The sequence below is a fragment of the Aurantiacibacter suaedae genome (assembly GCF_005434915.1).
GTDB classification, from domain to species: Bacteria; Pseudomonadota; Alphaproteobacteria; order Sphingomonadales; family Sphingomonadaceae; genus Alteraurantiacibacter; species Alteraurantiacibacter suaedae.
In genome coordinates this window covers 124948-355633 of sequence record NZ_SKCG01000002.1, presented here as the reverse complement: position 1 = coordinate 355633, position 230686 = coordinate 124948, and the positions used below count along the sequence as shown (strand labels likewise).

The 230686-nt window shown below is 64.4% G+C and carries 202 protein-coding genes, 3 tRNA genes and 1 pseudogene (1 of these 206 cut by a window edge); 99 read left to right on the top strand and 107 right to left on the bottom strand.

Going from position 1 to position 230686, the window contains the following annotated elements; translation table 11 throughout:
* From E0473_RS08010 to E0473_RS07960, 12 genes are all read right to left on the bottom strand, one after another.
* Positions 1-551, bottom strand: the beginning of a protein-coding gene (locus tag E0473_RS08010; RefSeq protein ID WP_137680352.1) for a DUF2460 domain-containing protein. It extends 1771 nt beyond the left edge of the window; only the first 551 of its 2322 coding nucleotides appear in the window; the start codon lies at positions 549-551; its stop codon lies off the left edge, out of view.
* A 13-nt stretch (positions 552-564) separates the two neighbouring features.
* Entirely contained in the window at positions 565-1149 is a 585-nt protein-coding gene (locus E0473_RS08005) for a tail tape measure protein (protein ID WP_137680351.1), read from the bottom strand.
* Complete coding sequence (locus tag E0473_RS08000; RefSeq protein WP_137680350.1) at positions 1142-1339, bottom strand: phage tail assembly chaperone; 198 nt, start codon at positions 1337-1339, stop codon at positions 1142-1144. Before E0473_RS08000 ends, E0473_RS08005 begins: the two co-directional genes overlap by 8 nt.
* On the bottom strand, positions 1336-1653 hold the full coding sequence (locus tag E0473_RS07995) for a gene transfer agent family protein (RefSeq protein ID WP_137680349.1): 318 nt from the start codon (positions 1651-1653) through the stop codon (positions 1336-1338). The genes E0473_RS08000 and E0473_RS07995 overlap by 4 nt, the downstream gene beginning before the upstream one ends.
* Positions 1650-2057, bottom strand: coding sequence for a phage major tail protein, TP901-1 family (locus E0473_RS07990; protein WP_137680348.1), 408 nt, complete (start codon positions 2055-2057; stop codon positions 1650-1652). Before E0473_RS07990 ends, E0473_RS07995 begins: the two co-directional genes overlap by 4 nt.
* A gap of 23 nt (positions 2058-2080) precedes the next feature.
* Positions 2081-2470, bottom strand: coding sequence for a DUF3168 domain-containing protein (locus E0473_RS07985; protein ID WP_137680347.1), 390 nt, complete (start codon positions 2468-2470; stop codon positions 2081-2083).
* 4 nt (positions 2471-2474) lie between these two features.
* Entirely contained in the window at positions 2475-2645 is a 171-nt protein-coding gene (locus E0473_RS15385; protein ID WP_161981547.1) for a hypothetical protein, read from the bottom strand.
* Positions 2642-3190 carry a head-tail connector protein gene (locus tag E0473_RS07980; RefSeq protein WP_137680346.1) on the bottom strand — a complete coding sequence of 183 codons (549 nt, stop codon included), beginning with the start codon at positions 3188-3190 and terminating at the stop codon, positions 2642-2644. The genes E0473_RS15385 and E0473_RS07980 overlap by 4 nt, the downstream gene beginning before the upstream one ends.
* 134 nt (positions 3191-3324) lie before the next feature.
* Complete coding sequence (locus tag E0473_RS07975; RefSeq protein ID WP_137680345.1) at positions 3325-4464, bottom strand: phage major capsid protein; 1140 nt, start codon at positions 4462-4464, stop codon at positions 3325-3327.
* Positions 4465-4701: 237 nt separating this feature from the next.
* Positions 4702-5094, bottom strand: coding sequence for an HK97 family phage prohead protease (locus E0473_RS07970; protein WP_137680886.1), 393 nt, complete (start codon positions 5092-5094; stop codon positions 4702-4704).
* Complete coding sequence (locus tag E0473_RS07965; protein ID WP_137680344.1) at positions 5094-5402, bottom strand: DUF6127 family protein; 309 nt, start codon at positions 5400-5402, stop codon at positions 5094-5096. The genes E0473_RS07970 and E0473_RS07965 overlap by 1 nt, the downstream gene beginning before the upstream one ends.
* Positions 5399-6574: a phage portal protein gene (locus E0473_RS07960; RefSeq protein ID WP_137680343.1), complete on the bottom strand. Its 1176-nt coding sequence runs from the start codon at positions 6572-6574 to the stop codon at positions 5399-5401. Before E0473_RS07960 ends, E0473_RS07965 begins: the two co-directional genes overlap by 4 nt.
* A gap of 51 nt (positions 6575-6625) precedes the next feature.
* On the opposite strand from E0473_RS07960, the gene E0473_RS07955 reads away from it, so the two are divergent.
* On the top strand, positions 6626-7183 hold the full coding sequence (locus tag E0473_RS07955) for a hypothetical protein (protein WP_137680342.1): 558 nt from the start codon (positions 6626-6628) through the stop codon (positions 7181-7183).
* Here E0473_RS07955 and E0473_RS07950 read toward each other — a convergent pair.
* Both E0473_RS07950 and E0473_RS07945 read right to left on the bottom strand, forming a co-directional pair.
* Positions 7131-8591 (bottom strand): DNA-packaging protein, encoded by a 1461-nt coding sequence (locus E0473_RS07950; protein ID WP_137680341.1) that lies wholly within the window; start codon positions 8589-8591, stop codon positions 7131-7133. The two genes, E0473_RS07955 and E0473_RS07950, sit on opposite strands and share 53 nt — an antisense overlap.
* Complete coding sequence (locus E0473_RS07945) at positions 8581-9027, bottom strand: hypothetical protein (RefSeq protein ID WP_137680340.1); 447 nt, start codon at positions 9025-9027, stop codon at positions 8581-8583. Before E0473_RS07945 ends, E0473_RS07950 begins: the two co-directional genes overlap by 11 nt.
* Positions 9028-9257: 230 nt before the next feature.
* Between E0473_RS07945 and E0473_RS07940 the strand changes: the two genes are divergently transcribed.
* Positions 9258-9914, top strand: coding sequence for a YqaA family protein (locus E0473_RS07940; RefSeq protein WP_137680339.1), 657 nt, complete (start codon positions 9258-9260; stop codon positions 9912-9914).
* Positions 9915-9920: 6 nt separating this feature from the next.
* Here E0473_RS07940 and E0473_RS07935 read toward each other — a convergent pair whose 3' ends face one another.
* From E0473_RS07935 to E0473_RS07915, 5 genes are all read right to left on the bottom strand, one after another.
* The gene (locus E0473_RS07935) at positions 9921-10349 is read right to left on the bottom strand and encodes an OsmC family protein (protein ID WP_137680338.1); all 429 of its coding nucleotides are present in this window, start codon (positions 10347-10349) and stop codon (positions 9921-9923) included.
* Positions 10350-10399: 50 nt separating this feature from the next.
* Positions 10400-11665, bottom strand: a complete 1266-nt coding sequence (locus tag E0473_RS07930) for a metallophosphoesterase (protein WP_137680337.1) — start codon at positions 11663-11665, stop codon at positions 10400-10402.
* A gap of 80 nt (positions 11666-11745) precedes the next feature.
* Positions 11746-12969, bottom strand: a complete 1224-nt coding sequence (gene spt / locus E0473_RS07925; protein WP_137680336.1) for a serine palmitoyltransferase — start codon at positions 12967-12969, stop codon at positions 11746-11748.
* 8 nt (positions 12970-12977) lie between these two features.
* Entirely contained in the window at positions 12978-13220 is a 243-nt protein-coding gene (locus E0473_RS07920) for an acyl carrier protein (RefSeq protein WP_137680335.1), read from the bottom strand.
* 105 nt (positions 13221-13325) lie between these two features.
* Positions 13326-13697, bottom strand: a complete 372-nt coding sequence (locus tag E0473_RS07915) for a response regulator (protein WP_137680334.1) — start codon at positions 13695-13697, stop codon at positions 13326-13328.
* 95 nt (positions 13698-13792) lie between these two features.
* Between E0473_RS07915 and E0473_RS07910 the strand changes: the two genes are divergently transcribed.
* From E0473_RS07910 to E0473_RS07890, 5 genes are read left to right on the top strand one after another with little or no spacing between them, the layout of a single operon-like run.
* A complete protein-coding gene (locus E0473_RS07910) occupies positions 13793-14044 on the top strand; it encodes a DUF3572 family protein (RefSeq protein WP_137680333.1) in 252 nt (83 codons plus the stop codon).
* The gene (locus E0473_RS07905) at positions 14041-14670 is read left to right on the top strand and encodes an HAD family hydrolase (RefSeq protein WP_137680332.1); all 630 of its coding nucleotides are present in this window, start codon (positions 14041-14043) and stop codon (positions 14668-14670) included. Before E0473_RS07910 ends, E0473_RS07905 begins: the two co-directional genes overlap by 4 nt.
* Positions 14667-15128, top strand: a complete 462-nt coding sequence (locus E0473_RS07900; protein WP_170308132.1) for a RidA family protein — start codon at positions 14667-14669, stop codon at positions 15126-15128. The genes E0473_RS07905 and E0473_RS07900 overlap by 4 nt, the downstream gene beginning before the upstream one ends.
* An 11-nt stretch (positions 15129-15139) precedes the next feature.
* Complete coding sequence (locus E0473_RS07895; RefSeq protein WP_137680331.1) at positions 15140-15889, top strand: glycerophosphodiester phosphodiesterase family protein; 750 nt, start codon at positions 15140-15142, stop codon at positions 15887-15889.
* Positions 15890-15898: 9 nt separating this feature from the next.
* Complete coding sequence (locus tag E0473_RS07890; RefSeq protein WP_137680330.1) at positions 15899-17038, top strand: GNAT family N-acetyltransferase; 1140 nt, start codon at positions 15899-15901, stop codon at positions 17036-17038.
* Here E0473_RS07890 and E0473_RS07885 read toward each other — a convergent pair whose 3' ends face one another.
* Positions 17039-17371 carry an SEL1-like repeat protein gene (locus E0473_RS07885; RefSeq protein WP_137680329.1) on the bottom strand — a complete coding sequence of 111 codons (333 nt, stop codon included), beginning with the start codon at positions 17369-17371 and terminating at the stop codon, positions 17039-17041.
* A gap of 288 nt (positions 17372-17659) precedes the next feature.
* Here E0473_RS07885 and dksA point away from each other — a divergent pair, with 288 nt between their 5' ends.
* The 4 genes from dksA (at position 17660) to E0473_RS07865 (ending at position 20666) form a co-directional block, all read left to right on the top strand.
* Positions 17660-18118, top strand: coding sequence for an RNA polymerase-binding protein DksA (gene dksA, locus E0473_RS07880; protein ID WP_137680328.1), 459 nt, complete (start codon positions 17660-17662; stop codon positions 18116-18118).
* 149 nt (positions 18119-18267) lie between these two features.
* On the top strand, positions 18268-18612 hold the full coding sequence (locus E0473_RS07875; RefSeq protein WP_137680327.1) for a PilZ domain-containing protein: 345 nt from the start codon (positions 18268-18270) through the stop codon (positions 18610-18612).
* Positions 18613-18682: 70 nt separating this feature from the next.
* On the top strand, positions 18683-20224 hold the full coding sequence (locus tag E0473_RS07870; RefSeq protein WP_241657398.1) for an ABC transporter substrate-binding protein: 1542 nt from the start codon (positions 18683-18685) through the stop codon (positions 20222-20224).
* Between the two features lie 19 nt (positions 20225-20243).
* A complete protein-coding gene (locus E0473_RS07865) occupies positions 20244-20666 on the top strand; it encodes a DUF4112 domain-containing protein (protein ID WP_137680326.1) in 423 nt (140 codons plus the stop codon).
* Positions 20667-20679: 13 nt separating this feature from the next.
* Here the strand turns inward: E0473_RS07865 and E0473_RS07860 are convergent, their stop codons facing one another.
* Positions 20680-21288 carry an HNH endonuclease gene (locus E0473_RS07860; RefSeq protein WP_137680325.1) on the bottom strand — a complete coding sequence of 203 codons (609 nt, stop codon included), beginning with the start codon at positions 21286-21288 and terminating at the stop codon, positions 20680-20682.
* Between the two features lie 145 nt (positions 21289-21433).
* Here E0473_RS07860 and gluQRS point away from each other — a divergent pair, with 145 nt between their 5' ends.
* From gluQRS to E0473_RS07845, 3 genes are read left to right on the top strand one after another with little or no spacing between them, the layout of a single operon-like run.
* The gene (gene gluQRS / locus E0473_RS07855; protein WP_137680883.1) at positions 21434-22291 is read left to right on the top strand and encodes a tRNA glutamyl-Q(34) synthetase GluQRS; all 858 of its coding nucleotides are present in this window, start codon (positions 21434-21436) and stop codon (positions 22289-22291) included.
* Entirely contained in the window at positions 22288-22515 is a 228-nt protein-coding gene (locus E0473_RS07850; protein WP_137680324.1) for an HIG1 domain-containing protein, read from the top strand. The genes gluQRS and E0473_RS07850 overlap by 4 nt, the downstream gene beginning before the upstream one ends.
* A gap of 19 nt (positions 22516-22534) precedes the next feature.
* Entirely contained in the window at positions 22535-23101 is a 567-nt protein-coding gene (locus tag E0473_RS07845; protein WP_137680323.1) for a cob(I)yrinic acid a,c-diamide adenosyltransferase, read from the top strand.
* Position 23102: 1 nt separating this feature from the next.
* Here the strand turns inward: E0473_RS07845 and E0473_RS07840 are convergent, their stop codons facing one another.
* Positions 23103-23516, bottom strand: a complete 414-nt coding sequence (locus E0473_RS07840) for a hypothetical protein (protein WP_137680322.1) — start codon at positions 23514-23516, stop codon at positions 23103-23105.
* A gap of 105 nt (positions 23517-23621) precedes the next feature.
* Between E0473_RS07840 and E0473_RS07835 the strand changes: the two genes are divergently transcribed.
* Positions 23622-23927 (top strand): hypothetical protein, encoded by a 306-nt coding sequence (locus E0473_RS07835; RefSeq protein ID WP_137680321.1) that lies wholly within the window; start codon positions 23622-23624, stop codon positions 23925-23927.
* A 6-nt stretch (positions 23928-23933) separates the two neighbouring features.
* On the opposite strand, the gene E0473_RS07830 is transcribed toward E0473_RS07835, so the two are convergent.
* Both E0473_RS07830 and mutS read right to left on the bottom strand, forming a co-directional pair.
* Positions 23934-24350 (bottom strand): YidH family protein, encoded by a 417-nt coding sequence (locus E0473_RS07830; protein ID WP_137680320.1) that lies wholly within the window; start codon positions 24348-24350, stop codon positions 23934-23936.
* A 23-nt stretch (positions 24351-24373) separates the two neighbouring features.
* Positions 24374-26992 (bottom strand): DNA mismatch repair protein MutS, encoded by a 2619-nt coding sequence (mutS, locus tag E0473_RS07825; protein ID WP_137680319.1) that lies wholly within the window; start codon positions 26990-26992, stop codon positions 24374-24376.
* A gap of 116 nt (positions 26993-27108) precedes the next feature.
* On the opposite strand from mutS, the gene E0473_RS07820 reads away from it, so the two are divergent.
* Positions 27109-29373, top strand: coding sequence for an NADP-dependent malic enzyme (locus E0473_RS07820; protein ID WP_241657397.1), 2265 nt, complete (start codon positions 27109-27111; stop codon positions 29371-29373).
* Between the two features lie 72 nt (positions 29374-29445).
* On the opposite strand, the gene E0473_RS15530 is transcribed toward E0473_RS07820, so the two are convergent.
* Positions 29446-29583 carry a hypothetical protein gene (locus tag E0473_RS15530; protein ID WP_206663431.1) on the bottom strand — a complete coding sequence of 46 codons (138 nt, stop codon included), beginning with the start codon at positions 29581-29583 and terminating at the stop codon, positions 29446-29448.
* Here E0473_RS15530 and E0473_RS07815 point away from each other — a divergent pair.
* Positions 29582-30040 (top strand): NUDIX hydrolase, encoded by a 459-nt coding sequence (locus E0473_RS07815; RefSeq protein ID WP_137680317.1) that lies wholly within the window; start codon positions 29582-29584, stop codon positions 30038-30040. The two genes, E0473_RS15530 and E0473_RS07815, sit on opposite strands and share 2 nt — an antisense overlap.
* Here the strand turns inward: E0473_RS07815 and trmB are convergent.
* Entirely contained in the window at positions 30037-30744 is a 708-nt protein-coding gene (gene trmB / locus E0473_RS07810; RefSeq protein ID WP_137680316.1) for a tRNA (guanine(46)-N(7))-methyltransferase TrmB, read from the bottom strand. The two genes, E0473_RS07815 and trmB, sit on opposite strands and share 4 nt — an antisense overlap.
* 97 nt (positions 30745-30841) lie before the next feature.
* Between trmB and E0473_RS07805 the strand changes: the two genes are divergently transcribed.
* A complete protein-coding gene (locus tag E0473_RS07805) occupies positions 30842-32080 on the top strand; it encodes a mechanosensitive ion channel family protein (RefSeq protein ID WP_137680315.1) in 1239 nt (412 codons plus the stop codon).
* Between the two features lie 45 nt (positions 32081-32125).
* On the opposite strand, the gene ctrA is transcribed toward E0473_RS07805, so the two are convergent.
* Positions 32126-32833, bottom strand: a complete 708-nt coding sequence (gene ctrA / locus E0473_RS07800) for a response regulator transcription factor CtrA (RefSeq protein WP_137680314.1) — start codon at positions 32831-32833, stop codon at positions 32126-32128.
* A 636-nt stretch (positions 32834-33469) separates the two neighbouring features.
* Here ctrA and E0473_RS07795 point away from each other — a divergent pair.
* Positions 33470-33727, top strand: a complete 258-nt coding sequence (locus E0473_RS07795; RefSeq protein ID WP_137680313.1) for a hypothetical protein — start codon at positions 33470-33472, stop codon at positions 33725-33727.
* 104 nt (positions 33728-33831) lie between these two features.
* Here the strand turns inward: E0473_RS07795 and rpoN are convergent, their stop codons facing one another.
* A complete protein-coding gene (rpoN, locus tag E0473_RS07790; protein WP_137680312.1) occupies positions 33832-35316 on the bottom strand; it encodes an RNA polymerase factor sigma-54 in 1485 nt (494 codons plus the stop codon).
* Positions 35317-35387: 71 nt separating this feature from the next.
* Positions 35388-36152 (bottom strand): LPS export ABC transporter ATP-binding protein, encoded by a 765-nt coding sequence (gene lptB / locus E0473_RS07785; protein WP_241657457.1) that lies wholly within the window; start codon positions 36150-36152, stop codon positions 35388-35390.
* Positions 36153-36369: 217 nt separating this feature from the next.
* Here lptB and E0473_RS07780 point away from each other — a divergent pair, with 217 nt between their 5' ends.
* Both E0473_RS07780 and E0473_RS07775 read left to right on the top strand, forming a co-directional pair.
* Complete coding sequence (locus tag E0473_RS07780) at positions 36370-36762, top strand: hypothetical protein (protein ID WP_241657396.1); 393 nt, start codon at positions 36370-36372, stop codon at positions 36760-36762.
* Positions 36763-36886: 124 nt separating this feature from the next.
* Complete coding sequence (locus E0473_RS07775) at positions 36887-38242, top strand: mechanosensitive ion channel family protein (protein ID WP_137680310.1); 1356 nt, start codon at positions 36887-36889, stop codon at positions 38240-38242.
* Between the two features lie 57 nt (positions 38243-38299).
* Here E0473_RS07775 and ppa read toward each other — a convergent pair whose 3' ends face one another.
* On the bottom strand, positions 38300-38833 hold the full coding sequence (gene ppa, locus E0473_RS07770) for an inorganic diphosphatase (protein WP_137680309.1): 534 nt from the start codon (positions 38831-38833) through the stop codon (positions 38300-38302).
* Between the two features lie 222 nt (positions 38834-39055).
* Between ppa and hisS the strand changes: the two genes are divergently transcribed.
* From hisS to E0473_RS07735, 7 genes are all read left to right on the top strand, one after another.
* Positions 39056-40315 carry a histidine--tRNA ligase gene (gene hisS / locus E0473_RS07765; RefSeq protein WP_137680308.1) on the top strand — a complete coding sequence of 420 codons (1260 nt, stop codon included), beginning with the start codon at positions 39056-39058 and terminating at the stop codon, positions 40313-40315.
* Between the two features lie 111 nt (positions 40316-40426).
* Positions 40427-41494, top strand: a complete 1068-nt coding sequence (gene prfA, locus E0473_RS07760; protein WP_137680307.1) for a peptide chain release factor 1 — start codon at positions 40427-40429, stop codon at positions 41492-41494.
* Entirely contained in the window at positions 41491-42318 is an 828-nt protein-coding gene (gene prmC / locus E0473_RS07755) for a peptide chain release factor N(5)-glutamine methyltransferase (protein ID WP_137680306.1), read from the top strand. The genes prfA and prmC overlap by 4 nt, the downstream gene beginning before the upstream one ends.
* 266 nt (positions 42319-42584) lie before the next feature.
* Positions 42585-43385, top strand: coding sequence for a DUF4167 domain-containing protein (locus tag E0473_RS07750; RefSeq protein ID WP_137680305.1), 801 nt, complete (start codon positions 42585-42587; stop codon positions 43383-43385).
* A gap of 8 nt (positions 43386-43393) precedes the next feature.
* Complete coding sequence (gene lnt, locus E0473_RS07745; protein WP_137680304.1) at positions 43394-44998, top strand: apolipoprotein N-acyltransferase; 1605 nt, start codon at positions 43394-43396, stop codon at positions 44996-44998.
* 50 nt (positions 44999-45048) lie between these two features.
* On the top strand, positions 45049-46299 hold the full coding sequence (gene metK / locus E0473_RS07740; RefSeq protein ID WP_137680303.1) for a methionine adenosyltransferase: 1251 nt from the start codon (positions 45049-45051) through the stop codon (positions 46297-46299).
* Positions 46300-46320: 21 nt separating this feature from the next.
* Complete coding sequence (locus E0473_RS07735) at positions 46321-47541, top strand: DUF418 domain-containing protein (RefSeq protein WP_137680302.1); 1221 nt, start codon at positions 46321-46323, stop codon at positions 47539-47541.
* Here the strand turns inward: E0473_RS07735 and E0473_RS07730 are convergent.
* The 4 genes from E0473_RS07730 to E0473_RS07715 all read right to left on the bottom strand — a co-directional run bounded on the left by E0473_RS07730 (position 47525) and on the right by E0473_RS07715 (position 50967).
* Positions 47525-48799, bottom strand: a complete 1275-nt coding sequence (locus E0473_RS07730; RefSeq protein ID WP_137680301.1) for a spinster family MFS transporter — start codon at positions 48797-48799, stop codon at positions 47525-47527. The genes E0473_RS07735 and E0473_RS07730 overlap by 17 nt on opposite strands.
* 91 nt (positions 48800-48890) lie before the next feature.
* On the bottom strand, positions 48891-49577 hold the full coding sequence (locus E0473_RS07725; protein WP_137680300.1) for a glutathione S-transferase family protein: 687 nt from the start codon (positions 49575-49577) through the stop codon (positions 48891-48893).
* A 7-nt stretch (positions 49578-49584) separates the two neighbouring features.
* The gene (locus tag E0473_RS07720; protein ID WP_137680881.1) at positions 49585-50238 is read right to left on the bottom strand and encodes a CoA transferase subunit B; all 654 of its coding nucleotides are present in this window, start codon (positions 50236-50238) and stop codon (positions 49585-49587) included.
* Between the two features lie 6 nt (positions 50239-50244).
* On the bottom strand, positions 50245-50967 hold the full coding sequence (locus E0473_RS07715) for a CoA transferase subunit A (protein WP_137680299.1): 723 nt from the start codon (positions 50965-50967) through the stop codon (positions 50245-50247).
* 409 nt (positions 50968-51376) lie between these two features.
* On the opposite strand from E0473_RS07715, the gene E0473_RS07710 reads away from it, so the two are divergent.
* On the top strand, positions 51377-53683 hold the full coding sequence (locus E0473_RS07710; RefSeq protein WP_137680298.1) for a CDC48 family AAA ATPase: 2307 nt from the start codon (positions 51377-51379) through the stop codon (positions 53681-53683).
* Between the two features lie 23 nt (positions 53684-53706).
* Here E0473_RS07710 and E0473_RS07705 read toward each other — a convergent pair whose 3' ends face one another.
* Positions 53707-54828, bottom strand: coding sequence for a mechanosensitive ion channel family protein (locus E0473_RS07705; RefSeq protein ID WP_137680297.1), 1122 nt, complete (start codon positions 54826-54828; stop codon positions 53707-53709).
* 43 nt (positions 54829-54871) lie between these two features.
* Complete coding sequence (gene polA / locus E0473_RS07700) at positions 54872-57706, bottom strand: DNA polymerase I (protein WP_137680296.1); 2835 nt, start codon at positions 57704-57706, stop codon at positions 54872-54874.
* A gap of 246 nt (positions 57707-57952) precedes the next feature.
* Here polA and E0473_RS07695 point away from each other — a divergent pair, with 246 nt between their 5' ends.
* Positions 57953-58195, top strand: coding sequence for a hypothetical protein (locus tag E0473_RS07695; protein ID WP_137680295.1), 243 nt, complete (start codon positions 57953-57955; stop codon positions 58193-58195).
* Positions 58196-58296: 101 nt separating this feature from the next.
* On the opposite strand, the gene bla is transcribed toward E0473_RS07695, so the two are convergent.
* The 7 genes from bla to E0473_RS07660 form a co-directional block, all read right to left on the bottom strand.
* Positions 58297-59316 carry a class A beta-lactamase gene (bla, locus tag E0473_RS07690; protein ID WP_137680294.1) on the bottom strand — a complete coding sequence of 340 codons (1020 nt, stop codon included), beginning with the start codon at positions 59314-59316 and terminating at the stop codon, positions 58297-58299.
* A gap of 159 nt (positions 59317-59475) precedes the next feature.
* Positions 59476-59883 (bottom strand): baeRF12 domain-containing protein, encoded by a 408-nt coding sequence (locus E0473_RS07685; protein WP_137680293.1) that lies wholly within the window; start codon positions 59881-59883, stop codon positions 59476-59478.
* A gap of 95 nt (positions 59884-59978) precedes the next feature.
* Complete coding sequence (locus E0473_RS07680) at positions 59979-60764, bottom strand: class I SAM-dependent methyltransferase (RefSeq protein WP_137680292.1); 786 nt, start codon at positions 60762-60764, stop codon at positions 59979-59981.
* 61 nt (positions 60765-60825) lie between these two features.
* Complete coding sequence (locus E0473_RS07675; protein WP_137680291.1) at positions 60826-62106, bottom strand: APC family permease; 1281 nt, start codon at positions 62104-62106, stop codon at positions 60826-60828.
* A gap of 99 nt (positions 62107-62205) precedes the next feature.
* Positions 62206-63864, bottom strand: a complete 1659-nt coding sequence (gene groL, locus E0473_RS07670) for a chaperonin GroEL (RefSeq protein WP_137680290.1) — start codon at positions 63862-63864, stop codon at positions 62206-62208.
* A 52-nt stretch (positions 63865-63916) separates the two neighbouring features.
* Positions 63917-64204 carry a co-chaperone GroES gene (gene groES / locus E0473_RS07665; protein WP_137680289.1) on the bottom strand — a complete coding sequence of 96 codons (288 nt, stop codon included), beginning with the start codon at positions 64202-64204 and terminating at the stop codon, positions 63917-63919.
* Between the two features lie 140 nt (positions 64205-64344).
* Entirely contained in the window at positions 64345-65745 is a 1401-nt protein-coding gene (locus E0473_RS07660) for an MATE family efflux transporter (RefSeq protein ID WP_137680288.1), read from the bottom strand.
* A 175-nt stretch (positions 65746-65920) separates the two neighbouring features.
* On the opposite strand from E0473_RS07660, the gene E0473_RS07655 reads away from it, so the two are divergent.
* Positions 65921-66517 carry a c-type cytochrome gene (locus tag E0473_RS07655; protein ID WP_137680287.1) on the top strand — a complete coding sequence of 199 codons (597 nt, stop codon included), beginning with the start codon at positions 65921-65923 and terminating at the stop codon, positions 66515-66517.
* 145 nt (positions 66518-66662) lie between these two features.
* On the opposite strand, the gene rplL is transcribed toward E0473_RS07655, so the two are convergent.
* Both rplL and rplJ read right to left on the bottom strand, forming a co-directional pair.
* Entirely contained in the window at positions 66663-67040 is a 378-nt protein-coding gene (gene rplL / locus E0473_RS07650; RefSeq protein WP_137680286.1) for a 50S ribosomal protein L7/L12, read from the bottom strand.
* Between the two features lie 75 nt (positions 67041-67115).
* Complete coding sequence (rplJ, locus tag E0473_RS07645) at positions 67116-67631, bottom strand: 50S ribosomal protein L10 (RefSeq protein ID WP_137680285.1); 516 nt, start codon at positions 67629-67631, stop codon at positions 67116-67118.
* A gap of 460 nt (positions 67632-68091) precedes the next feature.
* On the opposite strand from rplJ, the gene E0473_RS07640 reads away from it, so the two are divergent.
* Positions 68092-69582 carry a hypothetical protein gene (locus tag E0473_RS07640; RefSeq protein WP_137680284.1) on the top strand — a complete coding sequence of 497 codons (1491 nt, stop codon included), beginning with the start codon at positions 68092-68094 and terminating at the stop codon, positions 69580-69582.
* A 207-nt stretch (positions 69583-69789) separates the two neighbouring features.
* On the opposite strand, the gene E0473_RS07635 is transcribed toward E0473_RS07640, so the two are convergent.
* Positions 69790-70032: a hypothetical protein gene (locus E0473_RS07635; RefSeq protein ID WP_137680283.1), complete on the bottom strand. Its 243-nt coding sequence runs from the start codon at positions 70030-70032 to the stop codon at positions 69790-69792.
* A gap of 104 nt (positions 70033-70136) precedes the next feature.
* Entirely contained in the window at positions 70137-71375 is a 1239-nt protein-coding gene (locus E0473_RS07630; RefSeq protein WP_137680880.1) for a NupC/NupG family nucleoside CNT transporter, read from the bottom strand.
* Between the two features lie 328 nt (positions 71376-71703).
* On the opposite strand from E0473_RS07630, the gene rpoB reads away from it, so the two are divergent.
* The 5 genes from rpoB (at position 71704) to E0473_RS07605 (ending at position 84487) form a co-directional block, all read left to right on the top strand.
* A complete protein-coding gene (rpoB, locus tag E0473_RS07625; RefSeq protein ID WP_137680282.1) occupies positions 71704-75873 on the top strand; it encodes a DNA-directed RNA polymerase subunit beta in 4170 nt (1389 codons plus the stop codon).
* Positions 75874-75946: 73 nt separating this feature from the next.
* Entirely contained in the window at positions 75947-80239 is a 4293-nt protein-coding gene (gene rpoC, locus E0473_RS07620; RefSeq protein WP_137680281.1) for a DNA-directed RNA polymerase subunit beta', read from the top strand.
* 172 nt (positions 80240-80411) lie between these two features.
* Entirely contained in the window at positions 80412-80846 is a 435-nt protein-coding gene (locus E0473_RS07615; protein ID WP_137680280.1) for a DNA-directed RNA polymerase subunit beta', read from the top strand.
* Between the two features lie 41 nt (positions 80847-80887).
* Positions 80888-82222 (top strand): glutamate--tRNA ligase, encoded by a 1335-nt coding sequence (gltX, locus tag E0473_RS07610; protein ID WP_137680279.1) that lies wholly within the window; start codon positions 80888-80890, stop codon positions 82220-82222.
* Between the two features lie 90 nt (positions 82223-82312).
* Complete coding sequence (locus tag E0473_RS07605) at positions 82313-84487, top strand: TonB-dependent receptor (protein ID WP_137680278.1); 2175 nt, start codon at positions 82313-82315, stop codon at positions 84485-84487.
* A gap of 4 nt (positions 84488-84491) precedes the next feature.
* On the opposite strand, the gene E0473_RS07600 is transcribed toward E0473_RS07605, so the two are convergent.
* From E0473_RS07600 to E0473_RS07585, 4 genes are all read right to left on the bottom strand, one after another.
* Positions 84492-84782, bottom strand: a complete 291-nt coding sequence (locus E0473_RS07600; RefSeq protein WP_137680277.1) for a hypothetical protein — start codon at positions 84780-84782, stop codon at positions 84492-84494.
* Between the two features lie 65 nt (positions 84783-84847).
* On the bottom strand, positions 84848-85453 hold the full coding sequence (locus tag E0473_RS07595; RefSeq protein WP_137680276.1) for a nuclear transport factor 2 family protein: 606 nt from the start codon (positions 85451-85453) through the stop codon (positions 84848-84850).
* Positions 85454-85484: 31 nt separating this feature from the next.
* The gene (dcd, locus tag E0473_RS07590) at positions 85485-86039 is read right to left on the bottom strand and encodes a dCTP deaminase (RefSeq protein WP_119593432.1); all 555 of its coding nucleotides are present in this window, start codon (positions 86037-86039) and stop codon (positions 85485-85487) included.
* A 56-nt stretch (positions 86040-86095) separates the two neighbouring features.
* A complete protein-coding gene (locus E0473_RS07585; RefSeq protein ID WP_137680275.1) occupies positions 86096-86986 on the bottom strand; it encodes an MBL fold metallo-hydrolase in 891 nt (296 codons plus the stop codon).
* Positions 86987-87051: 65 nt separating this feature from the next.
* Between E0473_RS07585 and E0473_RS07580 the strand changes: the two genes are divergently transcribed.
* Positions 87052-87789 (top strand): Nmad3 family putative nucleotide modification protein, encoded by a 738-nt coding sequence (locus E0473_RS07580; protein ID WP_137680274.1) that lies wholly within the window; start codon positions 87052-87054, stop codon positions 87787-87789.
* On the opposite strand, the gene E0473_RS07575 is transcribed toward E0473_RS07580, so the two are convergent.
* Genes E0473_RS07575 through ftsE form a run of 4 tightly spaced genes read right to left on the bottom strand, consistent with a single transcriptional unit; the run spans position 87786 to position 90646 of the window.
* A complete protein-coding gene (locus E0473_RS07575; protein ID WP_137680273.1) occupies positions 87786-88469 on the bottom strand; it encodes a lysophospholipid acyltransferase family protein in 684 nt (227 codons plus the stop codon). The two genes, E0473_RS07580 and E0473_RS07575, sit on opposite strands and share 4 nt — an antisense overlap.
* Positions 88466-88993: a YdcF family protein gene (locus tag E0473_RS07570; RefSeq protein WP_137680272.1), complete on the bottom strand. Its 528-nt coding sequence runs from the start codon at positions 88991-88993 to the stop codon at positions 88466-88468. The genes E0473_RS07575 and E0473_RS07570 overlap by 4 nt, the downstream gene beginning before the upstream one ends.
* Positions 88994-89003: 10 nt before the next feature.
* Positions 89004-89921 carry a cell division protein FtsX gene (locus E0473_RS07565; protein ID WP_137680271.1) on the bottom strand — a complete coding sequence of 306 codons (918 nt, stop codon included), beginning with the start codon at positions 89919-89921 and terminating at the stop codon, positions 89004-89006.
* Positions 89921-90646, bottom strand: coding sequence for a cell division ATP-binding protein FtsE (gene ftsE / locus E0473_RS07560; RefSeq protein WP_137680270.1), 726 nt, complete (start codon positions 90644-90646; stop codon positions 89921-89923). Before ftsE ends, E0473_RS07565 begins: the two co-directional genes overlap by 1 nt.
* A gap of 177 nt (positions 90647-90823) precedes the next feature.
* Between ftsE and E0473_RS07555 the strand changes: the two genes are divergently transcribed.
* The 8 genes from E0473_RS07555 (at position 90824) to E0473_RS07520 (ending at position 98013) form a co-directional block, all read left to right on the top strand.
* A complete protein-coding gene (locus tag E0473_RS07555; RefSeq protein ID WP_137680269.1) occupies positions 90824-91672 on the top strand; it encodes an MJ0042-type zinc finger domain-containing protein in 849 nt (282 codons plus the stop codon).
* Positions 91673-91766: 94 nt separating this feature from the next.
* Positions 91767-91853 (top strand) — tRNA-Leu (locus E0473_RS07550).
* 355 nt (positions 91854-92208) lie between these two features.
* Positions 92209-94677 carry a TonB-dependent receptor gene (locus tag E0473_RS07545; RefSeq protein ID WP_137680268.1) on the top strand — a complete coding sequence of 823 codons (2469 nt, stop codon included), beginning with the start codon at positions 92209-92211 and terminating at the stop codon, positions 94675-94677.
* A gap of 123 nt (positions 94678-94800) precedes the next feature.
* Complete coding sequence (locus E0473_RS07540; protein WP_137680267.1) at positions 94801-95715, top strand: hypothetical protein; 915 nt, start codon at positions 94801-94803, stop codon at positions 95713-95715.
* Positions 95708-96142 (top strand): DUF6152 family protein, encoded by a 435-nt coding sequence (locus E0473_RS07535; protein ID WP_137680266.1) that lies wholly within the window; start codon positions 95708-95710, stop codon positions 96140-96142. Before E0473_RS07540 ends, E0473_RS07535 begins: the two co-directional genes overlap by 8 nt.
* Before the next feature lie 18 nt (positions 96143-96160).
* A complete protein-coding gene (locus tag E0473_RS07530; protein WP_137680265.1) occupies positions 96161-96553 on the top strand; it encodes a DUF6152 family protein in 393 nt (130 codons plus the stop codon).
* Between the two features lie 37 nt (positions 96554-96590).
* On the top strand, positions 96591-97379 hold the full coding sequence (locus E0473_RS07525) for a hypothetical protein (RefSeq protein ID WP_137680264.1): 789 nt from the start codon (positions 96591-96593) through the stop codon (positions 97377-97379).
* A gap of 67 nt (positions 97380-97446) precedes the next feature.
* Positions 97447-98013 (top strand): MarR family winged helix-turn-helix transcriptional regulator, encoded by a 567-nt coding sequence (locus tag E0473_RS07520; protein ID WP_137680263.1) that lies wholly within the window; start codon positions 97447-97449, stop codon positions 98011-98013.
* A gap of 9 nt (positions 98014-98022) precedes the next feature.
* Here the strand turns inward: E0473_RS07520 and pobA are convergent, their stop codons facing one another.
* Positions 98023-99210, bottom strand: coding sequence for a 4-hydroxybenzoate 3-monooxygenase (gene pobA, locus E0473_RS07515; RefSeq protein WP_137680262.1), 1188 nt, complete (start codon positions 99208-99210; stop codon positions 98023-98025).
* Positions 99211-99319: 109 nt separating this feature from the next.
* Between pobA and E0473_RS07510 the strand changes: the two genes are divergently transcribed.
* Together E0473_RS07510 and trxB are read left to right on the top strand one after the other, a co-directional pair.
* Complete coding sequence (locus E0473_RS07510) at positions 99320-100210, top strand: helix-turn-helix domain-containing protein (RefSeq protein ID WP_137680261.1); 891 nt, start codon at positions 99320-99322, stop codon at positions 100208-100210.
* Positions 100211-100310: 100 nt separating this feature from the next.
* Entirely contained in the window at positions 100311-101282 is a 972-nt protein-coding gene (trxB, locus tag E0473_RS07505; RefSeq protein ID WP_137680260.1) for a thioredoxin-disulfide reductase, read from the top strand.
* A 78-nt stretch (positions 101283-101360) separates the two neighbouring features.
* Here the strand turns inward: trxB and E0473_RS07500 are convergent, their stop codons facing one another.
* Together E0473_RS07500 and E0473_RS07495 are read right to left on the bottom strand one after the other, a co-directional pair.
* On the bottom strand, positions 101361-102269 hold the full coding sequence (locus E0473_RS07500) for a prephenate/arogenate dehydrogenase family protein (protein WP_137680259.1): 909 nt from the start codon (positions 102267-102269) through the stop codon (positions 101361-101363).
* The gene (locus E0473_RS07495) at positions 102266-103348 is read right to left on the bottom strand and encodes a pyridoxal phosphate-dependent aminotransferase (RefSeq protein WP_241657456.1); all 1083 of its coding nucleotides are present in this window, start codon (positions 103346-103348) and stop codon (positions 102266-102268) included. Before E0473_RS07495 ends, E0473_RS07500 begins: the two co-directional genes overlap by 4 nt.
* A 130-nt stretch (positions 103349-103478) precedes the next feature.
* On the opposite strand from E0473_RS07495, the gene metX reads away from it, so the two are divergent.
* From metX to E0473_RS07475, 4 genes are read left to right on the top strand one after another with little or no spacing between them, the layout of a single operon-like run.
* A complete protein-coding gene (gene metX, locus E0473_RS07490) occupies positions 103479-104582 on the top strand; it encodes a homoserine O-acetyltransferase MetX (protein ID WP_137680257.1) in 1104 nt (367 codons plus the stop codon).
* A complete protein-coding gene (locus tag E0473_RS07485; protein ID WP_137680256.1) occupies positions 104579-105028 on the top strand; it encodes a GNAT family N-acetyltransferase in 450 nt (149 codons plus the stop codon). Before metX ends, E0473_RS07485 begins: the two co-directional genes overlap by 4 nt.
* Positions 105025-105612, top strand: a complete 588-nt coding sequence (gene metW / locus E0473_RS07480; protein WP_137680255.1) for a methionine biosynthesis protein MetW — start codon at positions 105025-105027, stop codon at positions 105610-105612. The genes E0473_RS07485 and metW overlap by 4 nt, the downstream gene beginning before the upstream one ends.
* A 15-nt stretch (positions 105613-105627) precedes the next feature.
* Complete coding sequence (locus E0473_RS07475) at positions 105628-106050, top strand: GFA family protein (protein WP_137680254.1); 423 nt, start codon at positions 105628-105630, stop codon at positions 106048-106050.
* 3 nt (positions 106051-106053) lie between these two features.
* On the opposite strand, the gene fdhD is transcribed toward E0473_RS07475, so the two are convergent.
* The 13 genes from fdhD to E0473_RS07410 form a co-directional block, all read right to left on the bottom strand.
* Positions 106054-106821, bottom strand: a complete 768-nt coding sequence (gene fdhD, locus E0473_RS07470) for a formate dehydrogenase accessory sulfurtransferase FdhD (protein WP_137680253.1) — start codon at positions 106819-106821, stop codon at positions 106054-106056.
* Between the two features lie 119 nt (positions 106822-106940).
* Complete coding sequence (locus E0473_RS07465; protein WP_161981545.1) at positions 106941-107216, bottom strand: formate dehydrogenase subunit delta; 276 nt, start codon at positions 107214-107216, stop codon at positions 106941-106943.
* A complete protein-coding gene (gene fdhF, locus E0473_RS07460; protein ID WP_137680252.1) occupies positions 107216-110062 on the bottom strand; it encodes a formate dehydrogenase subunit alpha in 2847 nt (948 codons plus the stop codon). The genes E0473_RS07465 and fdhF overlap by 1 nt, the downstream gene beginning before the upstream one ends.
* Position 110063: 1 nt before the next feature.
* Entirely contained in the window at positions 110064-110594 is a 531-nt protein-coding gene (gene mobA / locus E0473_RS07455; RefSeq protein ID WP_137680251.1) for a molybdenum cofactor guanylyltransferase, read from the bottom strand.
* Positions 110594-112141, bottom strand: coding sequence for an NADH-ubiquinone oxidoreductase-F iron-sulfur binding region domain-containing protein (locus tag E0473_RS07450; RefSeq protein ID WP_137680250.1), 1548 nt, complete (start codon positions 112139-112141; stop codon positions 110594-110596). The genes mobA and E0473_RS07450 overlap by 1 nt, the downstream gene beginning before the upstream one ends.
* Positions 112138-112566: an NAD(P)H-dependent oxidoreductase subunit E gene (locus E0473_RS07445; RefSeq protein WP_137680249.1), complete on the bottom strand. Its 429-nt coding sequence runs from the start codon at positions 112564-112566 to the stop codon at positions 112138-112140. The genes E0473_RS07450 and E0473_RS07445 overlap by 4 nt, the downstream gene beginning before the upstream one ends.
* Positions 112563-113402, bottom strand: coding sequence for an S-formylglutathione hydrolase (fghA, locus tag E0473_RS07440; protein WP_137680248.1), 840 nt, complete (start codon positions 113400-113402; stop codon positions 112563-112565). Before fghA ends, E0473_RS07445 begins: the two co-directional genes overlap by 4 nt.
* A 10-nt stretch (positions 113403-113412) precedes the next feature.
* Positions 113413-113793, bottom strand: a complete 381-nt coding sequence (locus tag E0473_RS07435) for a VOC family protein (protein ID WP_137680247.1) — start codon at positions 113791-113793, stop codon at positions 113413-113415.
* Positions 113794-113812: 19 nt separating this feature from the next.
* On the bottom strand, positions 113813-114193 hold the full coding sequence (locus tag E0473_RS07430; RefSeq protein WP_137680246.1) for a VOC family protein: 381 nt from the start codon (positions 114191-114193) through the stop codon (positions 113813-113815).
* A gap of 143 nt (positions 114194-114336) precedes the next feature.
* Complete coding sequence (locus E0473_RS07425; RefSeq protein ID WP_137680245.1) at positions 114337-114738, bottom strand: VOC family protein; 402 nt, start codon at positions 114736-114738, stop codon at positions 114337-114339.
* A gap of 13 nt (positions 114739-114751) precedes the next feature.
* Positions 114752-115864 (bottom strand): S-(hydroxymethyl)glutathione dehydrogenase/class III alcohol dehydrogenase, encoded by a 1113-nt coding sequence (locus E0473_RS07420; protein WP_137680244.1) that lies wholly within the window; start codon positions 115862-115864, stop codon positions 114752-114754.
* A 20-nt stretch (positions 115865-115884) separates the two neighbouring features.
* Positions 115885-117255 (bottom strand): MFS transporter, encoded by a 1371-nt coding sequence (locus tag E0473_RS07415; RefSeq protein ID WP_137680243.1) that lies wholly within the window; start codon positions 117253-117255, stop codon positions 115885-115887.
* Between the two features lie 31 nt (positions 117256-117286).
* The gene (locus E0473_RS07410) at positions 117287-117748 is read right to left on the bottom strand and encodes a Saro_0803 family transcriptional regulator (RefSeq protein ID WP_241657394.1); all 462 of its coding nucleotides are present in this window, start codon (positions 117746-117748) and stop codon (positions 117287-117289) included.
* A 77-nt stretch (positions 117749-117825) separates the two neighbouring features.
* Here E0473_RS07410 and E0473_RS07405 point away from each other — a divergent pair, with 77 nt between their 5' ends.
* The 6 genes from E0473_RS07405 (at position 117826) to E0473_RS07380 (ending at position 122563) form a co-directional block, all read left to right on the top strand.
* Positions 117826-119313 (top strand): lignostilbene-alpha,beta-dioxygenase, encoded by a 1488-nt coding sequence (locus E0473_RS07405; protein WP_137680241.1) that lies wholly within the window; start codon positions 117826-117828, stop codon positions 119311-119313.
* Between the two features lie 96 nt (positions 119314-119409).
* The gene (locus E0473_RS07400) at positions 119410-119673 is read left to right on the top strand and encodes a hypothetical protein (RefSeq protein ID WP_137680240.1); all 264 of its coding nucleotides are present in this window, start codon (positions 119410-119412) and stop codon (positions 119671-119673) included.
* On the top strand, positions 119670-120131 hold the full coding sequence (locus tag E0473_RS07395; RefSeq protein ID WP_137680239.1) for a DUF3237 domain-containing protein: 462 nt from the start codon (positions 119670-119672) through the stop codon (positions 120129-120131). The genes E0473_RS07400 and E0473_RS07395 overlap by 4 nt, the downstream gene beginning before the upstream one ends.
* A 22-nt stretch (positions 120132-120153) precedes the next feature.
* Positions 120154-121401 (top strand): MFS transporter, encoded by a 1248-nt coding sequence (locus E0473_RS07390; protein ID WP_137680238.1) that lies wholly within the window; start codon positions 120154-120156, stop codon positions 121399-121401.
* Positions 121402-121413: 12 nt separating this feature from the next.
* Positions 121414-121872, top strand: a complete 459-nt coding sequence (locus tag E0473_RS07385) for a nuclear transport factor 2 family protein (RefSeq protein WP_137680237.1) — start codon at positions 121414-121416, stop codon at positions 121870-121872.
* Between the two features lie 121 nt (positions 121873-121993).
* Positions 121994-122563 carry a superoxide dismutase family protein gene (locus E0473_RS07380; RefSeq protein ID WP_137680236.1) on the top strand — a complete coding sequence of 190 codons (570 nt, stop codon included), beginning with the start codon at positions 121994-121996 and terminating at the stop codon, positions 122561-122563.
* Between the two features lie 15 nt (positions 122564-122578).
* Here the strand turns inward: E0473_RS07380 and E0473_RS07375 are convergent, their stop codons facing one another.
* From E0473_RS07375 to E0473_RS07350, 6 genes are all read right to left on the bottom strand, one after another.
* The gene (locus tag E0473_RS07375) at positions 122579-124405 is read right to left on the bottom strand and encodes a DEAD/DEAH box helicase (protein ID WP_137680235.1); all 1827 of its coding nucleotides are present in this window, start codon (positions 124403-124405) and stop codon (positions 122579-122581) included.
* Between the two features lie 147 nt (positions 124406-124552).
* Positions 124553-126091: a benzoylformate decarboxylase gene (gene mdlC, locus E0473_RS07370; RefSeq protein WP_137680234.1), complete on the bottom strand. Its 1539-nt coding sequence runs from the start codon at positions 126089-126091 to the stop codon at positions 124553-124555.
* 108 nt (positions 126092-126199) lie between these two features.
* A complete protein-coding gene (locus E0473_RS07365; RefSeq protein WP_137680233.1) occupies positions 126200-127255 on the bottom strand; it encodes an amidohydrolase family protein in 1056 nt (351 codons plus the stop codon).
* An 11-nt stretch (positions 127256-127266) separates the two neighbouring features.
* Entirely contained in the window at positions 127267-128697 is a 1431-nt protein-coding gene (locus tag E0473_RS07360; RefSeq protein ID WP_137680232.1) for an NAD-dependent succinate-semialdehyde dehydrogenase, read from the bottom strand.
* Between the two features lie 58 nt (positions 128698-128755).
* Positions 128756-129505, bottom strand: coding sequence for a nuclear transport factor 2 family protein (locus E0473_RS07355; RefSeq protein WP_137680231.1), 750 nt, complete (start codon positions 129503-129505; stop codon positions 128756-128758).
* Positions 129506-129628: 123 nt separating this feature from the next.
* Positions 129629-131044, bottom strand: a complete 1416-nt coding sequence (locus E0473_RS07350; RefSeq protein ID WP_137680230.1) for an MFS transporter — start codon at positions 131042-131044, stop codon at positions 129629-129631.
* Between the two features lie 125 nt (positions 131045-131169).
* Here E0473_RS07350 and E0473_RS07345 point away from each other — a divergent pair, with 125 nt between their 5' ends.
* The 5 genes from E0473_RS07345 (at position 131170) to E0473_RS07325 (ending at position 135571) form a co-directional block, all read left to right on the top strand.
* The gene (locus tag E0473_RS07345; protein ID WP_137680229.1) at positions 131170-131685 is read left to right on the top strand and encodes a nuclear transport factor 2 family protein; all 516 of its coding nucleotides are present in this window, start codon (positions 131170-131172) and stop codon (positions 131683-131685) included.
* 46 nt (positions 131686-131731) lie between these two features.
* Positions 131732-132100 carry a hypothetical protein gene (locus tag E0473_RS07340; protein ID WP_206663430.1) on the top strand — a complete coding sequence of 123 codons (369 nt, stop codon included), beginning with the start codon at positions 131732-131734 and terminating at the stop codon, positions 132098-132100.
* A gap of 68 nt (positions 132101-132168) precedes the next feature.
* Positions 132169-132840, top strand: coding sequence for a glutathione S-transferase family protein (locus E0473_RS07335; RefSeq protein WP_137680227.1), 672 nt, complete (start codon positions 132169-132171; stop codon positions 132838-132840).
* A gap of 90 nt (positions 132841-132930) precedes the next feature.
* Entirely contained in the window at positions 132931-133332 is a 402-nt protein-coding gene (gene msrB / locus E0473_RS07330) for a peptide-methionine (R)-S-oxide reductase MsrB (RefSeq protein WP_137680226.1), read from the top strand.
* 82 nt (positions 133333-133414) lie between these two features.
* Positions 133415-135571: a transglycosylase domain-containing protein gene (locus E0473_RS07325; protein ID WP_137680225.1), complete on the top strand. Its 2157-nt coding sequence runs from the start codon at positions 133415-133417 to the stop codon at positions 135569-135571.
* Between the two features lie 83 nt (positions 135572-135654).
* Here E0473_RS07325 and E0473_RS07320 read toward each other — a convergent pair whose 3' ends face one another.
* From E0473_RS07320 to hflK, 3 genes are all read right to left on the bottom strand, one after another.
* Positions 135655-137187 (bottom strand): Do family serine endopeptidase, encoded by a 1533-nt coding sequence (locus tag E0473_RS07320; RefSeq protein WP_137680878.1) that lies wholly within the window; start codon positions 137185-137187, stop codon positions 135655-135657.
* A 161-nt stretch (positions 137188-137348) separates the two neighbouring features.
* Entirely contained in the window at positions 137349-138191 is an 843-nt protein-coding gene (gene hflC, locus E0473_RS07315) for a protease modulator HflC (protein ID WP_137680224.1), read from the bottom strand.
* Position 138192: 1 nt separating this feature from the next.
* On the bottom strand, positions 138193-139377 hold the full coding sequence (gene hflK, locus E0473_RS07310; RefSeq protein WP_241657392.1) for a protease modulator HflK: 1185 nt from the start codon (positions 139375-139377) through the stop codon (positions 138193-138195).
* Positions 139378-139465: 88 nt separating this feature from the next.
* Here hflK and E0473_RS07305 point away from each other — a divergent pair, with 88 nt between their 5' ends.
* From E0473_RS07305 to hemH, 3 genes are read left to right on the top strand one after another with little or no spacing between them, the layout of a single operon-like run.
* On the top strand, positions 139466-140431 hold the full coding sequence (locus E0473_RS07305) for an Mrp/NBP35 family ATP-binding protein (RefSeq protein WP_137680223.1): 966 nt from the start codon (positions 139466-139468) through the stop codon (positions 140429-140431).
* A gap of 43 nt (positions 140432-140474) precedes the next feature.
* On the top strand, positions 140475-142769 hold the full coding sequence (locus E0473_RS07300) for a molybdopterin cofactor-binding domain-containing protein (RefSeq protein ID WP_137680222.1): 2295 nt from the start codon (positions 140475-140477) through the stop codon (positions 142767-142769).
* On the top strand, positions 142766-143788 hold the full coding sequence (hemH, locus tag E0473_RS07295; RefSeq protein WP_137680221.1) for a ferrochelatase: 1023 nt from the start codon (positions 142766-142768) through the stop codon (positions 143786-143788). The genes E0473_RS07300 and hemH overlap by 4 nt, the downstream gene beginning before the upstream one ends.
* A gap of 36 nt (positions 143789-143824) precedes the next feature.
* Here the strand turns inward: hemH and E0473_RS07290 are convergent, their stop codons facing one another.
* Complete coding sequence (locus tag E0473_RS07290; RefSeq protein ID WP_137680220.1) at positions 143825-143980, bottom strand: DUF1674 domain-containing protein; 156 nt, start codon at positions 143978-143980, stop codon at positions 143825-143827.
* Positions 143981-144038: 58 nt separating this feature from the next.
* Here E0473_RS07290 and E0473_RS07285 point away from each other — a divergent pair, with 58 nt between their 5' ends.
* Positions 144039-145256, top strand: a complete 1218-nt coding sequence (locus E0473_RS07285) for an RsmB/NOP family class I SAM-dependent RNA methyltransferase (protein WP_137680219.1) — start codon at positions 144039-144041, stop codon at positions 145254-145256.
* A gap of 47 nt (positions 145257-145303) precedes the next feature.
* On the opposite strand, the gene msrA is transcribed toward E0473_RS07285, so the two are convergent.
* Positions 145304-145834, bottom strand: a complete 531-nt coding sequence (gene msrA, locus E0473_RS07280) for a peptide-methionine (S)-S-oxide reductase MsrA (protein ID WP_137680218.1) — start codon at positions 145832-145834, stop codon at positions 145304-145306.
* 103 nt (positions 145835-145937) lie between these two features.
* Here msrA and E0473_RS07275 point away from each other — a divergent pair, with 103 nt between their 5' ends.
* From E0473_RS07275 to E0473_RS07240, 8 genes are all read left to right on the top strand, one after another.
* The gene (locus E0473_RS07275) at positions 145938-146774 is read left to right on the top strand and encodes a class I SAM-dependent methyltransferase (RefSeq protein WP_137680217.1); all 837 of its coding nucleotides are present in this window, start codon (positions 145938-145940) and stop codon (positions 146772-146774) included.
* A gap of 82 nt (positions 146775-146856) precedes the next feature.
* Complete coding sequence (locus E0473_RS07270) at positions 146857-147627, top strand: SIMPL domain-containing protein (RefSeq protein WP_137680216.1); 771 nt, start codon at positions 146857-146859, stop codon at positions 147625-147627.
* Positions 147628-147638: 11 nt separating this feature from the next.
* On the top strand, positions 147639-148514 hold the full coding sequence (gene aguB, locus E0473_RS07265) for an N-carbamoylputrescine amidase (protein ID WP_137680215.1): 876 nt from the start codon (positions 147639-147641) through the stop codon (positions 148512-148514).
* Positions 148511-149008 (top strand): 2-amino-4-hydroxy-6-hydroxymethyldihydropteridine diphosphokinase, encoded by a 498-nt coding sequence (folK, locus tag E0473_RS07260; RefSeq protein WP_137680214.1) that lies wholly within the window; start codon positions 148511-148513, stop codon positions 149006-149008. The genes aguB and folK overlap by 4 nt, the downstream gene beginning before the upstream one ends.
* A 34-nt stretch (positions 149009-149042) precedes the next feature.
* A tRNA-Lys gene (locus tag E0473_RS07255) sits at positions 149043-149118 on the top strand.
* Positions 149119-149318: 200 nt separating this feature from the next.
* Positions 149319-149720, top strand: a complete 402-nt coding sequence (locus E0473_RS07250) for a protocatechuate 4,5-dioxygenase subunit alpha (protein WP_137680213.1) — start codon at positions 149319-149321, stop codon at positions 149718-149720.
* On the top strand, positions 149717-150571 hold the full coding sequence (locus tag E0473_RS07245) for a class III extradiol dioxygenase family protein (protein WP_137680212.1): 855 nt from the start codon (positions 149717-149719) through the stop codon (positions 150569-150571). Before E0473_RS07250 ends, E0473_RS07245 begins: the two co-directional genes overlap by 4 nt.
* A gap of 178 nt (positions 150572-150749) precedes the next feature.
* Positions 150750-152210, top strand: a complete 1461-nt coding sequence (locus E0473_RS07240; protein WP_137680211.1) for a lignostilbene-alpha,beta-dioxygenase — start codon at positions 150750-150752, stop codon at positions 152208-152210.
* A 201-nt stretch (positions 152211-152411) separates the two neighbouring features.
* On the opposite strand, the gene hemN is transcribed toward E0473_RS07240, so the two are convergent.
* The 11 genes from hemN to E0473_RS15380 form a co-directional block, all read right to left on the bottom strand.
* Positions 152412-153725: an oxygen-independent coproporphyrinogen III oxidase gene (gene hemN / locus E0473_RS07235; RefSeq protein ID WP_137680876.1), complete on the bottom strand. Its 1314-nt coding sequence runs from the start codon at positions 153723-153725 to the stop codon at positions 152412-152414.
* 32 nt (positions 153726-153757) lie between these two features.
* Positions 153758-153988, bottom strand: a complete 231-nt coding sequence (locus E0473_RS07230; RefSeq protein ID WP_137680210.1) for a hypothetical protein — start codon at positions 153986-153988, stop codon at positions 153758-153760.
* A complete protein-coding gene (ccoS, locus tag E0473_RS07225) occupies positions 153985-154149 on the bottom strand; it encodes a cbb3-type cytochrome oxidase assembly protein CcoS (RefSeq protein WP_137680209.1) in 165 nt (54 codons plus the stop codon). The genes E0473_RS07230 and ccoS overlap by 4 nt, the downstream gene beginning before the upstream one ends.
* On the bottom strand, positions 154146-156284 hold the full coding sequence (locus E0473_RS07220; RefSeq protein WP_137680208.1) for a heavy metal translocating P-type ATPase: 2139 nt from the start codon (positions 156282-156284) through the stop codon (positions 154146-154148). Before E0473_RS07220 ends, ccoS begins: the two co-directional genes overlap by 4 nt.
* Entirely contained in the window at positions 156281-156751 is a 471-nt protein-coding gene (locus E0473_RS07215) for a FixH family protein (RefSeq protein WP_241657391.1), read from the bottom strand. Before E0473_RS07215 ends, E0473_RS07220 begins: the two co-directional genes overlap by 4 nt.
* Positions 156748-158211, bottom strand: coding sequence for a cytochrome c oxidase accessory protein CcoG (gene ccoG, locus E0473_RS07210; protein WP_137680207.1), 1464 nt, complete (start codon positions 158209-158211; stop codon positions 156748-156750). The genes E0473_RS07215 and ccoG overlap by 4 nt, the downstream gene beginning before the upstream one ends.
* Before the next feature lie 23 nt (positions 158212-158234).
* Entirely contained in the window at positions 158235-159170 is a 936-nt protein-coding gene (gene ccoP / locus E0473_RS07205; RefSeq protein WP_137680206.1) for a cytochrome-c oxidase, cbb3-type subunit III, read from the bottom strand.
* Positions 159163-159324 (bottom strand): cbb3-type cytochrome c oxidase subunit 3, encoded by a 162-nt coding sequence (locus E0473_RS07200; protein ID WP_137680205.1) that lies wholly within the window; start codon positions 159322-159324, stop codon positions 159163-159165. The genes ccoP and E0473_RS07200 overlap by 8 nt, the downstream gene beginning before the upstream one ends.
* Positions 159321-160067, bottom strand: a complete 747-nt coding sequence (gene ccoO, locus E0473_RS07195; protein WP_137680204.1) for a cytochrome-c oxidase, cbb3-type subunit II — start codon at positions 160065-160067, stop codon at positions 159321-159323. The genes E0473_RS07200 and ccoO overlap by 4 nt, the downstream gene beginning before the upstream one ends.
* A gap of 11 nt (positions 160068-160078) precedes the next feature.
* Complete coding sequence (gene ccoN / locus E0473_RS07190) at positions 160079-161752, bottom strand: cytochrome-c oxidase, cbb3-type subunit I (protein WP_137680203.1); 1674 nt, start codon at positions 161750-161752, stop codon at positions 160079-160081.
* 85 nt (positions 161753-161837) lie between these two features.
* Positions 161838-162416 (bottom strand): Crp/Fnr family transcriptional regulator, encoded by a 579-nt coding sequence (locus tag E0473_RS15380; RefSeq protein ID WP_161981544.1) that lies wholly within the window; start codon positions 162414-162416, stop codon positions 161838-161840.
* 323 nt (positions 162417-162739) lie between these two features.
* Here E0473_RS15380 and E0473_RS07180 point away from each other — a divergent pair, with 323 nt between their 5' ends.
* Positions 162740-163438: an OmpW/AlkL family protein gene (locus E0473_RS07180; protein WP_137680201.1), complete on the top strand. Its 699-nt coding sequence runs from the start codon at positions 162740-162742 to the stop codon at positions 163436-163438.
* Positions 163439-163478: 40 nt separating this feature from the next.
* Here E0473_RS07180 and E0473_RS07175 read toward each other — a convergent pair whose 3' ends face one another.
* Together E0473_RS07175 and E0473_RS07170 are read right to left on the bottom strand one after the other, a co-directional pair.
* The gene (locus tag E0473_RS07175; RefSeq protein ID WP_137680200.1) at positions 163479-164180 is read right to left on the bottom strand and encodes a Crp/Fnr family transcriptional regulator; all 702 of its coding nucleotides are present in this window, start codon (positions 164178-164180) and stop codon (positions 163479-163481) included.
* A 68-nt stretch (positions 164181-164248) separates the two neighbouring features.
* Positions 164249-165181 carry a LysR family transcriptional regulator gene (locus E0473_RS07170; RefSeq protein ID WP_137680199.1) on the bottom strand — a complete coding sequence of 311 codons (933 nt, stop codon included), beginning with the start codon at positions 165179-165181 and terminating at the stop codon, positions 164249-164251.
* A 119-nt stretch (positions 165182-165300) separates the two neighbouring features.
* On the opposite strand from E0473_RS07170, the gene E0473_RS07165 reads away from it, so the two are divergent.
* Complete coding sequence (locus E0473_RS07165; protein WP_161981543.1) at positions 165301-168381, top strand: TonB-dependent receptor domain-containing protein; 3081 nt, start codon at positions 165301-165303, stop codon at positions 168379-168381.
* A gap of 102 nt (positions 168382-168483) precedes the next feature.
* Positions 168484-169917 (top strand): sulfatase-like hydrolase/transferase, encoded by a 1434-nt coding sequence (locus E0473_RS07160; protein ID WP_170308131.1) that lies wholly within the window; start codon positions 168484-168486, stop codon positions 169915-169917.
* Positions 169918-170003: 86 nt separating this feature from the next.
* Here the strand turns inward: E0473_RS07160 and E0473_RS07155 are convergent, their stop codons facing one another.
* Positions 170004-170228, bottom strand: coding sequence for a DUF2171 domain-containing protein (locus E0473_RS07155; RefSeq protein ID WP_137680197.1), 225 nt, complete (start codon positions 170226-170228; stop codon positions 170004-170006).
* A gap of 126 nt (positions 170229-170354) precedes the next feature.
* Between E0473_RS07155 and E0473_RS07150 the strand changes: the two genes are divergently transcribed.
* The 3 genes from E0473_RS07150 to E0473_RS07140 are packed head-to-tail and all read left to right on the top strand — an operon-like array spanning position 170355 to position 172663.
* Complete coding sequence (locus tag E0473_RS07150) at positions 170355-171086, top strand: hypothetical protein (RefSeq protein WP_137680196.1); 732 nt, start codon at positions 170355-170357, stop codon at positions 171084-171086.
* A 48-nt stretch (positions 171087-171134) separates the two neighbouring features.
* Positions 171135-172172, top strand: coding sequence for a mannose-1-phosphate guanylyltransferase (locus tag E0473_RS07145; RefSeq protein ID WP_137680873.1), 1038 nt, complete (start codon positions 171135-171137; stop codon positions 172170-172172).
* Positions 172173-172198: 26 nt separating this feature from the next.
* Positions 172199-172663 (top strand): DUF2721 domain-containing protein, encoded by a 465-nt coding sequence (locus E0473_RS07140; RefSeq protein WP_241657390.1) that lies wholly within the window; start codon positions 172199-172201, stop codon positions 172661-172663.
* A 4-nt stretch (positions 172664-172667) separates the two neighbouring features.
* Here the strand turns inward: E0473_RS07140 and E0473_RS07135 are convergent, their stop codons facing one another.
* Genes E0473_RS07135 through E0473_RS07125 form a run of 3 tightly spaced genes read right to left on the bottom strand, consistent with a single transcriptional unit; the run spans position 172668 to position 174998 of the window.
* Positions 172668-172976, bottom strand: coding sequence for a polyhydroxyalkanoic acid system family protein (locus E0473_RS07135; RefSeq protein WP_137680195.1), 309 nt, complete (start codon positions 172974-172976; stop codon positions 172668-172670).
* Positions 172976-173782: a hypothetical protein gene (locus tag E0473_RS07130; protein WP_194146758.1), complete on the bottom strand. Its 807-nt coding sequence runs from the start codon at positions 173780-173782 to the stop codon at positions 172976-172978. The genes E0473_RS07135 and E0473_RS07130 overlap by 1 nt, the downstream gene beginning before the upstream one ends.
* 13 nt (positions 173783-173795) lie before the next feature.
* A complete protein-coding gene (locus E0473_RS07125) occupies positions 173796-174998 on the bottom strand; it encodes a toxic anion resistance protein (RefSeq protein ID WP_137680194.1) in 1203 nt (400 codons plus the stop codon).
* 212 nt (positions 174999-175210) lie between these two features.
* On the opposite strand from E0473_RS07125, the gene E0473_RS07120 reads away from it, so the two are divergent.
* Both E0473_RS07120 and E0473_RS07115 read left to right on the top strand, forming a co-directional pair.
* On the top strand, positions 175211-176698 hold the full coding sequence (locus E0473_RS07120) for a TIGR00341 family protein (RefSeq protein WP_241657389.1): 1488 nt from the start codon (positions 175211-175213) through the stop codon (positions 176696-176698).
* Entirely contained in the window at positions 176698-177099 is a 402-nt protein-coding gene (locus tag E0473_RS07115) for an MAPEG family protein (protein WP_338325092.1), read from the top strand. The genes E0473_RS07120 and E0473_RS07115 overlap by 1 nt, the downstream gene beginning before the upstream one ends.
* On the opposite strand, the gene E0473_RS07110 is transcribed toward E0473_RS07115, so the two are convergent.
* Together E0473_RS07110 and E0473_RS07105 are read right to left on the bottom strand one after the other, a co-directional pair.
* Positions 177096-178064, bottom strand: coding sequence for a hypothetical protein (locus E0473_RS07110; protein WP_137680192.1), 969 nt, complete (start codon positions 178062-178064; stop codon positions 177096-177098). The two genes, E0473_RS07115 and E0473_RS07110, sit on opposite strands and share 4 nt — an antisense overlap.
* Positions 178065-178133: 69 nt before the next feature.
* Positions 178134-179861 (bottom strand): fatty acyl-AMP ligase, encoded by a 1728-nt coding sequence (locus E0473_RS07105; protein WP_137680191.1) that lies wholly within the window; start codon positions 179859-179861, stop codon positions 178134-178136.
* Between the two features lie 220 nt (positions 179862-180081).
* Here E0473_RS07105 and E0473_RS07100 point away from each other — a divergent pair, with 220 nt between their 5' ends.
* From E0473_RS07100 to E0473_RS07085, 4 genes are all read left to right on the top strand, one after another.
* Positions 180082-180582, top strand: a complete 501-nt coding sequence (locus tag E0473_RS07100; protein ID WP_241657388.1) for a regulatory protein RecX — start codon at positions 180082-180084, stop codon at positions 180580-180582.
* Entirely contained in the window at positions 180569-181081 is a 513-nt protein-coding gene (locus E0473_RS07095) for a DUF192 domain-containing protein (protein ID WP_137680870.1), read from the top strand. Before E0473_RS07100 ends, E0473_RS07095 begins: the two co-directional genes overlap by 14 nt.
* Positions 181082-181232: 151 nt before the next feature.
* The gene (locus E0473_RS07090; protein ID WP_137680869.1) at positions 181233-181628 is read left to right on the top strand and encodes an NADH:ubiquinone oxidoreductase subunit NDUFA12; all 396 of its coding nucleotides are present in this window, start codon (positions 181233-181235) and stop codon (positions 181626-181628) included.
* Positions 181625-182158 carry a DUF2155 domain-containing protein gene (locus E0473_RS07085; RefSeq protein WP_170308130.1) on the top strand — a complete coding sequence of 178 codons (534 nt, stop codon included), beginning with the start codon at positions 181625-181627 and terminating at the stop codon, positions 182156-182158. Before E0473_RS07090 ends, E0473_RS07085 begins: the two co-directional genes overlap by 4 nt.
* Here the strand turns inward: E0473_RS07085 and aat are convergent.
* Complete coding sequence (aat, locus tag E0473_RS07080; RefSeq protein ID WP_161981542.1) at positions 182077-182775, bottom strand: leucyl/phenylalanyl-tRNA--protein transferase; 699 nt, start codon at positions 182773-182775, stop codon at positions 182077-182079. The genes E0473_RS07085 and aat overlap by 82 nt on opposite strands.
* Positions 182776-182856: 81 nt before the next feature.
* On the opposite strand from aat, the gene E0473_RS07075 reads away from it, so the two are divergent.
* The 3 genes from E0473_RS07075 (at position 182857) to E0473_RS07065 (ending at position 190018) form a co-directional block, all read left to right on the top strand.
* Positions 182857-182932, top strand: a tRNA-Trp gene (locus tag E0473_RS07075).
* Positions 182933-183418: 486 nt separating this feature from the next.
* Positions 183419-185104 (top strand): ShlB/FhaC/HecB family hemolysin secretion/activation protein, encoded by a 1686-nt coding sequence (locus tag E0473_RS07070; protein ID WP_161981541.1) that lies wholly within the window; start codon positions 183419-183421, stop codon positions 185102-185104.
* Positions 185105-185122: 18 nt separating this feature from the next.
* Positions 185123-190018 carry an MBG domain-containing protein gene (locus tag E0473_RS07065; protein ID WP_137680187.1) on the top strand — a complete coding sequence of 1632 codons (4896 nt, stop codon included), beginning with the start codon at positions 185123-185125 and terminating at the stop codon, positions 190016-190018.
* A gap of 140 nt (positions 190019-190158) precedes the next feature.
* Here E0473_RS07065 and rfbB read toward each other — a convergent pair whose 3' ends face one another.
* The 5 genes and pseudogenes from rfbB to E0473_RS07040 all read right to left on the bottom strand — a co-directional run.
* Positions 190159-191214 carry a dTDP-glucose 4,6-dehydratase gene (gene rfbB, locus E0473_RS07060; protein WP_137680186.1) on the bottom strand — a complete coding sequence of 352 codons (1056 nt, stop codon included), beginning with the start codon at positions 191212-191214 and terminating at the stop codon, positions 190159-190161.
* Entirely contained in the window at positions 191207-192055 is an 849-nt protein-coding gene (gene rfbD / locus E0473_RS07055; protein ID WP_137680185.1) for a dTDP-4-dehydrorhamnose reductase, read from the bottom strand. The genes rfbB and rfbD overlap by 8 nt, the downstream gene beginning before the upstream one ends.
* A complete protein-coding gene (gene rfbC / locus E0473_RS07050; protein ID WP_170308129.1) occupies positions 192052-192597 on the bottom strand; it encodes a dTDP-4-dehydrorhamnose 3,5-epimerase in 546 nt (181 codons plus the stop codon). The genes rfbD and rfbC overlap by 4 nt, the downstream gene beginning before the upstream one ends.
* Entirely contained in the window at positions 192597-193487 is an 891-nt protein-coding gene (gene rfbA / locus E0473_RS07045; RefSeq protein WP_137680183.1) for a glucose-1-phosphate thymidylyltransferase RfbA, read from the bottom strand. Before rfbA ends, rfbC begins: the two co-directional genes overlap by 1 nt.
* Before the next feature lie 571 nt (positions 193488-194058).
* Positions 194059-194663: pseudogene (locus E0473_RS07040) on the bottom strand (replication initiator protein A); the annotation flags it as partial.
* A gap of 493 nt (positions 194664-195156) precedes the next feature.
* Here E0473_RS07040 and E0473_RS07035 point away from each other — a divergent pair.
* The 9 genes from E0473_RS07035 to E0473_RS06995 form a co-directional block, all read left to right on the top strand.
* Complete coding sequence (locus E0473_RS07035; RefSeq protein ID WP_137680182.1) at positions 195157-196413, top strand: TolC family protein; 1257 nt, start codon at positions 195157-195159, stop codon at positions 196411-196413.
* A complete protein-coding gene (locus E0473_RS07030) occupies positions 196413-198620 on the top strand; it encodes an ATP-binding cassette domain-containing protein (RefSeq protein WP_137680181.1) in 2208 nt (735 codons plus the stop codon). Before E0473_RS07035 ends, E0473_RS07030 begins: the two co-directional genes overlap by 1 nt.
* Positions 198617-199828, top strand: a complete 1212-nt coding sequence (locus E0473_RS07025) for a beta-barrel domain-containing protein (protein WP_137680180.1) — start codon at positions 198617-198619, stop codon at positions 199826-199828. Before E0473_RS07030 ends, E0473_RS07025 begins: the two co-directional genes overlap by 4 nt.
* Positions 199829-199865: 37 nt before the next feature.
* Positions 199866-205061: a putative Ig domain-containing protein gene (locus tag E0473_RS07020; protein WP_137680179.1), complete on the top strand. Its 5196-nt coding sequence runs from the start codon at positions 199866-199868 to the stop codon at positions 205059-205061.
* A 135-nt stretch (positions 205062-205196) separates the two neighbouring features.
* Positions 205197-221894: a beta strand repeat-containing protein gene (locus tag E0473_RS07015; RefSeq protein ID WP_137680178.1), complete on the top strand. Its 16698-nt coding sequence runs from the start codon at positions 205197-205199 to the stop codon at positions 221892-221894.
* Positions 221891-224332 (top strand): tetratricopeptide repeat protein, encoded by a 2442-nt coding sequence (locus E0473_RS07010; RefSeq protein WP_137680177.1) that lies wholly within the window; start codon positions 221891-221893, stop codon positions 224330-224332. The genes E0473_RS07015 and E0473_RS07010 overlap by 4 nt, the downstream gene beginning before the upstream one ends.
* A gap of 27 nt (positions 224333-224359) precedes the next feature.
* Entirely contained in the window at positions 224360-226903 is a 2544-nt protein-coding gene (locus tag E0473_RS07005; RefSeq protein ID WP_137680176.1) for a M10 family metallopeptidase C-terminal domain-containing protein, read from the top strand.
* A 438-nt stretch (positions 226904-227341) separates the two neighbouring features.
* Entirely contained in the window at positions 227342-229027 is a 1686-nt protein-coding gene (locus tag E0473_RS07000; protein WP_161981539.1) for a ShlB/FhaC/HecB family hemolysin secretion/activation protein, read from the top strand.
* An 18-nt stretch (positions 229028-229045) separates the two neighbouring features.
* On the top strand, positions 229046-230686 hold a 1641-nt coding region (locus E0473_RS06995; protein ID WP_137680867.1), incomplete at its 3' end, for a two-partner secretion domain-containing protein.

The window sequence follows — 230686 nt, the reverse complement described above, 5'->3', positions numbered from 1 at the left end:
GCGCGCGCGGGCAGCAGCGTGTGATCCGCGGGATCGTGGCCCGGCGGGACCAGCGAGATGAACATTCGGTCGATATCGGAGGGATGGAGCGCGTCGCCATCGGCCAGCCAGCCTTCGCGCAGCTCGGAAAAGGGCAGCACAACGGCGGCATCGTCGGGCGCGCCCTCGGCGTAGTTCCACAGCCGCACATACCAGGTGCGCGCCGCGCCAGAGGCATCGCGCCCCTCGATGGTGAGCGTGGGCCCGTGCACCTGATCGAGCGCCACCACGCCTGCCGAGCGCCAGCGGAAGCGCAGGCTGGTGTGCGCATAGTCGCGGTCGGTGGCATAGGCGAGCAGGGGGTGGTCGTAGCGGTCCTCGCTTTCCCAGATCAGCCCGGCGAGCGCATCGCGGTGGTGGAACTCGCAGTCGATGCGCAGGCCGTCGTGCGCGATGGTGGTGAGGCTCGCCATTTCGGGGCGGGGGAAGTCGACGGTCCAGAAGCGCGGGTCGAACCGCTGGAGATAGTCGAAGTCCTGTCCGTTGCGCTTGCGCGCCAGCCAGTATGCCATGTGTTTTCCTCCCTCAGGCGCCGCGCAGCGCGCGGGCGACAGCGCTGGCGACCTGGCGCGACGAGCGGCGCAGCATCGCCGGGCTATCGGTGCCGCGCTCAGCGGCGAGGTTGATCGACACGCGCACGTCCTTGCCGCCGCCCTGCGGGGCGAGCGTTTCGACCCGGCCCGCCGAGGTCGGCACGAACAGCTCGGGGCCACGCTCGCCGACGAGGAACGGCATTCCGGGCGCGACCGGTCCGCCGGTGGCGCGCCCCGGAAGGCCCAGCAGTGCGCCGAGCGTATTGCCGAACAGGCCGCCCAGCCCACCGCTTGCGCCTTTTGCCGGGCCGCCGCCGAACAGCGCGCCGAGGCCGTTTTGCACGGCGCTGGCGGCGATCTCGCTCATCGCGCGCAGGGCAACCTGCTTGAGGTCGTCGAAGCCCAGACTGCCGCGCCGGATCGCGCCGAGCAGCCCGCGTTCGAGTACCGATCCGGCCTTTTCGAACCCGCCGATCAGCGAGCTGTCGACGCTCGCGCGCATGGTTTCGATGTCGGCGCGGAAATCGCTGGTGCTGGCGCGCACTTCCACCAGCAGCGGTTCGAGATCGTCAGTCATGCCTGTCTTGCTCCAGCAATGCGGCCAGCTCGCAGCGCGTTAGGCCCTCGGCCTGCTCGCCATTTTGGTTTGCGAAAATGCAGAAAAGTTCCGCTGGGGTTGCCCGCCAGAAATCCTGCGGGTTCCAGCCCAGCGAGCGGCACAGCTCCCCGCACAGCCGCAGGGCGCTGTCGGAGAGGTCCTCGCTCATGGGCGGCCTTGCAGGATCTGGCGCAGGATCGTGCGTAAAGGCGCAGCGGCGGCGGCAAGGCCCATGGCCATCACCGCTTCGCCCACCTGTTCGCGGGTGACATCGCCTTGCTCGGCAAGGCAGTGCCAGAACAGAGCGGCGATCTCGGACAGGCGCAGCTGGCCCTCGCCCGCCCGCTCGACCAGCGCGAACAGCGGGCCAAGCTCTTCCTCGGCCAGGACCAGCGCGTGAAAGCTGGGACGCAGCAGGCGGGGTTTGCCCGCCACCACCAGCATTGCCTCGCCGCGTGCGGGATTGTGGCGAGCCTGACTCATGCCGGAACGACCGGGCCGGAGCTTTCGAGCTGCAACGTGTAGTTGCGCTCGCCATTGAAATCGCCCGCATAGTCGAGCCGCTGGACGAGGAAGCGCCCGCGCAGCTTCTCGCCGTCCTCGAAGCTCAGTTCATAGTCTTCGATGGTGCCCGCCAGTGCGTGGGCGCGAACGGCTGCTTCGGCGCTTGAACCGAGAAAGATCCCCGCTGCGCTGACCGACACCGAGCGCGTCCCCGCCCCTGAGAGCAGATCGCGCCAGCCGCCCGATTCCTTGTGGGTGACGACCACCGCGTCGCCATTGATGGAGAGCTGCGTGGTGCGCAGCCCGGCGACGGTGGCATAGGCGGGCGAGGCGGTGCCGTCGCCGATCTTGAGCAGGAAGGCAGAGCCTTTTTGGGCAGTCATGGGCAGGTACTCCGTGTAGAAAATCAGGCTTCGAAAAGGCGGAAACGGTATTCGAGCAGCACCGCACGCCTGAGGTTCGCGCGCTGCTCGGCGCGCCCGCGCAGGAACTGGGCCGAGACGAGGCGGAAGCTGGGATGCGCGGCGGGCATGGTCTCGATCCGGTCGGCGACCAGCGCGGCGAGGTCGGCGCTTTCGCCCGCCTCCTCGCCGCGCAGGTGCAGTTCGAGCGCCACGCGCACCTCGCGCCCGCGCCGGTCCTTGGTGCTCCAGTCGATGCTGGCGCTGGTGGCCACGGCAAGCCAGGGCGCGCTGGTGCGGGTGGGCACCTCCTCGGTGATGGAATTGAGCAGCGGGGCCAGCAGCGGGTCGCTCGCCAGCCAGTCGATCAGCGCAATGCGCAGGGCACTTTCCATGGGATTACGGCTCCGATGTGAAGGCGGGCCACAGCCATTCGGCGCGGCGCCAGGACTGTTCGCCCGGCTCGGCAGCGAGGCGGCGCTCGGCCGCCCGTGCCAGCGCTCGCTTGCGCGCCTGCCGTTCGAGCGCCCGCGCAAGCCCGGCGAGCCCGGGGATCTGCGCGGTGATCATGCCAACCGCATCCGCCGCCAGGGCTGCCACAGCGCCGCGACGGCGGCGGGCGGGGCGCTCTTGGCGCTGTCGTCCTCGCGGGCGCGGAAGTGGTGCGCGGCAAGGCGCAGCACCCCGTGGCACAGGTCGGCGGGCAGCAGGTCCCAGTCGGCGGCAAGACCGGCTGTGTAGCGAACCACCAGCCGCTTCTCGCTGACCGGCACCACGAGGCGAAAACGGCCCTCCGCCCGCGCCGTGATGTCGACCAGATAGCTGGTCGGCGGCAGGGTGGTGCGCGAGGCGTCGCTTGCCAAAGCCTCCACCGCGAGGATCGCGCGCACGGGCGTGAGGTCGAGCGTCTGCCAGCCGGTGCTGGCCTCGCGCATTTCTTCGTAGGTCGCCTCCAGCGCGATTCTGCCGGTGAAGGCCTCGCAGGTGGCGAGGCTGGCGGCGAGCAGGCGGGTCAGCTCCGCGTCGTCGCGCGCGGTGGTGATGGCCAGCCAGGCCTTCAGCTCGGCGAGCGCGGCTCCGGCAAGGTCAGGTGGCGTGACGAGTTGCCGCTGCATGGCGGTCTCCTGTGTCTCGGCAAGAACAAAGGCGCGCCCGCTCCGGCGAGGAGGGGGGAGTGGCTCGCGGTTAGCGGGCGCGCACGGACGCCGGGCGTGCCTGAGGCTGGCACCGCCCGGCGGATTGAAGGCGCTTAGGCCTCGATCTTCAGCAGCTTGATCGCCGCGCTATCCAGCACCTGCCCGCCCACGCGCTTGGTGGCGTAGAAGTGGACGAACGGCTTGTTGGTGAACGGATCGCGCAGGATCGACGTCGCGGTGCGTTCGGCGATGAGGTAGCCGTTGCGGAAGTTGCCGAAGGCGATCGGGTACTGGTCCGCCGCGATATCGGGCATGTCCTCGGCCTCGACCACCGGATAGCCGAGCAGACGGTCGGGCTGGCCCTCGACCAGACCCGGCTGCCACAGGAAGGCCCCGTCGCTAGTCTTCATCTTGCGCACCTCGGCCAGCGTGGCCGAGTTCATCACCCAGCTCGCGCCCTGGCGGTGGCCGGCCTTGAGCGTGTGCACGAGGTCGATCAGGCGGCTTTCCGGGTTGGCATCGAAGCCCGCGGCATCGCCCGAGCCGATATATTGCAGGCTGCCGAAGGGTCGCACCGCGTCACCCGCCATCGACGTGGCCGAGGCAAGGAAGCCGAGCGGCTGGTTGACGCCGGTGCCGTTCACGAAGGCAGAGCCCTCGGCAGCGGCGAATTCGACTGCGATCTCGGCGGAGAGCCAGCCTTCGAGGTCGAACCCGGCATCGTCGAGCATGGCTTGGCTGGCCGCGGGGTTGGCGTAAAGGTCGCCCGACGGCGGGGCGACCTCGGCGAAGGTCGGGCTGGCGGTTTCGGGGCGAGCATCGCCCTCGCCGACCCAGCCCGAGGCGACCCCGCCGGTGGCGACCAGCTTGCGGTAGCCCGCGTTGCCCACCTGCACCACCTGCGCGATCTGGCGGATCGGCGAGATGGTCTTCAGCTCGCTGGCGATCATCGCGTCGATCTCGCGCGGCACGGCATAGCCGCCGTCACCCGGCGTGAGGCCCGAGAGCGACTTGAGCTCGGTCTCGCGGCCCTGCCGTAGGTAGCCGGTGACGAAGCTCTTCACTTCGGGGCTTTCGGTCTTCACCACGCCATCGAGCGCGGGGCGCGAAGCGGCGCGGCTGACACGGTCGAGCCGGGCCTTCACCTCGTCGACGTCCGAGCGCAGCACCTTGATCGCCTTCTCGGCTTGGTCCTGGCGCGAGACCAGATCGAAGCTCTGCGCGATCACTTCGGTTTCGATTTCCATATCCATATCAGCTAGTTACCTTTTCGGTTGGGGGCACGAGAAATGAGACCGCCCCCCGAGTGGGGCCGGTCAGGGGGATTTTTGTGGGGGTTGAGGGAAGCCGGAGCGGGATGGCACGGCATCGCATAAAGCCCTTCCCCTTGGGGAAGGGTTGGGATGGGGGGTCCGCGCCAGCCAGCCAGCGTCGAGCCCCCACCCCCGGGCCTCCCCAAGGGGAGGGGAGTAAGGAAGATCAGGCAGACCCTAGGCGACGAAATGCACTCTCGCTCCGGGCTGGAGCGGCTGGGTCACGAGGCTCACCTCGAACAGGTCGATATCTTCGAGCACACGGCCATCGAGCGTTTGGCGATAGCCACGCGCGCGGTAGCCGAAGCTGAGGCCGTTCACCCGTTTGCCGAGCAGGTCGCTCACCGCGCGGCTGCGGGGATTGTCGAGCCGGGCGATCACGCGCAGGCCTTTTTCGTCCTCCTGCGCCAGATCGACCGTGCCGATCTGCTGCTCCGGCCGGTGTTGCCAGAACAGCGGCAGCGGCTCGCGCCGGTCCGCCAGCGTGCGGGCGAAAGCGCCCTTGCGGATGGTGTCGCCCGCAGCGTCGGCCACGTCGAACAGGGCGGCATAGCCCGCCAGCCGCACCATCACCGCAGCAGCCCGAACACGCCGAGCCGCACGGCGATGCCGACCAGAAGCAGCGCCAGCACCCCGCGCACGACCCATTCGACGGTCGCCTTCCACGCGCTCGCCTTTGCGCTGCGCCAGGCTTCGAGCAGCTCGCGCAGTTCGTCGATATCGCTCTGCGCGTGGTCGTCCTCGAGCCCGATGCGGGTGAGCACGCGGTCCGCGCCCAATTCGCTCGCCTCCTCGACGATGGCGCGCAGGGTCACGAGGTCGGCACCGCCGGTCTGCGCCTGCGCGATGAGCGCGGCGAGCATGTCTTCGCGGGTCATTGGTTATCTCCGTTCGTGTTTTGTTCGGGTCCGGGAGGCAGGCTGAGCATGGCGCGCTTCTCGGCCTCGCTCAGGAAGTCGGCGCCGGTGACCTGCGCCCACAACTTCTCGCGATCCTCCGACAATGCAGGCACCCGGTCGAGATCGACCGCGAGGGCGACACCGGGGAACCACGGTTGCAGCCCCTCGGAAATCCCGCCGAGGATCTTCGCCGCCAGCGGCAGCAGCGTGAGCCGCCACAGCGCACGGTTGGCCTCCTTGTAGTTGGCATAGGTGTTGTCGCCCGGCAGCCCGAGCAGCATCGGCGGCACCCCGAAGGCGAGCGCAATGTCGCGCGCGGCGGCGGCTTTCAGTTCGGCAAAGTCCATGTCGGCGGGCGAGAGCGACAGGCTCTGCCACTTGAGCCCGCCCTCCAGCAGCATCGGACGGCCCGCATTGCCGCCGCCCTGATAGGCTGCGGCCAGTTCCTCCTTGAGCCGGTCGAACTGCTCGCCGGTGAGTGTGGAAGCCTCGCCGGTATCGTAAACCAACGCGCCCGAGGGCCGCGCGGCGTTTTCGAGCAAGGCGCGGTTCCAGCTGGCGGCGGCATTGTGGATCGCCACCGACTGTTCGGCGGCGATGAGGCAGCCTGCGCCGTAGTGGTCGTCGGTCGGGTGGAAGGTTTTGAGGTGGATCAGGCAGGGCCAGCCGTCCTCGTCCTCCAGCGGCAGGTCGACTTTGGTGTCGCCCACGGTGTAGCGATAGGCGGCGGGCCAGCCGTCGGCGCCGGGGACCACGCTGATGCGCTCGGGGCGCAGGGCGAACAGCTCTGCGGGCTTGCCCGAGGCATCGCGGGCGATCTGCACATAGCCGTTGCCGTTGAGCAGCAGGTGCGCGGCGAGCGTTTCGAGCAGCGACTGCCCCGCGCTGGTGGCCCGCACGAGGGCGAGCGCTTTGGGATCGGCCTCGGCAATCGGCGCGCTGCCGACGCCCTCGGCAACGATCCGCACCGCGCGCTGGGCGACGGGGTTTTCGATATAGCCGCGCCGGATTGAGGCGGTGTAGTCGAAGCCGGTCCGCCCCGCGTGGGCCTCGTAAGCGAGCGCCCAGGGCGAAGTGAAGCTGCGCGCCAAAGGCACGCGAGCCCCGTCTCCGCCCTTGAAGGCGGAGCGGAGCGTGTCGATGAAGGACATGCTATTTCCTTTTGCGTTGCTATCTTGCTCGCCCGAACCGATGATCCGGCGATGACTTTGAAAGACTACTTGCTTGGCCGGCGGTTTGAGTTGGTTTCAGCATTGCCGCGAGAAGAGATTGCGCGGCGGATTAGTACCGCCACGCCGTCGATGTTGAGTCCGTTGGCCAGGGGAGTCGCCGGCTCATGCCGGTTTGGCAGGCTCAGATTGTTTTGGCGGATCCCATTTTTTGACAACGGATTTGCGCCGGTTTTTGCGGGCCGGCTGACCAGTGACAGGCGCCAGACCCGAATTTCTGCTCGCTGGGGAGCCTCGTTATATGTGAGAGTGTTTTTTACGATTTGGTATGGGCTGGTGCTGGTAATAGCGATCAGCTTGGCAACAGCTTTATTTGGCGGAAGGCCTAGTGCGGGTAACGATCTGTTGATCGTTCCTTTCGTTGGCCTGTTTGCGCTGGTGCCACTACTCGTTCATCTTGTATTTAATCGCTCGGCAGACAAGCATCTCACGATTATCCTTGCTTTCTTAGTCGCTGAGATTGCGGCGACCGAAGCGCCTATATCTGGCGGACGTGCGGCACGCTCCTCCGCCCCAACATCAGCTCACTAAGCGCCCAAACCAGCGCATCGGCCCGATCCGGCGACCGCCCGGGCCCTTCATAAGTCCCGCCCGCCAGGAGCCCGCACAACTGGTCCTCCAGCGCCGCGAAATGGCCGACATGCTGCACCCGGTCCGCTTCATATAAAGCCGCAATCGGCTCGGCCCGCGCGGCCTTGCCTCGGCTGGCGTGGACGAGCTTTACCGGCATCGCGCAGTCCGCTGCGCGCAGAACGCTCTGCACCATGTCGCCGCCCTGATTGGCCTCGGCTATCACGCGGTCGGCGCGCCAGATGCGTACGGCCTCGGCCACCGCTGACGCCCAGCGCTCGGGCGTTGCGCCGCCGACAGAGTGGTCGGCCAGCACCTGGCCCAGGCCCTCAGCCGTCACGCCGCAGACGATAATCCCGCACTCGTCGCCGCGCGCCGAGGCGGGCGGGTCGACGCCGACCACGATCCGCACGCACTCGCCCTTTGGCCCATCCCACGCGGGGGAGAGGTTGGGGAGGGCGGCTCCTGTCCCGTCGCCCGCCAGCGTGGAGCCCCCACCCCCCGGCCCCCTCCCCTCGAGGGGAGGGGGGGGCTGGCGGCATTTCTCTAACAGGGCGCGGCTCCACAAAGCCCCCTCGACCTCGCGCAGCATTTCGCCGTCCAGCTCCTGCCGCCCCAGCGACGAGCCGCCGAACTGGCTCAGCATCGCCTCGTAGTAGGCGGTCGGCAGTACCCCGGCGTTGTCTGCCGTGCGGCCGCGCGCCAGCACCACACTGCCGTCGCCGCGCTCGGCCTCGGCCAGCAGGCGCTGCATCAGCGGCACCGCGCGCGGGGTGCTGGTGGCGAGAATGCGCGGGTGCTCGCCCAGCCGCATCCCCAGTTGCAGGTTGTCCCAGCAATCCATCGCCCGGCCGCCGGCATTGTCCCACTTGGCGATCTCGTCGCACCAGGCGTGGGTGTGCTGCGGGCCGCGCAGGCTTTCGGGCTCGCCTGCCGAATAGAGGAAGGCCTGCGCGCCGTTGGGCCAGGTCAGCCGCTTCAGCGACGGCTCGAAATCGGGCACCAGCGCGCGCGGCGAGGCCGCCAGAATGCCGCTTTCGCCCTCGACCATCACGCTGCGCACCTCCGAGAGGCTCGCGCCCACCAGCGCGATGCGCGCGGTGCCATCGTTGCGCGCGACATTGCGCACCCATTCCGCGCCCGCGCGGGTCTTGCCGAAGCCGCGCCCGGCACAGATCAGCCAGATCCGCCAGGCGCCCGGTGGCGGCAGTTGTTCGTCGCGCCCCCAGACCTCCCAGTGCCAGGAGCCCAATGCCTGCCGCTCGTGCGCGAGCAGCGTCTTGTCGAGCGCCAGACGGCGGTGTTTTCCGCCATCGCCGCCGGCGCGGAACCAGCGGCCCCGGCTGTCGCGCGGCTGCTTACTCGCCATCGTTCGGCCCGCTCTGGCGCTTGGCCTCCAGCTCGGCGGCGCGCTCTTCGCGGGCGCGCTGGGCGTCGATCTTGGCGTTGATCTCGCGCATCGTGATCACCTCGTCCTGCAATGTCTGGCGGCCTTTCTCACGCGCCACGCTCTCGCGGTGGGCGAGCAGGCAGCGAAAGGCGGTGCCGATGTCGTATTTGCGCTTGTTGCCGTCCTCGTCGACGTCCTCCAGCCGCCCTTCGCGCAGGCGGGCGAGCAGGTCCATTTCGAGGCTGTCGTATCCTTCCGCGAGCGCCGCATACCAGCGGGCGGCGAACTCGGCGCTTTCGCGGCGGCGCTTGTAAACCAATGACTGGCTCACCCCGGCTTCCTTGGTGGCAGCCTTCACATTGGAGGTCTCTGCCAGTTCGTTGATGAAAGTGGTCTCCCAGTTACGTTTGGCCATGAATGCAATGTCCCGTCGTTGGCGCTGGCGGCGAGCATCAAAAAAGGCGGCACCCCGTGGTGGGGACCGCCTCTTGCCGACTCGCTCTATCGCGATGTTGTCCTTTGCTAACCCAAGAGCGTTACGATGTCAATAGAAAAGTGCCATATAGGTTATTTAGTGCCGCTTGCTCTGGCTGCATCGCTCGCCTAATCGCGATAGCTGCAACGGGGCTCGGGACCGGAAACCGCATGATTACCAAGCTGCTGCAGTCGCTTTACGACTGGACCATGGACAAGGCCAAGCACCGCCACGCGCAAGGCTGGCTGGCGTTCTTCGCCTTCGTTGAATCGAGTTTCTTCCCGATCCCGCCGCATCCGTTGCTGGGCCTGATGTGTCTGGCCGAGCCGAAGAAGGCGATCCGCTTCGCCGCGATCTGCACGGCCTTTTCGGTGCTTGGCGGCATCGCGGGCTATGCCATCGGGCACTTCTTGTATGAGGCGGTGGGCGAGTGGCTGATCGGCGTGCTGGGTCTGTCAGAGGCCTTTCCCAAGGCCGCCTGCTACCTGCGTGAGAACGATTGGCAGGCGATCGTGATAGCGGGCACCACACCGGTGCCGTTCAAGCTGCTGACCATCACCGCCGGGTTCATTTCCATGAACTTCGGCACTTTCGTGCTCGCCTCGATTGCCGGGCGGGGCTTGGTGTTTATGGCGGTCGGCGTGCTGTTCCGGGTGTTCGGCGCGCCGATCAAGGCCTTTATCGACAAGTACCTTGCCTGGCTGACGGGCCTGTTCGTGGTACTGCTGATCGGCGGCTTCGTGCTGATCGCGCAGGTCGGCCATGATGACGGCGAGGCCGATCCGGCCGACGTCTGCGCGAATGTGACGAGCCTCGACCAGCTCTGAGCTAGGTCAGCTCGTCAGGGTGGCGTCGAGCGTGATTTCGGCGTTGAGCAGCTTGGAAATCGGGCAGCCGCTCTTGGCCTCGTTGGCGATGCGGTGAAACACGGCGTCGTCGATGCCGGGCACCTTTGCGTTGGTAACGAGGTCGGAGCGGGTGACCGCAAAGCCGTCGCCGTCTTTCTCCAGCTTCACCTTCGCCTGCGTTTCGACGGTGCCATCCTCGAAGCCTTCCTTGGCCAGAGCAAAGCTCAGCGCCATGGTGAAGCAGCTGGCATGGGCCGCCGCGATCAGCTCTTCCGGGTTGGTGCCGGGCTCATCCTCGAAGCGGGTGGAAAAGCCATAGGGCTGCTCGCTCAGCGCGCCCGAGCCGGTCGAAACGTGGCCCTTGCCGCTTTTGCCAAGGCCCTCGTAGCGCGCGCTGCCGGTATTGGTGGTCATGTCGTGTATCTCCTTTGCTCAGGAGACGCACGACATGGCCTTGATGTTCCTCAGCGGCTGCGATGGGGAAAGGTGAACCGCGCCTCTTCAACGGGACGGCCCGACTGATCGGCCGGGGTCGAATATAGCGTGCTGACCAGCTCATCGCCGGCAATGCCGACATGCAGGAAGCCCCAGGTCGATCCACGCGAGAACAGGTTGCGCATCTGCGGGTTGTTGGCGATCTGCTGCTCGGCAAAGGGCACATGCTGCTGGCGATATTTCGAACCCGCACCCGAAACGAACATCGGCACCGGCTCTGAAGGCGCGCCTGCCACGAGCGAGCAGTCGTCTGAGTAGGCTTCAATCAGGTGATCGTCGCCAGCGATATAGGCATCGGCATAGCGGCAGATCGGATCCAGCAGGAGGCGGCGCAGGCTGCGCGCCTTCTCGTACTTGCTGCCCCCGCTCGACCACAGCGCATGGTGGCCCATCACGATCTTCCACTTTGCCTGCGAAGCGGCCAGCGCCTCGGTCAGCCAGCCAACCATGTTCGCCTCCTCGGCATTGGATGCGCGTACGTAATCGGGCCATTCGTCCAAGCCGCCGTCCTGCAGTTCGTTGCCATCGGCATCGAGCGCATCCTTGCGCACCTCGGTCCCGGCAAGCAGCATCTCGGTGTCGATCACGAAGATCTCGAGCTCGCCTTCCATTCCGGCGGGCACCGCCGAATAGAACAGATCGGGCATGGTGAAGTTGGGGTGGGCCTGGAGATAGGCGAGCTGGGCATCTGTCGCTTCGCGGGAGATATGCCAGTCGTGGTTGCCCATCATCGCATAGAGCGTGAAGCCGGGCGTGCCCGCGCCGAACTTGCCATAAGGCTGGTCGAGCATCTCGCGGAAGCGGCGCTCGTCGGAAATGCCGTCGGCACCGAGGGTGGCACCATCGGGGTAGATGTTGTCGCCTAGGATCGCGCCGAAATCGCAGCCCTCGTGCGCGCAGACCTCGGCCGCGGCCATCGCCACCGGGTACATCCCGCTGGCGGGCACGAAGCCGCCGATCGCCGGTTCGAATTGCCATGGCGTGGGGCGGAACTGCGACAGGTCGCGGTTGTGCTCAAGCCAATCGGAGGCCTCGTTGCCGAGGTAGGCGCCAAGTGTGCGGAAGCGCTCGTCGTCCTCGTCGAGCTGATCGTAGGCTGGAATATAGCCGGTATCGCCAATGGCGACGAAGGCTACATCGTATTCGCGCTGTTCGCCGCTATCGCCCTGCGCGAGGGCCGGCGCTGCTGCGGAAAGACTGAGGGTGGCGGCAAGGGCCGCGAGGGGCGGGCGCATGAGGATACTCTCGTCATTAAGGGGGAGCGCCCTTCTGACGAGAGTATTTTACAAAATTAAGTCCTCGGCGTGACCGTGCCTCAGATAATCCCCACCGCCTTGCCGGCACGTTCGAACATGCCGAGGATCGTCTCGACCTCTTCGCTCGAATGCTCGGCGCACAGCGAGCAGCGCAGCAGCGTCATGTTCGCAGGCGTTGCCGGGGGGCGCGCGAGATTTACGTAAAGCCCCTCGTGCAGCAGCGCCTCCCACATCGACGCGCCCTTCTGCAGATCAGGCATGATCACCGCCACGATCGCGCTCTGCGGCTCGCTGGTGCCGAGGGTGAAGCCCATCTCGGTGAGGCCCGCGTGCAGCCGGCGGGAGTTCTCCCACAGATGCGCGCGCTTCTCGCCCGCCTGCATCAGCTTGCGGACCGAAGTCGCCGCTGTCGCCACCACCGAAGGCGGCAGGCTGGCGGTGAACACATAGGGGCGGCACACCAGCCGCATGATCTCGAACTTGGGGTGGTTGGAAACGCAGAAGCCGCCCACCGTGCCGACCGACTTCGAGAAGGTGCCGATCACGAAGTCGACCTGATCGAGCACACCCTGATCCTCGGCCACGCCGCGGCCATGCTCACCGATGAAGCCCATCGAGTGCGCCTCGTCGACCAGCACCATCGCGCCGTATTTCTTGGCCACCGCGACCATTTCCTTCAGCGGCGCCACGTCGCCCAGCATCGAATAGACGCCTTCGAGCACCACCAGGATACCCGCGCCCTCGGGGATGCGCCTGAGGCGCTTTTCCATCGCCTCGATATCGTTGTGCTTGAACGGAACCACTTCCGCCTTGCCCATCGCGCAGCCGTCCCAGATCGAGGCGTGGCTGTCGATGTCGAGCACGATGTAATCGCCCTTGCCGGCGATGGTGGAGATGATGCCGAGGTTGGCCTGATAGCCGGTCGAGAACACCATGGCGTGATCCATGGCGTAGAACTCGCGCAGCGCATCCTCGACCTCGCGGTGCCCCTGATAGGTGCCGTTGAGCACACGGCTGCCGGTGGTGCCCGAGCCGAACTGGTCAAGCGCTTCCTTGCCCGCCGCGATCACGTCGGGATCGAAGGTCATGCCCATGTAGTTGTAGGTGCCGAGCAGGATCGTGTCGCGTCCGTTGCAGATGGCACGCGTGGGCGAGAGCACCTTTTCCATCACCAGCGAGAACGGGTCTTCCACCCCGCTCGCCAGCAGGTTCTCGCGGATCTGGATGATTTCGTCGAACTTGGCGAACAGGTCCGGCGCGGTGGCGGTCATGGTTTCGCTCATCGGTTCGTTCACTTGCCCTGCATACCGGTGACCGCGTCGACCAGCTGGCCGTAGGTCTCGATCTCGGCCTGCTGGTTCATCGAGATGATGATGTCGAACTCGTCCTCGATCGCGGCGACGAAATCCATCACCGTAAGGCTGTCGAATTCCAGATCGCCGGCAAAGCTGGTGGCATCGGTGATCTTCATCGACTTCTTGTTGAACGGCTCGATGATGGTGCGAATCCGGCTGTCGACTTCGGCACGGTCCATGAGAAAGGTCCTATCTGCAAATTAGCGCGGGCGCACGGCCCGAATAATGGCGGGCAAAGCCCGAGCGCGGGTGCTTGTCAAGGCGGCGCGGCCTGCGGGCCCCGGCTAGTTCGTGCCTACCAGGTCCTTAACCGCGGCCATGAACGGCCCGATGCTGACCGGTTTGGACAGATATCCCTCCGCGCCGGAAAGCCGGATGCGTTCCTCGTCGCCCTTGCCGGCATAGGCGGTGACGGCCAGCACGGGAACATCGGAAAGCGCGCTGTCGCCCTTCAGATGCGCGATCAGATCGAGGCCCGAAACGTCCTGCAGCTGGATGTCCATAACCACCAGATTGGGCGCGAAAGCGCGCGCGCGGGCAATGGCCTCCTTGCCATCGGCAACCGGCTCCACCGAAAAGCCGCCTGCGCGCAAAACGTCGCAGAACAGCTTGCGGTTAAGGTCGTTATCCTCGACAACAAGGATCCGTTTTGACATTGCTGTCCCCATGGCGGCCTGTCGTTCGCCAGACCGATCTGCTCTCTCTCTACCGCGCTTGTGGAAAAGTGACAATTCCTAAGGACTCATCAACCATGGAAGCCGACCGGGCAACGCTCGCGCTGGCAGCGCTGGGCTGGATACTGGCCGATAGCGCGCGGGCCGACCGCTTCCTCGCGCTGACCGGGCTCACGCCCGACGGTTTGCGCGAGGCGATCGGCGAAAGCGCCACCCATCAGGCGGTGTTCGATTTTCTTGCCGCGCACGAACCCGATCTGGTTGCCGCAGCCGATGCGCTCGGCGTTGCTCCGCAGGCGCTGGTCGATCACAGGAGTGTTCCCGAATGACCCGCCCGCTTATCGTCACCGATTGCGACGAAGTGCTGCTGCACATGGTCCGCCATTTTCGCGAGTGGCTCGATGTCGAACACCAGGTTTCGCTGGAGCTTGAGAAGCACGCCTTTGCCGAGGCAATGCGCCGCCACGGCGAAACCGAACCGCTCGGCGAAAAGGAAATGTGGCGTCTGCTCGGCCTGTTCTTCGACACCCAGATGGATAGCCAGCAACCGATTGCCGGCGCGGTCGAGGCGATCAACACCTTGCAGGAGCACTCCGATGTGGTCGTGCTTACCAACCTGATCGATACGCGCAACGAGGCGCGTGTACGCCAGCTGCGGCGGCTGGGGATCGAGGCGCGCGTGTTCACGAACCAAGGGCCGAAAGGCGGCGCGCTGAGCGCGATTGTCGAGGAATACAGCCCAAGCGTGGCGGTCTTCATCGACGATATCGCCAGCCATCACCAGTCGGCGGCGGAACATGTGCCGCAGGTGCGCCGCTTGCACTTTTGCGGCGAACCGGCAATCGCGTCCCACGTGCCCTGCGCGCACCAGGCCGGGGCCGCCCACGCGCGCATAGATACCTGGGCCGAAGCCCTGCCGTGGATCAACGATCAACTGGAAAAAGCACCATCATGACCATCGCTGCCCGTCTTGCGGAACTGGGGATCACTCTGCCGGTCGCGGCTGCGCCCGTTGCCGCCTATGTGCCGGTGGTGGTGAGCGGCAATCTGGCCCATGTCTCGGGCCAGCTGCCCTTTATCGATGGCAAGCTGGTTACCGGGCGGTTGGGCGATGATGTCTCGCTGGAAGATGGCGCGGCGGCGGCGCGGGCCTGCGCGCTGATGATCCTCGCACAGCTGGAGAGCGCGGGCATTTCGCTCGACCGGGTCAGCCGCGTGGTCAAGCTGGGCGCCTTCATCAATTCGGCCGCCGATTTCACCGACCAGCCCAAGGTCGCCAACGGCGCCTCCGAACTGATGGCCGATGTGTTCGGCGAACTTGGCAAACATGCGCGCGCGGCCGTGGGCGTGCCGGCCCTGCCGCTCGGCGCGGCGGTCGAGGTCGATGCGGTGATCGAACTGGCGGCTGGCTGACCGGGGCGGCGATGGAGCAACAGGCGAAGGACTGCGGCTGGATCGGCCGACATGCCTATGCCCATCGCGGGCTTCACGGTGATGGCTGCCCGGAAAATTCGCTGGCGGCTTTCAGGGCCGCGATCGCGGCGGGGCTGGGAATCGAGTGCGATCTGCGCAAGGCCGCCGACGGGCGCGCCATGGTGTTCCACGATGCCGACCTTGCGCGCCTGACCGAGGAGAGCGGCCTCCTCGCCGACCGCAGCGTGGGCGAGCTGACTGCGATTCCCTTACGCGGCAGCCGCGAGACCATCCCCACGCTGCGCGACATTCTCGCGCTGGTCGGCGGAAAAGTGCCGCTGCTGCTCGAACTGAAGACCGAGCGGGAGCGCCCGGTTGGCCCGCTGTGCCGGGCGGTGCGGCGCGATTGCGAGGGGTATGGCGGCGCGGTCGCCGTGATGAGCTTCGACCCGCGCGTGGCGCGCTGGTTTGCCAGGCACGGCTCGTCGTTTCCGCTGGGGCTGGTGGTGAGCGAAGAAGGTCGCCCCACGCTGATGGCCCAGATCAAGCGGCGGCTGGCGGTAGAGCTGGCGAAACCCGATTTCCTCGCCCTCGACGTGCGCGACTTGCCGAGCGGCCTGTCGCGCCGCCAGATCGCGCGCAAGGCTCCGTTGGTCAGCTGGACCGTCGACAGCCCGGCCAAGCTCGATGCGGCGCTCGAAGCGGGGGCCATGCCCATCCTTGAAGGCGCGGGGGTGGTAGCCTTCCAGTCGCGTACCTAGATCGCGGGGATGACGAGCGGCAAGATCAGCGCAGCAATCCGGCCTTCGGTCGGTGCGATACCGGCAGCCGAATGGAACGCGCTGGCGGGCAGCGACAATCCCTTCGTCAGTCACGAGTTTCTCACCGCCCTGGAGGATTCGGGCAGCGTCGGCCCCGGCACCGGCTGGCAAAGCGCGCCAATCGTTCTGGAAGATGAGAGCGGAGCGCTGCTGGGCGCGATGCCGTCCTACCTCAAGGACCATAGCCAGGGCGAATATGTGTTCGACCATGGCTGGGCCGATGCCTGGATGCGGGCAGGCGGCAACTATTATCCCAAGCTCCAGATCAGCGTGCCGTTCACCCCCGCGACCGGCCCGCGCCTGCTGTTACGCGATCCGGCGCTGGCTGGCCCGCTGTTGCGCTCTGCGGCGCAGCTGGTCGATATCAACGGCTGGTCGTCGGCCCATGCCACCTTCGTGGAACCGGCGCAGGTGGCGCTGTTCGAAGATGCAGGCTGGCTGCGGCGCGAGGACATCCAGTTTCACTGGACCAACCGCGGCTATGCCAGCTTCGAGGATTTTCTGGCGGAACTGTCGTCTCGCAAGCGCAAGAATCTGCGCAAGGAGCGCGCCTCCGCCAACGAGGGGATCAGTGTCAGCGCGCTGCGCGGCGATGATATCAAGCCCGAGCATTGGGATCTGTTCTGGCTGTTCTATCAGGACACCGGCGCGCGCAAATGGGGCACGCCCTATCTCACCCGCGATGCCTTCGACCTGATGGGCGAGCGGATGGGGGAGAAAATTCTGCTGCTATTGGCACACGATGAGGCGGGCGATCCTGTGGCGGGGGCGCTCAATTTCATCGGAGAGCGGGCGCTGTACGGGCGCTATTGGGGCTGTCTGGTCGACAAGCCGTTCCTGCATTTCGAGCTGTGTTATTATCGCGCCATCGATTTGGCGATCGAGCTGGGGCTGGAGCGGGTCGAAGCCGGCGCCCAAGGCGGGCACAAGCTAGCGCGGGGCTATGAGCCGGTGGCGACAACCTCGTTTCACTATATCGCCCATCCGGACTTTCGCCGGGCCGTGGCCGAATTCGTCGAGGCCGAACGGCGCGGCATCGAATTCGATCAACTGAGGCTGGGGGAAATGACCCCGTTCAAAAAGGGCTGATCAGGCGACCTTGCGAAAATCGGCACGCAGCCATTCGCGCGCCCGGCGCTGCGCTTCGGCCACTTCACGCGCGGTCATTTCGTCGGCAACATCGGCGCGGCAGTGGCAGGCTTCCTCATGTCCGCCCGCTGCGGCGAGATTGAACCATTTGTGCGCCTCGATCAGGTCGCAATTCAGCCCATGGCTGCCGGTCGAGAAGGCTACGCCAAGGTTAAAATAGGCCTCGACATCGCCCTGCGCCGCTGCGGCCAGGCATTGCGCCACCATCATGTCGACGCCGCTTATGTCGGCGGGCGTGACCTTGGCAAATATCTGTCTTCTGGCAAGTTTCATTGTTTGTCCCCATGCAGCCGGAAATGAGAATCCCGGCACCCATGGCCCGATGGTCATACTCTCGTGCTCAATATTTGGTTAATTTCCAGAGATGTTTTTGCGTCCGGTCGCTGAACAGATCGGGACAGCATCAACTTGCCGCTTGTCTGCTTCGGGTGCGATCACTATAGGCGCGCCCCAGCGACAGCCCAAGGAGTTTGGCGTTACAGAGACCTGTACGAGCAGGTCCGGCCCGATTGATCCGCAGGATGGGCGGTCCTTAAATACTGGGTGCGGAGCAACGTAATCATGGCGTCTGTCACGGGCGACGACATCGATGTTCTCAACAAGGCCAAGCGGGCCTTGCCGCGCGACTATTCGCCGGACGAGAACGAAGAATACATGTCGGACAAGCAGCTGAATTATTTCCGGGTACTGTTGCTCGAATGGAAGCGTTCGATCCTCGAAGCTTCGGTGGGCACTTTGCAAAATCTGCAGGATGGCCCGATCCGCGAGCCCGATCTCAACGATCGCGCTTCCAGCGAAACCGACTGGGGAATCGAACTGCGCACGCGCGACCGGCAGCGCAAGCTCATCTCCAAGATCGATGCCGCCCTGCGCCGGATCGATGAGGGCGAATACGGCTATTGCGAGGTCACGGGCGACCCCATCGGGATCAATCGCCTGATCGCGCGGCCCATCGCCACCATGACGGTGGAAGCGCAGGAAGCACACGAACGGCGCGAAAAGATTTCCCGCGACGACTGACCCGTTTTGGCACAGGTTTTTAGCGCGTGGGGTGCGATTAACCTCTTGTTAGGGGTGGCAATCCAAGCTCGCAGGCGTTCGCAGCAAGGAGCTCCGTCGAGCGGCAATCACGCCCGGCGGCAAGAGAATAACAGGGACGTATCCGCCCGATGAGCAACGTCGAAACCCGCCAGGTCGATCGCGACAGCCTGTTCCTGCTTTCGCAGGTGCGGGTCAATGGCGCGGATCATCCCAACAAGGTCAAGGTCCGCAACCTTTCGACAGGTGGCATGATGGCCGAGGGTGAGGTCGAAGTCGGTCGCGGCGCTTTGATCGAGGTCGATCTGCGCAATATCGGCTGGGTAAAGGGCACCGTTGCCTGGCGCCAGGACAATCGCTTCGGCATCGCTTTTGTCGACGAGATCGACCCCAAGCAAGTGCGCGAACCGCTCGGCAGCACTGCTCCGGCCGAAACTGGGCGAGCCGCACGCGGGCAACAGTTCCGCAAGATCTGACCGGCTAACCGAGCGGCTTCATTTCACCTTACCATTGAAGCCTTCGCGCAGGCTGCGTAATCCAGCTGCCATGCTGGCCTCTCTCGCCCCGTTTCATCATCGCGCCGTCCGCCCGATGGTTCGTTCATTGGCCTGCGCCCTCGCCTTGTCGCTGGCTGGCTGCGGGCAGAGCTCCGATGGCGAGTTCACGGTGGCCTGGATCGGTGACGATGACGATCTGCTGGCCGAGGGGCTGCGCCTTTCGAGCGGCGCGCAGCTGGTGCGTGCGGCGACCGAATCGGGCCTTGTCACGCTCGATGCGCGCGGCGAAGTCGTCCCGGCGCTGGCCGAACGCTGGATCGTCACCGATGATGGCCTCAGCTTCATTTTCCGCCTGCGCGAGGACGAATGGGCCGACGGCAGCGAGATGAGCGCGGAATCGGTGCGCGACGCGCTGCGGCGCAATCTCAGGGCGCTGAGAGGCACCTCGCTGGGGCTCGACCTCTCGCCTATCGACGAGATTCGCGCGATGACCGGGCGGGTGGTCGAAATCCGCCTGACCACGCCGGTGCCTGAGCTGCTCACGCTGCTCGCGCAACCCGAACTCGCGCTGCGCGAAGAGGGCGCGGGGCCGATGACGATGGAGCGGGCAGAGACACGGCCCGGCGAGGGCGACGAAACGCCGGTCGCCGAAATGCTGTTCCGGTTCAAGCCACCGGCCGAGCGCGGCCTGCCCGATATGCCCGAGTGGCAGAAGGATGTGCGCGATCTGCTGGTCGTTCCCGCGTCCGCCTCGCGCGCGCTGACGATGTTCGACGACGGCGATGCCAGCATCGTGCTGGGCGGGCGGATCGATAATCTGCCGCTGGTCGACATCGGCCCGCTCTCGCGCGGGACCTTGCAGATCGATCCGGCAATCGGGCTGTTCGGCCTGCGCGTGCGAGAGGCCAACGGGCTGCTTGAGGAACCGGTGCTGCGTGAGGCCGTCGCCATGGCGATCGACCGGCCTGCGGTGATGGCGCCCTTCAGCGTTGGCGGCTGGGCGGCGAGCACGCGACTGGTCGCGCCCGGCTTGCCCGGCGATTCGGGGCTGGTGGGCGAGCGCTGGGCCGATCAGTCGCTCGAACAGCGCCGCGAAACAGCGCGCGCCCGCGTGCAACAGTACCTTGCCCGGCAGGCCAGCGAAACGCCCGCAGCTGCACGCCTGACCTTGGCGATAGACGAAGGCCCGGGACTCGATCTGCTGCTGCAAGGCCTCGCCGAGCAGCTCGCCACGATCAACATCCGGCTCGAACGGGCGGAAGATCCTGACAAGGCCGATCTGGTGCTGATGGACCGGGTAGCCCGCTTTTCCGATCCACGCTGGTTCCTCAACCAGTTCGCCTGTTCGCTGGGGCAGGGCCTGTGCAGCGAGCAGGCCGACAGCTTCGTTTCCCAATCGATGAACGCGCTCGATCCGATCGTGCGCGCCAGCCTGATCGCGCAAGCGGAACTGCAGTTCGCGCGCGACAACGTCTATATCCCCATCGGTGCGCCGATCCGCTGGTCGCTGGTGCGCAGCGGCATGCAGGGGTTCTCGCCCAACCGCTATGCCTTCCATCCCTTGCCGCCGATGGCCGAGGTCCCCAGATAACAGGGCGAGGAGCATATCCATGCCAACGCCGATGCAGACCAAACCCCGCCGCCTGACCGCCGACCTGCCGCTCGGCAACGATCCGCATTCGGTGCGCCGGCGGATCGAAGCGATGGAGATTCTGCTCGAACGCAGCTTCACTATCCCGGGCATCAATCGCCCGGTCGGGCTCGACGCCGTGGTCGGGCTCATTCCCGTCGCGGGCGATATTATCGGCATGGCGATGGGCGCCTATATCGTGTGGGAGGCGCGCAATCTGGGGATGCCGAAATGGAAGCTTGCGCGCATGGCGGGCAATGTCGCCTTCGATAGCGTGGTGGGCGCAGTGCCGGTGGCGGGCGACCTGTTCGATTTCATGTTCCGCTCGAACACGCGCAATCTCAGAATCGTGAAGAAGCACCTCGACAAGCACCATCCGCAGACGCAGGTGATCGAGCAGTAGGGCGCCGCGAGGCTCAGGCCTCCAGCTCGATGTCCCAATAAAGCCAGTCGCGCCAGGTTTCGTGCAGGTAGTTAGGCGGAAAGGCTTTGCCGTGCTGTTGCAGCTGCCAGCTGGTGGGCCGGATCGGTTCATATTGCAGCCGCATCCCGGCTTGCCGGGGTGTGCGCCCGCCCTTCTTCATGTTGCACGGCGCACAGGCGGTGGTGATGTTTTCCCAAGTCGTCTTCCCGCCGAGGCGGCGCGGCACGACATGATCGAAGGTCAGATGCTTTTCGCTGCCGCAATACTGGCAGGCGAAACGATCGCGCAGGAACAGGTTGAAGCGCGTGAAGGCGGGGAATTCGCTGGGCTTCACAAACTGCCTTAGCGCGATCACCGAGGGAATCTTCATGTCGAGCGAGGGCGAATGCACGGCGCGCTCGTAGCTCGCGACGATGTCCACCCGTTCGAGGAACACCGCCTTGATAGCGGTCTGCCACGGCCACAGGCTGAGCGGATAATAGGACAGCGGGGTGTAGTCCGCGTTGAGCACGAGGGCGGGGCAGGATTCTAACCTGCGCGTAGGGTCTTCATCGGCGCTGCGAAAGCGCGCGGCCCGTTCGATCAGTTCGGCATTGAACACGGCTTGTGTCCTCCCTGATGCGGTCGAGAGGAGCATTTGCGCAGGAAAGCGTCAAGCCTGTTACAAAAACCGAATCCACAGGAATTTTCGCGAGTCGCGTGGTAAGGAGGCGACAAGCGTGTCCAGACAGGGGCTGAATGATGCCATGATCGTGACGCGTTTCGCCCCCAGCCCGAACGGCCCCTTGCACCTTGGTCACGCCTTTTCCGCGCTGACCGCGCATGATCTGGCGATGCGGAGCGGCGGCCGGTTCCTGCTCAGGATCGAGGACATCGACGGCGCGCGTTCACGGCCGGAACTGGCCGACGAATTTCGCCGCGATCTGGCATGGCTCGGCCTCGAGTGGGATGAGGTGCCTGCGCAGTCGACCCGTGTGGCAAGCTACGACGCGGCGGCGCACATGCTGCTCTGCCGCGCGCTGGGTGTGCTTTATCCGTGCCGCTGCACACGGGCGCAGATCGCTGCGGCATCGCGCGAAACGGCGCCCGATGGCTCGCCGGTCTATCCCGGCACCTGCCGCGAGCAGCCCGTCACCGGCGACACCAGCCATTGTGCCTGGCGGCTCGACATGGCGAAGGCCTGCGAAATCGCCGGGCCGCTGGTCTGGACCGACGATCTGGCGGGCAAACAGCAGGCGCGGCCCGAACTGTTCGGCGACGTGGTTATCCTGCGCAAGGATGCGCCCGCCAGCTATCACCTCGCTGCCACGATGGACGACCACGCCGACGGGGTGACGCTGGTGACGCGCGGGATGGACCTGTTCGCCTCGACTCACGTGCATCGGTTGTTGCAGGCTCTGCTCGGCCTGCCGGTGCCGACCTGGCACCACCATCCGCTGTTGCTCGATGCAGACGGGCGCAAGCTGGCCAAGCGCCGCGGTTCGCCTGCCTTGGCTGACCTCAGGCAAGCGGGTGAAGACGGGCGCGCTCTGGCCGAGCATCTGCGCGCCGGAAAGCTGCCCGCTGGCATTTCGCTGTCAGAGAGCCTACATAGCGAGTCATGAATGTCCTTCTCGTTATCCTGATCGTCGGGCTGTCGCTCATGGTTGTGGTCAGTCTGGTGCGCGGCGTTGTCGCGTTCCTGCAGACGACCAAAGTGGACCTGGAAAACGGCGGCACCAATTCGGCCGAGCTGCAGATGCGGCAGAACAAGGCCATGATGTCGCGCATCAAGTATCAGGCGCTCGCCATCGTGGCGGTTCTGATCCTGCTCGCGATCAACGGCTGATCCGGTTGCACAGCGGCGCATGGTCCGCCTGAACCGTATTTACACCCGCACCGGCGATAATGGCACGACCGGGCTGGTCGATGGCTCGCGCCTGGCCAAGCATCACGCGCGGCTGGAAGCCGTGGGCGCGGTGGACGAGGCCAATTGCGCCATCGGCCTTGCGATCTGCGCGCTCGATGGCAGCCTGGCCGAGCACTTGCGGCACATTCAGAACGATCTGTTCGATCTCGGCGCGGACCTCGCTACGCCGGGCGAAGACTTTGCGCCCTCTGAAATGACCTTGCGCATAGTCGCCGCCCAGACCGAGTGGCTGGAGCAGCGCATCGACGCCGAAAATGCCGAGCTTGCGCCGCTCACCAGCTTCGTCCTGCCCGGCGGCAGCGAGGCTGCGGCGCGGCTTCACCTCGCCCGCACGGCGGCGCGCCGGGCGGAGCGTGCAGTGGCGGCGCTGGCGGCGGAGGCGCCCGTCAACCCGCAGGCGCTGGCCTATATCAACCGCTTGTCGGACTATCTGTTCGTGATGGCACGCCTCGCCAATCAGGGCGGTGCTGGCGATGTCTTGTGGGTGCCGGGCGCGAGCCGCTGAGTTATTGCTCCGGTGCCTGCACAGCCACGGCGCCGTCGGGCACCACTATCTGCGGCTGGCCGACGCCCGGCTCGGGTTGTGGATCGAACCGCAGGTCTTCCGGGGGAAGGTCGTCAAGCTTGGGGCTCGGGTCGAACGGTTCGGGCGTGAAGCCCTGGCCCACGCTGTCTTCGCCATACCATTCATCGTCTTCGTAAACCGTCTCCGGCATGGCTTGCGGGGCGGCTTGGGGTGTCGGCGGCGGATTGGGGGCGGAAGTGGGTGCGATCACGGGTTCGGGCGCAGCAGGCTGATCGGCCATTTGCGCGAGGCGGCCCTTGTTCGCTTCGGTGCCGATCAGTTGCAGCACCGCGAACATCATCAGCGCGCCGATTACCAGCGCCCCGGCTACAAGCTTGAGAAACCCGCCTTGCATAGCTGGGATGGCTTAGCAGCAGCGGGTTAACCTGTGGTTTTCGCGCAAGCCTTTTCGGGAACGGTGCGCGCCGTTCGTCCGTTTTGTCGGCAAAGGAGCAATTCTATGACCGACAAGAACGAACTCGCACCCGAAGTGCACAATTCCGAGCAGGACGATGCTCCGACACAGGCGCAAAGCGTGGCTGATCGTGCGGGCGAAATCCGTCAGCAGATGCGCAGCCCTACCGAAAGCACCAAGGGCCCGAACGAAACCAACGTGTTGGGCGGTTCCAAGCAGGATCTCGTCGATCACATGCGCGACATGGAAAGCTCGGGCAGAATCGACATGAACGCGTTTCGCGGCGAGCCCGCACATGACGATGACGAGAGCCTTTACAAGCCCTCCCGCCGCCCTGAAGACGACAGCTAAACCGCTCTAATCGCCGGGCCCCAGCGATCCGTCATTGAGGATCCAGAGCCCGGCGACGAGCAGACCCGCTCCCGCGGCCACGCACCAGGCAAGCCAGCGGAAGTTGGGCGGTGAGATGTGCTCGAGTTGATGCGGATCCAGCCGTTCCAGAGTTTTGCAGGCGCGGTGTTGCGCTATCAGCGCCAGCCATGCACCGGTGAGAATGAATGCCGTCGCAATCGCGCGCGCCAGCCATGGCGGATCGAACTCTCCGAACAGCGCCCGAAAGGCTATGCCGATCCCGATTGCGGCAAAAGCGGTGCGAATCCAACCTGCAAAGGTGCGCTCCATCGCCATGATACTGCGATCTTCGGCAAGATTGGTGCGGAATTCGGCAAGTTCGTTCTTGCCGTCCGATTGATCGCTTGAATCGCTTTCCGCCATAGTTTTTGCAACGCGCCAAATGGTTAGCTCGTTCCAGACTCCTGTTTCAGCCGATAGATCAGATCGAGCGCCTCGCGCGGCGAGAGCGCGTCGACATCAACCTCATCAAGCAGCGCACGCAGGGGATCGGGTGCTTGTTCTTCCTTAGCCATTGAGGCAGCAAAAAGCGGCAGTTCGCCGAGCCCTGCGGCAAGGCCGCCCGTCTCGTCGCGGCCTTTTTCAAGCCGCGCCAGCACGTCGCGCGCGCGCTTGACCACCGGCGCGGGGACACCTGCCAGCTTTGCCACGGCAAGGCCATAAGAGCGATCCGCCGCACCTTCGGACAGTTCGTGCAGCAGCACCAGATCGCCCTTCCACTCGCGCGCCCGCACATGGTGCAGCGAGAGCGCCGGGCAGCTTTCGGCCAGCCGTGCCATCTCGTGATAGTGCGTGGCGAACAGGCAGCGGCTGCGGTTGGTCTCGTGGATCGCTTCGGCCACGGCCCAGGCCAGTGCCAGTCCGTCGTAGGTTGAGGTGCCGCGCCCTACCTCGTCGAGAATGACGAAGCTCTTTTCGCCAGCCTGGCTGAGAATCGCGGCGGTTTCGACCATCTCCACCATGAAGGTGGAGCGCCCACGCGCAAGGTTGTCGGCAGCGCCCACCCGGCTGAACAGCCGATCGACCAGCCCGATCCGCGCGGCCTTGGCGGGCACGAAGCTGCCTGCCTGCGCCAGCAGCACGATCAGCGCGTTCTGCCGCAGGAAGGTCGACTTGCCGCCCATGTTTGGCCCGCCGACCAGCCACAGCCGGTCTGCCGCCGAGAGCGTGCAGTCGTTGGCGACGAACCGCTCGCCAGCGCGTTCAAGCGCCTGCTCCACCACCGGATGCCGCCCTGCTTCGATAGCGAGGTCTGTGCCCTCGGTGATCTGCGGCAGGCACCATTCGCCCTCCACCGCGCGGGTTGCGTGGCTGGCGGCGACATCGATCCGCGCCAGCGCGGCGGCGGTGGCGGCGATCGGCTCGGCGCTGTTTGCCACCGCTGCGATCAGTTCTTCGAAATGCGCTTCCTCGGCGGCGAGCGCGCGTCCGCCAGCCTCGGCGATGCGGGTGGCTTCCTCGTGCAGGCTCACCGAGTTGAACCGCACCGCGCCGGCCATGGTCTGGCGGTGGGTGAAGCCGCTGCCCTGCGCCATCAGCGCATCGCCGTGGCGCGTGGGCACTTCGATGAAGTAGCCGAGCACGCCGTTGTGCTTGATCTTGAGCGCCGAAATGCCTGTCTCTTCGCGATAGCGCGTTTCCAGCGCGGCAATGGCGCGGCGGGCATTGCCCGAGATGTCGCGCAATTCGTCAAGCGAGGTGTCGTAGCCCGATGCGATATAGCCGCCCGACTGCCGCTCGGTTGGCGGTGATGCGATCAGCGCGCGCGCCAGCAGGTCGACAAGCTCGGCATGGCCGCCAAGCGCAGGCAGCAACTGAGCGAGCAGCGGCGGGCTGTCGGGCGCCTCGGCGAGCAGCTCGCCGATCTGACGTGCCCGGTCGAGCCCGTCGCGAATTTGGCCAAGGTCGCGCGGCGAGCCTCGGCCTGCCACCACCCGGCCCAAGGCGCGGCCGATGTCTGGCAGGGCGCGCAGGGCCTCACGCAGGTCGCCGCGCAGCAGCGGGTCGCGGTGAAGCCAGGCCACCAGCGCCAGCCGTGCGTTGATCGCAGCCGCCTCGGCCAGCGGGGCGGCGAGGTCCTCGGCGAGCAACCGCGCGCCTGCGCCGGTCGAGCAGCGGTCTATCGCCGCGATCAGGCTGCCTTCGCGCCCGCCCGATTGGCTGGCGAGGATTTCGAGGCTGGTGCGGGTGGCCTCGTCCATCGCCATGTAGCCGCCGTGCGGGCGGGCGACGGGCGGCAGCAGCAGCGGCAGTTGCCCGCGTCCGGCATGGTCGAGGTAGGCCACCAGCCCGCCAGCAGCGGCCAGCATCGCGCGGCTGAACTGGCCGAAGCCATCGAGCGTCGCCACCTGATGCAGTGCCTTCAGCCGCGCCTCGCCCTTGTCGCTGGCAAAGTCGCTTGCGGGTCGCGCTACGTCCTCTGAGGGGCCGCTGTCCCAGTCCTCTGGCGCGACCACCTCGCTCGCCCCGATCCGTGCCAGCGCCGCGCCCAGCGCCAGCGCCTCGCATTCTTCCAGCTCCATGCGCCCGGTCGAGATGTCGCATGCGGCGATCCCGCACACCCCGCGCACTTCGCAGACGGCGGCCAGCATGTTGGCCCGGCGCGGTTCGAGCAGCGCCTCTTCGGTCAGTGTCCCGGCGGTGACGAAGCGGACGATGTCGCGCTTCACCAGCGCCTTGGAAACCGGCGATCCCTCGCGTTTCGCACGCGCCTTGGCTTCGTCAGGCGTCTCGACCTGTTCGGCAATCGCCACCCGGCATCCGGCGCGGATCAGCCGCGCGAGATAGCCTTCCGCCGAATGGACCGGCACCCCGCACATCGGCACCGGCTCGCCCCCATGCTCGCCGCGTGTGGTCAGCGCGATATCGAGTACGGCGGAAGCCTTGCGCGCGTCTTCGAAGAACAGTTCGAAGAAATCGCCCATGCGGTAGAACAGCAGGCATTCGCCCGCTTCTTTCTTGAGCGCGAGATATTGCGCCATCATCGGGGTAGGGGCGGAAGACATGATCGCGGTGAGGCCTAGCCTTGCCCGAGGCGATTCGGAAAGGCTCGCCGGGCGCCTTTCCCCTATCCCCGCGCGGCTCACCTCTTTATGGCGGTGGCCAGCACATGGAGATTGACGTGAAAGACGACGAGACCAACCAGGATTTCACCACCCGCGAAGCGCTGTTCTATCACGAGACGATCCGCCCCGGTAAGATTGAGATCGTGGCGTCGAAGCCGATGGCGACCCAGCGCGATCTGTCGCTGGCCTATTCGCCCGGTGTGGCCGCGCCGGTGAAGGCGATTGCCGAAGATCCTTCGCTGGCGGCGAAGTACACGGCGCGTTCAAACCTCGTCGCGGTCATCTCCAACGGCACCGCCATCCTTGGCCTCGGCAATCTGGGCGCGCTGGCTTCCAAGCCGGTGATGGAAGGCAAGGCCGTGCTGTTCAAGCGCTTTGCCGATGTCGATGCGATCGATCTCGAACTCGACACCGAGGATCCCGAAGCCTTCATCAATGCCGTCGCGTTGATGGGGCCTAGCTTCGGCGGGATCAACCTTGAGGACATCAAGGCCCCGGAATGCTTCATCATCGAGCAGGAACTGCGCGAGCGGATGAACGTGCCGATCATGCACGACGACCAGCACGGCACCGCGATCATCACGGCGGCGGGTCTCGTCAATGCCTGCCATCTCACCGGGCGCAAGCTTGAGGATGTGAAGGTGGTGGTCAACGGTGCAGGTGCGGCGGCGATTGCCTGCACCGCACTGATCAAGTCGATGGGCGTGCGCCACGAAAATGTGCTGATGTGCGACCGTTCGGGCGTGATCTTCCCGGGCCGCGACAATGTCGACCAGTGGAAAAGCGCGCACGCGGTCGAGACCGACCGCCGCACGCTGGAAGACGCGCTCCAAGGCGCGGATATCTTCCTCGGCCTCTCGGCGAAGGACGCGCTCAAGCCCGAATGGGTGAAGGGCATGGCCGACCAGCCGATCATCTTCGCCATGGCCAACCCCGACCCCGAGATCACCCCCGATGCGGCCAAGGCCGTGCGCCCCGATGCCATCGTGGCGACGGGCCGGTCGGACTATCCGAATCAGGTCAACAACGTGCTCGGCTTCCCGTTCATCTTCCGCGGCGCGCTTGACGTGCAGGCAACCACGATCAACGAGGAAATGAAGATCGCGGCGGCCCATGCGATTGCGGAACTCGCGCGTCGGCCGGTGCCGGAGGAAGTAGCGGCGGCCTATGGCATCAACCACCAGTTCGGCACCGACTACATCATCCCCGCGCCGTTCGACCCGCGCCTGATCGAGGTGGTGTCTTCGGCGGTGGCGAAGGCGGCGATGGATTCGGGCGTGGCGCTGGCCCCGATCGAGGACTTCGACATCTACGCCCACAGCCTCAAGGCGAGGCTTAACCCGACCACGGCGGCGCTCACCAACATCTACTCGCTGGCCAAGGCCAATCCGGGGCGGATGGTCTTCGCCGAGGCCGAGGAAGAGGTGGCCCTGCGCGCCGCGATCCAGTTCCGCGATTTCGGTTACGGCACGCCGATCCTGGTGGGACGCACCGAGAAGGTGCGCGAGAAGCTGGTCGAACTCGCGGTCGACGATCCTGACAGCTACATCATCGAGAACTCCTACACCTCCGAGCATATCGAGCCGATGGTGGAGTATCTCTACAAGCGGCTGCAACGCCGGGGCTACACCGAGCGCGACGTGCGCCGCATGGTCAATCAGGAGCGTAACGTATTCGCCGCGCTGCTGGTGGCGCTGGGCCATGGCGATGGGATGATTTCGGGCCTTACCCGCACTTTCAGCCAGACGGCGCGCGAAGTTGCCCGCGTGCTCGATCCGAAGCCGGGCGCGATCCCCTTCGGGGTCCACATGATGATTGGCAAGAACCACACCACGTTCCTTGCCGACACCACCATGAACGAACGTCCCACTGCCAAGGAACTCGCGCATATCGCGAAGGAAACCGCTGCCGTTGCGCGCCGCATGGGGCACGAACCGCGTGTGGCTTTCCTGTCGTACTCGACCTTCGGCAACCCCTCGGGCCAATGGCTGGAGAACATCCGCGAGGCCGTCGCCATCCTTGATGAGGAAGAGCCGGGCTTCGAATACGAGGGCGAAATGGCGCCCGATGCCGCGCTCAACCCGAAGGTGATGAAGCTCTATCCGTTCAGCCGCCTGTCGGGTCCGGCGAACGTGCTGATCATGCCGGGTCTGCAAAGCGCGAACCTATCTGCCAAGTTGCTGCGCGAACTGGGCGGCGATGCGACCATCGGGCCGATGCTGATCGGTTCGGAAAAACCGGTCCAGATCGCGCCGATGACCTCGATTGCGCCCGATATCCTCACGCTGGCCGTGCTGGCGAGCGCCGGGGTGCTGGGCTAAACCGCATTCGGGCAGGGAGCCGGTTATGGCTCCCTGCCCGTGTGAACGATTGGCGGAGCGGACCGCCTGCCGTTACTTGCGATAGTCGAGCGGCGGCTCGCGGTCGCCGAGCAGCGATTCGTACTCGTAATATCGCGCTATCTTCTGCACCGGACGGCTGCGAAACGCTGCGACGGCAGACAATCGATCTTCGGAAAGGGCTCGTCTCATGACGCAACGATCAGAACGGCCGGTTGCGGCGACTATCGCCGTCGTTGTTCGCGCAGGGCAGGTCCTGCTGGTTCGCCGCGCCAATCGGCCCGATGCCGGGCGGTGGGGCTTTCCTGGCGGGAAGATCGAAGCGGGCGAAACCATCGAGCAGGCCGCCATTCGCGAGCTTTACGAGGAAACCGCGATCCGAGGCGAAGCCTTGCAAACGTTCACGGCTGTGGACGTATTCGACCACGCCGAGGACGGAACCCTGCGCCGCCACTTCGTGTTGATCGCCGTGCTGTGCCGATGGCTCGCAGGCGAACCGCTCGCGGGCGACGACGCGCTCGAAGCGGAATGGTTCTGTGTTGATGGTCTTGCCGATGCCAATGTCGCGCTCAGCGTGAATGTCGCGGAAGTCGCGCGGCAGGCACAGGCTATCTGCGTGTCGGCTGATCCCAGGCCGCCAGCCGACTAGGCGTCGGTGCGCCTATAGCGAAAATACCAGACTTCGTGACCGTAGGTCGTGCGCGCCTTGTGTTCGTAGCGCGTTTCGGGCCAGCCCGAGGGGCGGTTCTGGAAGCTCTCCGGGCCTGTCACCTGCCACTCGAACTGGTCGGTGAAGCGCTGCATCACCATCAGCGCATGGCGAACATAGACAGGGTGATCGGTGCCGAAGCGGAACTCGCCGCCCGGCTTCAGCTTCCTGGCGATCATCTGCACGGGGCCGTCGTTCATCATCCGGCGCTTGGCGTGCTTGGCCTTGGGCCAGGGATCGGGGTGCAGCAGATAGAGCATGGTCAGCGAACCATCGGGAATACGCTCCAGCACTTGTAGCGCATCGCCGTTGTAGACACGGACATTGCCGAGGTTGCCTTCTTCAATGTGGGTGAGGGCCTGGGCTACCCCATTGATGAAGGGTTCGGCGCCGATAAAGCCATGGTCGGGCAGGAGGTCGGCGCGGTAAGCCATGTGTTCGCCGCCGCCAAAGCCGATCTCGAAATGCAGCGGGCAATCGTGCCCGAACAGGCGCTCGGCAGTGATCGGGCCGTCTTCGGGCACGGCAATGCGCGGCAGGAGCGTGTCGACCAGTTCCTGCTGCCCGGCGCGCAGCTTCTTGCCCTGGCTGCGACCATAAAGCCGCTTCAGCGTGGTGGGATCGCCTTCCTTGTGTGCACTCATGGCGCGCCCGCTAGGCCGGTTTGCGCGGTGTTGTCCAGTGCCGTGGCGAAGCGAGGGGTTGGTTTGCTGCGCGCCAGTCCCTAGCTCTCGTTGCGCCATGCAGACACTCCTCGCCCAGTTCGCCCAGCTTGCGCCCGTCCTGCAGACGGTGATCGGACTTGCCGTGCTCGCGCTTGTCGCCTTTGCGGTGGACTGGCTGATCAAACACGTGCTTCTCCGGCTGGCGGCGCCCTTCCTCGATGCCCGCAGCAAGACTGCCGACCGCGGGGTCGCTCGCCTTGCGAAGGTTATCCCGCTGTTGGTGGTGTCGCGCGGGATCGAGCTGGTGCCCTACGTGCCGGCGGATCTCGACTCGGTAATCATCGCCGTGGCGCGCTGTTGCATCGTGCTGGCCGTGGCGATGGCGATCAGTAAGTCGCTCGACTATCTCGAAGAGCTGTACCGCCGCCGTCCCGAAGCCAGAGCCCGCCCGATCAAGGGCTATCTCCAGGTGCTCAAGATCGTTGTTTACTGCGCGGCGGCAATCCTTGGCATTGCGGTGCTCATCGGCGAGTCGCCCCTGCTGCTCCTGTCCGGTCTCGGCGCGATGGCCGCGGTGCTGATGCTGGTGTTCAAGGATACGATCCTGTCACTGGTGGCCTCGGTCCAGCTTTCCAGCAACGACATGCTGCGCGTGGGCGACTGGATCGAGATGCCCGGCATGAACGCCGATGGCGACGTGATCGACATCGCGCTGCACACGGTGAAGGTGCAGAACTTCGACAAGACCATCACCACCATTCCCACGCACATGCTGATCTCCGACAGCTTCCGCAATTGGCGCGGGATGCAGGATGCGGGCGGACGGCGGATCAAGCGTTCACTTTCGCTCGATCAGAACTCCATCCGCTTCCTCACCGAGGAACAGGTGGCCGATCTGAACCGCTTCCGCGTGCTGCAACCCTATCTCTCGGCCAAGCGGTCCGAGATCGAGGAATGGAACACCCGTGAAGTCTCGGGCGACATCAACCCCGTCAACGCGCGGCGGCTTACCAACATCGGCACCTTCCGCGCCTATGTCATAGCCTGGCTGCGCGCCCATCCGCGGGTGGCGAGTAAGGGCTTCACGCTGATGGTGCGCCAACTGGAGCCGACCGCGCAGGGGCTGCCGCTCGAAATCTATTGTTTCACCGGCACCACCGACTGGGCCGAATACGAAGCGATCCAGTCAGACCTGTTCGACCACCTGATCGCGATCCTGCCCGAATTCGGCCTGCGCCTGTTCCAGCAACCCAGCGGCCTCGATCTTGGTGCGCTTGTTGCCCGACCGGACAAGGCAGACGCCCCGTCAGCCTGAACCGACGGGGCGCCTCTTGGGGGGTACCGGATACCCTTATTAAACTCAGGCCGCTTCGGATTCGTCCGAAGCCTCTTCATCGGGATCACGCAGCACATAGCCGCGGCCCCAGACGGTCTCGATATAGTTATCGCCGCCGCACGCGCTCGACAGCTTCTTGCGCAGCTTGCAGATGAACACGTCGATGATCTTCAGTTCCGGCTCGTCCATCCCGCCATAGAGGTGGTTGAGGAACATTTCCTTGGTCAGCGTGGTGCCCTTGCGCAAGCTGAGTAGCTCGAGCATCGCATATTCCTTGCCGGTGAGATGCACCCGCGCGCCATCGACTTCCACGGTCTTGGCATCGAGGTTCACCGCCAGCTTGCCGGTGCGGATGATCGACTGGCTGTGGCCCTTCGAACGGCGCACCACGGCATAGATGCGGGCGATCAGCTCGTCGCGGTGGAACGGCTTGGTGACATAATCATCTGCGCCAAACCCGAACGAGCGGATCTTCGAATCCATCTCCGAAATGCCGGAGAGAATGAGAACCGGGGTCTGCACCTTGGCCACGCGCAGCTTCTTGAGAACGTCGTAACCATGCATGTCAGGCAAGTTCAGATCGAGCAGGATGATATCGTAATCATACAGCTTGCCCAGATCGAGACCTTCTTCGCCCAGGTCGGTCGAATAGACATTGAAGCCTTCGGTCGTGAGCATCAGCTCGATGGCCTTGGCGGTCGTCGGCTCGTCTTCGATCAACAGAACGCGCATGTTCGTCACACCCCAATTGCTGCGGATTACCCCCCTTATAAAGGGTCTTTCCGTAAATTAACCACGCAACTTGTCACTAAAAAAGGTTAATAACGCGTTACCTTCGTTAAGACTTTTTTCTGAGTCTTTTGAGTGACACTGCTTGCTTCATGCCCGACCATCCGGGCCGGGCGTCCTCGCGGGTGTTCCTTTCGCCCTGCCGGCTGCGGAGCTGCTGCGGGTGGGCGGTCGTCCTTGCCGTCGCTTCGCTCGCGCTTTTGGCTAGCAGCCGAGGCTTGCCGGGATTGGCCTTAACCCATGTCGTCGCCGCCGGTCTTGATCAGGGGGCCCGCTTATGTCGCTCAAAGTGACAGTCTTGCGAACTGTGCTCAGGGCTCACTGGTGACATACAATTGAGGCGATCATGAGCGTGGCCAAGGCCTCGTCTGACCGAATTCGCCGCGTCGGCGCCCCCAAGCTGTCGCTCTCACCGCCCCATTTTTCGGTTCACCGCAATTCTGTGCTGAACCCTATATTAACGTAAACGGATGGTCGATTATTGCCATCATCTCGCCTCAATTGGGGGAGCCAAAAGTCCTGTCGTAAGTCAATCAGGTGTCAGGCCAGTCACTGGCTGCGAATACTAAGGAGAGACCAATGAAAAAGATGTCTGCAACTTTCGCCGGCGCTACGCTCGCCCTCGCACTTGCAATGGGTGGCACTGCCGTTAGCGCGCAAGACACCGATGGCCCGGATACCACGGTTCCCTCCGAACCGGCACCTGAGCCGATGCCGACCGAGGCAGCGCCGCCGCCTCCGCCCCCGGCCGATCCTGCTCCCGCCCCGGTCGATGAAGATGGCGATGGCGTGGATGATATCACCGGCGAGCCCATCTCGGATAGCGCGCCTTTGTAATGACAATGCTCTCCGGGCAATAGTTTAAACCCCGGTTTGAAATAGGGCGGTGGGTATTCCCGCCGCCCTATTGCTGTGCGGGCGCGGGCTTGCGCAACGCCTTTTCAGCCCATGGCCGCCAGCTTTTTCGCGCGCCGGCGCTGCACGCTCGATCCGATCCCGATAGCTTCGCGGTATTTCGCCACCGTGCGCCGCGCGAGGTCAAACCCTTCGGCCTTGAGCATGTCCACCAGCGTATCGTCGGACAGGATTTTGGCCGGATCTTCCGCGTCGGTCAGTGCCTTGATGCGGGCTTTCACCGCTTCCGCGCTCGCGCCTTCGCCGTCCGCGCCTCCGCCCACACCGCTGGTGAAGAAATACTTCAGCTCGAAGGTTCCGCGCTCGCAGTGGAGGTATTTGTTGCTCGTCACCCGGCTGACCGTGCTTTCGTGCATCTCGATCGCCTCGGCCACCTTGGCCAGCGTCAGCGGGCGCAGTTCGGAGACGCCCTTGCGGAAGAACCCGTCCTGCTGCTTCACGATTTCGGCGGCAACCTTGAGGATCGTTTTCTGGCGCTGGTCGAGCGCCTTGATCAGCCAGTTGGCGTCGGCCAGCTTTTCGGAAAGCCAGCCGCGCGCCTCCTTGCTCGTGCAGCCTCCGCGCACTTCTACATAGTAGCCACGGTTCACCACGAGGCGGGGCAGGGTGTCCTCGTTCAGCTGGATGTCCCAGCCGCCGCTGCGGCTCGGCGTCAGCAGGATATCGGGCACCACTGCGGCGCTTGTTGAGCCACCGAATTGCAGGCCGGGCCGCGGATCGTAGCTGCGCAGTTCGCCCAGCATGTCGACCAGATCTTCCTCGTCGACCCCGCAGATGCGTCTGAGGTGCGCGAAGGCTCCCTTGGCGACCAGCTCGAGGTTCTCGATCAGCACTTCCATGCATGGATCGTAGCGGTCGGCCTCCTTCGCCTGCAGAGCGAGGCATTCGGATAGGCTGCGCGCGCCCACGCCGGTCGGGTCGAGCATCTGCACGAGGGTGAGCGCCTGTTCGACTTCAGCGACCGGCAGGCCGAGATCGCTGGCGAGATCGCGCAGCGAGGCGGTGAGGTAGCCCGCCTCGTCTAGCATACCGATGATGTGGCGCATGACGAAGCCCGCCTGCGGGTCGCCGGTGACCGAGCCGACCTGCGCCTCCAGATGCATGGCGAGCGAGGTGGCATTGTCGCTGCGGTTTTCGAGGTCGGGCGCTTCGCCAGCACCTGCGGCGAAGTCGTTGGCGGACCAGTCGCCGCGATCTCCGTCGCCGGTGTCGCGGTCGCTGTCGAGCGCGGTGGGGTCGAGGTCGAGCGGGGCATCGGCCTCGCCCGCGCCTTCGCGGATGAGGTCGTCGGCAGTGGCGGGGTCGGGCGGAGTTTCGCTGGCGGGTGCGTCGCCGCCGTCCTCGCGGCTGACCTGCCCTGCTTCGAGCAGCGGGTTGGCCTCCAGCGCCTCGCCGATGAAGGTCTCGATTTCTAGGTTCGACAGCGCCAGCAGCTTGATCGCCTGCTGCAGCTGCGGCGTCATCACCAGCGATTGCGACTGCCGTAAGTCCAGGCGCGGCCCCAGCGCCATGATATCCTCCTAAGCCCGCTCGTCCTGAGCCTCGGACTCAGGACGAGCGGTGTTTGGGCGGGCATTCATCATCAAAGCGAGAAGTCCTCGCCGAGGTAGAGGCGGCGCACATTCTCGTCCGCGACCAACTCCTGCGGTGAGCCGGCGAACAACACCTGGCCACCGTAGATGATGCAGGCGCGATCGACGATGTCGAGCGTCTCGCGCACGTTATGGTCGGTGATCAGCACGCCGATCCCGCGACTCTTGAGATCCTTCACCAGCCCACGAATATCACTGATCGAAAGCGGGTCGATCCCCGCGAAGGGCTCGTCGAGCAGCATGATCGAGGGCTTGGCTGCCAGCGCGCGGGCGATTTCGCAGCGCCGCCGCTCGCCGCCCGAGAGTGCCATCGCCGGGCTGTCGCGCAGGCGGGTGATGTGGAACTCTTCGAGCAATCGCTCCAGCTCGGCCTTGCGGATTTCCTTGTCCGGCTCGACCATTTCGAGCACGCACAGGATGTTCTGTTCAACCGTCATCCCGCGAAAGATGCTGGTTTCCTGCGGCAGATAGCCGAGGCCAAGGATCGAGCGGCGGTACATCGGCAGCTTGGTGACATCGACCCCGTCCATCATGATGCGGCCCGAATCCGGCTTCACCAGCCCCATGATCGAATAGAAACAGGTCGTCTTGCCCGCGCCGTTGGGGCCGAGCAGGCCGAGCACCTCGCCCTTGGCCACGGTCAGCGAAATGTCCGACAGGACGCTGCGCTTGTCGTAGCTCTTGGCGATCGAGACCACTTCGAGACCGCCCTGCGGGGGCAGATCAGGGGCGGCGTTGGAGGGACCATCGGCCATGCTTTCGGCCAGATCCCGGGGGTCGATGGTGCTGTCGTCAATCGCGCTCATGTCTGCCCTCTAGCATGAATTGTGCGCCATTGAAGGGCAATTGGCAGGGTTCGTGCATGGCCATTGGGGCCAGCGATAGCGGCTTCGATTGAACATATAGTTGATAGACTTGCAAGAATGCCGCGAATCTGACAACTTGTTCATCTAACTGGGATAGGAGCCTGTCATGGTTGACGCTCTGGCAAAAAGCCTTGTTCGCAAACCGGTCGCATCAGATGGCCTTGCGCAAGGCGCAATCGATTATCGCAAGCGGATCAGCGACCACGTCGCTTTCGCACTGCTGGTTTACACCGGCCTGCATATCTTCGTGACCATGGGCGCGCTGAAAACGGGCAACGGCAATATCCTGCCCTATTTCGCGCTCATCGTGCTGGTCGCGGCGATCATTCCTGCCTGCCGCTGGTTCGAGAAACGCTGGGAAGGTCTGAGCGACGCTGAGGCGGGCGATCCGGCCTTGTCCGGTGTCTTTCGCCGCGACGTGGCGATGATATGGGCCGGGGCGTTATCCCTGCCGGTAATCCTCACCCTTTTCGCCAAGGCGATGCTGGCGCTGTTCTGACCACGCACCGCTGCTGCTGGGCATCGCGCGATTGTCTGCTAGACCCTTGGCGATGACTTCCGTTCAGACGCTCCTCGCCAGGCTTTTCGCCATTCTGGCTCTGTCCGCTCTGTCTGCACCGGGCATGGCTGCGCCCGTCAGCGGCGCGCAGGTCTTCACTGGCGAGGAAAGTGCCGCGCCCGAAGAGGCCGAACCCACGCCCCCCAGCGCCCCGATTGCACTGGAACGCGAGGACGATCAGGACGAGCGCATCGTGACCCGCCTGTCCGATATTTTCGCCAATGTCCCCAGCCTTGCCGATGTGACGGTCAGCGCCAGCGAGGGGGTGGTGACGCTCGGCGGCCTTGTGCCCGACACCGCCGCCAGTGCGCGGGCCGAGGCGATTGCCACGGGCGTCGATGGCGTGGTGACGGTCGAAAACCTTATCGAGCGCGATGTCTCGATTGATGTCGGCGCCGAGGCGCAGGGCTTGCAGGATCGCCTGACCGGCCTGCTGCGCAGCCTGCCGCTGGTGGGCATTGCCGTGCTCGCCGGACTGGCCATCGGAGCTTTCGGCTATATGCTCGCTTCGTTCGACAGCCTTTGGCGGCGCCTTACGCCCAACGCTTTCCTCGCTGAGCTGATCGCTAGTGCGCTGCGGTTCGTCTTCGTGCTCGGCGGCGTGGTCGTGGCGCTCGACATGATCGGGGCCGGCGCGCTGATGGGCGCGGTGCTCGGCGGTGCCGGCGTGATCGGCGTGGCGCTGGGCTTTGCCATGCGCGACACGGTGGAGAACTACGTCGCCTCGCTGATGCTGAGCCTGCGACAGCCATTCCGCCCCAATGACTGGGTGGTGATCGACGACCGCGAGGGTCGCGTGGTGCGCCTGACCAGCCGCGCCACGATCCTGATGACGCTTGACGGCAACCACCTGCGCATTCCCAATTCCACCGTCTTCAAGGCAGTGATCCTCAACTACACCACGAACCCGCAGCGGCGGTTCGATTTCGTGCTCGGGGTCGATGCGGACGACGATGTCGAAGCCGCGCGCGTGCTTGGGCGGCAGGTGCTGGCGGGTCTCGCTTTCGTGATCGACAAGCCCGCGCCGGAAGCGCGGCTGGTCGATGTGGGCGATTCCAACGTGCAGGTTCGCTTTCTCGGCTGGGTGGATCAGCGAGAGAGCGACTGGCACCGCGCCCGCAGCCGCGCGATCGTCGAGGTCAAGTCGGCTCTGGAAGGGGCGGGCTTCGGCTTGCCCGAGCCGATCTATCGCCTCCGTTTCGACCAGCGCACCGAGCCGCTGCCGTTGCAAAGCACCCGCCGCGCCGAGCCGGAGGGCCAAGCGCCCGCGCCGTCTGCCCCTGCGCCCGTCCCCGTGCCTGCGGCCAGTCATGCCGAAGACCTCGGCCCGCAGGACGAGATCGCGCGCATGGTGGAGGAAGAGCGCGCCACCACTCCGGCGGATAACGACCTGCTCGACACTTCACGTCCGGTGGAATGAAAAAGGGGCCGGAGTTTCCCGCTCCGGCCCCTTTTTCGTGATAGGTTGTTTTGGCGCTTACTTGGCGTCGTTGTAGCGTTCGATTGCTTCGAGGACCACCTGGCGGGCCTCATCGGCGCCGCCCCAAGTGCCCACGCGCACCCACTTTTCCTTCTCAAGGTCTTTGTAGTGGGTGAAGAAGTGTTCGATCTGCATCAGCACGATTTCGGGCAGGTCGCCCTTTTCGGTGACGTCGCGGTAATAGGGGAAGGTCGAATCGACCGGCACGCACAGCAGCTTCTCGTCGCCGCCATGCTCGTCTTCGAGGTTTAGCACCGCGATCGGGCGGGCGCGGACCACGCAGCCGGGAATGAACGGGCTGCGCGCCACGACCAGCGCATCGAGCGGATCGCCATCGGGCGATAGCGTGTGCGGCACGAAGCCATAGTTCGCCGGATAGCGCATCGGTGTGTGCAGAATGCGGTCGACGAACAGCGCGCCCGATTGCTTGTCGAATTCATACTTCACCGGTTCTCCGCCGACCGGCACCTCGATCAGAACATTCAGGCTTTCGGGCGGATTGTCGCCGGTGGGGATGTGTTCGATGCGCATGGAGTTGTGGTTCCTCTGGTGAAGAAAACAGGCAAGACTTTGTGTTCGTGGGCGAACTCGGAGTGCCGACTAGCCCAACGATTGTGCGATTGCGAGAGGCAATTGTGCAGTGTGCCACAATGCGTCTGGTCTGCGCGACGGGATGAAAATGGCGGGCAGTTCAGGCGCTCGGCGGAGGAGGAGATTGCGCAAATTTGCCCCACCTCCTAAACGCCCCACCCCATGAGCAAGATCAAAACGCCGCAGGCCATTCGCGGCACGCAGGACATTTTTGGCCCCGACGCCGAGGCCTTCGCCTTCGTGGTCGAAACGTTCGAGCGCGTGCGCAAACTGTATCGGTTTCGCCGGGTGGAGATGCCGGTTTTCGAGAAGACCGAGGTTTTCAGCCGCGCCATCGGCGAGACGACGGACGTGGTCTCCAAGGAAATGTATTCGTTCGAGGATCGGGGCGGGGAATCGCTCACCTTGCGGCCCGAGTTCACGGCGGGGATTGCGCGCGCGTTCCTCACCAACGGCTGGCAGCAGCACGCGCCGCTGAAGGTCGCGACGCACGGGCCTTTGTTCCGCTACGAGCGGCCGCAGAAGGGCCGCTATCGCCAGTTCCACCAGATCGACGCCGAAATCCTCGGCGCGGGCGAGCCGCAGGCCGATGTCGAATTGCTCGCCATGGCCGACCAGCTTTTGCGCGAGCTGGGGATCGAGGGCGTGACCTTGCACCTCAACACACTGGGCGATGCTCACAGCCGTGAAGTATGGCGCCGCGCATTGATCGAGTACTTTGCGGCGGTGCGTGGCGAACTGAGCGAGGATTCGCAGGAGCGGCTGGAGAAGAACCCGCTGCGAATCCTCGATTCGAAAGACCCGCGTGATCGTCAGTTCGTGGCCGATGCGCCGAAGATCGATGTCTTCCTCTCTGACGAGGCCCGCATGTTCTTCGATGCTGTCACCAGCGGCCTCGATGCGGCGGGGGTCAATTGGACGCGCGCGGAGGGGCTCGTGCGTGGACTGGATTACTATCGCCACACCGCCTTTGAGTTCATCCCAGACGAAGGTTCGGCGGCAGCGGCGGCGCTCGGCAGCCAGAGCACGATACTCGGTGGCGGGCGCTACGACGGCTTGCTGTACTCCCTTGGGGGACCTCATACCCCGGCGGTCGGCTGGGCAGCGGGGATCGAGCGGCTGGCGATGCTTGTGGGTGAGAAAGAGCCTACCGCTACGGACGTGATAGTCGTCGCTGAATCCGATGACATGATACCGAAAGCTATTGGCGCTTTGGCAAAATTCCGCGAGCTAGGTTTTTCGGCTGATCTCATCGCGAGTGGTTCACCGAGGAAGCGTTTCGACAAAGCGGTTAAGACCCCTGCGAGTGCAATCGTTTCGTTACGAACGTCTGTTGAAGGTGTGACCTCCAACTTTCGTGGTTCCAATCCGAAGGCGTCTGAGGTTGAGGCAGCGTGGAACGCTATGAGGCACAACATTTAACCCCCACCGTCGCCCCGGACTTGATCCGGGGCTGGGCTGTTCACATTGGCAAGGCCCGCCTAAACAAGCGCGGTCTCGGATCAAGTCCGGGACGACGAATTAGAGAACCCCGTGCAGATACCCGAAGAACGCCTCCGCCAGATCACCGAACGCTTTGCCGAGCTTGAGGCGCGCATGGCTTCGGGCCAGCTTGAGGGCGAGGCCTTCGTGCAGGCCAGCCGCGACTATGCCGAACTCGAACCTGTCGCCAAGGCCGCGAGCGAGGTGCAGGCCATGCGCGAGGAGATCGCCGGGCTCACCGAGATGCTCGCCGATCCCGAGATGAAGGCCATGGCCGAGGACGAACTCGCCGCGCTGAAAAAGGCCCTGCCCGAGGCCGAACATGCGCTCGCCATTGCCATGTTGCCGAAGGACGAGGCCGACCAGCGCCCCGCCATGCTCGAAATCCGCGCCGGCACCGGCGGCGACGAGGCCGCGCTGTTCGCTGGCGACCTGTTCCGCATGTACGAACGCTTCGCCAGCGAGAACGGGTGGAAGGTTGAGCCGGTCTCGATGAATGCGTCGGACGCGGGCGGCTTCAAGGAAATCGTTGCCAACGTCACCGGACAGGGCGTGTTCGCCAAGCTCAAGTGGGAAAGCGGCGTCCACCGGGTCCAGCGTGTGCCGGTCACCGAAAGCGGCGGGCGTATCCACACTTCGGCGGCGACCGTGGCCGTGCTGCCCGAGCCGACCGAAGTCGATGTTCAGATCAACGATGGCGACCTCAAAATCGACATCTATCGCGCCTCGGGTGCGGGGGGCCAGCACGTCAACACCACCGATTCGGCGGTGCGCATCACCCACCTGCCGAGCGGGCTCGTGGTGATCCAGCAGGACGAGCGCAGCCAGCACAAGAACCGGGCCAAGGCGATGCAGGTGCTGCGCGCGCGGCTCTACGAAAAGATGCGCGAGGAAGCGCAGGGTGAGGAAGCCGCCGCGCGCCGGGCGATGGTCGGCAGCGGTGACCGCTCGGAGCGCATCCGCACCTACAATTTCCCGCAAGGCCGCGTGACCGATCACCGCATCGGCCTCACGCTGCACAAGCTCGACGAGGTGCTGGCGGGCACCGCCTTGGGCGAAGTGGTCGATGCGCTGACGGCGGAAGACGAGGCCAAGCGGCTCGCCGCGATGGGGAAGTGAGCACCGTCGCCCAGGCATTGCGCGAGGCGGCCGACCGGCTGGCCGAGGTCACCGACACCGCCCGTCTCGATGCCGAATTGCTGATGGCGCATGTTCTGGGCGTCAACCGCTCGGACCTGTTCCTGCGCCATATGCAGGCGCGAGAACCAGGCGCGTTCGCGGCGCTGATCGAACGGCGCGCGGCGCACGAGCCCGTTGCTTACATCATTGGCGAACAGGAATTTTACGGCCGCCCCTTTGCGGTCACCCCCGGCGTGCTGATCCCCCGCGCCGACAGCGAGCCTACAGTTCAGGCCGCGCTCGACTATGCCCGCCCCGATGCACGTGTGCTCGATTGCGGCACAGGATCGGGCGCATTGCTGCTGACATTTCTGTCCGAGCGCCCGGCCGCGCAGGGTATTGGGATCGACGCTTCACAAGTCGCGCGTCATTGTGCTCAGGCGAATGCCGAGGCGCTTGGTCTGGCAGAGCGCGCAGAGATTATCGCGGCCGACTGGACCCGTCCCGGTTGGGCTGACGGCCTCGGCAAGTTCGATCTCGTCCTCGCCAACCCGCCCTATGTCGAAGCCGATGCTGCGCTTGACCCGCAGGTGCGAGACTGGGAACCTGCCGAAGCGCTGTTCGCCGGCGCCGATGGGCTTGACGATTATCGCGTGCTAATTCCGCAACTGCGCGGCCTGCTGGCTGAAAACGGTGTGGTCGTGGTCGAGATCGGATGGCAACAGGCCGAGGCTGTGAGTGCCTTGGCGAGAGCTGAAGGATTTGCCACCGAACTGCGGCGCGATCTGGCCGAAAGGCCCAGAGCGCTCGTTCTCAGGCGATGATCCTGCAATAGGGGCTTGGCAAAGTCTTCGCGAACCTCTAACCATTTCTTCAAGCCTTGGGTGCAGAGGATAATTCCTGCACCTGACAGGCCTACCCAGACATTCTTATGCAAATGCTGCCGGATTGCAGCACTGGCAGAAGAATAACAGCGGGAATGCGCACCACGGTTGGTGCCAGCACGAAGGGTCATGTGGCCGCAGGGCAGACTAGCTTTCAGCATGGAACAGCTTTTCAGACTTGGCCGAAATGAGGAAGCGGATTTCTCTTGAATCAAAATCGAAACAACAATCGTCGGCGCGGTCGCGGTAACAACAATCGTGGCGGCGGAAGCGGCGGAAACGCAAACAACCGGATCGATTCGCGGGCTCGCGGCAATGCGCCGCAGATGCTCGAGAAGTACAAGAAGCTGGCGCACGACGCCTCCTTGAACGACGACCGCGTGCAGACCGAATACTACCTTCAGTTCGCGGATCACTATTTCCGCGTCATCGCCGATACCAAGGCGCAGAAGGATGAACACCGCGCCCGCAACAGCAACGATCGCGACTCGGATGACGAGAACGAGGACGAACGCGGCGAAGAAGAGCAGAGCAAGCGCGATAGCGGCCGTGATAATGCTCGTGATGGGGGTCGCGATAACGCCCGTCGTCCGCGCCGTGAGCGGTCCGAGAACGGATCGGACAAGAGTTCCGAGGAAGGCAACGAGGGGCTTGAGGGCGAAGAGGACGACGGTGACAACCCGTTCACCCCCGCTCGCGCCGAACGCAAGCCGAAGAAGGCTGCCGCACCGCGCCGCCGCACCCGTGCCGCCGAGAGCGACGACAGCGACGACGGCAAGAGCGATGAGGACGAGGATAACGGCCTCGATCCCGGCATGTTGCCGCCCGCCATCGCCCGCAACTCCGACGATGACGACAGCGAGTCGGACGACGCCGAGGCAACCGACGATGCCAAGGCCAAAAAGCCCAAGGCCAAGCCGCGTGCCACCCGCACTCGCCGTCCGCGCACGCCGCGCGACGAAGGGCGCGATGAAGGCGGTGAAGAGGCGCTCGAAGCCGTCGGCTGATTTGGGCGATGGTCGCCTCCGCACAGACTGACCGCGGACTGTTCCTGCTCGCCAACCAGCCGCGCCGGGCCGGTTTGTGGTCGCTTGCTCTGGGCGTTCTTGCGGCGACCGGATTTCAGCCGCTCGGACTATGGCCGTTGGCGCTGTTGGCCACCGGGCTGTTCGCGCTGATCGTGGCCCGCAGCTCGGGCTGGCGCGAGGCGGCGCTGCTCGGCTGGCTGTTCGGCATGGGCCACTTTACGCTCGGCAACAGCTGGATCGCCACGGCCTTCACCTATCAGGCCGAAATGCCTGCGGTGCTCGGCTGGATCGCGGTGCCGCTGCTGTCGGTCTACCTCGCTGTCTATCCTGCCATTGCCGCAGCTGCCGGACGCGCGCTTGTCCGCATGGGGCCGGGCTGGGGCTTTGCGCTGATCTTCGCCGGGTGCTGGATCGTAGCCGAATGGCTGCGCAGCTGGGTTTTTACCGGCTATGCCTGGAACCCGTTTGCCATGGTGCTGCTCGGCCCGTTCGAGCGACCGGGGCTGGCGCTGCTCTCCCCATTCATGGGCACCTATGCGCTGTCGGGCCTTGCCATGCTGCTTGGCTGGGCGCTGGTCACGGCTGCGCGTTCGCGGCGTTGGGGTTTGCTTGCAGGCGGGGCGGCGGTACTCGCCGCGGGCATGTACCTGCCGCAACCGGCGCCGCATGATAGAGACCTTTCACTCACCATCGCTCAGCCTGATATCGCTCAGAGCGATGTTCACGAGCCCACGCTTTACGAGGATCATTTCTGGCGTCTCGCCACCAATTCGCTGCCGAAGACACCAGGCGAGCAGCGTATCGTGCTCTGGCCCGAAAGCGGCATGGTCGACTACCTGCGCGAAGGCTATCCGCAGCGCTACTATGACAGCACCACGGCCTTCGGCAGTCCGATGCTGGCGCGGCGGCGACTGGCCGGTGTGATAGGCGAGAACGCGCTGCTGATGACCGGCGCAGTCGATCTCGAGATCGGAGAAAAGGATGGCCTGATCCGTGCGCTTGGTGCGCGCAACGCGGTGACCGTGCTTGACGACGAGGGCGCAATCGTGGGCAGCTATTACAAGGCCCATCTGGTGCCTTATGGCGAGTATCTGCCGATGCGTTGGCTGCTTGAGCCGCTCGGTCTGTCGCGGCTGGTGCCCGGGGCGATCGATTTCTGGCCGGGGCCGGGGCCGCGCACGCTCGATCTTGGCACCTATGGCAAGGCGGCGATCCAGATTTGTTATGAGATCGTGTTCTCGGGAGAGGTGGTCGAGAAAGGCACCCGGCCCGACTATATCTTCAACGATTCGACCGACGGCTGGTTCGGCGCCTTCGGTCCGCCGCAGCACTTCGCCCAGGCGCGAATGCGGGCAATCGAGGAGGGGCTTCCGGTGCTGCGCTCCACCACCACCGGCATCAGCGGCGTGATCGACGCGCATGGCGTGGTGCGCCAGCATCTGGGGATGCGAATCGAAGGGCGGATCGACGGCAAAGTGCCCGCCGCTGCTGCGCCCACGCTGTTTTCCCGCTTTGGCAATGTCTTGGGGTTGGCATGGGCCGCAGTGGCCTTACTTGCAGGGCTGATTGCCATGCGGCGACAGGCCGGTTAGAGCCGCTCGCCGCCCAAGCGAAACACAGTCTTACGGGAGCTCTATCGACAATGCGTGACACATATCTCTTCACCTCCGAAAGCGTTTCCGAAGGCCATCCGGATAAAGTCTCCGACCAGATTTCCGATGCTATCGTCGATCTATTCCTGTCGAAAGACCCCGAGGCGCGCGTTGCCTGCGAGACGCTCACCACCACCCAGCTTGTGGTGCTGGCGGGCGAGGTGCGCGGCAAGGGCATGATCGACACCGACGGCAACTGGGAGCCGGGCGCGCAGGAGGAAATCCAGCGCGTGGTGCGAGATACGGTGAAGCAGATCGGCTACGCGCAGGACGGCTTCCACTGGCAGAACCTGACCTTCGAAAATCACCTCCACCCGCAGAGTGCCGACATTGCGCAGGGCGTCGATGCCGCTGGCAACAAGGACGAAGGCGCGGGCGATCAGGGCATCATGTTCGGCTACGCCAACGACGAGACCGACGATCTGATGCCGGCCACGCTCGATTACAGTCACAAGATCCTGCACAAGATGGCCGAAGACCGCCACTCGGGTGCGGCGCCTTTCCTTGAGCCCGATGCCAAGAGCCAGGTTACGCTGCGCTATGAAGCGGGCAAGCCCGTCTGCGCCACCGCGATCGTGGTCTCGACCCAGCACGCCAAGGACTATTGCGAGCCCTGGGAAAAGGACGGCAAGAGCGGCGGCGATGCAGCCAAATATGCCGAGCTGCGCGACTATGTGAAGGGCGCGATTGCCGCGGTGATTCCGGCTGAGCTGCTCACCGATGAAACCGTCTATCACATCAACCCGACCGGTAAGTTCGAGATCGGCGGCCCCGATGGCGACGCTGGCCTGACCGGGCGCAAGATCATCGTCGACACCTATGGTGGCGCTTCGCCGCACGGCGGCGGTGCTTTCTCGGGCAAGGACCCGACCAAGGTCGACCGCTCGGCCGCCTACGTGACGCGCTATCTCGCCAAGAATGTGGTTGCCGCTGGCCTTGCCAAGATGTGCACGATCCAGGTGTCCTACGCGATCGGCGTGAGCGAGCCACTCTCGCTTTACATCGACACCAGCGGCACCGGCACCGTGGCCGACGAGCAGATCGAAAAAGCCGTGTGGGAAGTCGCCAAGGCGCGGCTCGGTGGGCTGACCCCGCGCGGTATTCGCACCGGGCTCGGTCTCAACAAGCCGATCTATCGCCAGACCGCGGCCTATGGCCATTTCGGGCGTAAGGCCGAGGGCGACCTGTTCCCGTGGGAGCGGACCGACCTCGTCGATGATCTCAAGGCTGCAATCGCCTAACTACGCGCGGTGGCGGGCGCTATGATCCGCCACCGTATCGCGGCACTCGATGCCCTGCGCGGCGTGGCCGTGGCGGGCATCGTGCCGATGAACGTCATCGCCTATGCGATGCCCGCCGCCGCCTATATCAACCCGCGTGCTTATGGCGGCGACGGGCCATTTGCTACCGGACTATGGGCGCTCAGCTTCCTGCTGGTGGAGGACAAGTTTCGCACCCTGTTCGCGATGATGTTCGGCGTCGGGGTAACGATCCTGATCGAGCGGGGTGGGGCGCACCCGTGGCGCGCACACTATGCCCGGATGGCGGCTCTTTTCGTAATCGCGCTGGCCCATGCGGTGCTGCTCGCCAATAACGACGTGCTGCGTGCCTATGCTGTAATCGGCTGCCTGCTGCCGTTCCTGATCCGCCTGCCGCTACGCTGGTTGCTGATCGGGGCCGCGGCGCTGATGCTGGGGCAACTGGCCGTGTCGGGTTATGTCGCCTGGGCCTGGCTGCGATATTGGCACGCGCTGGCAAGCGGGCTTACCTCCGACATGTCGGGCATGGCCGAGGTCGAGCGGCGCTTCGGAGCCGATCCGCAAGTGATCGCCGCCAGCATCGCGCAGTGGCAGGAGAGCTTGCCCGAACGCATCGTGCGGCGGATGAACGACTGGCCGCTGCAATTCACCGCCATCGCCGCGCAGATTCCGTCCACGCTCGCGGCCATGCTGGTGGGCGTGACGGCCTGGCGCAGCGGACTGCTGGCAGGGCAGTGGCCGCAGCGGCGGCTGTTGCGGCTGGCCGCATGGCTGGGTTTGCCGAGCCTTGTCGCTTTGGCTGCCATGGCCGCATGGTCGATTTTTACCGGGTTCGACGCCATTGTCACCGCCTTTAACGCGTTGGTCCTCTCCGCCCCCTTCGACATGATGCTGGGCATCGCCTATGCCGCGCTGGCCATGGCGCTGTTCGGTGGGCCGCTGGCGGCGCGAGCCTCGACCCGGCGCTGGGCGGCGGTGGGCCGGATGGCGCTGACCAACTACCTCGGCACCAGCTTCGTCTTCGCCGGCCTGTTCGCGGCCTGGGGGCTGGGGCTGTTCGGCATGGTCACGCGCGCGCAGACGCTGGCGCTCGGGCTGATCCCGGTGGCGCTGATGCTGGTGGTCTCGCCGCTGTGGCTGAACCGCTTCCGGCAAGGCCCTGCAGAGTGGCTGTGGCGTTCGCTCGCAGCGCTAAAACCGCTGCCGATCAGGCTGCCGCGTTAACCCGCGCCAGATCGCGGGCAGAGGTGCGCGCGGCGAGGAAATAGAGCGCGGATGCGATCACATAGAACGCGCCGGTCAACGCCATGGCCATCGTTAGCCCTCTCTGCGGACCCAGCTCTGCGCTTAGCGTGTCGCTGAGCGTGCCGACGATGATCGGCCCGACCGCGCTTGCCACTCCATAAAACACCTGAAGCACGGCATAGCCCGTCACCCGCATCCGCGGATGCATCAGGTTTTGCAGCGCGGCATACGTGATGCCCAGATAGCCGAAGCCGAGGAAAGTCGCGACGCTGATCACCGCCAGCAACAGGCCAAGCTCCTCCAGCCTGAGCCCGAAATAGTAGGCGGGAGCCGCGAACAGCAGGCACACCGCTGGCACCAGCGCATAGGCCGCCGGTGTCTTCTCGCCGAACTTGTCGCCCAGCCAGCCCGATACCAGCACCGAAAGCATGGCGGGCGCGCTGGCGATCAGGCCCGAATACATCCCCGCCTCGGCCAGCCCCAGCCCGAAGCGCCGGATCATCAGGGAGGTGAAAAAGTAGTTCATCCCGAAGCCGAGCATCGCGGCAAAGGTCGATCCGAAGATCATGTTGCGCGCGCTGGGCAACGCCAGCAGCCGGGCGAGCACTTCGCGAAAGCTGGGTACGTCCTCTCCCAGAGCCTCGGCGCCGCCAGCATCGTGGACGCCGCGCCGTGGCTCGGAGACGAACAGCCATACGAGCAGCGCCAGCACGAAGCCGGGAATGGCGGCGATCAGGAAGGTGTAGCGCCAGCTGAAGTGGTGCGCGATTGCGCCGCCGCCGACATACCCGATCAGCGCGCCCAGTGGCGGCGCGATCATCAGCACCGACATCGCAAACCCGCGCCGACGCGGGGGGAAATAGTCGGCCACCACCGACTGCACCGAAGGCAGCCCGATCGCCTCTCCCAACCCCACACCCATGCGCGCGGCGAGCAGCTGGAACCAGCTGGACACGCCTGCGCACAGCGCCGTGGCGGCTGACCAGATCACTGTGCCAAGAGCAATCAGGTGAGTGCGCGTGGCGCTCTCGGCCTTGCGGGCGATCAGGATACCGGCGAAGATGTTGAGCGCGGTGAATGCGGCGGCCATCAACGATACCTGGCTGTCGCTCAGGCCGAACTCGGCCTTGACCGGCTCGACCAGCACGTTGACCACGATCCGGTCGATAAAGCCAATGGTGGTTATGCCGGCCATGACGACAAGCGCCAGCCACGGCGATTTGCTGCGCGTAAACATCCGGCGGCGGGTCCTCTCTCCCTTTTTCCGCCTTGTCGCATGGCTCTGCGCAAAAGTGCAATTCTTTATAACTATTATGAAGCGAAATGGATTATCCCGCTTGGCGATAGTCCGCCGTCAGCGTGCCGGAGGCGGCCAGCTCCTCCTCATGACTTGCCTCGCGCCAGCCTTCGGTGAGAGCGACCTGCTCCCACTCCAGCATCGCCGGATGGGCAAGCACGTGCTCGACCCATGCCGCGCCCTTGCCGACATCGAGGCCGTATGTGCGGATGCGATAGGCGACCGGCGCGAAGAATGCATCGAGCGCGCTGAACTCAGGCCCGGCCAGCCATGGCCCGCCGAAGCGATCGAGCCCCTTTTCGAAGAGCTCGCGCAGCCGTGCCAGGTCATTCGCCAGCGCGGGCGAGAGCGGACCTTTCTCGACCCGCACCCCGACATTCATCGTACACTCGTTACGCAAAGCAGAGAAGCCGCCGTGCATCTCGGCCACGCCGCACATAGCGAAGGCGCGCGCCTCCTCTTTTTGCGGCCAGATGCCGGGATGACGCTCGGCAAGATAGAGGACAATGCCGAGCGAATCCCAGACGGTCCGTTCGCCATCGAGCAGGACTGGCACCTGCCCGGTGGGCGAGAAGCCGCGGAAGGCCTCGTAGTTCACCGGCCGGGTGAACGGTTCGACCCGATCCGCGAAAGCAATGCCCAGCGCCTTCATCAATACCCACGGCCGCAGCGACCAGCTCGAATAGTTCCGGTTGGCCGTGATCAGCGTGTAGGCCATGCGCGGCTCAGACCACGTAATGCGCGGTCGTCTTCGCCGCCACCTCGTCAGCCGTCACACCCGGCGCCAGCTCGATCAGCTTGAACGGCGAGGAATGGTCGGGCCGCTGGAACACGGCGAGGTCGGTGATGATCATGTCGATCACGTTCTGGCCCGTCAGCGGCAGCGAGCATTCGGGGGTGAACTTGGGCTCTCCATGCTTGGAGACATGCTCCATCACGCAGATGATCTTCTTCACACCTGCCACCAGGTCCATCGCCCCGCCCATGCCTTTGATGAGCTTGCCGGGGATCATCCAATTGGCGATGTCTCCGCCTTCGGAGACTTCCATCGCGCCCAGCACGGTGAGATCGATATGGCCGCCCCGGATCATCGCGAAGCTCTGCGCCGAATCGAAATAGGCCGAGTGGGGCAATTGCGAGATCGTCTGCTTGCCTGCGTTGATCAGGTCGGCGTCGACCTTGTCAGGGGTGGGGAAGGGGCCGATGCCGAGCATCCCGTTCTCGCTTTGCAGCGTGACGTGGATGTCGTCGGGGATGTGGTTCGCCACGAGGGTGGGGATGCCGATGCCAAGATTGACGTAGAAGCCATCTTCCAACTCTTTAGCAGCGCGGGCGGCGATCTGGTCGCGGGTCCAGCCCTTGGTCAGTCCATCATTCATGGTCATTCATCCCATCTCCGTTTCGCGGGTGGTCACAAATTCGATCTTCTTGTCGTAGGGCGCGCCCACGATCATGCGCTGGACGTAGACGCCCGGCAGGTGAATCTGGTCGGGATCAAGCTCGCCTGCCGGCACCACTTCTTCCACCTCGACCACGCAGACCTTGCCGCAGGTGGCGGCGGGCACATTGAAGTTGCGCGCGGTCTTGCGGAACACCACGTTGCCCGTTTCGTCGGCCTTCCACGCCTTCACGATCGCAAGGTCGGCGAAGATGCCCAGTTCGAGGATATAGTCCTCCAACTCGCCCTCGCGATTGGCGAACTGCTTCACCTCCTTGCCCTCGGCCACCAGGGTCCCGACGCCGGTCTTGGTGTAGAAGCCGGGAATGCCCGCACCGGCGGCGCGCATCCGCTCTGCCAGTGTGCCTTGCGGGCAGAATTCTACCTCCAGCTCGCCCGAGAGGTACTGGCGCTCGAACTCCTTGTTCTCGCCCACATAGGACGAGATCATTTTCTTCACCTGCTGCGTGCGCAGCAACATGCCGATGCCCTCGTTGTCGATCCCGGCATTGTTCGAGGCGAAGGTGAGACCCTTCACGCCCGAGGCCTGGATCGCCTTGAGCAGACGCTCTGGAATGCCGCAGAGGCCGAACCCGCCCGAGGCGATCAGCATGTCGTCTTGCAGCAGGCCGGAAAGCGCGGCCTCGGCGGAGGGGTAGAGTTTGTTCACAGGTGGCTCCCGAAGGGTAGGTTTCCATCTTGGGCGATTGGGTATGCGTCATAGGCATTTCGATGCCGTGCTGCAGCATAAAATCGGTCCGCGACGCCCGATTGCCTCCAATCGGCCCGGCGCGCCTTGCCGAAGAGGCCAAATCTTGAGCCGAGAATTGCTTGTGTTGACCTATGTTGCGTGTCGCGCAACTATCCTTGCGCTTTTCGCACTTGCGAAATGGAGTGATCGGTTGCAAATACGAACTGCCTTTCAGGCATCCTCTCCCAAGACTTTCCAAGCCCGGCTGGCAACAGCCGGGCTTTTTTTCTGCCTGTCTCGCGGCAGACGCGTGCCCACGTGTTTGCAATGGGCCGCAGGGCTTCCTAGCTTTCTGACATCAGTAGCGAACGGGAAGGTTTTTCACAGCATGGCAGATGGTGACACGCTCGACACCGCAGCGGGGACGGCACGTTTGCAGGTCGCAGCTGCGCGGCAGGACGAGTCGGGCCGTGGGGTTGCGCGGATGCCGCGCGCGGCCTTCCAGGCGCTCGGCATAACCGAGGGCGATCCGGTCGAGATCGAAGGCAAACGCACCACCGCCGCCATCGCCATGGCCGCCTATCCCGAAGACGAAAGCCTGCAGGTGATCCGGCTCGATGGCCTCCAGCGCGGCAATGCCGAGACCGCCTCGGGCGAACATGTCGAGGTGCGCCGTGCGCAACCGCGCGCGGCCACCCGTGTAGTCTTCGCGCCTGCGCAGAAGCAGATGCGCCTGCAAGGACCGACCGAGGCATTGAAGCGCGTGTTTGCAGGCAAGCCGCTGACGGCGGGAGACCTTGTGGCGACCCATGGTCAGCAGCCGGTCGAGAACGTACCGCCCGAAGTGCGGCGCCTGTTCAACACGCCCGCCTATGCGCTGACGGAGATCCGCCTGCAGGTGGTCTCCACCAGCCCCAAGGGCATCGTCGCCATCGATGACCAGACCGAGATCGAGCTGCGCGCCGAGTTCGAGGAGCCCAAGCGCGGGCGTGGCACGGTCAACTATGACGACGTCGGCGGCATGGAAGATACCATCAAGCAGCTGCGCGAGATGGTCGAACTGCCGCTGCGCTATCCCGAGCTGTTCACCCGGCTGGGCGTCGATCCGCCGCGCGGCGTGCTGCTGCATGGCCCGCCCGGCACCGGCAAGACCCGGCTCGCGCAGGCTGTCGCGAACGAAAGCGATGCCGAGTTCTTCGCCATCAACGGCCCCGAAATCATGGGTTCGGCCTATGGCGAGAGCGAGGCGCGCCTGCGCGAAGTGTTCGAGGAGGCCGAGCGCAGCCAGCCCGCCATCGTCTTCATCGACGAGATCGATTCGATCGCGCCCAAGCGCCAGAACGTGCAGGGCGAGACCGAAAAGCGGCTCGTGGCCCAGTTGCTCACCTTGATGGATGGCTTGCAGAGCCGCACCAACCTGGTGGTGATCGCCGCCACCAACCGCCCCGATGCGGTGGACGAGGCGCTGCGCCGCCCCGGCCGGTTCGACCGCGAGATCGTGATCGGCGTGCCCGACGAGGGCGGTCGGCGCGAGATCCTCGGCATTCACACCCGCGGGATGCCGCTGGGTGAGGGCGTCGATCTCAAGGAATTGGCGCGTTCGACGCACGGTTTCGTGGGGGCCGATCTTGCCGCGCTCACCCGCGAGGCGGCAATCGAGGCGGTGCGGAGGCTGATGCCGAAGCTAGATCTCGACGCGCGCGAAATTCCGCCATCGGTGCTGGAGGAACTGTGCGTCGAAAAGGGCGACTTCCGCGAGGCTTTGAAGCGCGTCCAGCCTAGCGCCATGCGCGAGGTGATGGTGCAGGCGCCCAAGGTCGGCTGGTCCGATCTAGGCGGGCTTGATGAAGCCATCGAATCGCTCAAGGAAGGCGTCGAGCTGCCTTTGCGCAACCCGCAGGCGTTCGAGCGGCTGGGTATTCGCCCCGCCAAGGGCTTTCTGCTTTATGGCCCGCCCGGCACCGGCAAGACGCTGCTCGCCAAGGCCGTGGCCAAGGAGGCCGAGGCAAACTTCATCTCGATGAAGTCGAGCGACCTGCTCTCTAAGTGGTATGGCGAGAGCGAGCAGCAGATCGCCAAGATGTTCGCCCGCGCGCGGGCGGTGGCGCCGTGCGTCATCTTCATCGACGAGATCGATTCGCTGGTTCCGGCGCGCGGCTCAGGTGCGGGTGAGCCGCAGGTGACGGCGCGGGTGGTCAACACGATCCTCGCCGAGATGGACGGGATGGAGGAATTGTCGTCCATCGTGGTGATCGGTGCGACCAACCGGCCGACGCTGGTCGATCCGGCGCTGCTGCGTCCGGGCCGCTTCGACGAGCTGGTCTATGTCGGCGCGCCCGACGAGGCTGGCCGCGAGCATATCCTCAAGATCCACACCGCCAACATGCCGCTTGCGGATGATGTCGATCTCGCCGCGCTGGCGGGGGAGACGGAGCGCTACACCGGTGCCGATCTTGAGGACGTGGTGCGCCGCGCGGGCCTTGCCGCCATTCGCCGGTCGAGCCCCGCGCCCGACACGGTGAGCGCGGCGGACTTCGCCGAAGCCCTCAAGGCCTCGCGCCCCACGGTGACCCCGCAGATGGACGCCGAATATGCGAAGATGAAGGGCGAGCTGAAAAGAAAAGCGCTGGAAGTGCGTCCGATCGGCTTCATCACCGATGGCATGGTGGAAAGCACGCGCGATTCGAAGCACTAAACTCGGGATGTTCGGGCCGACTGCTAGGCGGTCGGTCCACCATCCATTTGCGCCAGCGCCTCAGCCGAAGGCGCGCCTAGCGGCTCGCCATCCGCGCCCACCGAAATAACCCGCGAGCGCACCAGCGCCTCGGGCATTTGCGCTGCGAGCCACTGGATCAGCGCCTCGCGAATGTCGCAGCGCAGATCATATAGTGTGGGCGAATCCTTAGCCGTCATCAGCAGGCGGACCTCGATGGCGTCGCGCGTCAGGTCGGTGATCTGCATATGCCTCACGCGCCCGTCCCAGCGTGTGTTGCTCTCCACCAGTTCGAGAAACTTGGTGCGGATTGGGTCGAGTTTGGTCGCCGGATCCACATAGAGATAGACCGTCCCCAGCAGCTGCGCGGTGGTCTTGGTCCAGTTCTGGAAAATCTCGTCGAGGAACTTGCTTGTGGGCACCACCAGCCGCCGCTCGTCCCACACTTTCACCACCACGTAGGTGGTGCGGATATCCTCGATCCAGCCCCATTCGTCGCCGACGATTACCGCATCGCCCAGCCGGATCGGCTCGGTCAGCGCCATCTGCACCCCCGCGATCAGCGACTTCAGCGCCGGTTGCGCCGCCGCGCCCACCGCCAGCGCGGCGAGGCCCGCCGAGGCCATCAGCGTCACCCCGATATCGCGCACGCCGGGTATCGAGAGCAGCATCAGGCCCACGGTGATGAAGATCACCACGAAGGTGCCAATGCGCGAAAGGATGCGCAGCCGCGTCTGCTTCTGGCGCGCGCGCAGATTGTCCTCGGCATCCAGATCGAGGTGCATCTCGGCCGACTTCACCAGTGCGCGCAAGATCGCCAGCGCCATCCAGCCGATCAGCGCGGGCATCACAAAGCCAGCGATTTTCTCCCACGCAGACTCCAGCAAAGGCGTCTCGCGCGCAGCCAGCACAAGGCCGAGCGCGGCCATCGACCAGCGCGACGGGCTGCGCAGCGAGCTTACGATTGCCCCGTCAGACAGGCTCTTGCTCGAACGCGTGATGCGGGTGAGCAGGCCGAAGATCAGCCAGTGTACGATCAGCGCGACGGCAATGCCGACGGCCCCGTAAATCAGGGCCTCGCCAATCTGTGGCCAGCTTGCGGAGAACCTGTCGGCTAGCGGTTGCATCACGCCAAGCTAAGCATGTTGCGCTGCAACATCAACCCGGTGGCTAGTGCGCCGCGTCCCAGCTTGCCCCGTGGCCGATCTCGACCCCTAGAGGCACACTGATGCTTACCGAAGGCGAAGCGGCGCCCTCCATCACTGCGCGGATGACCTTGCTTGCCGCTTCCACGTCGCCTTCGGGCAGTTCGAACACCAGTTCGTCATGCACCTGCAACAGCATTCGCACTTGCGGAAGGCCTGCATCGGCCAAAGCAGGCAGCATCCGCGCCATGGCGCGCTTGATGATATCGGCGCACGTGCCCTGAATCGGCGCGTTGATCGCGGCGCGTTCGGACCCTTGCCGTTCGGCCTGGTTCTTCGAATTGATGCGCGGGAACCACGTCTTGCGGCCGAACAGCGTTTCCGAATAACCCTTCTCGCGCACCCTTTCGAGCGTCTCGGCGATATAGCGCTGGATGCCGGGGAAGCGCTGGAAATAGCGGTCGATCATATCCTGCGCTTCGTCGGGCTCGACCTTGAGGCGGCCCGCCAGCCCCCAGCGCGAGATGCCGTAGAGGATCGCGAAGTTGATTGTCTTGGCGGCGGCGCGGGTATCGCGGGTTACCTCGCCGTACATCTCCTGCGCGGTGCGGGCGTGGATGTCCTCGCCCTCGGCGAAGGCCTCTTTCAACGCGGGCACGTCGGCCATGTGCGCGGCGAGGCGCAGCTCGATCTGCGAATAGTCCGCCGCCAGCAGAACGTTGCCTTCTTCGGGGACGAATGCCTTGCGGATCTCGCGCCCTATCTCCGTTCGGATCGGGATGTTTTGCAGGTTAGGATCGGTGCTGGAAAGCCGCCCGGTCTGCGCTCCGACAAGGCTGTAGCTGGTGTGGACGCGGCCGGTGTTCGGCTTGATCGCGGCCTGCAAGGCGTCGGTGTAAGTGGACTTGAGCTTCGAGAGCTGCCGCCACTCAAGCACCTTGTCAGCGATCTCCGCGCCTTCGCCCGAGAGCTTTTCGAGAATGGCCTGGTCGGTCGAATATTGCCCGCTCTTGCCCTTGCGCCCGCCCTTGTAGCCCAGCTTGTCGAACAGGATATCGCCCAGCTGCTTGGGGCTGCCGATGGTGAATTCCTGGCCTGCGAGTTCGTGAACCTCGCCCTCGATCCGCGCGATTTCGGTGGCAAAGCGTTCGGACAGCTTGGCCAGCGCCGCACGGTCGACCTTGATGCCTTCGCGCTCCATCCCGGCGATCACAGCGATCAGCGGACGGTCCACCCGCTGATAAATCCGGGTCGCGCCTTCGCCGGGCAGGCGGTGGCGCATGATCTGGTGGAGCCGCCAGGTTACATCGGCATCCTCGGCGGCATATTCGGTCGCCTTGTCGAGCGGCACCTCGCCGAAGGGGATTGCCTTCTTGCCCGTGCCGCAGACGTCCTTGAACTTCATCGTTGTGTGGCCGAGGTGGCGTTCGGCCAGCTCATCCATTCCGTGGCCGCCGCCGATCCCGTCTTCAGAGCGGCCTGCATCCATTGCGAAGCTCATCACCATGGTGTCGTCGATCGGGGCGACCGTGATGCCGTGGCGCGCGAGCACGGTGAGGTCGTACTTGATGTTCTGCCCGACCTTGAGGACGGCATCGCTTTCAAGCAGCGGTTTCAGCGCGGCCAGCGCCTCGTGAATCGCAACCTGCTCGGGCTTTTCATCGAACATGTCGCTGCCGCCATGGGTGAACGGGATATAGCACGCATCGTTCGCCCCGAGCGCGAGGCTGATGCCGACCAACTCGGCCTGCACCGAATCCAGCGCCGAGGTCTCAGTGTCCAAGGCCACTTCGCGCGCGGCGAAGGCGCGGGCGATCCAGTGTTCGAGCCGCTCCATCGTCTGCACGCATTCGTAGGCCGAGCGATCGACCGCGGGCCATTCGGGCAAGTCCTGCGCATCGCCACGGGTCGAAGCGGCCTCGCCGTTGTGATCGGCCTTGGCGGGGTTGAGGTTGGTGGGCCTGCCGGGGCTCCCCGTGCCCGCGCCGAGCCGCTTGAGCAGCGAGTTGAAGCCATGCAGCGAGAGGAATTCGGCCAGCGGATCGGCCGGAATGCCGCCCAGCTTCATATCCTCGAGCGGCACCGGCAGCGCGCAGTCGCTCTTCAGTTCCACCAGCTCGCGGCTGAGCATGGCCATCTCGCGCCCTTCGAGCAGCCGCTCCTTGAGCTTCGACTTCTTCATCTCGGGTGCCGCATCGAGCGCAGCGGCGAGCGAGCCGTTTTCGGCGATCAGCTTGCTCGCGGTCTTGGGGCCGATGCCGTAGATGCCGGGTACGTTATCCACGCTGTCGCCCATCAGCGCGAGCACATCGCCGACCAGCTGAGGCGCGACACCGAATTTTTCTTCCACCTCGGGAATATAGATCCGCGCGTCCTTCATGGTATCGAGCATGTCGATGCGCGCGCCGTTCTCCTCGCCCACCAGCTGCATCAGATCCTTGTCCGACGAAACAATGGTCACATCCCAGCCTTCGCGTTGCGCGGCGCGGGCATAAGAGGCGATGAGATCGTCGGCCTCATACCCTTCCTCCTCGATGCAGGGCAACGAGAAGGCGCGGGTGGCATCGCGGATCAGCGGGAACTGCGGCTTGAGATCTTCGGGCGGGGGCGGGCGGTTGGCCTTGTACTGGTCGTAAAGCTCGTTGCGGAACGAGTGGCTCGACTTGTCGAGGATCACCGCCATGTGCGTCGGACCCACTGCCTTGTCGAGATCGTCGGCCAGCTTCCACAGCATGGTGGTATAGCCATAGACCGCGCCCACTGGCGTTCCCTCGGGGTTGGTGAGCGGCGGCAACCGGTGATAGGCGCGGAAGATATAGGCCGAACCGTCGACCAGATAGAGATGTTGTTTGTCGGCCATGGCGCGGTAGCTAGCACGCGGTTTGTGGCCGGTCAGCCGCAAAGAATCGTCATCCGGCGATTGGCCGAAATCCGCCATTTTTGCCACATTCCGGCCATGATTGGGGCTCGGTTCGCCGCATTCTTGCCTTATTCTTCTTGCGTGGACCAGATTGTGGCCTTATTTGGGCAACCAGAGCGAGCGCTTTGCCGCTCTGGCCCGGCATCTGCCTGGCCATGATTTCTCTGTTTTTGGGGATTTATTATTATGCGCAAGATCATCCTCGCCGCCGCCGCTGCTGGCGCTGCCCTGACCCTTTCGGCTTGCTCGGAAGGCGCCGAAGAACCCGTCGACAGCTCGATGGCTGACGCCGAAGCCAATGCCGACGCCGGCATGGAAATGATCGATTCGGCTGCCGACTCGGGCATGGAAATGGTTGATTCGGCTGCTGATAGCGCCATGGAAATGGTCGATTCGACCGCTGAAACCGTGGACAGCGCTGCCGAGTAATTCCTTACTCAGCGTGTTACGCGAAGAGGCGCGACCTGCGGGTCGCGCCTCTTTTCGTTTGTGCGCTTTATATATGGCCGGGCAACCGCCCGGAATGCGGATCAGTTGGTGTTCGCGGCGCTGCCGTAGGTGGCGTTGGCGAAATGGCGACCGCCGGTGGCCGAATAGCCATCGTAGATCGCCCGCGCGATTGACGCGATGCGCTGTTCGCGGTTGCCGCGCGAGCCTTGCCCGGTGACATAGATCGCCACCACGTAGGAGCGGCCATCTGGCGCGGTGATGATGCCGATATCGCTTGAGGTGTTGTGAAGCGATCCGGTCTTGTGGGCCACGCTCACATCATTCGGCATCTGGCCGCGAATACGGCGCACGCCCGTGCGGCAGCGGGCCATGGCATCGAGGATTACTTCGCGGCTTTCCGCCGATAGCCACCGGCCCTGATAAAGCCCGGTGAGCAACTGCACCATGGTTTCAGGCGTGGCGCTGTCGCGTGTGTCGATATGCCGGGCCGGGTCGAACTCGCCATCGTCGCGCACTAGGGTGGCGATATCGCGGGTCAGCTCGAAATCTTGCAATCCGGCGCGGTGAACCCAGTCGTTCACCGCATCCGGCCCGCCGACAGCCGCAAGCAGCGCATCGGTTGCCGGGTTGGAGCTGCGCGTGAGCATCAGATCGATCAGTTGGTGGGCCGAAAGATATTCGCCTTTGCGCACCGGTGCGGCGGCGGTGGAGAACGGCGTCGAACGCACCGACCACAGCAGCGGAAACTCGCTGGTCAGGCTCCATTTGCCCTGCTCGACACCTTCCATATAGGCCGCGGCGATGGCGATCTTGCTGGTGCTGGCCATGGGAAAACGCTGGTCGCCAAGGATGGAAATCTCGCGCCCCGTCGAAAGGTCCAACGCGGCAACGCCGATCCGGCCCTGGCTGCCATCGGCAAGCTGGGCGATCTGGCGGGCGAGCGGATCGGAATAGTCGGGGTTGAACTCGCGCGGTTCGCGGATTTCGGTGCCAAAAGCACTATCGAACGCATTCTCGAAATCGTTGGCCTGCACCGCCGAAAGCGGCGCCACGGCAAGCGAGGCAATGGCTGCGAGGCGTGTAATCAGGTTTTTGGTCATATAAGCAGTTTCCACGGAACGCCTTGTTGTTACCTTAACAAGGTGGGCCGCAAATCCCACGGTACGACGAATCGAGCCTAAATTTCGTTGGAGTGACGGAACTGGCGCAACCGGAGCCGACAAACTGCTGTCTATCGGCCCCGTGCAAATCATTATGAATCAAGCACGGGCAATAGCCTGGCCCACGGCTTCAAGGTTTTCGTTCGCAATAGCCTTGTCGATCTCGCCGATGAGGCAGGCTTGCAGTTCCTTATGATAGTGCTTGCGCATTTCGCCGAGCGATTTGGGATCGGCAATTACGATTAGCTCGCCGAGTTTGCCGTCGATCGCTTGCCCATTAAGATATTCTGTCACTGCCGCAGCATGGGCTAGTTCCTCAAGATCGCTGCTGCCGCTGCGCCGACCGGCATCGTCCTGGTCGCGGACGCCGGCACTGTAGTTCGTGGTTTCGAGGCTCGGGGTAGCGACTACGCTCAGCTTCGGCTCGAACGGCTGTCCATCGTTGCGCGCGAGCACGAACCGCTCGCCATCGACGAGGGCGACATGGGCTTTGTGCGGACACTTCATAATCTCGGTCTCTCCTTCGGACTGCTTTGCCGTTATCAACGGTCGGCAGGCCGAAGGGGTCCGAGATTTTCCGCTTATTGGCTGCGGCCAGGGCTCTATTCGGGCTTGCGCATCCGCCAGGCAAACTGGTCGGTGTTGCCGCGGATCGCGTCGTCGAAGACGTTGGCCTCGTGCGGATCGCCGGGTTGGGCGTAGAGATCGCTTTCCTCTTCCAGCACGAAGCCAGCATCGGTCAGCGCCTTGAGCGCGAGTTCAGGGTCCATCCGGTGTAGATTTTCCGCCGCATCTGTGCCGCCACCATCTTTTGCCACATGATCGACCACTACCAGCGTGCCGCCGGGCTTGAGCGAATCGTAAAGGTTGGCAATCGCCTTTTGCGCCGTGCCGTCGGGCATTTCGGGAATGAACAGGTCATGCAGGTTCATCACCGTGATGATCGTGTCGAGCGGTTCGGGCCAGCCCGGCTCGGCAATGGGGCCGCGCAGGGGGAAGACACGCACCGGTTCGCCCTGATCGTTGGTATAGGGCGCAATCGCGGCGTCCTGTTCCTCGGCATATTCGGGACGGAATTCGATGAACTCGGCCGGCTGGAACGCATAGACCTTGCCGTCTGCGCCAACGGCGGTGGAAAGCAAGCGCGTCACATAGCCGCCGCCCATGATGTAATCGCCCACGACCTCGCCCTTGCCGATCTGCGCGAAGGCAAGCAGCTCGGCAGGTTTGCGCTTGGCGTCGTACTGCTGATCGTCGCTGCGCGAGATGTCGGTGACGGCCTGCATATACTGGCGCGCCGGGTCTTGCGTAGGCTCGGGTGTTGGCTCCTCGCTGCCGCAGGAGGCCAGAGCCGTGGCGGCAAGCGCCGCGAACATGAGTTTGCGCATTTCGTTTCCCCTCTCGTTGTCGTTGGCGCGAAGGCTAGTACGAAACAGACAAAGCGCAAGCTCAGCGGCGACGGCTGGCAAGGGCGTATAACGCGGTGCCGGCCGCCAGCACCCCGAGTGTGGGCAGAGCGGAGGACAGCGGCACCTGCGCGAGCAGCCACAGGTTGAACACCAGCGCAAACACCACCAGTGCGGCCCAAACGATAAGCATCGCACCTTGGGGCCGACCCTCGCCCATGTGCCACAGCATCGGCAGCGCCAGCACGGTGAGGAGGATCACCAGCGTTTCCAGCGCGACCATATAGGTGGCAAGCGTGGCAAAGGTTCCGCTCAGCGCCAGTGCGAGGACGATCACGCCATAGGCGATGATGGCTGGGGCCGGCGTGTCGAAGCGCGGCGAAATGCGCGCCAGCAGCGCTGGCAGCAGGCCGCGCGAGGCCATGCCGTAGATCAGGCGCGGCATCGAGACGAAGTAGCTAAGCTGGTTGGTGCCGGTGGAGAAGATCGCCGCCACGCTGATCAGCGCCACGCCGAGCGGGCCGAACACTGCCTCTCCCGCCGAGGCGAGCGGTCGGTCGGCATTCACCTGCTGTGGGTCTATGGCGATATAGGCCCACTGAACGAAGGCATAGAGCAGCGCGATCGCTGCCAGATTGACGAAGATCGAGCGATAGACGGTGCGCCGCGCATCGCGCACCTCGCCCGCCACCATGGCGGAAAGCGCGCCGCCGGAATAGGCATAGGCGAGCAGCAGCGCGATCGATTCAACTTCGCCGAATTCGGGCAGGGCGAAGGTGCTGGGCACGCCGTTGGTGAGCAGCCCGGCCCCACAGATAAGCACAATCGGCCCGAGCTTGAGCAGCGTGCCGAGCCCCAGCGCGCGGATCGAGCTGCGCGTGCCCACGGCGGCAAGGCCGGTAAACAGAGCGATCAGAGCCGCGATGGTGGCAAGCCGGATGGCGGGGTTGTCGAACAGCGGGAACAGCGCGGCGAGATAGCTTACCAGCACGTGAAAGTTGGCGGCACGGGCGGCCAGGTTCTGGCCAAGCAGGAACCAGCCCGCCTGAAACCCCGCGAATGGCCCGAAAGCGTGCTCGACATAAAGCTGGGGCCCGCCCGATTCCTCGTGCATCGTGCTTAGCCGGGCGTAGACCAGCGAGGGCCCGGCCACGAGCAGCGCATAGGCCAGCACCACCAACGGCGCATAGCCGCCCGCCCCGGCATAGAGCAGCGCGGGCAGGGCGAAGATGCCCGAGCCAACCACGCCGTTGAGGTTGATCAGCACCGCGCCCGAGAGGCCGATGGCGCGGTGCGGTTGGTTTAGCGTGGAGCCCCCTGTCATCGCGCGAAGCTATCGCAAGGCGGGCGGGGGGCCAAGCAAAAGGGCCCGGCGGATCGCTCCGCCGGGCCCCTTCGTGTGTGTTGGTCAGATGGGGGAGGCTTAGAAGCCCATGCCGCCCATGCCGCCCATTCCACCCATGCCGCCCATGTCGGGCATGCCGCCACCGGCGGGCTTTTCCTCGGGCACTTCCGAGATCGCCGCTTCGGTGGTGATCAGCAGGCCGGCAACCGAAGCTGCATCCTGCAGCGCGGTGCGCACGACCTTGGTCGGGTCGACCACACCGGCAGCCACGAGGTTCTCGTAGGTGTCGGTAGCAGCGTTGAAGCCCTGGCTCTCGTCGCCCTCGCGCAGGAGGTTGCCCGAAACCACGGCGCCGTCATGACCGGCGTTGGCAGCGATCTGACGCACCGGCGCGAGGATCGCCTGACGGACGATTTCCACACCGCGGGTCTGGTCGTTGTTGTCGCCCGTAAGGCCTTCGAGCGCCTTGGTGGCATAGAGCAGCGCGGTACCGCCGCCGGGCACGATGCCCTCTTCGACAGCAGCGCGGGTGGCGTGCAGCGCATCGTCCACACGGTCCTTGCGCTCCTTCACTTCGACTTCCGAAGCGCCGCCAACCTTGATCACGGCAACGCCGCCAGCCAGCTTTGCCAGGCGTTCCTGCAGCTTCTCGCGGTCGTAGTCCGAGGTCGTGGTCTCGATCTGGGCGCGGATCTGCTCGACGCGGGCCTTGATCGCATCGGCTTCACCGGCACCGTCGACGATGGTGGTGTTGTCCTTGTCGATGGTGACCGACTTGGCCTGACCGAGCATCGAGAGGCCGACGTTCTCGAGCTTGATGCCGAGATCTTCGGAGATCATCTCGCCCTGGGTGAGGATCGCGATGTCCTGCAGCATGGCCTTGCGGCGATCGCCGAAGCCCGGAGCCTTCACGGCAGCAACCTTGAGGCCGCCGCGCAGCTTGTTGACCACGAGGGTCGCCAGCGCTTCGCCTTCGATGTCCTCGGCGATGATCAGCAGCGGGCGGCTGGACTGAACGGTCGCTTCGAGCACCGGCAGCATCGCCTGCAGGTTCGAGAGCTTCTTCTCGTGGATGAGGATGTACGGGTTTTCGAGTTCGACCGTCATCTTCTCGGGGTTGGTGACGAAGTAGGGCGAGAGGTAGCCGCGGTCGAACTGCATGCCTTCGACGACATCGAGCTCGAATTCGAGGCCCTTGGCCTCTTCCACGGTGATCACGCCTTCCTTGCCGACCTTTTCCATGGCTTCGGCGATCTTCTCGCCGACTTCCTTGTCGCCATTGGCCGAGATGATGCCGACCTGCGAGATTTCCGAAGAGCCGGAAACGTCCTTCGAGCGGGCCTGGAGGTCAGCGACGACCTTCGAAACGGCCAGATCGATGCCGCGCTTCAGGTCCATCGGGTTCATGCCGGCGGCAACGGCAGTCATGCCTTCGCGCACGATAGCCTGGGCCAGAACGGTGGCGGTGGTGGTGCCGTCGCCGGCCTTGTCGTTCGCCTTCGAGGCCACTTCGCGCAGCATCTGCGCGCCCATGTTCTCGTACTTGTCCTTAAGCTCGATTTCCTTGGCGACGCTCACGCCGTCCTTGGTGATGCGCGGGGCACCGAAGCTCTTGTCGATCACGACGTTGCGGCCCTTGGGGCCGAGCGTGACCTTCACGGCATTGGCGAGCGTGTCCACGCCCTTGAGGATGCGTTCGCGCGCGTCGCGACCGAACTTGACGTCCTTGGCAGCCATTATCGTTTCTCCTGGAATATCTTTGTTAGGTGGAAAGCAATGACGGTTCGGCTCAGCCGATCACGCCCATGATGTCGCTTTCCTTCATGATCAGCAGGTCTTCACCGTCGACCTTGACCTCGGTGCCCGACCACTTGCCGAACAGAACGCGGTCGCCAGCTTTCACGTCGAGCGGGGTGACCTTGCCGTCTTCGGCCTTCGCGCCGTTGCCCACGGCGACGATCTCGCCTTCGCTCGGCTTTTCCTTGGCGCTGTCGGGGATGATGATGCCGCCGGCCGTCTTTTCCTCAGCTTCGAGGCGACGGACCAGAACGCGGTCGTGCAGGGGGCGAAATGCCATGTGTGTGACCTTTCCCAAAAAGGTTGGATGTGTCGATTGGCACTCTCCTCGCGAGAGTGCCAGCGGCGCGGATATGGTTGGCGGCTGGCGGGCCGTCAACACCTTGGGTCAGGAAAAATTTTGCTTGGGTACGCTGGCAGTCACACAGCGGGCGGCGCGTAGGTGACCAGCCCGAGCGCAGCGCGCCGATGCCAGCGCCACAAAAGCAGCACCGCAGCCACGCTCAGCCCGAGGGCGAGGCCGTACCACACGCCCTCGCCTTCCAGCCCGAGTGTGAAGGCCAGCACCATGGCCAGACCGAAGCCCGGCACCCAGTAGGAGAAGATCGCGATCCACATCGGCACGCGCGTATCCTTCAAGCCGCGCAGCGCTCCGGCGGCGACCGCCTGCAACCCATCGGACAGCTGGAACGCCGAGGCGACGACGAGGAAGATGCTCGCTTGTGTCACCAGCGCGGCATTTTCGGGCAGATCAGGGTCGATATAGATGCGCAGCAGCAGCTCGGGCGCGCCGATCAGCACCAGCGCCGAGGGCACCGCAAAGGCGAGGCACATGCCTATCGCGGTCCAGCCCGCACGGGTCACGCCCAGCGCATCGCGCGCGCCATGGAAATAGCCGACCCGGATGGTCGCCGCCTGCCCGATCCCGAACGGCACCTGGAAAGCGAGCGCGGCGATTTGCAACGCGAGAGCATGGGCTGCGAGCTGCGCTGCACCGAACAGGCCGACCAGAAATGCTGCTGCACCGAAGATGCCGCTCTCGGCCATGATGGTCAGCATGATCGGCGTGCCGATCCGCACCAGTTCGCCCAGCCGCTTCCAATCGGCCCGCCAGAAGAACCCGAACACATGATACCGCGCGAGGCGCGGATCGCGCGCGATGGCGATCACATAGACAAGGAAGGTGAGGCTGGTGGTAAGCAGCGTGGCAATGGCCGCGCCCTGAAGGCCCATCTCTGGCGCACCCCAGTTGCCGAAGATGAAGGCGTAGTTCGCGGCTGCATTGATGAAGATGCCGAGCCCGGTGATGGCGGTGGCAAAGAACGGGCGGCCGAGCGTCGACACGAAGCTGCGCAGTACGCTGCCCGCCACCGCCGGGATCAGCGAGAGCAACAGCAGGTTCATGTAGCTGCCCGCCAGCGCAGCGATCTGCGGCTCTTGCCCCGTCAGCAGCATGAACGGCTCGGCAAAGGCGCACAGCACGCTGGCCATCGCGCCCGAGGCGATGGCGAGCCACAGCGCCATGCGCACCGCCCGCCGAATCGGCCGCAGCGCCGGGCCGCGTGCGCCAAGCTCGGCCGCCGCCATCGGCGCCACGGCTCCGGTCAGGCCGGAAAGGCTCCACAGCAAGAAGCCGATGATCGCTACCGCCAGCGAGGACGCCGCCAGCTCCTCGGCCCCGAGGCGGGCGATGAAGATCACGTCGACCGCATAGGTCAGCATCTGCAGCAGGTTGGCCAGCACCAGCGGCACCGCGAGGCGGAAGGTTTCGACGCTTTCGGCTTTCCAGCCGGGCGTGGGAGGGAGCGCAGTGGGCTTCATGGCAAAACAGCCGGCCCGGGTAGGCGAAGATTGTTGCAAGCGAAATCGCAAAAGCGCGCCGCCAGGCGAAATTTGACCACAGGAGAGGCTTGTCGGACACAGTCAACGCAGCGCCTCTTGCCCAAGGCGCCCCTTGCCCTCTAAGTGCGAGAAAACAGTCGGAGGATTCCCGTAGATGCGTATTTCGATTTCGCTCGCCACCGTTTCGCTTGCGGCGCTTGCGCTTGCCGCATGTGGCGGTCCGCCCGAAAATGCGAACGAGGCGGAAGTTGAAGAAGTCGCCGCCGACAACGGCGCGGTCGACGAGGTCGAACTGGCGCAAGCCGCCGACGCAGCCGAAGCGGCGAGCGATGACGAGGTCACCGAGGTCGATGTCGAAGTCGAGGAGCCCGCCGCTACCGCGAGCGCGAGCCCTTCGCCCAAGCCGAGCGCTTCGGCCAGCGCCCGCCCGTCTGCCACGCCGACGCAGGCTGCTGCTGCATCGGCTGGCCCGCCCGATAGCTTCGCGATCTGCACCGTGTGTCACTCGGTTACGCCGGGCCAGAACATGGTTGGCCCTTCGCTTGCCGGTGTGGTCGGGCGCAAGGCGGGTGGCGTATCGGGCTTCGCCTATAGTGCGAGCATGAAGAGCAGCAACCTTACCTGGAACGAGGCGAACCTGCGCCGCTATCTGGTCGATCCGCATGCGGTCGTTCCCGGTGGCTCGATGCCGGCTCCGGGGGTGAATGCGCAGCAGGCCGGGGAAATCGTCACCTATCTGAAGACGCTCTAGATATGGGGGGTGCGGCGGCCTCGGGTCGCCGCATTTCCTTTGTTCTGGAGAGGCTGGATACAAAAAGGGCGGCACCATCGCGGTGCCGCCCTTTCTGTTTGATCCGCTTGGATCGAAGCGTAATCGCCCCAAGAGGGGCAGATGATTACTTGAGCTCGACGGTACCGCCGGCAGCTTCGATCTTGCTCTTGATCTCTTCGGCTTCCGCCTTGTTCACGCCTTCCTTGACGGCCTTCGGCGCGCCTTCGACGAGAGCCTTGGCTTCGGTCAGGCCGAGGCCCGTGATGCCGCGGACTTCCTTGATCACCTGGATCTTCTTGCCGCCGTCGCCGGTGAGGATGACGTCGAATTCGTCCTTCTCTTCAGCGGCGGGGGCATCGCCACCGGCACCGCCGGGGGCAGCCACGGCCACGGCAGCAGCGGCGCTGACGCCCCATGCTTCTTCCAGGGCAGTAGCAAGTTCAGCGGCTTCCATGACGGTCAGCGCGGACAGGTCTTCAACAAGCTTGGCAATATCGGCCATTGTGCTTCACTCCAAATTGGGCGGGGCGAAAAAGATGCGCCCCAAGATGTTTCGTTTCGAAATGCGAGAAACCGCTTACGCGGCGTCCTTGGCGGCATATGCACCGAAGACGCGGGCAAGCTTGGCCGCAGGCGCGTTGACGACCTGAGCAACCTTGGTTGCCGGTGCGTTGACGAGACCCACGATCTTGCCCCGCAGCTCGTCGAGGCTGGGCATCGCGGCGAGCGCCTTGACCCCTGCTTCATCGAGCTTCACTGCGCCCAGCGAACCGCCGACAATTTCAAGCTTGTCGTTGGTCTTGGCGAATTCCACCGCAGCCTTGGCAGCTGCAACCGGGTCGGTCGACCAGGCCAGACCCGTCGGGCCGGTGAGATACTCACCAATGCCTTCGTAGTCGGTGTCCTTCAGGGCGAGCTTGGCGAGGCGGTTCTTCGCAACCTTGTAGGACGCACCAGCATCACGCATCTTGTTGCGCAGGTCGGTGGTCTGTTCCACCGACAAGCCAAGGTTGCGGGTGACAACCACCACGCCGACCTCGTTGAAGACCGTGTTGAGCTGGGCGACCGCGTCGGCTTTCTGCGAACGATCCATGCCTTACTCCTTCACTATGGCCGCGATCCCGCCAAAGCGGAGCCGCGACCGGCTCACGTAACCACGATGCTGATGCACCGTGGGCATTGGTCCGTTTGACAAGGGAAGGAGGAGCGCGAATGGCGCGAACGGGAGCAGCCCTAGGGCTGGCCCGAAAATCTCTGTCCCCGTCTAGGCTGGGAATTAAGACCGGCAGATCCCGGTCACCAACTGTCTCGGACGGATGACCGCTGCAAAGAGCGGTCGGAGCGGGCTGATAGTCATCTGGCGCGAAAGGTCAAGCGATTCGCCAATGGTTGTGGCTGGGTCTGAGCGGCGACCGGCTCGGTTTGTCAGCGGGAGGTCTTTGTCCGGTCTCCAAATATATGCATAAGCTTGGCGCGAGAGCGCGTACGTCTCTCAGCCAGATGGAGTCCTGATCATCAAACCTAGCCTGTTACGCTGCGCGCTCACCGTGGGCATGTCGATGCTGGCGGCTCCCGTTATGGCCGAAGAGCCTATGCCTCCTCCGGCTGAGAATTACAAAGCGATGTCGGGCGAGAAATTGGGGGCACAGCTACGGTCGGCCGACACATGGGCCGAGCCTTGCGCACGGGCGGTCCCGATCCTGGCGGAGTTGCAGGCGCGCCAGCCTGAATTAATGCAGCTAAACGAGTCTCTGGCGCATGCCCGCATCAACTGCGCAGGGAAACGCAAAGCCTATGCGGAAGCATACGGTGAGTTGCAGCGCCTCGAAGCTGCAGGGGGAGAGGTTTTTCCGCCGCAAGCTCTCTATCTTGCAGTCGCGACCGATGACGGAGCAGAAACGAACGCTCGTTTCCGGGCCGTGTTGCAGTCTGGAGACCCCAAGGTCCGCGACGCGCTTGGTCCGGACCTTGTGGGCTTTGCGATTCGTGCTGCACGGCAGAACGGTAGCGGTCGCGAACTGGAAGAGATGCTCGCCTCCGAGATGCGCGCTGGGCTTCTGTACACTGTCGATCCCGACGTCAGGCCGATTTTCGCGATCAATGCTCTGGGCGCGGTGGCGCGGGACGGGGATATTGAGCTCGCTCGGCGATTGATCCACGAGATCCACCAACCGCCCACCTATGCCCGTCTTCTGGCCGATCGGCAATTCACGCAGCTTTGGCCATTGCTAGAGGAGCGCGTGGGGCCGGGCTTTCAGCGGATAACACGTCATTACAAGGAGCGCAGCCTTGGCGAATTGGAGGCGGAGTCAGACGATACCGAAGCGCTTTCCCAGGCGCTCCATGCGCTGTATTATGCTGGCGAATTTGCGCAAGTTATCGAAATGGCCGATGCCGCGACCGGGCGACCTGATCTTGCCGATACGCTGGACGAAGATGAAGGCTGGGCGCTCAATCTGAAGGCCTACGCCCTTGATGCGCTCGGGCGACAGACCCAAGCAGATGCGGTGTTTGACCTGATCGGGGACGCTGATGGTGAAGATGACTACTGGCGCGTGAACTTTGCCATCAATCGGGCATCGCGACTGGTGGGGCAGGGGCGGTGGGAGGAAGGTCTCGTTGCTGCTGAGCAGGCTGCCGAAGTAGCGAGAGAGCATGGGTCGCCCTATGCTCGCGCGCTCATCCTGCGGGACCGGATCTGTGCGCTCAACTCGCTCGACCGCACCGAAGAGGCGCTCTTGCTGGTCGACGATTTGCGCCTTGAGGCCGAACAGCATGCGGGGCTGCTCGCAGAGGGCTTGCTTTGTCTCGATCAAGAAAAAGAAGCGGTGGACGTGCTGCTAGCGGCGCTTGGCGATGAACAGCTCCGCCGAAGCCTGATCGATGAGCTTCAGGATGACGCATTCGACATGTTCTACACCCGCTCTATTCTGCCGAAGCCGCGCGACCTGCTGGAACGCGACAAGTCTTTGCGCCAAGCCTATTTGCAATATGCTCGGATGATTCCAACAGACTTTTATCCTGCCGCCTCACTGATGCGCTGACTTTCGCGGAACAATTGTAGCTACGGCATCAAGGTGCTGATGTGACCATTGCCCATACCGCGCGACGAGCGAGCTGCTGGAGACGTCGGAGTTGGCGGCAAAGCTGCTGTTGAAGTGAAGCAAAAGAAAAGGCCCGCCTTCGTGGGCGGGCCTTCCTCTCCTGAAACAAGCCAGCCGCAACCGATTGGCGCGGATGGCAAAGCCGGATTACATCTGGTCGGCAGTGTCTTCCAGCTCTTCGGCCTTGTTCTCGGTGGCCTCGGCTTCGGCTTCCATGCCTGCGTCTTCCAGTTCGTCGGCCTGGGCTTCGAGAGCCTCGGCCTGCTCGTCCATCACTTCGCCCTGAGCTTCGATCGCTTCTTCCTGCACATCTTCGGCTTCTTCAGCCGGCGAACCGCCACAGGCAGCGACGAGCAGAACGGCGGGTGCGGCAAGCAAGATCTTCTTCATTTTCAATTCCCCCTGGGGTGGTTGGATTGGGGTGTAACTGCCAGCAAGACCGATAGTTCCTGTCAGGATGCAACTTTTTTTTGGCCGGGCGTTTCCGTCTTCGATCAGGCGCCGGTCAGGAACAGCCCCGCCAACGCCGCGCTCATCAGGTTGGCAAGCGAAGCGGCGGCAAGCGAGCGCAGCCCCAGTGCTGCCACATTGGCTCGCTGCGAGGGCGCCAGCACGCCGAACGCCGCCATCTGGATCGCAATCGAGCTGATATTGGCAAAGCCGCACAGGGCAAAGGTCACGATAGCCGTGCTGCGCGGGCCAAGCGCTCCGTTCATCGCCTCAAGGCTGAGAAAGGCGACGAATTCGTTGAGGACAATCTTCTGCCCGAACAGACCGCCTGCCGCCTGCGCATCGCCCCAGGGTACGCCGACCAGGTACATTACGGGCGAGAAGGCGTAGCCAAGCAGACGCTCGAAGGTGAGGCCGTCGATCCCGGCCAATGCCCCCACCCAGCCGAGCAACCCATTGGCGAGCGCCACCAGCGAGACGAAAGCGAGCAGCATCGCGCCTACGCCCGCGGCCAGTTGCAGGCCGGTGATCGCCCCGTTGGCGGCGGCCATGATGACATTGGCCGGGGCGTCCTCGTCTTCGGAGCCCACAACCACGCGCTCGGGTTCGGTGGGTTCGTCTTCCTCGTCGGGCACTACCAGCTTGGCCATAAGGATGCCCGCGGGCGCGCTCATCAGCGCGGCGGCAAGCAGATAGGGAGCCAGCTGCGAGCCGAGCATTGCGATGTAGGCCGCCATCACCGATCCGGCGACGCTGGTCATGCCCACGGTCATCAGCACGAACAGCTGCGAGCGCGTCATGTTGGCGAGATAGGCCTTCACCGCCAGTGGGGCTTCGCCCTGGCCGATGAAGATGTTGGCGGCTGCCCCCAGCGATTCGACCCGGCTGACCCCGGTGATCAGGGCGATTGCGCCGCCCACCCAGCGAACGATGAGGCCGATAAGTCCGATATGGTCGAGCACCGCCACCAGCGAGGCGAAGAAGATGATCACGGTCAGCGCTTGCAACGCGAAGGACGCGCCGCCCAGTTCCGGGCTGGCGAGGTTGCCGAAGATAAATTCGGTCCCCACGCGCGAATAGGCGAGCAGGTTGGAGGCTCCGCGCGTGAGCGCCGCCATGAAGTCCGCGCCCCAGGGCGTGCGCAGAATCAGCAGCGACATGGCCGCCTGCATGGCGAAAGCTGCCAGCACGATGCGCGGGCGAATCTTGCGGCGGTTGGTGGAAATCAGCAGGGCAAGCGCGAAAAGGCTGACGATCCCGGCAATACTGATAGGCAAGCGCACACTCCGCGCGAGGGCAATAGGGATGCCCAGCATGGCCGCGCCCGGCGCAAGAGGCAACGGCCTTGGCTGTTGCAGTGCAATAAAGTGCGGTGATCGGCCTGGTTGACGGGGGCGGGCCTGCGCCTTATATCGCAGCCACACTAAAAGCTTCGAGCAAGGCGCGCCTAACGCGGGGGTGCGCATCGGAAGGAAGCTTTCGGCAATCCGTGAGACCTGAGGGAACGCTGCAATGCGGCCACCGCTATCGGTGGCTGGCCTTGTGGCATTTCGTCGTCTCATGGCCCTCCCGCCCGACTCGAAATTTCAAGGCAAGAGGCACAAGTCCCCTATGGCGACCAAGGCGAACGCACCGGCGAAGGCTGGCAGCAAGGCAAAGCGCATCCGCAAGATTTTCGGCGACATCCACGAAGTGGTGCAGATGCCGAACCTGATCGAGGTGCAGCGCGAGAGCTATGAGTTCTTCCTGCGGTCCGATCCCTCGATCGGCTATGTTTCCGGCCTTGAGAAGACGCTGCGTTCGGTGTTCCCGATTCGCGACTTTGCCGGCACCGCCGAGCTGGACTTCGTTCACTACGAACTGGAAGACCCGAAGTACGACATCGTCGAATGTCGTCAGCGCGGCATCACCTATGCTGCGCCGATGAAGGTCACGCTGCGCCTGATCGTGTTCGAGGTGGACCAGGAAACCGAGACCCGCTCGGTCCTCGATATCAAGGAGCAGGACGTCTACATGGGCGATATGCCCTTGATGACGGGCAACGGCACCTTCATCATCAACGGCACCGAGCGCGTGATCGTGTCGCAGATGCACCGTTCGCCGGGTGTCCTGTTCGACCATGACCGCGGCAAGACCCACTCCTCGGGCAAGTTCCTGTTCGCCGCTCGCGTCATTCCCTATCGCGGTTCGTGGCTCGATTTCGAGTTCGACGCCAAGGATATCGTGAACGTTCGCATCGACCGCAAGCGCAAGCTGCCGGTCACCGCGCTGCTCTATGCGCTGGGCCTCGACCACGAGGAAATCCTTGCGCATTTCTACAACACCGTGACCTGGAAGCGCGGCGAGGGCGGCTGGGAAATCCCGTTCGTGCCTGAGCAGTGGCGCGGCGCCAAGCCAGGCTTTGCCCTGGTTGACGCGAAGACCGGCGAGGAAGTGTTCCCGGCCGGCCAGAAGGTCAGCCCGCGCGCGGCCAACAAGGCCGCCAAGGATGGCCTCGAGACGCTGCTGATTCCGACCGAGGAAATCTTCGGCCGCTATGCCAGCCAGGACCTCGTCGAAGACAGCACCGGCCGCATCTACATCGAGGCGGGCGAGGAAGTGACGCCCGACAACCTCGAGAAGATCGACGCTGCCGGGATCGACCAGCTTGTCCTGCTCGACATCGACCACGTCACCACCGGCCCGTGGATCCGCAACACGCTTGACGCCGACAAGGCCGAGAACCGTGAAGAGGGTCTTGAGGCCATCTACAAGGTGATGCGCCCGGGCGAACCGCCGACCAAGGAAACCGCCGAGGCGCTGTTCGAAGGCCTGTTCTTCGACGGTGATCGCTATGACCTTTCGGCGGTGGGCCGCGTGAAGCTCAACATGCGCCTTGGCCTCGACGCCGAAGACACCGTGACCACTCTGCGTAAGGAAGACATCCTTGCCGTGGTGAAGGAGCTGGTCGACCTGAAGGACGGCAAGGGCGACGTCGACGACATCGACAACCTCGGCAACCGCCGTGTGCGTTCGGTGGGCGAGCTGCTGGAAAACCAGTACCGCGTCGGCCTGCTGCGCATGGAGCGCGCCGTCAAGGAGCGCATGAGCTCGGTCGACGTTTCGACCGTGATGCCGAACGACCTCATCAACGCCAAGCCCGCTGTGGCCGCAGTGCGTGAGTTCTTCGGTTCCTCGCAGCTGTCGCAGTTCATGGACCAGACAAACCCGCTGTCGGAAGTCACCCACAAGCGCCGCGTCTCGGCGCTTGGGCCGGGTGGCCTGACGCGTGAGCGCGCGGGCTTCGAAGTCCGCGACGTTCACCCGACGCACTATGGCCGCATCTGCCCGATTGAGACGCCGGAAGGCCCGAACATCGGTCTGATCAACTCGCTCTCGACCTTCGCCCGCGTCAACAAGTACGGCTTCATCGAGACGCCGTATCGCAAGGTGATCGAAGGCAAGGTGACCGGCGAGGTCCAGTACCTCTCGGCCATGGAAGAGCAGAAGAACACCGTCGCGCAGGCTTCGGCCGAGACCGATGGCGAAGGCAAGTTCGTCGAGGATCTGATCTCGGCCCGGCAGAACGGCGAGTTCGTGATGAGCCCGTCCGAGCAGGTCACGCTGATGGACGTTTCGCCCAAGCAGCTCGTTTCGGTCGCCGCCTCGCTCATTCCGTTCCTGGAAAACGATGACGCCAACCGCGCACTGATGGGCTCGAACATGCAGCGTCAGGCCGTGCCGCTCGTAAAGGCGGAAGCGCCTTGGGTCGGCACCGGCATGGAAGAGACCGTGGCGCGCGATTCGGGCGCTGCGATCGCTGCCGTGCGCGGCGGCGTGATCGACCAGGTTGACGCCACCCGTATCGTGATCCGCGCCTCGGGCGAAGTAGATGCCGGCAACCCCGGCGTGGACATCTATACGCTGCAGAAGTTCCAGCGTTCGAACCAGTCGACCTGCATCAACCAGCGTCCGCTGGTAAAGGTGGGCGAAGTTGTCGAAGCCGGCGACATCATTGCCGACGGCCCCTCGACCGATCTTGGCGAACTGGCGCTCGGCAAGAACAGCCTCGTCGCATTCATGCCGTGGAACGGCTACAACTATGAGGATAGTATCCTCATCTCCGAGCGTATCGTGAAGGACGACGTCTTCACCTCGATCCACATCGAGGAATTCGAAGTCATGGCGCGCGACACCAAGCTCGGGCCGGAAGACATCACCCGCGACATCCCGAACGTCGGCGAGGAAGCGCTGCGCAACCTCGACGAGGCGGGCATCGTCTATATCGGTGCCGAAGTGCACCCGGGCGATATCCTTGCAGGCAAGATCACGCCGAAGGGCGAAAGCCCGATGACGCCGGAAGAAAAGCTCCTGCGCGCCATCTTCGGCGAGAAGGCCTCCGACGTGCGTGATACCTCGCTGCGCCTGCCCCCGGGCACCAGCGGCACCGTGGTGGAAGTTCGCGTGTTCAACCGTCACGGCATCGAGATCGACGACCGTACCCGCGCGATCCAGCACGAGGAAATCGAACGCCTCAAGAAGGACAGCGAGGACGAGCGCAACATCCTCAACCGTGCGACCTACAACCGCCTCAAGGACATGCTGATCGGCCAGACGGCATCGGCTGCTCCGAAGGGTGCGAAGAAGGGCGCGGTGATCGACGAGGCCACGCTCGACGAACTGGACCGGATCGAATGGTTCAAGTTCGCCGTCGCCGACGACAACATGCAGGCTCAGCTCGAAGCGGTGAAGAGCCAGTATGACGAGGCGATCAAGGCCATCAAGGACAAGTTCGAGGACCGCAAGGAGAAGCTCGAACGCGGCGACGAACTGGCGCCGGGCGTGCTCAAGATGGTCAAGGTCTTCGTGGCGGTGAAGCGCAAGCTGCAACCGGGCGACAAGATGGCCGGCCGTCACGGTAACAAGGGTGTCATCTCGCGCATCCTGCCCGCCGAAGACATGCCCTTCCTTGAGGACGGCACTCCGGTCGATCTCGTGCTCAACCCGCTCGGTGTGCCGTCGCGCATGAACGTCGGGCAGATCTTCGAGACCCACCTCGGCTTTGCCGCACGTGGCCTCGGTATGCAGATCGGCGAGATGCTGGACGACTGGCGTCTCAACAATCCCGATCCGAAGGCTGGCCCGCCGCCTGCTGCCCTCGTCGACAAGCTTAAGGACGCTTACGGCGAGAACTACGTCGAGGATATCGAGAGCCGGACGTCGGACGAGATCTACGAACTCGCCGAGAACGTGCGTCGCGGTGTTCCGATGGGCACTCCGGTGTTCGACGGCGCGCGCGAGCAGGACGTGACCGACACGCTGCTGAAGGCAGGCTACGATTCGTCGGGCCAGTCGACGCTGTATGACGGCCGCACCGGCGAGGCGTTCGACCGCAAGGTGACCGTGGGCATCATCTACATGCTCAAGCTGCACCACCTCGTCGACGACAAGATCCACGCCCGTTCGATCGGCCCCTACTCGCTCGTCACCCAGCAGCCGCTGGGCGGCAAGGCGCAGTTCGGCGGTCAGCGCTTCGGCGAAATGGAGGTCTGGGCGCTTCAGGCTTATGGCGCTGCCTACACCTTGCAGGAAATGCTGACGGTGAAGTCCGACGACGTGGTCGGTCGCACCAAGGTCTACGAAGCGATCGTCAAGGGCGACGACACATTCGAGGCCGGCATTCCCGAGAGCTTCAACGTGCTCGTCAAGGAAATGCGCTCGCTGGGCCTGAACATCGAACTCTCCTCGCTGAACGATGGCGAGGAAGATGAAGACGGCACCACGGCGATCGCGGCTGAATAACAGGGAGCGGGCGGCACCGGTTGCCGCCCACCCCCATCGCCCCCTGTTTTTCCCCTCTCAAGGGAACTGAGAAATGAACGAACTGACCAAATTCACCAACCAGCTGGCCAAGCCTGAAACCTTCGACCAGATTCAGATCGGCATCGCGAGCCCCGAGCGCATTCGCTCGTGGTCGTTCGGCGAGATCAAGAAGCCCGAGACGATCAACTACCGCACGTTCAAGCCCGAGCGTGACGGCCTGTTCTGCGCCCGCATCTTCGGACCCGTAAAGGACTACGAGTGCCTGTGCGGCAAGTACAAGCGCATGAAGTACAAGGGCGTCGTCTGCGAGAAGTGCGGCGTCGAAGTCACCGTGACCAAGGTCCGCCGTGAGCGCATGGGACACATCGAACTGGCCGCGCCGGTTGCGCACATCTGGTTCCTCAAGTCGCTGCCTTCGCGCATCGGCCTGCTGCTCGACATGCAGCTCAAGCAGCTTGAGCGCGTGCTCTACTTCGAAAGCTACATCGTGATTGAGCCGGGCCTGACCCCGCTCGAGAAGTTCCAGCTCCTCACGGAAGACGAGCTGCTCGATGCGCAGGATGAGTATGGCGAAGACGCCTTCTCCGCCGGCATCGGCGCGGAAGCCGTGCGCACCATGCTGATGGACCTCGACCTCGAGGCCGAACGCGATGCGTTGATGGAAGAGCTGGAGACCACCAAGTCGACGCTCAAGCCCAAGAAGATCATCAAGCGCCTCAAGGTTGTCGAGAGCTTCATCGATTCGGGCAACCGCCCCGAGTGGATGATCCTCGAAGTCGTGCCGGTCATTCCGCCGGAACTGCGCCCGCTGGTGCCGCTCGACGGTGGCCGCTTCGCGACCTCGGATCTGAACGATCTTTATCGCCGTGTGATCAACCGTAACAACCGCCTGAAGCGCCTGATGGAGCTGCGCGCGCCCGACATCATCGTGCGCAACGAAAAGCGGATGCTGCAGGAATCGGTCGATGCGCTGTTCGACAACGGCCGCCGTGGCCGTGTGATCACCGGCGCCAACAAGCGTCCGCTCAAGTCGCTCAGCGACATGCTCAAGGGCAAGCAGGGCCGCTTCCGTCAGAACCTGCTCGGCAAGCGCGTCGACTATTCGGGCCGTTCGGTCATCGTGACCGGGCCGGAACTGAAGCTGCACCAGTGCGGCCTGCCCAAGAAGATGGCGCTCGAGCTGTTCAAGCCGTTCATCTACGCCCGCCTCGATGCCAAGGGTCTTTCGATGACCCTGAAGCAGGCCAAGAAGTGGGTCGAGAAGGAGCGCAAGGAAGTCTGGGACATCCTGGATGAAGTGATCCGCGAACATCCGGTGATGCTCAACCGCGCACCGACGCTTCACCGTCTTGGCATTCAGGCCTTCGAGCCTGTGCTGATCGAAGGCAAGGCGATCCAGCTGCACCCGCTCGTCTGCTCGGCCTTCAACGCCGACTTCGACGGTGACCAGATGGCCGTCCACGTGCCGCTTTCGCTGGAAGCCCAGCTCGAAGCGCGCGTGCTGATGATGTCGACCAACAACATCCTCTCGCCCGCCAACGGCAAGCCGATCATCGTGCCTTCGCAGGACATGGTGCTGGGCCTGTACTATCTCTCGATGGACCGCGAAGGCGAGCCGGGCGAGGGCAAGGTGCTGGCCGATATCGACGAGGTGCATCAGGCGCTGCACGTGGGTGCGGTGACCTATCACTCGAAGATCACCACCCGCGTTCCGCAGACCGACGAGAAGGGCAAGCAGTACATGGCGCGCGTGGAAACCACGCCGGGCCGTATGCTGATCGCCGAGTGCCTGCCCAAGAGCCACAAGGTGCCGTTCGACTTCGTCAACAAGCTGCTGACGAAGAAGGACATCGGCGAGGTGATCGACCAGGTCTATCGCCACACCGGGCAGAAGGACACGGTGCTGTTCGCCGACGCCATCATGACGCTGGGCTTCCGCCACGCGTTCAAGGCCGGCATCTCGTTCGGCAAGGATGACATGATCATTCCCGACAGCAAGGAAGGGATGATCGAGGAAACTAAGACGCTGGTGGCCGATTACGAGCAGCAGTATCAGGATGGCTTCATCACTCAGCAGGAAAAGTACAACAAGGTAATCGACGCCTGGAGCCGTTGCGGTGATCAGGTGGCGGCTGCCATGATGGACGAGATCCGGGCGACGCCGAAGGACGAGCACGGCCGCGAGGCGCAGATCAACTCGATCTACATGATGAGCCACTCCGGTGCGCGTGGTTCGCCCGCGCAGATGAAGCAGCTGGCCGGTATGCGCGGCCTGATGGCCAAGCCGTCGGGCGAGATCATCGAGACGCCGATCATCTCGAACTTCAAGGAAGGTCTGACCGTTCTTGAATACTTCAACTCGACCCACGGCGCCCGTAAGGGCCTGGCCGACACCGCACTGAAGACGGCGAACTCGGGTTATCTGACCCGCCGTCTGGTCGACGTGTCGCAGGACTGCACGATCGTCGTCGAGGACTGCAAGACCGATAACGCGCTCGACATGCGTGCCATCGTTCAGGGCGGCAGCGTAATTGCCTCGCTGGGCGAGCGTATCCTGGGCCGTACCCTGGCCGAGGATCTGGTGAACGCGGCGACCGGCGAAGTGATCGTCAAGGCCGGCACCCTGCTCGACGAGCCGATGGTGGCCGAGATTGAAGCAGCCGAAGTGCAGGTTGCGAAGATTCGCAGCCCGCTGATCTGCGAGGCCGAACAGGGCGTTTGCGCTACCTGCTACGGACGTGACCTTGCTCGCGGTACGCCGGTGAACATCGGCGAGGCTGTTGGCGTGATCGCTGCGCAGTCGATCGGTGAGCCGGGCACTCAGCTGACCATGCGTACGTTCCACATCGGCGGCGCGGCGCAGGTCAACGAGACCTCGCACCTCGAATCGATCTCGGACGGTAAGGTCGTCTATCGCGACATGCCGACCATCACCGACAAGCGCGGTCGTCGTCTGTCGCTGGCCCGCAACGGCGAGATGGTCGTGGTCGATCCGGAAGGTCGCGAGCGCGCCATCCACCGCGTGCCTTACGGTACCGAACTCAAGTTCGAGGATGGGGCCGAGGTCAAGGAAGGCGATCGTCTGGCTGAGTGGGATCCGTTCTCACTGCCGATCATCACCGAAACGGCGGGTGTGGTTCGCTATCAGGACCTGCTCGAAGGCAAGACGCTCGAAGAGCGCATGGATGACGCCACTGGCATCGCCCAGCGCGTGGTCATCGAGTATCGCGCCGCCGGTCGCTCCAAGAAGGAAGACCTGCGTCCGCGTCTGACCCTGTTCAACGAGGCGGGCGACGAGTCTGAGGCAGCACGGTACATGCTGGCTCCGGGCACGACGCTCTCGGTCGAAGATGGTCAGGAAGTGATCGCCGGTGACATTCTGGCGCGTGCCTCGCGCGAAGCTTCGAAGACGCGTGACATCACCGGCGGTCTGCCGCGTGTTGCCGAGCTGTTTGAAGCCCGCATCCCGAAGGACGCGGCGGTGATTGCCAAGATCTCGGGCCGGATGGAGTTCATCCGCGACTACAAGGCCAAGCGCAAGATCGCGATCGTTCCGGAAGAGGGCGATCCGGTCGAGTACCTGGTGCCGAAGACGAAGGTGATCGACGTTCAGGAAGGCGACTTCGTGAAGAAGGGCGACACCCTGATCTCGGGCTCGCCCAACCCGCACGACATTCTCGACGTAATGGGCGTGGAGGCACTGGCCGAGTATCTCGTGAACGAGATCCAGGAAGTGTATCGACTGCAGGGTGTGAAGATCAACGACAAGCACATCGAGGTGATCGTTCGCCAGATGCTGCAGAAGGTCGAGATCACCCACGGCGGCGACACCACGCTGCTGCCGGGCGAACAGGTCGACTACGAGGAAATGCTCGAGGTCAACTCCAAGCTCGGCAAGAGCAAGGATCCGGCGCAGGGTGTTCCGATCCTGCTCGGCATCACCAAGGCCTCGCTGCAGACCCGCTCGTTCATCTCGGCGGCTTCGTTCCAGGAGACGACGCGTGTGCTCACCCAGGCCTCGGTCGAGGGCAAGAAGGACTCGCTGATCGGCCTCAAGGAGAACGTGATCGTGGGCCGCCTGATCCCGGCGGGCACGGGTGCGGGCATGAACCGCGTCCGCGTGGCGGCCTCCAGCCGCGACGCTGCGATCCGTGCGCAGTACAAGAAGATGCAGGAAGCGCTGGTCGCCGCCGATACTGCAGCCGAAGAGCACGCGGCAGAACTCGCGCGCGATCCGGCTGACGATCTGGGTGACGACGTGCTGGCCTCGGTCGAGGGCGAGACCCACGGAACCGATGCCGACGCGGGCGAGTACCTGAACCCTGAAGCGGCTGACGACAAATAAGCCGCGGGCATCGCTGAACCATCGAAAAGCCCCGCCGGAGCGATCCGGCGGGGCTTTTTCTTTGCGCCAGGGCTAGAAAATATTCGGCCTTCAACAACTAATGCAAATCATTCGCATTGCATCGAAGGTGAGGTTCGATAGTATCGCTGCGAATCATTCGCAGGAGACCGCTATGCCGAACACCCCATCCTCCGCCAACGCCGCCACTGTCGAACGCGTCGCCCGCCTTGGCCAGCCGGTTCCGCTTGCGAGCCTGTCGTGGACGGCGTTGCGCACCATCTCCGCCACGCGCCTGATCGCGGTCTGCGCGCGGGCCGGACGCGATCCGCTGGTGGAATTGACCCGGCGGCTGGGCGATGTGACGACGGCCCGCGTTTTCGTTCACTTTGCAAATCTGGTCGGCGCTTATTGGCCGGAGGACGTCCAGGTGATGCGGCCTTGTTGCTGCGTGCTCAGCCCCGACGAGATGACGCTGGCGCTGATGGCCGACTGCGCCGCGACCGGTCGTAGAGAAGAGTTCAGCGCCGTGCTCGATGGGTTCGTCCGCACCGATCGCCACGAGGAACTGTACGATCGAACCACGGTGATGGTCGCACATTTGCAATGAGGCCGTGGCCTCGACCGCGCGAGGCGCTATAGCGCGGAGCGATGACCACTACCCGCTTTGCCCCTTCGCCCACTGGCCGCCTTCATGTCGGCAATATCCGCACTGCGCTCCACAACTGGATGCTCGCCAAACGTGACGGCGGCAAATTCCTGCTGCGGATCGACGACACGGATCAGGCCCGCTCGAAGGAGGGACATGTCGAGGCGATCCGGGCCGATCTCGCCTGGCTGGGGCTGGTGCCCGATGGTGAAGAGCGTCAGAGCGCGCGGCTGCCAATTTACGAGGAGGCCTTTGAGCGGCTGCGCGCGGCGGGCCGCGTCTATCCCTGTTACGAGACCGCGCAGGAGCTGGAAGTTCGCCGCAAAATCCAGCTCGGCCGCGGATTGCCCCCGATTTACGACCGCGCTGCGCTCGCGCTGAGCGAAGCCGGACGCGCCGCGAAGGAAGCTGAAGGGATCGCCCCGCACTGGCGCTTCAAGCTCGATCATGAAGAGCCGATTGCCTGGGATGACGGCGTGCGCGGAGCGCAGAAATTCGATGCAGCGCTGCTGTCCGACCCGGTTATCCGCCGCGCCGATGGCTCGTGGCTTTACATGCTGCCGAGCTGCATCGACGATATCGCCATGGGGGTGACGCAGGTGCTGCGCGGCGAGGACCATGTCTCGAACACCGCCACGCAAATCCAGATGTTCACCGCGCTCGGCGTCACGCCGCCTGCCTTCGCGCATGAGGCGCTGCTGGTGGGCAGCGAGGGAAAGCTGTCCAAGCGGCTCGGCTCTCTCGGCTGCGATGCGTTCCGCGAGCAGGGGATCGAACCCGCCGCACTGGTCGCCCTGCTGGCGCGGCTCGGCACCAGCCTGCCGGTCGAACCGCTGGCGGACCGGACGCAGCTGCTCGCCACTTTCGATCTTTCCACTTTCGGGCGCGCCCCGGCCCGGTTCGAAGAGGTGGAGCTGGCCCGGATCAACCACGGTATCGTCCACCAGCTGCCCTTTGCCGAGGTGCGCGAGCGACTGCCCGAGGGCATGGGTGAAGCGGGATGGCTGGCGATTCGCCCCAATATCGCCACCGTGGCCGAGGCGGCCGATTGGTGGAATGTGGTGACCGGCCCGGTCGAGCCCGGTCCTTTGAACGATGAGGACCGCGACTTTCTCGCCCGTGCTGCCGAGCTTCTGGTTTGGAGCGAAACGCCGTGGGCGGATCTCACCACAGCGCTCAAGGCCGAGACGGGGCGCAAGGGCAAGGCGCTGTTTCTTCCCCTGCGGCAAGCACTTACCGGCCTTGCGCAAGGGCCGGAGATGGCAGCGCTGTTGCCGCTGATCGGGGAAGAGGCCACCCGCGCTCGCCTCGCAAGTGCAGCAAAAGTGCAACGCTAGTTCGCAAACGCAAACCAAGGAGACTTGCAACAGCGTCTGTTTTGGGTATGTCGCGATGTTATAGCATCACATTAACCCAAGCGAGATCTCATGAAGTCCTTCCGGCTAGCCCTCTTTCTCACCGCCGCCAGCCTTGCCGCCCCCGTGCTGGCACAAAATACCGACACTGCTGACGAAACAGCACGCGACGACTTCCACAATCGCGATGTTGGCCGTGACACCATCGTGGTCAGCGCGGCGGGGCTTGAGCGGCTGGATGTGCTGGCGGGCACCTCGGTGCTGGAAGGCAATGCGCTGCAGCGCGATCTCGAAAGCCAGATCGGCGATACCATTGACAAGCTGCCCGGCGTTTCGACCTCGGGCTTTGCGCCAGGGGCCTCGCGCCCGATCCTGCGCGGCCTTTCGGGCGAGCGTATTCGCGTGTTGACCGATGGCGTCGGCTCGATCGACGCATCGGCAGTGTCCGACGATCACTCGGGAACGGTCGATCCGCTGATCGCCAGTTCGATCGAAGTGCTGCGCGGCCCTGCCGCGCTGCTGTATGGCAGCCAGGCGATCGGCGGCGCGGTTAACGTAATTACCAAGCGCATCCCGCCATCAATTCCCGATGAGCCGGTGCATTTCGATGGTCTTGTCGGCTTCGACAGCGCGAGCGACCGTGTGGAAGCAGGCGCTTCTATCGATTGGCGGCTGAGCAGCGAACTCGCCTTCCATATCGATGGCTCGCATCGCTACACCGACGATCTCGATATTCCCGGCTATGTCGCCACGCCCGCCTTGCGTGCCCAGTTGCTCGACGCTGCTGACGAAGAGGAAGAAGAGGGCCATCTCGACGAGGCGGAAGAGTTCCGCGAAGGGGCCAATGCTCAGGGCGTGTTGCCCAACAGCTTCACCAGAACCTCCACCGCGGGCGCTGGGCTTGCCTGGCACTCGGGCCAGAACATGTTCGGTGTCTCCGCCGACTATTACGACACGACCTATGGCATTCCCGGCTTGCCCGGTGTGGGCCACGTTCATGCTGAAGAGCATGAAGAGGGCGAGGAAGGCGAGGAAGAGGGCCACGAAGAGGAAGGCCCCGTTTCCATCGGCATGAAGCGGACCCGCGTCGATGCGCGCGGTGCCATCGACCTTGGCGAAGGCTTCTTCGATCTGGTCCAGGCCAAGTTCGGCTATTCCGACTATACCCACACCGAATTCGAAGGCACCGAGACGGGTACGAAGTTCGATGTCGAAGGCGTCGAAGGCCGGGTCGAGTTCGTCCAGTCCAACCGCAACGGCTGGGGTGGTTCGATCGGGATGCAATATTCAAACGTCGATTTCGCGGCCGATGGCGAGGAAGCCTTCGTTGCCCCCAACACCACCGAGAACTGGGCGCTGTTTGCGGTGCAGCAGTACGACATCGGCGCCTTGGGCCTGCAGGCCGGCGCTCGTTATGAACATTCGGGTGTCGACGTTGACTTTGCCGATGGCACCAACCTCACGCGCGATTTCGATGCGTTCTCTGCTTCGGCAGGTGTCTCCTATGCCCTGCTCGAAGGGCTTGAGGATGATCTGCGCATCGGTATCAACGGATCGCGTGCCGAACGCGCGCCGGTTGCGCAGGAACTGGTGGCCGATGGCCCGCATGTGGCAACGCAGGCCTACGAAATCGGCGATGCGTCGCTGACCACCGAAAGGGCCTGGGGGCTTGAAGGCTATATCCGCGGGTCAATCGGGCGCGCGTTGGTCAGCGCCTCGGTCTATCACACCTGGTTCGATGGCTTCATCTATCTGGACGAGGCCGACGTCGAGCCTATCGACGGGCTGGAAGTGTTCAATTTCTTGCAGCAGGATGCCAAGCAATTCGGTGTCGAGGGGCAGGTCAGGGTGCCGCTGATCGACAACGACGGCTTCCAGCTGCTCGCCGATCTACGCGGCGACTATGTCCGCGCGACGCTCGACGACGGCAGCCCCGTGCCGCGCATTCCGCCGCTTAGCGGTCTCGCCGCGCTCGAAGCTCAGGTTGGCCACTTCGACATCCGCGGCGAGGTTGAAGCCTATGCCAAGCAGGATCGCGTTTCCGAACACGAGCGCCCGACAGACGGCTTTACCTTCGTCAACGCCTCGGTCGCCTGGCATCCTTTCGAGGGCAACGAGAACCTCACCGTGCTGGCGCAGGTGGACAACATCTTTGATGTCGAAGGTCGCCGCCACACCAGCTTCACGAAGGAATATACTCCGCTCGCCGGGCGCAATGTCAAGCTTAGCGCCCGGGTGAGCTTCTAAACGCCTACTCGTTAGTGACCGAATCGCCCACCTGTTTGACGGTGTCGCCGACCTGATCGGCGGCACCGCTTACAGAGTTGGCGGCCTCGGCAACGGCATTGTCCTTGGCTACTTCGGCGTTGCTCATTTGCGTGAGAAACAAGCCGCCAATCAACAGGGCCGCCAAGACAAGCACCGCGATTACCCATACGCCACTGCTTGAGGAACGCGGCGCATCGTCGCGGACATAGGTGGTCGTATGGCTGTGCGTATTGCCAGCCTCGTCGGTGGTGATGGTGGTACGTTCTTCGCTCATCGGACAACTCCTTGATTGGAGGGATGAACGCCGAACGGCAGCTTCGGTTTCCGGGAAGCGGGCCGCTATACCTCGTCGTAATGGAAGGGCGCGATTACGGCCTTGGGATGGGCTTCGTATTCGAAGCTGGGCGGCAGGTCGGGCTGGAGGCCATCGGTCGAGCGGAGCAGCGCGACACCTCCGCGATGCCACCCCTCATCGTATTCGCAGTAGAAATTGATGATCCCGTGCAAGCTGGCAATGCGCCAGCGCCCATCCTCGCGGACATAGGCGTTCTCGTAAGTCGCTTCGCCCCAGCGCCCTTCACCGCCGCGAAAGCCGACCATCATCAGCGTACGCCAGCGGCCTTTGGCCGTGCCTGCTTCGCTGTCGATATGCAGCACCGGCTGCAATTGCATGTGGTTGTAGATCGTGCCGTCCTGATAGGGCGGCAGGTGGTGCAGATATTCGCGCACACGGTCCTGCCCCACATAGACGCCGCGCCCGGCAATCTCGAGCGTGCCGTCTTGCGCGAAAAGGTCTGCCGCCTTGTCCCACATCCCCTTGTCGACATAGTAGCCATAGGCGGCCTGCAGGTTCATGACCTCGCGGTAATCCTCGGCTGCGAGCGCGCGCGCTTCCAGTTTCTCGATCCGGTCGAGAAGCTCGCCCATCGTCGGTTGGCTGGCCATGTGCTTTTCTCCTCCCAGTTGTGTCTGCCGATCAGAGCCGCGGTAGCGTTACTCCGCGCTGGCCCATATATTTGCCCGCCCGGTCGGCATAGGTGACCTCGGGACGTTCGTTGCCCTGCAGGAACAGGAACTGACACGCGCCTTCGTTGGCATAGATCTTCGCCGGCAGCGGGGTGGTGTTCGAGAATTCAAGTGTGACGTGGCCCTCCCAACCCGGTTCGAGCGGGGTTACGTTCACGATGATCCCGCAGCGGGCATAGGTGCTCTTGCCGAGGCAGATCACCAGCACGTCTTCCGGGATGCGGAAATATTCTACCGTGCGCGCCAGCGCGAAGGAGTTGGGCGGGATGATGCAGACCTCGGTCTCGCGGTCGACGAGGCTGTCGCCGTCGAAGTCCTTGGGATCGACCACCGCCGAATTGACGTTGGTGAAAATCTTGAACTCGGGCGCGACGCGCGCGTCGTAACCGAACGAGCTAAGCCCGTAGGAGATGCAGCCATCGCGCCGCTGCGCTTCGACGAAGGGCTCGATCATGCCCTCGTTCAGCGCCTTGTCGCGAATCCATTTGTCCGAAAGAATTGCCATGCGTGAGGGATTCCCGTTTGCGCCCGGGCAGGCAAGGGCAGTGTGATTTTTACCCCCTATTCGCGCACCCACTCATACCGAAAATGCTCGCCATCGCGCTTCACACGCCCGGCGCTGGTGCCGCGAAAGTGAGCGGGAAAGCACATGATCTGTTCGTCGGCAGCGCGCGCCATCACCTCCTGCCGCACGCGGCTGGCAGTGACCGGGTCGGCGTCGAAGGCGAAGGGCAGGTCGAAGCGGATCATCTGGATCGGGTGGTGGATCACGTCGCCCCAGAATATCGCCGGAGCCCCGCCCGCCTGCGCGTTGACGATCACATTGCCCGGCGAATGGCCGAAGGCAGGTTCGAGCCAGACCCCGTTGCCGATCTCACGATGGGCGCAGAAGTCGGCCTCGACCAGCTCGCCTTGCCCGGCTTCCATCACCGGCAGGATCGAATCCTGAAACGCCTCGAAGTGTACCGCCTCGCCTTCGGGATTGGCCTTGAAATAGTCGTAGTCGCGCTGGCCGAAGACATAGCGCGCGTTGCGGAAAGTCGGCACCCAGCGCCCGTTTTCGAGCCGCGTGTTCCAGCCGATGTGATCGAAGTGCAGGTGCGTGCACATGACCATGTCGATGTCCTCCGGCTGGAACCCCGCCCGCGCGAGATTGCCGAGGTAATCGGTGTTGAGCTGGTGCACGGCTTCGATCGAGCGGTTCTTGTGGTTGCCGTCACAGGCGTCGACGAGGATGCGTTTGCCATCGAGCTCGATCATCCAGGAGTGAACGCCGAAGGTCATCAGGCACTGTTCGGGATCGGGATGGATTTCGCCTGGTGCATCGTACCAGCGGCGCATCCGGGCAATGTCCTCGGCAGTGACGCCGGGCAGGTTCATCAGCAGCGGCGTGGGGCTGTCCATCTCGTGGACCTTGTGCACGCGCATCCGGCCAAGCTCGATCGGCTTCATCGGTCTCTCTCCCGTTTTGCCCGCGATGCTATCGCGCGGGGGCAGGGCAGGCTAGGGGCATTGCCATGCGTATCGTGTTCAGCCGCAAGGGTTTTGACAGCGCCTCGGGCGGCGGGCCATCGCCGATTGTCGCGGGGAGGCCGGTAACCCTGCCGATCCCGGCGGGCGCGGGCCTTTCGCACACGACCTATGGCGCGCTGGGGCTGGGGGACCATGCGGCGAAGGCGAGCCGGGGCCGCCTCGGGGCCGAGAGCCTGTGCCATCACGATCCGATGTTTCGCGACGATGGTCAGGTGCTGCTGGGCCAGTGCGGCGCGGCGCAGACGCATCTTGCCAACCGTGGCGTGGGGGCAGGCGATGTGTTCCTGTTCTTCGGCTTGTTCCGCGAGGAGGCGGGCAAGCCGCATCACCGGCTGTTCGGCTTTCTGCGGGTGGAGGAGGTGCTGCCGCTCGCGACGATGGATTCCGCCCGGAAAGCCGAGCTTGCCGCACTGGGCTTCCCGCACGCGCTGGCTCTGCACGCCAGCAATGGCAACGACACGCTCTACCTTGGGCGCGGTGGGCAGGCGTCGCGCGCCAGCGATGCCCTGCGACTGACTGAGGAGGGTGCTTCGCCCACCAATTGGCGGGTGCCCGAATGGCTGGGCGAAGTGGGCCTGTCCTATCATCATAAGCCGGAGCGCTGGACCATGCCGGGACAGCTCAAAAGCGTCGCGCGCGGGCAGGAATTTGTCGCCGATGTGGGCGAGCGGGACGATGCCCGGCGCTGGGTGGAAACCCTTGTGGCCGAGATGGACGCCTAATCGCTGTTGAGGCAGTTTATTGCGTCGAGCACGCGCGCCTCGATCTCCTCGCGCGGCAGGCCCGGGGGAATCGGCTCGCCGAAGTGCAGCGTGATCGTGCCCGGCTGCTTCCACGTGCGCTGGTAGATCGGCCCGGAATCGACCGCCACCGGCACCACCGGCAGCTTCAGCATCTTGTAAAGCGCGGCAAAGCCCGATTGCAGCGGCCCGCGCACGCCGTGAGGAACGCGGGTGCCCTCGGGAAAGATGACGATTGGCCGGCCCTGTGCCAGCGCCGCCTTCGTTTCCTTCATCATGCTGCGCAAGGCGCTGGCCCCGGCATCGCGGCGCACCTCGATAATGCCATAAAGCCGCGCCGCCCGGCCCCAGCCGGGGATCGAATACAGCTCGGCCTTGGCGAGGCCTGCGGGATATTCGAAGATCACCGGCATTTCGATGGCTTCGGCAAAGGCCTCGTGCTTTACGGCGTAGAAGGCCAGCCCCTCGGGCCGCTGGCCGGTTTCCACCACACGGACGCCGATAAGGGGCAGACAGCGCCGGTGCCAGCGCCCCCAGCTATCGCAGATTACGCGCAAAGCCTTGGGCCGGTCGAGATAGCTCACCAGTACGGCCGCCATCACGAACAACACCGATCCCCCGTAAAAGGCGGCATAAAAGGCGATGTTGCGCAGATAGATCATCGGAACGGGGCCACTACGAAGGCAACCAGGAACTTGTTGTATTCGAGGAAGAAGGTCCACAGGCTCGCCTCGGAGCGGACCGCGTCGCGCGCGATCACGATGCCACTCGGCAGTTGCGCGGCCAGTTCCAGCGCCGCGCGCCGCATGTGCCAGTCGGCGGTCACCAGCACCAGCGAGTCCTGATCGTGCGCCGCCACCCAGTCCGCTGTTTCGAGCGCATTGCCGCGCGTGTCGACCGCGATATATCCCAGTGTAATGCAGCATTCCATCAAAGCGTGATCGACCCCGTACTCGGCCTCGAACTCTTTTTCCTTCACCGCCGCATCGACCCCGGTGACAAGCATCTGATCGACCGTCCCTGCCCGCAGCAGCTCAAGCCCGCGCGCAATACGTCCGCCGCTGCCGGTGGGCACCACCACCGCATCGCCGCGCGCGGCGCTGTCGGGCTGCGGCAACACGCCTGCAAACCATACGAAGCCGCCGAGCCAGGCAAGCAGCACAAAAGCGATCAACCGCCGGATCATCGGGCCTGCCTCATAGCTTGCGCCGCAAGGCCGCCAGCACCGTGGCGCGCGCGGTAATCATGGCCAGCACCAGCGCAATAAGCGGCACGGCCAGCAACAGCCCCCAGTCGCCGAGCGACAGCCCGCCGCCCGCCACCAGCCCGGAGCCGAGCGCGGCGAACTGCGCGCCGAGCAGCATCACCGCCGCCAGCCCAAGCAGCAACCCGGCGATCCCGCCGATGAACGCATCGATCCCGACCGAGCGCTGGAAGATGGCGGCGATCTGGCCATCGGTGCCGCCGAGATGGTGGATCACCTCAATGGTGTCGCCGTTGCTGCCCAGCGCCGTGCGCGCGGCCAGCCACACGGCCGCCGCCGCCGTCAGCGCGAGCAGCGCCACCAGCCCCAGTGCCAGCAGCTTGAGGCTGCGCATCGCATCGAACACCGGGCCCAGCCAGTTCGCCTGGGCATCGACCTGCGCCGCCGGGGCGATCGGTTCCAGCTTGGCCCGCAAGTCGCGCAGCACCGGCGCGGTGACCTCGTTATCGAGCTGGGCGTCGATCAGGCTCGGCGTGGCCAGCGCCTCGTCTTCAAGAGTGCCCGCGCCCAGCCACGGTTCGAGCAATTGCGACAGCTCCTCCTGCGGCACCTGGCGCACCTCGGTCACGCGCGGGTCGGCCTCGAGCACGGCGAGCGCGGCCTGCGTCTGGCGGGCGCGTTCGCCCGGCGCACCTTCCACCACTTGCACGGTGATCCCGCCCGCGATCTCGGCGCGCGCATTCTCGGCCACATTGTCGAGCGCCAGCGCGGCGGCGGCGGAGATCACGGTGAGCGCGACCATGATCGCGATTACCCATGGCATCGGCCCGCCGATCCGCGCCTGCGGCAACAGCCGCGCCGCCTCGCCGGGCACCAGCCGGGCCGCACCGTCGAACAGCCGCGCCAGCATCAGTTCGCCTCCCGTTCGCGGCGCGGCGGATAACGCAGCGCGCCGGTGGGATCGGACAGCCGCCCCTTGTCGAGCCGCATGATCAGCGAATCGGGCACCTTGCGCAGCAGGTGAACATCGTGGGTGGCCACCACCACCGTGGTGCCGAGCCGGTTCAGCGCCTCGAACAGCCGCAGCAGTTTCACGGCCATTTCCGGGTCGACGTTGCCGGTCGGCTCGTCGGCCACCAGAATTTCGGGCCGGGCGATCACCGCGCGGGCGATGGCAACGCGCTGTTGTTCTCCGCCCGAAAGCGTGGCGGGATGCGCATCGGCGCGGTGGTCGAGCCCGACCCATTCGAGCATGTCGGCCACGGGCTTGGTAATCTCGCGCTCGCTCATCCCGGCGATGCGAAGCGGCAGGGCGATATTGTCGAACGCGCTCAGATGGGGGACGAGGCGGAAGTCCTGAAACACCACGCCGATCCGGCGGCGCACATCGGGCAGGCGGTGGCGCGGCAGCGTGATCATGTCGTTGCCGAACATGCGCACAACCCCGCGCGAGGGGCGCTGGGCGCAATAGAGCAGCTTGAGCATCGAGGTCTTCCCCGCGCCGCTGGCGCCGGTGAGGAAATAGAAGCTGCCGGGATAGAGCGTGAACGAGACATCGGACAGCACTTCGCGGTCGGTGCCATAGCGTAGCCCGACATTGTCGAATTCGACGATCGATCCCGCGCCCGTGCCCATGCCCGCTAGCTAGGGGAAGGGCGCGTAAACGGGAAGGGTGATTGGCGCGCAGGGGAAGAGATTTTCGACCGGCGCTTGTGGAAAAACGCAGCCACGGGGCGGCCTGCCCTTGCACGCTGGCCACATCAAGCCAATGCGGTGTATGAGGACGAATTGGATGTGAGTTAAAACAGTTCGATGATTATCCAGTGCCCTGCCTGCTCCACGCGCTATGCGGTGCCGGACGATGCCATCGGCATCGACGGGCGAACCGTGCGCTGCGCGAAGTGCCGGCAGAGCTGGTTCCAGGACGGGCCGGAGCAGTTCGTGGACGATGCGCTGTCACCAGCATCGCCCGCCCCATCATCGCCCGCGCCGCTCGCTCCACAGGACGCGGAGCCTGCGAGCGAAGCAGCACCGCCAGCGGAAACGACCACCGAGCCCGAATCGCAGCCTGAACCTGCGCCCGCGCCAGCCCCCGCCGCCGCTGCTGTCTACGAGGATGAGCCGGGCTTTGCTGAAAAGCCCGCCGCGCGCGTTGCGGTGCCGCCGGTTGTTGCGGCTGCATACGGCGAGAGCGAGACCTCGCAATACGATCGCCAGCCACCCTTTCGCCGCCGCCGCAATCCCTTGCGGATGTGGAGCTGGGCCGCCGGCATCTTCGCGCTGGTGGCAGCCGGACTGATCGTGGCGGTGAGCTTCTATGGCTTGCCCGAATGGGTGCCGGTCAACCGACCGACATTCGCCATGTCGCCGCCGGACCTGCAGATCGACTTTCCGGCCGACCAGCAGGAACGGCGCGAATTGCCTAACGGCACCGAGTTCTTCGGCGCATCGGGCACGATTACCAATATCGGCACCGAGCAGCAGGCCGTGCCTACGCTATTGATCGTGCTGCGCGATGCGCGTGACCGGATCGTTTATTCGTGGGAAGTCCCCCCGCCCAAGCGCCAATTGGCCCCGGGCGAGAGCGTGACCGTGAACGAAGCGGTGACCGATGTGCCACGTTCGGCACGTGTCGCGGAAATCGGGTGGAAGCCGGAATAAACGGCACTTTGCGAATAGGTGCTTGCAGCGCATATCTGGCTTTGCTAGGGGCGCGCTCCTACCCGATGGGGCTGCGGCCCTTTCTTCCTGATGTGCGGTCGTGGCGGAACTGGTAGACGCGCAACGTTGAGGTCGTTGTGGCCGAAAGGCCGTGGAAGTTCGAGTCTTCTCGACCGCACCAATCAGTCAGCCAAACAATCAGAATCGCTTTGCCGGCAGGCGAAGCCGGGCCTTGTTCGCGTGCGCCAACGGGCTGCGCAGGCCGATAAGGTGCAGCGTGGACCTGGTGCCGTCCGCAGTGGACGCGTCTGTGTTGCGCTCGCGAGAAAATTGCGGGGCGTGCCGCAAGTGGGCGTCCATCCCCTCTCCAGATGCTATCGAAGCGGCAGAAATCCGCAGTTTTATTGATAGAGTCAAAAAGGCTTTATTTTGATTTTGTCAAATGTATGCTGCGAGTCGCGCTGACCAAGGCCCGGCAGCGTGGGGCATCCCGATAATAATCATATCAGGGCCGGAAAAACATTGGGGGAGTATCCATGGCGTATCGCAATTCTGCGTGGGCCCGCGCGTGCCTGCTCGGCACTTGTGCAGTCGCAGGCCTCTCGGTCCCGGCACTCGGCCAAGAGCGGCCATCGGGCGCGGCGGCAGCCCAGCAGCCAGCCTTCGGAACAGAGATCGTGGTGACCGCCGAACGGCGCGCGACCAACCTGCAGGACACGCCGCTGTCGATCGTGGCGGTGACCGAGGAATCGATCGAAGCGAAGGGGATCGAGGATCTCGAAGATCTCGCCACCTTCACCCCCAATCTCAACATCACCGGCGGGCGCGGTTCGGGCAATGCGAACCCGCAGTTCTCGATCCGAGGTATCTCCGGCGGCGGAGGCGCGGCGGGTGAGCGCGGGGTCGGGCTCTATCTCGATGGCATCTACATCCCGCGCACCAACGGTTCGGTGCTGCGCGTGCTCGATATCGACCGGGTGGAGGTGCTGCGCGGCCCGCAAGGCACGCTGTTCGGCCGCAACTCGACCGGCGGCGCGATCCGCTATTTCACCAAGCGGCCCGAATTCGGGATGACCGAAGGCTATGTCCGCGCGACCGTCGCCAACATGGACCGCTCCGAGGTGGTGGCCGCGCTTAACCTCCCGCTGGGCGAGATGGCGGCGATGCGGGTGCAGGGGGCGCGGCTGGTGCAGGGCGGCTGGGTCCAGCGCGGGACGCAGGATCTGGGGCGGACCAAGGACTATATCGGGCGCGTAGACCTGCGCGTGGAGGCGAACTCCGATCTGATGATCGACCTTGGCTTCGTTTATTCGGATTCGGAAGGGACCAGTTCGCCGCAGGTGTTCGAGGAATTCGACATGCGGCCCGGCATCGGCGAAGGCTTCTGGCAAGGCAACTATGCCGACTGGGTGGGCGATGCGCTGATTGCCGACGGGCAGGAGCGGCTGGCGGCCTACAACGATCCGCGCCTCGTGATCGATGACTTTACCGCGCCGAGCATCTGCCTGCTCGACGACTTCGATCCCGACTGGGACGAGGCCTGCGAACAGTTCACCAACACCACCTATTATCAGGGCAGCGCCAACCTCGTTTACGATCTGTCGACCACAGCCTCGATCACCAGCACCACGGGTGTGTCACGGCTGGAGAACGAAAGCCGGGTGGACTGGCAGTTCCTCGGCACCGAGCAGCGCGATGTGGGAATCGAATCCTCGGTAATCTATCAGGAGCTGCAACTGAATGCGGAGCTGTTCTCTGGCGCGGTCGATCTTGTGTTCGGCGGCAGCTACTTCCACGAGAAGTCGTTCAGCGATGCCGAGGTCAACACCCGGCGCGGCACCAGCGATACGCCGCGCGGCGGACCGTTCAAGGATCAGCCGCGTCCGAACGGCAACGCAGACGCGGGTCTGTTCCACCGCGACGATATCGAGACCACGCAGAAATCGGACTCGATCGGCATCTTCGTCAGCGCCACCTGGCACATCACCGAGCGGCTGAACTTCACCGGCGGGCTGCGCTATGCGCATGACTATAAGAACTACGAAGAAACCGAGTTTCCATCTGCCGATTTTACGCCGGTACCGGGGACGGATTCCACCACCGTGTGGAGCGACCATAGCTGGGACGAGATCGACTGGCGCGGATCGCTCGACTACCATCTTACCGACCGCTGGATGTGGTACGCTACCGTTTCAAAGGCTTACAAGGCAGGCTCCTACAGCGGTGTAGGAATCCTGTCCGAAGTTCCCGGAGATGAGCAGAGCGGAGATTATCTCCAGCCGATCGATCCCGAACGGGTGGTGAGCTACGAAACCGGGATGCGTATCGAGGCATTCGGCGGCCGCCTGCGCTTCAATCCGACAGCTTTCTTCATGCAGTGGACGAACCGCCAGGCAGCGCGCCAAGTGCAATGCGCGGGCGAGCCGGACTGCCCTTTTCCGCCGGGGTTCCGGGTTGAGGTGTCCAACACGGGCGATATCGACATCTTTGGGGCCGAGCTCGATGCTCAGGCCTATCTGACCGAGGACTTCTGGCTGGATGGCTCGTTCGGCTATACCGGCTACGACCTGAAGGATGAGAGCGCGAACGGTGGCCCGAACCTCTACCCCGAGCCCCCGGAATTCGCCTATAATGTCGGCGCGAACTATTCAGCCGATATCGGGCCGGGCCAGCTGACGCTCAACGCCAGCTATGCCTACACCTCCCATCAGGCCACCCATCCGAGCGAAACCGGCGATTCTGCCTATCGGCTGCCGGCGATCGAACTGGTCAATGCGCGCATCCGCTTCCAGCCGCACGATGTTCCGGTCTCGATCAGTGTGTTTGCCAACAACCTGCTCGACAACACCTATGCGACCTACGCCACTCGCTTCGGCGGCGGCTACTGGGATCGTGGTGGGCCGACCCGCATCCAGATCGATGGCTCGCGGCCCGAACGCTCGGCGCTGTTCGTGGTGCGCGGGAAGCCGCGCGAGGTGGGACTGACACTGCAATACGATTTCTGACCGAGCGCCGTTGAGCGAGGGGCCTGCCGGGTGTGTGTATTTCCTTCGCGTCCGGCAAGACCCACTTATTGAGTTTATCAAAAAGGTGATTTAAGGGTGCCAACAATATCACGGGAGAGACTTTTGAACCGCAATCAGCCTTTCGCCGTCTGCCTGCTTACCGCTGCGCTGGCCCTTGGGGTGGCCTCGCCTGCGGTGGCGCAGGATGAAGCCGCTCCCGTTCAGCCTGAGGTGACGCGCGAATACGTTCCGCTGTCGCCCGAGCGGCTGGAGGGCATGGTGCCCAGGCACCCCGGCTATCTCGGTGCGCTCGCCCCGGAAAACCTTGCCAAGGATCGCCCCGCGCCGCCGTTCGATCTGACCGGCACATGGTTCGTCGATCTGTCGCAAGGCTTTGCCCACTATCTGTTCGGCCCGCCCTATCCGCAGTTCGGCCCCGAGGGGATCGAGGCGCTGATCGAGGCGCCCAAGGCGCAGGCGCGCAACGAGACCTATCGCGACGCGATCGGCCAGTGTTACCCGCCGGGGATGCCGATGATCATGACGCGGGTGTGGCCCCATGCCTTCATCCAGCTGCCCACCGCGATCTACATGATTTCCGGCTTCAACAATTCGGTCCGCACGATCTTCCTGGACGGGCGCGAGTTCTCCGATCCCGATTTCGTCGTGCCCGGCTACAACGGCGAAAGCATCGGCCATTTCGAGAGCGATACGCTGGTGGTCCACACCAAGTACCTCGAACCGTCGAACCATTACATCGACCACGGCATTCCGATTTCCGATCAGTTCGAAATCATCGAACGCATCCGCCTGATCGAGGATGGCACGGTGATGGAGGTGGAATACGAGCTGATCGATCCGCTGATGTGGGAAGGCGAGTGGAAAAGCACCAAGCGCTTCACCCGGCAGGACTACACCGACATCAACGAGAGCAACTGCATCCTCGCCTACAACGAAAACCTGCCCGGCACAGAACTCGGCAGCGAGATGGCGGAGGAGCGGGGGCAAAGCGAAATCGAAGGAACAGCAAATGACTGACAAGCTCACGCTGGCCGCTTGCGCCGGTGCAGCTCTGGCGGTGACGGCGCTTGGCGCGCTCGCCCCCCATGCTGCGCTGGCCCACCACAGCTTCGCCATGTTCGACCAACGCAAGGTGATGACGCTGGAGGGCACCGTGCATGAATTCCAGTGGACCAACCCCCACGCCTTCATCGAGCTGGACACCCGCAACGCGCAGGGCCGCACCAAACGCTATTCGATCGAGCTGAACAGCCCCAACAACCTCACCCGGCAAGGCTGGCGGCGCAATTCGCTGCGCCCCGGCGAAACGATCAGCCTGCGCATGGCACCGCTGCGCAATGGCAGCCCCGGCGGGCTGTTTCTCGATCTCACCAAGGCTGACGGCACGGTGCTCGATTCCGGCCTGCCGAAAAACGGCTCGGCCGTGAACGTGCCGCAGCTCTGATCCAAGGGAACCACGGTCATGAAAAAGTTTGCAATGCTCCTGCCACTTGCCGCCCCGCTGCTGACGCTTGGCGCGCTCTCCCCGGCTGCGATCCCGGCCAGCGCGCACCACTCCTATTCGATGTTCGACATGCAGAAGACCTTGGTGCTGGATGCCACGGTCACGCAGTTCCGCTGGCAGAACCCCCATGCCTTCATCGCCATCGAGGTGGAGGAGAACGGCACGCCGCAGCGTTGGTCTATCGAAATGACCAGCCCCAACAATCTGGTGCAGAGCGGCTGGCGGCGCACCTCGCTTCGCACCGGCGACAAGATCCGTCTGTGGGTCCACCCGCTGCGCTCGGGCGCGCGCGGGGCGAGCTATGTCGGCGTGCGCCTGCCCGATGGCAGCACGCTGGGAGAAGTCGGCTGATGGGCATAAGGCCACGGCCTGGGGGAGAGACATACCCATGAGTATTCGCCGCGCTGCGCTGGCAGCCTGCATCGCCCTGATCCTTGTCCCGCCCGCATCGGCGCAGATGGCCAGCTCGCCCGTTCCCGAAGGGCTGACCGAAGGGGAGGGGGCGCCCTGGCCCAAGGGTAACTACGCCGCGCTTGATGAGCTGCCCGACTGGGGCGGGATCTGGTTCCTCCAGCGCCGCGCGCCCGGCAGCGGGCCGCCTCCGCAGCCGGTGCTCAAGGGCGAGTATGACGAAGCGCGCGAGGCATGGCGCGCCGAAGTGGCTGCCAACAACGGGGTGGAGCGGCTCGACCGGTCGAACTGCTCGCCACCCGGCCTGCCGCGCATCATGCAGCTCGCGCAGTATCCTTATGAGTTCCTGTTCACACCGGGCCGCGTCACCATCAACCAGGAAGCCTGGATGCAGACGCGCACGATCTGGACCGACGGTCGCGAGCATCCCGAAGACCCCGATCCCACTTACCACGGCCATTCGATTGGCCATTGGGAGGACGGCGGGCTGGTGGTCGACACCATCGGCATTTCCGACCAGCTCGAAGTGGGCGACGGTGGCCGCCATTCGGACCAGTTCCATCTTACCGAGCGGATATATCTCTCGCCCGAAGATCCCGACACCCTGATCAACGAGATGCGGATGGAAGACCCGGAGGCCTTTGCCGAGCCGTTCGAGGTCACGATGACCTACCGCCGTGATCGCAACGGCACGCTGATCGAGTTCCAGTGCTCTGAGAACGACCGCAATCCGGTCGATGAAAACGGCAACACGCTATATCTGTAAGCTACACCACCCCGCCTGACAGCGCTATACATTGCGTCGCACCATCGGCTCATCTAGTTTTGGGCCGATGACGGAATTAGCAGCAGAATCGGCCAGCGACGACGAGCAGGCGGGCCTATCTTCGAACGAGGACGATAGCGGCGGCGGCGGTCGCTCCGCGTTCATGCGCGAGCTTGCCTCGATGCGCATGATCAAGCTCTACAGCCTGCTGCGCCGTTCGGGCACGCTCGCCCGGCGGCGACAGTTCGGCATGAACGAGACCGACTGGTGGATCGTGGCGCAGGTGGGCGAATATGCGCCGCTCTCGCTCAATGGCCTGGCCGAGCGGTTGGGGCAGGATCGTGGCCAGCTCAGCCGCGCGGTGAAGAGCCTGGTTCAGCGCGGCCTGCTCAAGCGCGGCCGCAAGCCCGGCGGCCCGGAAATCGAGATTTCTCTCGCGCCCGAAGGCCAGCGTATTCACCGCGATATGATCGAACTCGCCATCGATCGCGACCGCGAGCTGACCGAGGGGCTCGCACCCGATTCGCTCGAAGTCCTGCGCGGGCTGGTCGAGGAGATGATCCTCCGCGCCGAGGCAATGCTGGGCGAGGAAAAACGGCTGGCCGCGCTCGAGGCCGAGCGCGGCGACGGCTAGAGCGTAAACCTAGACCGGCAGGCCCACGTAGTTTTCGGCGATGCTGGTCTGCGCCGCGCGGCTGGAGGCGATGTAGTCCAGCTCGGCCACCTGCATCGCGCGCTCGAACGGGCCATCCTCGGGGAAGCGGTGCATCAGCTTGGTCAGCGTCCAGCTGAACCGTTCGGACTTCCACACCCGCGCCAGTGCCGTATCGGAATAGGCGATCACGCCTTCGTTGCTGGACCTGGTGAAGAATTCCGTCAGCGCGGCGGCGGCATAGTGCACGTCGCTGGCAGCGAGGTTCAGGCCCTTGGCTCCGGTCGGCGGCACGATATGCGCGCTGTCGCCGCACAGCAGCAGCGAACCGTGACGCATCGGCGCAAAGACGTAAGAGCGCAGCGGCGCGATGCTCTTCTCCAGCGCCGGGCCGCGGGTGATATGGGCCGCCGCATCGGGGCCCAGGCGGATCGCCAGCTCGTCCCACAGCCGCTCGTCGCTCCATTCCTCGACCTTGTCGGTCAGCGGCACGTCGACATAGTAGCGACTGCGTGTGTTCGAGCGCATCGAGGCAAGCGCGAAGCCGCGTTCGTGGTTGGCGTAGATCAGCTCGTGATTGCACGGCGGCACATCGGCCAGAATGCCGAGCCAGCCGAACGGATAGACGCGCTCGAATTCCTTGCCCACGCTGGCCGGGATGGCCTGGCGGCTGGGTCCGTGGAAGCCGTCGCACCCGACGATGAAGCGCGCGTCGATGCGATGCTCGGTGCCGTCCTTGCTATAGGTGACGTAGGGTGCGTCGCTCTCGACCTCGTGCAGCGCGGCATTGCTGGCTTCGTAGATCACCTCCAGCCCGCGTTCGGGGGCAGCGTCCATCAGGTCGCGGGTGAGTTCTGTCTGGCCGTAGACCATCACCCGCTTGCCGACCAGTTCGGCCATGTCGATGCGGATCAGCCGCTCGCCATCGGCAAGATTGAAGCCGTCGTGCCACAGACCCTCGGCCTTCATCCGCGCATCGAGCCCGAGCCGCTCCATCAGCGCGACCGTAATCGTCTCCAGCACGCCCGCGCGGATGCGTCCGAGCACATAGTCCGGCGTCTGGCGTTCAAGCACCACGCAATCGACGCCCTCTGCGCGCAGCAGGTGGCCGAGCAGCATGCCGGCGGGACCGGCGCCGATAATGCAGACCTGAGTTTTGCTGACCAAGGGCGTTTTCATGATTGAGGGCATCCTTTCGCGTTCTTTCTCGCATGACTAGACAGGCGCGCCGGGGAGCCAAGAAACGATCCGCCAAACAACTTGGACTTTTCGCCGAAACTGGCGCAACATGGCCATTGTGAACGCCCAGCTGCCGCCCCCTTTCTTCCTTTATGGAGAGCCGCCGCGCGCGGCGGACCCGGATTTTCTCCATGTCGAGGATCTGGCGGTGCGCTCACGCCCGAACGGCTGGCGCATTGCCACCCACCGCCACGCCGATCTCAACCACCTGATCCTGATCACCGAAGGCGGCGGCGCGACGCTCTACGAAGGGCAGGAAGAGGCCTTCGTGGCACCCAGCTTGCTGGTGGTTCCGGCCGGAACCGTGCATGGCTTTTCGTGGGAGCGGGGCACGCAGGGGCGGGTGGTCACCATCGCCACGGTGCAGCTCGAACAGGTGCTAAATCAGTGGCGAGAGGGCGCGCCGCTGTTCGCCGCACCCCGGGCCGTGGCGCTGGAGCCTGCCGAATGCGCCGACCTTGCCAGCGCCATTGCCCAGATCGAACGGGAAAGCGCCTGGCGGGCACTTGGACAAAATGCCGCGCTGCAGGCTCTGCTGCAACTGCTGCTGGTCCGCGCCGCACGCAGCGCGCAGCGCATTGGCGCGAACGGCGCCGGATCGGGCAAGCAAGTGCGGCTAGTGGCACGGTTCCGGCAACTGGTCGAGGAGCGCTATCGCCAGCGCGAGCCGGTGGCGGCCTATGCCCGCGCGCTCGGCGTCAGCGAGACAGCGCTGCGCGATGCCTGCGCGGCGCAAGGGCTCTCCCCCACGCATATCCGCGACGAGCGCGCCGTGCTCGAAGCACAGCGGTTGCTCGCTTTCTCGGCGGTGAGCGTGGCCGAGATCGGGGCCAGCATCGGCCTTGCCGACCCGGCCTATTTCTCGCGCTTCTTCCGCCGCCTGTGCGGGGTCTCGCCCGGACAGTGGCGCGTCCGTGTCGCCGGGCGCAAGCACGGCTAGCCCCGCCAGCAGAATTGCTTGGGGGAAGGCCCGGTGCGGCTTGCTTGAATTGCCTGCGGGCTGGACCTAGGTCGGGCGCAAGGAAAAGGGATTCGAAAACATGGCCACCCACACCACCCGTATGCTCATCATCGGTTCCGGCCCGGCCGGCTATTCCGCCGCGGTCTATGGCGCGCGCGCGGGGATGCAGCCGATCGTGGTGCAGGGGCTTCAGCCCGGCGGGCAGCTCACCATCACCACCGATGTCGAGAACTATCCCGGCTTTGCCGACGTGATCCAGGGCCCCTGGCTGATGGAGCAGATGCAGAAACAGGCCGAGCATGTCGGCACCCGCATGATGTGGGACACCATCGTCGAGGTCGACCTTGAAAACGGCTCGCCGTTCCGCGCCGTGGGCGATAGCGGTGATGAATATGTCGGCGACGTGCTGGTGATCGCCACCGGTGCGCAGGCCAAGTGGCTGGGCGTTCCGGGCGAGCAGGAGCTGGGCGGCAAGGGTGTTTCGGCTTGCGCCACCTGCGACGGGTTCTTCTATCGCGGCAAGAAGGTGGCCGTGATCGGCGGCGGCAACACCGCGGTGGAAGAGGCGCTGTATCTTACCAATCACTCTGACGATGTGACGCTGATCCACCGTCGCGACGAACTGCGCAGCGAGAAGATTTTGCAGGACCGCCTGCACGCCTCCGACAAGATCACGCCGCTGTGGAACAAGGCGGTCGAGAGCTTCGAGGCGGGCGAGGATGGCAAGCTGCATCACCTCAACCTCGTCGACACCGTGACCGGCGAGAAATCCACGCTGGAGGTCGACGGGGCCTTCGTCGCCATCGGCCATGCGCCCTCGACCGAGCTGTTCAAGGGCAAGCTGGAGATGGACGATGGGGGCTATCTCGTCACGGAACCGGGCACGCCCAAGACCGCGATCCCCGGCGTGTTCGCGGCAGGCGACGTGATGGATCACACCTATCGTCAGGCAGTGACGGCGGCAGGCACCGGCTGCATGGCCGCGCTCGATGCCGAGCGGTTCCTCGCCACGCTCGAATATGCAGCCAAGGAAGCCGAGGCCGCCGAATAGGCGAAAGTCTGTTTTACCCTCCGCAAAGCCCTTCCCCAAGGGGAAGGGCTTTGCGAGTCAGCGCTGTATCATCCCGCTCTAATCGTGATCCTTGCGCCCGAAGTCGGGCCGCGCATCGTCCTGCCCGATGGCGACGATCCCGCGCCGGATCGCGCGGGTGCGGGTGAACCAGTCGAACATGGTCTCGCCGTCTTCCGCGCGGATCGCCTCGCGCATCAGCGCCAGATCGGTCAGGAAACGGTCGAGCATTTCCAGCACCGCCTCGCGGTTGTTGAGGAACACGTCGCGCCACATGGTCGGGTCGGAGGCGGCGATGCGGGTGAAATCGCGGAAACCGCCTGCCGAGAACTTGATCACCTCGCTGCGCGTGACCTGCTCAAGGTCGCTCGCGGTGCCGACGATGGTATAGGCGATCAGGTGCGGGATGTGGCTGGTGACGGCCAGCACGCGGTCGTGGTGGTCCGGGTCCATGGTTTCGACGAGCGCGCCGAGCTCCTCCCAGAACGTGACGAGCGCCGCGACCTTGGCCGGGTCGGCATCCTCGGGCGGGGTGACGATGCACCACCGGCGGTGAAACAGCGAGGCAAAGCCCGCGTCCGGCCCGGATTCCTCGGTGCCAGCCACCGGGTGCGCGGGGATCACGGTGTGGTGTGGCAAGGCTTCGCTCAGCGCCCCGAGGATCGACTGTTTCGATGAGCCGACGTCGCTGACGATGGTTCCTTCGCCCAAGGCCGGGGCAATGGCGCGCGCGGCCTCGCCCATCGCGCCCACGGGCACGCACAGGATTACCAGATCGGCCCCGGCGACAGCCTCTTGCGGATCGTTGGCAACCACGGCGACAAGGCCCCGCTCGCGGGCCCTTGCCCGCACCTCGGGGTCGGCGTCGTAGCCGCTGGTGGCGATGTTGGGCAGGTGCTCCTGCACCGCCAGCCCGATCGAGCCGCCGAGAAGGCCGAGGCCGATGATGGCAACGCGTTCGATAATCATGTCGCGCCCTCCGCGGCCTGCCGCAGCGCGATGGCGATGGTCTGCATCTGATCGGCGGTGCCGATGGTGATGCGCAGTGCCTGCGGCAGGCCTTGGCCCGGCAGATGGCGCACGGCAAAGCCCGCCTCGCCGATGGCGGCCATGGCCTGGGCAGCGCTCAGCGCGCCTTCGAACAGCACCAGCACGAAGTTCGCCTCGCTCGGCACCACGCGCAGGCCAGCGTTGCCGAGCGCGGCCAGCTCATCGCAGAAAGCAGCGCGCACGGCGGCATTGTGCTCGCGCGCGGCAGTGATGAAGGCCTGATCGCCCAGCGCGGCCAGGGCCACCGCCTGCGCGCCGGAATTGACGTTGAACGGTCCGCGAATGCGGTTGAGCGCGCCGATGATCTCAGGTGCGCCATAGCCCCAGCCGACCCGCTCGCCCGCGAGGCCATAGGCCTTGGCAAAGGTGCGCGTGACCAGCACGTTGGCTGCGCGGGTGGCGAGTTCGATCCCGCCGTCCTCGTCCTCTGGCGCGACATATTCGGCATAGGCCTGATCGAGCACCAGCAGCACGTGCGGCGGCAGCCCTGCGTGGAGGCGCGCCAGTTCGTCGCGGCTGAGGTAGGTGCCGGTCGGATTGTTGGGGTTGGCGAGGAACACCACCTTGGTGCGCGGCGTGACCGCGCCTAGCAGCGCTTCGATATCGGTGCCATAGTCGGCGTCGGGCGCTTCGACCGGTTCGGCTCCGCAGCGCCTTGCCGCGATTTCATAAAGCGAGAAGCCGTAGCGCACGTAAAGCACTTCGTCGCCCGGCCCGGCAAAGGCGCTGGCGGCAATGGTGAGCAGCTCGCCCGAGCCGGTGCCGCAGACGATCCGAGCCGGGTCAATTCCGTGCAGTTCGCCCAGCTTGGTGCGCAGCGCGGTGCTGTCGGGGTCGGGGTAAAGCGAAGGAACCTGCGCCTCGGCGCGCGCGGCGAGCGCCGCCGGGCTGGTGCCGAGCGGGTTCTCGTTGGCCGAGAGCTTGATGAGCGGCTTGCCATCCGCCCCGCCGGACTTGCCGGGGATGTAGGCGTGAATGGCGGCAATGTTCGGCTTCATCTGAGGCCGGTCGGAGGCGTCTTGCTGAGTCACGCTACGGCGCATAGCGTCAGCGCGCCGCGAATGACAGCCAGTGATTGGCCGCACCCGATTGACAGCGGCGGGGTGCTTCGACAGGGATCGGCGCACGATGGCCACATTGTCTGACCTCTCGCTCAACCGGCTGGCGCTGCCTGCGCCGCTTCCGCTCGACAGCGGGCGCGAGCTGCCGGGTGTGGAACTCGCCTACGAAACCTATGGCGAGCTGGCGGCGGACAAGAGCAACGCGATCCTCCTTTTCCACGCACTGACGATGGATCAGTTCGTGGCGAGCGAAAACCCGCTGACGGGCAAGCCGGGCTGGTGGCACGCTTCGGTCGGGCCGGGCAAGGTGATCGACACCGACCGGTTTTTCGTGATCTGCGCCAATGTGATCGGCGGCTGTATGGGCTCGACCGGGCCTTCGAGCCCGGGCCCCGAAGGCAAGCCCTGGGGCATGGATTTCCCCGTCATCACCATCCGCGACATGGTCCGCGCCCAGGTGGCCATGCTTGACCAGCTCGGCATCGGGCGGCTGCACGCGGTGGTCGGCGGATCGATGGGCGGGATGCAGGCGCTGAGCTTCGCGGCGAATTATCCTGATCGCACCGGGCGGGTGCTGGCGATTGCTACCACCGCGCGGCACTCGGCGCAGAACATCGCCTTCCACGAGGTTGGGCGGCAGGCCATCATGGCCGACCCCGAATGGCAGGGCGGGGCTTATTACGATGGCGGCAAGGGGCCGGAGAAAGGCCTGTCGGTGGCGCGGATGGCCGCGCATATCACCTATCTCTCCGAAGCGGGGCTGACCGAGAAATTCGGCCGCCGGTTGCAGGATCGGGCCTCCAAGACCTTCGGCTTCGATGCCGATTTCCAGATCGAGAGCTATCTGCGCTATCAGGGGCTGAGCTTCACCAACCGGTTCGACGCCAACTCCTACCTCTACATCACCCGCGCGATGGACTATTTCGATCTCGCCGAAGAGCACGGCGGAATGCTCGCGGATGCCTTCCGCAAGAGCGACGCGCGCTTCTGCCTGATCAGCTTCGATACCGACTGGCTCTATACCACCGCCGACATGCGCGAGGTGGTCCATGCGCTGAACGCCGTGGCCGCGCCGGTGAGCTTTGTGGAGCTGTCCGCGCCGTTCGGGCACGACAGCTTCCTGCTGGATGTGCCCGCGCTTGACCGGGTGATGAAGGGGTTCCTCGAATGACCGCGCTGCCCGAAGGCTATGAGCTGACCGCCGATCAGAGCCGGATCGATGCGCAGGCGGCCCATGCCTATCTGGCGCGCTCGTACTGGTCGCCGGGTATCGCGCTGGAAAAGGTTGAGCGCGCGCTTGCCAATAGCCTGTGCGTGGCCGTGTTCCATCGCGGCGAGCAGATCGCCCTAGCGCGCGCCATCAGCGACAAGGCGACCTTCGCCTGGCTGGCCGATGTCTATGTGCTGGAAGACCATCGCGGGAAGGGCCTTTCGAAGGCGATGGTCGCGGCCTTGCTGGCGCACCCCGAGTTGCAGGGCCTGCGCCGCTGGGCTTTGAGCACGCTTGACGCGCACGAGCTGTATCGCGGCTTCGGCTGGGATACGCCCGCCTATCCCGAGCGCCTGATGGAGAGGATGGCACCCGGCGCTCATGCTCCCGCGGTGGTGCAGGCATGACCTTGCGCGCCGACCTCGCCAAGATTGCCGAACTGGTGCCGGCCGGCGTGCGTGTGCTCGACGTGGGCTGCGGCGATGGCGAACTGATGGCCGAAATGCGCGATGCCAAGGGTATCGATGCGCGCGGCATGGAGATCGACGCTGCCGAGGTCGAGCGAGCGGTGGCGCGCGGGCTCAGCGTGATGCAGGGCGATGCCAATCGCGACCTTGCCGACTATCCTGACCAGGCTTTCGATGTCGCCATCCTCAGCCAGACTTTGCAAACCGCCGAGCGGCCCGACTGGTTGCTCGACCAGTTGCTGCGGGTGGGCAAGGTGGCCTTCGTCAGCTTTCCCAACTTTGCCTACTGGCGGATGCGGTTGAGTCTATTGTGGACCGGCAGGATGCCCAATTCGCGGCATTTGCCGGCCAATTGGTACGAGACTGCGAACATCCACCACACCACGATTTTCGATTTTCTGGAACTGGTCGGCGAACGCGGCATCCGCGTGGAGGGGAGCTGGTTCTTCGCTGCCGGGCGCGAAATCGGTGGCGCGAATGCCAACTGGCGCGCCGAACACGCGGTGTTCCAGCTAAGCCGGTAACAAGGGAGGCTAGTCATGCCCGACGCCGAAAGTTTTTCCGGGTCCTGCCTGTGCGGCGCGGTCAAGTTCACCGCCCAGATTGCGCAGCGCGAGATGGCGGTTTGCCACTGTTCGATGTGCCGCAAGTGGTCGGGCGGAATGTTCTTTGCCGCCGAGGCCGAGCAGATCGCCTTTGAGGACGAAACTCAGCTGGGCGTCTATTCGTCGTCGGACTGGGGCGAGCGGTGCTTCTGCAATGCCTGCGGGACCACGCTGATGTGGCGGGGCAAGGATGGCAGCCACACGGCTCTCGCGGTCCCGACGCTCGACCGCGCGCCGGAGTTTGCGCTCACCACGCAGATCTTCATCGACGAGAAGCCGGATAGCTACGACTTCGCGCAGACCACCACCAACCTGACCGGGGCCGAGGTCTTCGCGATGTTCGCGCCGCCGAGCTGAGGCTCAGGCGACCTTCAGCACCGAATCGTCGCGGGCGAGGCACCACAGGCTAAGCCCCGCAGCCTCGGCGCGGGCGACGGCCATCGAGGTCGGCAGGGAAATGGTGACCAGCGTGGTAGCCCCCGCGCGCACCGCCTTCTCGACAATCTCGTAAGAGCAACGCGCGCTCGAAAGAATGAACCCTTCGGCCGGGTTCTGCCCCGCAACGGCGAGCGCGCCGACCAGCTTGTCCATCGCATTGTGGCGGCCCACGTCCTCGCGCGCGTGCAGGATAGCGCCGTCACTCGCGCAGAAGGCGGCGGCATGGGCAGCGCCGGTCGCTTTCGTGAGCGGCTGGTGGTCGCGCAGCTTCGCCAGCGCGCGGAAGATCGCCGCACTTTCGAGCGGAGTATGTTTTGCCACTTGCGGCAGGGGCTTGGCGACTGCCTCAAGGTTCTCGATACCGCACAACCCGCAGGAGCTTTCCGCTACCCGTGTGCGCACCCGCTCGGTCAGCTTTTCGATCCCGAGGCCGGAGAGCTGCGCGCGCGCGATCCAGCCTTTCTCGACCTCCACCACGGCCAGATCGGCGATGTCGTCAACCGACTGCGCCAGTCCTTCGGTGAGCGCGAAGCCGCGCGCGAAGTCTTCAAGGTCGGATGGGGTTGCCATCATTACCGCATAGGCGAGACCGTTGAATTCGAGCGCCACCGGCACTTCGGGCACGAAATCGCGGCTCAGCAGGATGGTGCCGCCCGAGAGCCCGAACTGGGTGACCTGTCTTGTTGCCATATCAGACCGAATACCCGCTCGTCCTGAGCTTGTCGAAGGGCTGCCTTGAGTTCCAGACAGGCGCTGGAGGAAAGGCAATCATCCGACAAGCTGAGAACGAACGTTGCGTGTGGGGCCGCTCAACCCGCGTCGTTGTGCCCGACTTCGTCGACCTTATTGAACTCGGTCGCGCCGGTCTGCGGGGGCGGATTCGCCCCTTTGGCCAGCTTCTCCACCGCCGCCGCCGCAATCGGCGACAGCTGCCCCCAATCGTCGCCAAAGATCCCCGCCTTCATGCGAGGATCCCAGAACTTGTTGATGTGGTCGGCGGTGGCCAGCACGGCGTTGTCGTGCCCGATCGCCTCGAAGTTGCGGGCGATCTGGTCGGCCATCCGGCGCAGCTTGTCGGTGCTCATTATTCGGCAGGCTCCACGGTTTCGATCCGGCGCGCCATGGCGGCGAGATCGGCATAGTCTTCCTGCCAATCGGTCGGCCCATTGCTGGGCGTGACCTGCACCGCCGTCACCTTGTATTCGGGGCAGTTGGTGGCCCAGTCCGAGTTGTCGGTGGTGACGACGTTGGCTTGCGTGTTGGGGTGGTGGAAGGTGGTGTAGACCACGCCCGGCGCCACCCGATCAGTGACAAGCACACGCAGCGTCGTCTCGCCCGAACGACTGGCCAGCTTCACGAAGTCGCCGGTGCTCACCATGCGGTTTTCGGCATCGGTCGGGTGCATTTCGAGGATGTCCTCCTCGTGCCAGATGTTGTTGCCGGTGCGCCGGGTCTGCGCGCCGACGTTGTACTGGCTGAGAATACGGCCCGTGGTCAGCAACAGCGGGAAGCGTGGGCCGGTCTTCTCGTCGGTCGGCACATATTCGGTGACGACGAACTTGCCTTTGCCGCGCACGAAACCTTCGACGTGCATGATCGGCGAGCCCTGCGGGGCCTTGTCGTTGACCGGCCATTGCAGCTGCTCGTTGGCGTCGACACGGTCCCAGTTCAGTCCGGCAAAGCCCGGCGTGAGGCGCGCGATCTCGTCGAGAATCTGGCCCGGATGCGTGTAGCTCCAGTTGCAGCCGATGGCGTTGGCCAGCAGCTGGGTGACTTCCCAGTCTTCATAGCCGTTGGCCGGTTCCATCACCTTGCGCACGGCCTGCACGCGGCGTTCGGCATTGGTGAAGGTGCCGTTCTTCTCGAGGAACGTGCTTCCCGGCAGGAACACGTGGGCATAGTGCGCGGTCTCGTTGAGGAACAGGTCGTGGACGATCACGCAGTCCATCGCGGCCAGGCCAGCGGAGACGTGCTTGGTATCGGGGTCGGACTGGAGGATGTCCTCGCCCTGGATGTAGATCGCCTTGAAGCTGCCATCGACTGCGGCATCGAGCATGTTGGGGATGCGCAGGCCCGGTTCCGGGTCAAGCTTCACGCCCCAGTCGTTCTCGAACAGCTCGCGCACGTCGGGCTGCGAGATGTGGCGATAGCCGGGCAGCTCGTGCGGGAAGCTGCCCATATCGCAGGCGCCCTGCACGTTGTTCTGGCCGCGCAGCGGGTTCACGCCCACGCCTTCGCGGCCGATGTTGCCGGTCGCCATGGCGAGGTTGGCAATCGCCATCACGGTTGACGAACCCTGCGAGTGCTCGGTCACGCCGAGGCCGTAGTAGATCGCACCGTTGCCGCCGGTGGCGAACAGGCGCGCGGCTTCGCGCACGGTTTCCGCCGGAACGCGGGTGACGGCTTCGAGGAATTCGGGGCTGTTCTTTTCCTGCGAAACGAACCGCGCCCAGTCCTGATACTCATCCCAGTCGCAACGCTCGCGGATGAAGTCCTCGGCGGCGAGGCCTTCGGTCACGATCACGTGGGCGATGGAGGTCAGCACGGCGACATTGGTGCCGGGCTGCAAGGGCAGGTGATGCGCTGCCTCGATGTGCGGCGACTTCACGAGGTCGATCCGGCGCGGATCGACCACGATGATCTTGCCGCCTTCGCGCAGACGCTTCTTCATGCGGCTGCCGAACACGGGGTGCGCGTCGGTGGGGTTGGCACCGATCAGCAGGAACACGTCGGTCTTTTCCGCCGAATCGAAGTTCTGCGTGCCGGCGCTGGTGCCGAAGGTGGTCGAAAGGCCGAAGCCGGTCGGCGAGTGGCAGACGCGGGCGCAGGTGTCGGTGTTGTTCGAACCGAACCCGGCGCGGATCAGCTTCTGGACGAGGAACGTCTCCTCGTTGGTGCATCGGCTGGAGGTGATGCCGCCCAATGCGCGCGCGCCATGCTCGGCCTTGATTTTCTTGATCTTGGTTGCGGCGAAACCGATTGCTTCGTCCCAGCTCACTTCGCGCCAAGGATCGGTGATCTTCTCGCGCACCATCGGCTTGGTGATGCGGTCCTTATGGTTGGCATAGCCCCAGGCGAAGCGGCCCTTCACGCAGGAGTGGCCGTGGTTGGCCTTGCCATCCTTCCACGGCACCATGCGGACGAGCTGCTCGCCCTTCATCTCGGCGCGGAACGCACAGCCCACGCCGCAATAGGCGCAGGTGGTGACGACCGAGCGCTCGGGCTTGCCGATCGCGGTCACGCTCTTTTCCATCAGCGCCGAGGTCGGGCAGGCCTGCACGCAGGCACCGCAGGAGACGCACTCGGAGGAGAGGAAGTTGTCTTCCTTCTGGCCCGCCGAGATGACGGAGGCAAAGCCGCGGCCATCAACGGTCAGCGCGAAGGTGCCCTGCACCTCGCCGCAGGCGCGCACGCAGCGCGAGCAGACGATGCACTTGTCAGGCTGAAACGAGAAATAGGGGTTCGACTTGTCGTCGACGGTGCCGAGGTGGTTCTTGCCCTCATAGCCATAGCGCACATCGCGCAGGCCCACGGCGGCGGCTTCGTCCTGCAGTTCGCAGTCGTTGTTGGCGGAGCAGGTAAGGCAGTCGAGCGGGTGATCGGAGATGTACAGCTCCATCACGCCCTTGCGCAGCTTTTCAAGGCGCGGGGTCTGGGTCTCGACCTTCATGCCATCGGCGGCGGGCGTGGTGCAGGAGGCAGGCGTGCCGCGCGCGCCCTCGATCTCGACCAGGCACAGGCGGCACGAGCCGAAGGCCTTCACGTTGTCGGTCGCGCATAGCTTGGGGATGTGGCCGCCCGCCATCGAGGCGGCGCGCATCACGCTGGTGCCTGCCGGAACGGTAACGTCGCGGCCATCGATGGTCAGCGTGACCTGCTTGTCGGACTGCACTTCCGGTGTGCCGAAATCCTGTTGCGGTTCGTAACCCATGCTAATGCTCCAATGCCGCGAGGTCCGCGGGCGTATTGATGTTCGCAGGCGTCGAGGCACTTTGCACACCGCGCGCATTGGCGGCTTTGGCAAAGGCTATCATCGAGTGGCGTCCTTCACTCTGGAGGATGCGCTCAGCAATCGATGCGGCGTCTATATTCCAATGCCCTATAACGGGCTGTTTTTCAAGATAGGCGCTGGCTGGCGACAGAAGTTCAAGAAGGTTCTGCGGCAGGCCGACGCTGTCGACCGATGTTGTGAGCACCGAGGCGAATTGTTGATCTCGCGCATGATTGAGCGCGCCGGCCACTCCGCCGAGCGGCCCCATGCCGGGACGCGGGGTGTCGGGCACACACTCAACCCCAAGCGTTTCTGGGCCTTCAGTGCGGCCCACGATCACCACCTTGTCGCACAGCTGCGCCAGCGCTTCGACGGCGCGTTCGAGCAGGCTGCGGCCATCCAGCACGGCGAGCGCCTTGTCGCTGCCGAACCGGGTGGACATGCCGCCTGCAAGGACCGCACCGAGGATCATTAGTCAGCCATTTCCGCCGGAACTTCGCTTTCGCCGAAGAAGTCCTGCGGCCAGTGCTTCAAGGCGCTCATCACCGGGTAGGGCGTGAAGCCGCCCAGCGCGCACAGCGAGCCAAACTTCATCGTTTCGCACAGGTCGGTCAGCAGGCCGACTTCCTCGGCAGCCTCGCGGCCCTTGTCCTTGGTGGTGTTGTGCATCTGCGGGCGCAGTTCGAGTATGTCGCGCTGGCGGCCGCCGGTGCGGATGCGGTCGATCACCTCGACCCCGCGCACCGCGCCGATCCGGCACGGCGTGCACTTGCCGCAGCTTTCCGCCGCGCAGAACTCCATCGCGAAACGGGCCATCTCGCCCATGTCGACGCTCTCGTCGAACACGGTGATCCCGGCATGGCCGATCAGCGCATCGGCGGCGGCGAATTCTTCGTAGCCGAACACGAGATCGAACTGGTCGGGGTGGATATAGGCGCCAAGCGGCCCGCCCACCTGCACCGCCTTCACCGGCTTGCCCGTGAAGGTGCCGCCGCCGATCTCATTGACCAGCTCGCCCAGCGGCAGGCCGAAGGCGACTTCGAACAGTCCGCCGTGCTTGATATTGCCCGCCAGTTGGATCGGCATCGTGCCCTTAGAGCGATCAACCCCGAGCCGCGCATATTCCTCCGCGCCGCCTTCGGCGAGGATGTGCGGGATGGCGGCGATGGTCAGCACGTTGTTGACCACGGTCGGCTTGCCCATGAAGCCTTCGAGCGCGGGCAGCGGCGGCTTGGCGCGCACTTCGCCGCGCTTGCCTTCGAGGCTGTTGAGCAGGCTGGTTTCCTCGCCGCAGACATAGGCACCTGCGCCCATGCGCACTTCCATGTGCAGCGGCGCAATGATCGGCTCGGCCCGGCGGATCGCCTCTTCCATCTTGGCAATGGCGTGGGGATATTCGCTGCGGGTGTAGATATAGGCGGTCTGCGCGCCCACGGCATAGGCGGCAATCGCCATGCCCTCGATCAGCTGATAGGGATCGCCCTCCATCAGCATCCGATCGGCAAAGGTGCCGCTGTCACCCTCGTCGGCGTTGACGACGATATATTTGCGGTCGGACTTGGCCTCGGCCACGGTCTTCCACTTGATGCCGGTGGGGAAGCCCGCGCCGCCGCGACCGCGCAGGCCGGAGGCGAGTACTTCCTCGATCACCGCCGCCGGTTCCATCGTGCGTACGCGCTTCCACGCCTGCCAGCCGCCGGTGTCCTCATAGTCGTCGATGCTGGTCGGACGGGTCTTGCCGGCACGGGCGAAGGTCAGACGCTGCTGGCGGGCGATGAACGGGTGTTCTTCGATAACGCCGATACCCTTGTCGCTCGATCCGTCGAGGATCGCATCGACATCGTCGAGCGTGGCCGGGCCAAAGCCCTTGCCATCGATCTCGACCATCGGTTCGAGCCACTGCATTCCCCAGCTCGACGTGCGGTGGACCTCGCAGCCCTTGTCCTCGAAGGCCTTGGCGAGCTTGTCGGCACCGCCGGCCAGGGCCAGCGCGTCATCGGAAATCTTAACTAGCGTCATACGTTTTCGATCAGCTTGGTGATCGCCTTCTCGTCGAGCCGGATATGGAGGTCATCGCCGGTGCGCGCGGCGGGGCCGGCGCTGCACAGGCCAAGGCAATAGACCGTCGACAGTTTCACGCGGCCACCCGCCGCAGCTTCGGCAGCGCCCATCAGCTGCTCGACACCGTTGGCCTTGCAGGCCTCCGCGCGGCAGATCTGCACCACGGGGCGCGGGTCGGCTTCGGGGGTGTAGTCGTGATAGAAGCTCACCACGCCATGGATATCGGCACGCGTGAGGTTGAGGCCCTTGGCCAGCATTTCCTCGGTTTCGGCATCGACGCAGCCAAACTCATGCTGGATATCGTGGAGGATCGGCAGCAGCGGCCCCTCCTCATGCGCGTGCGCGGCGATGATCTCGCCAATGCGCTGGCTCTTGTCGCTCATGCTTTCAGTCTTTCTGCATGCCACGCAACATGATCGGCCATGAAGGTGGAGATGAAATAATAGGAGTGGTCGTACCCCTCCTGCATCCGGATCGTGGCGGACATTCCTGCCGCCGCCACCGCCTCTTCGAGCAGGTGCGTCTTCAGCTGCTCTTCAAGAAAATTGTCGCCGGTGCCTTGGTCGACCAGAATATCGGGCAGGCGTGCGCCGTCTGCGATCAGCGCGCAGGCATCGTATTCGCGCCATGCAGCCTTGTCGGCTCCGATGTAGCCGGTCAGCGCCTTCTCGCCCCAAGGGCAATTGAGCGGCGAGACGATCGGCGCAAAAGCGGAGGTCGATTTGTAACGCCCCGGATTGCGCAAGCTGATGGTGAGCGCGCCGTGCCCGCCCATCGAGTGGCCGGTGATGCCCTGCCGATCCATATCGACGGGGAAGTTCTCGGCAACCAGCGCAGGCAGTTCGTTCTCGACATAGTCGCGCATGTGGAAGTGTGTTGCCCACGGCTCCTGCGTGGCGTTCACATAGAAACCCGCGCCTTTGCCGAAGTCGTAGCCTTCGTCGTCGGGCACGTCGTCACCGCGCGGGGAAGTGTCGGGGCAGACGAAGACGATACCATGCTCGGCACAGGCGGCACGGTATTCGCCCTTTTCCATGACATTGGCATGGGTGCAGGTGAGCCCGGAAAGATAAAACAGCACCGGCAGCTTCGCGCCCTCGGCATGCTCCGGCACATAGACCGCGAAGGTCATTTCGGTGCCGGTGGCGCTGCTGGCGTGCTTGTATACGCCCTGCGTGCCGCCATAGGCGCGGTTGGTGCTGACTGTTTCCAGGCTCACGAAATGCTCCTCAGTCCATCCGGTGAAGGGCGCACAGCTTGTGGCCATCGGGATCGCGCAGATAGGCGAGATAGAGCTTGGTCCCGGCCATATCGCGCACGCCCGGTGCATCTTCGATTGCGGTGCCGCCAGCAGCGGCGCCGGCGGCGTGCCAGGCGTCGGCCTGCTCGGGATTATCCATGGCAAAGCCGATGGTGCTGCCGTTCGAGGGGGTGGCCGGTTCGCCGTTGATCGGCTTGGTCACGAGGAAGGCGCTGCCATTGTGGACGTACATCAGCCGCCCCTTGGGGTCGTAGCTGCCCGGCTCGCCGCCGATGGCGGTGAACACGGCATCGTAAAAGACCTTGGATTTTTCGAGGTCGTTCGATCCGACCATCATGTGGCTATACATTCTTGGATTACTCCTTCGCTCAGCGCGGACCGGTGTTTACAGCAAAGGCGCATAGCTTGTGGCCTTCGGGGTCGCGCAGATAGGCACCATACATGTTGCCGGGCGAATTCTCACGGAAACCTGGCGCGCCCGCATCGGTGCCGCCATTGGCGAGGCCGGCAGCGTGCCATGCGTCAACCTGATCGTAATCGGCGGCGCGGAAGCCGAAGGTGAAGCCGTTCATGCAGGTCGCTTCCTCGCCGTTGGCGGGCGTGGCGACGATGAAGGTGCCGTTCTCGCTGGGGTATGCGGTGCCGATCGGCATGTCGTGCCCGACATGGCCCAACACGCTCATGGTGGCGTTGTAGAACTTGCGGGCAGCATCGACATCGTTGGTGCCGACGAAGACGTGGTTGAACATGGCTTGGGTTCTCCTCTCAGGCTGCCCGTTAACGGCGCGCGTGACTCGGTTTATCGCATAGCCGAAGTTTTCGGCCTTGTGAAAGAATGAATGCGTGAACTGGCAGATTGGGCTGGCGCAGCAGGGCGAAGCCTGCCGCGCTTCTAGGCCTGTTCCTGCTCGTAAACCACGCAGAGCTTGTTGCCGGTCGGATCGCGTAGATAGGCGACGGTGACCGGTTGGCCAGTGGCCGGTGACACGCGCTCTGCCGGATCGCCTTCGCAAGCCGAGCCGCCATTGGCGAGCCCGGCGGCATGCCAGGCATGGACTGCATCGGCGCTGGGCGCAAAGAAACCGAGCGTGCCGCCGTTGGCATGGGTCGCCTTCTCGCCATCGATCGGCCGCCCGATAATGAACAGCTGACCTTTGTGCCGGTAGACAAACCGGCCTTTCGGGTCAGCCGTGCCAGGGCCGACCCCGATGGCGGCGAAGGTCGCATCGTAGAAGACGCGCGCCGCCTCGGGATCGTCTGCCCCCAGAACCATATGGCGGAAAAAACCGGTCATCGGGCGATCTGGCTCAGAAAACCACCACCGAGCGGATCGACTTGCCTTCGTGCATCAGGTCGAAGGCGGTGTTGATCTCTTCGAGGCCCATCACGTGGGTAATCATCGGGTCGATCTCGATCTTGCCCTGCATGTACATGTCGACGATTTTCGGAACGTCGGTGCGGCCCTTGGCCCCGCCGAACGCGGTGCCGCGCCAGTTGCGGCCCGTCACCAGCTGGAACGGGCGGGTGGCGATTTCCTTGCCTGCTTCGGCCACGCCGATGATGACCGAGGTGCCCCAACCGCGATGGCAGGCTTCCAATGCGGTGCGCATTACATCGGTGTTGCCGGTGGCATCGAAGGTGTAGTCCGCGCCGCCATCGGTCATCTCGACGATCTTGGCGACGGTGTCCTCGCGGCTCATGCCCTTGGTGTTGAGGAAGTGGGTCATACCGAACTTGCGGCCCCATTCCTCGCGCTCGGGATTGATGTCGACGCCAACGATCATGTTCGCGCCGGCCAGCCGGGCACCCTGGATCACGTTGAGGCCGATCCCGCCGAGGCCGAACACGACGACATTGTCGCCAACCTGCACCTTGGCCGTGTTGGTGACCGCGCCCACGCCAGTGGTCACGCCGCAACCGATGTAGCAGGCGCTCTGGAAGGGCGCGTCTTCGCGGATCTTGGCGACGGCGATCTCGGGCAGCACGGTGAAGTTCGAGAAAGTCGAACAGCCCATGTAGTGGTAAATCGGCTGGCCCTTGTACGAAAAGCGGGTGGTCCCGTCGGGCATCAGGCCCTTGCCCTGCGTGGCGCGGATCGCGGTGCACAGGTTGGTCTTGCCGCTGAGGCACGACTTACACTGGCGGCATTCGGGCGTGTAAAGCGGGATCACGTGATCGCCCGGCTTTACCGAGGTGACGCCCGCACCCACTTCGCGCACCACGCCCGCGCCTTCGTGGCCGAGCACCGAGGGGAAGATCCCCTCGCTGTCGTGCCCGTCGAGCGTATAGGCGTCGGTATGGCAGATGCCGGTCGCCATGATCTCGATCAGCACCTCGCCCTCCTTCGGGCCTTCGAGGTCAAGCTCGACGATTTCGAGCGGCTTCTTCGCCTCGAAGGCGACGGCTGCGCGGGTTTTCATGGGGATAGTCTCCTAAATTGTCAGTCGAGCGGGGTGTCGGAGGGAAGATCGGCAGCACCGACCATTTCGTCGCCGTCCCGTTCGGGCAGCATCAGGAACAGCACCAGAGAGATCACCGAGCCCATGGCCATGATGATCGAGACGGTGAGCAGTTCCGAATTGCCCAGCAGCGTGAACAGGGTGCCCGCCAGCAGCGGACTGCCCGCCGCACCAAGGCGGCCGATCCCAAGCACGAAGCCGGTGCCGGTGGCCCGGGCATAGGCCGGGAAGCCGCGCGCGAAGGCGGCATAGTAGCCCGAGATCGCGGCATTGGTGAAGAAACCGGTGATGATCGTCGCCCACTGCCAGGCATCGAGCGAATCGCGGCCAAGGCCGAAGCTGGCCACGGCGACCGAGCCGAGCAGCAGCATGAGCGCAGTCGGCCAGCGGATGCCGAGGCGCGCCATCACGAAGCCGAACAGCGCCGAACCGAAGAACCCGCCGACATTGGCATAGGTAAGAACGGTGGCAGCTTCCGAAGGCGGATAGCCCGGCGGGTAGTCGGCCACGATCTGCACCGCGAACTTCAGGATGTAATAGAAGGTGATGGTGTGGAACATGTAGCCGAAGGCCAGCAGCAGCGTGACGGGGCGCAGCTGCGGGTTCGACAGGATATCGGTGACCTTGGGCCGGTTCGCCGAAAGGTCGATCGCGGGCAGGGCGTCGATTGGCGGTTTGCCGTAGGCGGTGAGCGTCTTGTTGACGCCCGCAACGTTACCTTTGCCCGCGTTGTACGCTGCCGTTTCCGGGACCAGAATATACAGGATGGGAATAAGAGCAGCGGTGACGATGGCACCGAAGTCGAACACACCGCGCCAGCCATAGGCATCGAGCAGCCATTCCGACGCGGCAATACCGCCAACGATGGCACCCAGCGGATAGCCTGCCACGTAGACTGCAATGGCGGCCTTGCGCCACTTGCTGTTAGTGCTTTCGGCGGTCACCGCATTGGTCGCGGCTAGCATGCCGCCGATGCCGATGCCCGTGATGAAGCGGAAGATCACCAGCGGCGTCACCGCATTGGCGTGCCCTGCGGCCCACATGCCTGCGGCCATGAACAGCAGACAGACCAGCATCGTATTCTTACGGCCATACTTATCAGCCGCACCGCCCAGCAGCACCGAGCCGAAGCCCATGCCGACCAGCTCTGCCGAGAGTACCACACCCAACGCCGCGCGCTCGATGCCCCATTCGGCTGAAATGCCCGGCGCGGCAAAGGCGCTCGACAGCACGTCGAACCCGTCCAGCGCGTTCAGCATCACCATCAGGACGACGACGATCCACTGGCGCACCCCCATCGGCGTATCGTTGATAACAGTGATCGGGTTCGTGCCCCCGCCCGGTGCAGCCATGGTTCGCTTACCTCTCCTAATTTCGCGCGGACTATTCGTGGATTCGCGCGAGCATTTCCACCAATTTCTTGACTTCGTCCGGAGTGAACCGGCTCTTCAGCCAGCGTTCGTGCTCCTCGATGCAGGCTTTTGCCTCTTCCAGTGCCTTCTTGCCCGCATCGGTCAGGTGGAGCAACTGCTTGCGGCCATCGGAAGGGCAGCGCTCGCGCCACAGAAAGTCGCGCTCCTGCATCCGGCTGACGATCGACATCGCGGTTGCCCGGTCCATACGCAACCGGTTGCCCAATTCGCTCTGCGCGATGCCGGGCATTTCGGCCACCAGCCACAAGGTGCTGACCTGCTTCTGCGTCAGCCCGAGCGCGGCAAAGGTTTCGGTGAAATGACGATAGACCGCCCCGTGCGCGAGGCGGATATGAAAGCCCAGCACAGAGTCGAGCGAAGCCGGGCCATGCCCCGCTGCGTTCTTGCTCTCGATCAATGCAGACTGTGTCAATGTTCCTATCCCGACGACCTTGCCTATTTGTTAGTGAAGCATACAATCAAGCGCAAGGAAGAGGAGTCGAAAGACAAATGGCGCAGTTCCCTGACACCCCCAATTTCACCGGCTTCAACACCCCCAGCCGGATCGAGGCCGATATCGAGGATCTTTCGTTCGAAGGCACGATCCCGCCCGAGATCGACGGCGCGTTTTTCCGCGTGCAGCCCGATCCGCAGTTCCCCCCGCTGCTGGGCGACGATATCGCCTTTAACGGCGACGGGATGATCACCCGTTTCCACATCCACGATGGCCAGGTCGATTTCAAACAGCGCTGGGCCAAGACCGACAAGTGGCACGCCGAACGCAAGGCGGGCCGCGGGCTGTTCGGCAAATATCGCAATCCCCTTACGGACGATCCCGAGGCCGAGGGTGTCATCCGCTCGACCGCCAACACCAACGCCTGGATCTATGCCGGCAAGCTGTGGGCGATGAAGGAAGACAGCCCGGCGCTCGTGATGGACCCGGCGACGATGGAAACCGACGGCTTCGAAACCTGGGAAGGGGCGATGAAATCGCAGACCTTCACCGCACATCCCAAGATCGATCCGGCCACGGGCAACATGGTCGCGATCGGCTATGCCGCATCGGGCCTGTGCAGCGAGGACGTTTCCTACATGGAGGTGGCGCCGGATGGCAGCCTTGTGCGCGAAAAGTGGTTCAAGGTGCCTTACTACTGCATGATGCACGACTTCGGCGTCACCGAGGATTATCTCGTGCTGCATATCGTGCCGTCGACCAGCAGCTGGGAATATCTGGAACAGAAGCGCGAACATTTCGCCTTCGACACCACCAAGGAGGTCTACCTCGGGATCATCCCGCGCCGCGACGATCTGAAGGACGAAGACATCCGCTGGTTCAAGCGCGACAACTGCTTCGCCAGCCACGTCGTCAATGCCTGGCAGGAAGGATCGAAGGTCCACTTCGTGATCCCCGAGGCGAAGAACAACATGTTCCCGTTCTTCCCCGACATTCACGGCGCGCCGTTCAACGGCGTCGAGGCAATGAGCAAGCTGACCCGCTGGACCGTCGACATGGCCTCGAACGGCGAGGAGTTTGCCGAGATCGAGCAGCTCACCGAAACTGCCAGCGAGTTCCCCCGGATCGATGATCGTTTCACGGGTAAGAAGAACCGCTACACCTGGGGGCTGGAGATGGACATGAGCCGCCCCAACGAGCTGAAGGGCGGCAGTGCTGGCGGGCTCCTGATGAACTGCCTGTTCCTGAAGGACCTCGAAACCGGCGCCGAGCAGCATTGGTGGTGCGGCCCGATCTCTTCGTTGCAGGAGCCGTGTTTTATTCCCCGTTCGAAGGATGCGCCCGAAGGCGATGGCTGGATCGTGCAGGTCTGCAACCGGCTGGCCGATCACAATTCGGATCTGCTGATTTTCGATGCGCTCGATATCGGGAAGGGTCCGGTGGCGACGGTCCATGTGCCGATCCGGCTGCGCTTCGGACTGCACGGCAACTTCGCGCTGAGCGAAGACATCGGCCTTAAGGCGAAGACGCCCGAACCGGCCTGACCCGGTCTCCAGCGCCCCCGCTGCTGCCGCGTGAGGAGCGGGGGCGGGTTCGCCCCACCACGCACGGCCATGCGCGACCTTTGACTACGGTCGGGCATGGCTTTTGCTTTCCTACGGCTCGGCTTCTGCGCTGTCGGTGGGGCCATGCAAGCTGCTCACCCCAATTTCCTGCCGCGTGCTTTCATCCGACAAAGTGTCAACATCGCGCCGATAGCCCAAAGCCGCGCAAAAGCTGGCGTTGTCCGCAAAGCCGAAGATGGCGCGGTGTCACCTTTGTCATCTTCGGCTTTTGCAGACTTTCTCTTGCCGTGCCGCCTTCAGCGCCTAGAACTGATGGCAAAAGGAGAAGGCTGCATATGATCGAACCCGGATTGGAATTTGTTTACGAGGCGGGCGGCGAGCTGGAGGCTCCGCGCGAGATTGGTCCGGTGGTCGATGGTACGCGCCGGATCATTCCGATCTGCGATGGCGGCTATGTCAAAGGCCCTAAGATCAGCGGCAAGCTGATGGGCAATTCGGCTGACTGGCAGCTTACCCGCCCCGATGGCGTAACCGTGGCCGACGCGATCTACGCCATCGAGACCGATGACGGGGTGATCATCCAGATCCGCAACAAAGGCCTGCGCCACGGCCCGCCCGAGGTGATGGACCGCCTGCGCCGCGGCGAAGAGGTCGACCCCAGCGAATACTATTTTCGCACTATTCCCGAATTCATCGCGCCGGCTGGCCCCTACGAGTGGATGAACCGCTCGATCTTCATTTGCTCGGGCGCGCGTTTTGCTTCGTCGATCAAGCTGTGGGTCTGGCGCGTGACCTGACCGCCACCTTTTGGGAGAGGACATGGGCGCAAAAGACGCCGCCGGTTCAGCCAGCCGCAGGTATCAGATTCTGCTGGTGAGCCTGTTGTGCCTGAACTTCGGCATCCTCTTCTTCGACCGTAACGCGCTCAATTTCCTGATGCCCTTTATCCAGCCCGAGCTGGGGCTGAGCTACACCGAGGTTGGCCTGCTCGGTTCGGCGTTGTCGCTGACCTGGGCACTGGCAGCGATCTTTGTCGGCTGGCTGTCCGACAAGACCGGCAAGCGCAAGATCCTGATCCTCGTCTCGACGTTGATCTTCTCGGTCTGCTCGGTCGTTTCGGGATTGGCGACGGGGTTCCTGATGCTGCTCGGCGCGCGGCTGCTGATGGGGCTGAGCGAGGGCGGGGTGATGCCGATCAGCCATGCGATGGTTGCTCACGAGGTTGAGCCGAAGCATCGCGGGCTGGCCATGGGCGTCACCCAGAACCTCGGATCGAGCATTCTCGGCTCCTCGGTTGCGCCGCTGGTGCTGGTGCCGATTGCGCTCGCCTACGGCTGGCGCAACGCGTTCTTCATCGCTGCGGTGCCTGGGCTGATCTCGGCGCTGCTGATCTGGCTCTTCGTGATCGAGCGCAAGCTGCCGCCACGCCCGGTGGCCGCGCCCGGATCAAAGCCGCCGCTGCTCGACGTGGCGAGTGAGCGCAACGTGATCGTCTGCGCGCTGCTGGCGATCCTGCTGGTGGCCTATCTGGTCGTCACCTGGGCCTTCATGCCACTGGTGCTGGTCCAGCTGCGCGGATATTCTGAGAGCGATGCGGCCTGGCTGATGGCGGTGCTCGGCATCGCCAGCGCGGTCTGCGGCTTTTTGGTGCCTGCCCTATCCGACCGGTTGGGGCGGCGACCGGTGATGGTCGGTTTCACGCTGTCGGGCGTGGTCCTGCCGCTTGGCGCGCTGCTGTTCGACGGGGCCTTTGCGGCCATGGCGGCGATCTTCTTTGCCGGCTGGGCCTTCAACGGCATCTTCCCGATGTTCATGGCGACCGTGCCCGCCGAAAGCGTCGATCCGGCGCGGGCCGCCACCGCCATGGGCATCGTGATGGGCGTGGGCGAGGTGCTCGGCGGCGTGCTCGCGCCGACCATCGCAGGCTCGCTGTCCGACGCTTACGGCCTGCAAGCGGTGTGCTGGTTGCTGGTGGCGCTGGCGCTTGGCGGCACGCTGGTCGCGCTGGCCCTGCGCGAAACCGCGCCCCGCGTACTTGCCCGCCGTCCCGCACTATTCCCCGCCTGATCGGAGACCTGTATGACCTTGCCCACACCCGAAGACGACCTTGCCATCCGCCAGCTGTTCGCGCGCTATTATCGCGCGCTCGATGTGGGCGACACCGATGGCTATCTCGATTGCTACACCGCCGATGCCCGCGCTTACGAGGAAGGGGCGAATGGCATCGAGATTCGCGAAGGCAGAGAGGAAATCCGCAAGCTGGTGCTGCGCTTCCATGAACGGCCCGATTTTCCCGGCCACCAGCATCATTTCAGCAACCTCATCTACGAGGCCCATCCCGAGGGCCGCGCCGATTGCTGGGTGGTGCTCAGCTATGCGATGAGCACGTTCACCCGCCCCGGCGAGGGCACGATCATGCACTGGAGCGGCCATGTGCGCGACGTGGTGGTGAAGCAGGGCGACCAGTATTTCCTTGCCTCCAAACAGATCATGGCCTGGGGCGGCGAAGTGCTCGCTCGCTTCGCGAAAGAAGGGTGAGCGGCCGATTTCTCCGGCATCTGCCGTTCAGTTTATGGCGCGGTACGGTTTACGCCTCTGTTTTGGAACCTTACGGTTCACGCTGCCTTATTAAGATGTAATCGCAAAAAAGGAGTCCCTCATGCGTAAATTCGCTCTGCCCCTGCTCGCCCTCGGCGCTGCTTCGCTCGCTGCCTGCGGCGGCAATGATACCGCTGAAGAACCAGCTGGCGACGATATGGCGATGACAGACGGAGCCGCTGCCGGGGCTGGACAAGCCGCCACGGCCACGCTGATGACGGCGGATGGCGAGGAAGTCGGCACCGTCACTGCCACTGGCTCCGCCGGCGGGATCACGATGGACGTCTCAGCGATGAACATGCCCGAGGGTATGCACGGCGTGCATGTCCACACCGTCGGCTCGTGCGAGGATGGGTTTGCTGCAGCGGGCGGGCACTGGAATCCCGACGAATCGATGCACGGCCTCGAAGGCGATGACGGCCAGCACGCAGGCGACATGCCCAACCTCGAAATCGGCGCCGATGGCACCGGTTCGCTTACCTACATGCTCGCCATGTCGGCCACCTTCGACGGCCTGATGGATGAAGATGGCTCTGCCTTCATCGTCCACGCAGGTGAAGACGACCAGGTCACCGACCCGTCGGGTGACAGCGGCGACCGCATCGCCTGCGGCGTGTTCACCGCAGGCTGATCTGGGCCGCGCGGCTTAGTCGCGCGGTTTCTTGTTGAACGGCTTGCCCGGCTTCCCGCCGGGCTTGCCGAAACGCTTCCCTGGCTTGGCGCCCTGCGCCTTGCCGGGGCCGCCACCCTTGCCGGGTTTGAACCCGCCAGAGCGGAAGGGCCTCGGCTTGACCGGGGCAGAGCCGCCATCGCGATCGCCGCGGCCCATGCGCCGGTTCTGGCGCGCCATGTCACGCGGAGCATGATCGGAGCGTTCGATCCCGATCGATTCCTCGCCTGCCTCGCGCTCGGTTTCGCCGGTCCGGCGAGCGGCGTCGGCGAACTTATCAGCTACCGCGCGCGGAATTTCGACGAAGGTTTCCTGCGGACCGATGCGGATCGCCCCGATCTCGTTCTTCGAAATGTGCCCGCGGCGACACACAACGGGCAGGATCCACTTCGGGTCAGCCCCGTTGCTGCGACCGACATCGAGCTTGAACCACACGGTATCCTCGAAGCCCGGACGGTGACGCTGCGCGCGGGCATTTTCGCGCGCCTCCGGAGTGTTTGCGGTCAGCTCTTCTGGCTGCGGCTGGCGCGCGCGGTGTGCCTGCACCAGCATGGCGGCCAGCTCGTCGGGACTGCGGCGGTCAAGTAGTTCACGGGCGAGGGCGCGGTCGTCCTCCTCTATCTCCACGGGGGCGAGCAGCTTCTCCAATAGCCTTGTGTGATCCTGCTGGCGGATCATCTGCGCGCTCGGCGGATCGATCCATTCGGCTTCGATCTTTGCACCGCGCAACATGCTCTCCACACGGCGACGGCGCGGCCATGGCACGAGCAGTGCGGCGATGCCCTTCTTGCCCGCGCGTCCGGTGCGGCCCGAACGGTGCTGCAGAGCCTCGGCATCGCGCGGAATTTCAACGTGGACCACCAGCGAGACGCCGGGCAGGTCGATCCCGCGCGCGGCTACGTCGGTCGCCACGCAGACGCGGGCGCGGCGGTCGCGCAGCGCCTGCATCGCCTGGTTGCGCTCGGACTGGGTGTGTTCGCCTGAGAGGGCGACAACGGCAAAGCCGCGCTCCTGCAGGATAGCGGTGAGGTGGCGCACCTTTTCGCGGGTGGCGCAGAACAGGATCGCGGTCTCGGCCTCGTGGAAGCGCAGCAGGTTGACCACCGCATTCTCCACCTCGGGCGGGGCCACGGTGATCGCCTGATAAGCGATATCGCCGTGCCCGCGTGTTTCCCCCACGGTCGAGATGCGCAGCGCATTGCGCTGGTACCGGGTCGCGAGGTTGACGATCGTGCGCGGCAAGGTGGCCGAGAACAGCAACGAACGGCGGCCTTCGGGCGTGGCGTCGAGGATTTCTTCCAGTTCCTCGCGAAAGCCCATATCGAGCATCTCGTCGGCCTCGTCGAGCACCACGGCGCGCAAGGCGGAAAGGTCGAGCGCTCCGCGTTCGAGATGATCGCGCAGGCGGCCCGGCGTGCCAACCACGATCTGCGCTCCATTGGCGAGGTTGCGGCGTTCCTTGCTCGGGTCCATCCCGCCCACGCAGGTGGCGATATGCGCCCCCGCGTTGCGATAGAGCCAGCCCAGCTCGCGGCTGACCTGCAAGGCCAGTTCACGCGTCGGAGCGATTACCAGCGCAAGTGGGCGGGTTTCGCGCGCCACATTCCCGTCAGGCCCCAGCAGATCGTTCGCCAGTGCCAGACCGAAGGCAACGGTTTTGCCCGATCCGGTCTGAGCGGAGACGAGCAGGTCGCGTCCTTCGGCCTCCGGCACGATGACTTCGGACTGGACGGGGGTGAGGTCGCTGTACCCTTTTTCTTCGAGGGCAGCGGAAATGACGGACGGCAATTGGGGGAATGACAAAAAAGGAGACTTTCGTTCGAAGAGGCCAACGGATCGTGGCAGGTTGCGGCATCGAGGCGCGCGAATCATCGCAGGCGCGCAGCCGCTCAGGCCGCGCGCCCTACACGCAATTTGCCGTTTGTCTCAGTACGAAATTCGCAATCCCGTTTATTTGATCCGCACGTCGAGCAGGCTCGGCCCGCTTTCCGCCATCGACCAGCCCAGCGCTTCGTCGAGCGCATCGACGCTTTCCACCCGCCGCGCGGGCACGCCAAGCCCTTCGGCGAGTTTGGCAAAATCGAGCCCGCCCAGGTCGCAGCCGGGCACGTGGTTCATCCCGAATTCGCTCGAAAAGCCCGTCAGCGCGGCATAGGCAGAATTGTTGAGCACCACGAAACTCACATTCGCCTTTTCCTGAAAGGCGGTGAACAGGCCCTGGATTGTATACATGGCCGAACCGTCGCCGAGCACGGCCACGACCTTGTCTTGCTGTCCAAGCGCCACCCCGATGGCGGCAGGCAGCGAGTGGCCGAGGCCGCCGCTGGCGCAGGTGTAGAAGCCACCCTCGCGGGTGATCGGCAGGGTGACATGCTCGGGGCCGCGCGCGGTGGGGGCTTCTTCCACGATCACGGCGTTTTCCGCGCGCAGCTCGGCGATCCGCTTAAGCACATAGGGCGCGGTCATGCCGGGTTCGGGGTCGATCAGCTGATGGCTGGTGCCGGAAAAACTGCGAGCTTTCGCTTCGTCGGCCAGCATGGTGAGCGCTGCCTTGGGATCGCCCAGCACGCCGCCGCCGCCGGGCAGGTTCGAAAGGTGGTTCGGATCGTCGCTCAATGCCATCAGCTCTGCGCCTTCGGGCCAGTGAGGGCCGGAGCCTTCGACGTGATAAGTAAACACGGGCGCGCCGACCACGAGGATCGCATCGTGGGCGCCGAGCGCATCGCGGATCTGGTCGCGCCAGGCATTCAGGAAGCCTGCAAACTGCGGGTGCGTTTCGGGGAACACTTCACGCGCGGCATAGGGCGCGGCCCAGACGCTGACGCCGGTCTTTTCGGCCAGCGCAATCGCCGCATCCCAGCCGCCCGCATTGGCAACCCCGGTGCCAAGCACCAGCGCGGGGTTTTTCGCGCCGTCGAGCATTGCGGCGATCTTCGCGATGCCTGCGGGATCGGGGAAGGTGCGCAAGGTAAGATCGGGCAGGGCGGGCATTTCGCATTCCCGCTCCCAATCGTCGACCGGAATGGAAACGAACACTGGCCCCATCGGCGGGGTCAGCGCCACGGCAAAGGCGCGGGCCAGCGCCAGCGGCACGTCTTCCGCCCGCGCGGGTTCGATGGCGAATTTCACATAGGGGCGCGGGAATTCGGTCGGCCGCTCGGCACCGAGGAACGGGTCGAACGGCAGGATCGAGCGCGCCTGCTGTCCCGCCGTCACCACGATCGGCGCGTTGTTCTTCCAGGCGGTGAACAGGTTGCCAAGCGAATGGCCGGTTCCGGCCGAGGAGTGCAGATTGACCAGTGCGGGCTTGCCACTGGCGCGCGCAAAACCATCGGCCATGCCCATCACCACCGCTTCGTTGAGGCCCATGACATAGGGAAAGGGCATGCCCTTGAGCATCGGCAACTCGGTGCTGCCGGGATTGCCGAACAGCCGGTCCACACCGAAGTGTTCGAACACCCGATAGGCTGCTTCGCGTACATTGGTCATGGTCGTCAAAATTCCTCTTCCTCGTCCCTACACGCGGTGGCTCAGGGCATTTTCCCGGTGGCTTTGCCGGAGCGGGCCGCAACAGCCCGCTCCTGGCGCGGCGTCGGCTCAGATGCCGAACAGCGTTTCCGCATTGGTCTGGTAGAACTTCTTCATCGTCTCGCGCGGCAGATCCATCGCATCGAGCTTGCGAACCTCATCGGGTACGTACTGATAGGGATAGTCCATCGCATACATCACCCGATCCTCGCCCATGACTTCCATCATCAGCTTGATCGAGGCTGGGCTGGGCAGGCCGGAATTGGTGCCCCACACATTGTTGCGCAGGTAATAGTGCAACTCGTGGTTCTGCGGCTTCATCCGCTCATACCGGCCCGATCGGATGCCCGCCTGGTGCATGTAGTTGAGGCGGTCGATCCAGAACGGCAGACCCTCGCACCCGTGGCCGAGCGCGAGCTGCAGATTGGGATAGCGGTCGAACGCGCCGGAGGTAAGCAGACGCAGCGCGTGAAAACTTGTCTCCACGGCGAAGCCAAACACCGCGCCTTCGAGGCCGACTTCGGCCATGGTGCCGATCATGTCGTCGGGCGGGCCCTGCGGGTGGATATAGAGCGGCATGTCCAGCTCGGTGCAGGCACGCAGGATCGGGTCAAACTGCGGCTCGTCAAGATAGTGACCATGGGTGTGCGAGTTGATCTGCACGCCGACGAAGCCCAGTTCCTCCTTGGCACGCTTCAATTCCTGTGCCGACCATTCGGCATCCTGCGGACAGACCGCCGCCATGCCGATGAAACGGTCGGGATAGCGCTCGCAGGCGGCCTTGAGATGATCGTTGGCGCGGCTCGCAATGCCGCGCGCCTCATCGAGGTCGAACAGCGACTGCACGCCGGGGCTCGTCAGCGCCAGCACGGCCTTGTCGATGCCGGCATCGTCCATCGCCTGAATGCGCAATTCACCAAGGTCGAGCAGCCGCTCGCGGATGTAGGTGGTGCGCTCCGAAGGCGAAGTGCCGTAAAAGCCCCAGAGGTTCATCGTGCCTTTGTCGGCGCGGCCTTCCTTCACCAGGCGCAGGATCGCGTCCATTTGCTCCTGCGTGGCGAAGGCTTCTTCGGTGGCGATGCGCAGGTAGCCCTTCTGGCCGCCGGTCAGCAGTGGATCTGTCATTTCGGTTCCTCTCAAGCTTCGTGGACGGTCTTGGTGACCATGCAGGCGAGCACGCCCTCGGGGCCATCCTCACTCCCGTGGCCCGACCATTGCACCCCGCCGAACGGCGCATCGGCACCGCCGATCATGTGGGTGTTGATGCCGACCATCCCGGCCTCGATCGCATCGCCGAGGCGGCGCTGGCGCGCGGCATCGGTGGTCCAGTTGTAGGCAGCGAGGCCATAGGGCAGGCGGTTCGCCTCGGCGATCATGTCTTCCTCGGTGCGATAGGGGTTGATCAGCGCGAGTGGGCCGAACGGCTCTTCGTTCATCACGTCAGCGTCGAGCGGGATTTCAGAAAGCACGGTCGGCTGGAAGAAGTAGCCCTGATTGCCGATCCGCTCGCCGCCGGTGTTGAGCCGCGCGCCCTTGTCGACGGCATTGGCGATAAACTTCTCCATCGCTTCGGGGCGGCGAGAGTTCGCCATCGGCCCCATCTGCACGCCGTCCTCAAGCCCGTTGCCGATCTTGGTGGCAGCGAGGCGCTCAGCCATGCCGTCGCGAAATTTCTCGAACACGTTTTCCTGCACGATGAAGCGGGTGGGGGAAACGCAGACCTGCCCTGCATTGCGCGTCTTGCCCGGCGCGGCGGTGGAAAGTGCGGCTTCGACATCGGCATCGTCGAAGATCAGCACCGGGCCGTGGCCGCCCAGCTCCATGGTGGTGCGGATCATGTTGTCGGCGGCGAGCTTGACGAGGTGCTTGCCGACCACGGTCGAGCCGGTGAACGAGAGCTTGCGGATGATCGGCGAGGCGAGCAGGTGTCCCGATACCTCCTCAGGCACACCGAACACCGCCTGCGCCACCTGCTTGGGCAGACCGGCGTCCAGCAGGCACTGCAACACACCAAGCGCAGAAGCAGGCGTTTCTTCTGCGCTCTTGAGGATCACCGAGCAGCCTGCCGCAATAGGCGCGCCCAACTTGCGGCCCGGATTGCCGAGCGGGAAGTTCCACGGCGCAAATGCGGCGACCGGCCCGATCGGCTCGTGCCTAACGACCGAGCGCTGGCCCACCGGGCGCACCAGTTCGCGGCCATAGAGACGCGAGCATTCGCCAGCGTAGAATTTGAACAGGCCGACGTTCATCATGACTTCGATCTTGGCCTCGGCGACGGGCTTGCCTTCTTCCATCGTCGCGATCCGGGCGAGGTCGTCGGCGCGCTCGACCATCAGGCGAGCCGCGCCATCGAGCACGTTCGCGCGCTCTTGCGGGGTGGACTTGCGCCAGAGCTTGAAGCCCTCCTCAGCCACTTCGAGCGCGCGGTCGAGGTCGGCCTTGTCGGCCAGCGGCAGCTCGGCCAGCGTCTCGCCGGTTACGGGATTAACCACGTCGAAGGTGCGGCGGCCACCGCCCGAAACCTTTTCGCCGTTGATAATCATATGGAGGGAGGGATAGTCAGTCATCGCAATTCCTTTGTAACCAGCCCGAGAAGCTCGTGACGCGCGGGCTGTTGTGTCTGGTTCAATCTTTTGCCGCCAGTGCGGCATCGTGCTCACGATCACCCTCCCAACGTTCGGCGAGCATATCTTCGCCGGTAATCGGGTGCTTCATGTGGAAGGGCAGCAGCTTGTGCGTCGGCCAGAGCCAGTGATCGTCGATCAGCGCATCGGGGCCGGAGGGATCTTCGGGATACAGGACCTTGGGAAACGGCACATATTCGGCTTCGGTCTTGCTCCAGCCCTTGTCGAAATCGGCGTGCCAGTGCGGGAAGTAGTCGAGCACATGGATGCGCCACTTGCCGTCAGCACCCTTCTTGTAAGTGTTCTCGTAGAGTCCGCCTTCCCACCACTGGCGCTCATTCATGCCCAGCTCGGGATGGGTGAAGTCGCGGTGGCGGCCCGCCTGCATGGTGGAGCGCCCGCGCAGCCAGGCAAACTGGCCATCGTCAGAGACCGTGATGATGGTCTGGATTTGCGGATGATCGAGCAGGAAACCGTTGACCGGGCCATTGGTGTCATGGGTGAAGCGCTTGCGGAAGCGGTCGACATAGAGGCGGCGCACGCCTTCCTTGCCCTTCCACACGCCGCCGAAAAACCGCACCTCGCCATCGTCGGAGAACAGATCGACCACCTGATCGTACATGCATTTGTCGATCAGATAGCCATAGAGATACTGAAGCGAACGCACGTCCAGCTCGTCCTCGCGGCGGGCGAGGCGCCGCTCCATATCGGCCAGTTTCGCCTCCAGTGCGGCGATGCGATCTTCGGACATCACGAGTCTCCCAATTCGTATGCTGCACATACGATTGTGGGAGGCGATTGATCAAGTCAACGGGAATAGCGCACCGGCTGCGATACGAACCGCGCTGCACCCCCGTGCATGCCCCGCTTCAGCTCAGAGTCCGCGCTCCTGCAGGCGTGCAACTTCCTCGCCATAGGGCTTGATCGCGCGCCACATGAAAATTGTCGCCAGCGGCATGAATACACCTGCCACGATCAGCAGCGCCTCCCACAGCTTGGCCGGATCACCCACAATCACATCGCTGACGGTGCCGATAACGAAGCTGCCCATGGCGCCGAAAAAGGTAAACATGAACAGGTAGAACGCCGTCACCTGTCCGCGCATCTCGTTCGGCGCAATGCGCTGGATGGCGGCATTCTGCGCCGGAGCTCCCGCCAGCCCGCAAAACGAGGTCAGCGCCATGCAGGTGAGTGCCAGTTCTCCGGTCGGCATCAGCGGGGCGGCAATGGCGAAGACGGTCGTGAATGTGAAAATGATCGCGCAGGCGCGGATGTTGCCGTCGATATATTTGCGGTTCATCCAGCTGACGAAAATGCCGCCCGCGAGAATGCCGCAGATCGAGGCGACGAAGATCAGCGGGCCAAGCAGGTTGCCGATTTCGTCGGCAGTCCAGCCATAGGTGCGGGTGATGAAGGGTACACGCCAGGCAGGCAGGCCTTGGCTCTCGATCGCCGACATCGCCAGCGCAAAGAACAGTGGCCAGTAGACCGCGCCGCGCGCGTTGATCGCCTTCAGTGCATCAAGCCCGGTGAAGGCCAGCAGCTTGCGGCCGAGCGGCGCATCGGGCGGCACCAGCCGATTGGTGTCGGGCGGCAGGCGGCGAGGCGGCTCGCGAACCATTAGGAACAGGAGCGCGGCGACCAGGCCTGGCGCGCCGATGATCAGCAGTATCAGCTGCCAGGAGAAGATTTCGACGCCGAGAAAGGCGATCTGCTCGGGCATCGTGTCGGTCCAGGCGATCAGCTGTCCGCCGCCCCAGGTGCCCAGCGACGAACCGAACACAAAGCCCACCTGCACCAGTGCGAAAACCAGCGGCAGGCGGATCGGGCGGAAGGCATCGGACAGCAGGGAGTAGGAGCCCGGCCCGTGCGCCGCGCCCCCCGCGCCGACAAACAGCCGCGTGCCGACGAGCTGCGAGAAGCTTTGCGCCAGCCCGCCCAACGCGGTGATCAGGCCGACCACGGCGATCCCGCCCGCGAGCACCAGCTTGCGCGGATAGATGTCGACCAGGCGCGACAGCGGAATCCCGACGAACACGAAGGCTACCACACTGGCCGGGCCGAGCAGGAAGCCCAGCGCCGTGTCGGACAGACCGAAGCTGCCCTTCATCTTCTCGGCCAACATCGCGAACACGGTGGAATCGAAAAAGGTGATGAACATCGTGAGCACGATCACGAACAGTGCGAACCAGCCCTTGCCCTCGCTCGGCCACGGCATCTGCGCAGCGCCACCGGCCTCCTCGCCAGTCGGAGCTTCAGAATTGACCGGCGCGCCGGGACTTAAGGCCATCGATGTTCCTCTCTCGCGGTCTTGTTGACCTTTTCCAAAGTGACCATCAAGCAGTTTCGGCGACATGATGCAGGTCAAGGCCGTGTCGCAATTTGTCGCAGACCAAAACGGGAGAGAAACAGCTGATGACGAAGTATTCCGCCACCTATGCGCAGGACCGAGCCGAGATCGAGGATCTGATGGCGCGCTATCTGTTCGCCATGGATTACAACGACTTCGACACTTACGCCGAAACCTTCACCGAGGATGGTACGCTCGAATATGCCCGCGGGTCGGTGACCGGTCGCGAGAACATTCGCGCCTCGGCCAAGGCGTTCAAGGAGGCCGTCGGGTCACTTTATCAGGATGTGGACGGCAAGCCCGCGATTTTGCGCCACGTACTGTGCCAGTCGGTTATCCGGGTCGAGGGCGACAAGGCCTGGCACACGGGCTTCTGGTTCGAAACCGCCAACGATGGCCCGCGCCTGCCTGACAGCGACCGTCTCACCCCGACGCTCGGCACCTTCGGCATCTATGAAGACGAACTGGTGCGCGTCGATGGCGAGTGGAAGTTCCAGTACCGCAATATCAAGAACGAGTTTCTCGCCGGGCGGGATTCGGGGCAGGTGAATCCGGTGCTGGCAATGGATGCTCTCGCCTAGCTGGCGAGACACGCTGCATTAAGGCTGGCAGGGCAAAGTGGCAGGCATGATCCGCATCGTGCCCGTCCTCGCCCTGCTCGGCGCTGCCACCGCATTGCAGGCCCAGCAGCCCGCTCCGCTCAGCCTTGAGCATCGCATGAGCCTGCGCTGCTCGGCTGCCTTCGCGCTGGTCGCGCACGGGCAGGAAACGGGCGATGCGCAGGCGCTCGCCTATCCGCAGCTGGGCGGCGAAGCGCGCGAATATTTCGTGCGCGCCGCCGCTCAGGTGATGGATGAGGCCGGGCTGGACGAGGAAGGCATCCGCGCAGCGCTGGCCGCCGAAGCGCGCGATCTCGTCGATCAGGGCAGTATCGCGCCGATCATGCAGGTCTGCCTGCCGCAGCTCGGTCTGCCGGGCGGGCTGCCACCGCGCTGAATTTTTCCTATCGGCGGTGCGCCCTTGCTGGACCCAAGTGCGCGCCTCGGGCATTGTGACCTATTACCATGTGGCAACTCTATCACTTCCCGCTCTGTCCCTTCAGCCGCAAGGTGCGCCTCGCGCTCAGCGAGAAGGGCGTGGCTTACGAGTTGAAGCGCGAAAATCCGTGGGACGCGAGCGACAGCTTCTATACGCTCAACCCGGCCGGGCGCACTCCGGTTCTGAACGATCCGGAACGCAACCGGACGCTGGTCGACAGCCAGGCGATCTGCGAATATCTCGAAGAGACGGTCGACAAGACGCCGCTGATCCTCGGCACGGCGCTGGCACGGGCGGAGATCCGTCGGCTGGTAGCGCTGTTCGACGAGAGCTTCTTTCACGATGTCACCGGCCCGCTGATGCACGAGAAGATGAAGAAGCGGATCGTGCTGCGCGCCGCGCCGGATAGCGGGGCGCTGCGCTCGGCGATGCGGCTGGCGCACGAGCATCTCGACTATATCGACTGGCTGATCGACAACCACCGCTGGCTGGCAGGCGCGCAGATGAGCCTCGCCGATTTTGCCGCCGCCGCGCAGATTTCGGTGGCCGACTACCTCGGCGGGATCGACTGGACCGGGCACGATACGGCGCATAGCTGGTATCGCGTGATCAAGAGCCGCCCGAGCTTCCGCAGCCTGCTCACCGATAAGATGGAGGGCATTCCTCCCGCGAGCCACTATGCGGATGTGAATGCATAGACCGGGTTCGTTTCCGCCCCTTCGCGTGAATCAAGACAGTATTGCGTAGGTCTGACAGCCCTCCCATATCGTTGACAAAGGAGGCCACCCATGCCCGATAAGCTGAACCTGACCGAAGCCGAATGGCGCGAACGTCTGTCGCCGGAGCAGTATCACGTGCTGCGCGAAGGCGGCACCGAGCGGGCCTTCACCGGCCAGTACGATAAGAACAAGATGGCGGGCGAATATGTCTGCGCTGCTTGCGGCCTGCCGCTGTTCGAAAGCGAGGACAAGTACGACAGCGGCTCGGGCTGGCCGAGCTTCACCGCGCCCGCCAGCACCGAAGCGGTGGAAGAACACCGCGATGTGTCGCATGGCATGATTCGCACCGAAGTTACCTGCGCGCGCTGCTCTGGCCATCTCGGCCATGTTTTTCCCGATGGCCCCGGCCCCGATGGCCTGCGCTATTGCATCAATTCTGCCTCGCTCGACTTCAAGCCCGAGGAAAACTGAGCGCGCGCGGCACCTAGGGCGTTCACCCTGCATTAGCTTTGCCCTATGCATGGGGAACAGGTGACGCAGGATAGAACGGCAAATGGCCACCGGGCGGGGTTCACGCTCCAGGAAAGTGAGTAAAGGCAAGGGTGCCAAACGGTCCGGAGCGCTTTGGCGCTGGACCAAGCGGCTGCTCGTGCTCGGCTTCGTTGCGGCTGGGCTCGGCGCTGTGGCGCTGTTCACGGCCGTCTATTTCGCGGCGCAGGAAATGCCCGGCTTTGATCAGCTCAAGTCGAGCCAGAACGGCCAGACCATCGTAGTGCGCGCACGCGACGGGACCGAGATCGTCGAACTTGGGCCCTCCTATGGCGAGTGGCTTGATGCCAACGAAATCCCAGAAGTGATGAAGCACGCGATGGTCTCGGTGGAAGACCATCGTTTCTATTCGCACATCGGAATCGACCCGATGGGCCTCGCGCGCGCAGTCTACAACGCGGTAAAACAGGAGCGCGGGGTTTCCGCCACCTCCACCATCACGCAGCAGCTGGCGCGCAACGTGTTCCTCAATTCCAATCGCACGCTTGACCGCAAAGCGCGCGAGGCGGTTCTGGCGCTCGCGCTGGAATGGAATTTCTCCAAGGAGCAGATTCTCGAGTTATATCTGAACAAGGTCTATTTCGGCGGCGGGGCCTACGGGATCGACAGCGCCAGCCGCAAGTTCTTCAGCCATTCGGCGCGCGAACTGAACCTGGAAGAGGCCGCGATCATCGCTGGCCTCGTCAAGGCACCCAGCCGCTATTCGCCCACCGCCGATGCGCAGGCCGCGGTTGACCGCGCGCGCGTGGTGATCGGGCAGATGGTGGCCTATGGCGATCTCGATCCGGCCCGCGTGCCGCAGTTCGACACCTCGATTGTTCACGTGCGTGAGGAGGCCGGGCAGAACTCGATCCGCTATTTCACCGACTGGGCGCTGCCGCAGCTCGACATGCTGCTGCCGAACGGATCGAACGAGCCGATCGACGTGTGGACCACCATCGATATCGGGATGCAGCAGGCCGCTACTGCCGCGGTGAAATCGAACGTGCCCAATGGCGCGCAAGGGGCGCTTGTCAGCCTCGACCGTGATGGAGCTATCCTCGCCATGGTTGGCGGCACGGATTATGTCACCAGTAATTACAACCGCGCCACCGAGGCTCGGCGCCAGCCAGGATCGGCTTGGAAGCTGTTCGTCTATCTCACCGCGCTGGAAGGCGGCTATCGCCCTGACGATACGGTCCACGATCAGCCGGTTACCATCGACGGGTGGAGCCCGCGCAACTCGGGCGGCACCTATGCCGGCGCTATCGACGTGCGCAGCGCCTTTGCCTATTCGAAGAACACCGTCGCCGCCTCTCTGGGCTACGAATTTGGCTTTTCGAACGTTGCTTCGATGGCGCGCCGGTTCGGCATTACCACGCCAATCTCCACGCTTCCCGCCATGGTGCTGGGGGCAAGCGAGGTGCGCGTGATCGACCTCACCCGCGCCTTTGCCGCGGTCGCGGCCAAGGGGCAGTCGATTGAGCCCTATGGCATTATCCGTGTCACGGGAGCTGACGGGCGCGAACTCTATCGCCACGAGGAGCCGCGCAGCTACCAGCTCGTGCCCGACTATGTTGCCGCCGGGATCACCGACCTGTTGCAGACGGCGGTCGCCACAGGCACCGGCCGCGCGGCGCAGATCGGACGGCCGGTTGCGGGTAAGACGGGGACCACCTCAAGCAACAAGGACGGCTGGTTCGTTGGCTTTTCTTCGGGCATCACCACCGGTGTATGGATGGGCCGCGACGATGCCAAGCGGGTGGCGGGCCTGTCCGGCGGGCGGGCACCAGCCTCGGCCTTTGCCTCTTACATGCGCTATGCGGTGAAGGATCGCCCCGTGGAGCAGTTCGACACCGATCTGCAACTGCCCGAGTGGCAACTCGAACCCGACGATGAATATTACTACGGCGAGGATGCCGACTACTATTATTATATCGACGAGAACGGCAATCTCATCGAGCCGGACCGCCCCGGCGGACGCGAGCAGGCCCCGTCGTTCGATGAGCTTGACCCGGCGGGAATGGACCGCGACCCGCCACCTGCCGCTAACGACAGCTTCCTCGATCGCGCGATCAACGGCCTGAATCCCGGCCGCGAGCGGCCCGAAGCGCCCGACCAGCCAGCCGCGCCATCAGCGCCGTCGCCTGCCGACCGGCGTTACCAGCAGCCTGCCAACTGAGCCCTTGGGCACGAAAAAGCCCCGCTCGGTGCGTGCCGGGCGGGGCTTTTTGTTGTGCGTTTGTCAGCTGTTGACGGAAAGGCTTACTGTTCCATCAGCCGCACCGCGACCGATTGCGGCTGGCCGCCACGCGCCTGAGCACGCAGCAGGACGGCACCGCGACCGCTGTCGTTCGCTTCTTGCAGGATAGCTTCCAAGTCAGCCACCTGAGCCACGGGGGTGCCGTTGGCCGACAGGATGATTACACCGCGCGAGAGGCCCTTGCGCGCGGCGTCCGAATTGGGCGCGACGACCGTGATGGCAAGGCCCGTGGTATCGGTCGGAACGCTAAGCTGGCGCGCGATCGAAGGATTTACAGGCACGGCCTGAATGCCGAGCAGTTCGGCAAGCGGCCCACCGCCCTGATTGGGCGCCATGGGCGAGGCGTCCTCATCGTCGCTGCCGCTGAACATCTGCTGCTGGCGCAGTTCCTCTTCGCTGGGGCGGCGGCCAATGGTGGCGCGCACCGTCTGCTCGCGGCCTTCGCGCAGAATGCTGATCGGCACCGTGTTGCCCGGGGCGATATTGGCGACGATATAGGACAGCGAGTTCTCGCGGGTCACGTCTTCGCCGTTAACCTTCAGCACCACGTCGCCAGCCCTCAGGCCAGCTTGCTCCGCCGGTTCGCCGGGGCTGACCATCTGGATGAACTCGCCGCGATTGCGCTCGATGCCGAGCGCTTCGGCCATGTCATCATCAACCGGCTGAATCCGCACCCCGAGATAGCCGCGCAGGATTTCCTCGCCGTTGATGAGCTTGTCGACGATCGGCTGCGCGATATCGGCGGGAATGGCAAAGCCGATGCCGACACTGCCGCCGGTGGGCGAATAGATGGCATTGTTGATGCCGATCACGTTACCCTGCATGTCGAACAGCGGGCCGCCCGAGTTGCCGCGGTTGATGGCGGCATCGGTCTGGATGTAACGGTCGTAAGCGCCGCCGCCGGCGGTGCGCAGCACCGAGGAGACGATGCCGCTCGTCACCGTACCGCCGAGGCCGAACGGGTTGCCGATGGCGATCACCCAGTCACCCACGCGCGCTTCGGTCGATCCGCCGAAGTGGACGAAGGGAAAGGGCTTTGAACCTTCGATCTTGAGCACGGCAAGGTCACTCTGTGGGTCGGTGCCGACGAGTTCAGCCGGATATTCGGTGCCATCGGCCAGAGTCACGGTGACTTCTTCGAGCTGGGCACGGGCATCGGGCGGGCTGACCACGTGATTGTTGGTCACCACATAGCCGTCGGCCGACACGATGAAGCCCGAGCCGAGCGACTGGGCCTCCTGCGTAGTCGGGCCGCCACCGCGGCGGTTGCCGAACAAATCGGCAAAGGGCGTTCCGGCAAAAGGGTTCTGGTTTTCGACAGTGATTCGCTGCCTGGTGGAAATGTTTACCACCGCAGGCTGAAGCGCAGCGGTGAGGTCGGCAAAGCTCGACGGGGCACCGGCACGCGGAGCCACGTTCTCCATTTGCACGCGGTCGTTCTGGGCGACCTGGGCTCCGGCTGGCTGGCCGGTGATGAGCGAGACGACTGCACCGCTGGCAAGCAGGGCGGCGGTAATGCCATAGGAATAGCGCACGGGCTTCACGTCCTTATCTTCCTCTCTAACTGCAACATGCAGGAACTTGGTCCTGCCGGTAGATTGGTTTCGTTCCGCACCTTTTCCAGCGCATCGCGGCTGAATATGGCTTTAACGACAAGTGTAGTCGATAATATCCCGCACCCAGCCTGCCGGCCGGATTAGCGGCCGCGGAATTGGCGCAGATATTCGTTGTTGCCGTCCATGATGATCGAGCTTTCGCCGTTACCCGTTTCAAACGTGCGACGGTAAGACTGCATGGCGCGCCAGAAGTCATAGAAATCCGGATCCTTGTTGAAGGCGTCGGCATAGATCTTGGCGGCTTCGGCTTCAGACTCGGCGCGGATGATCTGGGCATCGCGGCGGCCACCGGCGCGAATCGTCTCGGCCTCTTCCTGCCGGTCGGACTGCATCCGGGTGAAGGCAGCTTGGAGCGGTGTGCCCTGCGGCAGATCGGCCCGCTTAATGCGCACATCGAGAATCTGCGCGCCATAACGCCGTGCCTGGGCATCGAGCACTTCGCGGATGCGGGTCATGGCATTACCGCGCTCGGCAGTGAGAAGGCTGGCGAAGGTCCGGCGGCCCAGCTCCTGCCGCAGCACCGAGATCAGGATCGGCGAAAGCTGGTTGCGCAGGTTTTCTTCGGTCCCCGCGCTCTGCACCATCAGCACCGGGTCGATGATGCGGAAGCGGGCATAGGCATCGACCTCGAGCCGCTGCTGATCTTGCGACAGCACGGTTTCGCGCTCCATATCGAGATCGAGCACGCGGCGGTCGACCATCTGCACCCGTTCGATGATCGGAATGCGCGGAACGATACCGGCCCCGGTCTTGCCATAGGGCTGGTTCGGATTGAATGCGTTGATCTTCCGCACCGGCTCACCGGTGCGAATCACCACCGCCTGCTCGGTTTCGGGCACAATCACCAAAGAGCTGGCTGCGACAACCAGCACTGCGATCAGCGCTACGATGGCGATCTTATACTTTTGCCAGATCGTTTCCATCTTACTGGCCCTCCTGCTGAGATTGCGAGGGTGTGATTGTTACGTTGTTGCCCTGCGCCTCCTGCGAACGGCGGCGCACTTCGGGCAGCGGCAGGTAGGGCGTCACGCCTGCGCCATCTTCGATGATGGTCTTGTCGGTCTCGGCCAGCACGCTTTCCATGGTCTCATAATAGAGGCGCTGGCGGGTCACCTGCGGGGCAAGACGATACTGCGCGTAGATCTCGTTGAACTCGGCTGCGCCGCCCTGCGCCTGCGCGAGAAGCTGCTGCTCGTAGCGGCGCGCTTCGTTGAGATTGCGCTCGGCGTCCTGCCTTGCAGCGAGCACGTCGTTGAAGGCCTCGATCACCTGTTGCGGAGCCTCGGTCTTGTCAATTTCGATGCCCTGGATCGCAACGCCCGCGCCGTAGCCGTCAAGGATCGTCTGCATGCGGGTGCGCACGCGAAACTCGACCTGCTCGCGGCCCGAGCCGGACAGCACGGTGTCGAGATCAGTTTCGGCTACCGACGCGCGCATCGCGGCTTCGGCCACTTCGCTCACCGTTTCGCCCGGCTCGGCAAGCTGGAACTTGAACTGGGACAGATCCTTGATGTTCCAGCGGATGATATAGGACAAGTCGACCAGGTTCTGATCGCCGGTGAGGATCAGATTCTCATCGCCGCCGCCGATGGTTTCGAGGCGGATCTGGCTGACGTTCTCTACCTCGACCATCTGGATCGGCCAGGGCCATGACCAGTTGGTGCCCGGCTGCATGGGGCCGGCATACTGGCCGCCGAACCATGTTTTGATGCCAGCTTCGCGCGGCTGCACGAAGTGGACCGAGGTGGTCCCGATCCACACCAGCGCGATGGCGCCAATGGCGATCGGCCACCAGCTCTTGCCGCCGGGACGTTCGGGCAAGCGGAAGTTCGGGCCGCGCGGACCACCGCCGGTGCGGCGGGGGCCTTCGGGGCCGCGGTTCTTGAACAGGTCCTCGATGCTGGCCGAACCGCGCGCGCCATCCTTGCCGCCAGGCAGCCAGGGGTTGCGCGGGCCGTCCTCGCCCGAAGGCGTGGGAGTTGGCGTGCCATCCCCGTTGCCACCAGAGTTATCGCCATTGTTGCCCGAGGGCTTGCCCCAGGGGCTACCTTTGCCGGCCATTGCCAGTGCGATCCTTTCGATCATCCCGCCCAGTCGTTCCATAGCCATACTGTATAGGACGGGTTGCCACGAAAAACAGGGGCGAGAGGCAAGTTTTCGGTGCGCGAGCCATGCCAAACCGGCTAGGGGCAGGGCCATGAGTATGGATGACACAGTTCGCGCCGCCATTCCCGCAGAGCTTTCGGACATGGTTCGCAGCGCCAAATTCGCCGACGGAATCGCCACCATTATCGCCGACGCCTCGGGGCTGGGCCGCAGCGCCGCCGCACAGCTCCAGAGCGAGCTGGAACAGGCCGTGGGCAAGGTACCCGAAGTCAACGAGGTGCGTGTGGCGCTGATGGCCGACAAGGTCGAGCGGCGCATCGTCGCGGTCGGTTCGGGCAAGGGCGGGGTCGGCAAATCGACGCTGACCACCAACTTGGCCGTTGCGCTCGCTAGATCGGGCCGCAAGGTCGGCGTGGTCGATGCCGATGTTTATGGTCCCTCGCAGCCGCTGTTACTCGGCACGCAGAACGAGAAGCATCGCGCCGAGGGCCAGACGCTGATCCCCACCGAGACCGAGTTCGGCGTGAAACTGCTGTCGATGGGCCAGCTGATCGAACCGGGCCGGGCGATTGCCTGGCGCGGGCCGATGGTGGGGCAGGCGCTCGGCCAGCTGATCGAGGCTGACTGGGGCGATGTCGATACGCTGCTGGTCGACCTGCCGCCGGGCACTGGTGATGTGCAGCTCACCATGTTGCAGAAGTTCAAGCCGGCGGGCGCGTTGATCGTCTCCACCCCGCAGGATCTGGCGCTAATCGACGCCACCCGCGCAATGGATCTGTTCCGGCAGGGCGAGGTGCCGATCATCGGGCTGGTCGAGAACATGTCGGGCTATATCTGTCCGCATTGCGGCGAGGCGAGCAACCCATTTGGCCATGGCGGCACCGAAAGCGCCGCGCAGGGGCTCGGCGTGCCTTTCCTCGGGCGCGTGCCGCTCGATATGGCGATCAGGGTGGCGAGCGACACCGGCCAGCCGCCCGCGGCGAATGACCTGCCGCAGGGCGAGCCCTTCGCGGCGATTGCCGAGCAGCTTTCCGCATGGCTGGACCGCACCGCCTGAGCCGGGCACAGTGGCGTGACATCGGCCTAGGAGACCGTTTACGGTGCAGCTGACACGGCGAGGAATACTGGCAGGCGCTGCACTCGGTGGCGGCCTGCTTGTCGCTTGGACGCTGCTGCCGCGCGAGTTCGACAGCCCCCTTTCGCCATCCGACAACGAGGTCGCCTTCGACGCATGGCTCAAGATCGCGGCTGACGGCGTGGTCACCGTGGCGGTGCCGCAACTCGAAATGGGGCAGGGCGTCACCACGCTGTTGCCGCAGATCGTGGCGATGGAGCTGGGGGCGGACTGGCGGCAGGTGGCGGTGGAGCCCGCGCCGGTCAGCGGGGTCTACGCCAACCTGCCACTCGCGGCGCGCTGGGCCTCATTGTGGATGCCCGTGTTGCCGGATCTGGTCAGCGAGCCTCGCGACTTTCTCGTCGAACAGTTCGCGCAAGGCAACAACTTCACTGTTACCGCACAAGGCACGACGCTGACTGCCTATGAGCTGGCCTGCCGCGAGGCGGGCGCTTCGGCGCGTGCGCTGCTGGCAATGGCAGCCGCCGACAAATGGGACGTTGCATGGGAAGAATGCGAGGCTGAGGGCGGCTTTATCCGCCACGGCGAGAACACGGCGAGTTTCGCGGAACTGGCGCTCGACGCGGCACGGTACGCGGCCCCCGAAGTGCCTCAGTTGCGCGCGCAGCCGCCTGCCGAAGCCGCAGGGCAAATGGGCCTTGCCGACGAAGAGCGCACGGCGTTCCCACGGCTTGACTTGCCAAGCAAGGTCGATGGCAGCCTCGTGTTCGCCGCCGACGTGCGCCTGCCCGATATGGTCTATGCCGCGATCCGCCATGCCCCGCTCGACAAGGCCACGCTGGCCGATTTCGATCCGGCACTGGCAAGCGGGCAGCGCGGCCTGATCCGGCTGGTGCGCGGCAAAGACTGGTTGGCGGCGCTCGGCGAAACATGGTGGGCGGCGGAAGAGGCGCTGAAAAAGGTCGCGCCGCAGTTCTCATATGTCCGCACGGTGCGCAGCGAGACGATTGCCGATCAGCTCGATGAGGCGGTGCTGCGCGGCGCGGCCACGGTGTTTGCCAAACGCGGTAATGGTGCAGAAGGCCTCCAATCGAACGAGGCGCGCCGCTACGAAGTGGCTCCGGCGGTTCATGCCACCATCGAGACGAGTTGCGCGACTGCGCGGTTTCTGGACGGCACACTCGAATTGTGGTTGCCGACGCAGGCACCCGAGGCAGCCCGTGTGGCTGCGGCGCGGGCGCTGGGTATCTCCACCAGCAATGTCGTGCTCTATCCGGTGGCGGCAGGGGGCAGCTTCGACCGGCGGCTCGACAATGCCGTGGCCATCGAGGTGGCGCTGCTGGCGCGCGAGGCGGGGCGGCCCGTGCAGCTGACATGGTCGCGCTGGCAGGAGCATGTCGCGAGCTATCCGCGGATGCCTGCAACCGGTATTCTTGGCGCGCAGGTGAGTGCCGACGGTGCCATAACCACCCTGCGCGCACGGCTCGCTTCGCCGCCTACCATGCGCGAATTCGGCCGCCGTCTGTTCGATAACAAGACCAGCTGGGCCGCAGTCGACGAGGTGGCAGACGAAGCCGATCCATTCGCGGTGGAGGGCATGGACCCGCCCTACGCGATCCCCAACGTGGCGGTGGAACATGTGCCAGTTTCCATAGCCTTGCCCTCTGCGCCGATGCGCGGGCGGGCCGATGCGATTACCTGCTTCATGCGCGAAAGCTTCGTCGACGAAATCGCGCAACAGTACGAGCGCGAGCCGCTATCCTATCGCATATCCATGCTGGGTGGAGACCCGCGGTTGGCCGCGTGCCTGCAACAGGCGGCGCGGATGGCGGAGTGGGACGGCGGTGCGCCGGGCACCGGGCAAGGGCTCGCCTGCCATATCATGAGGGACGGGGTGACGGGGCTTGGCGAGGCGGCCCCAGCCAGCGGGCGGATAGCCGTGATCGCCACGGCCAGCGCAGGCGCGGGCGGAGTGCGGGTGAGCCGCATCACCGCCTGTGTCGACCTTGGCCGGGTGGTCAACCGCGACCTTGCCTTGCAGCAGATCGAGGGCGGGCTGATCTTCGGCCTCAGCCTCGCGCTCGGCTCGGCCACAGACTATGCCGATGGCCTGCCCAGCCACGGGCGCTTGGCCGCGCTCGGCTTGCCGACGCTTGCCGATTGCCCCGAGATAATAGTGGAGTTCATCGCCAGCGACCTGCCGCCGTTCGATCCGGGTGAAATCGGAGTGGTTGCTGTCGCGCCCGCCGTTGCCAACGCCTTTTTTGCCGCGACCGGGCTGCGTTTGCGCAGACTTCCGCTTATATCCGCGCTCGCATGACCTGGACACCGCAGAACCTTCCGGCCGATCACCCACCTGTCGCCAGCGGCAAGGTGGGAGTGCTTGTGGTCAACCTCGGCACGCCGACGGCGCCCGACGCCCCCTCGGTGAAGCGCTATCTGGCCGAGTTCCTGTCCGACCGGCGGGTGATCGAGATTCCGTCGCTGGTGTGGCAGCCGATCCTTCGCGGGATCATCCTCAACACCCGCCCCAAGAAGAGCGCCCATGCCTACCAACAGGTGTGGACCGACGAAGGCTCGCCGCTGGCCGCGATCACCGCGCAGCAGGCGCGCGGGCTTCAGGAGCGGCTGGGCGCGGGCGTGATGGTCGACTGGGCGATGCGCTACGGCGCGCCGTCGATTCCCGACCAGCTCGACAAGCTGATGCAGGCCGGGTGCGAGCGCATTCTGCTCGCGCCGCTCTATCCGCAGTATTGCGCCGCCACCACGGCCACGGTTGTGGACAAGGCTGGGGATTGGCTGCGGGAAAAGCGTTGGCAACCTTCGCTTCGTACGCTCCCGCCTTACCACGACGACCCCACTTATATCGCCGCCTTGGCGCAGGATCTGGGTGCGCAACTGGACGCGCTGGCCTTCCAGCCCGAGGTGCTGCTGCTGAGTTTCCACGGAATGCCCGCGCGCACGCTGGAGCTGGGCGATCCCTATCACTGCCACTGCATGAAGACCGCGCGCCTGCTCGAAGCAGCGCTGGCGCGGCCCTCGCTGCGTATGGTCACGACCTTCCAGAGCCGGTTTGGCCGCGCCAAGTGGCTCGAGCCGGCGACCGACACGGTGCTCGAAGCCGAGGCGAAGAAGGGCACCAAACGGCTCGCCATCGCTGCGCCGGGCTTTTCCGCCGACTGCCTCGAAACGCTGGAAGAGCTGGCAATCCGCGGGCGCGAGCAATTCACCGAGGCCGGCGGCGAGCAGTTTGCCGCGCTCAGCTGCCTCAATGCTGGCGAGGCGGGCATGGCCATGCTCGAAGCGCTGATGCGGCGCGAACTGGCGGGCTGGTTCTGAGCCGCGGCACGAGGCTGCTCAGAACCTCAGCAGCGTTCAAAAATCTATCGCGATCCCGTCTTTGACCCAGTCGCCATAGCGGGTGGGGCTCAGCTCTTCGTTGTCGGCACTCTTCTGCGGCTCGGGCAGCGGCTCGTTGGTCCAGTGCGCGGGCTTGGTGAAGGTTTCGGGGCGTTTGGTTGCTCGTTCCATAGCACTGTCGATATGGGCCCACTGGCGCTGCGACGCAACCGTCGCTAGGGCGTGAGCGATGGCGACAATTCCCGGACATGGCGCGCGCAAGGCCGCTCTGAAGATGCTCGACGCGGTGCTGCGGCGCGGCGAGACCATGGAGCAGGCGGGCGGCGCGGCCAACGGCCTGCCCGAATTCGCCGACCGCGCTCTCGCCCGAGCCATCGCTGCGGAGAGCCTGCGCTGGCTGGTGGATCTCGACGCGCTGATCGACAGCGCCACCAAAAAGCCACTGCCAGAGGATGCCAAGGCGCGCGCGGTGCTTCGGATGATGCTTGCGCAGTGGCTGCGGCTCGATACCCCGCCACACGCTGTGGTGGCGACCTGCCTGCCGCTCCTCGATGGCGGTCCGAAGCGGCTGGCGCACGGCGTTTTCGCCACGATGACCCGCGCCGGGGCAACCTTGCCGCCCGTGCCCAGCCTGCCCGCTGCCGTGGCCGCGCGCTGGGGTGAGCGGGCCGAGGCCATAGCCGCCGGTCTCGCTGCGCCGCCCCCGCTCGACCTGAGCCTGCGCGCCGACGATGCGGGTGAGGGGCTTGAGGGCGAAAGCCTCGCGCCGCGCCATCTGCGCTTGCCGCGGGGAGCTTCGGTTGAGCAACTGCCGGGCTTTGCCGAGGGCGCGTGGTGGGTGCAGGACTTTGCGGCTTCGCTCCCGGCGCGCCTGCTCGGCATGGGAGAGGGCCGCCGCGTACTCGATCTCTGCGCTGCGCCCGGTGGGAAGACGCTGCAATTGGCGAGCATGGGCTGGCAGGTCACCGCGCTCGACAACTCGTCGCGCCGGCTCGAACGTCTGCGCCAGAACTGTGAGCGCACCGGCTTTACTGCCGAGGTGATCGAGGCCGACGCGATGGGCTGGCACCCCGAGAAGCAGTACGATGCGATCCTGCTCGACGCGCCTTGCACTGCCACCGGCACCTGCCGCCGCAATCCCGACGTGCTGCACCGTATTGGCGAGCGCCAGATAGAAGCCATGGCCGAGTTGCAGCGGCAGCTGCTGGATCGGGCAGGCAACTGGCTCGTGCCGGGCGGTCGGCTGGTTTACGCAACCTGCTCGCTTGAACGCGCCGAGGGCGAGGAGATCGCCGGCCAATGCGAGCTGACGGTTGATCCGGTGCGCGCTGAGGAGCTGCCCGGCGGTCTCACCCCCATGCCCGAGGGCTGGGTGCGAACCGATCCGGGGATGCTCGCCGACGAGGGCGGGCTCGACGGTTTCTTCATCGCCCGCTTTACCGCCTGAGTAGCGCTTCGACCGCCCTTCGCCGACGGATGATCGGGCGGAAGCGCCTAGTCCTTCACATACTTCGCAAAGCTTTTGCGCAGTTTCATCAGCTTGGGCGGGATCACCGCGAGGCAATAGGGATTGCGCTGGCCTTCACCCTCCCAGTACTCCTGATGATAGTCCTCCGCCGGATACCAGGTGGCCGGGCCTTCGATAGTCGTCACCGCCATCGCGCCGTTCGCGGCATTCCAGCGCCCGATCGCGGCCTCGGCCTCGGCGCGCTGTTCGTCGTCGAGCGGGAAGATCGCGCTGCGATACTGCGTGCCGACATCGTTGCCTTGGCGGTTAAGCTGGGTCGGGTCGTGCGTCCCGAGGAACATGTCGTAGATCTCGGCGGGGCTCACCACCTCGGGATCGAAGGTCACGCGGATGGCCTCGGCATGGCCGGTGCTGCCTGAGCAAACCTGCTTGTAGGTCGGCGCTTCGACATCCCCGCCGATATAGCCGCTCTCGACGTGGGTAACGCCGATCACGTCTTTGAACACCGCCTCGGTGCACCAGAAACAGCCGCCTGCAATAATCGCCTGCATGGTCATGGGTACAAATCTCCTTTCTCCAGGAGATGGGAAGCGCGGGCGCACTTGTCATCCTCCGGCTCGGCTCTAGACTCGTGCGGCCCCTTTCACAGGAGACTCCACGATGCGCCTTCCTGCCCTCATTGCCACTGCCGTTGCTCTGACTTGCGCCGCTCCCGTTCTTGCCGAGACGACTACCGCGCCCGATATGGACGCGATCCTCGCCGCCGATATCCGGGGCGACGACCGCGCACGCGACCAGTATCGCCACCCGGCCGAGACCCTTGCCTTCTTCGAGGTCGAGCCCGGGATGAGCGTGGTCGATTTCATGCCCTCGGGCGGCTGGTATTCGCGCGTGCTGATCCCTTATCTGGGCGAGGAGGGCACCTACATCGGCCTCAACCCCGATGTCGGGACCGATGGCGGGCCAGGCTTTTTCGCCGGGATGCGCGAGACCGCCAGCCGCTTCCCCGCGCAGGCGCAGGGCTGGGTGGGCGACAGCGGTGCAGCCGTGACCGGCGCGAATATCGGCGACGAGGCCATCGACGCCATGGCTGGCACGGTCGACCGCTTCCTGATCTTCCGCGAGATGCACAATATCCGCCGCCTCGGCTGGTTCCATGATGTGGCGACCACCGCGCGCACTCTGCTCAAGGACGGTGGCCTGCTCGGCGTCGTCCAGCACCGCGCCAAGCCCGATGCTCCGGCAAGCTACGTGCTCGGCGACAAGGGCTATCAGCGCGAGGAAGATGTGATCGCGCTGTTCTCCGCCTATGGCTTCGAGCTGGTCGGCAAGAGCGAGGTCAACGCCAACCCGGCCGATCCGGCAGACTGGGAAGGGGGCGTGTGGAGCCTTCCGCCCAGCTTCGGCGGCGCGCCCGAGGGCAGCGAAGAGCGCGCCCGCCGCGCCGAAATCGGCGAGAGCGACCGCATGACGCTGCTGTTCCGCAAGCGCCCCTGAGGGAACCGCGTCGGCTCATCTGTCGTTCACCGCGCAAGCTTCAGGTGTCTGAAATTAGACACCCTTTCGCGGGAGATGATCGATGAAGCCGTTGCTGTCTGCCTGCGCCGCTCTGGCGCTTGTTCCGCTGGTAAGTGCCTGCGGCGACGCCGCCTATGACCCGCGCGGTGTCGAGCATAACGAAACGCTCCTGTCGGTAAGCGCCAGCGGCGAGGCCGACACCCGCCCCGACGAGGCGCGCTTCACTGCAGGCGTGGAGAACTGGGCGCGTTCCTCGGAAGATGCGAGCAAGGAAACGCAGGACGAGATCGCCCAGATCGTCGCCGCGCTGCGCGAGTTGGGGATTGAGGACAAGGACATCCAGACCCGCACCGTGAACGTGCAGCGGATCGACTGGGGCGACCGCAAGGGCCAGTTCCAGGCTTCGAACACCGTCACCGTGCGCGTGCGCGATATCGCCAAGGCCGATGCTGCCGTCACCGCCGTCACCGGGGTGGGCGCGAATATCGTGAACGGGCCGGACCTGCGCCTGTCCGACCCGGAAAAGGCGTTCAACTCGGCTTATGGCAATGCCTACCGCGCCGCGCTGGCCCGCGCCGAGGCCTATGCAAATGCGGCAGGCATGAAGGTGGCGCGGGTGCTGACGATCCGCGATGCGGGCGGATCGCAGGGCAACCGCTATCTGCCGGGCGCCCCGGTTCCGGTCGCACCGCCGCCGTCGCCGATTGCGATGGGGCGCGGTGTGGCGGTCGAACAGGCGGCGATGGATGCTGGCGGCGGGGCCACGATCATGCCCGGCCAGACCACCAGTTCGGTCACCGTTTTCGTGGACTTCGCGCTCGAGGCCAAGTAATCGCGCGAGGCATGAGAAAGCTCACCGTAGCGGCGCTCCAGCTCGAACTCGGGCTGGCTGATGAGGCCGCCAACATCGCCGCCGTTTCGGATCTGGTCGCGGAGGCCGCAGACAAGGGCGCGCAGGTGATCCTGCCGCCCGAACTTTTCTCCGGCCCCTATTTCTGCCGCGAGGAGAAAGACGCGTTTTTCGCGCTCGCCCGGCCGACGTTGGAGCACCCCAGCGTGGTGGCGATGCGCAAGCTCGCAAGGCAACTGGGCGTGGCGATCCCCACCAGCTTTTTCGAGCGCGACGGACACCACTATTACAATACGCTGGCGATGATCGGCCCCGATGGGGAGATCATGGGCACCTACCGCAAGAGCCACATCCCCGATGGGCCGGGCTATGAGGAAAAGTTTTATTTCCGCCCCGGCAACGATGGCTTCAAGGTCTGGGACGTGCCCTGCGCCGGCGGAACGGCGCGGATCGGGATCGGGGTCTGCTGGGACCAGTGGTATCCCGAAACGGCGCGCTGCCTCGCGCTGCTGGGGGCAGAGGCGCTGTTCTATCCCACCGCGATTGGCTCCGAACCCAAGGACGCCGAAATGGATACCAGCCGCATGTGGCGCCGCGCGATGATCGGCCATGCGGTGAGCAACTGTATGCCGGTGATCGCCGCCAACCGCATCGGCCACGAAGGCTCGCAAGAGAGCGGCAACGCTTTTTACGGCCACAGCTTCATCTGCGACGAATGGGGCGACTATGTGAGCGAATTCGGCCGTGAGGAAACCGGCGTTCTGGTCGCCACGTTCGACCTGGAGCAGGGGCGCGAACACCGCGCGAGCTGGGGCTTTTTCCGTGATCGTCGCCCCGAGCTTTACGGGCGGATGGCGCAGGACATTTGAGCAAGCACCTCTACCTCGTCGCGCTTGGTTCGAATCAGCGCCACCACCGCTTTGGCCCCCCGCGGCAGGTGGTGGAGCGCGCGATTGCGCGGATCGACGACAAGATTGGCAAGGTCGTGGCGCGCTCGCGCCTGATCGAAACCGCGCCGGTCGGCCCGTCGCAGCGGCGCTATGTAAATGGGGCGCTGGTGCTGGCCTGCGCGATGAAACCGGCCAAGCTCTTGCGCAAGTTGCAAAAGATCGAGCGCAAGTTCGGCCGGGTGCGACGCGGGCAGCGCTGGCGGGCGCGGCCGCTCGATCTGGATATTGTGCTGTGGTCGGGCGGGATTTTTGCCTCGTCCGATCTGGCAATCCCGCATCCGCTGTTCCGCGAGCGGGATTTCGTGCTCGGCCCGGCAGTCGAGGTTGCGGGCGATTGGCGCGACCCTGTCACCGGTTTGACGTTACGACAGTTGCATGGACGCTTGACCCGCCGCCGCCCGCTATCTAGGTGACGCGCCGCAGGCCATTCGCGCCATGCCCCATATCGGGCCCTTAGCTCAGTCGGTAGAGCAACTGACTTTTAATCAGTAGGTCGCTGGTTCGAACCCAGCAGGGCTCACCATCTTTTTCGAAATTACACGGTGTGATGGCCGCAGGGGAATGCCTCTGGCGGCGCGGCCCGCACGTGGCTGGGAAGCCACCCTGCTCAACAACCTGAAAACTTCACATATGTGATTAATTCACATGTTTGATGCAGAACAAGGAAGATCCCCCGCGGTGGGGGCAGTCATGCTGCCACGACCCACTGCGAAGAGATCAGTTATGCTTCCCACCAGCGATACCAGTCAGGGCAAGCGCACCATTCCCGGCACGCCCGTGTTCGACGGCGAACAGGCGCGCTCGGGCTATGCGCTCAATGCCATGTGCTATGCCTTCAACAGCGCTGAGCTGCGCGACGAATTCGTGAAGGACGAAGAGGCCGTGATGGAGCGCTTCCACCTTACCGAGCAGCAGCGCGACGCTGTGCGCAAGCGCGACATTCTCGCCATGCTCGAAGCTGGCGGCAATGTTTACTACCTCGCCAAGCTGGCCGGCATCCTCGGCTTTAACGTGCAGCAGCTCGGCGCGTTGCAGACCGGCATGGAGCTGGAGGACTTCAAGGCCGCCCTCCTCGCCCACGGACTCACCGAAACCCGCAATATCCTGACGGAGAAGGCAGCATGACCAAGATCGCAGGCGGCATCTTCACCAGCCACGTCCCCGGCATTGGCGGCGCGATCGCCAAGGGCCTTCAGCAAGACCCTTACTGGAAGCCCTTCTTCGATGGCTTCGACCCGGTCCACCAGTGGCTGGCCGAGGAAAAGCCCGATGTCGCGGTGGTGTTCTACAACGATCACGGCCTGAACTTCTTCCTCGACAAGATGCCAACCTTCGCCATCGGCGCAGCGGCGGAATATCGTCATGACGACGAAGGCTGGGGCATCGCCTTCCAGCGCCCGTTCGCGGGCCATCAGGATCTTTCCTGGCACATTATCGAGCAGGTCGTGGCGAGCGAGTTCGATCCCGTGACCTGCCAGTCGATGCTGCTCGATCACGCCGTTGCCGTACCGTTCGAGCTGTGTTGGCCGGGCAAGGAGGCCTTCCCGCTCAAGGTGATCCCGATCGCGATCAACACCGTGCAGCACCCGTTGCCGAGCCCCAAGCGCTGCTACAACCTCGGCCAGGCCGTGGGCCGCGCGATCGAAAGCTGGGGCGGCGACGAGAAGATCGTGGTGTCCGGCACCGGGGGGCTGTCGCACCAGCTTGAAGGTGGCCGCGCCGGGCACATCAATGTCGATTACGACAAGTTCTGCCTGCGCAATCTCGCGCCCGATCCCGAAGCGCTGTTGCAGCACGACACGCTCGACATCGTGGAGCTTGCGGGCAGCCAGGGCGTGGAAATCCTCAACTGGATTGCCGCGCGCGGCGCCATGAGCGGTTCGGTGCGCGAGCTGGCCAGCAACTACCATATTCCGATCAGCAACACGGCGGCGGCGACCGTGCTACTGGAGAACAGCGACAAGGTTCACGCCTGACCCTCTCCCCCCAGAAGGGCTGAACCGCACAAGGAGGCCGAACAGGACATGGGTCTTGTCCGGCCTCTTGCGTTCCCGGAGCCGCAAGTTTTTGCCGTTTGATCAAGGTCAAAGCGGTTGAAGCAAGGCCTCCTATTGTAACGCTCGTTACTAAAGAGAGCGACCAAGGAGAGGCGCAATGGTTCATTTCCCCCAAGAAGGCTTGTATCAGGACGTGCTGCGCCTCGTGCGCATGGAAGGCGATATTGCCGACATCGAGATCGAGGGCGAGATTCCCGCCGAGATGGAAGGCGCGTTCTACCGCGTTCATCCCGATCCGCAGTTCGCGCCCAAGGCCGGCGGCGGCGACCAGTTCTTTAACGGCGATGGCATGGTCACCATGTTCCGCTTCCACGATGGCCGCGTCTCGATGAAGCAACGCTATGCCAAGACCGACAAGTGGAAGCTTGAGAACGCGGCGGGCAAGGCGCTGTTCGGTTCCTACCGCAACCCGCGCACCGACGATCCGAGCGTGATCGGCCAGCACCGCGGCACGGCCAACACCAATGTCCTCATCCACGGCAAGGAGCTGCTGGCGATGAAGGAAGACAGCCCCTGTCTGGTGATGGACAAAGCGAGCCTTGAAACCGATGGCTACACCGACTGGGACGGCCAGCTAAAGCTGCGAACCTTCGGCGCTCATCCCAAGATCGACCCCGAGACGGGCAATCTCTGCAACATTTCCTATGCGTCGAACGGCGATCTCCAGCGCGACGCGCACTATTACGAGATCGACGAGCAGGGCAACGTCGTCACCCGTGCCGAGTTCGAGGTACCGTACTACACGATGCTGCACGACTTCGCGATTGCGGGCGATTACATCGTGATCCCGGTCTCGCCTTACAGCTCGGACCCGAGCGTGCTCGAACAGGATCGCCCGCACTTCTATTATGACCGCAGCCTGCCGACCTGGCTCGGCGTGATGCGGCGCGACAGTGATGGTTCGGACATGCGCTGGTTCAAGCACGAGGCGGGGCTGTGCTCGTGCCACGTGATGAACGCCTTTGCCGAAGGCACCAAGGTCCACCTCGATACGCCGGCCTCGAAGATCGGCAGCCTGCCGTTCTTCCCCGACAAGGACGGCGCCCCGTTCGATCCCGAGCTGGCGATGACCGAACTTGTGCGCATCACCGTCGACCTCGCCAGCAACGAGGAGGTGGTCGAAAGCGTCACCGCGCTGGGCAAGGCACCGGGTGAATTTCCGCGCATCGACGACCGCATGGCGGGCGAGGACTACACCCACGGCTGGATGATCACCTACGATCTCGAAAAGCCCTACAATGGCCCTCCCGGACCCTTCGCCGGGGTGATCAACACGCTCACCCACTTCAACACCAAGACCGGCAAGGAGGAAAGCTGGTGGTGTGGGCCGGACGGCTCGCTGCAGGAGCCGTGCTTTGTGCCGCGCTCGGCCGATGCGCCCGAGGGTGACGGCTGGCTGCTCGCCTTGGTCGACGACCATCTGCGTAACTATTCGGACCTGTGCGTATTCGACGCCTGCGACGTCGCCAAGGGCCCGATTGCGCGCGCGAAGCTGCCGTTGCGGTTGCGGCAGGGTCTGCACGGCAACTGGGCCGATGCGGGCAAGCTTGCCGCCTGATCGGGGGGGACTAACGAACTCTCCCAAACTGGGGCGGCGTGCTTCGGGCTCGCCGCCCCATTTTTTGTGCTCGAAGCATAGCATTATCGTCGCCCCGGACTTGATCCGGGGCCGGGGTTTCTCTTGCCCAATGCCCAGACGCAAGAAGCCCAGCCCCGGATCAAGTCCGGGGCGACGTTGGAGGGGAGGGGCAGGGACCCGCTAAACTGCCGAACTGAACCGCCGCGCGCTCTCTTGCCGGTAGGGATCGAAGGCCGCCGCGATGCTCCGCGAATAGGGCAGGGCGTGGCTGCCGATCACCAGCATCGAATTCTCGATCGTGGCAAGGCCCGCCTCGAGGAACGGCTTCAGACGCGGATAGGCAGCATCAAGTGCGGCCCGGTCACACCGGGCGCGGCCATGGCAGAGCAGTTCGGAGATGATCGCTCCGCTCCGCCGGTCTTCCACGCTGCGTACGATGCCGCGATCGGCAGTCAGGCGCCCTTGCGACAGCGCCATCCGGTAGCGGCCCGAGTTCTTCTCGTTCTGCACCAGCAGGCTCGGAAAGCTGCTGATCGCCGAGGCGCCCAAGCCGATCAGGATCGGCGCATTGTCCTCGGTGTAGCCCTGAAAGTTGCGGTGTAGCTGCAGGCGCGTTGCCGCCTGTGCCAACGGATCGCCGGGCAGCGCGAAGTGATCGAAACCGATCTGCTGATAGCCCGCTTCGGTCAGCCGTTCATATCCCAGCGCCGCCATGCGGAAGCGCGCCTCCTGATCGGGCAGCTTCGAGCCGTCGATCCGCTTCTGCCGCGAGATCAGATGCGGCACATGGGCATAGCCGAACAGCGCGATCCGGTCCGCGCCATACTCTATTGCAAGGTCGAGCGACCTGGTCAGATCGTCGTCGGTTTGGCCGGGCAGGCCATACATCAGATCCATGTTGAGCGAGGTAACACCCGCATCGCGCAGCAGTGTCACCGCGTTTTCGATCATCTCGCGCGGCTGGATGCGGCCGATGGCTTCTTGCAGGTGGTCGGAGAAGGTTTGCACGCCGAGGCTGGCATGGCGCGCACCCACGCCGCTGAGCACCTGCGCCCAGGTGGCATCGAAAGTGCGCGGGTCCAGTTCGATTGAGACCAGCGGATCGTGCAGCGGGAAATTGAGCGTCAGCTGGTCGAACAGACGCAGGAAATCTACCGGGGCCAGCGCGTTGGGGCTGCCGCCGCCAAAGGCAATCCGGCGGATGCGCGCAGAGGCGGGCAATTGGGCTGCGACCAGCTCGATCTCGCGGTGCAGCGCATCGAGATAGCTATCGAGCCGCGAGGCGCGGTTAGCGGCGGCGGTGTTGCAGCCGCAGTACCAGCAGATCTTCTCGCAAAACGGGATATGCACGTAGAGCGACACGTCGCCGGTCGCGCCGCGAAGCGCCTCGACAAAGTCTTGCTGGCCGACCTTTTCGGTGAATTCGGCAGCGGTGGGGAAGCTGGTGTAACGGGGCACCGGCGTAGCGAGCAGTTGGGGATGATAGGGCCACATGCGGAGCGTAATGCCGGTGCTGTGGCCCCATTTCATTGCGTCCGATCAAGTTTCCCGCGGCGCTTTTCGGATCGGCAGCCCTTGGCGCAGCACGGCGACACCCCCTGCGGCAAAGGCGCGCCCTTGCCGGTCTCAATGGCCAGCCGTCCGCCCTGGCACAGCGACAGCACGATCTGGCCCGCCTCGCCAGCGCGCGGCACGGGCGCGTTGGCCAGCGCCGGGAGCATGGCGATCATCGCGAAAGCTTCGGCTAAATGGCTCACTTGCGATCCTCCAGCGGTTCGTCGTCATCGTCGGCCAGAATGCGCGCGGCATCGCCTTCGGGGTCGGAGAATTGGCCGTTTCTCAAGGCCCAGAAAAAAGCCACCAGTCCCGACAGGCCCAGCAGCAGGGCGACCGGAATGAGGAACAGCAGTCCGGTCATCGCCCTGCTCCCAAATTTGTAGCTCGGGCCAGCCGCAGCGAGTTGGCGACCACCAGCAGCGAACTGCCCGACATCGCCAGCGCGGCGATCAGCGGTGTGACCAGCCCGGCAATCGCGAGCGGTACTGCGATGACATTATAAACGATCGACAGCGTGAAGTTCTGCCGCACCACAGCCATCGTCTTGCGTGCGGTGGCCACAGCGCGGGGCAGCGCGAGCAGCGAATCCTGCACGAACACGAAGTCCGCCGCCTGCAAGCCAACATCACTGGCCGAGCCGGGCGCCATAGAGGCATCGGCGGCAGCCAGAGCAGGTCCGTCGTTGAGGCCATCGCCCACCATCAGCACCTTATGCCCGGCATTGCGCAGGCGGCCGACCATTGCCTGTTTGTCGGCGGGCAGGGCGCCGCCGATGCCGGTGAGGCCGGTGCTGCGGGCCACTTCACCCACGGCTTCGACGCGGTCGCCCGACAGGATCGAGGCGGTAACGCCACTCGCCGCGAGCCGGCCGAGCGCTTCATTGGCATCGGGGCGAAGCTGGTCCGAGAAAGGCAACAGCCGCACGGGCGCATCGCCGATCACCAGAGTCACCGCGCTGGTGCCCGCGCTCTCGGGCCGCCGCAGCGCCACCTCGACCCCGCGACACATGGCGAACACACCTTCGCCAGCGCGCTCGGTCACCGTTTCGAGCGGGGCGGGGACGATGCCGCGCCGGCTCAGCGCCGCCTGCAAGCCGCGCGACATCGGGTGACGGCTGTGCGAGGCGAGCGCGAGGGCCACGGCGGCGTCGTCCTTCTCCAGCGCGTCCAACGCGACGGGATCGGGCACCGGGCGGCCCAAGGTGAGCGTGCCCGTCTTGTCGAGCAGCGCGCGGTCGATTCCGGCCAGCCGTTCGAGCGCAGAGCCATCCTTGACCATGATCCCGGCGCGCATCAGCGCCCCCGAGGCGACCACCTGCGCCACCGGCACGGCCAGGCCGAGCGCGCAGGGGCAGGTAATGATCAGCACGGCCACGCCGATCACCAGCGCCTGATAGACGCTCGCTCCCGCGATCAGCCAGCCGATCACGGTCAGCGCCGCCAGCGAATGGACTGCCGGGGCATAGAGCCGTGCAGCGCGGTCGGCCACGCGGACATAGCGGCTGCGGTTCTGCGTGCTCGCTTCCATCAGCCGCGCGATTTCGGCAAGCGTGGTATCGTGCCCGACCTGCGCCACCCGTACGTCCACCGGGGAGCCGAGGTTGAGCGTTCCCGCCAGCACCTTCTCGCCCTCGCCGAGCGCGATCGGATCGCTTTCGCCGGTCAGCAGCGATTGGTCGAACCGGCTATCACCCTTTATGATCGTGCCATCGGCGGCGAGACGTTCTCCGGTCGCCACGCGCATCGTCATGCCCAGGGTAAGGTCGCCCGCAGCGTGCCACTGTGTAGTTCCATCAGCGGCCACCACCAGCGCGCCTTGTGCCGCCTGGCTGAGCAGCGCATCGACCCCGGCCCGCGCGCGGTCGCGCATCATCGCATCGAGCACGCGCCCGGCGAGCAGGAAGGTCAGCAGCATCAGCGCGCCGTCGAACCAGGCGTGTTTGCCGTGGGTGGCGGTCTCGTACAGGCTGAGGCCGGTGGCAATCAGCACCCCAAGGCTGATCGGCACATCCATGTTGGTCTGCCATTTGCGCAGCGCCTTCCACGCCGAGGCGAAGAAGGGCCGTCCGGCAAAGGCGATCGCGGGCACCGCGATCAGTGCCGAGAGCCAGTGGAACATCTCACGCGTGGTGCCCTCGGCCCCCGACCAGACGCTGACCGAAAGCAGCATCACGTTCATTGCCGCAAAGCCCGCCACCGCCAGCGGGGCGAGCAGCGGGCGCACGGCGGAGACGCGTTCGAACGCCTTGTCGGTGCGGTCCTGCGCCTCGAAGCCGATGTCTTCCAGCGCCTCGACCAGCGAGCGCACGGGCAGGCCCGGTTCGTGGCGCACCGTTACCATGCGCGCTGAGAGGTTCACCCGGGCCGCCTCGACGCCGGGCATGGTGCCGAGCCTGCGCTCGACCTTGCTCATGCAGCCGGCACAATGCATCCCCGGCACCGCCAGCACGGTGTCGCGCTCCTCAAGCGTGGGGGCCTGCTGGCGCAATGTGCTCACAAACGATCCTCGCGTTTCCAGACCTTGTCGCCCTCGGCCAGTTCGAGCCGGACGATCCAGCGTGCGCTTTCGAGCGATTGATCGGACAGGAAGCTGCCATCGGGCTGACGCGTGAAGGTGAGGGTGGCATCAGGTTTGCGGCCGACCGGGTGGCGGGCATGGGCGAGGACGCTCAGATTTTCGCCGGGGCCCTGGGCGATCACGCGAAGCTTGCCGCCTGCAGCCTGTTCGAGCGTCACGTCCCAGCCGAGCTTCTCCTGCTCGGCCGCTGCGTCGAGCCACTGATTGAAGTTCTGGCTCGCGACATAGGAGTTTTCAACCTGGATGCCGCCGAAGGTGGAGAGCGCAAAGCCCGCCATGGTGAAGTTGACCGCCATCACCGTGCCGAAGAAGGCCACGAGGATGCCGGTCATGTGCCAGCCGGTGAACTTGCGGGGTGCGGGCCGCGGCGTGTTTGGGGTCATCATTCGGCTCCTGGGGCGTTGAAGCTGGTTTCGGTACGGTCGCTTTCGCCTTGTTCGTCAAGCGAGGTGAGGGTGAAGGCGAAGTCGCCCGGCAGCGTGTCCGCCGGGGCCGAGACATAGGCGCGCACGGTCAGCGTCTGGTCGGCAGGCACGGTGAAGGTCTGCGCCGGGGCGGCGTTTTCTGCGGCGATGGTGTCGCTCCACATGACCGCGCCGGGCAGGTCGACGATGGCGACGCGCATGTCGCGCGGGCGGCTTTCCATGTTGCGCAGCCGCAAGGTGTAGGCATTGCGGATCGAACCATCGCTCAGCAGCATGAAAGGCGGATTGCGGTCGGGCGAGACGGACAGGTCGGTGTGGCTGCGCGTGCCCAGCGCGAACAGCAGGGCAAACCCGATCGCAGCCCAGATGCCGAAATAGATCAGCGTGCGAGGACGCATGATTGCCTTCATCGGCGAGCGTGCCGGTTCGCCAGCCCGCTCGGCCTCGCAGTCTTCCAGCGTGGCATAGTCGATCAGGCCGCGCGGACGGTTCACATCCTTCATCACCTTGTCGCAGGCATCGATGCACAATCCGCAGGTGATGCACGAGATATCCGGCCCCTTGCGGATGTCCCATCCGGTCGGACAGACCGCCACACACAGGTTACAATCGATGCAATCGCCGTAAAGCTCGGGATTCTTTTCGGCCTTCTTCAGACTGCCGCGCTTTTCGCCGCGCCAGTCCTTGTAGGTGACCAGCAGGCTCTTCTCGTCCATCAGCGCGGTCTGGATGCGCGGCCAGGGGCACATGTAGATGCACACCTGCTCGCGCATGAAGCCTCCCAACACAAAGGTGGTGAGGGTGAGCACGGCAACGGTGATATAGGCGGCAGGCGCTGCCTCGCCGGCCCAGAATTCGCGCACCAGAGTGGGCGCATCGGCGAAGTACATGATCCAGGCGCCGCCGGTCCAGAACGCGATCACCAGATAGATTGCCCACTTCAGCAGGCGGCGGGCGATTTTCTTCGGCCCCCACGGCGCCTTGTCGAGCCGCATCCGCGCATTGCGGTCGCCGTCGATGAAGCGGTCGATATGCTGGAACAGGTCGGTCCACACCGTTTGCGGGCAGGAATAGCCGCACCAGGCACGGCCCACCGCGCTGGTGACGAGGAACAACCCGATCCCCGCCATGATGAGCAGCCCGGCCACGAAGTAGAACTCGTGCGGCCAGATCTCGATGCCGAACATGTAGAAGCGGCGGTGGGCAAGGTCGATCAGCACCGCCTGGTCGGGCGCATAGGGGCCGCGGTCCCAGCGGATCCAGGGGGTGATGTAATAGATCCCCAGCGTCAGGACCATGATGGCCCACTTGAACCGGCGGAAGGGTCCGTCGATCCGCTTGTTGTGGACCGTCTTGCTCTGTTCGTAGAGCTGCTTTGCCGGTTGCGGCGGGCGGTTCTTGACGGGGGCGGGGCTATTCATCGACCTTGCCTTTGTCCGGCCCTTTACTGGGCCGGGGTTTGTGCGTCCTGTTCAGGGGGTGCGGTTTCCGCGTCGTCGGGCGCGATGGGCGAGGGGGTATCCTCGCCGCCGCCCAGCGAGTGGACGTAAGCCGCCAGCATCTTGATCGTCACCGGATCGAGCCGCTCGCCCCAGGCGGGCATGGCGCCGAGCTTGGGATTGGTGACCTGCGCGATGATATCCTCACGGGTGCCGCCGCGCAGCCAGATCGCATCGTTCAGGCGCGGCGCACCGAGCGTGCGGCTGCCTTCGCCGGTCGGGCCGTGGCACAGCGCGCAGTTCTCGGAGAAGATCTGCGCTCCTTCGGCATTGGGCTCGGCCTTGCCGCTCAGCGACAGGACATGGCCCGCCAGATCGTCGAGCTGCTCGCTGCTGAAGGCTCCGGCGAAAGCGGGCATGGCGCCGACGCGGCTGCCGGGGTGATCGGGCTGGCGGATGCCGTTGGTGATCGTGAATTCGATCGCCTTGAGGTCGCCGCCCCACAGCCAGTCGTCATCGTTGAGGTTGGGATAGCCGAGCGTCTGGCTGCCTGCCGCGCCCGAACCGTGGCACTGCACGCAGTTGACCTTAAAGGCCGCCGAGCCGCCGGAGACGGCCTGCGCCATCAGCTCAGGATCGGCGGGCAGCCGCTCGATCGGCATCACCGCCAGCGCTTCGCGCACCGACAGGCGGGCCTGATCGGCGGCGCTCATTTCCTCGGCCAACTGGCCGCGGCTTGACCAGCCCAGCAGGCCTTCGCTCGCCTGCTTGAGGCCGGGGATCGCCGGGTAGGCGATGACAAAGCCGATCGACCAGACGATGGTGGCATAGAAGGTGTAGATCCACCAACGCGGCATGGGGGTGTCGAGTTCTTCGATGCCATCCCATTCATGGCCGACGGTTTCGGTGCCCGTGGGCTCGTCGATACGCTTTTCAGCCATCGTGATCTTCCTTGAAAATGGAGTTGCGGGCGTCTTCGACATGCTTTTTGCCGCCGGGCCGGAACGGCCACAGGCAGAAGGTCAGGAAGACGAGGAACATGAAGACGAGGAAGTAGCTGTCGGCGAAGTGTCGCAGCTGTTCGTAGAAGGTCATCGGCCTTTCTCCTTGGCCAGATCTTCCTGCGCGGCGGCGCTGTTCACGTCGACCAGCGTGCCGAGCATCTGGAGATAGGCGATCAGCGCGTCCATCTCGGTCAGCCGGTCGGGATTGCCGTCGAAGTCGCGGATCTGCGCCTTGGGATAGCGCTCGGCGAGGTCGCCTGGATCGAGGTTCGGATTGGCCTGCGCGAGGATATCCTGGGTCGCCTTGGCGATGTCGTCGTCCGAGTAAGGCACGCCGACGCGGGTAAGCGCCTTAAGCGTCGCCTCGGGATCGCCGATGGCGAGGTCGGTGTTGGCGAGGAAGCCATATTGCGGCATCACGCTTTCGGGCACCACCGCCTGCGGGTTGGTAAGGTGCTGCACGTGCCATTCATCCGAATAGCGGCCGCCCACGCGGGCCAGGTCCGGCCCGGTGCGCTTCGACCCCCACTGGAACGGATGATCGTACATCGATTCCGCCGCTAAGCTGTAGTGGCCGTAGCGCTCCACCTCGTCTCGGAACGGGCGGATCATCTGGCTGTGGCAGACATAGCACCCTTCGCGGATGTAGATGTCGCGCCCGGCCTGTTCGAGCGGGCTGTAAGGCCGCATCCCCTCCACTTCCTCGATCGTGTTATCGATCCAGAACAGCGGGGCGATCTCGACCAGGCCGCCGATGGCGACGGTGACGAGCACACCCACGCCCAGCAGGGTGACGTTGCGCTCGAGTTTCTTGTGACGCTCTGCGAGAGACATTGGGCTCGCTCCTATTCAGCCGGAACGGTGGAGGGGGTGGTGGTGATCGGACGGTCGGCCTCGGGATCGTAGGCCGCATCGCTCATCGGCTTTTCGTCGCGCAGCTTGCCGGCGAGGGTCATCCAGACGTTGTAAGTCATCACGACGGCGCCCGACATGTAGAGCAGGCCGCCAACCGCGCGCGCCACGTACATCGGGAACATCGCGTCCACCGTGTCGGCAAAGGACCAGACGAGGAAGCCATCGGGGCCGTATTCGCGCCACATCAGGCCCTGCATCACGCCGGCCACCCACATCGAGGCCGCGTAGAAAACGATGCCGATGGTGGCGAGCCAGAAGTGGGTGTTGATCAGGCGCAGCGAATACATCCGCTCGCGCTTCCACAGACGCGGGACGAGATAATAAACGCAGGCAAAGGTGATCAGGCCGTTCCAGCCCAGCGCGCCGGAGTGCACGTGGCCGATGGTCCAGTCGGTATAGTGGCTCAGCGAGTTGACCGCCTTGATCGACAGCATCGGACCTTCGAAGGTGCTCATGCCGTAGAAGGCCAGCGCCATCACCATCATGCGGATGATCGGATCGGTGCGGATCTTGTCCCACGCGCCGTTCAGCGACATCAGGCCGTTGATCATGCCGCCCCAGCTGGGCATCCACAGCATGATCGAGAACACCATGCCCAGCGTCTGCGCCCAGTCGGGCAGTGCGGTGTAGTGCAGGTGGTGGGGCCCTGCCCAGATATAAAGGAAGATCAGCGACCAGAAGTGGATGATCGACAGCCGATAGCTGTAGACCGGGCGCTCGGCCTGCTTGGGCACGAAGTAGTACATCATCGCGAGGAAACCCGCGGTGAGGAAGAAGCCCACGGCGTTGTGGCCATACCACCACTGCGTCAGCGCATCCTGCACACCGGCAAAGGCGCTGTAGCTCTTGGCGCCGAGCAGGCTCACCGGCACCGCCAGATTGTTGACGATGTGTAGCATCGCGATGGTGATGATGAAGGCGAGATAGAACCAGTTGGCGACGTAGATATGCGGTTCGTTGCGCTTCAGGATCGTGCCCACGAACACCGCCGCATAGGCGACCCACACGATGGTCAGCCACAGGTCGACGTACCATTCGGGTTCGGCATATTCGCGGCTCTGCGTAACGCCGAGCAGGTAGCCGGTGGCGGCCAGCACGATGAACAGCTGATAGCCCCAGAACACGAAGCGGGCGACACCGGGCAGCGCCAGGCGCGCACGGCAGGTGCGCTGCACGACATAGAAGCTCGTCGCGATCAGCGCGTTGCCGCCAAAGGCGAAGATCACCGCGCTGGTGTGCAGCGGGCGCAACCGGCCGAAGTTGAAATAGGGCTCCAGATTAAGCACGGGGAAGGCGAGCTGCAGCGCGATGAACAGGCCTGCGGCCAGCCCGGCGATGCCCCAGAACATCGTCGCGATGACGCCCCAGCGGATCGGGTCGTCGTCATAGCGCGACGAAAGCTCGGGCATCCTGAGCGCCTTGCGCGCCGCCCCGACGGGGTCGAAGCTGGTCGCCCCGCTGATGGCGATGGCCAGGCCTACGATGCCGACGATTACCGCGTGCGCGGCAAAACCCGCATCCTTGGCAAAGGCGGCGACGACGAGGGCGAGGACGATCAGGCCGAAACCGGCTAGCGACCGGCCCAGTGCTGCTTCCGCGTGCATAGTCTTCTCCGTGTTGGAACTCGTCTGCGCCCTTAGGGATGACGACGAGGCGTTACTTTGATCGAGCGCAAGAAACGAAAATAGATCAGGCGGCGGGCGCGAAGGCTCCTGCTTGCGCCGCGAGCTGAGCCGGATCACTCAGCCGGACCTGTGTGCGCGAAGGGGTCGCGATCAGGCCCATTGCGCGCAGCTTGGAAAATTGCCGACTTACGGTCTCGACAGTCAGGCCCAGGCAGTCGGCGATTTCTTGGCGGGTCATCTCCAGCGTGAGGAGGCGTCCGTCGCTCTGCGTCACCTGCTCGATCTCGCGCATCGACAGGAGAAAACTCGCCACGCGCTCGGTCGCGCTGCGGCGGCCCATGGCCACGAGGTTGGCGCGGGTCCGCTGGAGCGCGGCGAGCGTGCAGCGAGCCATCAGCTCGTTCAGGATCGGTGCCTGCCGCTCCAGCGCGCGAAAGGGGCCGGCCTCGAATACCAGCAGGCTGGCCGAACGAATGGCGACCAGCCGGTAGGCGTGCAGCCCCTCGCGCGGGAGGGTGAGGCAATCGCCGCCGAACTGGAAAGCCACGATCTGTTCGCTCCCTGCGGCATCCAGCACGACCAGCTTGGTCGGGCCGCTGGCGACGAACACAAGATGATCGCGCGTGACATCGAGCGTGCTCATTTGCCGCCGCGGCAAATTATGGATTCGGGCGAGGGCGCGCAGTTGCCGGGTCAGTGGCGCAGGGATGCCAGCAGGCAACTGGCCCGCCAAAAACCGTTCGAAAGCTTCGTCCAAAGTCACCGCTGCGCGCTCAAACCTTCTGCATAAGAGGGTGTGTGGGAGCCTCGAATTGCGCGGACTTTCCCGGTGCCGCGTTGATCCAGCGCAAATTTGACCGCGGGCAAGGATGCCCTTTCGATTGCCGGGCATCTGGCCGCCGTACCGCGGTTCGTTCCCGATCACACAGGGTGATCGCCGCGGCGCAGCAATGGAAAGAAAGACCGATGAAAAAAACTGCCTATCTCGGCGCGGCCGCGATTGCCGCAGTCGCCGCAAGCCTCGCCACTCCGGCCGCCGCTCAGGATGCCGGTACGATCGAGGTCAAGGTCCTCGGTTCGGCGGTTCTCCCCAATGGCGAGGTCGACTCGATCGAAGGCGGCACGCTGGCGACGACGGTCGGCGATCTCGGGGTTCAGACCGAAGCGAGCGACAACGTCGTTCCCACCGTCGCCGTCGAGTATTTCTTCTCGCCCAACATTTCGGTCGAGACCATCTGCTGCGTGACCGCGCACCACGTCGATGCCACCGCGCCTGCTGCACTTGAGGGCGGCAACCTGGTCGACAAGATTCACATCATCCCGGCCACCTTCACCCTGAAGTATCACCTCGGCGCGGCTGGCGGCATTCGCCCCTATGTCGGCGCGGGCGCGACCTACTTCCTGTTCATCAAGGACGAAGTGGGCGCCGGCGCGATCTCGGCTCTGGGCGCAACCGATGCCAACATCGACGATACCTTCGGCCTTGCGCTGCAGGCGGGCATCGACGTGCCGCTGAACGAGAGCTTCCTGCTGTCGCTCGATGCGAAGCGGTATTTCGTGAAGCCGAACGCGCACTTCTACGATGCGGACGGTACCGAGCTGCTGGAGACCCAGCACAAGCTCGATCCCTGGGTGCTTAGCGCCGGTGTCGGCTTCCGCTTCTAAGCGAAGGCAATGGCGGGTTGGGAGGGCCGGGCCGGCGCTCTCAGCCCGCGACTGCCTCCAGCGCGGCGTGATCGCGGATCGTCACCTCGCGCCGGGTCGGCAGATCGATGATCCCGTCGCGGCGCAGCTGGGTCATCTGGCGGCTCACCGTCTCGATGGTGAGGCCCAGTATGTCCCCGATCTGCTGGCGCGTGAACGGCAGCTCGAAATGGTCCGACGAGTTCTTGGCATCGCCATGCTCGCAGGCGGTGTTGGCCAGACGGTCCGCCATTTCGAGCAGGAAGGTGGCCACCTTCTCTTCCGCCGTCTTGCGTGAAAGCAGCAGCATCCACTTGCGGGTACGGTCCAGCTCCTCGAGCGTGCGGGTCAGCAGCTTGTGTTCAAGCGCAGGATGCTCTGCGGCGAACCGGTCGAAATCGGCGCGGCCGAACACGCAGACATTGGCCGGGGTCAGCGCTGTGATCGAATGGCTGGTGGTGGCACCGAAGGGCCGCCCGATGAAGTCCGCCGGATAGACCACGCCGACGATCTGCTCGCGCCCGTCTTCCGTGCCGGTGGTCAGCTTGAGAATACCTTCGATGATGTTGGCCACCAGCACCGACTGGTCGCCTTCCCAGACCAACGATTCGCCGGGTTCGAGCTGCCGCCTCCGGCCGATCGCGTTGAGCGCCTGGATCTCGTTCTCATCAAGTGCCGAACAGATGGCGCTGTTTCGCACCAGACATGTTTCACAGTAGCTCATAGTTGCGCCGGTATCACCGAATGTACCGATCCTCAATCGCTCATGATCTATGTTGGTCTGTATCGTGACTAATAGATGCGTAGTGCGGGATAGTCCGGGTTATCGAGCATACACGATTTGAGAAAGTCATCGATCATGTCGGCCGAGGGATGGGTGAGGCCCGGCTTGCGATAGAATTCCAGATCCCAATCAACCATCGGCAGGATCAGGATCACGTTCTCGCGCATCGAGGGCGGAAAGATCGCATCGGTCAGCGAAGCCACAGCCACGCCCCGTTCGAGCATCGCGGCCATGACATCGTAATATTGCGTGTGGCAGACCACCTTCACCGGACGCACGTCATGATTGGCCAAGGTGATCAGCTTTTCGCGCTCCTGCTTGCTGCCGGCGGGCGGAAGCACGAAGGGCATTGCGCTGACCTGCGCCGGATCGAGCGGCAGCACCTCTCCTTCGACCAGACGCCGGTGCGCGTAAATGCCACCTTGCACGCGCGCCAGCTTCTCGTGCTGCGGTTCTGGCGGCAGGTCGACAGGGCGATTGATAAGCGCGAAATCGTATTGCCCGGTGGAGATCGTTCCCATCAGTTCGTGCGAAGGGGGTTGGGTGTTGAACGACAGGTCTAGCATCGGATGTTCGGCCAGGAACCGGTCGAGCTGAGGCCGTACGTAGTTGTCGAAGTTGCCTTGCCCGACCAGCAACCGGTAGCGCACCGGACCGGCCTCCAAAGACGCCACGCGGCGATACCCGGCGAGCTTGTGAGCGGCCCTCTCGAAGTCGCCCATATCATCGTAAAACGCCTGCCCAACGGCCGTAAGGATGGGGCGCTGGCCGGGTTTGCGATTTAGCAATCGGCGGCCAAGCTGCTCCTCCAGCGTCTTGATCTGGTTGCTGACCGAGGCCTGCGAAATGCCCAGCTCATCAGCGGTTGCGCGGAAGCTGCCGCTGGCGGCGAGATGCGCGAACACCTCGAGCTGGCGCAGCGTGAAAGGCAGGGCAGGCATTATCGGATGGTGCTCCAAACATAACCTCGAAGCAATATGCCATGATCACTTTGCGATGCATTGCCCGACCGCTGGGCTGCGCCTTACCTCCTCAAAAAAAGCACACTGGGAGAGATGACATGAGATATTTGCGCAAGCAGCCGCCGGTGCATCGCAGCGCCTTATGGGCCACTGGAGTCAGCGCGCTGGCCTTGCTGATGCCGCAGGGCGGGGCACTGGCACAGGACGCAGAAAGCGGCGATGCGCCGGACGACCGCATCGTGGTGACAGGCTCGCGCATTGCCAGCGACGGGATGCAGGCACCAGTGCCGATTACAGTGGTCGAGTCCGATGCCATCGAAGCGCTTTCGCCCGGTCCGCTGGTAACGGGCGTGACCCAGTTGCCCCAGTTCGCCGGGAGCGAAACGCCCAATTCGGGCAACTTCTTCACTCGCTCGGGCTATGGTTCGCTCAATCTGCGCGGGCTGGGCGTGAACCGCACGCTCACGCTGCTCGATGGCCGCAGGATGCCCGCGGCCAGCGCCTTTGGCGGGGTCGACATCAACCTGTTCCCGGAGGCCATGATCCAGTCAGTCGAAACCGTCACTGGTGGCGCGTCGGCGGCTTATGGCTCGGACGCGGTGGCGGGCGTGGTCAACTTCATCCTCGATACCGATTTCACCGGCATCAAGATGGAAATTACGGGTGGCATGACCGACCGCAGCGACGGCAAGAACTACGAACTTTCAGGCGCATACGGCACCGATTTCGCAGGCGGACGCGGCCACTTTCAGGTCAGTGGCGAATATTTCAATCAGGAGGGCGTGTTCAGCTACGAAGGGCGCGACTGGTATCAGGGCTATGGCACCTTCGGAGCCGGATCGGAGGCGGCGCCCTATCGCTTCGTGCCGGGCACTGTCTCGGCCAACGCCAGTTTCGACGGGCGCATCTTTGCGCCGGGCACAGCGATCAACGGGCTGGCCTTTGATCGCAACGGCAATGTCGCCCCCTTCGAGCCCGGCACCGTCAGCCAGGCAGGCTACGGCATTCCCCCTGCGCGCACCGCGGGCAACCCGGCGCTCGACGATCTCGCCGGCGAAGTCATCAGCCTCTATCCCGATCTCGAACGCTATTCGGTCTTCGCCTATGGCGACTACGAGCTGAGCGACCGTGTGAAGGTGTTTGCCCAGTACATTCACGGGCGCACCGAGGTGCAGCAGTACAACGCCCCGCGCGGCAGCTTCGGCGGCACCCCCACCACGCTGACGATCTTTCAGGATAACGCGTTCCTGCCCGACGACCTGCGCCAGACGATGGCCAGCAACAATATCCAAAGCTTCACCCTGCGACGCATGGGCAGCCTTGAGGATATCGGCAATTCGTCGCTGAACGACCGCATCACCCAGCACATCGCCACCATTGGCCTCGACATGGAGCTGGCGACCGGCGGCCTGTTCGACGGCTGGGATGTCGGCACCTTCTACCAGTATGGCCATTCCGAGCGGCGCTGGAAGCAGCGCGGGCTACGGGTCGACCGGATTTTCGCGGCAGTCGATGCGGTGGACGATGGCAGCGGCAACATCGTGTGCCGCACCTCGCTGTTCGGCGATGCCTTCCCCGGTTGCGAGCCGATCAACCTGTTCGGGCGCGGCAATGCCAGCCCTGAGGCGGTCGACTATGTCACCAGCTTCGAGCCGGGCCAGCAGATCACCACCGATCTGTTCTTCGCCGACGACGGCTTCGCCAGCGGGCGGACCTACAGCTACACCACCGACGATGCGAAGGTGAACACGACCACCTTCGAGCAGCACTATGCCGAGATTTCGGCCTCGGGCGACATTATCGACATGTGGGCCGGGCCGCTCGCGGGGGCCTTCGGCGGTTCGTTCCGCGAGGAGTCGGTGCTGCAACTGGTGCAGGACGTGACCAATCCCTCGTCCAACCACGAGAGCGGCCATCCCGTGCTGTGCAATGGAGAGGCTCCGGGCCTGCGCGGGGTCAGCGCGCCGGACTGCGGCAACACCGTGGGCGTGCAGTATTCGAAGGTCTCCAACATCAAGGGCTCTTCGCGGGTGTGGGAGGCCTTTGGCGAACTGCTGATGCCACTGGTGGATAGCGATGGCTTTACCGCCAATGCCAATGTCGCGGGCCGCTGGGCCAACTATTCGGGGTCGGGAAGCGTCTGGGCCTACAAGGGCGGCATCGAACTGGGCTTCTTCGACGCGCTGCGCCTGCGCGGCACCTATTCGCGTGACGTGCGCGCAGGCAACCTTTCGGAGCGTTTCGACAAGACCGGCGGCACGGCCACGATCACCGATCCGCGCGCCGGTTTCACCCAGAACTGCGATCAGGCCGGGGCCGACGTACCCACAACCGACGGGCCGGAGATCTGCACCGTCACGCGGTTCTCCGGCGGCAATCCGGCCGTGCGTCCCGAAGAGGCCGACACCATCACCGTGGGCGCCGTGTTCACGCCCGACTTCGTGCCGGGGCTGGCGCTCTCGGTCGACTACTACGACGTGTCGATTTCGGGCGCGATCGCGCAGGTCGGCAACCAGCAGGTGGTCGACAACTGCTTCGTCAACAACGTGCAGCAGTTCTGCGATCTCATCACGCTCGACCCGACCGACAACACGATCGCACTGGTGGGCGACGTGTTCGTGAACGTGGCCGAGGCTGCGGTGCGCGGGGTCGACTTCGAGGGCAATTACCGTGCCCCGCTGACCCTGTTCGGTGGTGACGAGGACATCGGTGTGCGCCTGTTCAGTTCCTGGCTGCTCGAACGGTCGGAAACCGACGCCAACGGCAACTATATCGACCGCGCCGGGCAGACCGGCGCGCGGCAGGGCGATCAGGTCTACTTCCCCTATGCCGACTTCCGCGCCACCGCTTCGCTCACCTACCGCAACGGCGGGCTCTCGGCGCTGTTTCAGGCGCGCCACATCGGCAGCGGCATTCAAGACGTGACGCAGACCGAGGGCGTCACCATCGAGGACAACCGGGTAAGCCCGGTGACCTATCTCGACCTCAGGCTGGGGTATGAGTTCGATCTCGGCGGCGCCGAGATAGAGGTGTTCGGAAACATCACCAACCTCGGCGATGCCCGCCCGCCGATCACGCCCTCGTTCAGTGCCTTCACCGGCTATGCCACCCAGCATAACGCCGCCGTCTACGATCTGCTCGGGCGGCGCTATACGGTGGGCGTGAAGTTGCGGATGTAATCAGCTGCCTGCAAAGTCAGGCATATACAGGCCGGGCTCCGCGCATTCTACCCCTGCGCGGGGTCCGGCCACACGACAGGACGGCAAGAAAAGGGATATGCGATGACTGGCAGCAAGATAACCGGACAACTCACGAGACGGCAGGCACTTGCCGGGGCCGCAGGCGCCGGAATGCTGGCGGCTGCCGCTCCCGCGCTCGGAGCGGGCACCGGGCGCAAGCCGAACTTCCTGTTCATCATGGCCGACGATTTGGGCTGGGCCGATCTCTCTTGCTACGGACGGCGCGAATACGAGACCACCGCGATTGACAGCCTTGCCGCGCAGGGCATGCAGTTCATGCACGGCTATGCCAATTCGGCGGTTTGCTCTTCCACCCGCGTCGGCCTGATTACCGGGCGCTATCAGTATCGCCTGCCGGTGGGGCTGGAGGAACCGCTGCAGAACCCCGAGCTCGGCCTCGAACCGAGTGAGCCGACCTTGCCCTCGCTGCTCAAACAGCAGGGCTATCACACCGCGCTGGTGGGCAAGTGGCATATGGGGCTGCTGCCGAAATATGGCCCGCTCAAGAGCGGTTATGACGAATTCTGGGGCAACCGCGGCGGCGGTGTCGACTATTTCACGCACAAGGTCGCAGGGCAGGAAGACCTGTGGGATGGCGATATCCGCATCGAGGAACACGGCTATTACACCGATTTGCTGGCCGACCGTTCGATCGAATACCTCGAAGCGCGCGCGCAGGAAGACAAGCCGTGGCTGCTCAGCCTGCACTTCACCGCGCCGCACTGGCCGTGGGAGGGCAACAACGCAGCAGGCCGTGCCGAAAGCGCGCGCCTAGATGCCAAGGGCCCCGATGGCGGCGACAGCCTCAACATCATGCACTACGATGGCGGCACGATGGAGACCTATGCCGACATGGTCACCAGCATGGATGCCAATATCGGCCGCATCATGGCGCGGCTTTACGAACTGGGCATGGATGACAACACCGTTGTGGTCTTCACCAGCGACAACGGGGGCGAGCGCTTTAGCGACACCTGGCCGTTCTCGGGCATGAAGACCGAGCTGCTCGAAGGCGGCATCCGGGTGCCGTTCATCGTGCGCTGGCCGGGGCTTACGGCGCCCGGTTCGACCTCGGATGTACCGGTGATTTCGATGGACATCCTGCCCACCTTCCTCGCCGCCGCGGGCGGTGCGCCTGCACCCGATCGTCCAACCGACGGGATGGACCTGATGCCAGCGCTGATGGGCGCGACGCCGCCGGAGCGCCCGCTTTACTGGCGCTATTGGAGCAAGGACCAGAAGGCCGTGCGGCTGGGCGGCTACAAGTATCTGAAGATCGGCCCCAACGAATTCCTGTTCGACGTGATCGAAGACCCACGCGAGCGGGGCAATCTCAAGGACCGTCTGCCCGATGTCTTCGCCGAACTGAAGGCGATGCATCAATCTTGGAATAGCGAGATGCTGTTCGATCCCAAGGCCCGCAGCTACGGGATGGACGCCGAGCACGTGCCCGACCGCTATAACTGGAACGACTGACAACGTGCCTTAATACAAAACGGCCCGGCAGACCTGTGATCTGTCGGGCCGTTTGATGCGGCAAGCAATGGCTTGCGCGAACTCCGTCAGGCGTCGAGGCCGACCGGAATCTTTGTGCCCTGCTTGAGATAGACACGGTTGTCGTCGATTTTTTCGACTGCCTCGAGCGGGAGATAATGATGCATGTTGTCTTCGCTGTCGGTACGCGTCATCTTGATGCGCTCGTCCTCGACTTCGTCGACCGTTCCAATGTGCTGGCCATTGGCGTCGGCAACTTCCATATGCTCCTTGATGCGCAGCTTCTCGAACATGGATAATCCTTTCAATTTCATTCGCTTATGTGAATTCAACGGGGCTAAGGGGCCATCGTTCCTCGGTTTGTCGCGTGTGAAGCACGGTTGCGCGAAGCTCGGCAGAGAAGGGCGCAGAGGTTGATAATGAGCGGCAAAACGCTGGCACGGGGAAAACGGCTGAACTGGAAGCTGATTGCGGTGCTGACTTTGGCCCATCTGCTGGCGCTGATTGGCCTTGCGCAGCTGTTCGCGCCCAATCTCACTGCCGCCGTGGTGGAGCGGGCTACGTCTTTGGTAACGGTCACCGTCTCGACTTACGAGGAGCCCGAAGCGACGCCTCCGCCTCAGGTCGCGACCCCCGAACCAGACGCGGGATCCGCTGGCGAAGAGGGCGAGAGAGCGACACCGCGGGAAGTCGTCGCCCCGAGCGCGCCACTGCCGCGCCCCGATCCCGCGCCGCGCGCCGCCTCCACCGGGAATGCCGACAGCTCTGGCGCACGCGATCAGGGCAGCGGAACCGGCGCCGGCGGTGAGGGTGAGGGCACCGGCGCGGGTGGTTTGGGCCGCGGGCAGGGCGGCGGTGTGGTCACCGGGCCGAGTTACAAGTCGGGCGCGATCAACGCGGCGCGCGATTTTCCAATTCCGCAGGGCGGCCGCAACGTGCGCGATGGCACCTCGGTGACGGTCGCCTTCACCGTCGGCGTGGACGGGCGGGCCAGCAACTGCTCGGTTGTCGCGCCTGGCCCCGATCCTGCCACCAACGCGCTGGTCTGCTCGCTGGTGATCGAGCGGATCCGCTTCAATCCGGCCACCGACGCGAATGGAAATGCGGTGCCTGCCCGCTACGGCTGGCGACAGGAGTTCTTTCGTCGCTAGCCAATTGCTGTAAAGGCGGCGCCTGTTGCAAATGAAATACCCATGGAGTTGAGGTTGATTTACCCCGTAATCCTGTGTGGCGGTAGTGGCACTCGCCTTTGGCCGCGCAGCCGTAAGGCCCTGCCAAAGCCATTTCTGCCTCTCGTCGGCGAACGAACGCTGTTCGAGGCGACCGTTCGCCGCACAATTGACCCGGAGTTTTTCGCCAGCCCCACGGTCGTAACCGGCGCTGCGCACCTGGCACACGTGCGCGATCAGCTCGCGCCCATCTGCGCAGGAACGACGATTGTCGAGCCCTCCGCGAAGAACACGGCCCCGGCCATCGCGCTGGCTGCGCAGTCCATGCCGCGCCCCGATGCACTGATGCTGGTCTGCCCCAGCGATCATTACATCGCCGATGTCTCCGCCTTCCAAGATGCGGCCAAGCGCGCTGCCGCGCTTGCCGAGCAGGGGCATATGGTTGCCTTCGGCATCGCGGCGACCGCTCCTGAGACCGGCTTCGGCTATATCCGCAAGGGCGCAGCCCTCGAAGGTGGCTACGAGGTCGAGCGGTTCGTGGAGAAACCCGATCTGGAAACCGCGATCGCGTTCCTCGCCGACGGCAACTACAGCTGGAACGGCGGCATTTTCGCTTTCCGCGCCGACGCCTTCCTGGCCGAGCTGGCCGCGCACCGCCCAGCCATGGCCGAGGCGGTCCGCGTGTCGGTCGACCAGGGCGAAACACGCGGCGCCGAGCTCTATCCCGCCGCCGAGCCTTTCGCCGCAATCGAAGGCGACTCGATCGACTATGCGGTGATGGAGAACACCCAGCGCGCCGCCGTTGTGCCCGTCTCGATGGGCTGGTCCGATATCGGCAACTGGCAGGCTCTGCGCGAGGCACGTGCGGGCGACGCGCAAGGCAACCGCGTGCGCGGCAGGGCGGAGCTGGTCGATTGCAAAAGGGTTCTGGTCGAGACCGACGGGCCGCGTGTGAGCGCCATCGGGTTGGAGGACGTGGCCATTGTCGTTGACGGCGACGAGGTGCTCGTTACCACCATGGCTGGAACGCAAAAGGTCGGCAAGCTCGATGGGGCTGCCAACCAGTAAGGCGCCCGGATCGGAAAGGATGAACGATGCCGACGGTGGAAAGCGATGCGATGATCGTCCAGACGATCCAGCTGGCGCTGGCGCCGGTGTTCGTGCTGGTGGCCATCGGCAATATCCTGAACATCCTTTCCAGCCGCTTGGGGCGCGTGGTTGATCGCTCGCGCACCTTGCAGGGCTTGTTCACCGAAACCGAGGGCGACGAGCATGATCTGGTCGTGCGCGAGATTCGCATGACCAACAACCGTATCCTCATCATCGGCCGGGCCATGCGCCTGTTGGTGTCCTCTGGCCTTTCAATCGGCCTTACGGTGGCGCTGCTGTTCATCGAGGGCTTCGCTCATGCCGGGCTTAACGCGGCGGCGGCGATCACCTTCATGTTCGCGATCGGGCTGCTGATGCTGGCGTTGCTGCTGTTCCTGCGCGAAACCCGGGAGGCAACCGAGGCGTTGCGGATCCCCGAAAGCTACCTCGAACTGCACCGCAATCTCTGAGGGCTCAGCCGTTCGGCGGTTTGAGCAAACTCGGGCCCTGAGCGCGGATCGCCATTTCCACCATCGGCTCGACGAAGGCGAGCGCACCGGGCAGTTCGACCGTGAACACCACTTCGGCATCCTCGATATCGACATGGCCGTTAATTATCTGACCCATCGCGCCGATGGCGAGCGCCATGCGATCTTCGCTCGGCCAGCTGGTGGTCACTTCGACCATGGCGAGCGGGATGTTGTCGCCAATCCGGTGCGAGTTTTCGCGCAGGCGGCGGCGCACTTCGTCGCGGGTGAGATGGTGGGGTAGGGCCAGCCGCATCAGCTCTTGCTCTCCTGCTTGCTGAACTCGGGCAAAGGCACGCCAGAGCCCTGATCGCCAAGCGGCACTCCGCTGTCGCCATCGATTCCGGCACCATACTTGTATTCAAGATAACGCCCCCGAATTGCGAGGTCGTCAAGCGAGCCTTGAGCGAGCTGGCGATTGATCGAATCGAGTTCGCCGCCGATCACGCGCAGGCCTTCCTCAAGCTGGCGCGCGGGCGTGGTGCCGTTGCTTTGTTCATCGCGCAGCCGCTGCGGAATGCGGCGGAAACCGTCGATCATCTCGGGCAGGTCTTCGCCAACCAGCTTGCGGATCTGCGCGGCGGTGGGATGGTTCTGATCGACTGCGCCAAGCTGGACCTGCAGCTCGTCAAGCTGGACACCGATATCGTTGACGAGGCTGGCGGCAGGCCCTGGCAGGGCGTCGCGCTGATGTTCGAGCCACAGCTCGGTGCGGGCAACCAGTTGCTTCACGTCGGGCGTCTTGAGGTCGGCGCGGCGCGGTGTTTTCAGGCGTGGATAGCGGGCGAGTACGAAGGCCGCCACGACCATGGCCAGCACCGTTAGCATCACCCCGTAGAACCCAATCCCGTTGAGGATCGCCCCCGCCACACCCGCCGCCACCAGAATAGCGACGATGGCGACAAACAGCCGCACGACCTTCTTCACCACATGCTGCTTCTTCAGCCGCGCCGAGGCTAGGCCGACCGAGTTCCTCCGTCGCCGTCCGCCCGCGCGCTGATGCGCAAGCGCATTGCCTGCGGAGCGCACGATATGGTCTGACTGATGGGTGAGGTCGCTCATCGGCTCGGCGCGCTCAGCTCTCTAGGCTCAGGATGCCGCTGTCCTGCACCTGCTGCGCCGCTTGGGCCTGCCCCTCGGCGCGGGCGATATAGCCCTTCGACTTCTCGACTTCGCCCGAAAGCGTATCGACCGTCTGCTTCATCGAATCGAGTGCGCGCAGCTTGAAGTTGTCGACCTCGTCCATCGTATCATAGATGTTCTGGAACGCGCGTTGCAGCGTCTCCATCGGGATCGTGCTCGAAGCGGCCTGTTCGTGAATGCGGCCGGTGTTGTCGCGCAGCATCTGCCCGGTCGAATCGATGATGCCAGCCGTGGTGGTGTTCAAAGCCGTAATCTGATCGAGCACCAGCTTCTGGTTCGTCATCGCCTGGCTGACGGTGACGGCGGTGCGCAGCGCGCCCACGGTGGTGGTGCTCGCGCGGTCGACGCCCTTCACCAGCTCGACATTGTTCTTCTTCACCAGATCGAGCGCGAGATAGCCCTGCACGCTCACCGCCATCTGCGTGAGCAGGTCCTGCGTGCGCTGGCGGACATAGAACAGCGCGGTCTCGCGGATCGCCTTGGCCTTGGCCGGATCGACGCTGTCCTGATTGGCGGCCTCTTCTTCCAGCCGGGTGTCGAGCGACTTGGCGATGTGGATCATTTGCTCCAGGTTGCCCATCGCCTCCCACAGCTTCTGCCGCTCCACGTCGATGGCGGCATTGTCCATCAACAGCTCGTCCTTGCCGCTGGAAAGGCGGGCGAGGATCGACTGGATGTGGCTTTGCGCGGAGGTGTAGCTGTCGAAATAGTTCTTCAGCTTGTTGCCGAACGGGATGATGCCAAGGAACTTGCGCCCGGTCATCTTGCCGCGGCGGCCCGGATCGAGATCCTCCACCGTGCGGCGCAGCTCGGTAAGGTCGGCGCCCACGCCCGTATCCTGATCCATCGCGCGCACCGGCCGATCGAGGAAGCGGTTGGACATCTGGCTCGCGGCCATGATTTCCTTGCGGCCCATGTTGGTGATCTGATCGACCTTCTTGCCGAAATCGGGCGAATTGGCATCCAGCGCGATCAGCTCGCTCACGAAACCTTCGACCTTCTCCTGCAGCGCGGTCTTCTTCTCCTCATCCACCGGCACCAGCCCGGCGGCCTTGGTAGGCGCGACGCTGGGCACGGGGTCGGGCGGAGTAAGCTCCAGCTTGCTGGCGGTCATCGTTTCGTCGCTCGTAGCCATCGGCTCTCACACCTTCCCTTGGGTTCGATCATTACTGTATTAGGAGTATAAGACAGGGCTTTCAAGAATTCCCGGTATTGCAACTCTTGGACCTGCCTGATTTTCCGCGCTAACGGTTGCGAATGCAACCCGAGAGCACAAGCCCTGCTTCAGAGAAGGCGCCCTCCGCCAGCCCCGGTTCCCCATCGAGCCACGCCCCCAGTCTCATACATGTGTGGGACACCTTCAAGACCTGGTGGCGCACCCAGGCCAGCGGCACGGTCGATCAGGCGGGGGTGATCGCCAAGCGGCGCGCCGAATGCGCGCTCACCGGGCGGTATCTGCTGATGGTCAGCATGTCGGCAGGCATCGCGATTCTCGGCCTGCTGCTAAGTTCGCCTGCGGTCGTGATCGGCGCCATGCTGCTTTCGCCGCTGATGGACCCGATCATGGGCGTGGGCTTCTCGCTTGCCATCGGCGACTACAAATGGCTGCGCCAGTCGGTCAGGAGCCTCGCTATCGGCACCGGCTTTGCCATCATGTTCTGCGCCGTGGTGGTGTTCATGTCCCCTTTGCAGAACGTGACCAGCGAGATCGCGGCGCGCACCCGGCCGAACCTGTTCGATCTGCTGGTGGCGATCTTCTCCGCCATTGCCGGTGCCTATGCGATGATACGCGGGCGCGAGGGCACCATCGTGGGCGTGGCCATCGCCACCGCCTTGATGCCGCCGCTGGCGGTGGTCGGCTTCGGCCTTGCGACCTTCAACTGGACGGTGTTCTCGGGCGCGCTGCTGCTGTTCGTCACCAACCTCACGGCCATCGCGCTCACCGCTACGGCGATGGCGCGCGCCTATGGTTTTTCCTCCAGCCTGTCGGAGCGCGGCTCGCAGTTGCAGAGCGTGGGCATGATCGTGGCTCTTGTGGTGCTGGCCGTTCCGCTCGGCCTGTCGTTGCAGACCATCGCCTGGGAAACGCAGGCCCAGCGCGTGATCCGCGACGAGATCGGCACCGTGTTCGAAGGCAAGGCCGAGGACGTCGATCCCAAGGTCGAGTTTGCGACCGGCGCTGTGCAGGTATCGGCCACGGTCTACACCAACGAGCTGTTCGACCGGGCCGAGGTCGAGAGCAATGCGGCGCGCCAGCTCGAATCGCGGCTGGGGCGGCCGGTCTCGGTCACCATTCTGCAAATCCAGAGCTCCGACGCGCGCGAGGCTGAGCTGGCGCAGCTTGGCGAAGGCCGCGAGCGTGAGGCAGAAAGCCTGGAAACGGCAGGCGTGATCGCCGAGCGACTGGCCTTGCTCGCAGGCGTGCCCACCGATCAGGTGACGGTGGACCGCGATAACCGCCGCGCGATGGTCCGGGCGCGCCCGCTCGACGGTGCGAACCTTGCCGCCTATGCCGAGCTGGAGCGCCGGATCGACGCCACCGAACCGGCCTGGGATATCCGCTTCGAACCGCCACCGCTGGCCTTGCCAAGCATCGGCTTTCAGGAAGTGGAGACCGATGTCGGCGTATCGCACACCCTCACCAGCGACGGGCGCAAGGCCTTGGCGCTGGTCGAGTGGGCGCAGCGGCGCAAGGGCCTGCCAATTCGGCTAACCGGCCCCGCCGATGCGGTCGAGGACGTGCGCAAGGCTCTGGCCGAGGATGGCGTTGCCGCAAGCAGCGAGACGAGCGGCACCGGCTATGGCACGGTGAGCGTGGTGTGGGATATGGACTAATGAACTTGTCGAGCGAGATTACCGTCCTCCTGCTGTCCACGCTGCTGCTGCTCGCGCACATTATGCTGGCGATCCGCTTCAAGACGAAGCAGTACGGCACAGACTGGAACATGGGCGCGCGCGACGAGGATCTGCCGCCGCTGAATGATATTGCCGCCCGGCTCGAACGGGCGCGCGACAACTTCCTTGAAACCTATCCGATTGCGATCATCGCGCTGCTGGTGGGCAACATCTATGGCCAGGGCTCCAGCCTTATCGGCGTGGCCGCATGGGTGTGGCTGGCGGCGCGGGCGATTTACCTACCGCTCTATTGGGCGGGCATCCCCAAGGTGCGTACGCTGGTCTGGGCCGTGGGGATACTGGCCTTGCTCGCCATTATCGTGGCGCTGCTGCTGATCTAGACCCGCTCGCGGCCCGACTGGGCGAGGCGTTGACGGGCGGTGTTGCCGGGTACGGCGACCTGCACGCTCGGATCGAAGGCTTTGCCCACGCCCGCGCTGCCGTCCTCGCACCAGATATGCACTTCGGTTCGGCTGTATCCTGAGGGGTAGAAGCGAATGCGGTAGCCGTCGGGGTGGTCGCTCCAGCGGCCTGCAGGCACGGCAATGCTGCCTTCGCCCAGCGGCACTGCGCCGGTCAGCACGGCGATGCTCTCAAGCTCGGAGTAGCTTGCTCCGCCAGCCAGTCCGTTGCGAAGCTCCGCCTCGGCCCGGAACACCGTGCGCAGAGGGGCGGGGACTTCGCCCATGAGGCTGCTCATCGCGCCCGATGGCACCAGATCGAGCGCCGAGCGGTTAAGCGTAGCGAGCTGCCGCTGGCTCAGCAGTTGCGCTGCCACCAGCTTGTGCTCGTTGCTGAGGTCCTCGAACTTGGCGCGGGCGAGAATCGCCCAGATCAGCGTCTGGATATCGTGCTGCTCGATCTGGGGATTCTGCACCGAGTTGCGCAGGATGTCGCGGATCGCCTCTTCGCGCGAACCTTCAAGCGGTGCATAGAGATAGCCATCGCCGCCGCCCGGGCCATGCGTGCCCGCGTGAAGGCAATAGCTTTGCGCGGTGAACTGCCAGTATCCCGGTTGCAGCACAAAACCGCCTTCGGCTGTGCGTTCGAGCGAGGTCATCTGCGCAGGGGCTAGCGGCGGGTCCACCCCGTCAAGCGCGGGATTGCCCCACACCGCGTCGGCGAGGTTGGTGGTGATCGGCTCGTCACCGCCGAACACGCGATCGAGCCCGATCTCTTTCGTCACCGACCGCACGAGATTGCCCAAGCCGCCGAACTGCGCCTGCGCCGGAGATGCTCCCGCGATACCCGCGCCAAGCAGTCCAGCGCCGAATGCGCGCCGCGAAAGACGGTATGTTTTGTCCATCTGCCTCATATCCCTCTGGTCACTAAGATCGCGAAGCGCCTAGCATCGGGAGGGGGTGGGCCGAAAGGGCTAAGCCGCCAGATCGAGCGGGGAGATTTCGCCCGACAGATACATCTTGCGCGCCTTCGCACGGCTGAGCTTGCCCGAAGACGTGCGCGGCAACGTGCGCGGCGGCACCAGTTCCACCACGCAGTTCATGCCGGTGATCGCGCGCACCTTGTCGGCGATCTCGTCGCGCAGGCGGACGCGCTCCTCCGGGTCGGACACGCGGCAATGCACCAGCACCGCAGGCGCTTCCTCGCCGTTCTCGGTTTCGACCGAGAAGGCGGCGATGTCGCCGTGGTTGAAGCCGGGAAGCTGCTCCACCGCCCACTCGATATCCTGCGGCCAGTGGTTCTTGCCGTTGATGATGATCATGTCCTTGGCGCGGCCGACGATGAACAGGTAGCCATCGGCCATGTAGCCCATGTCACCTGTGTCGAGCCAGCCATCGACCAGACACTCGTCGGTCGCTTCCTGATTGCGGAAGTAGGAATGCATGACGCTGGGGCCACGGCACCAGACCTTGCCGATCTGACGATCCTTCTTCGACTTGCCATTCTCGCCGCGGATTTCGACGTCCATGTCGGGCAGGGCCTTGCCGCAGTTCACGATCGCGCGATAGCGGGCCGGACGCGACAGGTCGCGCTTGGTGCCCGACAGTCGCTCTTCCTCGACCAGCTCGACGCGGATGCCTTCACCCGGCGGCATCACGGTGACCGCGAGCGTCGCCTCGGCAAGGCCATAGGACGGGGTGAAGGCGCTGGCCTTGAACCCGGCATCGGCAAAGGCGTTGACGAAGTTCTGCATCACGTCGGGCCGGATCATGTCGGCCCCGTTGCCAGCGAGCCGCCAGCGCGAGAGGTCGAAGCGTTCGGCCACATTGCTCTGGCTCGAAATGCGGCGGGCGCAGATGTCGTAGCCGAAGGTGGGCGAATAGCTGAGCGTGGTGCCCGGATTGCGGCTGATCAGATCGAGCCAGGCCAGCGGACGGCGCGCGAAGTGCTCGGTCTTGAGATAGTCAACGCTGACCTGATTGGCGACCAGCGACAGGAAGCAACCGACGAGACCCATGTCGTGATACCACGGCAGCCAGCTCGCCACGCGGTCGTTCTGGCCGATGTCCATCGCTGTGGCATGGCCATAAAGGTTATGCAGCAAGGCGCGGTGGGTAACGGCAACGCCCTGCGGGAAACGGGTCGAGCCAGAGGAATACTGCAGGTAGCAGATATCTTCCGGATCGGCCTCGGGCAGTTCCGCGTCCGGCGCATCGCGCTGGGTGAAAGTATCCCAGTCCATGCCCGTACAGCCCTGCTTTTCCGCCGCCGCTGCCGTCATCTCGGCGATTTCGGGCGGATAGAGCAATATTGCCGGATCGGCGCTTTCAAGCTGCACGCCGAGCTGGTCGATATAGCTGCCCTTGCCGCCGAAGGTGGTGGGCAACGGCAGCGGCACCGGCCAGGCACCGGCATAGATGCAACCGCAGAACAGCGAGGCGAATTCAGGCCCGGTCTCGGCGATCAGCGCCACCCGGTCGCCCTTGCCGATGCCCATGCCGATCAGCCGCCGGGCGTGGCCCAGCGCATCCTCCCGCATTTCGCGGTAGGGATAGACGCGCTCCAGCGTGCCCCGCGCATCGTGGAAATTGAGGCCCTTTTCGCTCTGCGCCGCGTAGTCGACGGCTTCGCAGAAGGTCGCAAAGTCGGAACGCCGACGCGGCTGAGCGCAGTCGTTGGGCGTGGGAACAAGCTCGGTCATATTTTCTAAGGGCTACCCTTTTGTTTGTCTCTGCCTGCGCTCTTGCGGCGCTTCCCATATCCAAAAACGCGGCGCCGGACTAACCGACCCCGCAGCAAATTTTTTCATTTCAGGGCAAGTGTGGCACTAATATGGCGAAATGCGGGATAGTGAACAACCAAATGTTAGGCAAGTCAGGCGACGAAAGCCGTTAGACTCGGCGCAATTGCGTGAATTGGCGATGAATTACGTCGCCCGTTTCGCCACATCGAGCGGCAAGCTGGAGGCCTATCTGGCACGCAAACTGCGCGAGCGCGGGTGGGACGAGGGCGAAGCCGCGCCAGATATTCCCGCTCTGGTGGCCGACTTTGTCAGCCGTGGCTACGTTGACGACGAGGCCTATGCGCGCGCCCGCAGCGAGGGCTTGCTGGCGCGCGGATATGGCGCGCGGCGGGTGGGCGAGGCCTTGCGGCAGGCGGGCATTGGCGAGACCTTGCGCGAAGCGGCTTCTCCGGGAGAGGCGGCGGCGCGGCGCGCGGCCCTGCGGCTGGCCGAGAAGCGGCGGTTCGGCCCGTTCGCCCTCGAGGCGCCCGATCAGGCACGACGCGAGAAACAGCTTGCAGCCATGCTGCGCGCAGGACATTCCTTCGCTCACGCGCGCCTGCTGGTCGAGCTGACCAGCCCCGAGAGCGCGCGCGAATGGGCCGAAGAACTGGAAGATGATGACGATGACACTGCGTGAACGAACTCTGGCGAAGGCTCTTGCGGCAGGTCTTGGCGTTCTGGCGCTGGCGGCCTGTTCTCCATCGGGTGCCACCGAGAGCGCGCCGGCCAGCGCCGCCGCGCCGCAGGTCCATGCGGAATCGGGTCTTGCGGTCATCCCGCTCACTGTCACCACCGCGGACGGCACCCGCCACGAGTTCCACGTCGAGGTTGCGGCGAGTGCTGCCGAGCAGGCGCGCGGCCTGATGTTCCGCACCGAAATGGGCGCGGACGAAGGCATGATCTTCCCGCGCGAGGATAATCCGCGCGAATCGAGCTTCTGGATGCGCAACACCGTGATCCCGCTCGACATCATCTTCATCGGGCCGGATCGGCGTATCCTCAACGTGGCCGCCAATGCCGTGCCCTATTCGGAAGCGTCGGTTCCTTCGGCTGGGCCAGCGGGCGCGGTGCTCGAACTTAATGGCGGGCGTGCGGCGGAACTGGGCATCAAGGCCGGTGACAAGGTCGATTGGTAATATTTGTGCGTCGCACGCCCATGCGGGCGCGAGATCCTCGCTAGATGGGCAGCAAGCTGCGCCCGCTGCGGGCGGGCAGTCGCCCTTGCGACCCTTCGGGTCGTTTGCTTGACGCTTGGCGGAGCCGACAGAATCGGCTAACCGCGCGAACATGAGCTTCCTCGGCAAGATCTTCACCTGGTGGGACGGCGCCACCATCGGCACCCTCCTGTGGTCCTCGCGCAATGGCGAGCACGTCGGCACCGACGCGCAGGGCAACAAGTATTATCGCTCCAAGCCGAAAGAGGGGCAGCGCGAAAGGCGCTGGGTGATCTACGAAGGCACCAACGATGCCAGCCGCGTGCCGAGTGAATGGCATGGCTGGCTGCACCATTCCTACGACGAGCTACCCGAAAGCCACCTCACCCCGCCGCGCATCTGGGAGGCTGACTACAGCCCCAACGCCACCGGCACCGGCGCTGCCTACCTTCCCGCAGGTGCGCTTCAGCGCGGCGGCCAGCGCGCGCGCGCAACCGGCGACTACGAAGCCTGGACGCCCGAGGCGTGAAAGCCCTCGCGGTCGGCGTGGCCACGCTGACGCTGGCGCTGGCCGCCTGCGGAGGGGAGCCGCCCGCGCCAGAGGCCGAGCAGACAGAGGTTCCCGAAGAACTGCGGCAACCCGCGCCCGCTCTGGGCGAAGGCGCGCAGGCAGCCGACGGACAGGGCACGCCGATGGCCGAACGTGTCGCCACGCTCGGCATCGTCAACAAGCGCAATTCGCTAACCCGCGATATCGAGATGAAACCGGGCGAGGCGCGCCGGATCGACGATGTGGTGATTCGCCTCTCGGCCTGCGAGAAAACCGCGCCGTGGGAAGATCCGCCCGAAACTGGCGCCTTTGTCCAGGTCAACGTGAACGAGCGGCCCGATGCCGATAGCGAGGCGGTATGGACGCGGGTGTTCTCTGGCTGGCTGTTCAAGAACTCGCCTGGCCTGAACGTGGTCGAGCATCCGATCTATGATGTCTGGGTTAAGGATTGCGCGATGCGCTTCCCGGGCGAGGAAGAAGCCGTGTCCTCCTCCAGCAATTCGCGGTAAGCTTCAGGCAGGCTGAGCCTGGGCTGCTGCGCGCAGGCTTGCGCCAGCCGGGCCAGGTACTCTGTTCGCGCGATCTCGACAGCGCCGAGCGAGGCCAGATGGTCGGTGATGAACTGGCAGTCGAGCACGCGGTATCCCGCGCGGCGCATCAGCGCCACCAGCCATGCCAGCGCCACTTTCGAGGCGTCGCGCGCGGTGCTGAACATCGATTCGCCGCAAAACGCGCGCTCGATTGCCACGCCATAGAGCCCGCCGACCAGTTCGCCATCGATCCGGCATTCGACCGAGTGGGCATGGCCGAGTGCATGGAGGTTGCCATAGCTGTCGGCAATGGTTGGATTGATCCAGGTCTCTGGATGGTCGGGGCGAGGCGCGGCACAGGCTTCGACCACACCGGCAAAGTCGGTGTCGACCGTGACGGTGAAGCGGCCTGACTTGAGTACCTTGGCAAGCGAGCGCGAGCAGTGGAAACCATCGAGCGGGAGGATCGCCCGTTTGCGCGGCTCGACCCAGAAGATCTCCGTATCCTCGCGCGAATCGGCCATCGGGAACACGCCGCTGCGATAGGCGAGCAACAGCATCTCGGGCGCGATGATAGGAACGTGCGAACCAGACATTGTGTCGGCTTTAGCAAGACAGAACGCGCTCGTCGCTTGCCATTGCACGAAAGCCGTTATAGAGGCGTGCCTTGCCCATGCAGGGGTGTAGCTCAGCTGGTAGAGCATCGGTCTCCAAAACCGAGGGCCACGGGTTCGAATCCTGTCACCCCTGCCATTTCTTTTTCGGGCCATCGTCTTCTGGCTCGCCCGGATGGCACGCATTCTCCCGACAAGTGATTTATTCAGGCGGTGGGTTATCGCCGTGCGCGCAATAATGCGCCAAGTCGGATACAGTTAACAAATCTGTCAGTAGAGCGTGGTTCGAGCTTGGTTCTCTCCGCGCCGCCTCGCGTTGGCTGGCGGAACGCAAATGTGGCCGCACCCAAAATAATCCGCAGGCCGCCCGCTGCCGCGGTGCGAGGGGAGCGGCGCGCTGGGTAACGCATCCTTAAGCAAAACTAGGGGCCCTCACGGAGGGGGCGGTAATCGTCTTCCCCAGAACTCATCCCTAACGCCTTGCCCGTCAACGAATAAGTACGTTCCCAAGGCGGTAATGGGTTCGACAAGCTTTAGTAACCGCCAAGAATACGGGGTCCATCTTATCGTAAACACGATTGATTTGGACGCTATGGTAAACACACAAGATCACGGGTTGCTCACTATGGTATTTCGTAAAGCTCTCCTGCTTGGGGCTGCGCTCGTCGCGTCTCCGGCTTTCGCCCAGTCGGCCAGCCAGGTCGTGCCTGACAGCTATGCGCCGGTGGCGCAGCAGCCCGGCGGGCCGGTCGTCATTCCGCAGGATATGCCCACCCAGGTGCCCGATGGCGCGCAGGATCTTGTCGTTACGCTGAGCGGTGTGCGCATCGAGGGCGCGGTTGCCGATCCGGCTGCCGTCGCCGCGCTGGAAGCGCAGCTGCTTGGCAAGCCGGTGAAGGTGGCCGCGATCTTCGAAGCCGCGCACGAGCTGGAGCGATACTTTGCCGCCAATGGCGAGGCGCTGACCCGTGTGATCGTGCCCGCGCAGGATCTGGCCGATGGCGCTACCTTGCGCCTTGTCGTCGTGCAGGGCCAGATCGAGGCCGTGAACACCGAAGCCCTGCCTCCTGCGATGCAGGGCAAGGTCGCATCCTATTTGCAGCCGCTGGTCGGCAAGCCGGGCGTGAAGATCAGCCAGATCGAGCGCAAGCTGCTGCTCGCTTCCGATATGCCGGGCCTTACCATGCGCTCGACCCTCGTTCCCGGCAGCGAGCCGGGCATGAGCATTCTTGCCGTGGAGGGCGACTATCGCCCGCTCGGCGTGACGCTCGGCTTCAACAACCTGCAGAGCGACGGGCTGGGCCGCGAGGCTCTGTCGCTCGGGTTCAACTTCAACGGCAACCTGGGTCTTGGTGAGACGATCTACCTGCGCGCTTCGGGCGATCCGTCCGATGGCTATTTCGACAAGCGCCCGCGCAACCGCGTGCTGGCGGCGGGCGTGGTCGCGCCGCTCGGCAATGACGGGCTGTCGCTCAATGTCGAAGGCGTCGATGCGCGCACGGCGGGCAATGTGCCGATCAACCGCCCGCGCTTTGCCAGCCACTTCCAGCGGCTTTCCACGCGGCTGAGCTATCCCTTCGTGCTCACCCGCAGCACGCGGCTTACCGGCACCGTGGCCTTCGATGTCGCCAATGAAGACATCACCCTGATCGAGCCCACACAGTTCGGCGTCTCGCGCGACCGCTTGCGGGTGGCGCGTCTGGGCGGCGACTTTGCCACGGCCTTTGCCGGCGGCGGGCAGATGAACGCGGCGATGGAGCTGTCGCAGGGGCTCAACATCCCCGGCGCGCGCAGCGCAGCCGATGCCACGCCGACCCTGCCGCTATCGCGCGCGGGGGCCGATGCCGACTTCACCGTGCTTAATGTGAGCGCCGGGATCGACCTGCCCTTCGCCCAGCATATTGCCGGCCGCCTGCGCGGTTCGGCGCAGACGAGCTTCGGCTATGCGCTGGTCAACTCGGAGAGCTTCGGCATTGCCCACGGCGATGCCATCTCCACCCTGTCGCAGGGAACGTTGCAGGGCGACACCGGCTATGCGGTGCGGGCTGAGCTGCAGTTCCCGTTCTCGGTGACCACGCAGAACATCTACTTCGCGCCCTATGTGTTTGGGGCCAATGGCCGCGTGCTGCTCAAGCAGCCGAGCGCGCTCGAACGGCGCGACACCATGGCCTGGGCCTATGGCGCGGGTGTGCGCCTGGCGGGCAATGACGGGGCCCGATGGGGCCTCAATGCCGAATATGGCGCGGCCGAGGTTGACGGCATTGCCGGCGCACCGGGCCGCTTCTCGCTTTCCATCCAGCTCAGCTTCTAAGTCTTCGGAGCACCTATCATGACCAAATCGACCCTTATCGCCAAGTCGCTCCGCTGCGCAGCCCTGCTTGCGAGCACCGCTATCTCCACAGCTGCCATCTCCAGCGCCGCCATGGCCAACGACCTGCCCACCGGCGGCGAGGTTGCGGCAGGCTCTGCCACCATCGGCGCGCCGTCGGCGGGCAATATGAACATCACCCAGCATTCCGACCGCGCGGTGGTGAACTGGACCAGCTTCTCGGTGGGTGAAGGCAATGCGGTGAACATCGCGCAGCCGGGTGCCCAGTCGGCGCTGCTGAACCGCGTCACCGGCGATGCCACCAGCGTGATTGCCGGGCAGATCAATGCCAACGGGCAGGTGTTCCTCGTGAACCCCAACGGCATTGCCATCACCAAGAGCGGCACGGTCAACGCCGCTGCCTTCACCGCCTCGACGCTCGACATCTCCGACCGCGACTTCATGGCGGGCGGCGATGCGATCACCGTTACCGCGCCTGCCAATGCGCAGGTGATGCGGCTGCGCGCGGGGCTTTCCGACCTGATGAGCCCCGATCTTGCCGATGGCACCTTGCTGGTGGCGGGCGTCGCGAAGATGGAGGGCAGCGATCAGAGCGCGCTCGATCTTACCGGCGACGGGTTCCTGCGGCTTGGCCTGCCCACCGGCAATATCGACGTGGCAGGCACGATCAACGCGAACACCGTGGTGCTGACCGCGGGCACGGCGCGCGATGCGGCGCGCGGGGTGGTGAACCTCTCGGGCGTGATCAACGCCACGGGCGTTGAAAGCAAGGGCGGCGTGGTCCGCCTGACGGGCGATCAGATCAATCTCACCGGCGCGACGATCGATGCTTCGGGCACGCTGGGCGGCGGCTCGATCGAGATCGGCGGCGGCTATCAGGGCACCGGCCCGCTCGCCCATGCGACCGACCTCACTGTCGATGCGGCCAGCGTCATCCGCGCCGATGCCACGGTGCGGGGCGATGGCGGCGATGTGGTGCTGTGGTCCGACCACAAGACCGCCTTCGCCGGCACGATCACCGCACGCGGCGGCGCCAATGGCGGCAACGGCGGCGATGCCGAAGTATCGGGCAAGGCGCTGCTCGCCTACGAAGGCACCACCAACCTGCTCGCGCCCAAGGGCAAGGCGGGCAACCTGCTGCTCGATCCGTATAATGTGACGATATCGGACGGAGACAACACCAACAGCGCGGGCTTTACCGCGACCGGCAACGACAGCGTAATCAATGCCTTTGACCTGAGAATGGCCCTGGAAAAGGCTAATGTCACCGTATCCACCGGATCGGGGGGCAACCAGGCAGGCAACATCACCGTTGCAGCTTACCTGGAATGGAATAGACCCACGACGCTCGAGCTTTCCGCAGCGGGCAGCATTGCCGTCAATGCCGGTATCAGCGGCCTGGCCGACGGTGCAGGCCTTATCCTGCGCGCCGACAACATGGGCACCGGCAGCGGCACCGTTACGTTCAGCGGCGCGAGCGCCAGCCTGAGCGGCGCTGGCAGCACCGTCGATATCTATTACAATCCGACCGACTATGCGAACCCGACCGACTTTAGCGGCAATGTCACGAACGGAACGCTCACCTCGTGGATGCTGGTGAACACCCTGCAGGACCTGCAGGACATGAACACCAACCGTGACGGAAGCTATGCCCTGTCAAAGAATATCGACGCCAGCGATACGGTAAACTGGAACAGCGGCGCGGGCTTTGCGCCTATTGGTGACGGTCTTTTGTCCTTCACCGGCAAGTTCAACGGCCAGGGCCATGTCATCTCCAGCCTGATGATTGATCGTCCCTCTCAGCATTACATCGGCCTGTTCGGCTATACCCAACTCGCGACCATCTCCCATGTCGGTATGGAAGGCGGTTCGATATCTGGAGCGAGATATGTCGGCGGGCTGGTCGGGTATGCCTTATTTGGAAAGATCCGCAATGCCTATGCGACCGGCGCGGTCTCTGGAGAAAGAGGTGTCGGCGGACTGGTCGGGTATGTCGAAGAGGGAACGATCCGCAATGCCTATGCGACCGGCGCGGTCTCTGGACAAAACGGTGTCGGTGGACTGGTCGGGTATGCCACCTCCGGAACGATCAGCAATGCCTATGCGACCGGCGCGGTCTCTGGAACTAGTTTTGTCGGCGGGCTGGTCGGGTCTGACGACAATGGGGAGATCAGCGACAGCTATTGGGACAGCTATTCGGCAGGGCAGGCCAAGGCGATCGGGAGTGAGTATTACTCCGACGTTACCAATGTCTCGGCCGTCACCAGCGACCCCTCGCAATCGGGCGCCGCAAATTACGCGTTCAAGCAAAGCGCCTATGCCAATTTCAATTTCACCAACGACTGGTTCATGATCGAGGGCTCCACCCGGCCCTTCGGGCGCTGGGAATATGCCACCGAAATCACCAATTCGCACCAGTTGCAGCTGATGGCAATGGACCTTGCCGCCAGCTACACGCTCGGCGCGGATATCGACCTTTCGCAAACCGGCGCAGTTACCGAAGGCGATGCCGCAAGCTATGCCGGAATGTGGAGCAGCGCGGGCTGGTCGCCGATTGGAGACAGCAGCGGCGCCTTCACCGGCACATTCGATGGGCAGGGCCATGTTATCTCCAACCTTGTCATCAAGCGGCCAGGCCAAGAATTCGGTGGCTTCTTCGGGCGGGCGTCTGAAGCTGTGATCCAGAACATCGGACTGGCAGGCGGTTCTATTGATGGAACTTTGTCTGCCGGCGGTCTGGCGGGGAGGGCCGATAACTCAACGATCAGCAATGTCTATGCGACCGGTGCGGTCTCTGGCACAGGGAACTATGTCGGCGGGCTGGTCGGGTATGCCAATGGTTCAACGATCACCAATGTCTATGCGACCGGCGCGGTCTATGGAACAGGGAACAATGTTGGCGGGCTAATCGGGTTTGCCGCTCAAAACATGACGATCAGCAATGTCTATGCGACCGGTGCGGTCTCTGGATCAGGGACCTATGTCGGCGGACTGGTGGGCCGGCAATGGTCGGATGGCACCGTTAGCAACGCCTATTGGGACAGCTATTCGACAGGTCAAATCGAGGCTATCGGACGTTCAGAGGGCACGATCACCAACATCTCTGCCGTCACCAGCGATCCAACCAAATCTGGCGAGGCCAACTACGCCTTCAAGGCCAGCGCCTGGAGCAACTTCGCCACCGGCGGCGTGAGCGACATCGATACAGTCGGCGGACAGGACAAGGTCTGGCGGATGTATGATGGCGATACGCTTCCGCTGCTGAAGGCCTTCATGACGCAATTGTCGGTTGCGACATCAGGTGCCAGCACGTTCACCTACAATGGCCTGGAGCGGAGCCTCACCCCGACCGTCACCTTGCCGGACGATGCTGACCCAGGCCTGGTGATGGGCTCGGCGACAATCCGCGGAACCAACGCGGGCACCTATTCCGACATCACTGGCCTCTATTCGGGTCAGCAAGGCTATGACCTTGTGTTCGATGGGGTGGCGAAACTGACCATCGATCCAGCTGCGCTGACCGTGACCTACACTGCCGATACTGCGAGCAGCATCTATGGCGATGCGATTTTGGGCGTGACCGGCACTGCCACGGCAAGCGGTTTGCAGGGCAGCGATACGCTGGCTGGCGTCACCACCGGGACGGCGGCCTTCGCCACCGAGGCAGGCCAGACCAGCAATGTGGGCAGCTACGCGATCAATGGCTCGGGCCTTTCGGCACATAGCGGCAACTACACCTTCACCTTCGTGCAGGCTGAGAGCAACGCCAAGGCGCTGACGATTACCCCGCGTGCGCTGACCGTGACCTTGAAAGCCACTTCTCGCACCAGCATCTATGGCGATGCGATTTCGGGCCTTTCTGGCGGCGCGTCGATCATAGGTCTTGTCAACGGCGACGAACTTGGCGGCACGGCCAGCTGGACCACCACCGCCAATGGCAAAAGCGATGTCGGCTCCTATGCCGTCACCGGTAGTGTCACTGGCGCAAACGCCAATTACGATATCACCTTCGTGCAGGCTGAGAGCAACGCCAAGGCGCTGAGCATCACCCCGCGTGCGCTGACCGTGATCTACACTGCCAATGCGGCCAACAGCATCTATGGCGATGCGATTGCGGGCCTCTCTGGTGAGGTGTCGAGCGAAGGCCTGGTCAATGGCGATGAGCTGGGCGGTACGGCAAGCTGGATCACCACCGCCAATGGCAAAAGCAATGTCGGTTCCTATGCCATCACTGGTTCGGGCCTGAACGCGAACGCCAACTACAAGGTCACCACCGTGCAGGCCGATGCCAATGCCAACGCGCTGAGCATCACCCCGCGCGCGCTGACTGTGATCTACACTGCCAATGGCACCCGGATGACGGTGGGCGGCGCTGTGCCGGCGCTTGATGGCACGGTATCGAGCGAAGGCCTCGTCAACGGCGATGAACTGAGCGGCACGGTCAGCTGGGCCACTCCGGCGGACAGCAACAGCGAGGCGGGCAGCTATGCGATCACCGGATCGGGTGTGGGTGCAAGCGACAACTACACGGTGACCGAGCAGCAGGCACAGGGCAACGCCACGGCCCTGACCGTGGTCAGCGCTGCAAACCCGACGCCTGAGCCCGGCCCGAACCCCGAGCCTACTCCGGAGCCCACTCCGAACCCCGAGCCCACTCCGGAGCCCGGCCCGAACCCTGAGCCTACTCCGGAGCCCGAACCCGAGCCCGAACCGACCCCTGCCCCGATTGTCTCCGGCCCCACGCCGGACATCACCGCGGGCGCGCTTTATGGCGACCTGGGCACCTCGGGCGAAGGCTCGCTCCTCGGCTCGGGCAGCTTCGGCGAGAATAGGCAGTTCGGTGGCCAGGCCGGGTTCGAATCCATCGAAAGCTTCTGCGAAGACGGCAGCTGCTGATCGCATCGCCCTAGGCAGACGCCTCTCATGGCGTCACAAGCAGAGCCGTATCGGGATAGGCCCCGGTACGGCTCTGCCGTTTGTGGCTTGGGTGAATGAAAGAAGGGCTCGGTCAGCCCACTCGCCCTGTCGCCAGCAAATCAGCGCTGCAACAGCGCGCGCCACCACTCCTCGTTGACGAGATACCACGCGAGTGTGGCTGCCAACCCTTCCGCAAAGCTGTTGCGCGGCCGGTAGCCCAGCTCGCGCTCGATCTTGCTGCAATCGATGGCGTAGCGCCGGTCATGCCCGGCGCGGTCGGTGACAAAGGTTTTGAGATCGCTCGTTATCTTGCCGTTGGCGGCGGGCGCATCGGGATAGCGTTCGGCCAGCACTTCGACATCTTCAAAGGCACGATCCACCGCCGCGCAGATCGCGTCGATTACCGTCATGTTGGGCAACTCCTCGCCGCCGCCGATGTTATAGACCTCGCCCGGCTTGCCCTTTTCGAGCACCAGTTCGATCCCGCGGCAATGATCCTCCACGTGCAACCAGTCGCGCACGTTCATGCCGTCGCCGTAGATCGGCAGGCTGCGCCCTTCTAGGCAGTTGATCAGGAACAGCGGGATCAGTTTTTCGGGAAATTGATAGGGGCCGTAGTTGTTCGAGCAATTGCTCGTCGTGGTCTCAAGCCCGAAGGTGTGGTGATAGGCGCGTACGAGGTGGTCGCTCGCCGCCTTGCTCGCCGAATAGGGCGAGTTGGGAGCATAGGGCGTGGTTTCGCTGAAGGCCGGGTCATTGGGGCCGAGCGAGCCATAGACCTCGTCGGTAGAGACATGGTGGAACCGGTGCGGGCGGCCCGAACCCTCGTCGAGCCACACCGTCCGTGCGGCTTTGAGCAGCGAATGGGTGCCATCGATATTGGTGCTGATGAAGGCGTCAGGGCCGCTGATCGAGCGGTCGACATGGGTTTCGGCGGCGAAATGGACGAGCCGGTCGATTTTTCGATCGCGCAGCAGACTCTCAACCAGCGCGGTGTCGCGGATATCGCCCACTACCAGATCGACACCTTCTAGCCCATCAAGGTTAGCGGGGTTGCCAGCGTAGGTCAGCAGGTCAAGCACGCAGACGGCGTCGTCAGGGTGCGCCTTGCGCCAGTGGTGCACGAAGTTCGCGCCGATAAAGCCCGCGCCGCCGGTGACGAGAATCTCAGACATGCGACGCTTCCTCCTTCAGCATGGCGCGCAGATGGGTGCGCCAGTGGGTATGGCCGTCTTCGAGCAGAGCCCGCGTTTTGCTGCAATCGAGCAGTGAGAAGGCGGGGCGTGCGGCGGGTGTGGGATAGGCGCTGGTGGGGATCGGGGTGATCGGAATTGCCGCCTCCAGCAGGCCGAGCGCTAGCGCCTCTTCCTGAATGGCGACGGCGAAGTCGTACCAGCTCGCCACACCGGCATCGCTGTGGTGGAAAGTGCCGCTGGCGTCCTTGGCGATGAGCCCCCAGATGGTGTGGGCGAGGCCCGGCGCCCAGGTTGGCGCGCCGATCTGGTCGGCCACCACGTTCAGCGCGGGCTTTTGCGCCATCAGGCGCAGCATGGTGCGCACGAAGTTGGCGCCGCCTGCGGTGTAGACCCAGGCCGTGCGCACGAGCAGGTCGCTGTCGCGCAGGCTGTCCTCGCCTGCGGCCTTGCTTCGGCCATAGGCGGAGATCGGGTTGCGGCTGTCGTCGGGGCGGTAAGCGCGGCTCGCTGCGCCATCAAACACGAAGTCGGTCGATACGTGGACGAGCCTGCCCTCATGCGCGCTAACCAGCGCAGCGACCGCCCGGGCATTGATGGCGCGTGCGGTGTCCTCGTCGCTCTCGGCCTTGTCGACGGCGGTGTAGGCGGCGGCGTTGATCACCAGATCGGGGGCGACCTGCTCCACCAGTGCGGCGATGGCACAGGCTTCGGCAAGGTTGCAGGCGTCGCGCGTAACCGGGTGCAGCTCGACCCCGGCAGGAGCTGTCGCGATCAGGCCGCGCCCCAGCTGGCCATTGGCGCCAGTAATCAGGACTTTCACGCAAAGGCCTCCACATCGCTCAGGGGCGTGCCCTTGGCATCCTTGGCCGAAAGCTGCACCTCAATGCCATCGAGCGGCCATGCGATCCCGACATCCGGGTCGTCCCAGGCCAGCGAGTGTTCTTGCTGCGGAGCATAGGGGGCATCGCACTTGTAGAGGAAGTCGGTGTCGTCCTCCAGCGTGAGGAATCCGTGGGCAAAGCTCTGCGGGACCCAGAACATGCGCTTGTTCTCGGCCGAAAGTTCCACGCCGGTCCACTTGCCGAAGGTGGGGGAGGAGCGCCTGAGGTCCACCGCCACATCGAACACCGCGCCGCTCACCACCCGCACAAGCTTGCCCTGCGGGCCGGGGTTCTGGAAATGCATCCCACGCAGCACGCCCTTCTGCGAGCGCGAGTGGTTGTCCTGCACGAAGGCGATAGCGAGCCCCGCCTCGGCGAATTTTGCAGCGTTCCAGCTTTCCATGAAGAAGCCGCGTTCATCGCCAAACACTTTGGGTTCGATAATCAGCGGCCCGGCGATGTCGCATTCGGTGATGATCATCAGATGCGCCCTTCGTGCAGCAGCGCCATCAGATATTCGCCGTAGCCCGACTTCTTCAGGGGCGCGGCAATCGCTTCCAGCTTGGCATCGTCAATAAAGCCCTGCCTCCAGGCGATTTCTTCCGGGCAGCAGATCTTGAGGCCCTGCCGCTCCTCGGTGATGCGCACGTAGCTGGCCGCATCGAGCAGCGAGCTATGGGTGCCGGTGTCGAGCCAGGCAAAGCCGCGGCCCATAATCTCGACCGACAGCGCGCCGTCATCGAGATAGAGGCGGTTGAGGTCGGTTATCTCAAGCTCGCCGCGCGGCGAAGGCTTCAGGTCGCGGGCGCGGTCGACCACGGTGTTGTCGTAGAAATAGAGGCCTGTGACCGCGTAGTTCGACTTGGGTTGCGCGGGCTTTTCCTCGAGTGACAGGGCGACGCCGTCAGCATCGAAGTCGACCACACCATAGGCCTTGGGGTCGTTCACCCGGTACGCAAATACGCTCGCCCCGCTGGTCCGCGCGGCGGCATTTCCGAGCAATTCGGGGAGGCCGTGGCCGTAGAAAATGTTGTCGCCCAGCACGAGCGCGCTGGGGTGATTGCCGACAAAATCCGCGCCGATATGGAAGGCCTGCGCAAGGCCATCCGGGCTGGGTTGCACCGCGTAGCTAAGCGCCACGCCGAAATCCGAACCATCGCCGAGTACGCGGCGGAACTGATCCTGATCCTCGGGCGTGGTGATGATCAGAATATCGCCAATGCCCGCCATCATCAATGTAGACAGCGGATAGTAAATCATCGGCTTGTCGAAGACCGGCATAAGTTGCTTCGATATGCCGCGCGTGAGCGGATAGAGCCGTGTTCCCGACCCTCCAGCGAGAATTATACCTCTCCGTGCGATTGTCATCATACTTTATGGCAGTCGCGCTAAAGCGGGTGAGTGCCAATGCGATAGGCTACGTACCGCAATTGTTCCTAGGCGGTTTCATAAGAGTTGATCAGCGGGGATTCAGAAGATCGCGATGATGGTGCGAAACTTGTCGTAGCGGGGTGGTTAAGGGTTAGCGCCATTGTCTGCATCCGTGCGGCGAGGTCCGTGTGATGTCTCCTTTTCTATGCAAACCCAAAAACTTCCCGGCGATGTCAGACGGGTTACAGTGTCTGTTAGCCAGGTTACGCGTGCGCCCTGTGCCTCGTGGTCCGCGTGTTTCCGCAAGTCGCACGAAAAGAATGTTCCTCAAGTGTCGATCATGTTTTCCCGGTGGGTCGTTGTCAGCTTTCCTGAAATGTCGCTGCAGCGTCGCCGATAGAGTAATGGCTGTTCTCGAAGGATCGCTACTACGTAACAGGCCGTCGGTTTGCTGCGCGAATTGAATCAGTTCCTCGGCCCTTGTGGCAAAACACGTTCAATTGTTTGCGCGAGCCACGGCGGAGAAGCGGAGAGCGACCGCGAGAACAATACTTCGGGAACGCGTCTTCCCCTCCCGTGCCCCGCCCGCGTGCGCGCGCGCCACGCGATAGAGCCAGTGTTCGCGCCCGCCGGTGATGTCGAAATAGGCGCGGTCGATGCTGAGCATTTCGCCCTTCGTCATTACCCTTTCCCGGAACCAGTTGGACAGCTCGAGGGTCATGCTGCGGTTGTGCGCGGTCTTTTCGGCGACCAGCTGGATTCAGCCATCGAGGCAGATGACGGTCCCCTTGCGGCGGTTTTCGGCGCGGATCTCGATCTTGATCGTGGTCGAAACGAGCCGGTCGAGCGCTTGGCAAAGCAGCTGGTAAGTGCGGTCTGTGGGCGAGCGACCGACGGCGCGCAGCAGGTCGTAGGGCTTGAGGTGCAGCTTGCGCGGAAGATCAGGATGTCGGTATCCCAGATCGTCGTCATGCCATAGTCGAAATTGGCGCTGACATGGGCCCACAGCTTGCCGTCGGGGCTGGTGTAGTCGATTGGCTTTCCGCGCTTGGTCTTGGCGAGGCTGAAGAAGGGCCGCTCCATCATCTCGCGCTGATCGCGCAGGGGCAGGTCCGCCAGATAGGGCAGGAACAGGTTGAATTGCTCGGGAACGGACTGGCGGCAGGTGCCCGTCATCCTCGGGCATGCGGATTCGGTTGTCTGCTTGCCCGGCATGAGGTGCGCCCTTGAACCTGCATCCGGGGTGTAGTGGCGCAAAACACTCAAATCCGAAGTCAAAATTGCTGGGCGACATTTGGACGCGGCAGCGACGGCGATGATTTCGTGCTGCCGAATTGTTCGTGCAATTATGGCCTATGAAGTACGAACCTAAGGAAAATACCTTATGTGTCGCGGAAAAAGAGTCAAAACTACGTACTTTATCTTAGAAAAGCGGCTCTAACTGAATCCATACTTAGTACGAAGCCGTATACGTCAATTTTAGAGTGGTAAAATGGTCCAGAACTAGAAATATTCCCACACAGGATCGCTCAGTTGCTTTGTCAACATATGTCATATGCGATTTTGATTGGGGGTTTTTGTGAATTTTATCTGTCGCCGGAATGGAAGCAAGGAGGGCGCTCGTGGCGAGATTGCCAAACCGCGTGCTGCCACTGGCTACTGGCCGCTGTTGTGTGCGGCGCTGTTCCTCGCCGCTCCGGCCAGCAGCGCTGCAACCAGCACGGCAGCGCTGGCCCCGGCAGACCCTGACATGCTTCGTTCGTGGACGCTTGACGAGCTCATCGGTCGCGCGGCCGAGCGCAATCCTTATGTCGAATCCCAGCGTAGCAACGCGCTTTCTTCGCAATATGCGGTGTCTGCCGCGCGCTGGGAATATTTCCCTACCCCTTCGGTGAATGTGGAGGGCGGGCGCCACGGCTACCTGGTGACGGGCGCGCTGACGCAGCCGCTTTACAGCTTTGGCCGCATCGGTGCCGATCTCAGAACCGCCAAGTCGCGCGCCTCGGTTGCCGAAGCCGGGATCGAGGAAGCGCGTTACGAAATCGCGCTGCGCGTGGTCGATGCCTATGGCAGGCTGGTCGCCGCGCGCTCGTTCCGCGAGGTTTATCGCGAAGACATCGCGCGGCTTGAAGCGCTCGAAGGCATGATGCGCCGGCGCGTGGAAACGGGCCTGTCGGCTTCGGTAGATTACAATCTCGTCTTCACCCGTCTCACGCTGTCGCAGAACAATCTGACCAACTATCGCGCGATCGAGGTCAGCGCGGTGGAGGCACTTTCGCAGCTTGTGGGCGTGCCGATCATGGCCGCGCAGGTGGAAGAGCCGCAGGGCGTTGCAGGGCAGTTTGTCGCCACCACGACCGACGATCTGCTGGCGCGCGCGGTGGCCGCGAACCCCGGCCTGCAGCGCGCGGAAGAGCAGATTGACCTGGCCCAGGCCGAGGCCCGCTCTGCCGAGCGCGCCGCGATGCCGACTATCTTCGCGCGCTTCGAACAGCGTGTGGCAGATGATGAATATTACCCTTCGGCCACACCTGACACCCGCGTTTTCCTGGGCGTGAACTATGCCTTCGGGGCCGGCCTTTCGACCTTTGACCGGGCTAAGTCGGCGCAGGCGCTGGTGGGCGCGGCCTCCAGCCAGCGCGATGCCTATCTTGCCGATCTTGCCAGCCAGATCACGGCGGACCTCGAAAACTACCGCGCGCTGCGCACGCTGGTCGGCCAGCTGCGCGAGAGCAGCGTGGTGCAGCGGCAAACCTTCGAATCCTATCAGCGCATGTTTCTGGCCGGGAAACGCAGCTGGCTCGACCTGCTGAACGTCACGCGTGAGCAGACCGAAATTGAACGCAGCCTGGCCGATGCGGAGGTGCAGTTCATGATCGCCGCTTATCGCCTGAAATTGCTGTCGGGAGAATTCCCGTGGGAGTGATGGACGTCTTCACCAAGGCTCCGGCGCCGGACTTCGCCGACAGCATCGTCTGGCTGGGCAAGCGGCTGGCGACCGTGTTCGAGGCGTCGGGCGGGCTGACCTACCGCGATGCCCGCAAACTGCGCGCCCAGTTCGCTGACAAGGAAGGGGCCGACGCCAACCGTGCGGCGGCCAAATCCATCCAGCTGTTGTGCCAGATGCTGAACCTGAAGGCCTCGCGCTGGCGGCAGGCACCGCGCAAGTGCGACCTTCCTTTTGTGGCCCTGATCCCGGGCGAGGGCTACCGCTTCGTCTACGATCTGAGCGGCGAAGGCCTGTGGCTTACCGAGGGCGCCGAGGGGCGCGAGCGGATCGAAGCCTGGCCGCAGGGCACCGTGTTCAGCGCGCTTGAGCGCCGCCAGCAACTGCCCCGCGAAAAGACGGCGCGCGGCGTGTTCGAAGATATCATGGCGGTCGACAAGTCGTGGATTGTCTTCGCCAGTCTCGCCTCCACCATCGCGAGCGTTCTCGTGCTGGCGACCTCGCTCTATTCGATGCAGGTTTATGACCGGGTGATCGGGCAAGGCGGCGTTGCCACGCTGATCGTGCTCACGATCGGGGCCATGATCGCGGTGCTGATCGAGCTCTGCCTGAAGCTGGCCCGCTCCGCCATCGTAGACCGGGCCTTGCGGCGCATCGATATCGACGCGGCGCGCAACATCTTCCAGCGGATGCTGGCGACGCGGCTCGATCAGTACCCGCGCAGCCTTGGCACCTTCGCTGCGCAGGTGCGCGGATATGAGGCGGTGCGTGCCTTCATCATTGCCCGCAAGCTTTACCTGTTCACCGATGCGCCCTTTGCGCTGTTCTTCCTCGGCGTGATTTTTCTGATCGGCGGCCCCGCTGTGGCTGCGGTGCCGCTGGTCGCCTTCATCATTGCCCTGTCAGTCGGCCTCGGGTTCCGCCGCGCGATCGAAGCGCACAGCAGCCGCGAGGATATGGTCGGCAATCAGCGGCATGGCCTGCTGGTCGAGGCGATCCAGGGGGCCGAATTCCTCAAGGCCACCGGCGGCTCGTGGCAGGCCCGGCAGCGGTGGGATTACCTGTCGCGCTGCACGGCGGAAGAGATGACGCAGATCAAGCATCTCAACGAAACGGCTTCCTATGCCTCGGGCGTGATCCAGCAGATCAGCTATATCGGGCTGGTCGCGACCGGCGCTTACCTTGCCGTCACCAGCAATAGCCTGACGGTCGGCTCGATCATCGCCTGTTCGATCGTTTCGGGCCGCGTGCTGATGCCGGTCAACGCCATTCCCGGCCTGCTGGTGCAGTGGGCCCACGCCAAGGTGGCGCTGCGTAACTTGGACCGGCTTTACGAGCTGGCCGAAGAGAACGACGGCGTGGATTCGCCGCTGGTTCCCGAAGTGATCCGTAGCCGGTTCGAAGTGGCCAACCTCGAGTTTTCATGGGTGACCCAGCCCACCCCGCTCGAAGTGAAATCGCTCGAGATCGGCGAGGGAGAGCGCGTTGCCATTCTCGGTGCGGTCGGCTGCGGCAAGAGCACGCTGCTCAAGCTGATGGCCGGGCTGATCAAGCCCGAGCGTGGGCATGTCCTGCTCGATGGCCTCGACGTGCAGCACATTTCTGCCGAACGGCGTTCCGAACTGATCGGCTATCTGCCGCAGCAGATCCGGCTCGTCAGCGGCACCCTGAGGGAAAACCTGACGATGGGCCTGCCCTATGTCGATGACGAGGCGCTGGCCGATGCCATCCGCGCGAGCGGCCTTGCAAGCTTGCTGGCCGGGCGTTCCGAAGGTGTGCAGATGCCGATCTCCGAAGGCGGGGAGGGCCTGTCTGGCGGGCAGCGCCAGATCGTGGGCCTCACACGGATGCTGCTGGCCAAGCCGCGCGTCTGGCTGCTCGACGAGCCGACCTCGGCGATGGACGATGCCACCGAAGAACAGTGCCTGCGCGCGGTTCGCGATGCGGTGGCCCCAACGGACACGCTCGTGCTGGTGACGCACAAGATTCGGCTGCTGTCGCTGGTCGATCGGGTGATCGTGCTGACGCCGCAGGGCATTGCCCTCGATGGCCCGCGTGACGCGGTGCTGGAGCGGCTGCGGCAGGGTGCGTCCGCTGCGCAGCAATCCGCCCAAGGCAACCCGACCGGCCAGAACCGCCCGGCGGCCCCCACCGGCAATGCACGTCCCGTGGAGACGGTATCATGAAGATGGAATATCCAATCGATGTGAACGCCAGCATCGCGCGCGAGCGGCGTCGCTTCGGGCTGCCGGCTATTGGCCCGAGTGGCTGGCTGATCGTGGTGATCGGCCTTGGCCTCACCGGTCTGCTGATCTGGGCGGCCAACTCGCAGATCGATCAGATGGTGCGCGCGCGCGGGCAGGTGATTGCCGAGGCGCGGACGCAGGTGATCCAGGCGGCCGACAACGGCGTGCTTGCCGAAATGCGCGTCACCGAAGGGCAGCAGGTTCGCCAGGGCGATCTGCTTGCGCTGATGGACCAGAACCGCGTTTCGGCCGCGCTTGATGACAGCCAGAACAAGGTCGCGGCGCTGAAGGCGACGCTCGCCCGGCTGCGGGCGGAAGTCTATGGCGGAAGCCTGTCGTTCCCGCCCGAGCTCGACGGCTGGCCCAGTTTCCGCGAAAACCAGACGCAGCTCTATTACCGTCGGCGGCAAGCGCTGAACGAGGGGATTTCCGCCCTGCGGCAGAGCCGCGCGCTGGTTCAGGACGAGCTGAACATCACCGAGCCGCTGCTGGCGGCGGGCGATGTCGGCCAGGTCGACGTGATCCGCCTGCGCCGCTCGATCGCCGATCTCGACGGGCAGATCGTGAACCTGCGCAACAAGTATTTCCAGGATGCGCAGCAGGAGATGACCAAGGCCGAGGAAGAACTCGCCACCCAGGAAGAGATGCTGCGCGAACGCTCGGTCGTCTACGATTTCACCGAACTGCGCGCGCCGCACGATGGCCAGATCAAGAAGATCGTCACCACGACGATAGGGGCCTCGCTGCGGGCGGGTGAGCCGGTGCTCGAAATCCTGCCGACGGCGAGCGATCTGATCGTCGAGGCGAAGTTCAAGCCGAGTGACCTTTCCGATGTGCGCGTGGGCCAGACGGCGCTGATCAAGCTCGATGCTTATGATCCCAGCATTTACGGCAGCCTTGAGGGCGAAGTCGCCTACATCAGCCCCGACACGCTGACCGAACGTGGCCCGCAGGGCCAGGAAGAAGTTTTCTACCGCGTGCAGATCCGACTGCCGGAGCAGCCTGCTCCGCCGCCCGGACGCAAAGCCATCAACGTGGACGCCGGCATGACGGCGACTGTCGAGGTCCGGACCAAGCAGCGTTCGGTTCTCACCTTCCTCACCAAACCTATCACCAAGACGATCGACGACGCTTTCGGCGAACGCTGACGCCTGGATCGCAAAAAAGTCTTCAAGGAGCAGAGCAATGAAAAACACGGACAACGCCAAGGACATCGCCAAGGACAACCAGGCCGCTCCTGCGAACGGCACTCCGCCCGAATTGGCCAAGGCCGATATGGCGCCGGTGCCCGGCACCGCTCCGCGCCATCCCAATGCCGAGGGCGAACAGCCCGCTGGCAGGCCCCGCACGCCGCAATCGTTGCTCGACAAGATTTCCGCCAAGGCCGCCCAGCAGCGCCTTAGCGACGAGGACGAGGACGAAGAGGAAGAGCTGACCGCCGACGAGGCCGAAACGGAAGAAGACGCCGCGTCTGACGAAGCGCCCGCCGATTCGGTCGACACCGGCGCCGCAGCAGCCGATGCGCCCGAGGCGACCGAGCAGGGCGAGGAGCGCACACAGATGCGCGGCGAGGGCACCACGGGTGGCTTCCTGTCCGGCATTCCGCCGATCGTCTATGCACTCGGTGCGGCAGGCATCGTGGGCGGCGGCATCGCAATCTTCCGCGATGGCGGCGGCGACACAATTGCCGCACCCGACGCGAAGCTGGCGAACGACACCGGCGCTTCCGCCACCGACTTCATCACCAAGGATGGCACCATCGACGTGTCCGGAATCGTGACCGGCAACACCTGGGAATATTCGACCGATGGCGGTGCGACCTGGCAAGCCGGCAGCGGCACCAGCTTCACACTGGCCGAAGGCACCTATGCCGCAGGTTCGGTTCAGGTCCGGCAGAAGGATGCCGGCGGCCAGACCGGCGAAGTGGGCAAGATCGCAGGAGCCATCACGGTTGACGCAACAGCGCCCGAAGCACCGGCCATCGATGCGGTGACGGGCGACGACGTAGTCGATCGCACTGAAGCCGAGGGGCCAGTGTCGGTTTCGGGCACCGGTGAGGCGGGCAGCACGCTGACCGTTAACTGGGGCGATGTCAGCAAGACGGTGACCGTGGGCGCGGACGGCACCTGGACGGCCGAATTCGCCGCCAGCGAAGTGCCCGCGAACGGCAGCTACGCGATCACCGCCTCGGCAGTGGATGCCGCCGGCAACACCTCCGAAACCGCCACACACGACGTAGTCGTGGATCGGCAGAACTATATCACCGGCACGGTATCGGCAGGCCCGGTCGTGGCCGGCCTCGAAGTGAAGGCCTATACCGAGGACGGCACCCTGCTTGCCTCCGGCGTCACCGACGCCTCCGGCTCGTTCCGGATCGGCTACACCGATTACAGCGGCCTCGTGCTGGTTTCCGTGGTTGACCCCGATGCCAACTCGGAAGGCTTCATCGACGAGGCTACCGGCGAGCAGACCGACCTTACGGTGATGCTGCGCGCGGTGAAAATGGCCGAAGCGGGCGAGGATCTGGTGATCAACATCACCCCGCTCACCGAAGTGGCCACCCGTCTAATGGCGGCATCGCTGAACTCTGCCGGGGTAACCGATCTTACCGGCGTCGATACCGCCGCGGTTCTCAATGCCAATGCCCTGGTAGCGAAGCTGTTCACCGATCAGCCCGACACCTTGCTGACCAGCCAGGAACTGAAGCTGGTGATCGATGCAGCGGGTGCCGACACATCGGATACGGCCAGTATCTATGGCGTCTATCTCGCCGCAATTCAGGGCTGGTCGCTGATGCAGGATCAGACGCTGGAGGAGACGATCGCGGAGATCGTTGCCCTGTTGCAGGGCAGCCAGTCGCTCGGCGGCGCAGCGACGCGGCCCGACCTCGGGCTTTCCGATGCGCAGAAGCTGGCCGACATTCTCGAACAAGGCTTCGAGACCGTGATCGAGCAGAACCCCGATCTGGCCACGGCAATGCTTCCGGCGGCCCGGATCAAGGAACTCGGCTTCGTGAATGACGATACCGGCCCCGCTTTCGAAGGCGGCGCGAGCATCAACCCGGCTGTGGCCGAGGATGCGGCCGCCGGGCAGGTGGTGTTCACCGCCAAGGCCAGCGATCCCACCGCCGGCGTGACCTATGCGCTCACCGGCAGCAGCGACTTTGCCATCGACGCCCAGACCGGCGAGGTGACCCTGCTCGGCGCGCTCGATTACGAGACGCTGGGGCTCTATTCGTTCACGATCACGGCCACCGATTTCTGGGGCAACACCTCGTCGCAGACGGTGGACCTTGCCGTCACCGATGTGAACGAAGCGCCGGTGGCGGCGGACCCGCTCGTCGATCAGACGGCGATTGTCGGTCAGCCGTTCACCTACAAGATCGCCGCCGAAAGCTTCAGCGATCCCGATGCGGGCACCACGCTGACCTATTCGGCCACGCTGGCGAATGGCTCGCCTTTGCCCACATGGCTCAGCTTCGATGCCGCCACGGGCACCTTCAGCGCCACCAGCCCGCAGGAGCTTGCCAGCCCGGTCACCGTGACGGTCACGGCATCGGACGGCAGCCTCACCGCGTCGAACCAGTTCACACTGGGGACGATCAGCGCGCCGGCGGTCACGGCGGTCCGGGCCGAGGTCCCTGCCGCCAGGAGTGGCCAAGACATCGGCTTCGCGCTGGAGTTCAGCGAGAATGTGATTGTCGATGGCGACCTGGCAAATGTGACGATCACCTTTGGCGATGGAGCGTTCACCGCCACGGGCGTTTCACAGTCGCTCGGAAACGTGCTTCTGTTCATGGGCACGATCCCGGAAGGTGACTTTTCGCAGATCGCGCTAACCGACATAACGTTGAACGGCGTGACCATCACCGGCGAGACGACGGGTCAGCCGCTGCTGACCGAAAAGCTGGGCCAGACGGTTCCTAATTTCGTAATCGACAATACTCGCCCGACGATTACTTCCACAAGCCTTGAAGCAGCTGAGAACGGCACCGAGGTGGCTACGCTGACTGCCGATGAAGAGGTGGAATGGTCGCTCGACGGGACCCTTGCCGACAATCCGCTGTTCGACCTGAGCCCTGCGGGCGTTCTCACCTTCAAGGAAGCGCAGGATTTCGAAGGGGGTGACACAAGCTTTGATTTAGCTGTCATAGTGGAGGATCGCGCTGGCAACGTGACCTTTCAGCTCGTAACGGTCGAGCTAACCAACGTGAACGAAGCGCCGCAGGTTTCTAGGGAGCTGGTTGATCAGACGGCGGTTGTCGGTCAGGCGTTCAGCTATGCGTTCGCCTCCGACAGCTTCGATGATCCCGACGCTGGCACCGACCTGACCTATACGGCGACACTGGCGGATGGTTCGGCGCTGCCCGCATGGCTCACCTTCGACGCGGCTAGCCGCACGTTCAGCGCCAGCGCAGCGGCAAACCTTGCCAGCCCGATCACGGTGCGAGTCACCGCCTCTGACGGCAGCCTCAGTGTGTATGACGAGTTCACGCTGAATACGATCACTGCGCCGCAGGTTACGGCTATCACCGCCAACACCGATGCCGCAAAGAATGGCGATACGGTTACCTTTACCGTCACCTTGAGCGAGGCTGTGACCCTCACAGGCAAACTAAGCGATGTAATCTTCTCCTTTAACGATGACCAATTCAGCGCGGTTGCTAGCAATCAAGTCTCAGGGAATACGTTTGCGTTCACAGCGTCGATGCCGATAGGCGATTTCAATACGGTCACACTCACCGGCATCACCCTGAACAGCGGCACGACCATTGTGGGCGATAGCAGCGGCGAGGGTCTGCTCACCGATGCGGTCGGCCAGACGGTCAGCGACTTCGTGATCGACAATACAGTGCCTACGGTGACTTCGACGAGCGTGACTGCGGCGGAGAATGACACGGCGGTCGCTACGCTGACTGCGAACGAGGACGTGACCTGGGCGCTCAACGGCACTTCGGGCGACAATGCGCAGTTCACTTTGAGTTCTGCGGGCGTTCTGACCTTCAATGCGGCGAAGGACTACGAAACAGATGCCAAGAGCTACAGCGTGGCGGTTACTGCCACTGACAGCGCCGGCAACACGACCAATCAGACCGTCACGGTTAACCTCACCGACGTGAACGAAACGCCGGTGGTGGCAAACCCGCTGGTCGATCAGGCGGCGGTCGTGGGTCAGGCGTATAGCTATACGATCCCCACCGGCAGCTTCACCGACCCCGATGCGGACACCACGCTGACCTACACGGCCACGCTTTCGGATGGCTCGGCGCTGCCCGCATGGCTCAGCTTCAACGCGAGCACCGGCACGTTCAGCTCGGCCAATCCGCCGTCGCTCGACGCGGCGATCACGGTGCGGGTCACCGCATCGGACGGCTCGCTCACCGCATCGGACGAGTTCACGCTGGATACGGTCAGCGCACCTGCGTTCTCGACGAATCTGAACGGTGTGACCAACCTCGATGTGCGCTCGAACCTGGTTTTCACAGCCAGCGAGAATATCGGGCTGACGACCGAGGATGGCACTTATCAGATCGTCATCAGCAACGATGCCAACAGCACCGGGAAGGAAGGCTATTACGGCGACACCGGCGAAACTGACGATCACACGCAAACGATCGAGGTCACTGTAAGCAGCGGCGTTGCCTCTGCGACCGTGAACGGAACGGCTGTGACCCTGTCCGACGTGTTGACCACCGACGGCAACAAGCTGGTGATCAACCCTTACTACGACCTCGATTTCGCCAACAACTACCACGTCGAAATCAGCGCGGGCCTGTTCGAGGGGACCACGTCCGGTCAGGGCAACGTCGCTCTTTCCACCGGTGCCACCTTTGCAACGGTGACCCCGAATACGAACGGCTCCGGGGCTTCGCTCGTTTCCAACGGCACTGCATCGCAAATGATGAACGACGCCGATGGCAGCCTGGTTGCGGGCAAGTACTGGATCGGGCTCGATAATGTGGGCAACACGGCGGGCTCGACACCGATGGATCTCGGCTCGCTTGCGGCCGATGGTTATGCCTTCGTTGCGACCGATCGCAACCCCGATCCGGCCGATCCAGGAACCTCGTTGGGTATCGGCACTTGGGACTTCTGGGTGAAAGCCGAAGGCTTCGGTGCCGACGATCTGATCTACATTGACAACCAGGTGCTGGATCGTGCTGGCGACTGGAATCTGGAAGACACCTATTTCGCCGACGGAGAATACAGCGGAAATTACTACACGCGCATCGAATTCGATACGTCTGACGGTGGAACCGGGATAAATCCCTCAAGTAGTCAGGCTTGGTTCGACGTCTACGTTGATGGAACCTACTATATGCAGCCGAGCGACATCCAGAATAGTTTCGGAACTACAGAACCTGTATTTGCGGGAGGCTAGGTTTTGACTTGGCGGGGCGCTGCGATCACGCGCGCTCCGCCCAAAGATCACAGCGCAGACGGCGCTACTCCGCCACCAGACATAAAGCGGCAGGACCAAAAGGTTCGGGCACAAGAGATTAGCAGGGATACGATCATGGCCATTACTTCAAAATATATCATCGTGAGCACTGATGGCACCGAGACGAATTTCATCGATTTCGATCTGAATTACGGCACCTTGTCGCTTGATGGTCAGGAGATACAGTATCTCGGTTCAAGCTCTGTCGATGCGCTGTTCGTGCGTCCGGGTGCGACATACTCGCTGAGCACCGGCTCAGGCGCGGACAAGATCTATTTCGAGGGATCCTATTCAGACTACACCGTCACCACCACGGGTTCGACGCTGACCCTTACGCGCACTGTCGGTGAGAAGACGGAAACGGTGAATATTGCGGGCGCCGCCTCGCCGCGCACACCCGACGTGCTGGTGTTCTCCGATGGCTCGGTTGCGGCCAATCAGGCGCACAGTGCCGTGGCCCAGGGCGCCGACGCGCCAGTTCCGACAGGGGAGACTTCGCGTGCACCGGTAGGCGCTGCGGCGCCCGATGCAGACCTGGCGGCCAGCGTGAAGGTGGCGATCTTCGATCCTGCCGGTGACACGGTTTCTCTGGCGCCCCAGGGCATGAGCTTTCAGGTGCTCGGCAATGCAGGCGTCGATGTCGTTTATGTGGCCGATGGTGCCCAGATCGACGCGAGCGGTCTGGGCGGCGGCCAGGATATCGTCTATTTCCGCGGCAAATGGTCGGACTATACGAAGACCATTTCGGGTTCCAGCATGACGCTGACGCGCATGGTTGGCGATGTCATGGAGAGTGTGGTCGTTGCCGCGAGTGGCGCGTCGCGCAACGATCTGCTCGTGTTCGCAGATGGCGCGGTTGAGTCGCTCTATGCTGGCAGGGCGATAAAGGACGATGCCGGGACGGCGCTCGACGCTATCAACACCTACGATCCGGGCACCATCACCCCCGGCCTTTCGGTAAACGTGCAGGGCATTCGCAGCCCCGCCGAAGCCATGTGGCTGCGCGAAGGCGATACGCTGTCGTTCACGCTCGATTTCAACCAGAACGTGGTGCTGGCCGAAGGCAAGACGCTCACCATCACGGCGCTGGTCGGCGGCCAGGAGTTCACGCTCACCGCCACCGGCACCGCGCAGACGGCGCAGGGCGTGAAGGGGCTGGCGTTCACCGGCGGGCAGATCCCTGCCGACCTGCTTGACGCCGATGGCATTTCGCTCAAGCCCGACAGCCTGGCGCTGGGCACCGCCACTGCCGACGATTTCAAGGGCGAGAACGGCCTCGAGGTCGTTCTTGAACATGGCGGGCTAACTGCGCCCGGAATCCGTGTCGATTCCGATGTGCCCGAGGCTGCCGAGCTTACGCTGGTGGGCGATGCCATCAAGAATGAAGATGCCGCGCTGTCGCAGGACGGCGTGCTGTCGCTGGTCGCCGAAGAAGGGGCCACGGCCGAAGTGCGCTTCGAAGGCAGCGCCGGAACCGTGATCCGCTTCGTCGAGGGAACGGGGGCCGCGCAGGCCATCGTTCTTACCGCCGCCGAATTGGGCGAGCTGGGCGAAGGCACGGTAAACGTGACCACTCTTGTGACCGATGCCGCGGGCAACCAGTCGCCCGCTGCCGAAGCCAGCTTCACCATCGATACGCTGGCGCCGGGTGCGCCCGTTGTTGCGCTGGCCACGGCTGTGAGCGGCGGCGCAACCATGGCCGAGGCGACCTCGGCCGATGGCGTGATGACCGTAACGGCAGAGGCCGGTTCCAGCGTCGTCGCCGTGTTCACCAGTGCGAATGGCAGCGTCGAGCTGACGCTGAGTGCTGACGGAAGCGCGCAGCCGCTGGTGCTGAGCGAGGCCCAGCTCGCCACGCTGGGCGAGGGCGAGGTCACCGTTGCGGTGACGGCCACGGACGCTGCGGGCAACGAGTCCGGGACGGCCACCACCTCCTTCACTGTCGATACCATCGCGCCCACCGGCATGGTGGCCAGCGTCGATGCGTCGGGCATTATCTCCACCACTGGCGAAGAGGCCGGTTCGACCATCGAATACAGCATGGATGGCGGCGACAGCTGGAGCACCAGCTATTCTCCGCAAGACGGTGCCAACACCATCCTCGTGCGCGAGGTCGATGCGGCGGGCAATGCCTCGGACCCGCAGACGCTGGAGTTCGATCTCACCGCCACTCTGCCGAGCCTCGAAGTCTCGCTGGTCGAAGACACCGGCAAGAGCGCGGGCGACGGCATCACCAGCAACGGCCAGATCAATGTCGTGGGCCAGAATGCCGGGGCCACGGTCGAATACAGCACCGATAACGGCGCGACCTGGACGCAGACCTTTACCGCAGCTCAGGGGCTGAACCAGGTGCTGGTGCGGCAGGTCGAAGGCAGCGAACGCTCGCCGGTCACCGCGCTGACCTTCACGCTCGACAGCGAAGCGCCCGCGCAGCCCACCATCGCGCTGGGCACCGGCGTTGCCGGCGGGGCAACCTATGCCGAGGCGATCCAGTCGGGCGGCGCGGTGCAAGTCACCGCGCAAAGCGGCAGCGAGGTGAAGGTCACCTTCTCCAGCGCCATTGGTTCGGTCACCAAGACGGTGCAGGGCATCGGCGCGGCGCAGGCGGTGGTGCTTTCGGCCGATGACCTTGCGCTGCTGGGCGATGGCGAGATCACCGTGTCGGCGACCGCCACCGATCTGGCCGGCAACAGCTCTGACCCTGCCACCACCACCTTCGCCATTGATGGCGATGCGCCGGGCGATCCGGTGATCGACATTGTCGGAGATTTCGACAAGACCGCGGCGGAAGTGACCGCGGCCGAAGGCGTGATCCTCGTCACCGCCGAGCTGGGTGCTACGGCGCGGGTGCTGTTCCAGGGTTCCGATGGCGTCGTCACCAAGACCGTCACCGGCACGGGCAATCCTGTCGCCGTGACGCTGACCGAAGCCGAGCTGGCAACGCTGGGCAACGGGGCCGTCTCGGTCGAGGCCGTGTCCCGCGACGCGGCGGGCAATTCCTCGGCAAAGGCCGCGCTCGAGTTCACGATCGACACCGTTGCCCCCACCACGCTTGAGGTCGAAGGCAACCCCTATACCGGCCTGCTCAGCATCACCGGGCAGGAAGCGGGCACCACGCTCGAGTTCAGCGTCGATGGCGGCGAGACCTGGAGCAACACCTTCACCGCCACCTCGGGCGAGAACACCGTCTCCGTGCGTCAGATCGACAAGGCGGGCAACGCCTCCGCTGTAGTCGTCGAAGTCTTCACGCTCGACGAATCGATCGACCAGCCTTCGCTGGCGCTCGCGCTTGAAAACGACACCGGCGTCTCGGCCACCGATCACCTGACTTCGGACAGCCGCCTCGATGTCGGCGGCCTGTCGGCGGGCAACGAGCTGCAATACAGCTCAGATGGCGGCGAGACCTGGACCAGCGATCCGGCAGCGGTCGAAGGCATCAACCTGATCGCCGTGCGTCAGTACAATGCCGGAACCGGCACCTATTCCGCCGCTTCGATGATGAGCCTCACGCTTGACGAGACGCCGCCCGAAGCGCCGACAATCCTGCTGGGCGCTGGCGTCAGCGACGGCGTGACGCTGAGCGAAGGCACCTCCTCGGGCGGTGTCGTGCGCGTCAGCGCCGAGGCGGGCGCAACCGTGGTGGTGACCTTCGTCGGCACCAGCGGCGAGGCATCGGCGGTCGAGAAAACCATCACCGGGATCGGGAACGACAAGCCCGTCATCCTGACCAGTGCGGAGTTGGCGCAGCTTGGCGATGGGCCGGTGTCGGTCAGCGCCGTCGCAACCGATGCGGCGGGCAACGTCTCGGACGCCGGAACCGCGAGCTTCACCCTGCAGGTTGAACCGCCCGAAGCGCCGGTGGTGCAGCTGCTCGGCGGCCAGAACAAGTCGGAAGACGATGCGCTGTCAGGCGATGGCGTGCTGACCGTTACCGCGACTGCGGGCCTCGGCGTGCGGGTGGTCTTCAGCGGCGTCGGCGGCTCCGTCACCAAGGTGGTGGCATCTGCCAGCGGAGACGCGGATGCGATCACGTTGACTGCCGCCGACCTCGCGACGCTGGGCGACGGCCCCATCGAAATAACCGCTGTGACGACGGACGGGGCGGGCAACGCCTCGCCCGCGGTCACCACACAATTCGTGCTCGACGCGGTCGCGCCTGATGCTCCCCTGCTGACGCTGGGCCAGGGTGTCGATGCAGCCGGCGGCGGCGCGACTGCCGCAGAAGCGGGCGCGGGCGCGGTCTATATCAAGGCCGATACCGGCTCGATCGTGACGGTCACCTTCTCCAACGGTGAGAACGAAGTGGTCAAGGCGATTGAAGCCAATGGTGCGTCGCAGGCGGTGAGGCTGAATGCGGGCGATCTCGCCCGGCTTGGCGACGGCACGATTTCCGTCACCGCTTCGGCAGAGGACGCAGCGGGCAACGAGTCGGCGACCTCGGATGTGACCTTCACGCTGGATACGACAGCGCCTGTCGTTGGCTTGACCCTGATCGGCTCCAATTCCAAGAATCTCGCCGAATCGACTTCGGAAGACGGCGTCGTTTCGGTCAGCGCCGAAAATGGCGCAGTGGTTACCGTTACGCTGAACGGATATTCGGGCGCTGTTATCAAGCTGACCCTCACCGGCACCGGCGCGGCGCAGACCGTGGCGCTGACCGAAGCGCAAGTGGCGCAGCTTGGCGATGGCCCCGTCACCGTTTCGGCATCGGTGAAGGATGCAGCGGGCAATCCGTCCGGCCTGAAAACACTGAGCTTCGATCTCGATGCAACGGCGCCCGCCATCCCCGAAGTGACGCTGGCCGAAGGCGCTGCCAACGGTGTGACGGCGCTGGAGGCTTCCGCCGCTGGCGGATTGATGACGCTTGATGGCGAAAGCGGCGCGACCTTGTCCGTCACTTTCACCGGCTCGCTGGGCACGCTCACCAAGAACTATGTGAGCGACGGCACCCCGACCATCGTATCGCTGACGGCTGCCGAGCAGGCGGCGCTGGGCGATGGCAGTGTGGCTGTCAGCGTGGTGGCAAGCGACGAGAGCGGCAACGCCTCGGACGCCGTCACGGCGAGCTTCGATCTCGACCGACAGGCTCCCGCCGCGCCCACTATCTCGCTGGCCAATGGCATCAGCGGCGGCGCCACGGCGGCAGAGGCTATTGCCGAAACCGGGGTGGTGAAGGTCAAGGCGGAAGGTGGCTCCAACGTCACCGTGACGCTGACGGGCATCGGCGGCTCGGTCACCAAGGAACTGGTCGCCACGGGTGCAACGCAGGCCGTGGCGCTGACCGCAGCCGATCTCGATGTGCTTGGCGATGGGGCGATCGTTGTCCGTGCCAGCGCCAAGGACACGGCCGGGAACGTCTCTGCTTCCACCAATCCGATCGAATTCGTGCTCGATCGCACCCCGCCGGCAGCGCCCTCGCTGTCGCTTGGCACGGGCATTGCCGATGGCGCGTCCGCTGCCGAAGCCTCGTCGCAGGGCGGGGTCGCCTATGTGACCTCGCCGGTCGGCACGGCCATCGAGGTGACCTTCACCAATGGCGCGCGGACCGTGACCAAGCAGCTCACCGCCAATGGCGGCCAGCAGGCGGTCGTCCTCTCGCAGTCCGATCTGGCGACGCTGGGCAGCGGCACCATTACCGTTGCCGCCGCAACCCGCGATAGCGCGGGCAACACGTCGAGCGCAGTGACCGAGAGCTTCGCGCTCGACATGCTGCCTCCTTCGGCCCCGCTGCTGACGCTGCTGGGATCGCAGGCGAAGACCTCGGCCCAAGCTGCCGATGCAGGCGGCATCCTCGAATTCACCGCCGAGGCTGGCGCCGCCGTCACGCTGACCTTCAGCAACGGCGTGGAAACCGTCACCCGCTCGGTGACGGCGACCGGCTCCGCCCAGACGATCACCCTCACATCGGCGGAGGTGTCGCAGCTGGGCAATGGGGTGATCGCGGTCAGCGCGACCGCGGTCGACACTGTGGGCAACGCCTCGCAGTCGAAGAACCTGAACCTCACCATCGACGATGTCGCGCCGACTGCGCCGACCTTGCAGCTCGGCACCGGCGTCGACGGGGTCGTCTCGATTGCCGAGGCGACGGCGGCCACGGGTGTGGCCACGGTGGGCGCCGAGATCGGTGCGGTTGTTACCGTGACCTTCTCGAACGGCTCTGACCAGATCACCAAGACGGTTGTGGGCCAGGGCACGCCGCAGGCGGTCGTGCTGACTGCTGGCGATCTGGCCACGCTGGGCGATGGCAACATCTCGGTGACGGCGGTCGCCCGCGATGCCGCTGGCAACCAGTCGGGTGCATCTTCTTCGATCGACTTCACGCTCGACAGTTCGCCGCCTTCGGCACCGGCTCTCACGCTGGCTGCGGGCGTATCCGATGGGGCCACGCTGGCCGAAGCCAAGGCCGCGACCGGTGTCGTGTCGATGGTTGCGGAAAACGGGGCGCAAGTCACCGTCACCTTCACCAACGGCACCAACACGGTCGTGAAAACGCTGGTCGGAACGGGGTCGGCGCAGGCCGTTGTCCTGTCCGCTTCCAATCTCGCCGCTTTGGGCGATGGAACCGTCACCGTTTCCGCCGTTGCGCGCGACGGGGTGGGCAATTCCTCGGGCCCCACGACGACAGCCTTCGAGCTTGACCTCACTCCTCCGCCGAGCCCGGCGCTTGCCCTGATCGGCGACGACGAGAAATCGGCCACCACGGCGGCAAGCGCTGCCGGGGCGGTGCAGGTAACGGCCGAGGCTGGCACAGCCGTGACCGTGACCTTCACCGGCAGCGAGGGCTCCGTTACCAAGGCGCTGGTGGGCAATGGCAACGCGCAGGCGGTTTCGCTGTCGCTGAGCGATCTCGGAACCCTCGGCGATGGCGGCGTGCTTGTGCAGGCCTCTTCGCGCGATACTGCGGGCAATGTCGCCGTATCGACCAGCACCGTGCAGTTCGCGCTGGATCGCACCGCGCCCGACGCGCCGGTTCTCGCCATCGCGGGCAATGTCCTCGACGGGGCCTCGCTCGACGAAGCGAGCAGCGAATCCGGCCTCGCCACCGTCACCGCCGACGCGGGCAGCACGGTTACGGTCACCTTCGTGAACGGATCGAACAGCATCGCCAAGGTGCTGGAGGCCAATGGCAGCGAGCAGGCCGTGGTCCTGACCGAATCCGAAATCGCCTTGCTGGGCAATGGCACCGTGCTGGTTTCCGCCGTTGCCACCGATAGCGTGGGCAACGAAAGCGCCGAGGTCAGCAACAGCTTCGAACTGGACATCGAGGCGCCCGTTGCCCCTACGGTGAGCGTGGTCGGCTCGGCCGCCAAGACATCGGATCAGGCCGAAAGCGCCAGCGGCGTGGTGAAGGTCGTGGCCGAAGTTGGCGCGACCGCCACGATCAAGTTCGAAACCAATGCGGGAAGCGTGACCAAGGAAATCACCGGCACCGGGGTTTCCCAGTCGGTTGCCCTTACTGCGACCGATGTCGCGGCACTGGGTGAGGGCGATGTCACGGTCTCCGTGGTGGTGCAGGACGATGTCGGGAACATTTCTTCCACCACGACCAGCACCTTCACAATCGACGATACCCCGCCCGCTGCACCCACGTTGCAACTGGGCAGCGGTGTGGACGACATCGCCTCCGGCCCCGAAGCGACGGCCGCGACCGGTGTCGTTCTGTTGACCGCCGAGGTGGGCTCGACCGCGACTGTTACCTTCACCAATGGCACGAAGAGCGTCTCCAAGACGGTCACCGCCACTGGCGGCAGCCAAGCCATCAAGCTTTCGGCGGCGGATCTCGTCACGCTTGGCGATGGCACGATCTCGGTCAGCGCGCAGGCCAAGGATGCCGCGGGCAACACCTCGGCCCCTGCCACCACGAGCTTCCAGCTCGACAATTCGCCGCCGCCTGCCCCGCTGGTGACGCTTGGCGCAGGAATCGCCAATGGCGCCACGCTGGCGGAAGCCGCCGCGGCAACCGGTGCGGTAAGTGTGAAAGGCGAAGCTGGTGGCACCATTCTGGTGACCTTCACCAACGGCGCCAGCAGCGTCACCAAGAGCGTTACCGCGACCGGCAACGCGCAGGCCGTGACGCTGAATGCCAGCGATCTGGCCGGGCTTGGCAATGGCACGATCTCTGTTTCGGCAGTCACGCGCGATCCGGTCGGCAACGTCTCGCCTGCCGCGACCACCAGCTTCACGCTCGACATGACGCCGCCGACCGTTCCGGCTCTCAGTCTGATCGGCGACGAGGTGAAGGCGCAGGAAGCCGCGACCGATGCGGCGGGTGTCGCCTCGGTAACGGGCGAGGCTGGTTCCACCATCACGGTGACCATCACGCAGGGCGCCACGCAGATCGTGAAAACACTGGTGGCCACGGGATCGGCGCAGACGATCTCTCTGAGCGCCAGTGAAATCGCCACGCTGGGCGATGGCAGGGTGGTGATCACCGCCCGCGCCACCGACGTTGCGGGCAATGCTTCCGCCGTGGCCGAAGCGGTCGATTTCACGCTCGATCGCGAAGCGCCCGATGCGCCGCTCCTCTCGGTGTCCTCGGATGTGGCCGATGTCGCATCGGCGGCCGAAGCCACGGATGCCTCGGGTGCGGTCACGGTTCAGGCCGAAGCGGGGTCCACCATTTCGGTGGTCTTCATCAACGGGTCGAACAGCGTGCTCAAGCAGCTTGCTGCCGATGGTGGCGCGCAAGCCGTGACGCTGACCGAAGCCGACCTTCAGATCCTGGGCGATGGCAACATCAGCGTGGTGGCAACCGCCAGCGACGAGGCTGGCAACACCTCGGCTGAAACCAGCGCGGGCTTCACGCTCGACGTTACGGCTCCCGGTTCGCCCAACGTGGTGCTCAGCACCGGCATCGCCAATGGCGCGACCACGGCAGAGGCCACCTCGGCCACCGGCGTGGTGGGCGTGACGGCAGAGGCAGGCGCGCAAGTTACGGTTGTGTTCACGAACGGGTCGCAAACCGTTGAAAAGGTGCTTACCGGCACCGGCAGCCGGCAGAATGTTGCGCTCACCGCGGTGGAGGCCAGCACGCTGGGCAGCGGCACCATTTCGGTGTCCTCCTATGTGACCGACAGCGCGGGCAACGAGTCTGATCCGACCACGACCTCGTTCGTGCTCGATCTGGTTGCGCCGGACGAGCCGACGATTGCGATCACCGGCGCCACTATCAAATCGGCGGAAAGCGCCACGGATGCAGGCGGTGTCGCCACTGTCACGGCGGAAGCCGGCAGCACGATCACGGTCACGATCCAGCAGGGCGCGCAGGCCATCACCAAGACGCTGATCGCCACGGGCAGCCCGCAGGCGGTCACGCTTTCGGCGGCCAATCTGGCCAATCTGGGTGACGGGACGATCTCGATCACGGCCGTGGCGAAAGACCCGGCGGGCAATGTCTCGCTGGTGGGCGATGCTGCCACCTTCACGCTCGATCGCACACCGCCGACCGTGCAGCCGCTGAGCCTTCCGGCAGGCACCGACGGTGTCTTGTCGGCAGACGATGCGACATCGGCGGATGGCGCGGTGCTGGTCACGGCGGAGAACGGCTCCACGGTGGAGGTCGTCTTCATCGGCAGGCTAGGCACGGTGACCAAGGAGGTGACGGGCACCGGCTCCGCCGTGGGCGTGCAGCTGACCAGCGCGGATCTTGCAACGCTGGGCGAGGGCGAGGTTATCGTCGCCGCCGAAGCGGAAGATGCGGCAGGCAACACCGCAGCAAGCGGCCAGCTGACCTTCACGCTCGATGCGACACCGCCCGATGTGCCTTCGGTCGTCATGGGTGCGAACGTGGAAGGCGCGGTATCGCGCGCGGAAGCAAGCGATCCAGCCGGCGTCGTGCAGGTGACGGCGGAAGATGGCGCCGTGCTATCGGTGGTCTTTGCTGGTGCGAACGGTTCGCTCACCAAGACCTTCACGAGCGATGGCACCCCGCTGGCCATTACCCTTACCGAGGCTGAACTGGCCACGCTGGGCAACGGCACGGTAACCGCCAGCGCCACCGCTACGGACGCGGCGGGCAACAGCTCACTGGCCGGTACGGAGACCTTCGTGCTTGACGCTGCGGCTCCGGTCGCAACGCTGACGGCGGGCGAGGGGGCGAACACCAGGTCGGCCACGGTGCGCAGCAGCGAGGAGGGCACGGCCTATCTCGTGAACGTGGCCGAGGCGGGAACCATCACGCAGCTTTCGGACATCACCGCGCTCGATACGCAATACTGGAACAGTGTCGCCGTGGGGGCGAATACCAACACCGCGCTGTCGCTGGCGGGGCTGATGAGCGGGAATTACCGGCTCTATACCGTGGACCAGGCGGGCAACCTTTCGGCGGCCAGCAACGGCACCTACGCGGTGACCAACACCGTCGATCTTGCCGCCTTGTCGAACACGGCGAACACCGTGGGCTTCCAGATCAACGGAGTGGCAGCGAACGACTCCACAGGCCGGTCGGTTTCCTCGGCAGGCGACGTCAACGGCGATGGGCTCGATGATCTTATTGTCGGCGCGACTGGTGCAAATGGGCTAGCGGGCGCGGCCTATGTCGTGTTCGGGCGGACTGGCAGCGGGGCGCCGGTCAACCTCTCTGCCCTCTCGGCAGCGGGCAACACACTGGGCTTCCAGCTCGTTGGAACGGCAGTTAGCGATTATGTGGGGGTTTCGGTATCCTCTGCAGGTGACGTCAACGGCGATGGCCTTATGGATCTTATCGTCGGTGCAACAGGCGGCAATGGAAAGCCGGGCAAGGCCTTCGTCGTCTATGGGCGCACCGAAGGCGGCACCATCCGTGCGAGCGAGCTGTCTCAGGCGGGCAACACGCTGGGCTTCGAGATCATCGGTTGTAGCAACGGCGACTACACGGGCTTCTCGGTATCGTCGGCCGGCGATGTCAACGGCGATGGCCTGGCCGACCTTATCGTCGGAGCACCGGACGACGATACTGGCGGGACCAACAAGGGCCAGGCCTATGTGGTTTACGGGCGCACCAGCGGGTCGACGGTGAGTGTCACCGATCTGGATTCTTCGGGCAACGCGCTGGGCTTCAAGCTTCTGGCCAGCAGCTTTGGCTCCGTCCAGTACAACGGCTATTCCGTATCCTACGCGGGCGATCTGAACGGCGATGGGCTGGCCGATATGGTTGTCGGCGCTCTACTGGATAGCAGCAGAACCGGCAAGGCTTACGTGATCTATGGCCGCACCGGCGGGCAGCCGATCGAGCTTTCGGCGGTTGGTGCGCAGGATAGCGCGCTGGGCTTCCAGATCATCGGGTCCGCCTCAGACGAGGAATTCGGCAATTCGGTATCTTATGCCGGGGACGTAAACGGCGATGGTCTGGGGGATCTGGTCATTGGCGCCCAATACGCTGATGGCGCGGCCAACAATTTGGGCAAGGCCTATGTGATCTATGGCCGCACCAATGCCACCGATGTGAATATCGAGGAACTGAACGCCGCGGGCAATACGCTGGGTTTTGCCATCAACGGCTTCCAACTAGGCGCTAACGCAGGCAATGCGGTTTCCTTCGCCGGGGATATCAACGGCGATGGCCTCGCCGATCTGCTGGTCGCTATGTCCCGCGAAAACATTGGCGCGGCAGCGAATGCCGGAAGCGCCTACGTCGTCTATGGCCGCAAGGGCGGCGCTCCGGTGGAGCTAAGCGCGCTGACCGCGCCCGGCAATTCGGATGGCTTTAAGATCCTGGGATCGAACGCCAGTGACTATGCGGGCTGGTCGGTCTCGGCAGCGGGCGATGTCAACGGCGATGGTTTGGCCGATCTGATCGTCGGGGCCAACCAAGCCGATGGCTCAGGCGGAACCGACTCGGGCAAGGCCTATGTCCTGTTCGGCAGCACCAATGGCGCGTTCAGCGCCAGCCAGGTGGATCAGCTCGGCACCAGCGGGGCCGATACGCTCACCGGCACGGCCAGTGGCGACACGCTGGTGGGCGGGGCTGGCAACGATGTGCTGATCGGCGGCGGCGGTAACGACGTTCTCTATGGCGGTGCGGGCAATGACCGGATCGTGCTGAACGCCGATAACTTCGCCAATCTCGGCGCCAGCGGCAGCAAGATCGACGGCGGCAGCGGCGTGGATACGCTGGCCATCGATGGCGCGGGCCTCTCGCTCGATTTCCGCACCTTCGGCAACACCGTGATCAAGGGCATCGAACGGATCGACCTGACCGGCAGCGGCAACAACAGCCTGACGCTGGACCTGGGCAACATCCTGGCGCTGCACGCGGGCACCGGCGAAAGCGGCTTCGACAAGTTCGAGGCGCAGGTGGGCAAGCAGGGCCGCCAGCAGCTGATGGTCGACGGCAACGCCGGAGACACGCTGAACCTGGGCGGCGCTGGCTGGGTGCTGGCAAGCGGAAGCGTTCGCATCGGCACCAACGACTATGTGATGTACAATTCGATCCGCTCTGCCGCGCAGGTGCTGGTCGATAGCGATGTGGCGGTGGCCTACACGCCCGATCCGGTGTTCGACGTTCGCGCGCTGAGCAATGCGCAAAACACGCTCGGCTTCCAGATCGTGGGTTCCAACACGGGTGACAATGCGGGCTATTCGGTATCTTCCGCAGGCGACGTGAACGGCGATGGGCTGATCGACATGATCGTCAGCGCGCCCTCTGCCGATGGCCCAGGCATCAACCCGGGCAAGGCCTATGTTGTCTATGGTCGCACCGGCGGTGCACCAATCGATCTGTCTGCGCTGAGCGTGGCTGGTAACACACTGGGCTTCCAGATCGTTGGGTCTGGTGCCGGTGACTTTGCTGGCTATTCAGTATCGTCTGCAGGTGATGTGAACGGCGATGGCCTGGCCGATCTCATCGTCGGTTCGGGTTTCGTCAACACGGCGTCCGGCGTTAATAACACGGGCAAGGCCTATGTGGTCTATGGCCGCAGCGATGGTGCGTCGGTCGATCTTTCCGCGCTAAGCGCCTCCGGCAACACGCTGGGTTTCCAGATCGTGGGATCCGCCATCAGTGATTATGCTGGCAATGCAGTATCAGCAGCAGGCGACGTCAACGGTGATGGCCTGGCCGATCTTATTGTCGGCGCGCCTAATGTCGATGGCGCGGGCGGCGACGACGTGGGCAAGGCCTATGTGGTCTATGGCCGCACGGGCGGTGCGCCTGTCGATCTTTCCGCGCTGACTGCCTCAGGCAACACGCAGGGCTTCGAAATCATCGGCTCCAGCGCCGATGACCAAGCCGGTTATTCAGTATCGTCTGCCGGGGATGTGAACGGCGATGGCCTGGCCGATCTTATTGTCGGCGCGCCTAATGCCGATGGCGTGGGCGGCGATAGCATTGGCAAGGCCTATGTGGTCTATGGCCGCACTGGCGGTGCGCCGGTCGATCTTTCCGCGCTGACCGTGGAAGGCAACACGCTGGGCTTCGAAATCATCGGCTCCAGCGGCTCCGACCTTGTCGGCGCTTCGGTATCGTCGGCAGGCGATGTTAACGGCGATGGTCTGGCTGATCTCGTCATCGGCGGATACAGTGCCGGTGGTGCAGGGGGCGAGGACGTGGGCAAGGCCTATGTGGTCTATGGCCGCACGGGCAGCGCGCCGGTCAATCTTTCCGCGCTGAGTGCTTCGGATAACACGCAGGGCTTCCAGATCGTGGGCTCCACTGCGTTTGACGATGCCGGTTATTCGGTATCCTCGGCCGGGGATATCAACGGCGATGGCCTCGCTGATATGATCATCGGCGCGCGTGATGCCGATAACGGCGGCAGTGAGAACACGGGCAAGACCTATGTCGTCTATGGCCGCACCGGAGGCGCCGAGATCAACCTTTCCGCGCTGGGCGTGGCCGGGAACACGCTGGGCTTCGAAATCGTCGGCTCCAGCTCCGGTGACTCTGCTGCCTGGTCGGTCTCGTCCGCAGGCGACATCAACGGCGATGGCCTGGCCGATCTGATCGTGGGTGCGCCCTATGCCGGTAGCGTGAACGGGCCACGCGCGGGCAAGGCCTATGTCATCTACGGTTCGACCAGCGGCGTGTTCAGCGCCAGCCAGGTCGATCAGCTCGGCACCAGCGGTGCCGATACGCTGACGGGCACCACCTCCGGGGAAACCCTGGTCGGCGGGCGCGGCAACGATCTGCTGATCGGCGGCGGGGGCAAGGATGTGCTCTATGGCGGCGCCGGGAACGACCGGTTCGTGCTGAATGCCGACAACGTGGCCAACTTCGGCGCCAGCGGCGCACGGATCGAAGGCGGCACCGGGCTCGATACGCTTACACTCGACGGGGCGGGCATCACGCTCGACTTTGCGGGCGCGGGCAAGGGCCATATGACCGGGGTCGAGAAGATCGACATCACCGGCAGCGGCGATAACAGGCTGATCCTGAGCCTCGGCAACTTCCGCGAGCTGCACGAAGGCACCGGCGAAAGCGCGTTCAACGCGTTCCAGAGCCTGACCGGCGTGGTGGGCAAGCAGCAGTTGCTGATCGAAGGCAACGCAGGGGACTCGCTCGACCTGACCGGGCCGGGCTGGACCTACTCGAACAGCACGATCCGCAGCGGCACCAAGTATTACGCGGTGTACAACGCGCGCAATTCGGACATGCAGCTGCTGGTGAACACCGAAATCACGGTGGACGTCACGCCCGATGCAATCATCGATGTTTCGAACCTGAGCGTGGGCGGCAACGGGCTGGGCTTCCAGATCGTGGGGTCCAGTGCCAGTGACCAAGCCGGTTATTCGGTATCGTCTGCCGGGGATGTCAACGGCGATGGTCTCGACGACGTGATCGTCGGCGCCAACTTTGCGGACGCCGCGACCGGTTTCAACGCGGGCAAGGCCTATGTGGTCTATGGCCGCACCGGCGATGCGCCGATCAACCTTTCCGCATTGAGCGTGGCTGGCAACACGCTGGGCTTCGAAATCGTGGGGTCCAGCATCAATGACTATGCCGGTTATTCGGTATCGTCCGCAGGCGATCTCAATGGCGATGGCCTGGCCGATCTTATCGTCGGCGCGATGTTGGCCGATAGCATCAATGGTCCGAGCGGGAACAACATGGGCAAGGCCTACGTGGTCTATGGCCGCACCGGCGGTGCCTCGATCAATCTTTCCGCGCTAAGTGTGGCCGGAAACACGCTGGGCTTCGAAATCGTTGGGTCCAGTAACGTTGACTATGCTGGCTATTCAGTATCGTCTGCAGGTGATGTGAACGGCGATGGCCTGGCCGATCTCATCGTCGGTGCCAATGGCGCGGATGGTGCGCCCGGGGGCAACGTGGGCAAGTCCTATGTGATCTATGGCCGCACCGGTGGTGCGCCGATCAACCTTTCCGCGCTGAGCGCGGCGGGGAACACGCTGGGCTTCCAGATCGTCGGCTCCAGCGCTAATGACGAATCGGGCTTTTCGGTCTCGTCAGCGGGCGATGTCAACGGCGATGGCCTGGCCGATCTCATCGTCGGCGCCAAGGGTGCCGATGGCCCAGGCACCAACTCGGGCAAGGCCTATGTGGTTTATGGCCGCACCGGCGGCACGCCGGTCAACCTTTCCGCGCTGAGCGTGGCCGGCAACACGCTGGGCTTCCAGATCGTGGGGTCCAGCGCCAATGACCTGACGGGCGCTTCGGTTTCGGCAGCAGGCGATGTCAACGGCGATGGCCTGGCCGATCTCATCATCGGCGCGTACAACGCCGACGGCGCGGGTGGCGAAAACGTGGGCAAGGCCTATGTGGTCTATGGCCGCACCGGCGGCGCACCGATCGATCTTTCCGCGATGAGTGCCTCGGGCAATACGCTAGGCTTCGAAATCGTCGGTGCCTGCCAGGGCAACGAGGCGGGCTATTCGGTCTCGTCAGCGGGAGATATCAACGGCGATGGCCTGGCCGATATGATCATCGGCTCTCACTATGCCGATAGCGAGACCGGCCCGAACGCGGGCAAGTCCTATGTGGTCTATGGCCGCACTGGCGGTGCCCCGGTCGATCTCTCGGCGCTGAGTGCCTCGGGCAATACGCTCGGCTTCGAGATTCAGGGCTCCAGTGCCTTAGACAATGTTGGTCATTCGGTATCGGCAGCAGGCGACATCAACGGCGACGGCCTGGCCGATCTCATCGTCGGCGCGCCCTTTGCCGATGGCCAGGGTAACAACAATGTGGGCAAGGCCTATGTCATCTTCGGTTCGACCGATGGGGCCTTCAGCTCCAGCCAGGTCGATCAGCTCGGCACCAGCGGCGCCGATACGCTGACGGGCACCACCGGCGATGACACCCTCGTCGGCGGGGCTGGCAACGATGTGCTGATCGGCGGCGGGGGCAAGGATGTGCTCTATGGTGGCGCCGGGGATGACCGGATCGTGCTCAACGCCGATAACCTCGCCAATCTGGACCTCAGCGGTTCGCGGATCGACGGCGGGAACGGCATCGATACGCTGGCGCTGGACGGGGCGGGCATGACGCTTGACCTGAGGGCGATCGGCAACAACCACATCAAGGGGATCGAGCGGATCGATCTCACCGGCAGCGGGGCCAACACCCTGACGCTGGAACTGAACGATGTGGTGGCCCTGCATTCCGAAACGACCGAGAGCGCCTTCAACGCGTTCGCCGATATCACCGGGATTACCGGCAAGCAGCAGACGCTGATCGATGGCGATGCCGGGGATATCGTGAACCTGGGGGTCGATTGGGTCTCCACAGGTGGCACCTTCGATAGCGGAGACGACACCTATCAGACCTACAACCACTCGACGAACTCGACCGTGCAGCTGCTCGTCAACACCGATCTCACCATCCAGACGATTGCGGCATGATCATGAACGAAGGACAGAAAGTGGAGATGAACGACGCGGTCCAGGCGCAGTTGCGCGGCGACTGGACCGCGGCGGCGGGCCTCTATGAAAACCTGCTGAAGCAGGAACCGGAAGATCCGGTGCTGCGCGGCAACTATGGCCAGGTGCTCAGGCAGCTTGGCCGCGACGACGATGCGCTGCGCCAATACCGGCGCGCCGTCGATGGCGGCGAGGCACCGGGGGCGATCTGGTTCAACTTTGGCAATGCGCTGTTCGACAAGGAAAAATGGGTGGAGGCCGCGCAGGCCTTCACCAGCGCCATCGAACACGATCAGGGGGAGGGGCAGGGGCAGGTTATCGTCCCCGCGCTGACCCAGCTCGCGCGCTGCGCCGTCAAACAGGGCGAGTGGAAGGAGGCGCGCACGCGGTTCAGCGATGTGCTGCGGGCCGATCCCGAAAACTTCACCGCCTGGCTGGAGGCAGGCAATGTCTGCCGCCACCACGGCACCTTGGAAGAGGCGCTGGCCTGCTATCGCAAGGCCGCAACAGTGGCCACCGAACGCTATGGCGCACACCTGAGCCTCGCCCGCGCGCTCGAACAGATCGGCCAGCGCGAGGAGGCGACCGTCGCCTGGCTGCGCGCGCTCGAATGCCCCGATGCGGGCACGGGCAGCGATGTGCACTATCGCATCGGCCTCGGCCGGGCGGAACGCGGCGAATGGGCGGCAGCAGCCGAAGCCTTCCGCCACGCGCTGACGGCGGAGCCGGAGTTTCACAAGGCGGCCATCGAACTCGGCGACGCGCTGATGCAGATGGGCGTCTATGAAGATGGCGACCATTTGCTCAGCGCGCTGTGCGAGAAAACGCTGAGCGAGGAGGAGGAAATCGCCCTTGTCGGCGTGCTGATGAAGCATAAGCGCCATGCGCAGGCCGATGTGCTGCTGCGCCGCAAGGTGGAGGCCAATCCCGATAGCTGGCAGGCGCATTTCAATCTCGGCAAGCTGCTGATCGAGGGATCATGGCTTGATGAGGCGGAGCAGTGCTTTGCCCGCGTGGCCGAGCTGACCCCCGACAAGGAGAAAGAACTCCGCGTGTTCAAGGCCGCCATTGCGGGCAAGCGCGGCGATGTCGATCTGGCGCTCGATCTCTATCGCCAGCTGGGCGAGGAGGAAGGGCCGGAATCGACCTTCCGCGGCTCGGCGGCGATGGCGGCGCTTTACAGCGAAACGCTGAGCGCGGGCGAGGTGTGCGAGCTGCACAAGGAGCTGTTCGCCCCGCTTGCGGAAGACGTGCGCCCGGTGGAGACGTTCCGTAACGAGCTTTCGCCAGGTGCGGGCGCGGCGGAGCCTTCGGCGCGGACGCGCAAGCTGCGGATCGGCTATGTCACGGCGGATCTGCACGGCGAGCATCCGGTGAGCCTGTTCATGCGCCCGGTGTTCGCGCAGCACGATCACGATGCCTTCGAGATCACCGTCTATTCGACCAGCCCGCTGACCGACGAGATGACGCGGCGCGCGCGCTCGCGAGTAGACCGCTGGCGCGATGTGGCGACGATCAGCAACCGCCGTCTGGCCGAACTGATCGAGGCGGACGGGATCGACGTTCTGGTCGATCTCAACGGGTTGACCGGGCGCCACCGGGCGAGCGTTTTCGCGCGGCGTGCAGCGCCGGTGCAGGCGACGTTCCTCGGCTATCCCTCCACCACGGGCGTGCCGAACATGGACTGGCTGATCAGCGATCCGGTCACCTCGCCGCCCGGAAAGCACGAGCTTTACAACGAGCGGGTGATGCATCTGCCGAACTTCGTGTTCTGCTATGCGCCGGAGCAGGACTATCCGAGCCCGCAATTTGGCAACAAGCACCTCTCGCGGCCGCTCACCTTCGGGTCGTTCAACAATGTCTCGAAGCTGACGCCGTTCACGGTTTCGCTGTGGGCGAAGGCTATGCAGGCCGTGCCCGATTCTCGGCTGATGCTTAAGGGTCCGAGTTTTCAGGACGATGGGGGCAAGCAGCGTTTTGCCGGGATGTTCGCCGAGGCTGGCATCGAAGCGGATCGCTTGGAGTTCCGCGGGCCTTCCGGGCTTGACGATATGATGGCCGAATATGGCGATGTCGACATCGCGCTCGATTGCTTCCCTTACAATGGCGGCACCACCAGCTGTCAGGCGCTGTGGATGGGCGCTCCGCTCATCACGCTGGCTGGCGACAGCTTCGTGCAGCGCATGGGCGCGGGCCTGCTCACCTCGATCGGTCGCCCAGAATGGGTCGCGAAGGACGAGGGTGACTTCGTGAGCATCGCCAAGGAATTGGCCAGCGATCGCAAGGCTTTGCTGCAAGAGAAGAAGGGCCTGCGCGAGTTGATGGCCGGTGCCCCCGGCAGCGACGTGAAGCAATACACGCGCGATCTGGAAGACGCGTTGCGCCGCATGTGGCTCGATCACGTCCAGAGCCGGGCCTAAGGGGCCTTCGCGCCAGCGTAACAAGCCATGGCAATTTCGTCGAAATACATCGTCCTCGGCGTGGCCGGGGACGATGAGACCTTCATCGATTTCGCCATGCCCTATGGCGGGCTGTCGCTCGATGGGCAGGAGATCCAGTATCTCGGCTCCGCCTATGTCGATACGCTGTTCGTTCGGCCCGGCTCCGCCTATTGGCTAAACACCGGATCGGGCGCGGACCGGATCTATTTCGGGGGCGCCTTCGCAGACTACACCGTGAGCACCAGCGCATCGACGCTGGTGTTGACGCGCGAGGCCGGCGGCAAGACCGAAACCGTCATGCTCGCAGGTGCCAATTCCCCGCGCGCGCCCGACGAACTGGTGTTCTCAGACGGCTCAGTAACGGCGTACAATACATTCAATCACGTCGCGCAGGGGGCCTCTAGCCCGGTCCCCTCGGGCGACACCTCGCTTGCCCCGACAAAAGTCGCGGCACCGGGTGCGGAGCTGTCGGCGCTGGTCAAGGTGGCGCTGTTCGATCCCGATGGCGAGACCGTGGCGCTGACGAAGCCGGGGGTGGCGTTTCAGGTGCTGGGCAATTCCGGAACCGATGTGGTCTACATCGCTGAAGGCACGCAGGTTGATGCCAGCGCGCTCGGCGGCGGGGTGGACATCGTCTATTTTCGCGGCGCCTGGGCCGACTATGCAAAGTCCGCTGTCACCGGGACAATAGCGCTGACCCGTGAGATCGGCGGCATGACAGAGCAGGTCGTGGTCGCGGGCAGCGGCGGTTCGCGCAATGATCTGCTGGTCTTCGCCGATGGCGCGGTGCGCTCCAGCGATGCCGCTGCCGCCTTGCGGGCAGATCCCGAGGTCGCCATCAGCGCCATTCCCACTTACGATCCCGGCATCTTCACCGATATCGGACCGACCATCGCCGGTTTCCTCGATCCTTTCGCCAGCACCGTCGATGCGCAGGGCAATGTGGTGACCCCGGCCTATACCTTCGTAGCCGGTGCGCCGATCGTGCAGCCGGGCGGGGCGAGCATCCATGGCAGCAGCGCGCCGGGCGCAACGGTTTCGCTGACACTGGGCAGCGCGCTCACCCGCGATGTGACCGCCGACGCGCAAGGCAAGTGGTCGCTTGCGCTGACACATGCCGAGCTGGCAACACTCGGGTTAGGCGAGATCACGGCCCAAGCCACGGTGCGCGACGGTGCGGGCAACAGCGCGCAGGCCGAAAGCGTGCTGACCATCAACGCGCAGGCGCTCACCACATCGGCCATCGCGCCCGATGGTTATGGCAGCGCCTATGTCGATGCGCTGGTGGTGGGCGAAGCCGGGTGGACTGCCGGAACCATCACCTATGCCTTTGCCACCGGCAGCACGGCGGCCACCTGGACCGAGGCCGAAAAACAGGCGGCAAGCGATGCACTGCAAACCTATAGCAACGTCGCAAACCTCACCTTCGCCGAGGGCCGCTATTACGGCGACGCCGCGCAAGAGGCGAATATCGTGCTGAAAAAGGTGCCCGCCTCGGCCTTGCCAACGGTCAGCACGCTGGCGGAATTTTCCATCCCCTTCGGCGATCTCGATGGCACCGGCACCGACGTCAACTTCAGCCAGATCGGCCAGTTCAACTATCAGGCCGCCTCGTGGCAGAACCTCGCCCCCGGCGGTCTGGGCTTCACCACACTGGTGCACGAGATCGGCCACGGGCTCGGGCTGGGGCACAGCTTCTCCACCACGGTGAACGGCGTGGCGCAGACGACCTTTCCTGGCGTATCGGCAGGCGATGCGCGCGCGCTGGGCGACTTCGACCTCAGCCAGGGCGTGTGGAGCGTGATGGCCTACAATTTCGGATGGAATCTGGAGCCGCCGGCGGCGGACAAGAACTGGGGCCTCACCACAACGCCGATGGTGTTCGATGTGGCCGCGATCCAGCGGCTATACGGCGCGAATACCTCCCATCGCACCGGCGACGATGTCTATGAACTGGCCCGGCAAGAGGGGGCAGGCACTGGCTGGACCTGCATCTGGGATGCGGGCGGCACCGATACCATTTCGAACATCGGCGGCACTGGCGCTTGCGTGATCAACCTCAATGCCTATCCGCTGAGCGGCGGCATTGCCTCGACACTTTACGTTTCGGGGAATGTGGGAATTTCCGGCGGCTATACGATTGCGCAAGGCGCGGTGATCGAAAATGCCATCGGCGGGGCGGGAAACGACATTATCGTCGGCAATGCCGCAAGCAACGAATTGATCGGCGGCCAAGGTGCCGATCGCTTCTGCTTCCTGCATGCGCCAGACTGGGATGCGATCGACAGCATCCTCGATTTCTCCACCGGGGAGGGCGACAAGATCGCGCTAAGCACCGAGGCCTTCGCCGCGCTGGCGGGCCTGAGCGATCTGGCGGAAGAATTTGCCTATCTGGGTGCCGATGACCCGCAAGGCGGCACGATCCTATACGATCAGGCCAGCGGCGACCTGCATTACGACGCGAGCGGCACCGGCAGCACCGGCGTGGTCTTCGCCAATCTCGCCACCCGGCCAACCGATCTGAGCGCAGCGGATTTTCTCCTCATCTGAAGTCGCGCAGCCAGCAGCGGTGAGCGAAGCTGCGCGAACTACGCACGATAGAGCCTGCCGCCGGGCGGCGCGCCGCGCTCTACGCGTTCGATCTGCTCAAGGTTTAGAGATGATCCGCGCCGCCTCGCGTTGGCTGGCGGAACGCAAATGTGGCCGCACCCAAAATAATCCGCAGGCCGCCCGCTGCCGCGGTGCGAGGGGAGCGGCGCGCTGGGTAACGCATCCTTAAGCAAAACTAGGGGCCCTCACGGAGGGGGCGGTAATCGTCTTCCCCAGAACTCATCCCTAACGCCTTGCCCGTCAACGAATAAGTACGTTCCCAAGGCGGTAATGGGTTCGACAAGCTTTAGTAACCGCCAAGAATACGGGGTCCATCTTATCGTAAACACGATTGATTTGGACGCTATGGTAAACACACAAGATCACGGGTTGCTCACTATGGTATTTCGTAAAGCTCTCCTGCTTGGGGCTGCGCTCGTCGCGTCTCCGGCTTTCGCCCAGTCGGCCAGCCAGGTCGTGCCCGATAGCTATGCGCCGGTGGCGCAGCAGCCCGGCGGGCCGGTCGTCATTCCGCAGGACATGCCCACGCAGGTGCCCGATGGCGCGCAGGATCTTGTCGTTACGCTGAGCGGTGTGCGCATCGAGGGCGCGGTTGCCGATCCGGCTGCCGTCGCCGCGCTGGAAGCGCAGCTGCTTGGCAAGCCGGTGAAGGTGGCCGCCATCTTCGAAGCCGCGCATCAGCTGGAGCGATACTTTGCCGCCAATGGCGAGGCGCTGACCCGTGTGATCGTGCCCGCGCAGGATCTGGCCGATGGCGCTACCTTGCGCCTTGTCGTCGTGCAGGGCCAGATCGAGGCCGTGAACACCGAAGCCCTGCCTCCTGCGATGCAGGGCAAGGTCGCATCCTATTTGCAGCCGCTGGTCGGCAAGCCGGGCGTGAAGATCAGCCAGATCGAGCGCAAGCTGCTGCTCGCTTCCGATATGCCGGGCCTTACCATGCGCTCGACCCTCGTTCCCGGCAGCGAGCCGGGCATGAGCATTCTTGCCGTGGAGGGCGACTATCGCCCGCTCGGCGTGACGCTCGGCTTCAACAACCTGCAGAGCGACGGGCTGGGCCGCGAGGCTCTGTCGCTCGGGTTCAACTTCAACGGCAACCTGGGTCTTGGTGAGACGATCTACCTGCGCGCTTCGGGCGATCCGTCCGATGGCTATTTCGACAAGCGCCCGCGCAACCGCGTGCTGGCGGCGGGCGTGGTCGCGCCGCTCGGCAATGACGGGCTGTCGCTCAATGTCGAAGGCGTCGATGCGCGCACGGCGGGCAATGTGCCGATCAACCGCCCGCGCTTTGCCAGCCACTTCCAGCGGCTTTCCACGCGGCTGAGCTATCCCTTCGTGCTCACCCGCAGCACGCGGCTTACCGGCACCGTGGCCTTCGATGTCGCCAATGAAGACATCACCCTGATCGAGCCCACACAGTTCGGCGTCTCGCGCGACCGCTTGCGGGTGGCGCGTCTGGGCGGCGACTTTGCCACGGCCTTTGCCGGCGGCGGGCAGATGAACGCGGCGATGGAGCTGTCGCAGGGGCTCAACATCCCCGGCGCGCGCAGCGCAGCCGATGCCACGCCGACCCTGCCGCTATCGCGCGCGGGGGCCGATGCCGACTTCACCGTGCTTAATGTGAGCGCCGGGATCGACCTGCCCTTCGCCCAGCATATTGCCGGCCGCCTGCGCGGTTCGGCGCAGACGAGCTTCGGCTATGCGCTGGTCAACTCGGAGAGCTTCGGCATTGCCCACGGCGATGCCATCTCCACCCTGTCGCAGGGAACGTTGCAGGGCGACACCGGCTATGCGGTGCGGGCTGAGCTGCAGTTCCCGTTCTCGGTGACCACGCAGAACATCTACTTCGCGCCCTATGTGTTTGGGGCCAATGGCCGCGTGCTGCTCAAGCAGCCGAGCGCGCTCGAACGGCGCGACACCATGGCCTGGGCCTATGGCGCGGGTGTGCGCCTGGCGGGCAATGACGGGGCCCGATGGGGCCTCAATGCCGAATATGGCGCGGCCGAGGTTGACGGCATTGCCGGCGCACCGGGCCGCTTCTCGCTTTCCATCCAGCTCAGCTTCTAAGTCTTCGGAGCACCTATCATGACCAAATCGACCCTTATCGCCAAGTCGCTCCGCTGCGCAGCCCTGCTTGCGAGCACCGCTATCTCCACAGCTGCCATCTCCAGCGCCGCCATGGCCAACGACCTGCCCACCGGCGGCGAGGTTGCGGCAGGCTCTGCCACCATCGGCGCGCCGTCGGCGGGCAATATGAACATCACCCAGCATTCCGACCGCGCGGTGGTGAACTGGACCAGCTTCTCGGTGGGTGAAGGCAATGCGGTGAACATCGCGCAGCCGGGTGCCCAGTCGGCGCTGCTGAACCGCGTCACCGGCGATGCCACCAGCGTGATTGCCGGGCAGATCAATGCCAACGGGCAGGTGTTCCTCGTGAACCCCAACGGCATTGCCATCACCAAGAGCGGCACGGTCAACGCCGCTGCCTTCACCGCCTCGACGCTCGACATCTCCGACCGCGACTTCATGGCGGGCGGCGATGCGATCACCGTTACCGCGCCTGCCAATGCGCAGGTGATGCGGCTGCGCGCGGGGCTTTCCGACCTGATGAGCCCCGATCTTGCCGATGGCACCTTGCTGGTGGCGGGCGTCGCGAAGATGGAGGGCAGCGATCAGAGCGCGCTCGATCTTACCGGCGACGGGTTCCTGCGGCTTGGCCTGCCCACCGGCAATATCGACGTGGCAGGCACGATCAACGCGAACACCGTGGTGCTGACCGCGGGCACGGCGCGCGATGCGGCGCGCGGGGTGGTGAACCTCTCGGGCGTGATCAACGCCACGGGCGTTGAAAGCAAGGGCGGCGTGGTCCGCCTGACGGGCGATCAGATCAATCTCACCGGCGCGACGATCGATGCTTCGGGCACGCTGGGCGGCGGCTCGATCGAGATCGGCGGCGGCTATCAGGGCACCGGCCCGCTCGCCCATGCGACCGACCTCACTGTCGATGCGGCCAGCGTCATCCGCGCCGATGCCACGGTGCGGGGCGATGGCGGCGATGTGGTGCTGTGGTCCGACCACAAGACCGCCTTCGCCGGCACGATCACCGCACGCGGCGGCGCCAATGGCGGCAACGGCGGCGATGCCGAAGTATCGGGCAAGGCGCTGCTCGCCTACGAAGGCACCACCAACCTGCTCGCGCCCAAGGGCAAGGCGGGCAACCTGCTGCTCGATCCGTATAATGTGACGATATCGGACGGAGACAACACCAACAGCGCGGGCTTTACCGCGACCGGCAACGACAGCGTAATCAATGCCTTTGACCTGAGAATGGCCCTGGAAAAGGCTAATGTCACCGTATCCACCGGATCGGGGGGCAACCAGGCAGGCAACATCACCGTTGCAGCTTACCTGGAATGGAATAGACCCACGACGCTCGAGCTTTCCGCAGCGGGCAGCATTGCCGTCAATGCCGGTATCAGCGGCCTGGCCGACGGTGCAGGCCTTATCCTGCGCGCCGACAACATGGGCACCGGCAGCGGCACCGTTACGTTCAGCGGCGCGAGCGCCAGCCTGAGCGGCGCTGGCAGCACGGTCGATATCTATTACAATCCGACCGACTATGCGAACCCGACCGACTTTAGCGGCAATGTCACGAACGGAACGCTCACCTCGTGGATGCTGGTGAACACCCTGCAGGACCTGCAGGACATGAACACCAACCGTGCC

Bases quoted from the DNA above. Each gene is read 5' to 3' on its own strand.
- E0473_RS07010 (WP_137680177.1), top strand. From the start codon at position 221,891: ATGATCATGAACGAAGGACAGAAAGTGGAGATGAACGACGCGGTCCAG.
- E0473_RS07415 (WP_137680243.1), bottom strand. From the start codon at position 117,255: ATGGCTGCACCGGGCGGGGGCACGAACCCGATCACTGTTATCAACGAT.
- E0473_RS07105 (WP_137680191.1), bottom strand. From the start codon at position 179,861: ATGACCGAGCTTGTTCCCACGCCCAACGACTGCGCTCAGCCGCGTCGG.
- E0473_RS07305 (WP_137680223.1), top strand. From the start codon at position 139,466: ATGAGTATGGATGACACAGTTCGCGCCGCCATTCCCGCAGAGCTTTCG.
- E0473_RS07430 (WP_137680246.1), bottom strand. From the start codon at position 114,193: ATGTTCAACCACGTCTTCGTCGGCACCAACGATGTCGATGCTGCCCGC.
- E0473_RS07525 (WP_137680264.1), top strand. From the start codon at position 96,591: ATGAGTATTCGCCGCGCTGCGCTGGCAGCCTGCATCGCCCTGATCCTT.
- trxB (WP_137680260.1), top strand. From the start codon at position 100,311: ATGGCCACCCACACCACCCGTATGCTCATCATCGGTTCCGGCCCGGCC.
- E0473_RS07675 (WP_137680291.1), bottom strand. From the start codon at position 62,106: ATGACAGGGGGCTCCACGCTAAACCAACCGCACCGCGCCATCGGCCTC.
- E0473_RS07520 (WP_137680263.1), top strand. From the start codon at position 97,447: ATGACGGAATTAGCAGCAGAATCGGCCAGCGACGACGAGCAGGCGGGC.
- hflC (WP_137680224.1), bottom strand. From the start codon at position 138,191: ATGGAAACGATCTGGCAAAAGTATAAGATCGCCATCGTAGCGCTGATC.
- E0473_RS07325 (WP_137680225.1), top strand. From the start codon at position 133,415: ATGGCCACCGGGCGGGGTTCACGCTCCAGGAAAGTGAGTAAAGGCAAG.
- E0473_RS07725 (WP_137680300.1), bottom strand. From the start codon at position 49,577: ATGGCCTACACGCTGATCACGGCCAACCGGAACTATTCGAGCTGGTCG.
- E0473_RS07950 (WP_137680341.1), bottom strand. From the start codon at position 8,591: ATGGCGAGTAAGCAGCCGCGCGACAGCCGGGGCCGCTGGTTCCGCGCC.
- E0473_RS07660 (WP_137680288.1), bottom strand. From the start codon at position 65,745: ATGAAGCCCACTGCGCTCCCTCCCACGCCCGGCTGGAAAGCCGAAAGC.
- aguB (WP_137680215.1), top strand. From the start codon at position 147,639: ATGAGAAAGCTCACCGTAGCGGCGCTCCAGCTCGAACTCGGGCTGGCT.
- E0473_RS07960 (WP_137680343.1), bottom strand. From the start codon at position 6,574: ATGTCCTTCATCGACACGCTCCGCTCCGCCTTCAAGGGCGGAGACGGG.
- hisS (WP_137680308.1), top strand. From the start codon at position 39,056: ATGAGCAAGATCAAAACGCCGCAGGCCATTCGCGGCACGCAGGACATT.
- E0473_RS07565 (WP_137680271.1), bottom strand. From the start codon at position 89,921: ATGCTGGCGCGGCTGTTCGACGGTGCGGCCCGGCTGGTGCCCGGCGAG.
- E0473_RS07170 (WP_137680199.1), bottom strand. From the start codon at position 165,181: ATGCCTGCCCTGCCTTTCACGCTGCGCCAGCTCGAGGTGTTCGCGCAT.
- E0473_RS07365 (WP_137680233.1), bottom strand. From the start codon at position 127,255: ATGACAGATCCACTGCTGACCGGCGGCCAGAAGGGCTACCTGCGCATC.
- E0473_RS07570 (WP_137680272.1), bottom strand. From the start codon at position 88,993: ATGATCCGGCGGTTGATCGCTTTTGTGCTGCTTGCCTGGCTCGGCGGC.
- mobA (WP_137680251.1), bottom strand. From the start codon at position 110,594: ATGATCCTCGGTGCGGTCCTTGCAGGCGGCATGTCCACCCGGTTCGGC.
- E0473_RS07940 (WP_137680339.1), top strand. From the start codon at position 9,258: ATGATTACCAAGCTGCTGCAGTCGCTTTACGACTGGACCATGGACAAG.
- E0473_RS07585 (WP_137680275.1), bottom strand. From the start codon at position 86,986: ATGAAGCCGATCGAGCTTGGCCGGATGCGCGTGCACAAGGTCCACGAG.
- E0473_RS07695 (WP_137680295.1), top strand. From the start codon at position 57,953: ATGCGCAAGATCATCCTCGCCGCCGCCGCTGCTGGCGCTGCCCTGACC.
- E0473_RS15380 (WP_161981544.1), bottom strand. From the start codon at position 162,416: ATGAGCACGCTCGATGTCACGCGCGATCATCTTGTGTTCGTCGCCAGC.
- E0473_RS07435 (WP_137680247.1), bottom strand. From the start codon at position 113,793: ATGTATAGCCACATGATGGTCGGATCGAACGACCTCGAAAAATCCAAG.
- aat (WP_161981542.1), bottom strand. From the start codon at position 182,775: ATGTCTGGTTCGCACGTTCCTATCATCGCGCCCGAGATGCTGTTGCTC.
- ccoS (WP_137680209.1), bottom strand. From the start codon at position 154,149: ATGACCGGACTGCTGTTCCTCATTCCGGTCGCCCTGCTGCTGGGCCTG.
- E0473_RS07845 (WP_137680323.1), top strand. From the start codon at position 22,535: ATGGTCCGCCTGAACCGTATTTACACCCGCACCGGCGATAATGGCACG.
- E0473_RS07275 (WP_137680217.1), top strand. From the start codon at position 145,938: ATGCGCCTTCCTGCCCTCATTGCCACTGCCGTTGCTCTGACTTGCGCC.
- gluQRS (WP_137680883.1), top strand. From the start codon at position 21,434: ATGATCGTGACGCGTTTCGCCCCCAGCCCGAACGGCCCCTTGCACCTT.
- rpoB (WP_137680282.1), top strand. From the start codon at position 71,704: ATGGCGACCAAGGCGAACGCACCGGCGAAGGCTGGCAGCAAGGCAAAG.
- bla (WP_137680294.1), bottom strand. From the start codon at position 59,316: ATGACCAAAAACCTGATTACACGCCTCGCAGCCATTGCCTCGCTTGCC.
- msrB (WP_137680226.1), top strand. From the start codon at position 132,931: ATGCCCGATAAGCTGAACCTGACCGAAGCCGAATGGCGCGAACGTCTG.
- rpoN (WP_137680312.1), bottom strand. From the start codon at position 35,316: ATGGCGCTGGGGCCGCGCCTGGACTTACGGCAGTCGCAATCGCTGGTG.
- E0473_RS07070 (WP_161981541.1), top strand. From the start codon at position 183,419: ATGGTATTTCGTAAAGCTCTCCTGCTTGGGGCTGCGCTCGTCGCGTCT.
- E0473_RS07710 (WP_137680298.1), top strand. From the start codon at position 51,377: ATGGCAGATGGTGACACGCTCGACACCGCAGCGGGGACGGCACGTTTG.
- E0473_RS07360 (WP_137680232.1), bottom strand. From the start codon at position 128,697: ATGACTGACTATCCCTCCCTCCATATGATTATCAACGGCGAAAAGGTT.
- E0473_RS07270 (WP_137680216.1), top strand. From the start codon at position 146,857: ATGAAGCCGTTGCTGTCTGCCTGCGCCGCTCTGGCGCTTGTTCCGCTG.
- ppa (WP_137680309.1), bottom strand. From the start codon at position 38,833: ATGCGCATCGAACACATCCCCACCGGCGACAATCCGCCCGAAAGCCTG.
- ctrA (WP_137680314.1), bottom strand. From the start codon at position 32,833: ATGCGCGTTCTGTTGATCGAAGACGAGCCGACGACCGCCAAGGCCATC.
- E0473_RS07245 (WP_137680212.1), top strand. From the start codon at position 149,717: ATGACCAAGATCGCAGGCGGCATCTTCACCAGCCACGTCCCCGGCATT.
- E0473_RS07510 (WP_137680261.1), top strand. From the start codon at position 99,320: ATGGCCATTGTGAACGCCCAGCTGCCGCCCCCTTTCTTCCTTTATGGA.
- E0473_RS07175 (WP_137680200.1), bottom strand. From the start codon at position 164,180: ATGAGCTACTGTGAAACATGTCTGGTGCGAAACAGCGCCATCTGTTCG.
- E0473_RS07865 (WP_137680326.1), top strand. From the start codon at position 20,244: ATGCCAACGCCGATGCAGACCAAACCCCGCCGCCTGACCGCCGACCTG.
- E0473_RS07445 (WP_137680249.1), bottom strand. From the start codon at position 112,566: ATGAGCGACAAGAGCCAGCGCATTGGCGAGATCATCGCCGCGCACGCG.
- E0473_RS07995 (WP_137680349.1), bottom strand. From the start codon at position 1,653: ATGAGTCAGGCTCGCCACAATCCCGCACGCGGCGAGGCAATGCTGGTG.
- dksA (WP_137680328.1), top strand. From the start codon at position 17,660: ATGGCGTCTGTCACGGGCGACGACATCGATGTTCTCAACAAGGCCAAG.
- E0473_RS07420 (WP_137680244.1), bottom strand. From the start codon at position 115,864: ATGAAAACCCGCGCAGCCGTCGCCTTCGAGGCGAAGAAGCCGCTCGAA.
- E0473_RS07935 (WP_137680338.1), bottom strand. From the start codon at position 10,349: ATGACCACCAATACCGGCAGCGCGCGCTACGAGGGCCTTGGCAAAAGC.
- pobA (WP_137680262.1), bottom strand. From the start codon at position 99,210: ATGAAAACGCCCTTGGTCAGCAAAACTCAGGTCTGCATTATCGGCGCC.
- msrA (WP_137680218.1), bottom strand. From the start codon at position 145,834: ATGACCATGCAGGCGATTATTGCAGGCGGCTGTTTCTGGTGCACCGAG.
- E0473_RS07875 (WP_137680327.1), top strand. From the start codon at position 18,268: ATGAGCAACGTCGAAACCCGCCAGGTCGATCGCGACAGCCTGTTCCTG.
- E0473_RS07125 (WP_137680194.1), bottom strand. From the start codon at position 174,998: ATGGCTACGAGCGACGAAACGATGACCGCCAGCAAGCTGGAGCTTACT.
- groL (WP_137680290.1), bottom strand. From the start codon at position 63,864: ATGGCTGCCAAGGACGTCAAGTTCGGTCGCGACGCGCGCGAACGCATC.
- E0473_RS07395 (WP_137680239.1), top strand. From the start codon at position 119,670: ATGATCGAACCCGGATTGGAATTTGTTTACGAGGCGGGCGGCGAGCTG.
- E0473_RS07680 (WP_137680292.1), bottom strand. From the start codon at position 60,764: ATGCGCAAACTCATGTTCGCGGCGCTTGCCGCCACGGCTCTGGCCTCC.
- E0473_RS07775 (WP_137680310.1), top strand. From the start codon at position 36,887: ATGGCTGCGCCCGTCAGCGGCGCGCAGGTCTTCACTGGCGAGGAAAGT.
- E0473_RS07015 (WP_137680178.1), top strand. From the start codon at position 205,197: ATGGCCATTACTTCAAAATATATCATCGTGAGCACTGATGGCACCGAG.
- E0473_RS07545 (WP_137680268.1), top strand. From the start codon at position 92,209: ATGGCGTATCGCAATTCTGCGTGGGCCCGCGCGTGCCTGCTCGGCACT.
- E0473_RS07160 (WP_170308131.1), top strand. From the start codon at position 168,484: ATGACTGGCAGCAAGATAACCGGACAACTCACGAGACGGCAGGCACTT.
- E0473_RS07705 (WP_137680297.1), bottom strand. From the start codon at position 54,828: ATGCAACCGCTAGCCGACAGGTTCTCCGCAAGCTGGCCACAGATTGGC.
- E0473_RS07350 (WP_137680230.1), bottom strand. From the start codon at position 131,044: ATGGCCTTAAGTCCCGGCGCGCCGGTCAATTCTGAAGCTCCGACTGGC.
- E0473_RS07850 (WP_137680324.1), top strand. From the start codon at position 22,288: ATGAATGTCCTTCTCGTTATCCTGATCGTCGGGCTGTCGCTCATGGTT.
- E0473_RS07385 (WP_137680237.1), top strand. From the start codon at position 121,414: ATGACCTTGCCCACACCCGAAGACGACCTTGCCATCCGCCAGCTGTTC.
- mutS (WP_137680319.1), bottom strand. From the start codon at position 26,992: ATGTCTTCCGCCCCTACCCCGATGATGGCGCAATATCTCGCGCTCAAG.
- E0473_RS07720 (WP_137680881.1), bottom strand. From the start codon at position 50,238: ATGAATGATGGACTGACCAAGGGCTGGACCCGCGACCAGATCGCCGCC.
- E0473_RS15385 (WP_161981547.1), bottom strand. From the start codon at position 2,645: ATGATCACCGCGCAGATCCCCGGGCTCGCCGGGCTTGCGCGGGCGCTC.
- E0473_RS15530 (WP_206663431.1), bottom strand. From the start codon at position 29,583: ATGAGACGAGCCCTTTCCGAAGATCGATTGTCTGCCGTCGCAGCGTTT.
- E0473_RS07400 (WP_137680240.1), top strand. From the start codon at position 119,410: ATGGCTTTTGCTTTCCTACGGCTCGGCTTCTGCGCTGTCGGTGGGGCC.
- gltX (WP_137680279.1), top strand. From the start codon at position 80,888: ATGACCACTACCCGCTTTGCCCCTTCGCCCACTGGCCGCCTTCATGTC.
- rfbC (WP_170308129.1), bottom strand. From the start codon at position 192,597: ATGATCATCACCGAATGCGACATCGCCGGGCCGCTGATTATCGAACCC.
- E0473_RS07380 (WP_137680236.1), top strand. From the start codon at position 121,994: ATGCGTAAATTCGCTCTGCCCCTGCTCGCCCTCGGCGCTGCTTCGCTC.
- E0473_RS07090 (WP_137680869.1), top strand. From the start codon at position 181,233: ATGAGCTTCCTCGGCAAGATCTTCACCTGGTGGGACGGCGCCACCATC.
- metK (WP_137680303.1), top strand. From the start codon at position 45,049: ATGCGTGACACATATCTCTTCACCTCCGAAAGCGTTTCCGAAGGCCAT.
- E0473_RS07500 (WP_137680259.1), bottom strand. From the start codon at position 102,269: ATGATTATCGAACGCGTTGCCATCATCGGCCTCGGCCTTCTCGGCGGC.
- E0473_RS07955 (WP_137680342.1), top strand. From the start codon at position 6,626: ATGACTTTGAAAGACTACTTGCTTGGCCGGCGGTTTGAGTTGGTTTCA.
- E0473_RS07025 (WP_137680180.1), top strand. From the start codon at position 198,617: ATGAAGATGGAATATCCAATCGATGTGAACGCCAGCATCGCGCGCGAG.
- E0473_RS07835 (WP_137680321.1), top strand. From the start codon at position 23,622: ATGACCGACAAGAACGAACTCGCACCCGAAGTGCACAATTCCGAGCAG.
- ccoN (WP_137680203.1), bottom strand. From the start codon at position 161,752: ATGCACGCGGAAGCAGCACTGGGCCGGTCGCTAGCCGGTTTCGGCCTG.
- E0473_RS07965 (WP_137680344.1), bottom strand. From the start codon at position 5,402: ATGACCCGCGAAGACATGCTCGCCGCGCTCATCGCGCAGGCGCAGACC.
- E0473_RS07465 (WP_161981545.1), bottom strand. From the start codon at position 107,216: ATGAGCACCGACAAGCTGCGCCGGATGGCCGACCAGATCGCCCGCAAC.
- E0473_RS07000 (WP_161981539.1), top strand. From the start codon at position 227,342: ATGGTATTTCGTAAAGCTCTCCTGCTTGGGGCTGCGCTCGTCGCGTCT.
- E0473_RS07110 (WP_137680192.1), bottom strand. From the start codon at position 178,064: ATGGACAAAACATACCGTCTTTCGCGGCGCGCATTCGGCGCTGGACTG.
- E0473_RS07095 (WP_137680870.1), top strand. From the start codon at position 180,569: ATGACACTGCGTGAACGAACTCTGGCGAAGGCTCTTGCGGCAGGTCTT.
- E0473_RS07605 (WP_137680278.1), top strand. From the start codon at position 82,313: ATGAAGTCCTTCCGGCTAGCCCTCTTTCTCACCGCCGCCAGCCTTGCC.
- E0473_RS07870 (WP_241657398.1), top strand. From the start codon at position 18,683: ATGCTGGCCTCTCTCGCCCCGTTTCATCATCGCGCCGTCCGCCCGATG.
- ccoG (WP_137680207.1), bottom strand. From the start codon at position 158,211: ATGAATAGCCCCGCCCCCGTCAAGAACCGCCCGCCGCAACCGGCAAAG.
- E0473_RS07150 (WP_137680196.1), top strand. From the start codon at position 170,355: ATGAGCGGCAAAACGCTGGCACGGGGAAAACGGCTGAACTGGAAGCTG.
- E0473_RS07180 (WP_137680201.1), top strand. From the start codon at position 162,740: ATGAAAAAAACTGCCTATCTCGGCGCGGCCGCGATTGCCGCAGTCGCC.
- fdhD (WP_137680253.1), bottom strand. From the start codon at position 106,821: ATGGCAACAAGACAGGTCACCCAGTTCGGGCTCTCGGGCGGCACCATC.
- E0473_RS07905 (WP_137680332.1), top strand. From the start codon at position 14,041: ATGACCCGCCCGCTTATCGTCACCGATTGCGACGAAGTGCTGCTGCAC.
- E0473_RS07910 (WP_137680333.1), top strand. From the start codon at position 13,793: ATGGAAGCCGACCGGGCAACGCTCGCGCTGGCAGCGCTGGGCTGGATA.
- E0473_RS07640 (WP_137680284.1), top strand. From the start codon at position 68,092: ATGTCGATGCTGGCGGCTCCCGTTATGGCCGAAGAGCCTATGCCTCCT.
- E0473_RS07250 (WP_137680213.1), top strand. From the start codon at position 149,319: ATGCTTCCCACCAGCGATACCAGTCAGGGCAAGCGCACCATTCCCGGC.
- E0473_RS07475 (WP_137680254.1), top strand. From the start codon at position 105,628: ATGCCCGACGCCGAAAGTTTTTCCGGGTCCTGCCTGTGCGGCGCGGTC.
- E0473_RS07580 (WP_137680274.1), top strand. From the start codon at position 87,052: ATGCGTATCGTGTTCAGCCGCAAGGGTTTTGACAGCGCCTCGGGCGGC.
- E0473_RS07635 (WP_137680283.1), bottom strand. From the start codon at position 70,032: ATGAAGAAGATCTTGCTTGCCGCACCCGCCGTTCTGCTCGTCGCTGCC.
- E0473_RS07215 (WP_241657391.1), bottom strand. From the start codon at position 156,751: ATGATGACCCCAAACACGCCGCGGCCCGCACCCCGCAAGTTCACCGGC.
- groES (WP_137680289.1), bottom strand. From the start codon at position 64,204: ATGGCATTTCGCCCCCTGCACGACCGCGTTCTGGTCCGTCGCCTCGAA.
- E0473_RS07140 (WP_241657390.1), top strand. From the start codon at position 172,199: ATGCCGACGGTGGAAAGCGATGCGATGATCGTCCAGACGATCCAGCTG.
- E0473_RS07735 (WP_137680302.1), top strand. From the start codon at position 46,321: ATGATCCGCCACCGTATCGCGGCACTCGATGCCCTGCGCGGCGTGGCC.
- E0473_RS07200 (WP_137680205.1), bottom strand. From the start codon at position 159,324: ATGACCTTCTACGAACAGCTGCGACACTTCGCCGACAGCTACTTCCTC.
- E0473_RS07240 (WP_137680211.1), top strand. From the start codon at position 150,750: ATGGTTCATTTCCCCCAAGAAGGCTTGTATCAGGACGTGCTGCGCCTC.
- E0473_RS07450 (WP_137680250.1), bottom strand. From the start codon at position 112,141: ATGACGCTAGTTAAGATTTCCGATGACGCGCTGGCCCTGGCCGGCGGT.
- lnt (WP_137680304.1), top strand. From the start codon at position 43,394: ATGGTCGCCTCCGCACAGACTGACCGCGGACTGTTCCTGCTCGCCAAC.
- trmB (WP_137680316.1), bottom strand. From the start codon at position 30,744: ATGAGTGCACACAAGGAAGGCGATCCCACCACGCTGAAGCGGCTTTAT.
- E0473_RS07485 (WP_137680256.1), top strand. From the start codon at position 104,579: ATGACCGCGCTGCCCGAAGGCTATGAGCTGACCGCCGATCAGAGCCGG.
- E0473_RS07130 (WP_194146758.1), bottom strand. From the start codon at position 173,782: ATGAGCGACCTCACCCATCAGTCAGACCATATCGTGCGCTCCGCAGGC.
- spt (WP_137680336.1), bottom strand. From the start codon at position 12,969: ATGAGCGAAACCATGACCGCCACCGCGCCGGACCTGTTCGCCAAGTTC.
- hflK (WP_241657392.1), bottom strand. From the start codon at position 139,377: ATGGCTATGGAACGACTGGGCGGGATGATCGAAAGGATCGCACTGGCA.
- E0473_RS07615 (WP_137680280.1), top strand. From the start codon at position 80,412: ATGCCGAACACCCCATCCTCCGCCAACGCCGCCACTGTCGAACGCGTC.
- E0473_RS07555 (WP_137680269.1), top strand. From the start codon at position 90,824: ATGATTATCCAGTGCCCTGCCTGCTCCACGCGCTATGCGGTGCCGGAC.
- E0473_RS07285 (WP_137680219.1), top strand. From the start codon at position 144,039: ATGGCGACAATTCCCGGACATGGCGCGCGCAAGGCCGCTCTGAAGATG.
- E0473_RS07685 (WP_137680293.1), bottom strand. From the start codon at position 59,883: ATGAAGTGTCCGCACAAAGCCCATGTCGCCCTCGTCGATGGCGAGCGG.
- ccoP (WP_137680206.1), bottom strand. From the start codon at position 159,170: ATGGCTGAAAAGCGTATCGACGAGCCCACGGGCACCGAAACCGTCGGC.
- E0473_RS07135 (WP_137680195.1), bottom strand. From the start codon at position 172,976: ATGCGGCTGGCCCTACCCCACCATCTCACCCGCGACGAAGTGCGCCGC.
- fdhF (WP_137680252.1), bottom strand. From the start codon at position 110,062: ATGGGTTACGAACCGCAACAGGATTTCGGCACACCGGAAGTGCAGTCC.
- polA (WP_137680296.1), bottom strand. From the start codon at position 57,706: ATGGCCGACAAACAACATCTCTATCTGGTCGACGGTTCGGCCTATATC.
- E0473_RS07535 (WP_137680266.1), top strand. From the start codon at position 95,708: ATGACTGACAAGCTCACGCTGGCCGCTTGCGCCGGTGCAGCTCTGGCG.
- E0473_RS07030 (WP_137680181.1), top strand. From the start codon at position 196,413: ATGGACGTCTTCACCAAGGCTCCGGCGCCGGACTTCGCCGACAGCATC.
- rplL (WP_137680286.1), bottom strand. From the start codon at position 67,040: ATGGCCGATATTGCCAAGCTTGTTGAAGACCTGTCCGCGCTGACCGTC.
- E0473_RS07345 (WP_137680229.1), top strand. From the start codon at position 131,170: ATGACGAAGTATTCCGCCACCTATGCGCAGGACCGAGCCGAGATCGAG.
- E0473_RS07355 (WP_137680231.1), bottom strand. From the start codon at position 129,505: ATGTCCGAAGATCGCATCGCCGCACTGGAGGCGAAACTGGCCGATATG.
- E0473_RS07805 (WP_137680315.1), top strand. From the start codon at position 30,842: ATGCAGACACTCCTCGCCCAGTTCGCCCAGCTTGCGCCCGTCCTGCAG.
- hemN (WP_137680876.1), bottom strand. From the start codon at position 153,725: ATGTGGCCCTATCATCCCCAACTGCTCGCTACGCCGGTGCCCCGTTAC.
- E0473_RS07920 (WP_137680335.1), bottom strand. From the start codon at position 13,220: ATGGACCGTGCCGAAGTCGACAGCCGGATTCGCACCATCATCGAGCCG.
- E0473_RS07390 (WP_137680238.1), top strand. From the start codon at position 120,154: ATGGGCGCAAAAGACGCCGCCGGTTCAGCCAGCCGCAGGTATCAGATT.
- E0473_RS07795 (WP_137680313.1), top strand. From the start codon at position 33,470: ATGAAAAAGATGTCTGCAACTTTCGCCGGCGCTACGCTCGCCCTCGCA.
- E0473_RS07990 (WP_137680348.1), bottom strand. From the start codon at position 2,057: ATGACTGCCCAAAAAGGCTCTGCCTTCCTGCTCAAGATCGGCGACGGC.
- E0473_RS07405 (WP_137680241.1), top strand. From the start codon at position 117,826: ATGGCGCAGTTCCCTGACACCCCCAATTTCACCGGCTTCAACACCCCC.
- E0473_RS07335 (WP_137680227.1), top strand. From the start codon at position 132,169: ATGTGGCAACTCTATCACTTCCCGCTCTGTCCCTTCAGCCGCAAGGTG.
- rpoC (WP_137680281.1), top strand. From the start codon at position 75,947: ATGAACGAACTGACCAAATTCACCAACCAGCTGGCCAAGCCTGAAACC.
- E0473_RS07530 (WP_137680265.1), top strand. From the start codon at position 96,161: ATGAAAAAGTTTGCAATGCTCCTGCCACTTGCCGCCCCGCTGCTGACG.
- metW (WP_137680255.1), top strand. From the start codon at position 105,025: ATGACCTTGCGCGCCGACCTCGCCAAGATTGCCGAACTGGTGCCGGCC.
- E0473_RS08005 (WP_137680351.1), bottom strand. From the start codon at position 1,149: ATGACTGACGATCTCGAACCGCTGCTGGTGGAAGTGCGCGCCAGCACC.
- E0473_RS07900 (WP_170308132.1), top strand. From the start codon at position 14,667: ATGACCATCGCTGCCCGTCTTGCGGAACTGGGGATCACTCTGCCGGTC.
- E0473_RS07340 (WP_206663430.1), top strand. From the start codon at position 131,732: ATGATCCGCATCGTGCCCGTCCTCGCCCTGCTCGGCGCTGCCACCGCA.
- E0473_RS07020 (WP_137680179.1), top strand. From the start codon at position 199,866: ATGAAAAACACGGACAACGCCAAGGACATCGCCAAGGACAACCAGGCC.
- rfbA (WP_137680183.1), bottom strand. From the start codon at position 193,487: ATGATGACAATCGCACGGAGAGGTATAATTCTCGCTGGAGGGTCGGGA.
- E0473_RS07985 (WP_137680347.1), bottom strand. From the start codon at position 2,470: ATGGAAAGTGCCCTGCGCATTGCGCTGATCGACTGGCTGGCGAGCGAC.
- E0473_RS07425 (WP_137680245.1), bottom strand. From the start codon at position 114,738: ATGACCGGTTTTTTCCGCCATATGGTTCTGGGGGCAGACGATCCCGAG.
- E0473_RS07115 (WP_338325092.1), top strand. From the start codon at position 176,698: ATGAACTTGTCGAGCGAGATTACCGTCCTCCTGCTGTCCACGCTGCTG.
- E0473_RS07830 (WP_137680320.1), bottom strand. From the start codon at position 24,350: ATGGCGGAAAGCGATTCAAGCGATCAATCGGACGGCAAGAACGAACTT.
- E0473_RS07980 (WP_137680346.1), bottom strand. From the start codon at position 3,190: ATGCAGCGGCAACTCGTCACGCCACCTGACCTTGCCGGAGCCGCGCTC.
- E0473_RS07885 (WP_137680329.1), bottom strand. From the start codon at position 17,371: ATGAAACTTGCCAGAAGACAGATATTTGCCAAGGTCACGCCCGCCGAC.
- E0473_RS07915 (WP_137680334.1), bottom strand. From the start codon at position 13,697: ATGTCAAAACGGATCCTTGTTGTCGAGGATAACGACCTTAACCGCAAG.
- E0473_RS07895 (WP_137680331.1), top strand. From the start codon at position 15,140: ATGGAGCAACAGGCGAAGGACTGCGGCTGGATCGGCCGACATGCCTAT.
- mdlC (WP_137680234.1), bottom strand. From the start codon at position 126,091: ATGACCAATGTACGCGAAGCAGCCTATCGGGTGTTCGAACACTTCGGT.
- E0473_RS07165 (WP_161981543.1), top strand. From the start codon at position 165,301: ATGAGATATTTGCGCAAGCAGCCGCCGGTGCATCGCAGCGCCTTATGG.
- ccoO (WP_137680204.1), bottom strand. From the start codon at position 160,067: ATGTCTCTCGCAGAGCGTCACAAGAAACTCGAGCGCAACGTCACCCTG.
- E0473_RS07970 (WP_137680886.1), bottom strand. From the start codon at position 5,094: ATGGTGCGGCTGGCGGGCTATGCCGCCCTGTTCGACGTGGCCGACGCT.
- E0473_RS07890 (WP_137680330.1), top strand. From the start codon at position 15,899: ATGACGAGCGGCAAGATCAGCGCAGCAATCCGGCCTTCGGTCGGTGCG.
- E0473_RS07780 (WP_241657396.1), top strand. From the start codon at position 36,370: ATGGTTGACGCTCTGGCAAAAAGCCTTGTTCGCAAACCGGTCGCATCA.
- metX (WP_137680257.1), top strand. From the start codon at position 103,479: ATGGCCACATTGTCTGACCTCTCGCTCAACCGGCTGGCGCTGCCTGCG.
- E0473_RS07945 (WP_137680340.1), bottom strand. From the start codon at position 9,027: ATGGCCAAACGTAACTGGGAGACCACTTTCATCAACGAACTGGCAGAG.
- E0473_RS07575 (WP_137680273.1), bottom strand. From the start codon at position 88,469: ATGATCTATCTGCGCAACATCGCCTTTTATGCCGCCTTTTACGGGGGA.
- hemH (WP_137680221.1), top strand. From the start codon at position 142,766: ATGACCTGGACACCGCAGAACCTTCCGGCCGATCACCCACCTGTCGCC.
- dcd (WP_119593432.1), bottom strand. From the start codon at position 86,039: ATGGCAATTCTTTCGGACAAATGGATTCGCGACAAGGCGCTGAACGAG.
- E0473_RS07290 (WP_137680220.1), bottom strand. From the start codon at position 143,980: ATGGAACGAGCAACCAAACGCCCCGAAACCTTCACCAAGCCCGCGCAC.
- E0473_RS07595 (WP_137680276.1), bottom strand. From the start codon at position 85,453: ATGGCCAGCCAACCGACGATGGGCGAGCTTCTCGACCGGATCGAGAAA.
- E0473_RS07975 (WP_137680345.1), bottom strand. From the start codon at position 4,464: ATGGATATGGAAATCGAAACCGAAGTGATCGCGCAGAGCTTCGATCTG.
- E0473_RS07840 (WP_137680322.1), bottom strand. From the start codon at position 23,516: ATGCAAGGCGGGTTTCTCAAGCTTGTAGCCGGGGCGCTGGTAATCGGC.
- rfbB (WP_137680186.1), bottom strand. From the start codon at position 191,214: ATGTCTGAGATTCTCGTCACCGGCGGCGCGGGCTTTATCGGCGCGAAC.
- E0473_RS07495 (WP_241657456.1), bottom strand. From the start codon at position 103,348: ATGAAGCCGAACATTGCCGCCATTCACGCCTACATCCCCGGCAAGTCC.
- rplJ (WP_137680285.1), bottom strand. From the start codon at position 67,631: ATGGATCGTTCGCAGAAAGCCGACGCGGTCGCCCAGCTCAACACGGTC.
- E0473_RS07815 (WP_137680317.1), top strand. From the start codon at position 29,582: ATGACGCAACGATCAGAACGGCCGGTTGCGGCGACTATCGCCGTCGTT.
- E0473_RS07600 (WP_137680277.1), bottom strand. From the start codon at position 84,782: ATGAGCGAAGAACGTACCACCATCACCACCGACGAGGCTGGCAATACG.
- E0473_RS07155 (WP_137680197.1), bottom strand. From the start codon at position 170,228: ATGTTCGAGAAGCTGCGCATCAAGGAGCATATGGAAGTTGCCGACGCC.
- E0473_RS08000 (WP_137680350.1), bottom strand. From the start codon at position 1,339: ATGAGCGAGGACCTCTCCGACAGCGCCCTGCGGCTGTGCGGGGAGCTG.
- E0473_RS07655 (WP_137680287.1), top strand. From the start codon at position 65,921: ATGCGTATTTCGATTTCGCTCGCCACCGTTTCGCTTGCGGCGCTTGCG.
- E0473_RS07005 (WP_137680176.1), top strand. From the start codon at position 224,360: ATGGCAATTTCGTCGAAATACATCGTCCTCGGCGTGGCCGGGGACGAT.
- E0473_RS07100 (WP_241657388.1), top strand. From the start codon at position 180,082: ATGAATTACGTCGCCCGTTTCGCCACATCGAGCGGCAAGCTGGAGGCC.
- lptB (WP_241657457.1), bottom strand. From the start codon at position 36,152: ATGGCCGATGGTCCCTCCAACGCCGCCCCTGATCTGCCCCCGCAGGGC.
- E0473_RS07930 (WP_137680337.1), bottom strand. From the start codon at position 11,665: ATGCGCCCGCCCCTCGCGGCCCTTGCCGCCACCCTCAGTCTTTCCGCA.
- ftsE (WP_137680270.1), bottom strand. From the start codon at position 90,646: ATGGGCACGGGCGCGGGATCGATCGTCGAATTCGACAATGTCGGGCTA.
- E0473_RS07065 (WP_137680187.1), top strand. From the start codon at position 185,123: ATGACCAAATCGACCCTTATCGCCAAGTCGCTCCGCTGCGCAGCCCTG.
- E0473_RS07730 (WP_137680301.1), bottom strand. From the start codon at position 48,799: ATGTTTACGCGCAGCAAATCGCCGTGGCTGGCGCTTGTCGTCATGGCC.